The sequence below is a fragment of the Lachnoanaerobaculum orale genome (assembly GCF_003862485.1).
Taxonomy (GTDB): domain Bacteria; phylum Bacillota; class Clostridia; order Lachnospirales; family Lachnospiraceae; genus Lachnoanaerobaculum; species Lachnoanaerobaculum orale.
Genome location: NZ_RRCM01000001.1, coordinates 45,124 through 249,888 on the forward strand (window position 1 = coordinate 45,124; position 204,765 = coordinate 249,888).

Genomic DNA, 204,765 nt, shown 5'->3' on the forward strand with positions numbered 1-204,765 from the left:
GAAGCCCCCCTCAAGATGGGATATCTCATGTGAAAACAGTAAGACCCCTTGAAGACTACGAGGTAGATAGGGCCAAGATGTAAGTACAGTAATGTATTAAGTTGATGGTTACTAATAGGTCGAGGGTTTAACCAAAAGATAGGAAAAATTTATGTATATAATCGGAAACACCATCAAATTCGCAAGCGAATTTGAGGTGTACTTTCTCACTAAGGCTTGAGACAAGCTCTTCGCCAAGTGAGAAATGTAGTTTGGTAGGCAGTTTTGAAGACACATATTTTTCTTAGTGAGTACGAGCGTAGTGAAGTACGAACTTAGAAAAATAGCGTACTTGAACTTACGTAGTAAGTTCATAGTATTTCCTTTACAAGTATTTATTATATTGATATAATAGTTGTATGCGCGAGTGGCTCAGTTGGTGGAGTACGACCTTGCCAAGGTCGGGGTCGCGGGTTCGAGTCCCGTCTCGCGCTCTTTTTTATTTTGTGAGCCTTGTTTTCAGGGCTTTTTTTAGTGGATGAACACATATCATTCTAAAATAAAAGATGTCGGACAATTTTATAAGCCGACATCTTTGTTTTAATAACCTCTCAGTACAGTATAATCCAGATTATATTTTTGAGCTAATTTTTCCACTGCATTTTTATTTTTTTCATAATCTCCGGTATTTGGGAAATAGATATAGCCTAAATTTTTAAGTGATTTATAAGCATTAAGAAAACTCTCTTTGTTTTCGTAATCATCCTTGCTTTCAAGATTATCCATATATGGAATTATAACAGTGGAATAGCTGTCACAATGTGAAAATTCATCAAAGACCAAGTCCTTATCATAAAAACCGACCACCTTGCCGTTAAATCTTTCTCCTGAATATCTTATAGGAATTGTATCACCGATATTATAATATTCTTTAAAGCCGTAGCCAAGCACCATGGGAAACTCACCGTTATATATAAAATCCTGATCTGATAAATAATCCAGTCCCAGTTTTTGCATTGTTTTTTGATTTAGAATAAATGCATCTACCGGAGTTATATACTCAAGCTTTTTATTGACAAGCATCTTTTTATCTATTAAATCCAGTTTATCTTTATAACCATATGTCAAATCTTCCGGCTTATTCCACTTACCTATAAAATCTACATACGCATGTTTCATATTATAAAAATCCACAGTATCCGTTGAATTCAGTTCAGCATTAAATTTCTGCAAATTATCAATAAATAAAGGGTTTTCTCTACGTTCTGCAAGTTCATCCAAAGTATATTTACCTGTAGAATAAGAAGCATCTGAAACCTGATAAAAAAACTTTTCCCCCTGCATATCTGAAGCAGTAACTTTATTTTCTGAACATCCTTGTAAGGACAGTAATAAAACTGAAAGCAGTAACGGTATCTTTTTTAGTTTATACATATATTCCTCCCAAAATATTAAAAATAATATTGCAAATATATTTGTTGAATATGATTTTATCACAAATAAAGGATAGGTCAATTACAAAACATAATATTTGTAAGTGTAAATAAAAATATACCGATTTAATTAAATAATATTTATGTACGAAGAAAAAAACAATTTTTATAACCTCTTATATGGGTGAAAATAATAAAAAATTTCAAAAAATTTAACGGTTTAAAGATGTAAAGTAAGAGGCGGATCGGCAAATTATAAAGATATGATTCTTCACAATTCTTATAAATTTATTGAGTTTTCTATAAAATAGAAGTATGATATAACCTAAGTTAGCAATAACTAACACAATCAGATTATATATATTTTTATACCGCAGATATAGCGGTAAATGGAGGCTTTTATGAAGATAAAACTTGAAGGTGTTATGGAGACTATGCTTATAACTTTGGATGCAAGGGCAAGGGATTACAGATCTGAAAAATCTATATTGAAGGATAAAAAGTCGGCTGAAATGGTGGATATGATTGACTATGATTTTGGCTCTTTCAGTAATGAAAAGGTGAATCTTTTAGGTATTATTGCGAGAGCCAAGGTTATGGATGATGAAGTGAAAAAGTTTATAGACAAATACCCTGATTGTCATATAGTTTCACTTGGTTCAGGGCTGGATACAAGATTTTTCCGTGTAGATAACGGTAGAATACATTGGTATGATATAGATTTTCCGGAGATAATAAGTTTAAGAAAAAAATTCTTTGAGGAAAACGACAGAGTAAAAAATATCGAAAAATCAGCCCTTGATAAGTCATGGACAAAGGAGATAGATACAAAGGGAGAGAAGCTTTTGATTATTTCAGAGGGGATGATTATGTATTTTTATCCTAAGCAGGTGAAGGAGTTTTTAAATATACTGACAGATAATTTTGAACATTTTGTACTTCATCTGGACTGTCTTTCCAAAATACTTGTGAATAAGGCAAAAACTAACAAGGCTGTAAAACGAACCAAGTCCGAGTATCATTTTGGAGTTACAAACGGCAAAGAGATTATAGAACTTAATCCTAAATTGAAGCAAATCGGATTTATAAACTTTACAAAACAAATAGCAAAGCAGATGAAATGGTATGGCAAAATCTTTCTTCCAATCATATATCTTATGAATGATAGGCTTGTAATATGCAAATATGATGCAAATAATAACTGTTTGTAATGATTTATTGCGGTATGCTGAGATTATTGTTAGAATATACTGTAATGAAGTACTAACAATATAAATAATAACAGGAGGATAAAATGGGTAGACCGACAAGTCATGACAGAGATGTCAGAGGACCGGGGAACAGCGTATTCAGAAGAGAAGTCGCAGGTACAGGTTCTGTAGGAGACAGCGGCAGGTTTTCAGGGCCGAGGAGATCGGGAGGTGGCGGAGGAAGATCGCCGCTCAGCTTTTTGGTCGTTATAATCATAGCTGTCATAAGCTTGGTATCAGGCAACAAAACCGGATTATTGAATACAATACTCGGAACATTTACAGGAGGTTCATATTCATCAGGCGGTGCAAATTCACCGCAAATAAATTTACCTTCATTAAGTTCCACACTTGGGAATACGGTAGCTTCAAGTATAAGCGGTGTAAGTGCCGGCTGGAGCGGAGTGGACGATAACAGAGGGAAGCTGAATAAGGCGGTAAATGAGAATGCAAGGGAAAAGTTTTACAGACCTACAGGCGGAGACAGCGTAACCGTAATGGTATATATGTGCGGTACGGACCTTGAGTCAAAATATGGAATGGCTACCAATGATCTTATAGAGATGACCAAGGCTAAGCTGTCGGACAATGTGAACTTAATAGTATATACAGGCGGTGCCAAAGCTTGGAAAAATTCTATAGTATCCGCGTCTACCAATCAGATATATCAGATAAAAGACGGTAAGTTAAGAAAACTTGCAGATGACAACGGGCAGCCTTCTATGACGGATCCGAACACATTGGTAAGATTTATAGAATACTGTAAGCAAAACTTTCCGGCAAACAGAAATCAGCTTATATTCTGGGATCACGGCGGCGGTTCTGTAACAGGCTACGGATACGATGAGAACAATTCAAATACAGGTTCAATGAACCTCTCAAAAATAAAATCGGCAATAGCCGCAACAAATATTAAATATGATTTTATAGGCTTTGACGCCTGTCTGATGGCAACCACAGAGAACGCACTGGCTCTTTCAGACTATGCGGATTATTTGATAGCCTCTGAAGAAACAGAGCCGGGAACAGGCTGGTATTATACAAACTGGCTTACAGATTTGAGTAATAATACGGCAATATCGACTTTGGATTTGGGAAAGAGGATAGTGGATGACTTCATTGATGAGAGTGGTAGAAGCGCAAGAGGACAGTCCACCACACTTTCATTAGTGGATTTGGCGGAACTTAAAGCTACTATGCCTGCAGGTCTATCAAGCTTTGCAAAGGATACTGCAAGCTATATAAAAAATAAGGAATACAATAAAGTATCAACCGCCAGAACCGCAAGCAGAGAATTTGCAAAGTCGTCAAATATCGACCAGGTAGACTTGGTAAATCTTGTATACAATATTGAACAGAGTGAGTCAAACAATACAATACAATCGGTGCTTGGTGCGGTAAAGTATAACAGAACATCATCAAATATGGCAAACTCATATGGGCTTTCAATATATTTCCCATATAAGAAGCTTTCAAAGGTGGACAGAATGGTTCAGACCTATGGCGATATAGGTATGGACAGCGATTATACCAGGGTAATACAGCAGTTTGCATCGTTGCAGGCGAGCGGACAGATAGCAGGTGGAGGAGAGAGTTCACCAATGTCTACACTTAGCGGTAGTAATTCAAATACAGCCGGTTCACTTTCAAGTGGAGACCTAAGTGCAATGATACAGAGTCTTTTATCAGGAAGTATTTCATCCGACAGTTTGGCAGCTATCGGTCTTGACCTTTCAAGTATAAACTTCTTACAAAACAGAGATATGTCTGATGATGATATAAAGGACTATGTGCTTTCAAACAGACTTGATTCATCAAAACTTCAGTGGAATGACAGTGACTCTACACCTAAGATACATCTGTCTGCAGCTGAATGGGATATGGTATCGGGCATATATGAAAATATGCTTATTGACGACGGACAAGGCTATATTGATATGGGACTTAACAATTTCTTTAAGTTTGATGAGAACGGAGATATGCTTGCAGACAAAGAAAGAGCATGGATATCAATAGACGGTAATCCTGTAGCATATTTTCATTTGGCCACTACAAAGGATGATAAAGGAAGTACCGATATCGGTTATGTACCTGTACTTTTAAACGGAGAGAGGGCAAACTTAATTATAGTATTTGACTCCGATCATCCTAAGGGATATCTTGCGGGTGCAAACTTTGACTATACAGGTACAGATGTAGACACTGTTGCAAAGAATATAACAGAGATAAAGACGGGTGATAAGATAGACTTTTTGGCAAATTATTATAGCTATGACGGAACTCTTGAAAATGATTATAAGATAGGCTATCAATATACTGTAAGTAAGCAGCCTGAAGTATACTATGTAAATATTCAGGATGACAATGAGATCACATATAAGTTTACAGATATTTACAATAACAGCTATTGGACTCCGGTTCTAAAGAGCAAATAAAAAATTTATGTAATTAGACTATAATTTGTAAAAACTATGTAAGACATAAAATTAAAATATAGTTTATAATGTAATCAAACAGTAAATCTGTTATGACATGAGTGAGTAGGAGAAAAGGAGGAATGATGAAAAAAGGTTTAATCAAATCAGCGGCAGTCTTGTTTGCGGCATTCAGTCTAGGTGGTGTTGTAGTTCCCCCGTTGACAGCACATGCAGAAGTTTTGGAGCGTATGCAAGGTGACAGAGGCGAATGGCGTAGAGACGAGCATGGTTGGTACTTTATGTTGACAGGAACTACAAGATATGTAGCGGAAAACTGGTTATATGACAATCAGAAGTGGTATTATTTTGATCACTGGGGCTATATGTACAGAAATGCTTGGATAAACTACAAGGGTGATTCATATTATGTAGGCGCTGACGGAGCAATGTGGTACAATGCCAGAACTCCTGACGGATACTGGGTAGATAGTAACGGTAAGTGGGTAAGATAACCCATATTTATAAAGTAAGACCTCAAGGTATACCTTGGGGTTTTATTAGCATATAGATATATTTTATGATATACTATAGGTGTTACTTGTAGTATTGTCTTTCTAAGAATCATTAGCGTAGAGGGTTAATGTTAAAAGAGGAGGAAATATGTTATATTGGGGAATTTTATTTGCTATATTTGCTATAGGTGAGATTATCATCCCCGGTTTGGTTTCGATATGGCTGGCGCTTGCTGCACTTATTATGGTTGTGCTGTCTCCGTTTATAGATTCGATACAGATACAGCTGGCTATATTCTGCATACTTTCGCTTATCTTTATCATATTCTTCAGAAAAATATTCAAGAGGTATATGAAGGTTAAGGATAAGCTTGATGTGGAGAGGGTAAAGATAGTAAAGCTTACAGCACAAGAAGGCGGTAAATATGTCTATGATGCAAGGTTTAAGGGCGGCATATGGACAGCTGTTTCAAATGTCAAGCTGAACGAAGGTGATATTGCCGATATCGGCAGATTTGAGGGAAATAAGATAATAATCGGGGAGAAATAAAAGGAGATATAACTATGAACGTGATAGGTTATGTTATTGCGATTATAATTCTGGCAATTATAGTTGTGTTTACAGCCAAGGGAATAAAGATAGTACCTGAGTCCAGAGTATATGTGATTGAGAGACTTGGAAAGTATTCACAGGGGCTTCAGTCAGGTTTGAGCTTTATCAATCCGTTTTTTGACAGAGTGGCTAAAGTGATTTCACTTAAGGAGCAGGTGGTAGATTTTCCGCCACAGCCTGTAATCACTAAGGATAATGCAACAATGCAGATAGACACTATAGTATACTTTCAGATAACGGATCCTAAGCTCTATACTTACGGTGTTGAAAGACCTCTGGCAGCTATAGAGAATCTTACAGCCACCACACTTAGAAATATCATAGGTGATATGACCGTAGACCAGACTCTTACATCAAGAGACACTATCAATACGGCAATGAGAGCGGAACTTGATGAAGCTACAGATCCTTGGGGTATCAAGGTAAACCGTGTGGAGCTTAAGAGTATCTTGCCTCCTGAAGATATCAGAGTTGCGATGGAGAAGGAGATGAAGGCCGAGCGTGAAAAGAGAGCCAATATCCTTGAGGCACAGGCAAAGAAAGAAAGCGCTATCCTTGTAGCCGAGGGTAATAAGCAGGCGGCAATACTTAATGCGGAAGCCGAGAAAGAGACTGCAATAAAGAGAGCCGAAGGACAGGCACAGGCTATACTTGCAATACAAAAAGCACAGGCCGAGTCTTTAAGAGTGCTTTCAGAAGCGGATCCCAGCCAGAAGGTACTTACACTCAAAGGCCTTGAGGCGTTCCAGAAGGTTGCTGACGGTAAGGCTACAAAGATTATTATACCTACCGAACTAAGCGGTTTGGCTTCACTTGCGACAAGCTTTGCGGAGCTGAACCAAAAAGTAGAGTTAAAAAAAGAATAGAATAAAAGAACAAAACAAAAAAGGGTACTCCCAAAAACGGAGTACCTTTTTTTAAAACTTATATTTCCTTACTTATAGGTAGTGAGAATATAAATTCGGTTCCTATTCCCACGGTACTTATAACATCTATATTTTCACCATGTGTTTGAAGTATCTCTTTTACAATGGCAAGTCCAAGCCCTGTACCCTTTTTGTCCTTACCTCTTGAAAGGTCTGATTTATAAAATCTGTCAAAGACTTTGGACTGTTCGTTCTTTGCGATACCGATGCCGGTGTCCTTCACGGAGACAAATATCTTTTCTTTTTTGATGCTTGTCTGTATTGTGATGGAAGAGTTTTGCGAGGAGAACTTTATGGCATTGTCAATAAGATTGTAAAGTACCTGCTCTATCTTGCCGAAATCCGCAAATACATACTGTGATACATTTATAAATATCAGTTCAATAGTAATATTCTTGCTGTTACACTGCACTTCAAAGCTGCTTGCAGTATTTCTTATCATCTCGTTTATATCAAAGTTTGTCTTATTGAGCTTTACACTTTCTATAGAGTCAAGTGAGAGTATGCTCTCTGTGAGTTTTGTAAGCCTTTTTGTTTCGTCTATTACTCTGTTAAGATACTTTTCAAGCATCTCAGGAGGTATTGTACCGTCCAGAATAGCTTCAAGGTATCCCTTTATAGAAGTAAGAGGAGAGCGAAAATCATGTGAGACATTGGATATAAACTTCTTTTGATAGTTTTCGGTATCATCAAGCTTATCGGACATATAATTCAGTGTGGCGGCCAGATACCCCATCTCATCATTTGAATTTACCTTTATTTCATACTTCAAATCACCTTCCGCATACGCCTTGGCTCCGTCGGTTATCTTCTTTAGAGGGGAGTACACAATACGTTGGAATACTATCAGTATAATCATGGACAATAGGAATACTATCAAGGATGTAATATAGACAATATTCAGTATATGATATTGGCTTTGAGTAACATTCTTCATAGGAAGGTGGATGACTACATAGCCGTAGGTACGGAAGTTGCCTGTAATAGGTGCGGAGACACTTAAGAAATCCTCATCAAAGGAGTTGAAATACCTTCCCACCATATAGGATTTGTTACCTGTAGCGGTAGGGTCAAAGTCGGAGATAACATCAGAGACTCTTTTATTCTCGGCATCCACTATTATCTTGCCGTTTTTATTCATTACCCATATCTTTGCATTCAAAAAGGTGGCGACAGCTCTAAGCTGCGGATAACTTTCCTCAAGTGAGATATTTTGCCCCTCGTACACTGTGGAGTAGGTGGAAGCTATCAGATTTGCCTCGTCATAGAGGGTCTGACTTCTGGACTCGACCAGATATGAATATGTAAGTTGGCTTGATATGGTGGCAATGGCCACAAATCCGGCTACTCCGAATATGATATAAGCCAGTATAAATTTCAGATAGAGAGAGAGTCTCATTTTTTGACCTCAAACTTATAGCCTATGCCCCAAACGGTGGATATGGCCCAAAACTGATTGTCGTGTATCTTCTCACGCAGTCTTTTGATATGTACGTCTACAGTCCTTGTGTCACCTATATACTCATATCCCCAGATGTTGTCAAGCAACTGTTCTCTGGTAAAGACTTGATTCGGATGCGAAGATAAAAAATACAAAAGCTCAAGCTCCTTTGGAGGCATCTCTATATTCTTGCCGAGGTATGTGACGGCATAGTTTGTCATATTTACAATAAGGTCGGGATATTCGACATATTCGCCGCCGCTGTGTAATTCAGGTATTGTTATAGTGCTGCTGTTGTATCTTCTTATTACCGCTTTGACTCTGGCGATAAGCTCCTTTGAGTCAAAGGGCTTTATCATGTAGTCGTCTGCACCAAGCTCAAGCCCCAGTACTTTATCAAAGACCTCGCCCTTTGCGGACAACATTATTATAGGCGTGCCTGACTTTGCCCTTATTTCTCTGCATACCTGATAGCCGTCAATTCCCGGCAGCATAAGGTCAAGCAGTACGAGATTCGGCTTGAATTCGTCAAAGTCGGCAAGTGCGGATTCGCCGTCACCTACTATTTTTGTTTCATAACATTCTCTCATCAAATACAATGAAATAAGTTCAGCAATATTTTCATCATCATCTACAATTAAAATTCTTTGCTTTTCTGCCATGTTTCCCCTTTAAATATTTATTTGAAATGAACTATAGTTACAGCATTGCCACCCTCGTTGAAATCGGCTAAAGAGTAGCTTTTTATAAATGATTGTCTCTTCAGGTAGGCATGTATTCCCTTTTGTAAGGCACCGGTACCTCTACCATGTATGATGCGCACTCCCGGAAGATGTGCAAGCAGGGCGTCGTCCAGATATTTGTCAAGCTCGGAGCAGGCCTCATCCACATTCTTACCGATTAGATTGATTTCAGTAGATATTGTAGCGGATTTGACCATTGACGAGCCGCGACTTCTTGTCTTGTTTTCAGTCTTTTTGGCAGGTTCTTCCACCAAGGCGATATCTGATATATTTACCTGTGACCTTAGGATACCCATCTGTACAAACAGATTTCCGCTCTGATTCGGAAGAGAAGATACGATACCGTCAAGGTTTAAACTGATAACATGTACACTGTCTCCAAGCTTAAGTTCCTTAGGCTTTTTTAGTTTGTTTGTAGGCTTTTTGACTTCAACAGACTTTGTATTCTTATTTATGGACTCACGAAGTCTGGTACGCTGCTCTTCAAGAGCGGATCCGAGGCCTGCACCTGAAGCTATCTTATTGATATTTTTTATAGTATCATCTGCAGTTTCCTTGGCTTCCTCCAATATCTTTCTGGCAGATTCTCTGGCATCTTCAATAATTTTTTCTTTCTTGGCGGCCAGATTTTCTTCCTGCTTGTCATAATGCCTTTTGAGGCTCTCAATCTCTCTTTTATACTTTTGTATGGATAATTTATCCTTTTCTATGATTTGTCTGTCATTTTCGAGTCTGGTAAGCAAGTCTTCAAAATCTTTTGCATCTTTTTCAAGATGTGTATCCGCCTCCGATATAATGTAGTCGGGAAGTCCCAGCTTGCCGGCTATTGCAAAGGCATTTGATTTTCCCGGAACTCCTATCAGTATTCTGTAAGTAGGAGAGAGAGTTGCCACATCAAATTCACACGATGCGTTTTCAACTCCCGGCTCATTAAGCGCAAACACCTTAAGTTCACTGTAGTGAGTGGTGGCGATGCATCTGCTTTGCATTCTGTGAAGGAAGGAGAGTATTGATATGGCAAGTGCGGCACCCTCTGTAGGATCGGTACCGGCACAAAGCTCATCAAAAAGACAGAGTGAGTTTGCATCCGCATGATTCAGAATGTAGACAATGTTTTTCATATGACCTGAAAATGTGGACAATGACTGCTCAATACTTTGCTCATCACCTATATCGGCAAATACGTCGGTAAATACAGAAAGCTCACTTCCCTCAAAAGCGGGGATATGCAGTCCTGCCTGTCCCATAAGTGTGAATAAGCCTACAGTTTTTAGAGAAACAGTCTTACCGCCGGTATTAGGACCTGTAATAATCAACAAATCGTAGGTATCTCCAAGCGAAATGTTGATAGGTACCACCTTTTTTGCATCAAGAAGTGGATGTCTGCCCTCTTTTATATTGATATAGTGCTTTGAGTTAAACTTAGGCTCACTGCCGTTCATCTTCTTTGAAAGGTTCGCCTTGGCATATACAAAGTCAAGATAAATCAGATTTTTTGCATTATTGTCAAGTACACCTGTGTACTCGGCAGCCAGTAAGCTAAGTCTTTCGAGTATTTTTTCAATCTCTTTTTTCTCATCCATAGCAAGTGACTTAAGCTCATTGTTCATTCTGATAACGGCAAGAGGTTCGATAAATACTGTTGAACCGGTAGAGGACTGGTCATGTACCACACCTGATACTTTATTCTTGTATTCACTTTTTATAGGAAGGCAGTATGCACCGTCTCTTTGTGTTATTACGGCGTCCATCAGATACTCTCTGTGTGCATTCAAAATATTGTTGAGTTCCGTATGCATCTTTGAGTTGATTTGATTTATCTTCCTTCTGATATGGCTAAGTTCCGGGGATGCATTATCTGCTATGATTTCCTCTGAGATAATACATCTTGAAAGCTCTTTTTTTAAAGGTTTACACTCATCAAGTGTAATAAAATACTCTTCCAATACGTCATATGAATGGTCATCGTCATGAAGTCCGTAGGATATTGCTTTAGCTGCCGCATTCAATATGGACAGGATTTTCATAAGCTCGACCTGTGAAAGAGAAGAGCCTATTTCAAGTCTTTTTAAAGAGTCTTTTATATCTTTTACTTCAGACAGTGAGAGATTGCCTTTCAGTCTGATTCTGTCAAGTGCGGCAGTTGTATGACTTTGGTCTTTTTGTATTTCAGCAATGTCGGTAGACGGCTTTAACTTGCTGCAGAGTCTTTTTGCTGGCTCGCTGCTTGCCATATCTACCAGACTGTTTATTATCTTTTCAAATTCCAGTATTTTTAATGTTTTTTTATTCATAAGTTGTCCTTTTATATATCTAACAATAACAAAAATATTATATCAAAAAAAAGCCTTAAAATCATAAGTTTTCTTATGATTTTAAGACCGGTTTATTATTTGTGTGAACGTTTAAACTCTCTGTATGCATCCTGTGTTTCAGGGTTGAAGCCGACCAATGCGTTCGGATAGTTCATACCGACATACTCAACTAAAGCTTCCATATTGCCCTCAGCCTTTTTATCATGAGTTACCGTGACATTGCATTCACGAATTCTGCCGTTCTCATAGAGGTTTATCTGCAATGAATAGCTTACACTTACAGTTATAAGTGCATACATCTTTTGCTTGGTTATACGGTGGAACATCCAAACGAGGTCCTTAAGATTGTACATATCAAGACCGAACTTTGTATTAAGTATCAAATGGTCTTTGTATACATACGCTCCTATGGTTTTATCCACATAATCTGAGATATTATCAAGCTCGCCTAGATTATCTCTGAGTCTTTCATCCAAAGCGCAGAGTCTTTCATAGTTGTCATTGTTTGTGGATTTTCTTGTAAAGGCTAAAATGATAAATCCTATACCCATTACAAACAGAATTATTGTACCTCCGAGAGCGACTACTATCTCCTTTGTAAGAGAAGTGTTCTTAAGGTATATATCGGTATTCAGTGCACCGTTATCTCTGTAGGTATTATCGGGGTCAATCTCATTCGCCACATCTGAAAGTTGGTTGTAGGTATCATCTTTTACAGCTACAATAAGATACTCAACAGGTGCATCTTTAGAGTCTTTATTCTCATCCTTGGCGTAATTATCAAATGTTTCAAGCATTGAGTTGATTTTTTTATTACCGGGATGTGCCTCCAAAAAGTATACTCCGTCATCAGCCATTATAGTGTAGATCTCAGACTTGTTATCACTTGAACCGTAGCCTGTATCGATTATATCGTGTACGGCTACGGCATATATACTGTCTATATCAGTTTTTGAAGCATTTGTAAAGTAATATCCGTCGTTATAAAGTTTCTGTGGAGAGTTGAAGCTGAGTATTATATCAAGCTTGGTACGGGCAAAAAATATGCCGCCTGCTATAAGTATTATACCTACTATAATATGTGATATAAAACTTAATTTATTGTTTCGCATTCCCATAAATTATAATGTCATACCCTTTCTGCCATGGCATTGTTTATATTTCTTTCCGCTTCCGCAAGGACAAGGGTCGTTCGGATAAACCTTAGCCTCTATACGAATAGGCTTCTTTACTGTGCTGTCATCCTTATTGGTTCCTGTAACCTTGGCGGCAGGTTCTCTTTCGACCTTCTGCTCAACCTTGACATGATATAGGATACGCACAGTGTCTTCAGAGATACCTCTGGTCATCTCGTCGAACATATCATAGGCTGCCATCTTGTACTCTACAAGAGGGTCTCTTTGACCGAGTGCCTGTAAGCCGATACCCTGACGAAGCTGTTCCATATCATCTATGTGGTTCATCCACTTGTTGTCGATAGCCTTAAGAAGTACTACACGCTCAAGCTCACGGATCTTTTCAGCATCCGGGAACTCGGCTTCCTTAGCCTCATAAAGCTTAATTGCTTCTTCCTTTAACTTGTGGATAAGCTCATCCTTTTTCATATCATCGGTATTACTGTAGTCGGTAGGAGTAAGCGGAATGATTGGGAGCAAGAGCTCATGAAGCTCTGTCATATTCCACTCTGAAGAAGGCACTTCATCTGAAATAGCCATATTTACAGAATGTTCTATTACATCATTTACCATACGAAGGATGGTATCGCGCATATTGTCGCCTTCAAGTACCTTGTTTCTCTCTTCGTAGATAACTTCTCTCTGCTCGTTGTTTACTTCATCGTATTTTAGAAGGTTCTCTCTTATACCGTAGTTGTTGCTCTCTATCTTCATCTGAGCCTTTTCAATAGCTCTTGTAAGCATCTTGTGTTCAATCTGCTCATTCTCAGGAACTCCAAGTGCATTGAAGATATTTATAAGTCTCTCAGATGCGAAAAGTCTCATAAGATCATCTTCAAGTGAGATATAAAATCTTGATTCACCCGGGTCACCTTGACGACCTGAACGACCTCTAAGCTGATTGTCGATACGCCTGCTCTCATGTCTTTCAGTACCTATTATCTTCAGACCGCCTGCTTTAACAGACTCAGGATCAAGTTTGATATCGGTACCACGACCTGCCATGTTGGTGGCGATAGTAACGGCACCATGTATACCTGCCTTTGCAACTATCTCAGCCTCTTTCTCATGGAATTTCGCATTAAGTACTTCATGAGGTATTCCCTCTTTTTTGAGCATCTTTGAAAGCATCTCAGATGTCTCAATGGTGATTGTACCTACAAGTACAGGCTGTCCCTTAGCGTGAGTTTCCTTGATATCCTCCACAACTGCATGGAACTTCTCTTTTTTGGATTTATATACGGCATCCTCTTGGTCAATTCTTATTACAGGTTTATTAGTAGGAATGGCGATAACGTCCATGCCGTAAGTATTTCTAAACTCCTTCTCCTCTGTAAGAGCGGTACCGGTCATACCTGCTTTCTTTTTGAACTTGTTGAAGAAGTTCTGGAATGTGATGGTGGCAAGAGTTCTTGACTCTCTTTGAACATTTACATGCTCCTTTGCCTCTATAGCCTGATGCAAACCGTCAGAGTATCTTCTTCCCGGCATTATACGACCTGTGAACTCGTCTACGATAAGTACTTCATCGTCCTTTACAACATAGTCTTTATCTCTGAACATAAGGTTGTTGGCTCTTAACGCAAGGATAATACAGTGCTGTATTTCAAGGTTTTCAGGATCTGCAAGGTTCTCTATGTTGAAGTATTTTTCTACCTTCTTGATACCTTCTTCTGTAAGGTTAACGACCTTATCCTTTTCATTGACGATAAAGTCACCTGTCTCTTCGATTTCGTCTCCCATAAGAGCGCCCATCTTTGTAAACTCAGCACTTGCTTCACCTCTTTCAAGCTGCTTTGCAAGCATATCACAAATCTCATAGAGCTTTGTGGACTTGCCTGACTGACCTGAAATAATAAGAGGTGTTCTTGCCTCATCTATAAGGATTGAGTCCACCTCATCGATGATTGCATAATCAAGTGAACGAAGTACCTGATCTTTTTTGTATATTGCCATGTTATCACGAAGGTAGTCAAATCCAAGCTCATTGTTGGTGACATATGTGATATCACAGGCATACTGTTCCTGTCTCTGTGTTGAATCCATAGAGTTTAGAACACAACCTACGCTGAGTCCCAAGAATCTGTGGATTTGTCCCATCTCGTCAGCATCACGCTGTGCAAGATAGTCGTTAACGGTTACTATAAGTACACCTTTACCTGCAAGAGCATTCAAATAAGCCGGACAGGTGGATACAAGGGTTTTACCTTCACCTGTTCTCATCTCTGCAATACGACCTTGATGGAGGACCATACCACCAATAAGCTGTACTCTAAAGTGCTCCATACCTGTAACTCTGACAGAAGCCTCTCTTACAGCTGCAAATGCTTCAGGCAAGATGTCATCAAGTGTTTCTCCATCTGCCAACCTTTGTTTGAACTTCGGTGTAAGTTCTCTTAATTCCTCATCACTCATGGCCTGCATAGTAGGGCGCAGACTCTCTATCTTATCAATAGTAGGTTCTATCAGTCTAAGCTCTCTTTCACTATGTGTACCGAATATTTTCTCAATAAAATTCATTATGGTTTCTCCAAAAATAAATTAGACTTAACAATATCTATGATATAGATTATTGCAAAAGTGTCCACTAATCAAGCTATTTTAGCACTTAGAAAGGACTTTATCAACTTTTAGAAGAAATATTCATATTATGTTCACATTATAGACTATGTTATGTAAAGTAAAAGTCAAAAATGTAAGAGATGAAGTAAATTTACATATAGAAAATAGGTAGAGGAAGTTGTAAAATAGAAAGGATAAACTTTTAGGAGAGAATATGGAAGAGAAAAAAGAAAATCGTATGGGAGTTATGCCGGTAGGTAAACTTCTTTTTTCTATGAGTACGCCAATGGTAATCTCATTCTTGGTGCAATCACTTTACAATATAGTAGACAGCATATTTGTGGCAAGATACAGCCCCGATGCACTGGCGGCGGTATCTTTGGCATATCCGATACAGATACTTATGATAGCTGTATCTGTAGGTACGGGAGTCGGTGTAAATGCACTGCTATCCAGATTGCTTGGAGAGGGAAAAAAAGACAGAGCAAAAGTGACTGCCGATAATGCTGTATTGCTTGCAATAATAGCGTCTATAGCATTTGCAATATTCGGGGCAATCGGTACAAAGGCATTTTTTGATGCACAGACAAACAGTGAGAGTATAAGAAGCCTCGGATACTCATATCTTTCAATTGTAAGTATATTTTCTTTCGGACTTATTTTGGAAGTTACATATGAGAGAATATTGCAGTCCACAGGAAAGACTATCTACAATATGATTACTCAGGGTATAGGAGCAATTATAAATATAATTCTGGATCCGATACTTATTTTCGGACTGTTGGGAGCACCTAAGCTTGGAATAGCCGGTGCGGCAATAGCCACTGTTACGGGTCAGATAATTGCAATGATTTTATCATTTGTTTTTAATATGATATATAATGAAGAGGTTGATATAAGTTTCGGAAAGCATATATTTAAACCTGATTTCATCATAATAAAGGATATTTATAAGGTCGGAATACCTTCAATAGCAATGCAGTCCATGTCAACTCTTATGATGCTCGGACTGAATAAGATTTTGGTGACATATTCGGATATGGCGGTCAATGTACTTGGAATATACTATAAGCTTCAAAGTTTTGTGTTTATGCCGATATTCGGTCTAAATAACGGAATGACACCGATTGTTGCATACAATTACGGAGCAAGAAATAAGGACAGAATAATAAAAGCACTGAAATATTCATTTATGACTTCAATTGTTATAATGGTGATAGGTACCGCAATATTTTGGATTTTTCCGAAAGAGCTTATGATGCTTTTCAGCCCTAATGAAGAAATGCTTAGACTCGGAATACCGGCTCTTAGAATATGCAGCCTTTGCTTTATTTTGGCGGCATTTGATGTAATAGCTATTGCAAGCTTCCAGTCTCTTGGAAACGGTATGTATGCGCTGTATGCTTCATTCCTCAGACAATTGGTTTTAATACTTCCTCTTGCATATGTGCTTTCAAAGATGTTCGGACTGGAGGCCGTGTGGTATTCCATTCCGCTTGCTGAACTTGGATGTGCATTTTTTGACATATATTTGATGAAGAAGATATATAAGCAGAAAATTGCAAATCTGTAAAGAAGCTTATGATGCAAAGTTTGGGGAAAATGTAGATTTTGTTGAGAGAACGAAGAGAATTATCAAGGAATTTGGTAAGGAAGTTGCAACTCCGGATGAAGCAAGGCGGATTCTTGGCTTAAAATAGGATATATGAAGTTTAGAAGAGGAACGATTATTCGGTCCTCTTTTTAATTAAAATATTAAAAGTTAAACTAATATTTTAGCTAAATATAATGGTTTTGACATACAAACAGAAACTTTAAACTATATAAAATAAAAACATAAAATAAAAATCCGAAAATAATATACATAATACACACTTATATATGTCGGCTTTGTGAATGATTGCGTTATAAATTTATTTATTTTATAATGTAGCAAGAAATTTAGGGGAAATGTAGCCCGGCTACTGGCTCTTAAAGGTTTCTTATAATACTTTTGTTATTTAGATATGGAGGATTGTTATGGATTATCGCAAATCTGCCACAGAAGTGCTGGCGGCGATCGGTGGAAGTAAAAACATTGCGTCTGCCGCACATTGTGCCACAAGATTGCGTTTGGTCATAGTTGACAACGGTAAGGTCGACAAAAAGACCATCGAGAATATTGAAGGCGTAAAAGGAGTCTTTGAGGCTTCGGGACAGTTGCAAATCATATACGGCACAGGTACTGTGGATAAAGTGTATGATGAGTTTATAAATGTAGCAGGTATATCGGGTGCTACGAAGGAAGAGGCGAAGGCGGCTGCAGCAGCCAATACAAATGTATTCCAGAGGTTTATAAAGACCTTGGGAGATATTTTCGTTCCTATCATTCCTGCCATTGTTGCTTCAGGATTCCTTATGGGTATCATGAATGCGCTTGACTTTATGGTAAAAAACGGATTCTTAAATATTGATACGACATCTTCGATATATGTATTTGCGAATCTGTTTTCAAATATAGCATATGTATTCCTGCCTATACTTATCGGATTTTCGGCGGCAGGAGTATTCGGCGGTAATCAGTACTTAGGTGCGGTTATCGGTATGATAATGATTCATCCGAACCTTGTGAATGCTTGGAATGTGGCTACAGCAACAGATATACCGATGCAGAGTGTATTCTTCGGACTTTGGAAAATCAAAATGGTAGGATATCAGGGTCATGTTATTCCTATTATGATTTCAGTTTGGGTAATGTCAAATATAGAAAAAAGATTGCACAAGGTAATACCTGCAATGTTTGATCTTTTTGCAACACCGCTTATATCGGTGTTTGTGACAGGATATCTTGCACTTTCAGCTATCGGACCTGTATTCGTAGTTGTTGAGAATGCTTTTTTAAATGCGGTACAGATGCTTATAGCAATACCTTTCGGTATCGGTTCATTTATAATGGGTGCGCTGTATGCACCTACGGTAGTTATGGGTATTCACCATATGTATACAATTATCGACTTGGGTCAGATAGCAAAATACGGTGTGACATACTGGTTACCTCTTGCATCGGCTGTTAATGTGGCACAGGGCGGTGCCTGTCTTGCGGTAGCTGTAAAGACAAAGGATCCTAAGATTAAGAGTCTTTGCTTCCCGTCATCTCTTTCAGCATTTATGGGTATTACAGAGCCGGCAATCTTCGGTGTAAACTTAAGATTCTTTAAGCCTTTCATTGCAGGATGTCTGGGCGGTGCAGTAGGTGCGATGTTTGCTTCCATAATAAGACTTGGAGCAACGGGAACAGGTGTAACAGGTATATTCGGAATACTTCTTACACTTTCAAATCCTGTAGGATATATTTTGACATTTATTATCTCCATGGCCGTGGCATTTGCAGCAAGCTGGGTACTTACACCGTCAAGCCTTATAGATGCCAATTTACCTGTAGAGCCGGTGGAAGAGAATAAGGATGCACAGGCACTTGGAAGTGTGGATGAAGCTGAAGCTGACAAGGATTTAAGAGTTGAAACCAAGCCTGTAGAAGAAGGACCTGTAGATGTGGCATCACCGCTTAGCGGAAAGATAGTTTCTATGGAAGAGACCAAGGATGAGACCTTTATAGCAGGTATTTTAGGAAAGGGTGTATGTATTATCCCTGACGGAGATACGGTTTATGCACCTGATAACGGTACAGTAATAGCTCTTATGGGTCATGCTGTGGGTATGAAGCTTGACAACGGTGTTGAACTTATTGTTCATGTGGGTGTCAATACTGTTGAACTTGGCGGAAAGCATTTTGAAGCGTTGGTTGCCAACGGAGATAAGTTTAAGAAGGGTCAGGCTCTTATGAAGTTTGATTCCAAGGCAATCAGTGAGGCCGGATACCTTATGACAACTCCTGTACTTGTGACAAACAGTTTTGAGTACAGCGATGTTACCTGCGCACCTTTCGGTGATGTGGCGGTAGGAGATAAGATACTTACAGCAATCAAATAGAATATAGATTATTAAAAAAGACAACTGATGAAAAAACAGTTGTCTTTTTTGCTTTATAAGATTTACATAAATGCCCTTGGTGATACACGCTTTAACATATCAAGCATATGTGTATCGGGGGTGATAAACAGCAAAATATTTTCACCGCTATTTGGGAAGATAAGACAATAAGAAGATGTCATATCGCCTGTGGAACAGTCTATTCTCTTACCGTTTCTTTGACCGTTCATCTTAGGAGATGAGGTGGGAAAAGCGGTCTCTAAGGTCTTGATATCCATGGTGAGGATATTTTTTCTCTTGGTCTTATTGTAGACTGCATCAACGGTCAGATCCGCATTTAACAGAGAGTATTCGTATTCTACAGAAAGTTTAGGGTATACAAGATAGTAGAATACAAAGCCTAGTGCAATTACAAGAATCATTGCAAACTGTGTGTATAATGTAAGCACAAGCATACAAACTATTGCAATGATATTGATTGCAGACATTATTATCGCGGATGAATCAGGTTTATTCTTCTTTACAAGCAATTCATAAAAAGTATCATTCATTATTTTTCACCTTTAAAAAATTTGTAATCAATATGGCTATGTTGAAGATATCGGCACCTTCAAAGGTCTTTATATCGATGCCATATTTTTTTTCTATTTGCTCAAGTCTATAGACTAAAGTATTTCTGTGCATATGCATATATCTTGAGGTCTCGGCGATACTTAAGTTGTGGTGAATGAAGGTGGCTGCAAGCTGCATACTCTCATCATCTATCACACCGCCGAAGTGTCTTTTTAAAAAATTCTCACATACAGGTCTCGGAATATTGTAGATAAGCTCTCCCGTACCTAGGTCATTCGGACTTATTATCTTCTTATCGGAGCAAAAAATCTCGCTGATAAGAAGTGCCTGCCTCAAATCCAGGTACTCCTTTTGCAAAAGTGAAGTATCACTGAATATATCGCTGTATGCAATATATGCTCCGGTCATACCTTCAGTTTCTATAACGTCAAGAAGCGGATGTGCTATATTATCCTCTCCAAGGTAGAGAAAACAAATATGTGTGGAGTCAAGGCTGCAAAGATATTCGGAACTCCTTCCCGGAAAGAGTGAGGTGATTATCTTTTTAATGGTTTCATCTATCTTTGTAGGAACATATATAAGGTATAAGCGCATCTTGGTGTCAGGCTTTATATTAAGTGATTGTAAGGCATGAGCCTGTTCCTTGTCCGGGTAAATTCCGTTAAGTATGTTTAAAAGAATATTGGCGCTTGAATATTTTTCTTTATAGGCTGCGGATATTTTTTTTAAAGCTGAAATACTTACCTCATCTTCATTTTCAATACTTAACTTTACACCTGTAAGTTTATATATTTTGTTCAATTCTTTTTTAATATCATCATTCATAGCTATATTATAGCCGTATATAAAATAAAATAAAGGGGGAAAAGCTCCCCCTTTATAATCTTTTGATTAGTTTGTAATTGTAAGCTCTGTTTCCTTATCAAAGATATGAATCTTTTCCATATCAAGTGCGAACTTGGCATGGTCACCTGTTCTTAAGTTTGTTCTAGGGTTTACTCTTGCAGTCATCTGGAAGCCTTCCACATCAAAGTATAGGAAAACTTCAGCACCTAAAAGCTCATAAACCTTGATATCGGACTCGATAACGCTGTCAGGTGAGCTGTTGATAAACAACTGTGAGTCATGCATATCCTCAGGACGAATACCGAGTACAACAGTCTTACCGTTGTAAGAACCGTCTTTGAACTTTGCAACCTTTGTTACAGGAAGCTTTAAGTTATGTGAACCGACCTTTAAGAATACATCCTCACCTCTGTTTTCAACTACGGCATCCATGAAGTTCATCTGCGGTGATCCGATAAATCCTGCAACGAAGAGGTTCTTAGGAGCATTGTAAAGATTCTCAGGAGAATCTACCTGCTGTACAATACCGTCTTTCATAACAACGATTCTTGTACCAAGTGTCATAGCCTCTGTCTGGTCATGTGTAACGTAGATGATTGTAGCGCCGAGTCTTTGATGAAGCTTTGAAATCTCGATACGCATCTGTACTCTAAGCTTTGCATCAAGGTTTGAAAGAGGCTCATCCATAAGGAATACCTTAGGGTTACGAACGATAGCACGACCCATTGCAACTCTCTGTCTCTGACCGCCTGATAAAGCCTTAGGCTTTCTGTCAAGAAGCTTTTCAAGGTCAAGGATTCTTGCGGCTTCACGAACAAGCTTATCTATCTCATCTTTAGGTCTCTTACGAAGCTTAAGACCGAATGCCATATTGTCATATACAGACATATGCGGATATAGAGCGTAGTTCTGGAAAACCATGGCGATATCTCTGTCCTTAGGTTCCACATCGTTCATTACCTTACCGTCGATTTCAAGTGTACCGCCTGAGATATCCTCAAGTCCTGCAATCATACGAAGTGTTGTAGATTTTCCACAACCTGAAGGTCCTACGAAAATGATGAACTCTTTGTCAGCAATCTCAAGGTTGAAGTCCTGAACAGCCTTAAAGCCGTTAGGATAAACTTTTTCAATGTTCTTTAATGATAAACTTGCCATTTTTCCTCCTAAATGTATAAGAAAATTTATGATTTAAGTATATAAAATAAACTTCGACCAATCAATCGCAGACATCACCAAAAATATCGGCCTTATTTCGTCAAAATAACGAAGTTAAATTGCGAACACATAAAAATGAAAAAGTCAATAATTTACATAAAATTTGCATTGTGTTATGCTAGGGAAAATATATCGACCGTAAAAACTTAATATAATAAAGGGAGTATACGATAGGTGTAAATAATATAGCGAGGTAAGAAAATGAAGAAGGCATGGTGGAAGGAAGCTATAGTTTATCAGATTTATCCGAGAAGCTTTTGTGACAGCAACGGAGACGGAATAGGTGATCTGAACGGTATTACAAGTAAGCTTGACTATCTGAAGGAGCTTGGTATAGATGTGATATGGCTGTCTCCAGTATATAAGTCACCAAATGACGACAACGGATATGATATCAGTGATTATGAAGATATCATGACAGAGTTCGGTACTATGGATGATTTTGACAAGATGCTTGCCGCGGCACATGAAAGGGGCATCAAGATAGTGATGGATCTTGTAGTAAATCACACCTCCGATGAACATCCGTGGTTTGTAGAGAGTAAAAGCTCAAAGGACAATCCGAAGAGGGATTATTATATCTGGAAGGAAGGAAAAAACGGCAAGGAGCCTAACAACTGGGGTTCCGCATTCTCAGGTCCGGCTTGGAAGTACGATGAGAAGACGGATATGTACTACTTACATCTGTTCTCTGTAAAGCAGCCCGATCTCAATTGGGTAAATCCAAAGGTAAGAAAAGAAGTCTTTGATATGATGACAAGATGGTGTGAGAAGGGTATTGACGGCTTCAGAATGGATGTTATAAGCCTTATCTCAAAGCCTGAAGGTTTCCCTGATGCAAAGGTTGTCGGGCTTTACGGAGATATGAACATCTGTGCAAACGGACCTAAGGTACATGATTATCTGAAAGAGATGAATGAAAAGGTACTTTCAAAGTTTGATATTATGACTGTCGGAGAGACTGCAGGCGTTACACTTGATGAGGCGAAGAAGTATGCAAACAGTGAGGGCAGTGAGCTCAACATGGTGTTTCAGTTTGAACATATGGGGCTTGACGGTGAAGGGGACTTTAAGTGGTCAACAAAGCACATCCCTCTTGTACCTTTAAAGGAGAACCTTACAAAGTGGCAGCTGGGGCTTGATGAAGTGGCATGGAACAGCTTGTATTTTTGCAATCATGACCAGCCAAGAATCGTATCAAGGCTTGGGGATGACAGTGACGAGTTCAGAGAGGTTTCAGCAAAGTGTATAGCTACCTGCCTACATATGATGCAGGGTACACCTTATGTATATCAGGGTGAGGAGCTCGGTATGACAAATACCGTGTTCAAGTCCGTAGATGATTTCAGAGACCTTGAATCAATCAATGCATATAGAGAGCTTATAGAAAGCGGCCTTTATACTAAGGAAGATATGTTCCCTAAGATTGCACACAAGAGCAGAGACAATGCAAGAACTCCTATGCAGTGGGATGCAGGTGAGAATGCAGGCTTTACCACAGGCACACCTTGGATTGCACTAAACCCTAACTATAAGAAAATAAATGTTGCCGACCAGCTAAATAGAGATGATTCGGTATTCCACTACTATCAAAAACTCATCAAACTCAGAAAAGAGTATGAGATTATAGTATACGGAAAGTATGAGCTTTTACTTCCTGACGATGAAAATATATATGCATATGTTAGAACACTCGGAAATCAGAAGCTTTTGACAGTGTGCAACTTCAGTAAAGAAAATCACAAGTTTGACTTTTCAGGCTATGAAAATGCCAAGGTTTTGATATCAAATTATAACAGAGATGTTAGAGAAGACGGCACATTAAAGCCTTATGAGGCGGCTGTTTTATTACTTGAAAATGCATGAAAAGTATGATAAAATGTTGACAAATATCATAAAGATACTCAATGGAGGAGATTAAGATGAAAAAAAGATTCTTGAGTGTTGCAGCAGGTGTTTTGGCGGTATCCGCTATTTTGGCAGGATGCGGTTCAGGTGCTGCAAAGAGCGAGAGCAGTGCAGATACTCAGAGCAGTGCTGCAGAGACAAAGGCAGGCGAGTCTAAGGCTGACAGCAGCGCAAGTGCAGGCGCACTCAGACTTGTAAACGGTAAGATTGAGATTGATTCACAGCTTAAGAAAGTAGCCGAGAAGTACAAAGAGAAGACAGGACAGGAAGTTGTTATCGAGTCTTTAGGTGGCGGTGTTGATATTCAGGGTCAGTTAAAGAGCTATAAGGCAGCCGACAATATGCCTGATATCTTTGTTATCGGCGGTGACGGCGACTATGCAAACTGGACAGATTCAGTTGCAGACCTCAGTGATTGTGAGTTCGTAAAGAATACAGATTTCGGTTATAAGGATAAGACATCAGGTAAGGTTGTAGGTTTCCCATATGCTGTAGAGGGCTACGGTATCACATACAATGCAGATATTCTTGAGAAGGCAGGTATCGATCCTGCATCACTTAAAAACTATGATGCATTCAAAGCGGCTTTTGAGAAGCTTGACAGCATGAAGAGTGAGCTTGGTATTCAGGCGGTAGCATCTGTAGCTGCAGAGTCCGGACAGATGTACTGGTCAACAGGTAACCATTTATTCGGTTACTACTACACAGGCGGACTTGACAGAGGTGACAACAAGTACTTTGATATGGCTATGAAGGGTGAGTTTGATGATCAGAGACTTAGTGAGTTTGCAGATATGACAGCTTTACTTTTCAAGTATGCAGATCCGCAGGTACTTATCTCAGGTACATATGATGATCAGCTTGCACTTTGGGCACAGGGTAAGACAGCATTCATCACACAGGGTAACTGGATTGATCCTTCACTTCCTACATACAATGTAACATTTAAGGCAGGCCTTTTACCGCTTGCATTTACAAAGGCCGATATGACAAAGATCCTTGCAGACAGCCCTTCATGGTGGTGTGTATATAAGGACAGCAAGAATGTGGATGCAGCTAAGAAGTTCCTTGATTACTTGGCAACAGATCCTGATGCACAGGAGATTCTTGTAAAAGAAGCAGGTATGATTTCACCATATAAGTCAAGCACAATTGAGCCTGAGACACCGCTTGCAGTAAGCTTGAAGTCATATGTTGATGCAGGTAATACATCTTCATGGGCTTGGTCAAATATGCCTGAGGGTATCGCACAGAATAAGCTCGGTCTTATCTTCGAATCTTTCGCAAAGGGCGATATGACAAATGAGCAGTTCGTTACAATGATGAAGACTACAATTGCCGATTATGTTGCAGCAAACAAAAAGCAATAATAAAAAACAATATTTAAAATGCTTCGCAAATTTTAGAACGGCCGGTTTAAAAGATTTGAGACCGGTAGTGTAAAGTTAATATATATTGCCAAGGCATTTGGATGCTTTGCGATATTTATCGCAAAAAACAGATTTTCTGTTTTCAAGAACTTAGGATGGCGACTTTTTAAAGTCGCCATTTTTTTAGATATATCTTCATGCCTTAGAGGCATTTGAAAGGAGCGAACTTGAATACAAAAAATGCAAAGACGTTACCACTTATCTTTATGGTGGTAGGAGCGTTATTGACGATTTATGCATTGATTTTGGACTTTATGAAGTCCACAGGAGAATTAAGAGGCTATATACTGATTTTGGGTGTGATTTTATTGATACTGGGTATATTTAAAATACCAAACAAAAAGCATACCAAAATAGTAAACATGGTTTTCTTATTCCCGATGATATTTACTTTTGCAGTGACTGTTATCATTCCGTTTATTTTGGGTATTGTATACTCATTTACAGACTGGAACGGTATACAGGTTACCAAATTCGTGGGCTTGTCCAATTATATTACTATGTTCAAGCAGTCCGATTATGTGTATTCGTTTGTAATTACGGTAATATACACAGTTATAAATATGATTTTGGTGAATGTGGTAGGTTTTGCTTTGGCACTTGTATGTTCATCAAAGATTAAGGGAACATCATTTTTCCGTTCGGCATACTTTTTGCCGAACCTGATCGGCGGTCTTGTACTCGGCTATGTATGGCAGTTTATATTCAATAAGGTGTTTACTACAGTATTTGCAGGTTCCGTATCAATGCTTACAAATGCAAACCTTGCACTGCTTGCAATACTTATAGTTAATACATGGCAGTATGCAGGTTATATAATGCTTATCTACCTGACAGGTCTTCAGACTGTGCCTAAGGATGTACTTGAGGCGGCAGGAGTGGACGGTGCATCTGCAATCACAACGCTCTTTAAGATAAAGATGCCTATGATTGCAAATACATTTACAGTATGTATATTCCTTACATTGGTCAATTCTTTCAAACAGTTTGATTTGAACTTGGCTATAACAAACGGTGCGCCAAGCCGTATCATGGGAGCGGATATTATACAGTCCACAGAGCTTTTGGCTTTGAATATTTATAATACCGCAATCAGAAAGAACAACTACGCGCTTGGACAGACAAAGGCGGTTGTATTCTTTATAATACTTGCAGTGGTATCACTTACACAGGTTGCAATAAGTAAGAAGAAGGAGGTAGAGCTGTAATGAGAGCACAAAAGATTAGAAATGTGGTCGGCACTATTGTCGGCTTTATCATAGCATTCTTTATACTTTGTCCGTTTTTCCTTGTTGTAATAAACTCCGCAAAGACCAGTGCGGATATCGTGGTAAGCCCTATCACTTTGCCTAAGAACTGGGCACAGATGCTTACCAACTTTAAGGGTGTTATAAATAATACGAACTTCAGCTACTGGAGTTCTTTCAGAAGTTCTATGATAATTACAGTTGTTTCATTGGTACTTTTGACATTATTTTCATCTATGGCTGCATGGGTGTTAAGCCGTCATCACAAAGAGGGTTGGTCAAACTTTATCTTTATGATGTTTGTAGCCGCAATGGTTATTCCTTTCCAGGTTGTTATGCTTCCTATACTTACAGTTTTCAAAAATATAGGAAACTTCACAGGTATTCAGATGCTCTCAAGCTATAAGGGAGTGGTATTTGCTTACCTCGGATTCGGAGGTTCCATGTCAATTTTTGTACTGCACGGTTTTATAAAAGGTATCCCGAAGGAGCTTGAGGAGGCCGCATGGATTGACGGATGTTCTCCTGAAGGTACTTTCTTTAGGGTTATTATGCCTCTTTTGCGTCCGGTACAGATGACAGTTCTTATATTGAACGGTCTTTGGATTTGGAACGACTATCTGCTTCCATCTATTATGCTCGGACTTAACGGTAAGATTAAGACATTACCTATCGCTGTAAGCAGCTTCGTAGGTTCTTACGTTAAGCAGTGGGACTTGATTCTTAGTGCCGCTTTCCTTGCTATGATCCCTATTGTTATTTTGTTCTTGGTTGCACAAAAGCAGATTATACAGGGAATGGTAGACGGAGCTATCAAATAATTATTCAGTTATAAGCCATATGACTCTAAGCCATATGGCTTAAAATATAAGGAGGAATTATGAGAAGAAGTGGAATTTTATTACATGTAAGCAGTCTTCCGGGCAGATACGGCATAGGAAGCTTCGGAAAAGAGGCGTATCGCTTTGTAGATAAGTTGAAAGCCGCAAAGCAGTCATATTGGCAGATTTTACCGCTTGGTCCTACAAGCTACGGAGATTCGCCTTATCAGTCTTTTTCAACATTTGCAGGTAATCCGTATTTTATAGATTTGGAAATGCTTATAGAAGAAGGTCTTCTTACAAAGAAAGAATGTGAGAGTACAGACTTCGGAAGCAATCCAAAAAAGGTTGATTACAAGAAACTATATGAGGGCAGATATGAACTTTTGCATAAGGCATATGAGAGAGCCAAAATCTTTGAGAATGAAGCTTTTAAGGATTTTGTCTATGAAAATTCTAAATGGATTTGGGACTATGCTCTTTTTATGGCGCTTAAGGACTATTTCAACGGTGAACCTTTTACTTCATGGCCTACAGATATAAGGGACAGATATGACTATTCCATCAACTACTACAGAGAGAAGCTTTACTTTGATATTGAGTTCTACCAGTTCTTACAGTATAAGTTTGATGAGCAGTGGAAGAAGTTAAAGGCGTATGCAAATGAGAACGGAGTTGAGATAATCGGAGATATTCCGATATATGTTGCAATGGACAGTGCTGATACATGGGCACATCCTGAGCTTTTCCAGATAGGGGAAGAGGGTAAGGCGACAGCAGTTGCAGGATGTCCGCCGGACGGATTTGCTCCTGACGGTCAGCTTTGGGGAAATCCTCTTTATAACTGGGAATATCACAGAAATACAGGCTTTAAGTGGTGGATAAAGAGATTAAAAAAGAATTTCGAGTGGTACGATGTTATTCGCATTGATCATTTCAGAGGCTTTGACGAGTACTATTCCATCCCTGCAAAAGATAAGACGGCGGCAGGCGGTCACTGGGAGAAGGGACCGGGAATTGAACTTTTCAACAGGATTAAGGAAGCTTTAGGTGATTGCAGGCTGATAGCTGAAGACCTCGGATATGTGACAGACAGCGTACGCAGGCTTGTAAATGACAGCGGTTATCCGGGAATGAAGGTGCTTGAGTTTGCATTCGACTCAAGAGATACAGGAAACGCCAACGATTATCTTCCGCACAACTATGTAAGAAACAGTGTGGTATACACAGGGACGCATGACAATGAGACGGTAATGGGATGGCTCAATGATATAACCGAGAAGGAATACAATAAGGTGCTTGAGTACTTCAACTTAAAGAAGGGCATAAAGCATACCGAAGTATGTGATGCTATCGTCAGAGGTGCTGTAGGCAGCGTCTCAGATACCTGCATCATTCCAATACAGGACTATCTGCACTATGACCACAACTACAGAATGAATACACCGTCCACAATCGGCAAGAACTGGATGTTCAGACTCACCGACAAGGAAATGAGTGATGAAGTTTGGAAAAAGATAAAATACCTGACCGAGTTATACGGAAGGGTGAGATAATAATAAGGGTCGCAATAAAAAATGAATTGCGGCCCTTGATTTATATTGTAAATAATTAGATTTCAATCACGACTGCCTGATATCCTTCAAGCTTTATCTCAGTATCTGAAACAAATTCCACATTTTCTACATTGTTTAAAACCACCTTCTTGCATTTTGAAGGGAGTTTTACGGTCTGCGGCTTGGTAGAGAAGTTACCGAGTACAAGCAATGTCTGACTGTCACCTACTCTCTTAAACGCCATCAGCCTTTCTACCTCAGGAAGGTAAGGTACGGTCTTACCGTATACCACAGTATCGGCGTACTCAGGATTTTTTCTGAGAGCGGTAAGCTTTTTGTAGTAAGAAAGTACGGAATTCGGGTCGTTTATCTGTGAAGCGACATTGATTCTCTTGTAGTCCGGATTTACCATAAGCCAAGGCTTACCTGTAGTAAAGCCTGCGTTCTCGCTTGTATCCCACTGGAAAGGTGTACGGCTGTTGTCACGGCTGTAATGCTTTACGATTTTAAAAGCCTCTTCGGGAGAAAGTCCGGCTTCTATTGCTACTTTATACTGGTCGCGGGTTGAAATATCATCTATCTGGTCCATAGAGGTGAAGTTTACATTCTCCATACCTATTTCCTGACCCTGGTAGATGAAAGGAAGGCCGCGGAGCATAAACTGCATTGTACCTAGGAACTTCTTAGCGGTATCACTAAGCTCGTCTGCAGGAATATAGTGGCTTACTCCTCTCGGCTCATCATGGTTTTCAATTATAGTGGAAATCATACCTATATCGCCAAGTTTTTCCTGAGTCTCAAAGCAGCATCTCTTGTAGTCGTCAGGAGTGATAGGCTTGCTGTCGTACCAACCGTTCCTACTTTTTCCGAATATTGTCTCATTGAAGTCAAACATACTTGAGAAATAGCCGTCATCACCGATGAAAAGCGGAATGTCCTCTTCACGCTCGTCAAATACTTCGCCTACAGTGAAAGCGTCATGCTTGGCAAATGTCTCATTTTTAAGTTCTGTAAGGAAGTCACCTACACCTATGGCATCCTCAAGCATTCTATGCGGCTCTACAAAGCCGTCTTCTCGATCCGGTGAGTAGCAATAGTCAATTATAGGGAGAGCCTTCTTTATATTGATAATTGCATCAATTCTGAAACCTGCCAATCCCTTATCAAGCCACCAGTTGATCATTGTATAGATTTCTTCACGAACCTTAGGATTTTCCCAGTTTAGATCAGGCTGCTTTTTGTGGAAGAGGTGAAGATAGTATTTATTTGTACCCGGTATTTTCTCCCATGCGCTGCCGCCGAAGTATGAACGCCAGTTATTCGGCTCCTTGCCGTCTTTACCCTCTTCAATATAGAAATACTTGCCGTACTCACCGTCAGGGTCAGCTACAGCTTTTTTAAACCACTCATGTTCATCCGAGCAGTGATTTACCACAAGGTCCATAAGGATGTACATATCTCTTTTTTTGGCTTGTGCTAAAAGCTCATCCATATCGTCCATATTTCCGAATACGGGATCTATATTGTAGTAGTCTGAAATATCGTAGCCCTGATCTGCAAAAGGAGAGCAGTAGCAAGGTGAAATCCATATGATATCCACTCCAAGCTCTTTAAGGTAGTCAAGTTTTTCAGTAATACCCTTAAGGTCACCGATACCGCTACCTGTAGTATCATTAAAACTTTTTGGATATATCTGATAAGCAACTTTACCGTGCCACCATTTTTTTGTCATATATAACCTCCTAAGAAAATAAACTTTCTTTCAAAATCATAATTTATCACAATGTATAAAATTATGCAAGTAAAAAAGATGCCTGTAGAGTATACAAACATCTTTTTAAAGAATTATTTGAAGCCTTTCTTTATAACTGTGCCGAAGCCTACCGTGAAGATTATGATGGAAGAAAATATTATAAGTATTCGTTGTGTCATATCCACAAAAAAACCTTCAGGCACTATATTTATCAAATTGTCGGTAGTCGGGTCAAGCATCCACAAATCATTTGTAAAAAATATGCGGTGGAAGAGAATAAAATATTTCTCAAAGTCACCTGATACAATGAATATAAGGACGCCGGCCACAGCCAGTGAAAGCAAAGTACCGTATACAAAGACATTTGATATAAAGCTTGATATCTTACCCTTAAGAAGCTTTTCAGATATGATACACAGTATAATTACGGCAATCAGTATGCTTCTTATACGGCTTGCACCAACAAAAAGATTTCTTACATCCTTCATATGCTTGACTTCTCTCTCATTAAAGAAAGGTGTATCCGGAACATCCTTTATAGTAGCCTTTACATCTGTCAGGGTATCTTTGGTACCGTTTAGATAATGCATCATATCCACGGTTACATCCATAAGGTCGGGCATTGATATGTCGACAAATGCGGTCACCGCATATTTTTTATACTCTTTTTCGTAGAATGAAAAGTCGGAATATGCGGCTATTTCAATGGAGGTTACCAGTGCAATAAACATCAGTGAAAAGCTTGAAATAATACCTAATATGAAGCGAAGGAATTTCATCAAGCGTCCTTCCAAGATTTTATGACCTTAAGTCTTGTGAACTCCTCACGGTCCTTTTCCTCAAGTGCATTTGTAATAGTCTTTACAAGTGTCTCATAGGTCGGGATAGTGATATTCTTTAAGGCATTGGCTCTCTTTTGAGTCTTTTTGATATTGCTTGCAAGTCTGTATGCCGAATTCTCAATCATAGAAAGCTTGACTGTAAGCCTTTTCACTTCATTGAATTTTTCTCTGGCTTTATCAAGAGATTCTCTGGTTGAATAATAAGCATAAGTAGGGGTGATAGGGTTATCATCAAATCTTACAAGCGGGATTTCGGTACCCATTACAGACCTGGTTTTTATCTGTACACTGTCCTCGACAGGAACAGAACCGGCTATATCGGCAACAAAGTCAATACCCAATTCGATATTTACATACATCAGCGCCTTATATGCTGCACTGAAAGTTGTATCTATTTGTTTCTGTATTTCTTTAGCCTCATCAATAAGTCCCATAAGCTCGCGGATAAGAATATTTCTTTTCTTATCCATCAAGCCGTAGCCCTGTCTTGCCAGCGCCAGAGAGTTTTTTGAGGCTATCAAATTACCCTTGGTTGGGAATGTATTTATATTCATAACTAATCCTCTACTGTAGCAGGAACTATATCTCCGTTTGCATCAAGCATTGTAGGTTTGTAATACTGGTCAAGAACCTTTGTATCGATTCTGTCAAGCTCGCCTCTAGGCATAAGTCCAAGCAGATTCCAGCCTATATCAAGTGTATCAAAGATGGTACGGTTGTCATTTACTGACTGACCGATAAACATCTGCTCAAAAGCTCTACCGAATACCAGATACTTCTTATCGGTATCTGAAAGCTCGTCCTCACCGATAACTGAAGCAAGCGCTCTGGCATCACCCACCTTAGAGTAGGAAGAGAAGAGCTGGTTTGCAACGTCTTGGTGATCGCCTCTTGTAAAGCCTTCACCGATACCGTCCTTCATAAGTCTTGAAAGTGAAGGAAGTACGGCTATAGGCGGATAGATTGACTGACCGTTTAAGTCTCTGTCAAGAACTATCTGACCCTCTGTGATATAACCTGTAAGGTCAGGGATCGGGTGAGTGATATCGTCGTTAGGCATAGTAAGAATAGGAATCTGTGTAACTGAACCGTTCACACCTTCTACGATACCTGCTCTCTCATATATTGTAGCAAGCTCTGAATAAAGGTAGCCCGGGAAACCTTTTCTTGAAGGAATCTCACCCTTTGAAGATGAAACCTCACGCATTGCCTCTGCAAATGAAGTCATATCTGTGAGGATTACAAGGATGTGCATACCCTTTTCAAAAGCAAGGTACTCTGCAACCGTAAGTGCAACCTTAGGTGTAATAAGTCTTTCTACTACAGGGTCGTTTGCAAGATTGATGAATGTGATAACGTGGTCACTAACACCGCTCTCTGCAAATGTTCTCTGGAAGAAATCGGCAACGTCGTGCTTTACACCCATAGCGGCAAACACTACGGCGAACTTCTCATCGTCATTGTCACTGTCACCCAAAGAAGACTGACGAACAAGCTGTGCTGCAAGCTCATCATGTGGAAGACCGTTTCCTGAGAATATAGGCAATTTCTGACCTCTGATAAGAGTCATAAGTCCGTCTATTGCGGAAATACCGGTTCTGATATAGTTTCTCGGGTACTCTCTTGTAACAGGGTTTAGCGGCTTACCGTTTACATCAAGTGTTTTTTCAGCCTCCACACTGCCGAGTCCGTCTATCGGCTCACCGATACCGTTGAAAGTTCTTCCGAACATTGCTTCGGAAACGCCTATTTCCATAGGCTTTCCTGTAAGCTTTGTGTGTGTATTTCTAAGTGCCATACTGTCTGTTCCTTCAAAAACCTGTATGACAGCCTTATCATTGTTTATCTCTATAATTCTGCCGAGGCGCTTTTCATTACCGTTTACGGTCATCTCTACGATTTCATCATAGGCAGCACCCTTGACACCCTCAAGAACTACCAGCGGTCCGTTTATGGAGCTAAGTCCAAGGTATTCTATTGACATTTTTTTACCTCCTATGCATTCTTTTCAAGTACTTTTTCGTAGAATGTGTCAATGTCTTTTTTGTATTGATCCAACATTTCAAGTTTGTCATTCGGAACATCATACTTTATAGAAGTTACCTTATCCCAAATGCTGTCCTGATGTAAAACGCTCATAGGCATACCCTGATGAACCAGTGCTTTTGATTTCTGATACAGATAAAGTATAACATCCATCATCTTAAACTGCTTTATAAGAGGTACTGAAGTATCATCCTTGTGGAACGCGTTCTGCTGCAAAAATCCTACTCTTATAACCTTTGCGATATCAAGTACAAGCTTCTGGTCGTCAGGCAATACGTCGGCACCGATAAGCTTTACTATCTCCATCAAAGAAGCTTCCTGATTGAGGATATATACAAGTCTGTTTCTGTATTCAACGAACTTCTTGTCAACATGCTCGGCGTACCAAGGCGCAAGATCTGTCAAATACTCTGAATAGCTGTCAAGCCACTGGATAGCAGGGAAGTGTCTTGCATAAGCAAGCCTCTTATCAAGTCCCCAGAAGCAACGTACGAATCTCTTTGTATTCTGTGTAACAGGCTCTGAGAAGTCACCACCCTGTGGAGAAACCGCACCGATAATGGAAACGGAACCTTCAGTGCCGTTTAAGTTTTGCATCATTCCGGCTCTCTCATAGAATGCTGAAAGTCTTGATGCAAGATATGCCGGGAAACCTTCCTCGGCAGGCATCTCCTCAAGTCGACCTGAAATCTCACGAAGAGCCTCGGCCCATCTTGAAGTGGAGTCGGCCATGATTGCAACATCATAACCCATATCTCTGTAGTACTCTGCAAGTGTCAGACCTGAATACAGAGAAGCCTCTCTGGCCGCAACAGGCATATTTGAAGTGTTTGCGATAAGAGTTGTTCGGTCCATCAAAGGATTACCGCTCTTAGGGTCGATAAGTTCCGAGAACTCCTCAAGAACCTGTGTCATCTCGTTACCACGCTCACCACATCCGATATATATGATGATATTTGCATCGGACCACTTTGCAATCTGGTGCTGTGTCATGGTCTTACCTGTACCGAATCCGCCCGGAACTGCTGCAGTACCGCCCTTTGCAAGAGGGAAGAGAGTATCAAGTATTCTCTGTCCTGTGATAAGCGGAATGCTTGCCGGGAATCTCTTCTTTGTAGGTCTCGGCACACGAATAGGCCAATGCTGTGTCATTGTTACAGGAACTTCACTACCGTCTGTAAGCTGTAATGTAATAAGCTTATCGTTAATAGTATACTCACCGTCATCAACCACATCTACTACATAGCCCTTAAGATTAGGTGAGAGCATTACTTTATGTACAATTGCCTGAGTCTCAGGAACTTCAGCGATGATAGTACCGCCGTCAATAGCCTGGCCCGGCTTTACGGTTATATGTGTTTTCCAAAGTTTCTTTGTATCAAGTGAATCTACACTGACACCTCTTGATATATAAGCACCCTCTTTTTTAGCTATCTCGCTAAGCGGACGCTCGATACCGTCAAATATGTTGTTAAGTATACCCGGTGCAAGAGTTACGGACACAGGAGATCCTGTACCTGTTACCACTTCGCCGGGCTTAAGACCGCCGGTCTCCTCATAAACCTCAATGATAGTTGCGTCGGTTGTAAGACCGATTACCTCACCTACAAGGTTTTCTTCACCTACGTATACCATTTCATGCATTTCAAAGCCGGAATCATTTGATGTCTTTACGATCGGCCCGTTTATTGCAAATATAATACCTGTTTTTGCCATTATAGCACCTCCATCTCTACATCAAATTTATCTTTAGCTTCTGCTATCTTTTTCTCGAAAGAATTGTCAATCAAGATATTCTTAGCCGGGATGACAGCTCTTAGACCGCCATGGAAAGGATATTTGCTTATAATTATATCAATACCGTGTTTTACAGAAAGCTTATGTGCCAATGCTTCATCGTTAGGGTCGATATATATTTTTACTTCATCATTTCCCGCAAACTTAAGCGCCTTGTCTATCTGAGAATCAAGCAAAGCTTCATATGCAGGAGAGGATTGATAAGATGCAAGTTTTGCCTCAAGCTGTGCAAAGATTTTTTCTTTAAGCTCGGCAGCTTTTTTACTGATTTCCAATTTCAACTTTATCTGTTCAAGAGCAAGCTCTTTATTGGTTTCCTTGTCAATCCTTGTAGTTTCTGTTTTGACTTCCATATCAGCAAGCCTTATCTCACTGCTTTGGTAGTCTGCGAAGTCCTTATCTAAAGCACTTCTATAATCTGAAAGTATCTTTTCAGCTGCAGCCATGGCATCCGCCACGCAGGCTTCTTTAAAATGCTGTAGTTTTTCTTCTATTGTCAAGATAATACCTACCTTTTTATACTAATGTAACAGTTCAGCAAAAGCTGAACTGTTAGGACAAGTTTGTAAGATAAATCTTACAAAACAGATGTATCAGACAGATTGGGTCATCTATCTATAGTTTTAATCCGATAGCTTCATTTACATAGTCTGTAATGAAGTTTTCAGATCTTCCGGTACCATGTCTGTCCGGTATATCAATAAAGAGTGGGATATGTGATTCCATCTTATATTTGTTGACAAGCTCGGGATAGTCCTTAGAAAACTTTTCTGTAAGAAGAACTATGCCGATTTCTTTGCTGTTAACAACAAAATTGAGGGCATCAGTAAGTTCATTTTTTTCATGAACCACCACTCCTTCCACTCCTGCAAGTCTCATACCTGTAAGAGTATCTACATTATCGCTAATAAGGTACATTTTCATAAGATTGCCTATTATAAACGACCTAAGATCATGAATGCAACTACAAGTCCGTAAAGACAAACACCCTCTGCAAGACCTACGAAGATAAGTGACTTACCAAGGATAGAACCGTCTTCACTGATAGCACCAAGTGCTGCAGATGCTGCTGCAGATACGGCGATACCGCCACCGATACAAGCAAGACCTACTGAAAGTGCTGCTGAAAGATATCCAAGACCTGCTGCGCCTGAAGCTGCTGTCTCACCTGCCGCATAAGCGTTACCTGAGAAGAACAATACGCCGGCAATTGCCATAACACCGAAGAACATAACGATATTTCCTGCAAGGGCTTTTTTATAACGGCCTTTTGTCTTCTCGCCGATCATAAATGCTATGAAAGGAACTGCAATACTTAAAATAAGAGCTGCTGAAAGAGTTACTTTTGCTAATGTGTTCATTTTTTTTCTCCTAAATAAAAACTATATATTTATATGACGAAAGTCATATGGTTAATAAATTGATTTGTTACTATGCGTAAGGCTTAAATGCCCTACCGCCTCCGGTATAGAATCTGGAGAATAACTCATAATACTCCAGACGAAGTACCTGTATACCTACAATCAAACCTTCCATACCCATGACGAAGATGTTTCCGAGAACAACACCTATCCAGTTGATGTTTCCGCTCTCGGCACCCGAAAGCATAAGAACAACTTCCATCATAGCGGCATGGCTGACTGCGAAAGCACCTACCCTGACGAATGACAGTGAGTTTGAGAAGTAGCTTAAAAGTACTTCAAAAAGCTCAAAGAATCCCTGTAATACAAACATTCCGGCTCCGCCTTCAAGGTGAACCTTTCTTCTTTCAACTATTTCGGCCAAAGGCTCTTTTAAGAAGATAAGAATTAAAGGTATTACAAACATTATGATAAGTACTATAGATGCAGGCAACGGATTTCCCGTCATAAAAAGCACCATGGTGGCAAGTGCAGATGCATAGAACACAAGTCCCGCAACGCCGTTTGTATCAAACAGTGCCTCACCGGGTTTTTTGAATCTGAGCTTTGTCAATATACTTATAATCATCATAAGTATAATGATAAGCATACCAAGAGTTATAGTTACAACGAAAACGGTATTAAGGTTTCCGATAACAGGAAGTGCGGTCATTGCCTTTGCCGGTCTTAACCAAAGCGGTTGTATAACATCTTCAAAACCGAAGATTGAACCGAACAGGAATCCGAATATTGTGGAGAAGAATCCACATCTTGCAATGATACCTGCAAGCCTTATTTTCTTAGTGTAATACAAAATGCTGCCCAAAATCAAAAGTACAAGACCTTGTCCGACATCTCCGAACATAAAGCCGAACAATATGGAATATGTGATACCTACAAGAATTGTAGGGTCAAACTCCTTATAATTCGGAAGCCCGTACATCTCAACAAACATCTCAAAAGGTTTAAAGAGTGCATTATTTTTCAGCTTAATAGGCGGAGTGCTGAGAACCTTTGACAAATCCTTTTCTGAAAGACAGAAAGTTTCAGGTTCATTCTCCAATTCCTTTGAAAGCTTTGTGGCATCCTTTTCGGTTAACCAACCGCATATAATGTAAAAGACTTTCTTATCCGCTCTGTTTCCTCTTGTAGCTGCCGCATACTTTCTTACATCAAACACTTTATTGAATTTGTAAAGTACTTGATTTGCAAGTAAAAAGTCGTCTTTTCTGTCTTCAAGAGTCTTTATAATCTTGTTGTCAACGGATGTGATTTCCATCTTTATTGACTGAATCTTTTCCTCAAGATGTGTACTGGCCGCAGCAGGTGTACCTTCATATCCTTCAGGTAAGAAAAATCTTTCAAAATGCATAGAAGAGTAGATGGCATCTATTTGATCCGATATGGTATCAGGTACAAAATATACACCCCATACTCTGTCATCAATTTCTCTGGCCTTGTAGAAGATGGTATCGACACTGTCATATACAAAGGTCATGAATTTCTCATAGTATTCTTTCGGCATAGAACCGAATCTGAAGTTCACATACTTAAAATGAAGAATTTTTTCGGTGTCATAATCAAGTCCGATAAAGTATTGAACATTTTTCAACTTTTCTTCATATTTTGAAAGCTCCGCTTCAAGATCGCTCTTTTTTTGTGAGAAGGCGTTAACCTTATCAGAAAGAGTATTTGTCAATGCCTCAGCCTCTTCGATGCTCATTTGACGATTTGTTTTGAAATCAGTATCCTTAAGATACTCTTTAAGTTCTTGTGAGCTGTTCAGAGCATTTTTATAAGGATTGGTATCAGTAAACGGATGTAATTCCTTGACATCCTTAAGTTCAGACAGAGCGTTCTCCAGCTGAAAATCATATTTGCTGATATAAGTTTCAATAATTCTGTCAATGTCGTCTTTCGGGCCTGTGATATTCAAGAATTTCATTCTTTCAATCATGCGAAAGACCTCCTTGTCTCAAGTTTTAGAATCGTAGTGATAATATCTTCTGCCGGCAGTGCATACCTGATAGACTCTATTATCTTTGTGACTCTGCTTATTTCCAGTTCCCTGGCGTACAGATAATAGCTAAGTGTGGCTAAAGAATACGGATCCCTTTTCTTGTTTTGAGTGTATAAATACTCAAGTGACGACATGAAAATCTCTTCCAGTCCCGGTTTGTTTTTGAACAACCTGGCTTCGAGTTTTCCGTAGTAGGTCTTTTCAAAAATCTCAAAGAACGCTGTTACATCTTCAGATTCCGCCATCTGCTTTATCTCATCCACACTGAGTTTGGAATAGTGCGGGATAAGTGTAGCATAAAGATCTGCACTCTTTACATTGTAGTACTTCTTTGTCCTATATATCCATTGCATATTTAGGAAGTCACATCTTGTACCGAGGATTGACAGCACATCTTTGCTTTCAGTACCTTTAAGTTCCTTTGCCGCGAATTTGAAGCATATATCAAAGTAATAAGTATCAAGTGCAAGACCGTACTCAAATATAGTATGTCCGCCCTTTGAATATACTTCATTCAAGCAGTTGTAATATTCGGTATTTTTCAGTGTCTCAATGAACTGTGGGATATCATTGGCTGCCAACAAATCATCAATATTAAAATCCATATGAGCACCGATATGCTTTGCATAGAATTTTAAGTTCAATGATTTGGGTCTGTTACTGAGAATATCTCGCAGTATACGCTTTAATACATACATTTCATTGTACATAGACACCAAATTCAGGTATTTTCTGGGTGTACCTGAAGTGAACTTATACAGTCCCATGAACTCTTCCAAACTACTAAGCATCAAAATCTGCTCGATATCCTCACGGTGTAATGTAGAAACATCTACATTTTTGAATGCGTCTTTGTAGTATTTATACTTCATCAGCTCATTCATAGCGGAAGATATACTGTCACATTCACACAGTGATTTGAAACCGTCAATGCTTATCAAATCGCCTGACATTGCACGAATCTTTGTAGTAAGGGAAGCGTATTTAAATAAATTTCCCATGGCTACTCCTTAATCATTTCTGAAAATAGTGTATCCACATATTTATCATGGTTAGTGTCATACATGTCTTGCAAATCCCTAAAGGCTTTTTCAGATTGCTGCTTAAGTTCCAGTATCTTCTTTTCTTTTGCAACATTCATAGATTCCTGTAATGCGGCAATTCGAGACTTCGTCTTGGCATCAAGATCTTGCTTCCAAAGCTCTTTTTTGGCGTTCATTTCAGCAGCAATTTCCTTTTTCTTAAGAATCGCGTCATCAATATAGCTTTGCGACGAGTCTTCGATTTCGGAAAGTCTGCTTATTATATCATCCATAAAACCTCCTTAGTAAATTGTATTATGTGATATACCATGTAAGGCAAACCACTTTAAATATATTTCCGACTATTTTTGCATTGCATATAATAGGTAGAAATACATTTGTCGAAAACAATAATATACCTTTTTAAGAAAAAGTAAAGGGAAAGATTAAATAAAATTGATAAAAAAAATATAAAGCCAACGGGTTAAGCAGTTTTCGGCCTGTGATGTATGGTACAGACACACATAAGTACACACCATACGAACAGATACTTGAAATAAAATATGGTTTATTGTATAATTATCAAGGAAGTAGGCAATATTTAGCGAAGATGCTTGCCTACTATTTTGTTGTATACGCACATATTTTATGCGGCTTTTAATATATATATATGTATGCATAAAATATCGGCAAAATACTTTAATAACTCAAAACGATAAAGAAATAAGAAAAGGAGAGGATATTGTGTTAAAGTATATTATCAAGAGGTTGATATTTGGTCTTGTTACCATATTTATTGTATCGACCTTGACATTTTTCCTGATGCAGCAAGTTCCGGGAGGACCGTTTGCTGCAGACAAATCAATTTCAAAAGCGGCTCAAAAAGCTTTGGAGGTTAAATACGGCCTTGACAAGCCGATTACGGTACAGTATGTAAATTATTTTAAAAATGCTTTGCATGGTGACTTCGGAATCAGTATCAAACAAAGAGGAAGGGATGTAGCTCAGATAATATCCTCAAAATTCCCTGTTTCAGCCAGAGTGGGAGGTATATCAATTATACTTTCACTTCTGATAGGAGTTCCTCTAGGTTCTATTGCGGCGCTTAATCGAGGTAAGATACTTGACAGGCTCATCATTATATTTGCCACATTGGGCATTGCGGTACCGAGCTTTGTTATCTGTACAATTCTTATGTACATACTTGGCGTTAAGCTTGAACTTTTGCCGACATACGGTCTGACATCACCGCTTCATTATATAATGCCTGTTATGGCACTGTCTTTTTATCCTACAGCATATATTGCAAGACAGATGAGATCTTCAATGCTTGATGTACTCGGACAGGATTATATGAGAACTGCCAGAGCAAAGGGACTTTCAGAGAATGTTATTTTGTTCAAGCACGCACTCAGAAATGCAATTCTGCCTATTGTTACATATATGGGACCTTTGGTAGCATATACACTTGTAGGAAGCTTTGTAGTGGAGAAGATATTTACAATCCCCGGACTCGGAGGTGAATTTGTAAGTTCGGTTATAAATCAGGACTACACCGTTATCATGGGAACTACAATATTCCTTGCAGCACTTATCATAGTGATGAATGTTCTGGTCGATATTGCATACACCATAATAGATCCGAGAATCAAACTTAAGTAAAGCCTATAAGAAAGGAGAAGGTTGTCACATAGCTTGTGATTTACCTATATAAAATGAGCAAACACATTATTTCAGGGCATTTAAACTTATCGCCCGATGATCTTTTGCCCGCAAGCAAAGAAGAAAAAGAAAGTCTGATAGTGATGCGTCAAAGTGTCAGCTTCTGGCAGGACGGTTTCAGAAGACTTTTAAAGAATAAAGTTGCACTTGCATCTTTGACGGTATTCATTATTATATTGATACTCGCATTCATAGTTCCGATATTCTATCCGTATAACTATGCTACACAGATTCAAGGCAGTGAGAGACTTTTGCCTATGCAGTACTCGGCATCAGAACTAACAAGGATATCTGCAGGAGAGCATATATTCCCACATATACTCGGTACGGACAGTCTTGGAAGAGACTACGCCATAAGAGTAATGATGGGTGCCAGAATTTCACTTATAGTAGGACTTTTGGCATCACTTATAGTACTTGTTATAGGATCTATATACGGTTCAATAGCCGCATTTTCAGGCGGTTGGGTAGATCTTATAATGATGAGAATTGTAGATATTATATATACCGTTCCTGATATTCTACTTATTATATTGCTTACATTCGCACTTAAAAAACCTATGAAGCTTTTGGCAAATGCTCCGGGCTTCGGTTGGATAAATGTACTCGGTATCAACCTTATCAGTATATTCGTAGTGTTCGCATTGCTTTACTGGGTAGGTATGGCAAGAATTGTCCGTGGACAGATACTTGTTTTAAAGGAACAGGAATATGTTACAGCTGCCAGAGCGTTGGGCGCAAAGAGCGGCTCCATTATCAGAAAGCACCTGCTTACAAATACTATCGGCACACTTATAGTTACTACAACATTGCAGATACCTTCAGCCATATTTACCGAGAGCTATCTTTCATTCCTCGGACTCGGTGTTGCGGTACCTATGCCTTCACTCGGTTCACTTGCATCAGATGCCATTACAGGATTGCAATCATATCCTTATCTTTTGTTTGCACCTGCACTGCTTATAAGTTTGATAATACTCAGTCTGAACCTTTTGGGTGACGGACTTCGTGATGCATTTGACCCTAAGTTAAAGAATTAAGGAGAGATATATGAAACATTTAGTAGATATAGAACATGAAAGACTCTCCTTCTTTACACCTGCAGGAGAGGTAAAAGCGCTTGATGACGTTTCCTTCTATGTAAATGAGGGAGAAGTACTCGGAATAGTAGGAGAGTCCGGTTCCGGAAAGAGTGTTACAAGTTATTCGCTTATGGGACTTATAGCAAATCCCGGAAAGATTATAGGCGGCGACCTCTATTTCAACGGATATCACATCAATGATATGAGTGAAAAGGAAATGAGGAAAATCCGCGGAAATGAAGTTTCAATCATTTTCCAGGACCCTATGACCAGTTTGAATCCGGTATATACTATCGGTAACCAGATAATGGAGGTTATACTCCTACACACAAATAAGTCAAAGACCGAAGCAAAAGAAAGAGCAAAAGAGCTGCTTACACTTGTAGGAATCAATGAGCCTGAAAAGAGACTTAAGCAGTATCCTCATGAGCTTTCAGGAGGTATGAGACAGAGAGTTATGATCGCTATGGCACTTGCCTGTGAGCCGAAGCTTTTGATTGCGGACGAGCCGACCACAGCACTTGACGTTACAATTCAGGCACAGATTATAGAGCTTATGATGGACCTTAAGAATAAGCTCGGTATGGCAATCATTATGATTACACATGACCTCGGTGTTGTTGCAAGTATATGTGACAGAATAGCAGTTATGTATGCGGGTAAGATAGTGGAGAGCGGTCTTACAGACGATATCTTCTACAATCCTAAGCATGAGTATACAAAGGGACTTTTAAAGAGTATCCCTAAGATGTATGAGGCCGACTATGAAAGACTTGTACCTATCGAGGGTTCACCTGTAGATATGCTTAATCCGCCGAAGGGCTGCCCGTTTGCTTCAAGATGTGACTCATGTATGAAGATATGTTTAAGAGAGATGCCGCCTGTTAAGAATTTCAGTGATATACATTATTCACAGTGCTGGCTTAATGAAATAGAAGAAGATACAAACAGTGAGGGAGGAGCAGCATGTCTGAAAAAATAATCAAGGTTGAACATTTGCAACAATTCTTCCCTGCCGGAGGCTTCGGTAAGAATAAAAAATATGTAAGAGCTGTAGACGATGTTTCTTTCTACATTGAAAAGGGAGAGACATTGGGACTGGTAGGAGAGTCCGGCTGCGGAAAGACTACCACAGGAAGATCACTGCTCAGACTCTATGAGCCTACAGACGGTAGAATTATCTATAACGACAAGGTACTTTTTGACAGCGGAAAGGTGCCGCTTGTAGATGATAACGGAAACGATATCATTGAAAACGGTGTACCTAAGCTTGGAAAAAAGACCGCTGTAAATATGTCGGAGTACAGAAAGAAACTACAGATAGTATTCCAGGATCCTTACGCTTCGCTTGACCCGAGAATGACTGTAGGCGATATAATAGGAGAGGCGATAGATATAAACAAGATAGCATCTTCAAAAAAGGACAGACAGGACAGGATAATAGAAGTTTTAAGAACTGTAGGTCTTAACTCCGAGCACGCCAACAGATATCCACACGAGTTCTCCGGAGGTCAAAGACAGAGAGTCGGTATTGCAAGAGCACTTGTAGTTAACCCTGATTTTATAGTAGCCGATGAGCCGGTATCCGCACTTGACGTTTCCATACAGGCACAGGTTGTAAATATGTTTGAGGATTTGCAAAAGGAGAGAGGACTTACATATCTGTTTATTGCACATGACCTTTCTATTGTAAACCATATCAGTAACAGAATCGGTGTTATGTACCTTGGAAAGATGGTGGAACTGGCAGAGTCGGGAGAGATTATATTCAGACCTCTTCATCCTTATACAAAGAGCCTTATTTCAGCAATACCTGTTGCAGATCCTAAGGTGGCCAGAGAGAGGTCAAGAATAGTACTTGAGGGAGAGGTTCCTTCACCACTTAATCCTCCAAGCGGATGCCATTTCAGAACCAGATGTAAGTATGCCACAGAGCAGTGCGCTATGGAAGTTCCGAAGTGGAGAGAGATGGATAAGGGACATTTTGTGGCCTGCCACAATATTGAAAAGATTAACTAGATATTATAACCGTGTGGTTTTAATAAAGAATATTTAGGAGGATTTATGAAAAAACAATTGATTTTGGTGACATTGGTTATGACCGGTGCACTGGCACTTACAGCCTGCGGAGGCTCAAAGTCGGCAAAGAACGCAAACGGTAAGGTTCTTACTATCGAGATGGGACCTGACGTGGAGACAATTGACCCTGCACTCAATACCACAAATGACGGTTCAAACTACATCACTTATCTTTTTGACAACCTGCTCAGAGTCGATAAGGACGGCAAGATAGCTCCAAGTATGGCTGAAAAGTATGAAGTAAGCGATGACGGACTTACATGGACATTCCATTTAAGAGACGGACTTAAGTGGTCCGACGGTTCGGATTTTACAGCGGGCGACTTTGTATACAGCTGGCAGAGAATGGTTGATCCTGAGGTTGCCGCACCGTATGCAGAGACTGTACTCGGAATGGTGGACGGTTACGAGGATGCTATCGGTAATCCTGATGCAAACGGTAACACTACAACAACTCCTGATGTAACAAAGCTTAAGGTGGAAGCTCCGGACGATAAGACTTTTGTCGTACATATGGCAAAGCCTACCCCATACTTTGATAAGCTCGCAACATTTGCAGCTCTTTCACCTGTAAAGAAAGATGTTGTAGAGTCAAATCCTGACGGATGGACACTTGACCCTAAGACATATATTTCTACAGGTCCTTTCAAGCTTAAAGAGTGGAAAGCCGGAAGCTATTTATTGCTTGAGAAAAATGAGAATTACTGGAATAAGGATGCCGTTAAGCTTGACGGTATCAAATGCTTGCTTATGCAGGATCAGAATGCGGCATTCAGTGCGTATGAGTCAGGAGATGCTTTGATGATTAAGGATATTCCTACTCAGGAGATCACCACATTGCAGAAGAGACCTGACTATCATATAGATCCGCAGCTTGGAACATACTTTATCGATTTGAACAACACCTTGGACGAGTTCAAGGATCCGAAGGTTCGTCAGGCGCTTTCACTTGCACTTGACAGAAAGTATATTTCAGAGACTATCACAGCAGGTACATATACTCCTGCAAAGGGATTCATTCCGCAAGGTGTATCGGATTGGGACGGAAGTTCATGGTATGATCATCTTACAGACCCTTCAGTATATATAAATGTTGACGATTATCAGGCAAATCTTGCAAAGGCAAAAGAGCTTTTGGCAGAGGCCGGACATCCTAACGGCGAAGGTCTTCCTACATTGACATATTCAACAAACGATTCGGCTTATCATAAGAAGATTGCCGAGTATTTACAGCAGGCTTGGGGTGAACTCGGACTTAAAATTGATGTAAATATAGTTGAGTGGAAGTCATTTACACCGCAGAGAAGATCGGGAAATTATCAGATTGCAAGAGACGGATGGGTAATGGATTATGACGATCCTTCAAATATCCTTAATCTTACAGCAACAGGAAACGGAAATAACAGTTCAAAGTATTCAAACCCTGAGTATGACGCACTGCTTGAGAAGGCAGCTTCAGAGAAAGATCAGAAGACAAGATTTGATTATTTCCATCAGGCTGAAGAGATGCTTATGAGAGATATGGGTGTAACACCGCTTCTTTACTACAATGAGATGTATCTTCAGAGTGACAAGATAAAAGACAGCTATCATACAACTGACGGTATCTATCACTTTGAATATGCGGATATAGCAGAATAAAAATATTATTAGAATTGAGGAGAGTTTATGAGAAAACGAATAATTTTGGCTACATTGGCACTTGCAGGTGCTATGGCACTTTCAGGATGCGGCGGTTCCAAGTCGGCAAGTAAGAACGGAAAGATTCTTACTGTTGAAGAGGGACCGGATGTAGAGACAATTGACCCGGCACTGAATCAGTCAGCTGACGGTGCAAACTATATCACAATGATATCCGACAACTTGCTTAGAATTGACAAGGACGGTAAGATAGCACCGAGCATGGCTGAAAAGTATGAAGTAAGCGATGACGGACTTACATGGACATTCCATCTGAGAGACGGACTTAAGTGGTCTGACGGTTCGGATTTTACATCTAACGACTTTGTATACAGCTGGCAGAGAATGGTTGACCCTGAGGTTGCAGCACCATATGCAGAGACTATGCTCGGAATGGTAGAGGGATATAAGGACGCTATCGGTAACCCTGATGCAAACGGTAATACTACAACAACTCCTGACAGAACAAAGCTTAAGGTAGAGGCTCCTGATGACAAGACTCTTGTAGTGCATATGTCTCATCCGACACCTTATTTTGACAGACTTGCCACATTTGCGGCTCTTTCACCTGTAAAGAAGGATGTTGTAGAGGCAAATCCTGACGGTTGGAGTCTTGATCCTAAGACATATGTATCTACAGGTCCTTTCAAGCTTACAGAGTGGAAGCAGGGAAGTCATATATTGGTTACAAAGAATGAGTACTACTGGAACAAGGATGCAGTTAAGCTTGACGGTATCAAATGCCTCCTTATGCAGGATCAGAATGCGGCTTTCAGCGCATATGAGTCGGGAGATGCCTTAATGATTAAGGATTATCCTGTACAGGAAGTAACAACAATGCAGAAGAGACCTGATTATAAGTCAAGTCCTAAGCTTGGAATATCATATATAGATGTGAACAATGATTTGGATGAGTTTAAAGATCCTAAGGTGAGAGAGGCGCTTTCACTTGCACTTGACAGAAAGTATATGGCGGATACCATTACTGCAGGCATAAATTCACCTGCAAAAGGCTTTATCCCTGACGGCGTAGTGGATTGGGACGGAAGCGCATGGGCTGACAATATCACAGATAAGTCTGTATACTACGATAATGACAATTTCGATGCAAATCTTGCAAAGGCTAAGGAGCTTTTGAAGGAGGCAGGACATGAGAACGGTGCAGGTCTTCCTACAATGTCATACACAACCAACGATGCAGGTTTCAATAAGAAGGTTGCAGAGTACTTACAGCAGGCATGGAAAGAGCTTGGAATAAATGTTGAAGTAAATATCGTTGAGTGGAAGTCATTTATACCTCAGAGAAGATCAGGAAACTATCAGATTGCAAGAGACGGATGGGTAATGGATTACAATGATCCTTCAAATCTTCTTGAGTGTGCATACAGTACAAACGGAAACAACAGTTCAAGATACAAAAATCCTGAGTATGATGCACTTCTTGACAAGGCTGCAAATGAGACAGATGCCAAGACAAGATTCGGATATTTCCATCAGGCTGAGGAGCTTCTTTTAAAGGATGCAGGAGTTATTCCGCTAATGTATCAGAATGAGACATATCTTCAGAAAGATAATATAAAAGACAGCTTCTATACATCAGACGGTATTTGGCACTTTGAGTATGCGGATATCGCAGAATAATATTATATTTTAGAGTCGGAAACTTACTTCCGGCTCTTTTTATATAAAAATATCTGATGCGGTAACGGCTGCTTACATAAATATTCATCAAATTATTTAGGTATAGACAAACCGAAGTTAACATGGTATAATTATGCATACAAGTGAATAAACTTAAAGATTTATAAAAATTGTACACATTACTTTATACAAATATTATAATATTTAAGTTTGTATACTATTTCATTAAGTCGGAGGAGGAATGATGAAAAAAAGATTTATTGTTGCAGCATTGGCAATAGCAGGTGCAATGGCCCTTTCAGGGTGTGGCGGCGCAAAGTCGGGAAATGATTCGGCTGCTGACAGTAAGAGCGTACAAAGTGACGGTGCAAAAACAGGTAAGAAAATACTTACAGTTCAGCTTGGACCGGATGTAGAGACGATTGACCCTGCGCTTAATTCGGCGGTTGACGGAGCAAACTATATATTATTTGCATTTGACAACCTTTTAAAGATGGACAAAGACGGAAAGGTGGTACCGGGACTTGCCGAGAAGTATGAAGTAAGTGACGACCAGCTTACATGGACATTCCACTTAAGAGACGGATTAAAGTGGTCTGACGGTTCAGCTCTTACAGCTAATGATTTTGTATACAGCTGGCAGAGAGTGGTTGATCCGAATGTTGCCGCACCATATGCACAGACAGTGCTTGGCATGGTGGAAGGTTATGATGATGCTGTCGGAAAACCTGACGCTGACGGTAATACCACAGTAACCCCTGATCCTACAAAGCTTAAAGTTGAAGCTCCGGATGACAAGACATTGGTTGTACATATGGCAAAGCCTACACCTTATTTTGATAAGCTTGCCGCATTTGCTACACTCTCACCTGTAAAGAAGGAAGTCGTAGAGGCAAACCCTGACGGTTGGAGTATCGACCCTAAGACATATGTTTCATCAGGTCCTTTTAAACTTACAGAGTGGAAACCGGGAAGCTATCTGATGTTTGAGAAGAATGAGAACTATTGGGATGCCGACTCTATAAAGCTTGACGGTATCAAATGTCTTCTTATGCAGGATCAGAATGCGGCTTTCAGCGCATATGAGTCAGGTGATGCTTTAATGATAAAGGATATTCCTACACAGGAGATAGATTCATTAAAGAGCAGACCGGATTATCATATAGATCCTATACTCGGAACATATTACCTTGATTTAAACAATACCTTAGATGAGTTTAAGGATTCAAGAGTAAGAGAGGCGCTTTCACTTGCTCTTGACAGAAAGTATATTTCAGAGACAATTACATCAGGCACATATACACCTGCAAGCGGATTTGTAAGTGAGGGTGTAACAGACTGGAACGGTACTGCTTGGCAGGACAATATAACAGATAAGTCCGCTTATATAAATATTGATGACCATGCGGCAAACCTTGCAAAGGCTAAGGAGCTTTTGAAGGAGGCAGGACATGAAAACGGTGCAGGTCTTCCTGATATAGTATATTCAACAAACGATCAGGCTTACCACAAAAAGATTGCCGAGTATTTACAGCAGGCATGGGGCGAACTTGGACTTAAGGTTGATGTAAATATAGTTGAGTGGAAGTCATTCACACCGCAAAGAAGAGCAGGTAACTATCAGGTGGCAAGAGACGGATGGGTAATGGATTACAACGATCCTTCAAATATCCTTGAGCTTGCATTAACAGGAAACGGAAACAACAATTCCAAGTACAGCAATCCTGAATTCGATGCTCTGATGGGCAAGGCGGCTACAGAGAAAGATCCGCAGACAAGATTCGGATACTTACATCAGGCTGAGGACGTTATAATGAAGGATACGGCTATGGTTCCGCTTCTTTATTACAATGATTTCTACCTTCAGAGTGATAAGATAACAGGCAGCTGGCATTCACCTGACGGCTTCTGGCACTTTGAATATGCCGATTTGGCTCAGTAATAAAATATAATAATAAATTCGGGCAGAGACTTCATAGATTGAGGTCTCTGCTTTTTATATTGACTTTTTCGCTACAAAAAATTAAAATTATAGCGAAAGGGTTGAAAATATGGGTGAAAGAAATATTCTAGATAGGTTACTTGAAGTACAGAACGGTTATATTAGATTGGTTGATGCACAAAATGAAGGAGTATCAAAGCATTCTGTTTTGGATTATGTCCGTAAGAATGAAATGGAAAAGATTGCTCCGGGTATATACATTTCACCTTATGCATGGGAAGACAGATTGTATTCGATTCAGCTAAGGAATAGAAAAATTATTTTCTCCCATGAAACAGCTTTGTATATTCATAATCTTTCCGATAGAGAGCCTTTTTCACCGGTAATTACTGTTGGCCGAGGATATAATGCAAAACATCTAAAAGATAACGGCATTGTAGTACATACGGTAAGACAAGAATGGTTAGAGCTGGGCTTGACAAAGGCACAGACTTTTACAGGTAATACTGTAAGAATCTACGACAAAGAACGTTGTATATGTGATATTATAAAGAATAAAAAAAGAATGGATATTCAAGTATTCCAAAAGGCTTTGACATCTTATTTTTCAGATAGTGAAAAAAATATTCATAATCTCATGGAATATGCAGGTATTATGGGGGTTTCAGATAAGGTGAGACAATATACAGAGGTATTGTTATGATGAAAAGTGCTACAGCTGTAAAGGCAAAGATAAAAAATAAAGCAGGTGGTGACAGTGACAAATCACAGATAATGTTAAGAATATATTTGATGGAGCGACTTCTGGAGAGAGTTTCTTTGTCACAATACAGAGACAATTTTGTGTTGAAAGGTGGGCTTTTAGTATCTTCGATGGTAGGTGTGGATATGCGTTCAACTATGGATGTAGATACTACAGTAAAATCACTTCCTTTAAATAAGAGGTCAGCACAGAAGATTTTGGAAGAAATAATAGCAGTTAAACTAGAGGACGGAGTTGCTTTTCGTATAACCAAGGTACAGGATATTATGGAAGGTCACGAGTATGAAGGTATTCGTTTTATGATAGAATGTACGATGGATAAGTTAAAACAGACCATTAAGGTTGATATCTCAACAGGTGATGAGATTACGCCGAGGGCGGTAGCATATAAGTTACCACTTATTATTGAGGATAGATCAATTAATCTTTGGGCGTATAATTTGGAGACACTTCTTGCAGAAAAACTTGAAACCATCATGGTAAGGGCGGAGGCTAATACGAGAATGAGAGATTTCTATGATATACATGTTTTGCTTGAGCAAGATGTAGTGACTATTGATAGAGGTACAATGAAATCTGCATTTTATGCTACATGTAAGAGACGAGAGTCTACTGAGCAGATTGTGACGATAGATGATGTTATCAATAAGATTGCTGATGACGAAGTGATGAAGCAGCAATGGAAGAATTATCAAAAAACCAATTATTATGTAGGTGCATTAGAATGGGAGGATGTAATAGAAAGCACGAGAACATTAAAAATAATGGTTGAGTAAAAAATAACGATATTGTAGATTGTTCCTGAAAATGAGATATTTTTTATATAGTTCTGTCTTTGATAGTTTTGAAATATAAAATACACTTCAAACCCTGTGTTTTAGCGGTTTTGAAGTGTATTTGCATTTCGTTTTGAAACTATAAAAATAGTATTTTATATTAACGGGTAGTAAGTTTTTTGCCAATTGCAAGTTTATTTATTGTTTCTATACCGGTATTACATCCACATTAAATTCTTGCAATTGTAGATTTTGAAACATGAATTATTTCAGTAAGTTGTCTTTGAGGCAGTCCGGTACTTGCAACATTGAGAGAGCTTTCTAAAATAGTTTTTTCATTCAGGTATCCGTTTTTGAAGTCATTGTTTTTTAGCTCATCATTTAAATAATCATCAAATTTAACATTAGCCATCATTACTCTCCTTAAATTCTTTTTTAAGCATATCTGAATGATAGCATATATAGGTCAGAACTACAAATTTAAAGGTATAGTTAAAGAACTATAATATATGTGTTAAAAATACAAATAAGAAGCCGTCTGAAATGTATCCGGCATCTACAATACATATATTAGTGGAAGAAATAAAAAATAAAGTAGAAAGCCCGGAATAATTTACTTTTTCGCTACTAAAATTCAAAATAATAGCGAAAAGGGCTGATAATATGAATAATAAAATATCCTTACCGGCATTGTAGATTATGTCTGCTTTGCAGGTATTTTTGCATTGAGATACACAAAAACTGATTGACAACTTGTCAGTTAAAGTATATCATATAACTGAGCGGAGGTATAAAATGAGAGATGTGAAAGAACCTGAAATACGGCGTGCCGAGATTATGGATGCTGCAATGATACTCTTCATGGAGAAGGGGTATACCAATACAACAACTCAGGATATAGTCGATAAAGTAAATATATCAAGAGGATTATTATATTATCATTTCAAAAATAAGGAGGATATTTTATATTGTCTTGTAGAAAGATATTCAGAGAGATTGTTGAAAGATATTTACAGTATCGTCTATGATGAAGATAAAACTGCTATAGAAAAAATCAGGTCTTTTATAGATATCACAATTATATCTTCACAAAATATTACTGCAGAGGATACGGTACTGCAAAAAACAGTTGAACTTAAAGAAAATCAATATATGATAGACAATTTATCCCATAAGCTGGTTGAAAAGCTTACAGTATATTTTGAAAAAATTATAAATCAAGGGATAGAAGAAAATAATTTTTCTGTAAAATATCCGGCAGAAACGGCAGAGTTTCTTATGACGGCATATGTTTTTGTATCAAATAACATGAGCATAAAATGTTCAAAAAAAGAACCTGTCAATAATTACTTAAATGCATTTAAGACAATGCTTGAACAAAGCCTAAATGCGAAAAGTCTCTTTAGAGATTGATTTTTATATACATAAAAAATCGACAGCTGATAATATGCTGTCGATTATTTAAAAGAACAACTGACAATTTGTCAATAAAGGAGAATTATGTTGGAGATAAAGAATTTCAGTAAATTTTATGGAGAAAAAAAGGTAGTCGATAACCTGTCAATTTCTGTACAGTCCGGAGATATTTATGGTTTTATAGGGGCAAACGGAGCCGGAAAAACCACAACAATAAAAGCGGTAGTCGGCATTCATGACTTTGAAGGTGGAAGTATAACCGTTGGCGGGCATTCAATTAAATCACAACCTGTGATTTGTAAAAAAATGATGGCATATATTCCGGATAATCCCGACCTTTATGAACATTTGACAGGGTTTCAGTATATAAATTTTATTGCTGACTTGTTTGAAGTTTCTAATGAAATACGTAAAGAAAGAATTCAAAAGTACAGTGATTTATTTGAGATGACAAAGTATCTTTCAGGATTGATATCTTCGTATTCACATGGTATGAAACAACGAACGGCAATTATTTCAGCACTGGTACATGATCCGAAGTTGTTTATTTTGGATGAACCTTTCGTTGGACTCGATCCGAAGGCGGCTTTTTGTTTGAAGAGTATAATGCATGAATGTGTGTCAAACGGTGGAGCTGTTTTCTTTTCAACACATGTATTGGAAGTTGCAGAAAAATTATGTAATAAGATTGCAATTATAAAAAGCGGGAAGTTAATAGCAAGCGGTAATATAGGAGATGTAAAAGGAGATAAATCCTTGGAAGCTTTTTTTATGGAGGTAGAGGATAATGAAAGAATTGTGGATACTTATTAGAGTGCAAATATATAATTTCTTTCCGATAAACGAAATCAGATATTCGAAAAATAGTAAAAGCTCCGGTAGTATTACAAGCTTTGGAATAGCGGTGCTTTTTGTATTTTCATTTATATATAATATCATGACAGCAAAAACGCTGGTGCAGGTAGGGCAGCAGGAATTGATACCTGCATATATGTCGGCGGTATCAAGTTTTGCTATATTATTTTTGACAATATTTTATTCTAACGGGATTTTGTTTGGCAGCCGTGATATGGAAGCACTCTTATCTTTGCCTGTGAAAAACTCAGATATCATAAGCAGTAAATTCATGTTTATGTATTTATTGAACTTTTTTATAGGTTTGATGTTTATGCTTCCCGGAGGAATTGTTTGGGTAGGGAGTGAAAGCTTAGGGTCGGAAGAAATTATCCTGTTTTTTCTGTCTATATTCTTTGTACCGTTGATACCTATGTGCATAGCGGCATGTATGGGAATAATTATCGTTGTTGCCTCATCCTTTTTTAAAAGAAAAAATATTGTTGCTCTGATTTTTTCATTTGCAATGATAGTCGCAATAGGATATATTGCAGTAAAAGCAATGGGTAATGAAAACAATATCGGTATTACACTTGCCAAGCAAATCACAGGACTGTATCCGATATCTAAGCTTTTTATGCAATATTATAATTTCCCTATGTACATTGGAGAAGGATTTTTTATTTTTCTTTCAACAGCAGTTTTTTATATATTTATAAAAATTGTTTCGGTGAAGTATAGACTGCTTAATACTCTTGCGAAAAGAACACCCGGATATGTCGACAACAAAGAAACATATAATAGAAAATCGTTATTTGTTGCCCTATATAAAAAAGAACTGGGTCGATTTTTAAACTCTTATATGGAGATGTTGAATGCAGGGTTTGGAGTGATACTTTTATGTGTTTTCAGTATATTTTTGTTGTTTAATCCTGTGGAACAAATTGGAGGGTATATGGGAATTGAAAATATAAATGAATATTTTTCAAATCTGTCTCCGCTTTTTATTGCAGCTATGCTTACTATCAGTTGTCCGGCAGCTTCAGCCATATCTTTAGAAGGAAAAAATATTTGGATTTTACAAAGTTCTCCTGCCAAGGTAAAGACTATATTAAATTCAAAGATAGCACTGAATCTTACACTCCATATGATAGGATATATAATTTCAGTATTTGTATTCATATTAAAACTTGATATGAACTTTATTCAAATACTTAACCTGATTATTGTTCCTATATGCTATTCGCTTTTTATAACAGTGACGGGAGTTGCCTTAAATAAAAAATACCCCAACTATAATTGTAAAAGTGAAATGATAGTAGTAAAGCAGAGTATGCCTGTTATTTTATCCGGGCTTATAGGTATGGTTGCACTCATTATTCCGATTTTTCTTTATTTAGTTTTAAAGCTTATGATAACATATGCCCTGCAAGCGACATCGATTGTTTTAACTATTGTTACGATTGTGGTTTATAGAAAGGTTAGCCACTCAAAGTATATTTTTTCTATACTCTGAAGGCGAAAATCCTTTTACCTTATGAAAAAGTCTGCTAAAGTATAGCGGATTATCATATCCGACAATTCTTGAGATTTCGGATATGGAATATTTTGTGGTTTCAAGAAGCAATTGTGCATTGGATATTCTGGCTGAAACAATAAATTGCATAGGTGTAGTGCCTGAATATTTTTTAAAGTTTCTGATAAACCAGCTTATACTCATTCCCCTTGATGTGGCATATTCTTCAATGCTTATTTCGCTACTATAATTATCACTGAAATATTGTGTTGCCATATCCATTTCATTATCCAGATAGATATCTGAGATTTTTCTATCCTTTTGAAGTTCCCTATGTATATAAATAAGCAGCTGTTGCATAAGTATTGTCAGAAGTTCTTCATAGTGATTCTGACAACGCTGCAATTCCGATATCATTTTCTTATATATTCTTTCATATTCCAAGGATGTACCCACAAAGAAATAATGTAGATCATCACTGATACCATATTTTCTTAAAATATTTTTTACATCACCTCCTGTGAAATGCACCCAGTACACTTCAGTTTTGTCTGTACCATAATATTCATATTTTTGAAATTCTTTCGGACGAAACAAAACCATATTTCCTGCTGTGATAACAGTTTCATTGTCCTTATTATTAAAATGAAAATGTGCCTTTCCTGCACTTATATAAATCAACTGATAGTCAAGTCTACCGCGAGGTCTATAGGTAGGAAGTTTCGGCTTGGTGAGCAGACGATAGGTGCCACAGCTTCCCACTATAAGTGGTTTAGATTTATCCTTGAAGTCTATGGCGGAATTATTCATATATCCACAATTTAAATACATATAACCTCCTAAAATAAAGTTTATATAATTGTATCATTTTGTGCATATTAAATCTATTATAGTTTATAGACAAAAGACTACAAAAATACTAAAATCAAGCTAACTTAATAAAGTACGAAATTGAAAAGTTAATATAATAGTATGATATTGTTCATACAAGGAGGTTGAAATGATTGTACCGCGTTATTATGAGGACTTGAAGGTTTTACATGAGAACACTATGCCGGCAAGAGCATATTATATTCCGGCTTCAAAGAGAATGGATAATCTTTTGGAGAATCGTGAAGCATCTGACAGAATACAGTTTTTAAACGGCATATGGAAGTTTAAATATTTTGAAAGTATCTATGATGTAAAGGAAGAATTTTTTAAGCAGGGGTTTGATGTATCGGATTATTCAGATATTAAGGTACCGGGAGTGTGGCAAAATGAGGGTTATGATCATCATCAGTATACAAATATAAAATATCCTTTTCCTTTTGATCCTCCCTATGTACCACAGGATATTCCATGTGGAGCGTATGTCTATGATTTTGAATATAAAGAGGATGAGAAAGCCAAAAAAGCATTCTTAAATTTTGAAGGTGTTGACAGCTGCTTTTATCTTTGGATAAACGGTTCATATGTGGGATACAGTCAGGTACCACATGCTACAAGTGAATTTGATATCACAGATGTAGTAAAAAACGGAAAGAATACCATTGCTGTTTTGGTAATGAAATGGTGTGACGGATCTTATTTGGAGGATCAGGATAAATTTCGCATGACCGGAATTTTCAGAGATGTATATATCTTGAAAAGACCACAGGCTTTTATAAGAGATTATAAAGTTAATACAGAGGGAGAAAAGTTAAAACTTGATATTGAACTTACAGATCCGGTAGAGGTACAAATAACCCTGGAAGATAAAGCCAAAAGTATAATAGCAAAAGGTAAAATAGAGGAAACCGGAAGTATAGAGTTTAAAGTTTTAAATCCTGTTCTTTGGAATACTGAAAATCCATATCTTTATACTTTGATACTTGAAACAGAGGCAGAGACTATTGTTGAATACGTAGGATTCAGAACCGTTGAGATTATTGATAAGGTGCTTTATTTTAATAAGCAAAAGATAAAGTTTAGAGGAGTAAACAGACATGATTCGGATCCTATAACAGGATTTACAATCAGTATTGAACAAATCATAAAAGACCTTACTTTAATGAAACAGCATAATTTCAATTCTATCAGGAGCAGTCATTATCCGAATGGACCATATTTTTATCAGCTATGTGACAAGTACGGATTTATGGTTATTGATGAGGCGGATATTGAGGCACATGGTCCTGTTATGGTTTACAGAAAAGAGGATACCGACTACAACAGATTTAAAAGATGGAATGAAAAGATAGCGGATGATCCGGCTTGGGAAGCTTCTATTCTTGACAGAGTGGAGCTTATGGTAAGAAGGGATAAGAACAGACCTTCTATCGTAATGTGGTCAATGGGAAATGAGAGTGCCTACGGTTACAATTTTGAAAAGGCACTTAAGTGGACAAAAGAGTATGATCCTTCAAGAATTACACAGTATGAGAGCGCAAGATACAGAAATTATGATGTAGTGTACAATTATGATCATCTGGATATATACAGCAGAATGTATCCTTCACTTGATGAAATCAGAGAGTATCTAAAAGATGATGCAAGCAAACCGTTCTTACTGGTAGAGTATTGTCACAGTATGGGAAACGGCCCCGGAGATTTTGAGGATTATTTTGAACTTATTCATAAGAATGATCTTATGTGCGGAGGCTTTGTATGGGAGTGGTGTGACCATGCAATATATAAGGGCACAGCAAAAAACGGTAAAGCTATGTACTACTATGGTGGAGATCATGGAGAAAAAGTACATGATTTAAATTTCTGTATGGACGGGCTTGTATATCCGGACAGAACACCACATACAGGACTACTTGAGTATAAGAATGTTTACAGACCTGCAAGGGTAGTTTCATATGATGAAGAAAGTGGAAAACTGGTGCTTCACAACTATATGGATTTTGATGATCTAAAGGACTTTATAGATGTTAATTATGAAGTGAGCTGTGACGGAATAAGTGTTGAAACCGGAAACTTAGATCTTCCTTCCATAGAGGCACATAGTGAAAAAGAGCTTGAACTTAGGATAAAGATTCCAAATAAGGGCAAAGTATTCCTCAAACTGATCTATATACTTAAAAAGGAAATGCCTTTGATTCCAAACGGATATGAACTTGGATTTGATGAGTTGAAGATTAAAAATGAAGATGGAAGAAATCAAAATACAGTGAAATGGCTGGAAAGAGAAGTTACTGTATCTGATATGGAAGTAGCAGAAGATGATACGTCGGTAATTATTAAGGGTAAGACTTTTACATATACCTATAGTAAGAAAAACGGAATGTTTGAATCATTAGTATTTGCAGGAAGGGAATATATCAACAGACCTATGGAGCTTAATATATGGAGAGCACCTACAGATAATGATATGTATGCAAAGATGGAATGGAAGAAGGCAAAGTATAATGAAGCATATGTAAGAGCTTATGAAACAGATATTATACAGTCGGAAAAGTGTGTTGAGATATCTGTAAAAACTTCTATGTCTGCTGCAAGTATTCAAAAGATATTGGATGCAGATGTTGTTTGGAAAATAGACTGTATGGGAGGAATAACATCTTCCATCAAAGTTGTAAAGGATGAAGAGTTCCCTGACTTACCAAGATTTGGAATAAGATTATTCCTTGATAAGAAGCTTGAAAATATTGCATACTTCGGTATGGGACCTTATGAGAGCTATATAGATAAACATCAGTCAACAAGTCATGGTGTATATAGAGCAAAGTTGAGCGAGATGCATGAAGATTATATAAATCCGCAGGAAAACGGTAGCCACTATGACTGTGACTATGTGGAGCTTGCAAACGGACAGTTCGGTATGGTGGCGGCAGCTAAAAAAACTTTCTCATTTAATGCCTCTATTTATACGCAGGAGGAGCTTGAGAGGGCAGCACATAATTTTGAACTTGAAGAGTCAGACAGCACAGTACTTTGTCTTGATTATGCTCTAAACGGTATAGGTTCAAACAGCTGTGGACCGGTAGTGACAGATAAGTATAGATTTGATGATATCAAGTTTGATTTTGCAATCAGTATAATACCTTTTGTCAAGTAAAAATACATGGAAAGGGGAGTTTTTATGGAAGAAAAGAAATATTTAAAGTGGTATAACAAGGTAGGATATGGTTCCGGCGATATAGCAGGAAATGTGGTCTATGCACTCTTGTCTGCATTTGTAATGATATATTTAACAGATATCATAGGACTTAATGCCGGTATAGTAGGAACATTGATTGCGATTTCAAAGATTTTTGATGGTATCAGTGATGTGTTCTTCGGTGCCATGATCGATAAGACCAAGACTAAAATGGGTAAGGCAAGGCCTTGGATGCTCTATGGATATTTTGGATGTGCCGTATGTTTGGCAGCGATATTTTGTATACCTGTGGATATGGGAAGTACCGCTCGGTATGCATGGTTTTTTATAGCATATACATTATTAAATGCAGGATTTTATACAGCCAACAATATTGCATACTCATCACTTACCGCACTTATTACAAAGAATAATTCGGAGAGAGTGCAGATGGGATCTATAAGATTTATGTTTGCATTTGGAACAAGTATGCTTATTCAGGCTGTGACAGTCGGATTTGTGGCAAAACTTGGTGGCGGTGCGGCAGCGTGGAGAACAGTTGCTATTATATATGCAATAATCGGAGTTATTTCAAATACCGTTTCAGTATTATCTGTCAGAGAACTTTCAGATGAAGAACTCTCTGAAGGGAAAAAGGATGATGAGGCACAGGAAAAGTACAATCTGATTGATGCTTTTAAAATACTTGTTCACAATAAATATTTTCTGATGATTTGTGGCGCTTACCTTTTGATGCAGCTTTATTCAGCTACACTTGGAATGGGCATTTACTTTATGAAGTATGTACTTGGAACTGACAGGTTGTTTGGAACCTTCTCATGGGCTATCAATATTCCTATGATTGTGGGGCTGCTTATAACACCGGTTCTTGTCACAAGGTTAAACGGTATGTACAAGTTAAATATAGTAGGATATGTGATAGGAACAGCAGGTCGTCTGGGAGTGGTTATAGCAGGATATATGGGAAGTATTCCGCTTATGCTTTTCTTTACAGCTGTTGCGTCATTTGGTATGAGTCCTCTTCAAGGTGATATGAATGCACTTATTGCAACAACATCAGAGTATACAAGACTTAAGACCGGTAAAAAGGTGGATGGTACGATGTATTCCTGTACATCCTTTGGAACGAAGGTAGGTGGAGGACTGGGCACTGCTATAGCCGGTTGGATGCTTGCAGCAAGCGGATATGTTCAGAATGCCGCAACTCAGTCACAGTCCTGTGTAAATATGCTTTATATTATGTACTTATGGCTTCCTATGATCTTTAATGTGTTGATAACTTTTATACTTGTAAATCTGAATGTGGAAAAGGCAAACAAGGAGCTTCAGAGTCAATAAAAAATTATAATATATGAATATACAATAGGTGGAGTTACACATTGTGACTCCACCTATTGTATTAAGTTACGGATAATTGTAGGCTCAGTTTTTGGTGAAAGGGCTTACTTCTGAGTTAAAAAATTACGTAAAATAATATTATAAAATAAAAATTTACGTAAATAAATAAATGTACAGAGGTAATATTTAATAAAATTTAGTTAAAATACAGAAAATAGATAATATCAAGCATTTAGATTGACTTTATAACTGCTTATATGCAATAATGGTGAAAAGAAAACAAGAACGTTTACGTAAATATTTAAATAAATAGAGATGCTTGGAAAGGAGAGCTGCCAATGATTAAATTTGGAATTATCGGTTTTGGTTATATGGGACATAAACATGAACTGAAAATCGAACAGACGGAAGACATGGAATTAGTTGGAATTTGTGATATTGATGAATCCAGAATGGATGATGCATCAACACCCGGAGTAATAAAATATACAGATGCGGACAGACTGCTTGAAAATAAAGATATTGATACTGTGTTGATTGTAGTGGAAAATCATAAGCATAGGGAAATGGTAGAAAAAGCTGCAAAGGCGGGGAAAAATATTATTTGTGAAAAACCGGTTGCTCTTAATGTAAAAGAGTTTGATGAAATGGTACAGATATGTAGGGAATGTGGAGTTGATTTCACAATTCATCATCAAAGGCGATATGATAGAGATTATAGAACTATGAAATCTATTTATGATCAGAATAAGCTGGGTAATGTATACACTATTCAATCTATGCTGTATGGAATAAACGGAAATATGCATGATTGGCACGTATATAAAAAATACGGTGGTGGAATGCTTTATGACTGGGGAGTCCACCTGATTGATCAAATATTATGGATGGTTCCATCTAAGGTTGAATCCGTTTATGCACAAGTCAGGAATGTGATAAATTTTGAAGTTGATGATTATTTTAAGGTTGACATAAAATTTCAAAATAATGTCCGAGCAGAAATAGAGTTAGGAACATATTTTTTGGGAGATAAAGAAAACTGGTTTGAACATCATTGGTTTATCGGTGGTGATAAGGGTAGTGCTTACTCGGACGGCTTTTTACCAAAAGGAAAAATTGTAAAAACAACTCGTCTTTTGACAAATGTTCCGGGAAAGACAACGATGACTTTTGCAGGTCCTACTCGTTCGTTTGGTCAGATTGATAAAGATATTCTTATAACTGAGGATCTTCAAATTGCAGATAATGATCAGATTGAATTTTTTGAGAACTATAGAGATGCAAGAGAAGGAAAAACAGAATTTATAATTAAACTTCCTGAAATACGCAGAGTAATGCAGGTTCTTGAAGCTATTTGGAAGTCTTCAGAGAAAAACGAAGTAATAAAATTTGATGGAGGCCTGTAATGCGAGTTGTTGTCTGGGATGAAAGTTTGCATGAAAAAGAGGAAAGAGTACATGATGTTTATCCGAACGGTATTGCTAATGAAATAGCCGACGGAATAAAAAAAGAATTGTCCTTTATGAATGACTGTGAAATTAAATGTTCAAATTGCGAAATGGATGATTTCGGATTTACTGAAGAGATGTTGGATAACACAGATGTACTTGTTTTTTGGGCACACCGCAGTCATGATGCTTTTCCTGATGAAATAGTAGAAAGAATATATAACAGAGTAATGAAGGGAATGGGACTGATTGTATTGCATTCGGCTCATTTAAGTAAAGTCTTTAAAAGGCTTATGGGTACAAGTTGTACATTAAAGTATCGTTTTGGAGATTATGCACGTATATGGACCACCACTCCCTCACATCCTATTGCCAAAGGAATACCTGAATATTTTGATCTGGATGAGGAGGAAATGTATGGGGAATTTTTTGATATACCTAAGCCTGATGATGTGGTTTTCACTACTTGGTTTTCGGGAGGCAATTTATTTAGAGGTGGTTGCACGTGGCAAAGAGGATATGGAAAGGTTTTTTATTTTCATCCGGGACATGATACAAATTTAGCATATTATAATCAGACGGTTTTGAAGGTGATTAGTAATGCTGTTTTGTGGGCTGCTCCGATAAATGAAAGAAAAGATATTAGATGTGAAGAATATCCAAAAATAAATTTACGTAAAAATGTATAAAATAATTTGTATTTAACGTGATATAAAGGATAAACACCTAAAAATCAAATAATACAAAACAAAAAAGCAAAATAATATATAAAAATATTGACAAATATAATTAAAAATTATATAATAAGTCATAAGTTGATACGTATTAGAAATAAGATTTGCGCAAATAATATGATGTTATAAAAATAAAATTAATATGAATGGAGAAAATGTATGAGATTAGGGTATATGACAAATGCATTTGGGCCTTTAGTTGGATCAGGAGCGGGAGTAACAAGTGTTAAAGATATCAGATATTTAACAATGTGTGATGATTCGGAAGCTATGAAGACAATACGTGACATCGGATTTGAATATATCGAGGTGCTTGACGGAAATTTAACCAAGTATGCAGATAATATTGACGAACTCAAAGAGATGATGAAAAATGCAGATGTACATATGATGAGCGTGTGTATAGGTGCCAATTTTATTTATAAAGATGCTTTGGAAGATGAGATGGCTCATGTTGAAGAAGTTTGTAAGGCGGCTAAGGAAGCAGGAGTTACTTATTTGGTAATTTGTGGAGGGGCAATAAGAACAGGTGGAATAAGACCGGGAGATACAAAGCTTTTAGCTGAAGGACTTGATGAATTGGAGAAAATAACCGACAAATATGGCTTGGTTGCAGCTTTCCACCCACATCTTGGATCAATTGCTGAGAGTCCAAAGGAGATAGATGAGCTTTTTGCATATTCAAATATTAAGGTTTGCCCGGATGTTGCACATCTCCTTGCAGGAGGATATGATCCGATTGAGTTTATTAAGAAATACTACGACAGAATTGCATTGATACATTTAAAAGACCTTAATGATGAGGGATTTGCACCGCTTGGAACAGGAAGAGTTGATTTGGACGGAGTGATTTCATATGTTAAATCAAGAGGTTATGACGGTGATTGGCTTGTAGAAGTGGACGGATATGCAGGTGATGCAAAGGAAGCTTGTAGAATCTCATATGAGTTTTTAAAGGGTAAACTTGTATAAAATAATATTAAGAAAAAGAATTAGGGAGAAAAAAATGAGAATTAAAGCGTTGGCAGCAATAGCACTTGCAGCAATGGTTATAAATGCAACAGGATGTGCACAAAACGGAGATAGCGGTAAGACTGAATCAGGTCAGTCAGCAGCGGAGCAGACAGTTAAAGAAGATAACTCTACAGGAAATACTCAAAGTTCAGGTGAAGAGGATCAAATATTGACAAAGGGACCTCATGGAGAGCAGGGAGTTAATGCCGATACTATCACTTTGAGCGATGAGCAGAAGAATGCAATAAAGGAAGGAAAATTCAAAGTTGCACTTTGTATGCATTATGGCGGAAATGACTGGGCAACAGCACAAATAAATGCGATTAAGGATACTTGTGCAGAGCTAAATATGGAAGTTGTAGCAGTAACAGATGCCAATTTTTCAGCTGAAAAGCAGGTTTCAGATATAGAAACTGTAATGGCATTAAAGCCTGATGCAATAATTTCAATACCTACCGATATTACAGCTACAGCGGATGCTTATAAGAGAGCTATAGATTCAGGAATTAAAGTTGTTTTTATGGATAATGCTATGAAAGATATGGAAGGTGGAAAAGATTATGTATCTTGTGTATCTGCAGACAGTTATGGAAATGGAGTTGCTGCTGCCAGATTGCTTGGTGAGAAGTTGAACGGTAAGGGAAAAGTCGGAATGGTATATTACGATGCGGATTTCTTTGTTACCAACCAGAGAGATGCAGGTTTTAGAGATACTTTGAAGAAAGAATTTCCGGATATTGAGATAGTTGCCGAGCAGGGATTTACAGATGAGAATGGTTGTAACGAGCAGGCAGATGCCATATTAACTCAGTTCCCTGATATTGACGGTATTTATGCTTCATGGGATATACCTATGGAAGGAATACTTTCATCTGTAAGAGCTGCAGGAAAGGAAGGAAAGATTGCGTTAGTTGCAATTGACCTTGGTAATAACATTGCACTTGAAATTGCAAAAGGCACAGTAGTGGGTGTAGGAGCACAGATGCCTTATGATCAGGGTGTTGCAGAGACTAAACTGGCTGCATTGTCATTGATAGGTGAAAGCACACCGGCATATGTTGTATGTCCTGCAATGAAGGTAGACAAAGAGAATGTACTTGATGCATATAAGGCTGTTTACCATGTAGACGCTCCAAGCTGGCTTTTAGAAGCTGATAAGTAAAAATACGATAAGTACCTGATTTAATTTTAAGGGGATATAATGGAAAACACAGTATTAAAGATGGAAGGTATCTGCAAATCATTTGGCGATGCTAAAGTACTTAAGAATGTGCAATTTGAATTAAAACATGGAGAAGTTCATGCACTTGCGGGAGGTAACGGTGCAGGCAAATCCACATTGATGAAGATAATGACAGGAGTATATACGCATGATGAGGGAAAGATTTTCATTGATGGGAAAGAGACTGTAATTGAAAAACCTCTGGATGCTAAAGAGCAGGGTATCGCAATGATCTTCCAGGAACTTTCACTTGTACAAACAATGACGGTTGCAGAGAACATTTTCCTTGGTACGGAAATTGTTAAAAACGGTGTCAGAGATGTTAAAAAGATGAATGAAAAGACAAGTCAGATTTTGCATCGTCTTGGAATGGACATCTCTCCATCAACTGTTGTGTCTGAATTAAGTGTAGGAATGAGTCAGATGGTTGAAATTGCAAAAGCAGTTTCAAAAGATGCTAAAATTCTTGTTTTTGACGAACCGACAGCTGCACTTTCAGATTCAGAAACAAAACGTTTATTTGAGATAATAACGCAGCTGAAAAATGAAGGGGTTTCGATGGTATATATATCCCATCGTATGAATGAGATTTTAAGTATATGTGACAGTATTACAATTCTTAAGGATGGTGAGTATGTAACCACCCAGAATATAAAGGACATGACATTAGATAAAATAGTGTCTTATATGATGGGAGGAACTTCCGGAAAAGGTCATAAGTTTGAGTGGGTCGAAAGAAAACATGATGAAAATGCTAAAGATGTACTGAAGGTAGATCATTTAAAAATAAACGAGAAAATAAATGATATTTCATTTTCATTAAAGCATGGTGAAATCGTCGGTTTTGCAGGATTGATGGGAAGTGGTAGAACAGAGATTCTTGAGTGTTTATTTGGATTGAGGAAGAAAGAAGGCGGAACGGTAATACTTGATGATAAGGAAGTTCATATAAAAAATCCTACTGAGGCTATAAAGAACGGACTTGCTTTTATTCCGGAAGACAGGAGAAAAGAGGGACTTGTATTGATGCATTCAATAAAAGACAATGCAGTACTCCCTATTTTGGATAGATTAAGTATTAAAGGAATATTTAATGATGATAAGAAGGAGCGTGCTCTTGTCGGAGAAAATATTAAAAAATTTGGAGTTAAGGCAGAGCATATTGATCAGGAAATAGGTCTTTTGTCAGGTGGGAACCAGCAAAAAATAGTTATTGCTAAGTGGATGAATACTTGCCCTAAAGTGATTATGCTTGATGAACCTACCGCCGGAGTGGATATAGGTGCAAAAGGAGAAATACTTGAAATAGTAAGAAGTTTTGCGGATCAGGGTTGTGGAGTTCTCTTCGTGTCTTCTGAGCTTACGGAGATGATGGCAATATGTGATCGAATCATTGTACTATTTGATGGTCGAATTACAGGAATGATAAGTCGAAAAGATATTAAATTAGAGGAGGAGTTACAGAATGCAATCCAAATGTCATAAAAAGTTGGAATTGAGTAAATTTACTGTATACATTGTACTTGGTATAGTATTTATATTTTTCTCAATTGCCTTAAACGGTAAGGGATTCATAGCTTCGGGAAACTTATTGAACATATTAAGACAGACAGCAATGGTATCTGTTATGGCCGTTGCCGGAGTATTTGTTCTCGGAGCGGGACAAATAGATTTGACGGTAGGTTCAACAGCTGCAATGAGTGCGATGTTTTCAGCCCTGGTTCTACAAGCTACAAATAATATGTTACTTGCTATTTTAGCATCTATATTATTTGGAATATTTGTAGGATTTATAAATGGCTTACTTGTAACAAAGCTTAAATTGCCATCATTCTTAGCCACACTTGGTATGATGCAGATGATTCGCGGAATGGCTATGTGGATAACCAATACCGCTGCCGTACCTATCAAAAACCAAACTTTCAATACAATTTTTGGAACAGGTTATATTGGTGGTGTATCAGTTTTAATTTTGTGGACAATTGTTTTCTACATTATAGGATTTGTATTATTTAATAAGACAAGATTTGGACGTCATGCACTTGCGACAGGAGGAAATGAACTCGCAGCAAAATATTCAGGTTTAAAAACTGAAAAAATAAAAATGATAATTTTTATGATGTCAGGAGCGTTTGCAGCATTTGCAGGAATAATGTATGCAGGAAGAATGCAATCAGGTCGATATTCATTTGGAGACGGAGATGAAATGTCGGTAATCGCATCTGTAGTACTTGGAGGTGCTGCAATGTCCGGAGGAACCGGATCTATGATAGGAGCACTTGCAGGTTCTCTATTGATGGGAATGATTAACAATGCTTTGATCTTAGCCGGTCTTTCATCCGCTCAGCAGAAAATTGTAAATGGAGCAATTATTATTTTCGCGGTAGCTTTAAGTAATATTGTTCAAAATAAAAAAAGGAAATAGATTTAGGAGGTAAAAACCATGAAGAAAATGGGAATTGGAGTTGTAGGAGCAGGATTTATGGGAAAAGCACATTGTGTTGCACTTTCCAATATGCCGAAATTATTTACTGATGCACCTTATGTACCGGTATTCAAAACTGTATGTGATATAGTGCCTGAGATTGCAGAGGATTTTAAGGAGCGTTTTTCTTTTGAAAAGGCATGTACAAACTATATGGATGTAGTAAATGATCCTGAAATTGACATTGTATGTGTATGTACTCCAAATGATTCACATGCTGAAATCTCAATAGCTGCACTTAAGGCAGGAAAGCATGTTATTTGTGAGAAACCGATTGCAACAAAGACAGAAGATGCAAAGGCTATGGCTGAGGCTGCAGAGGAAGCGGCAAAGAAGGGCATTGTATCTATGTGCGGATATCAGTATAGAAGAGTTCCTGCAATTGATGAAGCTAAAAAGATTATTGAAAGCGGAAGACTGGGAGAAATCACAAATGTACGTGCACAGTATCTACAGAGCTGGTCTGCAGATCCAAGATCTCCATTGTCATGGCGTTTTGTAAAGGAAACAGCAGGTGCAGGTACACTTGGCGACATCTTTACACATGCACTTGATATTGCACAGTACCTTGCAGGTAATGTAACAGATGTAGTATCAATGGTAAAGACATACATAAAGGAGCGTCCGGTTCAGGAAGGCGGAGTAGACCTTTTAGGAACAGTAAAGCTTGGTGATGATGCAAAGAAGCAGGTTGTAGATGTTGATGATGAGGTATCAATACTTTGCAACTTTGACAGCGGTGCAATCGGTAGCGTAGAAGCTACAAGAATGGCTTGGGGACGTAATAACTACCTTACAGTTGAGGTTCACGGAACAAAGGGTTCACTTACATGGAACTATGAGCGTTTGAATGAGCTTGAAGTATGCTACGGTATGGAAGATAATGACGGGGAGAGAGGATTTAGAAAGATATATACAGGTCCTGCAAACCCACATGGTGATGTAACTTGGAATATACCTGGAATGAACATTGGTTACGGTGAATTAAAGGCAATTGAAGCATATGAGTTTGCAAAGGCAGTTGTAGGAGGATATCAGCCAACTACAAACTTTAAAGTAGGATATCAGCTTGACAGAGTTTGTGAGGCGGTTCTTGAATCAAATGAGAAGAAAGCTTGGGTACAGGTTAAATGAAAATAGGTTTTGTAAGTGCTATACTCGATAAAAGCGATTTCGAGGAAATGATTAGTGTAGCATCTGATTTGGGATACAAATGTGTCGAAGTAGCCTGCTGGCCTAAAGGAAAAGCAGAAAGAAGATATGCCGGTGTAAGTCATATTGATGTAGAAAATAATGATGACTCCTATGTATCATATATACAGAATTTTTGTAAAGATAAGGGAGTGGAAATTTCATCTCTGGCATATTACCCTAATCCTTTAGATGGAGACTTGGAGAAGAGAACTGCAGCTGTAGAGCATTTAAAGAAAGTAATACAGTTTAGTGCTAAACTTGGTGTTAATATGGTCACAACCTTTATAGGAAGAGATCAGAGCAAAAGAGTTGAAGAGAATCTGGAACTTGTAAAGGAAGTATGGCCACCTATCATTAAGCTCGCTGAAGAATGTGGAGTAAAAGTGGCAATCGAGAACTGTCCTATGCTGTTTGGTCCGGACCAGTGGCCGGGAGGGCAGAACCTGATGACAACACCGTCTATCTGGAAAAAAGTCTTCGATATTCTTCCAAGTGATAACCTAGGAATAAACTATGATCCGTCTCATTTTGTATGGCAAATGATAGACTATATAAAGCCGATTTATGAATTTAAGGATAAAATTTTCCACGTTCATTTTAAGGATATAAAGCTCTATCGCGACAAATTAGATCAGGTGGGTGTAATGGCGTATCCATTGGAGTACATGTCACCTAAAATACCGGGTTATGGAGATGTTGATTGGGGAAAATATGTATCTGCATTAACTGATATCGGTTATGACGGATATACTTGTATAGAAGTGGAAGACAAATATTTTGAAGGATCAAAGGAAAAAGTTATTGATTCATTGAAGCTTTCAAAACAGTATATGACAAATTTTGTAATCTAAATTTATGCAAAGAATAAATTGATTTAATTAAAGATAGTAAGGCACTGATTCTATACGTTTCAGTGCCTTTTTTACAGAACTGTTATAAAGATGGGGTAAACCTTAGTAGAAATCTAAAGGCTTGAATGCTATAATGAGTAAAATTAGATTTTATATTGACATACAGATTAAAACTATATTTATTAAAGCCGAGAATTACAAAAGTATAAAAATATTTTAAAATAGGAGAAGAGATGGCATCCATAAAAGATATAGCCAAAATGGCAGGAGTATCTACCGCAACAGTTTCACATGTAATAAATAAAACAAGATATGTAAGTCCTGAACTTGTGGAAAAGGTGGAACAGGCGATAAAGAATGCAGATTCTCCACCTAAATTTGTTGTTAGAAGACAAAAAAAAATCCGTGAAAATATACATCAATCTCAAAACGGAGTATTATTGTATATTTGTCAGTATGAAGAGGATAATTATGCCGGAGGAGTTTGGAGTAAGCTTAAGCCCATAATGGAGAGCAAGGGCTATACTATGATTCGTTGTAATTGTAACAGCGATCTTGAATTTGGACTTGTTGATAAGTTGTTATCTGATCATGTAGAGATTATAGGTATGTTTGTCTCTGCAAGAACGGATGAGTTTTATATTCAAAAAATAGTGCGTACAACCAATATTCCCTGTGTTGTAATTGGGAATGAAGTAGATGATGTGGCATTTGATAGAGTATCAACGGATATATATAAGGCTGCATATGATTGTACAATGCATTTTATAAGAAGCGGTCATGATAAAATAGCGATTCTTATGGGAGATTTACTGAAAAGTTATAATAATGAAGTTATAAGGGGATATGAAAATGCTCTTGAATATGGTGGGGTTAAATTTAAAAATCGATATATTCTGCATAAAGACAGTGAAGAAAAAAAAATATCTGATATGTTATCAGAGCTTTTAGATGGAAATGATAATCCGAGTGCACTTTTAATTGCAGATTCTGAACATATTTACAGAGTTTATCGATATATGATGAAAAGAAATATAAGGTGCCCGAAAGACTTGTCTATTATGTGTATTGGAAATGAAGGCAGTGCACCATATCTTAATCCTGCTCTTTCTATGGCAGAGAATAATTTTGAATATATTGCAGAGAAAGCAATGGATCTTATGTTAGACAGAATAAAAGAATTATCGGAAAAAGATAAGTATGAGGCTGTTCTTAAGAAGACCTCTAAAATACTTGTATCACCTAAAATAATTATTCGAGATTCGATAACAGGTACGGCAAGAGGTCCGTTTGGAGAAAAAGGTGCTGATATAAATATGCTTTCCTTAACGGAAAAAGAGATGGATATTTGCAGAATGAAAAGGTATACCGCCGTTATTGTCTATCATTATATCGGAGCTTCATTTATGAAACTGCATGAACAAGGTGTCAGAGACGTTTTTGATAGAATCGGTATTACTGTAATTGCGGTAATGGGATGTCAGATGGATTTTTCTATGCAAAAAAAGCAGATAGAGAGTCTTCTAATGCTTGAGCCTGATATAATGATTGCATTTCCTGTAAACCATACATTAACACAGGAGGTATTTGAGGAAGTAATAAGAACGAAGACAAGGCTGATATTTATGGGACATGTACCGGATAGATTTGAAGGAAGCGGGTATGTATCATGTATCAATGTTAATGAAAGGAGTAACGGAAGAAACATAGGCAGAGGACTTGGAGATTATCTGCTTTTGAATCATAAGAAAAACATAGGAATAATTCGATACGGACATCAATTCTACACTACAAACCAGAGAGATTTAGCTGTAGAACAGATCCTTAGAGAAGAATATCCTGAATTAAGAATTTGTGCGACAGAAGTATTTTCAAAAGATGAATATGATAAAACAAAGGAGCTCCTGATGTGGCATCCGGAAATTGACGGAATATATGTCTCATGGGAAGGACCGGCAGTAAAAGTTTTGGAAGCTCTTCATGATATAAACAGAGAGGATATTGCTGTTGCAACATCGGATCTGGACTTTTCGGTTGCATTGGATATGGCTAAAGGTGGATGCATAAAGGTATTAAGTGCGCAGCAGCCTTTTGAAGAAGGACAAGCGGCAGCGTTATGTGCAGCAAATGATTTACTTGGAAAAACGGTTCCATCATTTATTGCAGTCGAACCGGTATTTATAACTATAGAAAACTTGATCAAATCTTGGAATACGATATATAAAACAAAGGCTCCTAAAGAAATAGTACAGGCTTTGCAAGAGAATGAGCAGTTTATGAGCGAATAATAGTTTTGGTAGCAAAATAACAATATAAAAAATCACGAGGTCACCCCAAGTAGGGATGACCTCGTTTTATTATGATATCACTTTTTTATTCTTATTTTCTTCTTTCAAATTCTTTTGTGCTGTTGAGAGCATCAGCTTGATTCGGTTGAGCTGGTTAACTTCTGAAGCACCCGGATCATAGTCTACCGCTATGATATTTGCTTCAGGGTGTGAGCGGCGAAGCTCTTTGATAACACCCTTGCCCACTACGTGGTTCGGCAGACAACCAAAAGGCTGTGTACAGACGATATTCGGTGTGCCTGTCTCTATAAGCTCAAGCATTTCTCCGGTTAAGAACCAGCCCTCACCGGTCTGATTACCTATAGATACATAATCCTTTGCCATATTTGCAAGGTGATCTATTCTTGAAGGAGCGATGAAATGCTTGCTCTTTTCAAGCGCTTTTCTGGCATCACCTCTGAGAGCCTCAAGTACCTTGATACCTGCATTTGCCATGAACGCCGTCTTCTTTGACATACCGAGGTGCTCGGCCTTGAAGTTGCTGTTGTAGAAGCTGTACAGCAAAAAGTCCATAAGATCGGGCATTACAGCCTCGGCACCTTCTTTTTCAAGCAATTCCACTATATGGTTATTTGCAAGAGGAGAGAACTTAACAAGGATTTCTCCGACTATACCTACTCTAGGTTTTTTGATATTGAGTCTTGGAAGATTATCAAAGTCTTTTACAATGCCTCTGATATTTCTCTTAAACTCACCGAAGTTCGGTTTTCTTACAGACAGAGAGTCAATAACACGATTTCTCCACTTTTTATGGAGTCTGTTGGCAGCACCTTTTTCCTTTTCATAAGGTCTGGTAGCATACAAGACTCTCATAAACAGGTCGCCGTATACGACAGCCTGCATAGCCTTAATAATCATGGCAGGAGTCATCTTAAATCCTTCGTTGGTCTCCATGCCGTTGGCATTGACAGAGATTACAGGTATCTGTTCCATATCCACTTTTTCAAGAGCTCTTCTGATAAAGCCGATATAGTTGCTGGCTCTGCATCCGCCACCTGTCTGGCTCATAAAAATGGCGGTCTTATTCGGATCGTATTTTCCTGAAAGCAATGCTTCCATTATCTGTCCTACAACTATAAGTGAAGGGTAGCAGGCATCATTGTTTACATATTTAAGACCGCAGTCTATAGCGGAACGTGAATCATTTTGGAGTACCTCTACATGGTAGCCGAAAGCGTTGAGTGCCGGCTCCAAAAGGTCAAAATGTATAGGAGACATCTGTGGACATAGAATGGTGTATTCGTCCTTCATCTCCTTTGTAAACACCTTTCTGTGGTAAGCTGAGGATTGAATTTTTCTCTCATAGTTTTTCTTATCTCTTACACGCAGTGCGGCGATAAGTGAACGTATACGGATTCTTGCTGCACCGAGATTGTTTACCTCATCGATTTTAAGTACAGTATAGATTTTTCCTGAACCTGTAAGTATATCACTTACCTGATCTGTGGTCACGGCGTCAAGTCCGCAGCCGAAGGAGTTTAGCTGTACAAGATCAAGGCAGTCATCTTTTTTTACAAGGCTTGCTGCCGCGTAGAGTCTTGAGTGATACATCCACTGATCGCTTACGATAACAGGTCTTTCAACCTTGGCAAGGTGAGATACGGAGTCCTCTGTAAGTACTGCAATACCGAATGATGTTATCATATCAGGTATACCGTGGTGTATCTCAGGGTCAACATGGTAAGGTCTGCCTGCAAGTACAATGCCGTGGCGATTGTTCTTATGCAGCCACTCTATAGTCTTTTCACCTTCACGCTCGATATCTTTCTTTGCCTGTATAAGCTCGGTCCAAGCCGCGTGAGCTGCGAACTTTACTTCTCTTTCATTGATATCGAATTCATCCTTCATAACCTTTATAAGCTGATTTGTAAGTACCTCTTCATTTGTAAATGCCATGAAAGGATTTAAAAATCTTGTATTGGTCTCGCGGATTTCCTCCACATTGTTCTTTATATTCTCAGCATATGAAGTGACGATAGGGCAGTTGAAATGGTTGCCTGCATCAGGCTGCTCATTTCTCTCATAAGGTATACAAGGGTACCATATAGTGCGGATACCGTTCTTTATAAGCCATGAGATATGACCGTGTGTAATCTTGGCAGGATAGCACTCGGACTCACTTGGGATGGATTCAATACCAAGCTCGTATATTTTCTTTGTTGACATAGGAGAGAGTACTGTTCTGAAGCCCAAGCTTCTAAAGAATGTTGCCCAGAACGGGAAGTTCTCATACATATTTAAAACTCTCGGTATGCCGATAGTACCTCTGAATGCCTTATCCGGAGTAAGCGGTTCATAGTCAAACATACGGTGATATTTGTAATCATATAGGTTTGGAACATCCTTTTTTACTCTGTCTTTTCCAAGACCTCTTTCACATCTGTTTCCTGATATGAAGTTTCTGCCGCCTTCAAATTTGTTTACTGTCATTACACAGTTGTTGTTACAGCCACGGCATCTTGTCATAGAGGTGTCATACTGTAAGCCTATGATTTCATCAAGAGGAAGCATAGTTGTCTTTTTGTTTTCGTATCTTTCTCTTGCAATAAGAGCCGCACCGAAAGCTCCCATGATACCAGCAATGTCCGGTCTTGTCACAAATCCGCCTGAAATCTTTTCAAATGCACGAAGTACGGCGTCATTGTAGAATGTACCGCCCTGTACTACGATATGCTTTCCAAGGTCTGCCGCATTTGAAATCTTTATAACCTTAAACAGTGCATTTTTAATAACCGAGTATGCAAGTCCTGCTGAAATGTCTGCGACTGTAGCTCCTTCTTTTTGTGCCTGTTTTACATTTGAGTTCATGAAAACAGTACATCTGGTACCGAGGTCTACAGGACTCTTTGCAAAGAGGGCTTCCTTGGCAAAGTTTTGAACGGAGAAGTTTAATGAACCTGCAAAGGTCTCGATAAATGAACCGCAACCTGCCGAACAAGCTTCGTTTAGCTGTACCGAATCTACAGTACCGTCTTTGATACGGATACATTTCATATCTTGACCGCCGATATCAAGTATACAGTCAACATTAGGTTCAAAGAATGCCGCCGCATAGTAGTGTGCTATAGTCTCAACTTCGCCCTCATCAAGCATAAATGCGGCTTTCAGTAGTGCCTCGCCGTAGCCGGTGGAACATGAATAGACTATCTTTGCATCAGGGCGAATCTTATCCTTTACCTCTTTGATTGCTTTGATAGCTGTAGCTAACGGTGAGCCGTGGTTGTTTGAGTAGAAGTTCCAAAGCAGGCTTCCGTCTTCACCTACAAGCGCAATCTTTGTGGTGGTTGAACCTGCATCTATACCTAGGAAGATATTTCCGCTGTAATCCTCAAGCTTTCCGGTCTTTACACTGTGGCCGAAATGTCTCTGTGAAAACTCTTCATAGTCGGCTTCGTCCTTAAATAAAGGCTCAAGTCTGGCAACCTCATGTTCCATCTTGATACCCTCACGAAGTTTTTTGATAAGGTCTGAGATACCGATCATAGAATCATTGCTTTCACAGTTGAGTGCGGAACCGATGGCTGCAAAAAGATGTGAATTTGGCGGGTCTACGATGTATTCGCCTGTAAGGTTGAGTGTTCTTATAAAGGCCTGCTTAAGTTCTGAAAGAAAGTGCAGCGGACCTCCAAGGAATGCCACATGACCTCTTATAGGCTTACCGCAGGCAAGACCTGAGATAGTCTGATTTACCACAGCCTGGAAAATGGAAGCTGAAAGGTCCTCTCTGGTTGCGCCCTCATTGATAAGCGGCTGTACGTCAGTCTTTGCAAAAACTCCGCATCTGGCAGCTATAGGATAGATTGACTTATAGTTTTTGGCATACTCATTAAGTCCGATGGCATCTGTCTGAAGCAGTGAAGCCATCTGGTCGATAAAGCTTCCTGTACCTCCGGCACAGATACCGTTCATTCTCTGGTCGATACCGCCTGTGAAGTAGATAATCTTTGCATCCTCACCGCCAAGCTCTATTGCCACATCGGTTTGCGGTGCAACTGCCTTAAGTGCGGTAGCTACGGCTACAACCTCCTGTACAAAGGTTGACTTAAGATGCTTTGAAAGTGTGAGACCGCCTGAGCCGGTGATCATCGGAATGATATTTACTTCTCCTATTTTCTCAAAGGCATCTGAGAGCTGTGCCGCCAAAGTCCCCTGAATATTTGCATAATGTCTGCGATAATCTGAAAATACTACATCGTGATTGCTGTCAAGTATAGCAATTTTTACTGTAGTAGAACCTATATCTATTCCAAGTACATAGGTTTTTTCTGTGTTTTGCATATAATAACCTCTTAAATAAGCTTAAAATCAAATTTGTGTCTTTTATATTTGAAATATCTTTAACAGGTATTTCAAACTTTTATTTTTGCATCAAATATAATTGCGTACAAAAACAACATGTAAAAACATGATTTTATATCATAGCACATTGCTAGGAATAAGGCAATGAATAAGAGATTAAAAGAGTGTTAAAAATAAAAGTGCCAAAACCGACTTTCATCGGAATTGGCACTTTTGATATTATTTTTGGCATCCTAGTTCATGGCTTCTTTCATTTCTTTTACATACTCTCCGATATATTTCGGGGCTTCGGTTTTATATTTTTTGAGCAGTTTTATTATTGCGGAACCTACTATGACTCCGTCAGCAATTTGGCTCATCTCATTTGCCTGCTGCGGTGTGGATATACCGAAGCCTATAGCACATGGGACGGATGTATTTTCTTTTACTATTTTTACTATGGAGTCAAGGTCGGTGGTTATCTCACTTCTTGTACCTGTTACACCGAGACTTGATACGATATATAAAAATCCCTTTGCCTCTTTTACAATCATAGCGATTCGGTCGTCCGAAGTCGGAGCGATGAGAGATATAAGGTCAACATTATGTCTGTCCGCCACATCAAGAAACTCTTTCTTTTCCTCAAACGGTATATCGGGAAGTATTATTCCGTCAATGCCGACTTCATTACATCTTGTGAAAAATTTTTCGGCACCGTATGAGAAGACCACATTGGCGTAGGTCATAAACACAAGAGGGATACTTACTTCTTTTCTGACATCCGCAACCATATCAAAGACCTTGTCAGTTGTGATGCCGCCTGCAAGCGCTCTGATATTGGCACCCTGTATTACAACACCCTCTGCTGTCGGGTCTGAAAACGGAATGCCTATCTCTATGAGGTCGGCACCGTTTTTTACCATCTCCAATATAGTGGCTTTTGTAGTGGCCACATCAGGGTCGCCACAGGTGATAAACGGAATAAATGCTTTTTTATTTTTGAATGCTTCATATATCTTATTCATATAGGTCTTCTCCTTTATATCTTGCAATGGCTGCACAATCTTTGTCACCTCTTCCGGAGATTGTTATTACAATTATTTTGTCCTTGCCCATAGAAGGTGCTATTTTCTTTGCATAGGCTACTGCATGAGCTGATTCAACAGCCGGAATAATTCCTTCCGTTCTTGAGAGGTACTCAAATGCCTCTACGGCTTCATCATCCGTTACAGGTACATAGCTTGCTCTCTTTATGTCGTTTAAGTAGGCGTGCTCAGGTCCTACTCCCGGATAGTCAAGTCCTGCGGAAATAGAATAAACAGGGGCAATCTGGCCGTATTCATCCTGACAGAAGTATGACTTCATACCGTGGAATATACCGAGGCTGCCTGTATTGATTGTGGCTGCGGTTTCAAAGGTATGTATACCCTTTCCTGCGGCCTCACAGCCGATGAGAGCCACTTCCTTGTCCTCTATAAAGTTGTAGAAACTTCCGATGGCATTTGAGCCTCCGCCTACACAGGCAACTACTGCATCAGGAAGTCTGCCTTCTTTTTCCAAGATCTGCTCTTTGATTTCCTTTGATATTACCGCCTGAAAATCTCTTACTATTGTAGGGAAAGGATGAGGTCCCATTACGGAGCCGAGGCAGTAATGTGTATCGTCAATTCTGCTGGTCCACTCCCTCATAGCCTCTGAAACGGCATCTTTTAGAGTCTTTGTACCGCTTGTTACAGGGATAACGGTTGCACCTAAAAGTCTCATCTTGTACACATTAAGTGCCTGACGAATTGTGTCCTCTTCACCCATAAACACTACACATTCCATGCCCATAAGAGCCGCTGCTGTAGCGGTTGCTACACCGTGTTGTCCGGCACCTGTTTCCGCGATAAGTCTCCTCTTGCCCATCTTTTTTGCAAGCAGTGCCTGACCGAGTACATTGTTTATCTTATGTGCGCCTGTATGTGTGAGGTCTTCACGCTTGAGATAAATTTTTGCACCGCCCAGGTCCTCAGTCATTTTCTTTGCAAAGTAAAGCTTTGAAGGCCTGCCTGCATAGTCATTCAAAAGATAATTCAGTTCCTTATTGAATTCAGGATCGTTTTTATAATGATTGTACGCATTTTCAAGCTCTATTACCGCATTCATCAGGGTCTCAGGTATGTACTGACCGCCGTGAATTCCAAATCTTCCCTTAGTTTCTTTCATTTTCTACCTCTCTCACTAATTTTACAAATTTTCTCATTTTATCTGCATCTTTTTTGCCGCCTGTTTCTATCCCGGAGCTTACATCCACGCCGAAAGGGTGCAGGGTATTTATCTTTTCACATATATTGTCGGGAGAAAGTCCGCCGGCTAAAAAGTAATCGCCTTTAAAATCCTTTAATATCGACTCGTCCAAGGTTTTGCCGTCACCTGCGCCTGCATCCAGTAATATAAAGTCACTTCCTTCTTTATATAATGTATTTATATCGGCTTTTGACTTTATTTTGAAGGCTTTTATAACAGGTATATTTACGTATTTTTTAAGCTTACTTATATAGTCACTGTCCTCGTCTCCGTGTAGTTGGATGAGGTCGATGATATCATTTCTTACCAAATATATGATATTTTCAATGCTCTCATTTACAAATACACCGACAGCCTTTACCCTTTTATCAAGTCTTTTTTTTAATGCTTTTGCCATATCATAGGATATAAATCTTTTGCTTTTTTTGGCAAAGACAAATCCTATATAGTCAGGCAATAATTCATTGACTACATCTATATCTTCATATCTTTGTATTCCGCATAATTTAATCTTTGTCATTCTTACCCTTTAGCCAATCCAATGTGGCTTTTTTATCTTTTGAACGCATAAGTATTTCACCGACAAGGGCCGCATCCGCTCCCATATCTTTGATATTTTTAATATCCTCGGGAGAACTTACGCCGCTTTCAGAGACAAATAATACATCTTTCGGTACAAGGTCACGCAATCTTTTGCTGTTGTTTGTGTCTACGGAAAAATCTTTCAGATTTCTGTTGTTTACCCCGATAATGCGTGCATTTATTTTTTGTGCCATCTCTATTTCAGCTTCGTCATGACATTCCACAAGAGCGGAAAGTCCAAGCTCGTCACAGATATCTTTATAGTACTTAAGCTCGGGAACTGAAAGTATGGAGCATATCAAAAGCACACATGAGGCGCCCATTGCCTTGGCTTCATATATCATATATTCGTCAACTGTGAAATCTTTTCTAAGAAGCGGAACTTCGGTAATCTTTGCTATTTCTCTCAGATATTCATCGCTTCCCAAAAACCACTTAGGCTCCGTAAGTACGGATATGCAGTCGGCACCGGCTCTTTCGTATTCCTTTGCAATTCTTTGATAAGGAAAATTCTCCGCAATAATACCTTTTGAAGGTGAAGCCTTCTTGCACTCACATATAAAGGAAAGCTCAGGTTTTCTTAACGCGGTTTCAAAGGAAAACCTGTCTGATATTATCTTATCGGCTTCAAGTTTTACCTTTTGTAAAGGTATTTTTTTCTTTTTTTCTTCTATTCTTTCTCTTGTATAATTTGCTATTATATCTAAAATCGTACTACTCATTGCTCACCTTGATAAAGTCTTCCAATACCTTTAATGCTTTCTTGCTGTCAATAAGTCTTGCTGCAAGGTTTATTCCTTCCTGAATACTTTTTGCTTTTTCGCCGATATAGAGCGCCGCTCCCGCATTTAGAAGTACGGCATCTCTTTTGGCACCTTTTTCACCTTCTAATATGGAAAGAGTGATGGCGGCATTTTCTTTCGGGTCGCCACCTGCCAAATCCTCTTTTTTGCAATGGGAAAGGCCGAAGTCCTCAGGTTTTATTTCGTATGTATGCAGTGAGCCGTCCTTTATCTCACATACTTTTGTATGTGCGGAGAGTGAGATCTCGTCAAGTTTGTCCATGCCGTAGACTACCATACCTCTTTTTACTCCAAGTTCCATGAGAACTTTTGCAAGCGGCTCTATCAGGTATTCATCATAAACTCCGAGAAGCTGGCGCTTCGGATGTGCAGGGTTTGTCAGAGGCCCCAGAATATTGAAGACCGTTCTGAATCCGAGTTCCTTTCTGATTGCACCGACATATTTCATTGAGGTGTGATATTTTTGTGCAAAGAAGAAGCAAATGCCCACTTTTTCAAGAAGTTCTCTGCACTTAGCAGGGTCTTCGTCAATGTTTACACCCAAGGCTTCAAGGCAGTCTGCCGTACCGCATTTTGAAGATGCGGCTCTGTTGCCGTGCTTGCTGACTTTCATACCGCCTGCGGCTGCAACTATTGCGGATGTTGTAGAGATATTGAAGCTTCCTGCGTTGTCACCTCCGGTTCCGACTATTTCAAAAAGGTCAAAGTCTGTATCAACAGGTGTGGCGTGTTTTCTCATAGCTTTGGCACAACCGGCAATTTCGCCTGTGGTCTCCGCCTTGGCACTCTTTGTAGACAGTGCTGCAAGAAATGCGGCGTTTTGAGTAGGTGTGGTCTCGCCGTTCATTATTTCATTCATTACGGTGTAAGCTTCGTCAAAACTTAAATCTTCTTTATTTACAATCTTTATAATAGCTTCCTTAATCATAATTTTTCTCCTATAAAGTTTCTAAGCATCTCTTTTCCGTAGGTTGTCATAATGGATTCCGGATGGAACTGCACACCGTATATCGGAAAGGAGATATGTTTTACAGCCATTACCTCACCGTCATCCGTTTTTGCAACTACCTTAAGAGTATCAGGGAGTGTATTTTCAAGAGCGGCAAGAGAGTGATATCTTGCAACCTTGCTTGTATCAGGTATGTCTTTAAATATAGGGCAGTTTGTATCAAAGTGAGTGGTGGAGTCTTTGCCGTGCATCAGTTTTTTGGCATAGGTGACAGTTGCACCGAAAGCCATACATATGGCCTGATGTCCTAGGCACACTCCAAGTATCGGAATACTTTGTCCGAGTTTTTTTACCACGTCTATAATGACTCCGGCATCTTCAGGCCTGCCGGGACCCGGAGAAATAATTATTTTTTCAGGTGAAAGAGCTTTTATATCATCTACGCTCATTTCATCATTTCTTATAACTTTTATATCAGGATTTATTTCTCCTACCATCTGAAAGAGGTTATAGGAAAAACTGTCGTAATTATCAATCAATAGAATCATTTGTTCATCTCCTGTGCTTTTTTCAGGGCGTCGACTACGGCTCCGGCCTTATTGATACTCTCCATATATTCCTTATCGGGGTCAGAGTCCGCCACGATGCCGGCACCGCTTCTTATAAATACTTTGCCGTTTTTCTTATAGGCAAGTCTTATTGCTATGCAGGTATCCATGTTTCCGGTAAAGTCGATATAGCCTATCGCACCTCCGTATATACCTCTTTTGTTGTTTTCAAGTTCTTCTATAAGTTGACAGGCACGAATCTTAGGAGCACCTGAGAGAGTACCTGCAGGAAGTACGGCTTCAAGCGCGTTGAGCGCATCGTATTCAGGCCTTATCTCGCCTCGAACGGTGGAACCTATGTGCATTACATGAGAGTATCTTTCTATAGAGTGGAATTTTTCCACAACCACGCTGCCGAATTTGCTTATCTTTCCAAGGTCGTTTCTTCCGAGGTCTACAAGCATGTTGTGTTCCGCAAGTTCCTTTTCATCAGCCAAAAGTTCGGTTTCAAGTTCTTTATCCTCTTTTTCGCTCTTGCCTCTGGGTCTTGTACCTGCAAGAGGGAAGGTGTGTAATATACCGTCTTCAAGTTTTACCAAAGTTTCAGGAGATGCACCGGCAACTTCCACATCTGTTCCTGAAAAGTAGAACATATATGGTGAAGGATTGACGGTTCTAAGTACTCTGTAGGTATCCAAGAGGCTTCCTTCAAAGTTTGCCTGTAGTCTGTTTGAAAGTACGATTTGGAAAATATCGCCCTCCTTGATATGATGTTTTGCCTTACCGATCATCTTTGAAAACTCGTCCTTTGAAAATAGCGGTGTTACTTCACCGAGCAGCTTTCCGCCTTCAAAGGACTTCTTGCCTGTATGTAAAAGTTCTTTGATTGAATTGAGTCTTTTTAATGCTTTTTCGTATTCAACATCTATGTCTTTGTCAAGTTCGATATTTGTTATAAGTATTATCTTTTGCTTAACATTGTCAAATGCTATAACATCTTTAAACAGCATCAGGTCTATATCTTTAAAGCCTTCACTGTCGTCAATATTCATTTTTGTGCTAGGCTCTTTGTAGTTTATAAAGTCAAATGAAAAGTACCCTACCAGACCTCCTGTAAAAGGTGGGAGAGAAGATATTCTCGGACTTTTGTATTTTTTCAGAAGTTCTCTGAGATAGTTTGTCGGGTCGCTGCATTCAAATTCTTTTCCGTCCACATTCATCTTGCCGTCAATGCAGCTGATTGAAAGCTCCGGTTCAAATCCCAAGAAGGTGTATCTGCCCCAGTTTTCATTGGCCTTGGCTGATTCAAGTAAGTAAGCATGAGTGGATGCCGCTTTCAGAATTCTCATAGCTTCAATCGGTGTGATAAAATCCGACAAGATTTCCATACTTATAGGCGCCAGTGTGTATTCTTTATTTTCTTTAAGTTTTTTTAGGTTGGCTAACATATATTCTCCTTACAATGTCTTTCCTTCAAGTACAACTCTTTTTTTGATGTCCTGCATCAAATGGTCAAATTGGTCAAGGTCAAGTGACTGTGCTCCGTCACAAAGAGCTTTTGCCGGATTGTTGTGCACCTCCACCATAATGCCGTCTGCACCTACGGCAAGTGCGGCCTTTGCAAGAGGCGGTACAAGTGATCTGATACCTACCGCATGGCTTGGGTCTACCAGTATAGGAAGATGTGTTTTTTCTTTTAACAGTGCAACAGCTCCAAGGTCAAGGGTGTTTCTTGTAGCGGTTTCAAAGGTTCTTATGCCTCTTTCACAGAGGATTACGTTTTCGTTTCCTGATGCCATTATATATTCGGCACTCATCAGGAATTCTTCTATAGTATTGCAAAGTCCTCTTTTTAGAAGTATAGGCTTTTTCAATTTGCCGACTTCTTTTAACAGGTCGAAGTTTTGCATATTTCTGGCTCCGATTTGTATGATATCTACATTTTCAAACAGAGGTATCTGTGTCTGATTCATTACTTCAGAGATAATCGGAATATTTACAGCTTCTTTGGCAGACTCAAGGTAGTCAAGTCCTTCTTTTCCAAGCCCTTGGAAGGCATATGGTGAGGTTCTTGGCTTAAATGCGCCTCCTCGAAGGATTACGGCGCCGCTTTTTTTCACGCTGTCAGCCACCATTGTTATCTGTTCTCTTGTCTCTACACTGCAAGGTCCTGCAATAACTGTGAATGTGCCGCTGCCTATATTCACATCGCCGACTTTTACGATTGTATCGTCAGGGTGAACTGTTCTTCCGGCTGCTTTATATGTCTCTGTTACTCTTTTGCCGTAGTCCACTATCGGATGTGTGGCTACTATTGTGTCCATATCTATTTTTGCAGTGTTGCCGATAAGGCAGACTGCAGTATGCTCCGTGCCCGGAGCGTATATTGTATCAAATCCTATATTTTCAAATTCTTGTCTGAAGTTTTTTATTGCCTCTTCGCTGACGCCGGCTTTTAAAATAAATACCATATGTCCTCCTAATAATGTGTTATATAAGTGATATAAAAGTAGTAAGCTTGGTGGTGCTTTTGACTTGCGTGATACTGCATTGCTCCGCACTGCGTGCTCCCGCAATCCGTACAGGCATTTGTACTCCGCGCATTTTCCTGACTGAAAATGGCTGCGTACTCATGTCTGTACGAGTCTCAAGGACTTACCCCCTCTTACAACAAGTTGAAGAGTGGGTAATCCTTTGAGACTCTAGTATCACGCAAAAAAGTCCTTGTTAAGTAAAACCTTAGCGGTTTTATTTAACAAGGACGAAATTTCAACAAAAAAATCGCGGTGCCACCTTGATTCACAGTATGACCTGTGCACTTTAAGATACCTACATATCCCTTGCAACTAACGTATGCGAACGTCGTAGAATACTCTGCTTACGCATTTGACTACGCCCTCCATGGTCCATTTGTCAGACTGTTTCTTATCCGGCTCTCAGCCACCCGGACTCTCTGTGAAGTCATAACCGACTTTATCTCCATATCAACGGTTTGCTTGATTTCACGATTGTAATATAAAATCATGTGACTGTCAACAAAAATAATCATTACAGTTCAGGCGTTTTTTGAGGTGCAAAAATGTCACCTCAAAAATGAAGAAAGTTCAGGCGTTAGAAGATATATGCCATATATGTTTACAGAACAAGGAATTGTGATGCTTTCCGCTTTTATGGTCATTTACATAAAAGCCTTATAAATGATATAATGCTACCTAAGATTGTGCTTGGCAGTCTTAATACTGCAAGTAAATCATTAAAGCGTCACAAAGAAAGGAGAATGATGGCTTTTTTTGAAAAACTGGAGAGGAAATTTGGAAGATACGCAATCAGAAATCTGATGATGTATCTGACTGCACTGTATGCTGTAGGTTTTGTGATATCTTTGGTGAATATACAGATATATTATGAATATATGTCTCTTGATGTGGCAAAGATACTTTCAGGGCAGGTTTGGAGACTTATCACATGGATTATGTATGTACCCGAGCAGAATGTGCTGTTTGCGGCAATAATGCTTGTACTGTATTACAGCCTCGGAACAAATCTTGAGAGAGTTTGGGGCAGTTTCAGATTTAACGTGTATATGTTCATGGGGTATATATTCCTTATAATAGGAGCATTTATCTTATATGCGGTATATGGTGAAGCGGCAAGCGTCTTTTTACTTACACCTGACAGCCTGAATATGTCCATATTTTTGGCATTTGCACTTACATACCCCGATATGACATTTTATCTGTACTTTGTACTGCCTATAAAAGCGAAATATTTGGCGTTTGTATATTTGCTTATTGAAGTTTATAGTTTTATAATAGGAGGCGTCATAACAAAGGTATCTATAGGGCTTAGCTTGTTAAACTTTGTTATATTCTATCTGATGACAAGAAATTGGAACAGAATATCACCGAAGAATGTAGTCAGACAGGTAAAGTTTAAAAAGGCGGTAAAGATGAGACCGGCAGGTGAGCCTATACACAGATGTGCAGTATGCGGAAGAACCGAAAAAGATGACGATACACTTGAGTTTAGATATTGCTCAAAATGTAAAGGTAATCTTGAGTACTGTTCAGACCACTTATATACACATACTCATGTGGAATAAATGAGATACCCTGTAATGATGTAACATTTTATAAATGTATCTTGATACATTTATGGATGAGTGGTAGTATTTTAGCTTGTAGAAAGATAAAGAGGAAAAGGAAAATGAAAAGAACAAAAATTATATGTACTATGGGTCCGAATACAAACGACAAAAAGCTTATGAAAGATATGGCAATCGCAGGAATGGACGTTGCCAGATTCAACTTTTCACATGGTGATTATGAAGAGCATTTGGGCAGATTGAATATATTAAGAGAAGTAAGAGAAGAAACCGGAAAAGAGGTGGCTGCACTTCTTGATACAAAGGGACCTGAGATAAGAACAGGTTTACTTGAGGGCGGAAACAAGGTTACTCTTGTTGCCGGAAATGAATATACACTTACAATAAACGAGTGTGTAGGAAATGACAAAAAAGGCTTTATCAACTACAGCGGGCTTAACGAAGATGTAAAGGCAGGCGATAAAATACTTATAGATGACGGTCTTATCGCACTTGAAGTTATAAATGTGGACGGACCTGATATCCACACCAAAGTTTTAAACGGCGGTGAGCTTGGAGAAAAGAAGGGTGTTAATGTACCGGGAGTTTCAATAAAGCTTCCTGCACTTACACAAAAAGATATAGAGGATATAAAGTTTGCCTGTGACAACGGATTTGAGTTTATAGCGGCATCTTTTATCAGAAACGGTGATGCGGTTCGCCAGATTAAAGAAATTCTTGCAGAAAAGCATGCAAACATCCAGGTTATCTCAAAGATTGAAAACCAAGAGGGTATCGACAATATGGACGATATCATTGAAGCAAGTGACGGTATCATGGTAGCAAGAGGAGATATGGGTGTTGAGATAGACGCCGCAAGACTTCCTTTCATTCAGAAGAAACTTATCGAGAAGTGTTCAGTGGCAGGAAAGCCTGTAATCACAGCTACACAGATGCTTGATTCCATGATCAGAAATCCAAGACCTACAAGAGCCGAGGTTTCAGATGTGGCAAATGCTATCTACGACGGTACGGATGCCATAATGCTCTCAGGAGAGTCCGCAATGGGTAAGTATCCGCTTGAGGCACTTAAGATGATGGTTAAGATTGCAAAGGAGACAGAGATACACCTTGATCATACACAGTACAGAAACAGAAAAGTAAACAAAATGGATAAGAAGAATATTTCAAATCAGGTAGGATATGCTGCAGTTTCTACAGCGGATCAGCTTGAGGCGAAGGCAATTATTGCACCTTCCATCAGCGGATTTACTACAAGAATGCTTTCAAAGTGGAGATCGACTATTCCTGTTTACGGAATGAGCCCAAGCATCACAACAATTCGTCAGATGCAGCTTTTATACGGAGTGGTACCTGTATTTGCAAAGAGAGCCGATACTACAGATGTACTTATAGAGTCATCTATAGATATTCTTAAGAGAGAAAAATATCTTAAGTCGGGAGATTTGGTAGTCGTTACTGCAGGTATTATACCTAAGAAGGCTGACAGAGGACCGGCAAGATACACCAATACAATGCAGGTTGAGACTGTAAAATAGTTTTGTCATATAGGCTTTAAAAACTACATTTTTTAGCAAAGGTCTCATATTTTTGTACAAAAACAGACTAAGATATGATAAAATATATATAATGAACGGTCGAAAGACCCAATCCATAAAGTCACAAAGGTGTTTACATCTGAGTGACTTTATTGAGATTAAAAAGGAGAAACATATGAAAAATCCAATAGTAACATTGACAATGTCGGATGACTCGGTAATCAAAATCGAACTTTACCCTGAAGTGGCACCTAACACTGTAAGAAACTTCATAAGTCTTATCAATCAGAAGTTTTATGACGGACTTACTTTCCACAGAGTAATAAACGGATTTATGATACAGGGCGGATGTCCGCAGGGAAACGGTATGGGCGGCCCTGATTATCAAATCAAGGGTGAGTTCAGTCAGAACGGATTCCAAAACGACCTCGCACATACAAGAGGAGTTATCTCAATGGCAAGAGCTATGAGCCCTAACTCGGCAGGTTCACAGTTTTTTATCATGCATCAGGATGCACCTCATCTTGATGGAGCATATGCCGCATTCGGTTCCGTAATAGAGGGAATGGATGTTGTAGACAAAATAGCATCAGTTGATACGGACTACAATGACAGACCGAATACCGAGCAGAAGATAAAATCAATGACGGTTGAGACATTCGGCGAAGATTATGCAGAGCCTGAAAAGTGTTAATATCTGTGGAAGGCACTGTGATATAGTGATTTCAGATGAGAATGTGGCTCTTTGGGAGGCGTTTAACTCCCATAGAGCCACAGTTGCTATACTTGGCAAAGAAGATATAGATATAGCGGTTTCAAAGTATGCGGTACTTGACTATGCCGATATAGACGAAAAGTATTTGGAGAAAGTGGCTTGCAGATATTTGCATATACCTGTATGTATAGGAAAAACGGATGATATAAAAATTCGTGAGCTGTGTCTGGACGACTTTGAAATTTTCTCAAAGTTTTGTGAGTTTCCGTTTAAAAATATAGAGAGGTTGCGGGAGTATATAGATTTTCACTATGATTTCTACGGATACGGACTGTATGTGTTTGAGAATGAGAAAGAAGTGATGGGACTGGCAGGATTTTATAATGAAGACAACAGATGTTTTCTCTCATATATAACAGATAAAAAGTATCGAAGAAGAGGCTATACATTCAAAGTTTGTAAATATTTACTGAAATATATTGAGGAAACATATGGAGCAAGGGATGTGTATACAAGAATAGATATTTCCAATACGGCATCTATAAATTTAGCCGATAAGTTGGGAGTAAATATATTAAATTGACTGTGAAAGTATTTTTTGTGCCATAGAGTTAGAAAAACCTAACTGTTGTTTTTATACAGTTTTTAATGTATAATTTTAGATACAAAATTTTGGGCACTGAAAAGAACAGGGGTTAGTAGATGAAGGTAAAGGCATTTGCAAAGATAAATTTATGCTTGGATGTATTATCAAGAAGAGCTGACGGATACCATGATGTAGAAATGGTTATGACAAATGTTGATATTGCGGATGTACTCGAAATAAGAGAACTTGAAGAAAAGAAGATATCACTGATATGTAACAATAAGGATTTGGCGACAGATGAGACCAATCTTATATATAGGGCGATAGTACTGTTACAAAAGGAAACAAAAAAAGATTTCGGCGTAGAGGTCAGACTTGAAAAGAACATTCCTATGCAAGCCGGTATGGCAGGCGGAAGTGCGGATGCGGCGGCCACACTTAAAGCTGTGAACGAGCTTTTCAATCTGGGTATTACAACTGAGAGGTTGATTGAACTCGGAGCAAGTCTGGGAGCCGATATTCCGTTTTGTATAATGGGCGGCACGGTATTGGCAAAGGGTATCGGAGAGAAGTTGATACCGCTTAAGAAATTGCCGAAGCTTAAGCTTTTGGTTGCAAAGCCTGCAGCAGGGCTTTCAACAAAGCTTGTATACGAAAATTTGAATATTGAGACTCTTAATAAGACCGGATTTAAACATAAGGATGTAAGAGAGATGGTTTCAATTATTGAAAGCGACGATACGGATGACATAAAGACTGTAAAGATAGCTAAAGCGCTTGACAATATTTTGGAAGTACCGTCTTTGAAACTTTTACCTTTTATTGCACAGATAAAGCAGATAATGTATGACAACAATTGTTTGGGAAGCCTGATGAGCGGCAGCGGAACCGCTATTTTCGGTATCTTTGATAACGACAGTGATATGCTTAGAACAAAAGCCGTACTGGAAAAAGATGACAGAATAAATTATATAGAGACTACAACTACTGTTTAGATAGATGGAGGATAAAATGACAAATTTTTCACATGCAGATGTAGATGAATATATGCCGCTAAGAGATGTGGTTTTTAAAACTTTGAGGCAGGCAATACTCAGAGGAGAGTTGCAGCCGGGTGAGAGACTTATGGAGATAGCTCTTTCAAAGAAGCTTGGAGTATCAAGAACTCCTATCAGAGAGGCTATAAGGATGCTTGAGCTTGAAGGTCTGGTGCTTATGATTCCTAGGAAGGGAGCCGAGGTGGCAGGTATTACGGAAAAGAGCCTAAGAGATACACTTGAGGTAAGAAGGGCACTTGAGGAACTTGCAATAGAGCTTTCATGCACAAAGATTACGGATGATGAGATAGAAGAATTGAAACAGGCCGAGGAAGAGTTTGTTAATTCTATAGAAAATAAAGATATTATTGATATTGCGCGTGCAGATGAGAAATTTCATGATATAATATTTACAAGCACAGGTAATGATAAGCTGGTACAGATGATCAATAATTTGCGTGAGCAGATGTACCGTTACAGACTGGAGTATGTTAAGGCGGAAGCTACAAGAAATCAGCTTATGGATGAGCATGAGATGATACTTAGAGCATTGGAGAGTAGGGATAAGTCGGAAGCTAAGAGAATCATTGCCGAGCATATAAATAATCAGGAGGTCAATGTTTCCAGACAAATTAAGGAAGCACCTACAAGGTAATGAGGAGATTAGCAATAATATTCGGAGGTCAGTCCTCTGAGCATGAGATATCTGTAATATCTGCAACGAATGTGTCAAAGCAGGTGGATACGGATAAGTACGAGCTTATACTTATCGGTATTACAAAGGAAGGCAAATGGCTTAAGGTAGACAGTATAGCTTCAATGGAGGACGGCAGCTGGCTGAATTCAAAAACAGGCGCATATATTTTGCCTGATGCTACAAAAAAGTGTATAATGATAGAGACAGGGGGAGAGTATAAAGAAATTCCTGTAGATGTGGTTTTCCCTGTTCTGCACGGACTGTACGGAGAAGACGGAACAATTCAAGGTTTGTTGGAGCTGGCAAAGATTCCTTATGTGGGATGTGGAGTACTTGCAAGTGCCATAGGCATGGACAAGCTCTACACAAAGCTTGTAGTAGATAAACTCGGAATAAGACAGGCGGCATATGAGGCTGTACTTGACTATGAGGTCAAGGAGGATTTGACAGGGAAGATAAGAACAATAGAAGACAGATTTGAGTATCCTGTATTCATAAAGCCTTCAAATGCGGGTTCTTCAAGAGGTGTATCAAAAGCCTCAAACACTGAAGAACTTAAAAAGGGCATACTTGAAGCACTAAAGCACGACAGAAAGGTCCTTGTTGAGGAGACGATAGTAGGGCATGAGGTGGAATGCGGAGTACTTGGAAGACCGGGAGATGTAGTGGCAAGCGGTGTAGGAGAGATAAAATCCGCTGCAACATTTTATGATTACGATGCCAAGTATAAGCTTGATTCACTTACTTTGCTTGATTCAAAACTTCCTGACGGCGTGAGAGAGAATCTTCCTGAGTGTGCGAAAAAGATTTTTACGGCTTTAGACGGTTTCGGACTTTCAAGAGTGGACTTCTTTGCAAAGGAAGACGGAGAGATTGTATTCAACGAGATAAATACCATGCCGGGATTTACGGCAATAAGTATGTATCCGATGTTATTTGAGGCTGCAGGTATTGACAAAAAATCTCTTGTTGATAAACTAATAGAATTAGCTTTTGAGAGAGGGTGATTTTTTGAATTTACCTATAGGAGTATTTGATTCCGGTGTAGGCGGACTGACGGTCGCCAAGGAAATTATAGCGCAGATGCCGAATGAAAGTATTGTATACTTCGGTGATACGGCCAGAGTTCCATACGGCTCCAAGTCCAAGGATACAATTATCAAGTATTCCGGCCAGATTGTTAAATTTTTACAGACAAAAAATGTAAAAGCTATTGTGATTGCGTGTAATACCGCCAGTGCTTTTGCACTTGACATATTGAAGACAGAGATTGATATACCTATTATGGGTGTTATCCATGCAGGCGCCATAACCGCAGCCAAGACTACCAAGGTCGGTAGGATAGGTGTGGTAGGTACCAGCGGTACAATATCCAGCGGTATATATGAAAAGACTATTCATGAGATAAATAGCGAGCTTGAAGTAATACAAAAAGCCTGTCCGCTGCTGGTTCCGTTGGTGGAGGAGGGACTTATCAATGACAGTGTTACAGATGAAATCATTTCCAGATATGTCAGCGACTTAAAAAGCAGACATATTGACAGTTTAGTATTGGGATGTACTCATTATCCTTTACTATATAATACATTCAGAAGGATTATGGGTGAGGGAGTTTCCCTTGTGAATCCTGCATACGAAACAGCAAAGGAATTGAAATCTTTGTTGACGTGTGAAAACTTATGTGCCGATAAGGGTGAGGTTTTCCATGAGTTTTATGTCAGTGACATGGCAGAAAGATTTAGTGATTTTGCATCTTCTATTATACCCGGTGTTGTGAAGAATACGGGTGTAATCAATATAGAAGAATTTTAAAAAACATTAGGCTTTGCAGAATGCATACAAATAGATTAGCTAGATAAGGTATACAAGACGCAGACAGGCATTCTTTGTTGAGCATAGTTATCAGTTTTTTATTTAAGGTTATTTTATATAGAATAGTGGGGAGATACATTTTTCTAGTAAACTATCATTCTTTTATTTTAAACTTGATATTTGCATAAACAACCGGTGGTAGCTTAGGGTTGGGTAGAGACCGTATTGCGGCTTCTGCTATAGTTTTAAGGTAGAAGATTATGAAAGAATTTGTAGATATTGAGATTAGCGGCGCTCATCTTAGATACGATGAGACAGATCCTATTGCCGTGAATATTTCAGGTAATCACTATGTTGATGGTGATACACATAAGATAACTTACGTGGAAGAAGCCCAAGGTTTTGATGAAATTATCCTTAATACAATAATAGTAAAGAAAAATAAGGTTGAAATTATCAAAGAGGGTGTGGTGAATTCCAAGATGGTATTTGCCAATAACAGTAGGTTTAAAGCAATATATGACACTCCCTTTGGCAGATTGAATATGGAGACGGAGACGAAGCTCCTTTTGATCGATATGAATGAAGATGAGATAAATGTCTATATTGAGTATTTGCTTTATATAGAGGGAGATCGTGCATCTAATTCAAAAATGAGAATTCATATAGTTGAAGCGGTTGACAGAGTTGATAATAAGGGTGGGTGACTGCCCTTATTCGGTATGCGGAGGAGTATGGATAAAAAATTAAAAATTTCATTTAATTCACCAATTATTCTAGGATTTGTGATTCTAAGTTTTATAGTATATGTGGTAGACAATCTGACAGGAGGGTTTTCCACAAGATTGTTGTTCAGTGTTTACAGGTCATCATTTATAGACCCGTTCACCTACTTCAGATTTTTCGGACATGTACTTGGTCATGCAAACTTGGATCATTTCCTCGGGAATATAATGTTGATACTTGTAATAGGACCTATGCTTGAGGAAAAGTACGGTTCTGCGAATATACTTTTTGTAATACTTGCCACGGCGCTTGTGACAGGTCTGGTTCACTTTTTTGTATTCCCGCACGTTTATTTGCTTGGTGCAAGCGGTGTGGTATTCGCCTTTATTTTGCTCTCATCCTTTGCGGGATTCAGAGAAGGCAGGATTCCTTTCACATTTATTGTGGTTGCACTTTTATATATAGGGCAGCAGGTATATCAGGGAGTCTTTGTACAGGACAATATCTCAAACCTTACTCATATACTTGGCGGTATAGTAGGTGCGGTACTTGGATATATTATGAATAAGGGGAAGATGAACAGGTACTAAGGATTTTATGGAGAGAGAAATAATATGTAATATTTCTGTTTTGGAATATGTGTTATTTTGTATAGAAGGTGTTGCAAAAAGACTTGGAAAAGATGGAAGAGAAGTATATCGAATACTGACAGAGGACAGCGATATATTAAACAGTTATATAGTACCGTCATATGATGTATTACATACACAGGGTAAGGACTATATTATTGAAGATATTTTGGATGTGATGAAGAAAAGAGGTTTGCCGGTATGAGATTATATCATGGTTCATATCTGGAAATTAAATCACCGGATTTATTACATTCAAGAAAAAATGTTGATTTCGGATTGGGATTTTACACAACGCCATTGTATGAACAGGCCGTAAATTGGGCAAGAAAGTTTAAGAGAAATGGAGGCAGTGGGATAATCTCATATTATAGATTTGATGAAAAAGTACTTCATAAATTAAAAGTATTACATTTTGATACATATTCAGATGAATGGTTGGACTTTATTTTAAATTGTAGAGCGGGCAAGGATGTATCAGATTATGATTTGGTAATAGGTGGTGTTGCTAATGATAAAGTATTTAACACTATTGAATTATTCTTTGACGGGCTGATTGACAAGAAAGAGGCTATAGGTCGATTAAAATATGAAAAGCCTAATCTACAGATATGCTTCAGAACACAAAAAGCGTTGGATTACAGTTTATTATATGAGGGAAGTGAGACTATATGAATGCAAATCCTGTGTTATTACAAAAGAAATATGCACGTATTATAGAAAAATTTGCACGAAAAAAAAATATTTCAATTGATGAATCTTTAGATTTTTTTTATCACTCATTTACATATGAATTGATGAGTAAAGGAATTTCAGATATGCATTGTATGAGTGATGAATATTTGATTGAGGACTTGGAGCGAGAATATAGTGGTGAGTATGTAAACAGGAAAGCTATATGAAATATACTCAACAGATGATGAGAGCTTTAGCGTAGGATATCTGCTGTACCAAAATGACGATATCTGTATATTTAAAGCTTTTAATGATCAGGGATAATTGTTTAAAATGGAGATATCACAAAATTCTTATACTTTGTGATATCTCCATTTATATTAATTATAGTGACCGCGACAGGATAGAATTTCCAAAACCCCAGTAGAAATCCTATATATTAATCTATTGGTATCATCGATACGCCTGCTCCAAAAGCCGCTGAATTCGCCTTTAAGAGGCTCGGGTTTGCCTATACCGTCAAAATAATTGCGTTCGATATCCTTGATCAGCCCATTAATACGTTTTAGAGTTTTTTTATCCTGACTTTGCCAATAAAGGTAGTCTTCCCATGCTTCATCAAACCATATTTTATGCATAAGTTTTACTCCTCTATAATATCATGCTCTACACCAAGCCCGGCATTAAGGGCAGCCACTCCTCGGCGTAAATGAGCTACATTACTCTCCGAATAAAACGGATCCACAGAAACTTCAAAAGGTATACGGTGCTCTCTGCCCATTTTTTTGGCAAATATGGTAAAGGCTGCACTCATAGAGAGTCCAAGTTCACTACATACGCTCTCCATTTTTTTCTTGTCGGCTTCATCCATACGAAAGTTTACATTAACGGTCTGTGCCATAAAACTTCTCCTTTCTTATATTGTTGAGTTTATTATAGCATTTGTAAAGAAAAGTACAAGAAAAATAATATAAAATATATTTACATAATATATTTCATATTAATTTTCACAGATACTCTCCAATTTCCAAAAATATGATATAATATACTCAATATGAACTTAAAAAAGGAGAACTATGTCTTTTACACATTTACATGTACATACGGGATATTCACTGCTTGACGGGTCCTGTAAGATAAAAGAGATAATAAGTCGTGCAAAGGAACTGAACATGACTTCACTGGCTATCACTGACCACGGCGTGATGTATGGAGTCATTGATTTTTATAAAGAAGCTAAGGCAAACGGTATAAAGCCGATACTTGGATGTGAGGTGTATGTAAGCCCTTCATCAAGATTTGAAAAACAGGCAAAGCAGGGTGATAGATACTATCATCTTATTTTATTGGCAAAAAACAATGAAGGATATGAGAATCTGACAAAGATAGTGTCAAAAGGCTTTACTGAAGGGTTTTATTACAAGCCAAGAATAGATTTTGAACTGTTACAGGAATATCACGAGGGCATAATAGCACTTTCAGCCTGTTTGGCGGGAGAGATACCGAAGCTTATATCAAGAGGAAGAGAAGATGATGCCAAAAAGGTGGCAAAAAAGTATAAGGACCTCTTTGGAGAAGGTAATTTCTATCTGGAATTACAAAACCACGGCATACCCGAGCAGAAGTTTGTAAATCAGTCACTTGTAAGGATAGGCAAGGAACTGGATATTCCGCTTGTGGCGACCAATGATATCCACTATATCAATGCTGAGGACGCTACGGCACATGATATACTTTTATGCATACAGACCGGTAAGACGGTATCAGACCCTGACAGGATGAGATATGAAGGCGGACAATTCTTTTTAAAGTCTGAAGATGAGATGAAAGCATTATTTCCTTATGCGCCTGAGGCTATTGAAAATACGGGTAAGATTGCAGATATGTGCAATGTGGAGATAAAGTTCGGTGAGACCAAGCTACCTGAGTATCAGGTTCCGAACAATATGTCCGCCAAAGAGTACCTTGAGAGCTTATGTAGGAGCGGTTTTGAAAGAAACTACCACAAAGATTATGAAAACCGTGAAGAGATAGAAAAAAGAATGTACTATGAGCTTGGAGTCATAGAGACAATGGGCTATATAGATTACTTTTTGATAGTTTGGGACTATATAAATTATGCGAGAAGTGTGGGAATATCTGTAGGACCGGGAAGAGGATCGGCGGCAGGAAGTGTGGTATCGTATTGCCTTGGTATTACGGATATTGATCCTATCAAGTACAATCTTATCTTTGAGAGGTTTTTGAATCCCGAGAGAGTATCCATGCCCGATATAGATGTGGACTTTGCCGATGAGAGAAGAGGAGAGGTCATTGAATATGTGGTAAATAAATACGGCAGCGAGAGGGTGTGTCAGATAATCACATTCGGTACATTGCAGGCAAGAGGTGTTATCAGAGATGTGGGCAGGGCTATGGAGATTCCGTATGCCAGATGTGACAGCATTGCAAAGATGATACCGAGAGATAAGGACATCACACTTAGTTTGGCACTTGAAAGAAATAAAGAACTTAAAGAACTTTATGACGGTGACGAGGCGGTACATGAGCTTATTGACTACAGCTTAAAGCTTGAGGGCTTGCCGAGACATGCCAGTATGCATGCGGCAGGTGTCGTAATTTCAAAAAAGGCTGTTGAGGAGTATGTACCGCTTGCACTTGGAATTGATGATGCGGTGACAACACAGTTTACCATGACCACCTTGGAAGAACTGGGCCTTCTGAAGATGGACTTTTTGGGACTTCGTACACTTACGGTACTTCAAAACGCCTTGGATATGATAAAGAAAAATCACGGTGTGGATATTGACCTTAAAAAGATAGATTACGCGGATAAGAAGGTGTATGAGTTCATCTCTACCGGAAAGACCGATGCGGTGTTCCAGCTTGAAAGCGGCGGAATGCAAAGCTTTATGAAGAGGTTAAAGCCTGAAAATTTGGAAGATATCATAGCCGGTATTTCACTGTACCGTCCGGGTCCTATGGACTTTATACCGAAGTACATTGAAGGAAAGAATTCAAAGGGCAAGGTAAGTTATGATACTCCACAGCTGATTTCAATACTTGAGCCTACTTACGGATGCATTGTATATCAGGAGCAGGTAATGCAGATAGTCAGAGACCTTGCAGGGTATACTATGGGCGGAAGTGATGAGGTTCGTCGTGCGATGAGTAAGAAAAAAACTCATGTCATGGAGATGGAAAGAAAAAATTTCATCTACGGAAATGAAGAAAAGAACATTACAGGTTGTATAAAAAACGGTATAGATGAAAAGATAGCAAATCGAATCTTTGACGAAATGATTGACTTTGCAAGCTATGCCTTCAACAAGTCACATGCCGCCTGCTATGCGGTAATTTCATACCAGACCGCTTATCTGAAGTACTATTATCCGAAGGAATTTATGGCGGCATCGCTTACCTCTGTAAGTGACAATCCTGCAAAGCTGTCAGAATATATGGGAAGCCTTTTGGATATGGGCATCAAGATTTTACCGCCTGATGTAAACTTGGGTGAAGGAGCCTTCAGCGTGGATAAGGACGGAATCAGATTTGGACTTGCCACTATAAAGGGAGTAGGTAAGGCTGTAGCGGATGCATTGGTCAGAGAGAGGACATTGAACGGAAAATATTTGACACTTGAAAATTTCATAAACAGATTGCCGCAAAAGGATTTGAACAAGAGGAGTATTGAAAGTTTTATAAAGGCCGGTGCGCTTGACTGTCTGGACGGAAACAGACATGAAAAGATTTTGAATGCGGAACTTTTGAGTGATAAAAAGTCCAAGGAGAGCAAGGCGACGATACCGGGACAGATGTCATTTTTTGATGTGGTGGCGGATGACGATAAAGACAGTTTTGTGTCCGAGATGATACATATAGAAGAGTACAAAAAAGAAGAACTTTTAAAGTATGAGATGGAAGTACTCGGAATGTATGTAAGCGGTCATCCTTTGGAAGAGTATATCCCGATGCTTGAAAAGTATGCAGACGCCAGAAGTATAGACTTTTATCCCGATGAGGACGGCAATATTTTGCTTGAGTCGGGCAGAAAGGTGGTAGTCGGAGGTCTGCTTACCGAGGTGAATAAAAGGTTTACAAAAAAAGGTGATATGATGGCTATATGTACTCTGGAGGATATGTACGGAAGAATAGAGCTTGTAGTATTTCCGAAGGCGTTTGAGGGCTACGGCAGCGAGCTTATTGAAGGCGGAAAGGTCTTTGTTAAAGGAAGAGTGGACACCTCGGGAGAGGAAGAGGGAAAGCTTATTGTAGAGACTGTGAGAGAGTTCGGAAGAATAAAGAAAGAACTTTGGATACAGTATCCTGATAAGGTAAGTTATGAAGAGGACCTTGGCAACCTCCTTGCAGATATAGGAACATTAAACGGCAATGACAGCGTCATCATCTATTTGAAAAAAGAGAGAGCAAAAAAGGATCTTGGAGGTGAGTGGTGCGTGCCTGCAAGCGAGGCTTGTGAGATTTTAGCGCAGAGACTTGGCAGTGAGAATGTAAAGGTGGTTGAGAAAATATAATGCAGGCGGATTAAATACATGGAAAAATGTAGAGTCTTTTAGTATAATAATATGGTACCGCGTTTCGGTACAAGATTTTAGTAAGAAAGGAAATCATAGACTTAGGTCTATGTGGTTTTAATATGGCAAATAATGAATTCAGGGAAGAGCTCGACCCTCAAAGCAGTGTAAATAAAGTTATAGGAATTGTCTCCGGAAAGGGAGGCGTAGGTAAGAGCCTTGTAACATCTCTTATGGCTGTAAAGGCTATGACAAAGGGATTCAGAGTGGGTATTATCGATGCGGACATTACAGGACCTTCAATACCTAAGGCATTCGGACTTAGCGGAAAGCTTGGCGTAACATACGATCAGCTTATGGTTCCTGCAGTTACAAATACAGGAATCAATGTGGTAAGTACAAATCTTATTTTGGAGAATGAGACAGACCCTGTTATATGGAGAGGACCTGTAATAGCAGGTGTTGTAAAGCAGTTTTGGAAGGATACCGTATGGAATAATATCGACTATATGTTTGTGGATATGCCTCCGGGTACAGGAGATGTTCCGCTTACAGTATTCCAGTCAATACCTGTAGACGGCATCATAATAGTTACAAGTCCGCAGGAGCTGGTTTCAATGATCGTTACCAAGGCTGTAAATATGGCTAAGAAGATGAATGTACCTATCCTCGGTCTGGTTGAGAATATGAGCTATTTTGAGTGCCCTGACTGCGGACACAGACATGAGATATTCGGCAAGAGCCACATTGATGAGATCGCAAAAAAAGAGGGACTTAAAGTTTTGGCAAAGATCCCGATTGACCCTGAGGTGGCAAAGCAGGTTGATGCCGGTCTTGTAGAATATGTGCAGGCACCTTGGCTTGATGAAGCGGCTGATTCTATTTTAAAATAAAATTTTGATGTGGACAGGTTTATTTTGCCCACATACAGGCGGGAGAACTTATGTATATATCAAACAATCCGAATAACGAGCTGGAACAGTCCATTGTACAGGTTCCTGATTTGGTGCAGATACCGGATGAAATACATGAAATGGCACAGAAATTTCAGGAAGCAATGATGATGTATACCTGTGCTATCAGAGAGGTGAAAACAAAGCTTGAGGTTTTAAATGATGAGCTTTCTGTAAAAAACAGGAGAAATCCTATTGAGGTGATAAAGTCCAGAGTAAAAAAGCCTAAGAGCATAGTGGAAAAGTTGAAAAGGCGAGGTCTGCCTCTGACACTTGAATCCATAGTAAAAAATCTGGACGATGTGGCGGGTATCAGAGTCATATGTTCATTTCTGGACGACATCTATGAAGTTGCCGATATGCTTACAAGGCAGGATGATGTAAAGCTTATTGCAGTCAAGGACTACATAAAGAAACCTAAAGAAAACGGATATCGTTCCTATCATCTTATAATTGAAATACCTGTATTTTTCTCAGATAAAAAGCAGCCTATGAGAGTGGAAGTACAGATAAGGACAATTGCTATGGATTTTTGGGCAAGCCTTGACCATCAGCTTAAGTATAAGAAAGAGTTTATTGACTCCGAGGATGTGGAAAGACAGCTTAAAGAATGTGCCGATGTGATAGCAGGTACGGATGTACAGATGCTTAATATAAGAAAGAATATAGAGTCAAGGGGAATAGAGATAAGAAAACCCCGATAAATAGACGTTAAGAAAGGGTTGGTGTAACTTAAAAATGTTACACCAACCCCTTTTTTAGTATATATTATTTTTTAACCAACGTCTCATTTTGCTGAATAAAAACATATATATGATAAACAGTATACTTGTGGTTACCCATGAGAGAGGGTAAGCCCAAAGTATGGTGAAGATATTCGGGTACTTAGGTACCATCACAATTATCCATGCTATTCTTAGTACACATACGCCGCTTGCAGTCATTATCATAGGTATCCAGCTGTCGCCGATGCCGCGAAGAGAGCCGGAGAATATCTCAATGGTGATATAGGTCGGGAACGCGACTACCATGAAGTTGAGCATATCTGTGCCTATATCAAGTACACTTTTATCATTTGTAAACAGTGTATAGATACTTCTGCCGAAAAGCTTCAGTAAGAGCATAACTATTCCGGTAATCACAACGGAAAGAATCATTCCGTGTATGATACCTTTTTTTACTCTTTCTTTATTGCCGTAGCCGAAGTTTTGACCTGTAAATGTGGTTACGGATATACCGAGTGACTGTATTGTCATCCAAAACAGAGTATCTATTTTGCCGTAGGCTGTGAATGCGGCAATAGTATCGGTTCCCAGAGTGTTGATGGAAGCCTGTATAAGTATATTTGCAATAGTGTACATCGCAGATTGCATTCCTGCGGCGGTACCTATGCTGACCATCTTTCTTAACTCTGAGAAGTTGATATGCAGCTTTCTTATAAAAAGTCTCAGCGCGTCCTTTCTGCGTGAAAGCACTACTATAACAAGTATTGCGCTGACCACCTGTGAGGTGACTGTGGCGACAGCCGCTCCGACCACGCCCATACCCATATATTTTATCAAAAGGATATCAAGTATTATATTGATAAAGCAGCTGATAATAAGAAAAATCAGCGGAGTCTTTGAATCGCCTACAGCTCTTAAAAGCCCTGCACCCATGTTGTAGATAAGGTTCGGTGCAAGTCCGAGGAAGTAGATTTGAAGATAAGGGATTGCCATAGGCATTATATCTTCAGGCACGTTCATATATGAGAGCATAGTCTTTGAAAATATAGCACCCAATATACTTACCGCTATGCCTACTATAAGCGAGAACGTAATTGCGGTATGCACACATTCGCTTACAAGTCTGTGGTTTTTGGCACCGAAGTGTTGTGAAATAATTACACTGAATCCTGACGAGAGCCCGACGAATATTCCGATAAAGAGGTTTATCAGTGTACTTGTAGTACCTCCTACCGCCGCAAGCCCCAGCTTTCCTACATTCTGTCCGACTATGACCGCGTCGGCGGTATTGTAGAGCTGTTGAAAGAATGTTCCGAGCAGTATCGGAAAGAAGAATAATAAAAGCTGTGCGGTTATATTGCCCTTTGTCATGTCAGGACTTTTTGATTTTGCCATATAAATCCTTTCTATACCATTTCTTCAGGTTTAAAAACCTTATCAAACTCTTCTTCAGTCATTAAGTCAAGTTTTAATGTAGCTTCTTTCAGTGATATGTTTTCCTTATGTGCAAGCTTTGCGACCTTGGCAGCCGATTCATAGCCGATATATGGGCTGATGGCGGTTACAAGCATCAGTGAATTGTGAAGATTTTCGTGCATCTTTTGTCTGTTTGCCTTTATTCCGCATACACAGTGTACTCTGAAGGAGTCCATACCGTCAGAGAGCAGTCTTACGGACTGCAGGAAGTTGTGAATAAGTACAGGCATGAATACATTCAGCTCAAAATTGCCCTGACTTGAAGCCATATTTACGGCGACATTATTTGCCATAACCTGTACACAGACCATAGTCATGGATTCACACTGTGTAGGGTTTACCTTGCCGGGCATTATAGAACTTCCGGGTTCGTTTTCAGGTATAAATATTTCACCGAGGCCGCATCTTGGACCGCTTGAGAGCCATCTGATATCATTGGCTATTTTCATAAGGTCTGTTGCCAGTGAAGATAAGCTGCCGTGTACAAAGGAAAGCTCCGACTTTGAGGTAAGAGCGTGAAACTTGTTGCCATCCGTGATAAATTCCTTACCTGTAAGCTTTGAAATATTTTTTGCTACAGATATGTCAAAGCCCTTAGGGCAGTTAAGTCCGGTACCAACGGCGGTGGCTCCGAGTGCAAGCTTTTTTATAAACTCAAGTGAGTTGCTTATCTGATTACAGTCATTTTCAAGTGAAGCTCTCCAACCGCTGATTTCCTGTGAGAAAGCTATCGGAGTGGCATCCTGCAAATGTGTTCTGCCTGATTTTACGATGCCTGCATTCTCCTCTTCAAGCTTTTTAAAAGCAAGTATAAGTTCATTAAGTGAAGGCAGTAATTTATCGCTGATTTCAATCAATGCCGCTATATGCATTGCGGCAGGAAATGTATCATTTGAGCTTTGTGACATATTTACATCATCGTTGGGATGAAGCAATCTCTTACCTGCAAGTTCATTGCCTCTGTTTGTAATGACCTCGTTGACATTCATATTGCTCTGAGTGCCGCTGCCGGTCTGCCATACCGAAAGAGGAAAATGCTCATCAAGTTTTCCTTCAAGTATTTCTTTACAAACGGCGTTTATTATATCCGCCTTTTCTTTTGAAAGCTTGCCAAGCTCGTTATTTGTTGTGGCACAGGCCGCTTTCAGATATGCAAATGCTCTTATAACCTCAAGGGGTATCTTCTCGGTGCCTATTTTAAAGTTTGACAGGCTTCTGGCTGTCTGTGCACCGAAATATTTGTCCGCTTCCACCTCTATATTTCCCATAGAGTCATGCTCGATACGATATTCCATAGTCTTCTCCTATATGCTATAATAAAACGAAGTTCTAAAAGAGAACTTTAATACACTGCTATACAGTAGTTTAACAAAAAACAGAATAAAAAAACAGGGCAACAGATGAAAATAAAGAAACAGGAATCAAAATTTTTAATTGTACTTGATACTCTTATGCAACTGGCGGTGATACTTTCACTTGCATGGTTTGTAGTATTCATATTCGGGGACAGAACATATATGGTGGGGCAGTCAATGTCGCCACAGATAGAACAGGGTGAAGCGGCGCTTATAAATAAGGCGGCATACACATTCTTCAAGCCGAAAAGATTTGATGTAATAGCATTTAAAAACAGAGACGGCAGAGTATGTATCAGAAGAGTAATAGGCCTTCCGGGGGAGACGGTAAATATAAAGGACGGCTATGTCTATATAAACGGAAAGGCGCTTGAGAAGTTTTGTGAAGCGAGTACAGGAGGTTTGGCCACAGAAGAGATACAGCTTATGTCAAAGGAGTATTTTGTACTTGGTGATAACAGAGTGGGAAGTGAAGATTCCAGAACTTCCACTATAGGCAATATAACAAAGGATATGATAATAGGTAATGCATGGATAAGATTGTTGCCTATAAAAAGAATAGGTTTTATCAGATAAGTATACGAAAGGATTTTTTATGAAAATACAGTGGTATCCGGGGCATATGACCAAGGCAAAGCGTGCCATGTCAGATGCCATAAAGCTTGTGGATATTATTATAGAGATGACAGATGCCAGAGCTCCCGAGGCTACAAGAAACCCCGAGATAATGGGGCTTGGCACGGGTAAGTCAAGAATTATCATACTGAATAAGGCGGATTTGGCAGATGAAAATGCCAATATAAGATGGGCAAGTTATTATAAGGAGAAGGGCTATGAGTGTATGTTCATGGACTCAAGGCAAAAAAACGGTGTAAACTCACTTATAAAAGCGATAGAGACTGTATCTAAGGATAAGAGAGAGCGAGATGCCAAAAGAGGTATAAAGAACAGACCGGTAAGGGCGATGGTTGCAGGAATTCCGAATGTCGGGAAGTCGACTCTTATCAATACCGTTTCAGGAAGAGCTATGGCAAAGACAGGTAATAAGCCTGGTGTTACCAAGGGCAATCAGTGGATAAAGCTTAAAGGTCAGGTGGAACTTTTGGACACTCCGGGAATACTGTGGCCGAAGTTTGAGGATGAGAGAGTGGGAGAGATGATTGCATTTATCGGCTCCATCAACGATATGATTATAGATATCAGAGAACTTGGACTTGAACTTATCAAATGGCTTTTAAAAAACAGGCCTGAAGTTTTGGAAGAAAGATTTGATATTAAAGAAGGTGAGGACGAGAATGCCGTCCTTATAAAAATAGCTACAGTAAGAGGATGTACCAAAAAGGGAGGAGAACTTGACTATGACAAGGCGGCCTCGGTTTTGGTAAACGAGTTCAGGTCAGGTAAGCTTGGCAGAATCACATTGCAGATGCCGTAGGTGGATATGAGAAAAATAAGTGAAGAAAAGCTTGCTCTTGAGAGACAAAGACTTGAGGGCATGAGAGAATTTGAAAATAAATACAGTGATTTGGGAGCGGTTGCAGGTATAGATGAGGCAGGCAGAGGACCGCTTGCAGGACCTGTGGTTGCTGCGGCGGTTATATTGCCGAAAGATATATTCTTGCCGTTTTTGAACGACTCAAAGAAGGTAACTGAAAAAAGAAGAGATGTGCTGTTTGATCAGATAAAACAGGAGGCGCTTGCCTACGGTATAGGTATTGCCTCAAATGCCCTTATAGATGAAATAAACATACTGCAGGCCACATATGAAGCCATGAGAGAGGCGATATCAAAGCTTAATAAGACACCTGATATTTTGCTGGTGGACGCGGTGCATATCCCCGATATAAATATAAAGCAGGTGGGTATAGTAAAGGGAGATGCAAAGAGTGTCAATATTGCGGCTGCAAGTATACTTGCAAAGGTAACAAGAGACAGGCTTATGCTTGAATATGACAAAATCTACCCTGAGTACGGATTTGCTTCCAATAAGGGATACGGTACAGCCAAGCATATAGAAGCGCTGAAAGCGTACGGTGCCTGTGATATACACAGAAGATCTTTTATAGGAAACTTTGTCGGTGAATAAGCGTAGGATAGGAAGCCTCGGAGAGGATATGGCTGTGGAGTTTTTAAAAAGCCGCGGAGTAAAAATATTGGAGAGAAATTATCAAAACAGATTCGGTGAAATAGACATCATAGCAAGAGAAGATAATACACTGCTTTTTATAGAAGTAAAATACAGAAAGGATCAGAGCTTCGGTTATCCGCTTGAAGCTGTAGATTTTAAAAAGCGGCAAAAGATAAAAAACATGGCAAGATTTTTCTTAAATGAAAATCATTACTTTAATATGAACATAAGATTTGACTGCATAGGTATTATGGGGTCAAATATTGACTGGGTAAAAGGAGCGTTTTATTGAAGATATTAAAAAAGAATGATAAGAATATTTTGACACTTAAAAGAGCAAAAAACGGTGTGGAATATCTGTCATTTGACGCATTGGAAAAATATGACAATATAGTACAGGGCTTTTCCACAAAGATAGGCGGAGTAAGTACAGGTGTGTATGCGACTATGAACCTAAGTTTCAGCAGAGAGCCTGATAACAGGGAAGGCGTACTTGAAAACTACAAAAGAATGGCACAGGCTCTGGGTGTTGAACTTGAAAGCTTTACCTTATCTTATCAGGAACATTCCACCAATGTAAGAGTGGTGAGTGCAGCCGATAAGGGCAAGGGAGTGCTGTTTGAGAGAGACTACAGAAATATTGACGGACTTATAACAAATGAAAGGGGCATTACATTAGGAGCTTTTTTTGCAGACTGTATTCCCCTTTATTTTTATGACAGGGTAAATAATGTAATCGGACTGGCACATTCAGGCTGGAGAGGCACCTGTAAGAGAATGGGTGCGGTTATGGTAAAAGAGATGAACAGGCATTTTTTCAGCAGAGCTGAGGATATAATTGCCTGTATAGGTCCGGGGATTTGTCAAGACTGTTATCAGGTAAGCACTGATGTGTATGAGGAGTTTTCAAAAAACTTTGACAAAGAAGATATGGATAATATATTCAGGGAAGACGTAGATGACCACTTCAGGCTCTCACTTTGGAAAGCTAATGAAAAAGTATTAAAAGATGCAGGAATACCTGAGGAGAATATATTTACTTCCAACATATGCACAGCCTGCAATAAAGAACTTTTGTATTCACACAGAGTGATGGGTGAGAAGAGAGGTAATATGGCGGCATTTATGGCACTTAGATGATTTTATCTGCCGATATATAAGCTTTTACTTGCTAAAACTCATTTAAGTATTTATACTATGTATATTTGAATAAAGGAGGCTATATGGAAGATTTTTTTAAGAAATTAAGTATATATGGAAGTATTGCAAAAGAAGAAGGACAGAAGATAGCACAGTCGGCTTTGAACAAGGGTAAAGAATTGGCAGATATAACAAAGCTGAAAAGAGACATAAAGATAGAAGAAGATATTATAAAGTCATACAAAATGGTTATCGGTGAGTATGTGGCCGCCAATGACCTTTTGAGAGAAGATGAGCTTGTATTTGACCAAAGATCAAAGATCTTAAAGAGTCAGGAAAAGCTTGAAGAGTTGAAGGAAAAGCTTGAGGAAATAAGCAAAAATAAGTAGTTAGGAGATTATAAAGATGCCATACGCAGATTTGACAAAAGAAGAATTGATGGAATTAAAGAAAAGCCTGAAGGCTGAATATAAGGCTATGCAGGCTAAAGATTTGAAACTTGACATGAGCAGAGGAAAGCCTTCACAGGAGCAGCTTGATATCTCAATGGGACTTATGGATGTGCTTTCATCGGATGCGGACCTTATGAGTGAGAACGGCTCGGACTGCAGAAACTACGGTGTACTTGACGGTATCCCTGAGGCGAAGGAACTTATGGGAGATATGATGGAGGTTCCGGCTGATAACCTTATCATCTACGGAAACTCAAGTCTTAATGTAATGTATGACTGTATCTCAAGATCATATACACATGGAGTAATGGGTTCAACACCTTGGTGTAAGCTTGACAAAGTAAAATTCCTTTGTATTGTACCGGGATATGACAGACATTTTGCAATAACGGAGTACTTCGGTTTTGAGAATGTATGTATACCGATGCTTGAGAGCGGTCCCGATATGGATATGATAGAAGAACTTGTACAAAACGACGATTCAATAAAGGGAATCTGGTGTGTACCTAAGTATTCAAATCCTACAGGAAACTCATATTCAGACGAAGTTGTAAGAAGATTTGCAAGATTAAAACCTGCAGCTAAGGATTTCAGAATTTACTGGGATAATGCATACACAATTCACCATCTCTATGACCTTGACCAGGATCATCTTATAGAGATTTTAGCCGAGTGTAAGAGAGCGGGAAATCCGGATCTTGTATATAAGTTCGCTTCAACATCAAAGGTTACATTCCCGGGTTCAGGTATTGCGGCACTTGCCACATCACATAACAATCTTGAGGATATAAAGAAGCAGTTGAAGATGCAGACAATCGGACATGACAAGGTAAATCAGCTTAGACATGTAAGGTATTTTAAAGATATTCACGGTATGGTGGAGCATATGAAAAAGCACGCAAACTCACTCAGACCTAAGTTTGAGATGGTGCTTGATACACTTGAGAGCGAGCTTGGCGGACTTGGAATAGCAAGTTGGACAAAGCCGAAGGGCGGATACTTCATATCATTTGATACAATGGACGGATGTGCAAAAGAAGTAGTATCAAAATGTAAGAAAGCCGGAGTTGTACTTACAGGTGCCGGAGCTACATTCCCGGGCGGAAACGACCCTCATGACAAGAATATTCGTATCGCTCCTTCATTCCCGCCGGTAGGTGATTTGGAGATGGCCGCAAAGCTTCTGTGTCTTTGTACAAAGATGGCGGCAGTTGATAAACTCTTAGGAGAATAATAATGATAAGTGCAAATGGAATAACCCTTAGATTAGGAAAGAAAGCCCTTTTTGAAGATGTTAATATAAAGTTTACACCCGGCAACTGTTACGGACTTATAGGTGCCAACGGTGCCGGAAAGTCTACATTCTTAAAGATACTTTCAGGACAGATAGAGCCTACCAACGGTGATGTGGTTATAACACCGGGAGAGAGACTTTCATTCTTAGAGCAGGATCATTTCAAGTATGATGCATATACGGTTTTAGATACTGTAATCATGGGAAATGCAAGACTGTATGAGATAATGAAGGAAAAGGATGCAATATATGCAAAACCTGATTTTACCGAAGAAGACGGTATAAAGGCGGCAGACCTTGAAGGCGAGTTTGCCAATATGAACGGCTGGGAGGCCGAGTCGGATGCAGCAGCGCTTTTAAACGGACTTGGCGTGGATACCGAACATCACTACACATTGATGAGTGATATGCCTTCAAACCTTAAGGTAAAGGTACTTCTTGCAAAGGCACTCTTCGGTAATCCGGACATACTTTTGCTTGACGAGCCTACAAACCACCTTGACTTGGATGCTATTGCATGGCTTGAAGAGTTCCTTATCAACTTTGAGAACACAATCATAGTGGTATCTCATGACAGATATTTCCTCAATAAAGTATGTACAATGATTGCGGATATAGACTATGGTAAGATACAGCTCTATGCCGGAAACTATGATTTCTGGTATGAGTCAAGTCAGCTTATGGTTCGCCAGATGAAGGAAGCCAACAGAAAGAAAGAAGAAAAAATCAAGGAGTTGCAGGAGTTCATTCAAAGATTCTCTGCAAATGCTTCAAAGTCAAAGCAGGCTACTTCAAGAAAGAGAGCTTTGGAAAAGATTGAGCTTGACGATATCAAGCCTTCATCAAGAAAGTATCCTTATATAGACTTCAGACCGAACAGAGAGATAGGAAATGAGGTACTTACCGTTGAGAATCTTTCAAAGACAATTGACGGTGAGAAAATCCTTGATAATATAAGCTTTGTACTCAACAGAGAGGACAAGGTGGCACTTGTAGGACCTAACGAGAAGGCAAAGACGGTGCTGTTTAAGATACTTGCCGGAGAGATGGAGCCTGACAGTGGAAGCTTTAAGTGGGGACTTACCACCACACAGAGCTACTTCCCTAAGGACAATACAAAGGACTTTTCAGGTGATGAAACAATAGTTGACTGGCTGACAGGATATTCTGAGAATAAGGATGCCACATATGTAAGAGGCTTCCTCGGCAGAATGCTCTTTGCAGGTGAAGACGGTGTAAAGAAGGTAAATGTACTGTCAGGTGGTGAGAAGGTGCGCTGTATGCTCTCAAAGCTTATGATAAGCGGAGCAAATGTACTTATTCTTGACGAGCCTACCGACCACCTTGATATGGAGTCCATTACGGCACTCAACACAGGACTTGAAAAGTTCAAGGGTGTGCTTATATTCTCATCAAGAGACCATCAGGTAGTTCAGACTACAGCCAACAGAATCATGGAGATTATAAACGGAAGTCTTATAGATAAGATAACCACATATGATGAGTACCTTGACTCCGATGAGATGGCAAGAAAGAGATTCACATATACAGTTTCTGCAGATGAAGAGAGTGACGACTGATATGAAAAAGATGATTTCATGGAATGTCAACGGTCTCAGAGCGGCTGTGACAAAGGTTTTTTTGGATTTTTTCAGAGATATTGATGCGGATATATTCTGCATACAGGAGTCAAAGCTCTCGGAAGGACAAATTGAGCTTGACCTTCCGGGATACTATGACTATTGGAATTATGCAGCCAAGAAGGGATATTCCGGAGTGGCTGTATTTACCAAAGATAAGCCTCTTAATGTAACTTACGGCATCGGAATAGAGGAGCATGACAATGAGGGCAGAGTGATTACGGCGGAGTATGAAGACTTTTATATGATTACCTGCTATACTCCTAACTCTCAAAGAGGGCTTACAAGGCTTGAGTACAGAATGACTTGGGAGGACGCTTTCCTTAAGTATATTTTGGAACTTGAAAAGAATAAGCCTGTAATATTCTGCGGTGATTTGAATGTGGCACATACAGAAATAGATCTTAAGAATCCGAAGACAAACAGAAAAAATGCCGGATTTACAGATGAAGAGAGGGCAAAGATGGATGTTATTTTGTCCTCAGGTTTTGTAGACAGTTTCAGAGTATTATACCCTGACAAGACAGATGCTTACTCATGGTGGTCCTATATGGGAGGCGCCAGAGCAAAAAATGTCGGTTGGCGTATTGACTATTTTATAGTATCTGATAAATTAAAAGATAGAATAAAAGAAGCCAAGATTCACAGTGAAATCTTCGGCTCAGACCATTGTCCGGTAGAACTGGATATAGAAATATAATATGTATACTTAAAGGAGGTCGTTATGGCAGTAAGAGTTGACAGAGATAAGAGTTTTTATTATCCGACAGGAATTACCGTCACGCCCTCTTTTTTTTGCATAAAGGTTATAAGAAAGTGTAAGAGACTTTATATAAACCTTTATGAGAGAAATGTGGAAGAGGCGGTGGAAAAAATAGAGTTTCCGCCTGAATCAAGAATAGGTGATGTTTGGTTTATGCAGGTGGATATGCGCCTGAAAAAGAACATGGAGTACGCGCTTGAAGACGAGAAAGGGCTGTTTGCGGATGAGTACGGCAAGAGCTTTTCAGGAAAAGACAGCTTCGGAAAAGTAAGTCTGATAGACAATCCGAGAAGAAGCCCTGTATATATAGCCGCTTTTGACTGGGGAAATGACCTTGAAAATGTGAAGGCTATAGAGGATAAGTCTTTAGATTCCTCATTTATATACAGACTTCACGCAAGGGGATTTACAAAGTCGAATACTTCAAGGATAGTTGACAAAGGTACATTTAAAGGAATTCTTGAAAAGGTTGATTATTTGAAAGAAATCGGAGCGGATTTTATAGATATAATGCCTGCTACGGAGTTTGACGAGTTTATAAGGAGCGCCGGAAGTTTTTTCTCACTGTTTGACAAAGAAAAGAAAGAGAAAAAAGAGAAGATAACGCTCAATTATTGGGGATATACAAACAGTCTTAATTTTGCGCCTAAGGCAAGCTATGCTACAAGAAGATACAGAAATCCTGTAAATGAGTACAAAGCTATGGTAAAGTCTATGCATGAAGCCGGAATAGGAGTTATACAGGAATTTTTCTTTGAGAGAAAAAGTATAAGCTATATTATAGATGTCCTCAGATTTTGGAAGCTTGAATATCATATAGACGGTTTCCATCTTGCAGGAGTCAACTACTGTGACGAGATTGTAAAGGATCCTTATCTTCTTGACTGCAAGTTTATTTTTTCAAATAAGATATATGATATCAGGTCCGCCAATATTATCTCCATGGACTATGAATATATGAACAATATGAGAAAGTACCTAAAGGGTGATGAGGGCATGGTTCCTTTCGTCTCAAATGTTCTAGGAAATAAAAACGGTTATTTAAACTTTATTGCGGATGTCAACGGATTTTCTCTGGCAGATATATACAGGTATGACTATAAGCACAATGAAGAAAACGGTGAGGACAATGCGGACGGCTCGAATATGAATTTCTCATGGAACTGCGGTTTTGAGGGAGATACAAAGAAACTGCAGGTAATGAATCTTAGAAAGAGAATGTATCTGAATGCAATATTTCTTTTGATGATTTCAAGAGGTGCCATAGGGGTTTGCAGCGGCGATGAAGTTTTACAGTCAAAGGGCGGCAATAACAATACCTACTGTCAGGACAATGATACAAGCTATTTTAACTGGAAGCTTGTAAATAAGAACAAGGATTTCTTAGAATTTTTTAGAGAAATGCTTGATTTCAGAAGAAAGTATATTCTGACAGATGATAAGCAAAAGATCTCCATACACGGAATGCAGGTTTGGAAACCTGATTTTGAGTACTACAACAGGCAGATGGGTGTACTTATAGAAGGAAAACAGGATGTATATATTATTTTAAATATGCATTGGGACAGCCACGAGTTTTCACTCCCTACTATAAAGAGGGGAAGCACTTGGAATGTGCTTGTAAATACAGCTGATATAAATTTACCTTTTAAGAAAGAAGTTGTTAAGGTAAAAAATCAGAGAACCATATCTGTTGAAGGCAGAAGCTGTATGGTACTTATTGCTAAAGAAGATAAAAAGGCGGATGTAAGAAAGAAGGTATGAATGTAATTATTATAGCGGCAGTTGCGGTAGCGATAATAGCGGTTTCTCTAATGATGAATATATCAAAGCCTAAAAGTTCTGACGATGATATGGCTGAATACTCAAAGTCTAAAGGGGATAAAAAAGAGTTTTCAAAGCCAAGCCTTAAAAAGGGATTTCAGGAAGAGGCAAGTGTAAAATGCATGGTTGCAAATGCTACCTGTTCACGCTTAAAATATATGGATTTTAAAGGCGATATTTATGATGTAAAGTATGACGGTAAAAATGTGAACATCGAAAGAGAAACCGAGAAAGATGATACATTAAAGGATTATAAGATAGAAAAGGCCTATATGCAGGGAGGTTTTTCTCTTATAGAGGGCAATGAAACAGCCGAGAGAATAAATAACTTCAATCAAAATATGAAGCATATAAGGATTTATGATAAAGACGACAATGAGTATAAGTCTATAACCTTTAAGCAGGGTATAAATGATTTTGTCGATATAAAAACTCTTGATGAACTTTGCGACTTTTTGAAAAAAGAGCTTCCACAGGGCGGTATCATTCTGGATAAACTTGTAAAAATAGGATTCGGAAAGAGAAACTTGTGGACAACCTTCAGCTATGACTACGGGGATGGAAGAAGTAAAGTTATTAAAAAAGATGATACACTGAAGTTTGAAGATTTATTTGAAAGATGGGAATAAAATTTTTTATAAGATAGGGCCTTTTTAATAGGCTCTATTTATTTGAAATTTTTTAAAAAAAAGTTCATTTTGCTATTGACAAATGTATATAAGTGCAGTATTCTATTAAAGTCAGTTTTGGGTTATCGCCAAATGGTAAGGCACTGGACTCTGACTCCAGCATTTCTAGGTTCGAATCCTAGTAGCCCAGCTTTTAAAACTCCCATTCAAACAGAAGTTTGTGGGAGTTTTTTAGTATATATGAATGAGGAATTTTTATGAAGGTGACACTGGCGGGGACGGAGAGTTTGACAAATTATATTGCGGCATTAAAAGCAAACGATATTGAAGTTATAAATACACTTGATGTAGAAGAGGCTCTAAAATGTGACGGATTACTTTTACCGGGCGGCGGAGATATAGATCCGAAATATTATGGCGAAGAGATGAACGGCTCAGATGAGCCTGACAGAGAGCTTGATAAGGCGCAGTGGGATGTTTTGGATGCTTTTGTAAAGGAAAAAAAGCCTGTATTCGGTATTTGCAGAGGTATGCAGCTTATCAATGTGTACTTTGGAGGGAGTCTTTATCAGGACTTAAAGACAAAAGATGCCCATTCAAGAAAAAACGGAGTTGACAGCGTACACAGTGTGAAAAGTATTGTAGAGGACAATCTGTTTGAAAACCTGTACGGCAAGGAATTTTTTGTAAATTCGGCACATCATCAGGGAGTAAAAAAAATCGGTGAAGGTCTTATATCCGTTTTGGAAGCAAATGACGGAGTTTGTGAAGCTCTGCTTCATAAGGATTTGCCGATAGTGGCGACGCAGTTTCATCCTGAAAGAATGTCATATGAGCAAAGAAGAGATGATACGGTTGTAGGTGAGGGCATATTTGAATATTTCAAATCCCTCTTAAAAGGTTAGGTAGATAATGTATTCATTTAATGAAAGAATAAGATACAGTGAGTTGGGGGAAGACGGAGAGCTGTCATTACTTGGACTTTTGAATTTGTTCCAAGACTGTTCAACATTTCAATCTGAAGATTTGGGACTTGGAATAGAGTACCTGCAGGGCAAGAGAGAAGCCTGGTGGGTCAATTCATGGCAGATAGATATAAGCAGATTGCCGGTTCTCGGACAAAGAGTGGAAGTGGGCACATTTGCATATGCTTTTAAGAGCTTCTACGGCTTTAGAAATTTCTTTCTAAAGGATGAAAACGGTGAGTTTTTGGTTAAGGCGGATTCCATATGGTTTCATTATGATTTGGACAATAAAAGGCCTACAAAACCTACGGATGAGGCGCTTGGTAAGTATCTGGCAGGGAATGATAAACACATGGAAATGACACAAATTGTCAGAAAATTCGATATTCCAAGTGATTATGAGCTTGGTGATGAGATTATTGTCACTAAGAACGACCTGGATACAAATCATCATATGAACAATGCAATATATGTCAGTAAGGCAAGAAACCTTATCGACGAGGATTTTAAAGTAAAAAAAATAGGTGTACAATATAAGAAAGCAGCCGTATTACATGATATAATATTGCCGAGGATAACAAAGGATAAAGATTCTTATATTATAAATTTGGCGGATAAAAACGGTGATACATATGCTGTTGTTAAGTTTGATTATTAAGGGGGAGTTATGGAATTAGGAAAGATACAGAGTCTTAAGGTGGACAGAAAAAAGGATTTCGGTGTGTATCTTACAGACGGAAACGGTGAAGATGTGCTGCTTCCTATGAAAGAGGTTCCTAAAGACTGTGAAGTCGGAAGTGAGATTGAGGTATTTATATACCGTGACAGCAAAGACAGACTTATTGCAACCACAAGGAAGCCTAAGCTTTTGGTAGGCGAGGTTGGCAGACTTTTTGTAAAGTCGACTACAGGAATAGGTGCATTTTTGGATATCGGACTTGAAAGAGATGTGCTTTTGCCTTTTAAGGAGACATTAGGTAAGGTAAAAGAGGGAGACGAGATACTTGTATATCTGTATGAGGATAAGAGTCACAGACTTGCAGCCAGTGCAAAGGTTTATTCTCGTCTGTCGACAAACAGCCCGTACAAAAAAGACGATGAAGTGGTCGGTACAGTATTTGAAATCAAAAAGATGGGTATCTTTGTCGCTGTAGACGATAAGTATAACGGCATGATTCCTCCAAACGAGAACTTTGAAAATGTGAAGCCGGGAGACAGACTTGACCTTAGAGTAATCAGAGTGAGAGAGGACGGCAAGCTTGATCTAAGTCCAAGAAAAAAAGCATATGTACAGCTTGTAAAGGATGCGGATGTTTTATACGGCATAATGGAAAGAAGGGGCGGAAGCTTGGGGTTTGACGAGAGCGTTTCTCCCGACAGAATAAAGGCTGAGCTTGAACTTAGTAAGAACGCCTTTAAGAGGGCTGTCGGTCATCTCTTAAAAGAGGGGAAGATAGAGATAGTTGACGGAGATATCAAAATAAAGTGATGAAATACAGACTGCAGGTTTTCTGCGGTCTTTTTTGAAAGGAGATATATGGCTGTAGTTGACAATGTTATAAGCAAGGCAAGAGAATATATCGGTGTGAGTGAGAATCCGCCTGAGAGCAATAATGTAGTGTTTAATACGGACTACTACGGCAGAGAGGTTTTTGATAACGGCAGTGCCACGTATCCGTGGTGTGTGGTATTTTTGTGGGATATTTTCAGAATGAGCGGCGCCGGGAGTATATTTTGTGACGGTATGAAGACTGCATCGACCGAAGCCGTACTTACCCATTATAAGAATAAGGGGATGTTGTTTTCTACAGGAAAAAGAGGTGATATCGTACTTATTATAACCGATGCGGCAGGAAGGGGCAGAAATGTAAATCATGCCGGATTGGTAACAGCCGTAAACGGTGACGGAACTTATGAAACAATAGAGGGGAATACCGGCAGCGGCAATATTGCAAACGGCGGCATGGTGATGAACAGAACCAGAAGCTTATCAGGCAGAGGCTATAAGATAGTGGGATTTGCAAGACCGAGTTATGAAGGTAAAAGCAGCACCGGTTATAATGAGATACCTATAAGTGCAAAGCTTACCATAGTAGGCGACGGAATAAGGGTAAGAAGCGCACCGAATACATCGGCAGACGTTGTAAAAAATCTTGAAGAGGGTGCCGTTGTAAAGGCTATGGGTAGAATCGCAAGCAGGCACAACCCTTGGTTTCATATAGAAGGCGGGTATATAAGCGGAAACTTTGTAAGCGGATGGGTAAAAGATTACAATGACAACAAAAGATGGTGGTATGTGGAAAAAGATTATAAATATGCCAAGTCACAGTGGAAAAATATAGCCGGTAAAGAATATTGCTTCGGTAAGGACTCATATCTGTTTGTAAACTGCTATATAAAGTCTGCCGTAAACGGAACTTACTATTGGGTGGATGATGACGGAGTGTACCAAAACAGGTATGACACAACAAGCCCAAGCAGGAAGTATAGAATAGTGGAAGATTATAAGAATGAAAATGCATTATAAAAAAGGGGCCTAAGCCCCTCTTTTTTATTCTCCCTGATACATAAACTTTATAAGTCTTTCAACATCCTCTTTATCATGTGCTACAAGGTCAAGCTCCTTTATATAGCCGTTTGAAAAGATATTTGCCATTGAAAGATACTGTGTAAGCTTACTCTTTAAGTTTATTCTGTCGCCTTCAGGTGAAACAAGCTCAACAGTGCCTTTGCACTCATCTACAACCTTAAAAAATGCCTCAACATCTTTGATATTCTGTATCTTCATACATACCTCCAAGTAAATAGTAATATCTTTTACAGTATAGCAAAATAGGTATCCGGAGTAAAGAAGACAATGCAAATGTGGAAAATATAATGCGGTTGTGCTACAATAAGCAAATGCCGTTTATGGGCAAAGTATTTCAGTAATGGAGATAGAAATGCAGATAATAATTGTAGGTTGCGGCAAGGTCGGTTCGACTATTGCCGAACAACTTAGCGCAGAAGGACATGATATAACAATAGTTGATACGGATGAATCGGTCGTACAGGCTCTGGCTACCAGACTTGATATAATGGGTGTGACGGGAAACGGTGCAACACATTCTATTTTGGCGGAAGCAGGAGTGGAAGAGGCTGACCTTTTGATTGCGGTTACAGAGTCCGACGAGCTGAATTTGCTCTGCTGTATGGTAGGAAAGAAGGCAGGTGCGGAACACACAATAGCAAGAGTCAGAAATCCTGAATACAGTCAGGATATCGGATTTATGAAAAAAGAACTGGGTCTTGCAATGACTATAAATCCTGAGTATGCCGCATCTACAGAGATGGCAAGACTTTTAAGATTTCCGTCTGCAATAGAGATAGATACATTCGGAAGAGGCAGAGTGGAGCTTTTGGAGTATAAGATAGAAGATGACAATATATTGGCAGGCAAAAGTCTTATCGATGTAGGTAAGAATATAAAGTCAGATATACTTATATGTGCGGTTGAAAGAGGAGAAGATGTTATCATACCGAACGGAAGCTTCGTACTTAAGAGCGGAGATATTATCAGCGTTGTCGCATCTACAGAGAATGCAAGAGATTTCTTTAAAAAGGTCGGTTGCGGCAGCAATGAAGTAAAGGATACTATGATAGTGGGCGGCGGAACCATTGCTTATTATCTGGCAAACCAGCTTATACCTCTGGGCATAAAGGTAAAGATAATAGAAAAATCACACGAAAGATGTGAAGAACTTTCCGCAATGTTGCCGAATGCGGTAATCATACACGGAGATGCGGCAGATAAGGATGTACTGCTTGAAGAAGGTATTGAGAACTGTTCTTCATTTGTTTCACTTACAGGTATAGATGAGGAAAATGCGTTCCTCTCACTGTATGCAAAGAGCGTTTCAAATGCAAAGATAGTTACCAAGATAAATCGTATCTCATTTGATGATATTATAGAGAAGTTCGACCTTGGAAGTATGATTTATCCTAAGCATATCACTGCGGAGTACATCGTAAGATATGTCAGAGGCTTACAAAACAGTGTAGGAAGCAATAATGTGGAGGCACTGTATAAGATAATACACGGTGAGGCTGAGGCACTTGAGTTTTATATTAAAGAAGATTCAAGTATGACGGATAAAACTCTTGAGGCAATGCCTATAAGAGAAGGAGTGCTTGTTGCAGGTATTATCAGAAACGGTAAGGTAATGATACCGAACGGTAAGTCCGTTTTCCAAAAGAACGATTCGGTTATCGTAATAACAAAGATTACAGGTATGCAGAATTTAGAGGATATATTAAAGTAATGAATTATTCAATTATATTATATATAGTAGGAAAGGTAATGATGTTGGAGGCCACCTGTTTTTTGATACCGGCTGTAACATCAATTATATACGGTGAGCATGAGGGCCTTGCCTACCTGACAGTAGGTGTTGTGGCGGCTGTTATAGGATATTTGATTTCAAGCAAAAAGAAGTTTGAGCATGTATTCTTTGCAAGAGAAGGCTTTGTAATGGTTGCGCTTTCTTGGATAGTACTCAGTGTGGTGGGAGCAATCCCTTTTGTAGTAACAGGTGAGATTCCCAACATGATTGATGCACTTTTTGAGACGGTGTCGGGATTTACCACAACAGGAGCAAGTATACTCGAGGATGTGGAGAGCTTAAGCCATACTTCACTTATCTGGAGAAGCTTTACACACTGGGTAGGCGGTATGGGTGTTATAGTATTATTGCTTGCAATACTTCCGATGGCAGGCGGCTACAATATGCACCTTATGAAGGCGGAGAGCCCGGGTCCCGTAGTAGGAAAGCTTGTACCGAGGCTCAGAGATACCGCAAAGATTCTTTATCTTATTTATCTTGTAATGACCGTTATAGAGTTTGTTATATTGGTAATTATAAAGATGCCTGTATTTGATGCACTCTGTATCACATTCGGTACCGCAGGTACAGGAGGATTCGGAATAAAGGCCGACAGTATAGGCAGCTACTCCTATGCCATACAGGTGGTGGTCACTATATTTATGATACTCTTCGGTGTAAACTTCAATGCTTACTTTGTACTTTTGGGCAAGCACAAGAAAGAAGCGTTTAAGATAGAAGAGGTAAGGTGGTACTTCGGAATTATACTTGCTGCAATTGCGATTATTACAGTGAATATCAGAGGATATTTTGACAATATATTGATAGCGTTAAATCACGCCGCATTTCAGGTCGGATCCATTATCACAACCACAGGATATTCAACCACAGACTTTGACAGATGGCCGCAACTTTCAAGAAATATACTGATATTTCTGATGATGTGCGGTGCCTGTGCCGGAAGTACAGGTGGCGGTCTCAAGGTTTCAAGAATTGTAGTTATGGTAAAATCGGCATTTCAGGAAATCGGATACTACATTCATCCGAGGGGTGTAAAGACTATCAAGATGGACGGTAAGGTACTTGAAAAGCCGGTACTTAACAGTATAAGAGTATTCTTAATTACATATGTGATGATTTATACTATTTCAATGTTTTTACTGTCACTTAATAATTTCGACTTTGAGACCAATTTTACAGCAATAGCGGCGACATTCAACAATATCGGACCGGGACTTGCCAAGGTGGGTCCTATGGCAAACTTCAATATATACTCATATTTTTCAAAACTGGTTTTGACCTTTGATATGCTTGCAGGAAGACTTGAGTTATATCCTATGCTCCTTTTGTTTTGCCCCGGCATATGGAAAATAGGAAAAAGTAAATAATGTAAAAATAAAGCACTTGCAATTTTTTTGCAGGTGCTTTATAATACCTACTAACATAATAGGAAAGAGGAAATAAAGATACAATGATTGAACTGAAAAATATTACAAAGACTTTCAGTGAAGGCAATATATCCGTACATGCAGTCAAAGATGTATCTTTAGTGATTGATAAAGGGGAGATATTCGGCATTATAGGATTTTCCGGAGCAGGAAAATCCACACTTGTCAGATGTATAAATCTTTTGGAAAGGCCTGATGCAGGTAAAGTATTTGTTGACGGAAAGGATTTGACAGCCCTTAAAGCTAGAGATTTAAGAAGTGCAAGGAAAAAAATCGGAATGATCTTTCAGCACTTCAATCTGATGCCGTCCAGAACGGTGGCAGGCAATGTGGAGTATTCGCTTTTCGGAAGCGGGCTTTCAAAGGAAGCAAAGAGAAAAAAGGTTAGAGAACTTCTGTCTTTGGTAGACATAGCCGATAAGGAGAACGCATACCCGAGTCAGTTATCAGGAGGTCAAAAGCAAAGAGTGGCTATAGCAAGAGCGCTTGCAAACGACCCGAAAGTACTTTTATGTGACGAGGCGACATCGGCACTTGATCCGCAGACTACGGCATCCATTTTGGATCTTTTGCAAAGTCTCAACAAAAAGCTGGGACTTACAGTGGTAGTTATCACACATGAGATGGCGGTTGTAAAGCAGATCTGTGACAGAGTGGCTGTAATGGAAGACGGAAATGTTGTGGAAGAGGGAGATGTATTCTCAATCTTTGCAAATCCTAAGCATCAGATTACAAAGGACTTTATAAAGACAACTTCAAACCTTCAAAAGATAGAGGGACTGATAGCTTCAGGTTCGGATGTGGCCAAGTTAAAGCCGGGAGAGGTCATACTTAGACTGAGTTATAAAAAAGCAAATACTTCTGAGGCACTGATTTCTGAAGTGTCAAGAAAGTTTAATATAAATTTGAATATTATCTATGCGGATGTGGAGATAGTAAAAGATGCACCTATAGGCGGAACAGTTGCGATAGTAAGCGGCGAAAAGTCGGATATAGATGCGGCAATCAAATATCTGCAGGATAAGGAAGTAGGAGTGGAGGTGATAAAGGATGAAAGAAATATTGTACATTCTCTTACCAAATGTATCGGCTAAGCCCAATGAGATAATAGATGCGACAGTGCAGACCATAAATATGATGGTACTCTCAGGTGCGATTTCACTTATCTTCGGTCTTATCTTCGGTGTTATAGTGGTGGTTACCTCTCCGAGAGGTATATTAAAAAACGCATTTATCTACAATATTATGGATAAGCTGATAAATGTGTTCAGGTCAATACCCTTTGTAATCTTGCTTGCGGCACTGATACCTTTTACAAGAATGGTGGTAGGAACCGCAATAGGAACAAAGGGTGCCATACTTCCGCTTGTATTCGGTACGGTACCTTTCTTTACAAGACAGATAGAAAGTGCTTTATACGAGGTGGACAAGGGACTTATTGAGGCGGCACAGAGCATGGGTTCATCACCTATAGAGATTATATTCAGAGTATATTTAAGAGAGAGTTTGCCGGGTATTATAAGAGGTGTACAGATTACATTTATTTCACTGCTCGGACTTACCGCTATGGCGGGTGCTATAGGCGGCGGAGGTCTGGGAGACTTTGCGATAAGATACGGACATCAGAGAAATCAAACTGATGTAACATATGCTACAGTAATTATCATACTTATAATGGTAAGCTTGATACAGGGTCTTGGAAACAAGGCGATAAAGAAAACAACACATTAAGGTATCACAGGGTGAAAATACCCTTGTTATATAGAAAAATTCATGGAGGTTATTATATTATGAGAAAATTAAGTAAATTTTTAGCAATCGGCGCAATATTGGCTTTGGGACTTACAGCATGCGGTTCAAGTCAGAAGGCGGATACAACAAGTGCTGCAGGTGAGAGCAGTGCAAGCGAGAGCAAGGGCGCGGAGTCAAAGGCCGACGCTGCAAAGACTGAAGGTAGTACAACAGTAAAGATAGGTGTTGTAGGTGAGAACAATGAGCAGTGGAACCCTGTAATAGAGGCTATGGCAAAAGAGGGTATCACAGTGGAGCTTGTAAAGTTTGCAGACTATTCATTGCCTAACAGAGCGTTAAATGACAAGGAAATTGACTTAAACGCATTCCAGCACAAGGCATATCTTGCAAATGATGTTAAGGACAACGGCTATAAGATTGAGGCTATCGGCGATACAATCATCGCACCTTTAGGAGTATATTCAAAGAAGATTAAAGATCTTTCAGAGCTTAAGGAAGGCGATACAATAGCAATCCCTAACGACGCTACAAACGGCGGCAGAGCTTTGAAGGTACTTGAGAGCGCAGGAGTTATCAAAGTAAATCCTGATGCCGGATATACACCTACACTAAGCGATATTACGGAAAACCCTAAGAACATCAAGTTCACAGAGGTTGAGGCTGCCAATACACCAAGTCTTTTACCTGATGTGGCTGCAGCTGTAATCAACGGAGGTCACGCAGTAGACAACGGTCTTAATCCTAAGACAGATTCTATCTATCTTGAGAAGGTAGAGGACGGAGTAGACAACCCGTATGTAAATGTCATTGTTGCAAGAAGCGAGGACAAGGACAACGAGACTTACAAAAAGATTGTAAAGGCATTCCAAAGTGATGATGTAAAGAAGGTTATAGAGGACACATATAAGGGTGCTTATATACCTGCTTGGAAATAATTTTTAAATAAATATAGATAATTGTAGGCTGTCACATATTTAAAAGTAAAATTTAGATTATGTGACAGCCTTTTTTGTGGCTAAGAAAGGGATAGTTGTGGATAAGCACCCGCTACGGTTCATATATTGTTCATAACTAATTCAAAAACCTTTTACATAAAAAACAAACTTTAGCCACTTTTATTTCCTATAATCTTTTACATAGACAAGAGATAGCTAGTCTATAAATAAAAGATTTTTTTCATAATACTCGAGCCGATACATATCGGCTCTCCTCCCAAAAATACAAGCCGACAGCGATGTCGGCTTTTTATATTGTTGACAACTTAAGTGTAAAAATATAAACTTGCTTGATAGTGTAAAATAATGAGAGGATTATATATGGATCAATTTGCAAGAACTCAGCTTTTGCTGGGTGTGGATGCCATGGAAAGGTTAAAAAAATCAAGAGTGGCGGTATTTGGAGTAGGTGGAGTAGGCGGCTACAGTGTGGAAGCTTTGGCAAGATCCGGAGTGGGAGCCATAGACCTGATAGATGATGACAAAGTGTGTCTGACCAATATAAATCGTCAGATAATAGCGGATGTAAAGACTATAGGAAAGTATAAGGTGGATGTGGCAAAAGACAGGATCCTTGGCATCAATCCGAGGTGCAAGGTGACTACACATCAGTGTTTTTATCTGCCTGAGAATGCAGGGGATTTTGATTTTAATGAATATGACTATGTAATAGATGCTGTGGATACGGTTACCGCAAAGATAAATCTGGTGATGCAGGCAAACGAATGTAATGTACCTGTTATCAGCAGTATGGGTGCAGGCAATAAGCTGGACCCTACCGGCTTTATGGTGAGCGACATATATAAGACAAGTGTCTGTCCGCTTGCAAAGGTAATGAGAAGAGAGCTGAAAAAAAGAAATATAAAAAAGCTCAAGGTGGTTTATTCCAAGGAACAGCCTATAGTTCCGATGGAGGATGAGAGTATAAGTTGCAGATCACACTGTGTATGTCCTCCGGGTGCGGAGAGAAAATGTACTGACAGAAGAGCTATTCCGGGATCGGTTGCCTTTGTGCCGTCTGTGGTAGGGCTTATAATAGCAGGTGAAGTGATAAAAGATTTGACTAAGGATATTGTGAGGGAAGTATGATTGAAACAATTTCAAGGATAAACTCTGCTGTAAACGGGTTCATTTGGGGTGTACCTGCAATGATTGCACTGATGGGTGTAGGTATATATTTGAGCATCAGATTAAAATTTATGCAGTTGACAAAATTTGCATATATAATGAAGACTACAGTCGGCAGAATTTTCAAAAAAAGAAATGTGGCTGACGGAGCGCTTTCACCTTTTCAGGCGGCGACTACCGCACTTGCGGCTACAGTGGGTACGGGAAATATAGCGGGTGTTGCAGGTGCAATATCCATAGGCGGACCGGGAAGTGTATTTTGGATGTGGATTTCGGCAATCTTAGGTATGTGTACAAAGTTTACCGAGGTTACACTTGCGGTATACTTCAGAAAGAAAAACAAGAACGGAGAATTGGTAGGCGGACCTATGTATTACATAAGTAACGGACTGCCGAAAAAGTGGATATTTTTAGCATATGCCTTTGCCACCTTCGGTGTACTTACAGTGTTCGGAACCGGAAATGCGACGCAGGTAAATACCATAACCGCGGCTATCAATGTGGCACTTGAAGGATACGGAATAGTAAAATCGGGCGGAAGCGGAATGATAAACTTAATTATCGGAATAATTGTGACAATACTGGTGGGACTCGTATTACTTGGAGGTATCAAAAGAATAGGTACGGTTACTGAAAAGCTGGTTCCTTTTATGGCGCTTTTATATGTGGTGCTTGCACTGGGAGTTGTATTTTTAAATATAAACAGAGTGCCTGAGGTATTTGGAAGCATCATATACGGAGCGTTCAATCCGAGAGCTGTTACCGGAGGAGTAATAGGAAGCTTCTTTTTAAGTATGAAAAAGGGAGTATCAAGAGGTATATTCTCAAATGAGGCCGGACTTGGTACCGGTCCTATAGCACACGCTTCGGCAGATACAGGTAAGCCTGTAAAGCAGGGATTTTTCGGAGTATTTGAAGTATTTGCGGATACCATTGTTATATGTACACTTACAGCGCTTGTAATACTTTGCTCAGGTGTGAATATTCCTTTCGGTTCTACGGCAGGTGCCGAACTTACTATAAGCGGTTTTATAAAGGCCTACGGACATGGCGTATCGGTATTTACAGCTGTGGCCATGTGCTCGTTTGCCTTCTCGACCATCATAGGATGGGGGCTTTACGGCGCCAGATGTATAGAGTTTTTATTAAGTGAAAAGGTAATAAAGCCTTTTATGGTGGTATATTCACTGATGGCGATAGTGGGAGCGACCATGGACCTCGGATTACTTTGGGATATATCCGATACTTTCAACGGACTTATGGCAATCCCGAACCTTATAGCACTGTTCTTACTTGCAAATGTGGCGATAAAGCTTAAGAATGAGTACTTTGAGGGCGAAGGTAAAGAAAAGTAAAAAGTGCTTGACAATAAAATAAGATTGTGTAAAATATAATCATAAACTATTTAAGGAAAAATCGGAGGGGAAAAGTTATGGCAGTAAAGACAATAACAAGTGCAAATTTTGAAGCTGAAGTTTTGAATGCAAAGGAACCTGTATTGGTAGATGTTTGGGCACCTTGGTGCGGACCTTGTAAGATGCTCTCACCTATAGTTGATGAGGTGGCTGAGGAAGCGGTAGGTTTCTCTGTAGGAAAGGTAAATGCAGATGAGAATCAGGAGCTTGTAAACAGATTCCACATCATGTCAATACCTACACTTCTTGTATTTAAGAACGGTGAGTTGGTAAATAAGTCTGTAGGTCTTATATCAAAGGATGAAGTAAAGGCTTTATTGGGATAATCAAAGATTGTCGGGTTGATGATTAAGAGATTCGATATATAGAAAGAAGTGATATTATGTATGATATAGTAGTGGTCGGTGCCGGTACGGCAGGGCTCTCCGCCGCAATATACGGAGTAAGAGCCGGCAAGTCGGTACTTGTACTTGAAGGTGCTTCTTACGGAGGACAGATAATCAATACTCCCGAGATAGAAAATTATCCTGCTATCAAGAAGACTTCCGGATTTGAGTTTGCTACAGATCTTTTCAATCAGGCAAAGGATTTGGGCGCCGAAGTAAAATACGAAAAGGTAACAGGAATAGGCCTTGAAGGAAATATAAAAAAGGTAAAAACCGATAAGGGAGAGTATGATGCCAAGGCGGTAATACTTGCAACAGGAGCAAAGAACAGACCGCTGGGACTTCCTAATGAGAAAAAGCTTGTAGGTTCAGGTGTTTCTTACTGTGCCACCTGTGACGGAATGTTTTACAGAGGCAAGGTGGTCGCTGTAAACGGAGGCGGTAATACCGCTATAGAAGACGCGACATTCCTTGCAAATGTGGCAAGCAAAGTATATGTAATACACCGCAGAGACGAGTTTCGAGCCGAGGAAGCTGTAGTAGCGGCATTAAAGAAAAAGGACAATGTAGAGTTTGTTCTCAATTCAAATATTGTAGAGATCAAGGAAGAGTCTTTTGCAGTAAGCGGAGTGGTAGTGGAAGATAAGAATACACATGAAAGAAGAGAGATTGCTGTAGACGGTCTGTTTGTGGCAATAGGTCAGGTACCTGACAATACCGCTTTTGCACAGGTTGCAGAACTTGATAAGGCAGGCTATATAGTGGCCGGAGAAGATTGTAAGACAATGACTGAAGGTATATTTGCAGCAGGAGACGGCAGAACCAAGGAAGTGCGTCAGCTGGTAACGGCGGCAGGAGACGGTGCTGTAGCGGGGATTGCGGCGGCAAAGTACTGTGAGGCATTTTAATTATAAATAGGAAAGAGGAAATAAAATGAGCATATATGATTTTAAAGTAAAGAACAATGAAGGTAAGGAAGTAAGCCTTAGCGATTACAAGAATAAGGTTGTTTTAATAATAAATTCAGCAACAGAGTGCGGATTTACACCACAGTATGAGCAGTTACAGAAGTTATATGAGGATTATAAGGACAAGGATTTTGTTATACTTGATTTCCCATGCAACCAGTTCGGACATCAGGCACCGGGAAGTGATGAAGAGATTGCAAAGTTCTGCAGCTCAAGATTCGGTGTAACTTTCCCGCTTTTCTCAAAGATTGAGGTAAACGGTGACGGCGCAAGCGAGGTATTTAAGTACCTTAAGAGCGAAAAGGGATTTGCAGGTTGGGGAGCAGACAACGATATGTCAAAGCTTCTTACAAAGATGCTTAGCGAGGCCGATCCTGATTACGCAAGCAAGCCTGATATCAAGTGGAACTTTACAAAATTCCTTATCGATAAGAACGGAAATGTTGTAAGAAGATTTGAGCCTACTGAAGGTGTTGCGGTAGTTGAAGAGGCTGTTAAAGAATTAGTTTAATTTTAATGACGAAGACATAAGGAGCGTTTATGAAAATAAAGGCTCCTTAAAGTCTTTTAAAAGGAAAGAGGGAATGTAAAAAATGGCAGGTAAGTATGACTCATTAAAACTTGAAAATCAACTTTGTTTTCCGCTATATGCTTGCTCAAAGGAAATCGTAAGGAGATATAAAACATACTTAGACAGATTGGATTTGACATATACACAGTATATTGTAATGATGGTAATGTGGGAAGAAAAAGAACTCAATGTTAAGGAACTCGGTGACAAGCTTTTCCTTGATTCAGGTACTTTGACTCCGGTATTAAAAAAGCTTGAAGCCAAGGGCTATGTAACCAGAGAGCGTTCAAAGATAGATGAGAGAACTCTTATAGTAACTTTGACAGAGAGCGGAAAAGAGCTTAGAGAAAAGGCTGTTGATATTCCGGTAGGAATGAGAGGCTGCCTGAAATTGAGTGATGAAGAGATGGTACAGCTTCGTACAATGCTAAATAAAATTCTAAGCGACATGGGAGATGTGGAATAATTCCACAAACTTCAGGGAGCTACGGAGCGATTACAATGAGTGCAGAAAAAGAATTTTGTGATATATATGATGTGAATAAAAGGCCGACAGGAAAAACTGTAGACAGAGCCGCCATAGCTCTTAATGATGACGAGTACTTTTTGATAGTGTCTGCGGTTTTGGTCAGTGCGGATAAAAAGATACTTATAACAAAGCGTGATAGAAAAAAGCTGTGGTCTCCCGGAATGTGGGAGATACCGGGAGGCGGAGTAAAAGCAGGCGAGTCTTCCTTAGAAGCGATATACAGAGAAATTCTGGAAGAGACCAATGTAAACCTTTTTGGCAGAGACTATAAAATCCTTCAAACTCAAAAGAGAAGAACCGTTGAGGGCAATAAATATTTTGCAGATATCTATTGCTTTGAGATTTCACAAGATGATATAAAAAATATAAAAGGTCAGGAAGGAGAAGTGTCGGACTACAGACTTGCAAGTATAGAGGATATAAAGGAAACAGCAAAAGATAATAAATTTCTTCGCTATGGAGATTTGAAAGATTTTTTCTACAAATGCATAAGTTAGATATATGAAGAGCCATGAGGGAAACCTTGTGGCTTTTGTTGTGGGAGAGAAAAATATATATTGAGGCTCGCAATCAGGAATTTGTTTTATTTAGGGGGTACGTTATTATATCACAAAATATATATGTATGTACCATCTAAATTTACTATAAAAAAAGATTACTTTTTTCATGAAAATAATGTAAAATGTAATTAACAGCTAAGTTTTTGAAAATAAAGTATAAGGTGTACTTTGAAACTTAAGCATAACTGATTTTCATAAGAAAGGAGACCGTATGAAAAAAGGTTTATTTCTTGGAGCAGCGTTGACGATAGGTACATTGGCAATGACAATACCTACATTTGCGGAAAACGGCAGTTGGAAAGAGGATAATAAGGGTTATAAGTATCAGTTTTCCGACGGTACTTTTGCACATTCGTCATGGTTAAGTCTTGATAATAAGTGGTATCACATTGACAGTCTGGGATATATGCAAAAAGGCTGGCTAAAAGACGGTGATGATTGGTACTATCTGGATACCGATAACGGTCAGATGCAGGAAGGTTGGTCAAAGATCAATGATAAATGGTATTATTTTGACCCTATATTAGGCGGCAGAATGGCTGTAAACAGATATGTTGATATAATGAATGAAGAGCATAAAGACTATTATGTGGACTCAAACGGCGTATACAATCCTGAAGGAAAGTCCGGTGCAAAGGTGGACGCAAAAAAGATATCTACACAGGCTTTTGAGAAGAAGGCTGTCGAGCTTATAAACAATGAGAGAGCAAAGTATGGTGTTCCGTCCTTATTTGATGACAGTATGTTTGCAGACAGTGTGCATGTAAGAGCTAAGGAGCTTTCGCAGAGTTATTCACATACAAGACCTGACGGAGACAGTTACCTGTATGCACTGCCGCCGGGACTTGGATATTACGGTGAAGTTATAGCGGTGGGTCAGAGCACACCTGAAGAGGTTGTAAAATACTGGATGAGTTCGGAGGTGAACAGAGCCCAAATACTTGGCAAAGATTATGATTCATTTGGTGTCGGATGCTACATAAAAGACGGTATTATATACTGGGTAGCGGACTTCGGTGCCAGAATGTAAACAGTGATTCCTTACCTATACCCTATACCCGGGTATAGGTTTTTAATTTTTATATACTTTACTTTTTTTATCAAAATTTTAAAATAAATTACTATAAACCTATAGACAAAAAGGGTTTATAGTGCTATTATGTATTGCGTAAAACAAAAACGGATACGGACAGTATCTTGGAGAATGATTATGGATTTTGGATTTATAAAGCAGGTATTTCCGCTGTATGTGCATGCAGCGATACTGACACTTAAGATCGGTATACTCGGAATAATACTTGCAATAGCGGTGGGGCTTTTATGCACACTGATTTTACATAAGAAAATACCGGTGCTTAGGCAATTGGTAAGCATATATATAGAACTTAGCAGAAATACCCCCCTACTTATACAGCTGTTTTTTATATACTACGGTTTACCGAAGCTGGGTATAAGGATAGATGCCTTTATCTGCGGAGTAATCGGACTGGCTTTCCTTGGAGGAAGCTATATGTGCGAAGCTTTCAGAAGCGGAATAGAAACTATAGATAAGATACAGGAGGAGAGTGCACTTAGTCTCGGACTCAGTCACAATCAGGCGCTTTTCTATATACTTCTTCCACAGGCAATTTCAATAAGTACACCTGCATTTGTAGCAAACATCATATTCTTATTGAAAGAGACGTCAGTATTCTCGGCTATAAGCTTGATGGACTTGATGTTCACGGCAAAGGATTTGATCGGAATTTATTACAAGACAGTAGAGAGCCTGGCACTTTTGGTATTTTTCTATCTGATTATATTACTGCCGGTTTCCATACTGGGATCCTATGTAGAAAGGAAGGTGCGTTATGCCGGATTTGGGTCTTAATGTTATATTCAAAGGCAAAAACGCCGTAAGACTTTTGGGAGGAATGGGAGTGGCCCTAAGGATAAGCTTGATAGCGGTGATTATCAGCATACCTTTAGGCATACTGGTAGGAATACTTATGACCTTTAAAAATCCTATACTGAAGGCGGTACTTAGAGTATATCTTGAAATTATAAGAATAATGCCTCAGCTTGTACTTTTGTTTATAGTATTTTTCGGTAGTACAAGAGTGATCGGAGTGGATATATCGGGAGATCTGGCGGCCGTTATAGTATTCAGTCTCTGGGGAATTGCAGAGATGGGAGACTTGGTCAGAGGAGCGATTATAAGTATCCCGAAGCACCAGTACGAAAGCGGTGAGGCGTTGGGACTTAGTAAGAGACAGATATTTGTATACATTATAATACCTCAGACAATAAAGAGACTTGTTCCGCTTTCAATAAACTTGATTACCAGAATGATAAAGACAACATCACTTGTACTTATGATAGGCGTGGTAGAGGTAATAAAGGTGGCGCAGCAGATAATAGAGGCTAACAGAACGGCAAGCCCGAATGCGGCTTTCGGAGTGTATCTGGCGGTATTTTTGATGTACTTCATAGCATGTACGCCTATAAGTATGCTTGCAAGATATCTGGAAAAGCGAAGATAAAGTGACGGAAGGAGAGATTATGCCGGCATTATTGGAAATAAAAAATGTTGTAAAAAACTATGACGGTAAGACACCTGTACTTGAAGGTGTGAGCCTTGAACTGAACAGGGGCGAAGTAATAGTTTTGATTGGACCGAGCGGTTGCGGCAAGTCCACATTGCTTAGATGTATCAACGGTCTTGAGGCCATACAGGGCGGAGAGATTTGCCTTGAAGGCAAGGCTATCGACTACAATAAAAAGGATTTGACCGGACTTAGACAAAAGATAGGTATGGTTTTCCAAAGCTATGAGCTTTTTCCGCATATGACAATACTTGACAATATCATTTTGGCTCCTACAAAGGTTGCCGGAGTGAATAAGGAGAGAGCAAAGAAAGAAGCAATGGAGCTTTTAAATAAGGTAGGACTTGCACATAAGGCAAAGGCTTATCCGAGAGAGCTTTCAGGCGGTCAAAAGCAGAGAGTGGCGATAGTAAGAGCACTTGCAATGCATCCTGAGATTTTGTTGTTTGACGAGGTTACGGCGGCCCTTGACCCTGAGATGGTCAGAGAGGTGCTTGATGTAATGCTTGACCTTGCAAAGCAGGGTTCCACCATGATTATCGTTACTCATGAGATGCAGTTTGCCGAGGCAGTTGCGGACAGAGTATATTTCCTCGATAAGGGAAATATAGTGGAGACCGGAAGGCCGAAGAGCTTTTTTAGTGCTCCTAAGACTGAGAGAGCAAGACAGTTTTTGAATATATTTGAATTTGAGTCTATAAAGGACGAAAAGGAAGAGTATAACATATAATAAAAATTCGGGTATTACCCATAATAATATATATAAGAAAGATTTATCGGAGGATTAAATATGAAGAAAATTAAGTTGATAGGTTTATTAGGTGTTTTGGCGGCAGGTGCATTGGCACTCAGCGCATGCGGTTCATCTGCAAAGACTGCAGATGCAGGCGGAAAGGGCGGCAAAAACAACTTCAGAACACTTGACGAGATAAAGAAGTCGGGTACTATAAATATAGGTGTGTTCTCGGACAAGAATCCGTTCGGATATGTGGATGAGAACGGTGAGTATCAGGGATATGATATTTACTTCGGAAACAGACTCGGCAAGGACCTCGGTGTAAAGATAAACTATGTCAGTACAGAGGCTGCAAACAGAGTTGAATACCTTGAGACAGGTAAAGTTGACCTTATACTTGCAAACTTTACAGTTACACCTGAGAGAGCGGAGGCTGTAGATTTCGCACTTCCATATATGAACGTAGGCCTTGGAGTTATCTCACCTGAGAATAATAAGATAGACAGCCTTGACAACTGGAATCCTAATGATGAGATGATTATTATATCAGGAACAACGGCAGAACCTTACATGATTAAGAATTATCCTAATATCAAGCTTCAAAAGTATGATACATATGCAAATGCCAAGAATGCACTTTTAAACGGAAGCGGTAAAGCATGGGTAAACGACAATACCGAGGTACTTGCATTTGCAAAGAGCAATCCGGGATATGTTGTAGGTATTGATGACCTCGGAGTAAAGGACACTATTGCACCGGCTGTAACAAAGGGCAATACAACATTGCTTGACTGGGTAAACACTGAGATTGAGAATCTCGGAAAAGAGAACTTCTTCCACGAAGACTATGAAGCAACACTTAAAGATACATACGGTGCACAGTATGCGGATACTCTTGTGATAGAGGGCGGAAAGACAAACTAAATAAAATTTCGGCGGTGGCATATGACAGTTAATGAAGTAATGGAGAAGATGATTGTAGCAAGTCACGGAAGCTTCCATGATATAAACCACTTTTTGAAGGTCTGGGCTTACGCAAGGAATATAGGAATGGGTGAGAAGCTGGATGATGAGACTCAAAGGACATTGGAGATGGCAGCTATAGTTCATGATATCTCATGTCCGTCACTTAGAGCAAAGTATGGAAATGCAGACGGCAAAAAGCAGGAGGAAGTGTCATCTCCTATGATAAAGGAGTTTTTTGCAGACACGGATGTAAAGAAAAGTGTAGCGGACAGAATAGATTATATGATAGCACATCACCATACCTACACCGATGTGGACGGTATTGATTTGCAGATACTGCTTGAAGCGGATTTTTTGGTGAATGCTCAGGAAATGAGTATAAAAAAGGACGCAATAGAAGAGATGATGAAGAATGTATTTAAGACTGATACAGGCATCAGATATTTAAAAGAATTATTCTTAATCTAAGGGGCTGTGAAATAAGTCCCCAAAAGAAATAGGACCATTCGCTCATGCGAAAGGTCCTATTTTTGTGGTAAAATTAACTTGGAATGAAAAATTTACCCAATACCTATTGTAATTCAAAACAAGAATATTTTCCACTGTTTCTTTCAGATTGTTTGGATCTGATGGATCCTGTTTTAACATTTGACAGATTGATAGGAGGAATCGATTTAAACAAGTATCTGACGGATATTCCGGAGTACACAACCGGACGACGCAGATATAATCCGGTCAACATGTTAAAGACAGTACTTTTCGGATTTATGACTAGCGGTTACTGCTCTCTGAGAAAACTTGAAGACAACTGCAAAGTTAATATCAGGTTCATTTATCTCATGGATTACCGGACTCCGTCATACAGAACCTTTGGATATTTCATCAATAAAATACTTAAAGATAAGATTGAAAACATTTTTAACGATATCAATCATGCTATCTTTAACGAGGAGCATGTAGATCTGCAACATCTCTACATCGACGGCTCCAAGTTTGAAGCAAACGCAAACAAGTATACCTGGGTATGGAAGAAGGCTACCGAAAAGTTCCGTTACAAGCTTTACGAAAAAATCACTGCGGAGATTGAGGAAATTAATGCAGAAATCGCATGGAGTGGGGTGCAGATCACAACAAACACAGAGTATGTACCGGATTATCTGAATGAAATCGTTGAGCAGCTGGTACTTTTATGGGAACTGGATACAAGTACATTCGTTTAAGGAAGCGGAAAGCGAAAATCCAAAGAACAGCGTCATTATGAACACTTAACTACTTTCTGTCAAAAACTTCAAGAATACATACAAAAAATTGAAATCTGTGGTCCTGACCGAAATAGTTACTCTAAAACAGATAGCTCAGCTACCTTTATGCGTATCAAAACTGATTACATGGGCAATGATCAGCTTCTGCCGGCATATAATGTACAGATTGGTGTAGCAGATGAATATATTGCAGTTGTTGACGTTAACCATTATCGTTCAGATATGGATTGTTTCGTTCCTATGATGGATCACTTCAAACAAACTTATGGATTCTATCCCAAATATCCTGTGGCAGATGCCGGATATGGCTCATACAATAATTATATTTTCTGTGAACAGAACGGAATTGAAAAGTATATGAAATTTCCAATGTTTAAAAAGGAAACTAAGGATCGGAAATATCATGAAGATCCATTTCGTGCAGTTAACTTCAGAATTGATGAACAAGGAGTCATGAGATGTCCTAACGATAAAGCATTCCATTTTTTATGCAGAAAAGGTGTGAGGGGAAATCAGTACGGACGCAAGGAAGAACTGTATGAATGCGAAGACTGTAGCGGATGTCCATATGCAAAGAAATGTAAGAAGACAGATAAGAATCGAACTGTTCGGATCAATCAGGAACTAACTTCCATGCATAAGGAAGTAATAGAAAACCTTGAAAGTATCCACGGTGCGTTATTGAGAATGAATCGTTCGATACAAGCAGAAGGTACTTTCGGAATTATGAAAAGCGACCGTTGGTACAAGAGAATTGTCCGAAGAGGTATTCATTCAGTCAAACTGGAAGTTTTACTCGTGGCGATAGGCCATAATTTATATAAATATCAGAAAAAAAGACAAGAAACAGAACTGCCGCATAGATTTAAAAAAAGAATTTCTATGGGGTAGGGAAAGTGCGCTTTTCTTGCGTATGATTTCAGTCATTTATACACAATAATTACAAAAGGGAGATGCGAAAAAACTCTATAGAGTTTTTTCACACCCCCTTATACTCAGTTTTGTGCCGGAGGGAGCAGCACTACAAGCATCTGCGCAGTCTCCGTTCCGATATTGGTTACGCACTTTTTGCTTCCCGGTGCGATATGTACACTGTCACCTTCTTCAAGTACGGTCTCACTGCCGTCATCACCTTTAAAGAGCATCTTGCCTTTGATGATGTAGTAGATAGATTCGAGAGGATTTGCACCGTACTCTGTGCCGCCGCCTGCAGGAAGGAAATGTGAAAGTCCGCATACAAGCTTTCCGCCGTCTATATCGGCAGGGTCGTGAAGTCTTGTAAGCTTGCACTCCTTATGTCCCGGAGCCTCATATGCATAGTAACCATCTTTTTTTGTAATCTTAAAACCGGCCATTTTTTATCTCCTAATAAATTTATTTTAGTCTGAAACGAACTGAGACTAATTTGTTGTCTTTAATATAGCACTGTGAAAAAATATTAGGAAATACATTTTATTACTTATTGTTATGCATTTTTTATATAACAATCCGCTTACATCTTAGGATAAACGGTCACAACCAATCTGCCTTTTACATATTCTCCCAAGAACACATCATTTATACTGTCTATGCCGTGCTCTTTCAATTTTGATTTAACCCAATCTTTGTCATGTCCTATAATTTCAAGAACATCTTCATTGAGTTTGCCGTTTGATATAAGAGGAAACCTCGGAGCGGAGGATTTCATATCTATAATGGTTAATTTGCCGTTGGTCTCCATAATGGCGGATTTTACATCCTCGGTTGAGTCAAGCCCCTCGGTTCTGATAGTCAACATAAGCTGTTCTGCAGATATGCCGACTTTTGCACAGTTGGCAACATTGACCTTACCGTTTTTTACCAATGTGGTGGGAGTACCTACGACAAGTGACTTTACAAAGTCGATATTGACCATAAGCTTAACTATGATAACAACCAGTGACCATACAAGTATGAATATCAAAAAAGTCAAGATGGATATGGAAGTATTATATATAACACCTCCTATGATACCGCCGAGTACATAGTTTTGAATCTGGTTTAAAGGTGTATTTACAGAAAACTCATATTTGCCGAGAATATGTATCTGTAAAATCATTATTAAAATACCTAAAATAAATTTTATTCCGACTAACAAATATATATTCATACTATTTCTCCCCGTCTACATATACATTGTGGTTGATTATATGTGTACGCTCCAATGTGTATGAGTTGTTGTCGGCATTCAAATGAACCGTATAATCCTCGTCATTATATCTTACTATTATTCCGTCCTTTAATGTAGTGGAGTTCACCATAACATTGTAAGGAGAAACTTTGTAGTCCGTGGCCACACTTTCAATAAATTTTAAGAGTACATGAGACTGTGAAAAATCACGGTTGTTCTGTGTGTAATGCTCCACCTGAATACCTAAAAGTATAAAGGTCAAAACTACAATACCTATTGAGATATCTCTAAGCTTTGTTTTCATTCTGTCTTTCATAAACTTAAAGCTTGTCAGTATAACTATAGCCAAAAGTACGATAATAATAGCGGAGCGTATAATCAAACCGTTTGACTGGGTTTTGGTTATGTAGTCCAGTGTGTAAAAATTCATAATAATATTTCCTTTCTGTATATAAAACTTTAAGGCTGTAACCTCAAAGTGAAGTTACTTGATTTTCGGATATGCGGTTATATATAGTTCACCTCAATCAGTTTATAATTTCTACATACTGTCTGTCATTTGATAAGTATTTTTGAAAAGTGAAACTTAGTATCTTATAACACTTTGTAAATCATATTGCAAGTATAATTTCAGTAGATATTGGAAGCTTCAATAAGCGCCTTTGTATACTCGTTTTTAGGCTTATGTATAATCTGACTCGCAACATTTTTTTCAACTATATGACCCGATTTCATTACCGCCACATCATCACACATATAATGCACCAAAGAAATATCGTGGCAGATAAAAAGTATCGCCATGCCCATCTCTTCTTTAAGGCTGTTTAATAAAGCTATTATTTTCTTTTGTACTATCATATCAAGTGCCGAGGTGGCCTCGTCACATATTAAAAGCTTGGGAGAACCGGCTATAGCCCTTGCAATGGCGGCTCTTTGGCATTCACCGCCGCTTACCTCATTCGGATATTTGTCATAGAATGAGGCATCCAGTCCGCAGCGATTTAAAAGTGAAATCGCGTTACTCTTATAGCTTCCGGCTATGCCGAAGTTTTTTAGGTTTAAAACTATGCTGTTTCCAAGCGTCCTTGTGGGATTGAAGCTTTCCCTTGGAAGTTGAAATATCATCTGAAGGTCCTTATATATTTTTTTATACTGTGAAAAGTTAAACTTACTTATACATTTGTCTTCAAAATATATTTCGCCCGAGGAGACGGGTATAAGACCTGCTATAGCTCTTGCAAGTGTGCTTTTTCCCGAACCGCTCTCACCGACTATGCCCAGGCATCTGCCGAAATCCAGTGACAGGTTTATATTTTCAATACTTGGTCTTTTTGCTCCTGCAAATTGTTTTGTCAGGTTCTTTATGGTTAAAATATTTTTATTCATATATACTCCAAAATAAAAAGGGGAGACAAAAGTCTACCCCAAAGCGGAAAGTATCAGCTCCTTTGTAAATTCACTTTTCGGAGAGGAGAGTACTTCCTTTGTATTTCCGTAATCCGCTATTTTACCGTGGTCTAAAACCATGATTGTATCTGTGATACTTCTTGCTATCTTTATATTATGTGTCACCAGGATAATGGCGGTATTATACTTTTCTCTAAGAGATTTAAGCTCGTTCACTATTTGTACAGCCACTATCGGGTCAAGTGCGCTTGTAGGCTCGTCTGCAAGTATAATTGAAGGCCTGTTAAGCATCGCCAGTGCAATTCCGACCCTTTGATTCATACCGCCTGAGAGCTCAAAGGGGTAGGATGACAATATCCTCTCAGGGTCCGGCAAAGACAGGCTCTCAAAGATGCTCACTGCCGTATCAAGTGCGTCCCTCTTTGAAATTTTTGAATGCGCTCTCATACTCTCAAATACAGTATCACCTACAGTCTTTAAAGGATTGGTATGAATGCCCGATTCCTGAAATACCATGCTGATACTCTTACCTCTGATTTGTCTCATATCGTAAGCATTCAGTGAAAGCAGGCTCTTATCTTCAAATATTATATCACCGCCTGTTACCTTAGGTCCTTCAAGTGAAAGTATACTTTTTAACAGTGTGGATTTTCCACATCCGCTGTTGCCGACTATACCGAGTATTTCACCTGATGAGAGTGAAAATGATATATCATACAGTACCTGTTTGTTTTCGTATGAGATATTCACATTTTGAAATTTCAAAAGTTCAGTCATTATTCTATTACCAAATCCTTACTGAATTCATAGTAGTCACTTGGCATCGGAGTCAGTCCTTTTATGTTTTTCTTGCTTACAAGGCTCATTTGAAGATGTGAAACAAATATAAATCCGCAGTCATCCACTAAAATATCACTCATCTGTTTTGCAAGTTCATCACGCTTATCCGGGTCAAATGTGGTTGATAAGGTCTTTGCAAGCTCATCAAGCTCGGCATTTGAATAGTGTCCTCTGTTCTTAGGTGAGTCTGAAAGAGAAGTCATGTCAAAGAAATATTCCTTATTTCCTGTAGGATTTGTTACCATAGCACTTGCAAGTATATCCCATGCTTTAGAGTCTTTCATAACTTCAAGATAGTTCTCGGTACTGTTTATATTTACCTTTATTCCTATGTCCTTAAGGTTTGACTGTATACTCTGTGCCAAAACAGGCAATTCGCTTCTGCCCGGATATGTAAGAAAGTTTATTTCAAAGTTTTTGCCGTCCTTGTCAACATAGCCGTCATTGTCGCTGTCCGACCAGCCTGCCGCACCAAGAAGTTCCTTTGATTTATCCGGTGAGAACGAGTAGTTTAAACTGTCGCCGTCTTGCATAGGGAAAGGTCCGTTGGCCACTTTGCCGTGACCGCCAAGAAGTACATTGACAAAACCGTCCTTATCAATTGCCATAGCTATAGCCGATCTTATATTCTTATCCTGAAAAAGATCGTTGTCAAAGTTTAACTGTAGGAAGAAAGCCCTGCTTGTAGCGGCGGAATTTATATTGTAGTTGTCGTTTTCAAACAGAGGGTAGCTCGCATAAGGGAGTCCGTATACCGCGTCAAGTTCTCCCGATTGCAATCCCATAGTTAAGGTGTCACCGTCTGTCACCGACTTTACCTTTATATTTGTTTTTGCGACATTACCGTCCCAATAGTCATCTCTTGAAGTTAAGTCAATTTCGGTGTCGGATACGGAGGTTGCCTTATAAGGGCCTGTACCTGATACATTCTTATTTGCATCCACACCTGTTTTCATATCTATAAGAGCGGAGTAAGGTTCCGCAAGGAAATTTATCAGTGCGGGATTCGGTTCTGTAGTGATAAATGTAAGAGTTTGGCCGTCAGCCTTTATCTCGCTTATTTTCATATCCTTAGGTGCTCTGTCGTGCACTGCAAGTAAATCTTCAAAACATTCCTTGGCGGCTGTTGCGTCCAGCTTCCTGCCTGATGAAAAGTTTATATTGTCCTTTATCTTTACTTCAAGTGTGTTGTCATCTATGAATTTGTAAGAGTCTGCCAGCCACGGGGTAAGCTCAAGCTTGTCATTTAACTTAAACAGTGTCTCACCGACACCGTAGCGTACAAGGCTCCAGCCTGAGTAGTCCTCATGAGGATTAAGACCCGCATCGGACATTCCGACACCGTAGCTGCTTGTACCGTATACAAGTGACTTTACACTGTCTTCTTTGGAGACGGCGCTTTCATCTTTTGACTGTGCCGACTTTTGCGGAGTGCTGCATGCACCCAAAAGCAAAGTTCCTATAATTGCGACAGAAAGCAGTTTCATTTGTTTTTTCATATTCATACTCCTTTATTTTAAGCTGTTAACAGCTATTTTGCTTGATAATAATCTCTCAGTGATTCACCGAATATATTGAACACGGAAACTGTAATAAATACGGCAATTCCGGGAGAAAGTGTGATCCAAGGTGAAAGTTGAAGCAGACTTCTGCTTTCATTTATCATACTTCCCCATTCAGGTGTAGGAGGCGTGGCTCCGAGTCCCAAGAATGAGAGTGCCGCCAGTTCCATAAGGCTTGTACCTATATCAAGGCAGGCGGTCACAATAATTTGCCCGATTATATTGGGCAATATTTGTGTAAAGACTATCTGAACCGTATTACTGCCGCTCAGTTTGGCGGCATATATATAAGTTGAAGTCTTTGTAGACAGCACAAGACCTCTTGAAAGTCTTGCGTATCTTGGCCAACCTACACTTGCCAGCGCAATGACGGCACCCAAAATACCGTTTTTGAAAAGTCCTGCTGTGGCAATCGCAAGCACAAGCCCGGGAAAGGCTAAAAATATATCTGAGACACGCATAAGAACGGTGTCTGCAATTCCCGAAAGGTAGCCGCAGAATATACCTATGACTACGCCGGTTATCGCCATCAAAAGTACTACAGCCAGAGCGGAAAATATACTTATCCTGCTTGCGGCAATCACCCTTGAAAACATATCTCTTCCGTATATATCCGTACCCATGATATGTGCAAAAGAAGGAGCTTGCCTTGATATCATAAGATTTTGTTCCGATACATTATACGGAGTAAGGTATGGCGAAAAGAATGCAAATATCAAAAGCAGGGCTACAAGAATTGAAGGAATAAGGATTTTTTTATTTCTCATTTTTACCTCCAAGTCTTAACCTCGGGTCAAGGAAATAGTAGGAAATATCCGCCAGAAGATTGACAAAGACATATATAAATGCCATCCAAAGCACATAAGCCAGGATTACCGGATAGTCACGCAAGTTTATGGATTCTATTGCAAGCTTTCCTATTCCGTCCCACATAAAGATATTTTCAACTATAGCGCTGCCGCCCAAAAGGCTGCCGAAGCTTAACGCCATAAGTGTAATGATTGTAAGTGAAGTAAGCCTGAGTACATTGAAAAATATTATGGTGTTTTCCTTTATACCTCTGGCTCTTGCGCCGATTACATACGGTTTTGACAGCTCGGATATAACCAGAGCACGTATCTGCCTGATATATTTGGCACTCATTGCCAAAGAAAGTGTCAAAGTGGGCAGTATAAGACTTTTTATGCCTGTGCCCTGTGATATTACAGGCAGAAGCTTAAGTCTGAGTGCCAATATATAGGACAGTACAAGTGCCACAAAAAAATTAGGCAGTGAATTGCCTATAAAAGACACAGTCTTTATTATATGGTCAAATATACCGTCGCTTTTTATTGCCGAGAGTATACCCAGAGGCAGTGATATAAGTATTGTAACAATAAGCGAAGTGGCACTTAAAAGTAATGTATTAGGCAATTTGCTTAATATATATATAAATACAGGTTTGCCTGAGACATAGCTGATTCCCATATCACCCTTAAGCACTCCCAAAAGCCAATCTATATACTGAATAATAAAAGGTCTGTTTAATCCGAGTTCTTCACGTTTTTGACTGATAAGCTCAGGGGAGAGTACTCCGCCGATCGCCTCATACCTTACAGCCACCGCATCTCCTCCTGTGAAGTAAATAAGCGCAAAGGATATGAAGCTGATACCGATAAGAATAGGTATCAACGATAATAATCTTTTAAAAATATATTTATACAATTTTATCACCTAAAAGGCAAAATTATTTGTTTAAGATAGAACTTTTAAACATGATAATAGCATATAAAAGAGTGAGAGATATGTCAAGTTGAAATTGAGTTTCAAATTCAAAATAAGTATGAGAGTTGCTATATTGTATTTATCGGTATTTTGTGTACAAGACATATTGGTTTCAAATAAGTTAAAACCAATATTGAAATATATTTTTTTGAGGTTTTTATGGTCAAAAATTATAAGGAAATTGCTTTTCTTCCCTGCCTTGAAAATATTTAATAAATTTTTGTTGTATTGGCATAGAAAGTTCTACCACAGTATATTGTAAATTGCTCATTGACCAACCACTATATATTGTGTATACTAGGAAAACGTAAGGCAAGGAAGAAAAGCCTGATATTTAAATCAACTGCGAGACTGTCGCAGATAACATATAATAAATATACTATTTTTTAGGAAGGATTCAGATATGAGAATCATAAAAAGAAGCGGTGCTGAAGTAGATTTTGATATTTCAAAAATTATAGCGGCTATTTACAAAGCAAATGCTGTAGTGGGCGAAGATGACAAGTTGAAGAAATCACAGGTAGACCGTATTGCCAATACTGTAGAGAACCAGTGCATGAGCATGAACCGTGCTATGAGCGTGGAAGAGATACAGGATATGGTAGAGGACGGCATCATGAGAGAGAACGCTTATGAGGTTGCCAGAAAGTATATTACATATAGATATGTTCAGAGTATTAAGAGAAAGAACAATACAACGGATGATAAGATATTATCACTTATTGAATGTGACAATGAGGAAGTAAAGCAGGAAAATTCCAACAAGAATCCTACTGTTGCTTCGGTACAAAGAGACTATATGGCAGGAGAGGTTTCAAAGGACCTTACAGAGAGAATACTTCTTGACAGTGAAGTGGTTGAAGCTCATAAGGCCGGAATACTTCACTTCCATGATGCAGATTACTTTGCACAGCATATGCACAACTGTGACCTTGTAAATCTTGAGGATATGCTTCAAAACGGTACAGTTATATCAGGTACATTTATTGAGAAACCGCACAGTTTCTCAACAGCCTGCAATATAGCTACACAGATTATTGCACAGGTGGCATCAAGCCAGTACGGCGGACAGAGTATTTCACTTACTCACCTTGCACCTTTTGTAGATGTGAGCAGAAAGAAAATCCGTGACGAGGTTGAAGCCGAGATGTACGGTCTTAATGTTTCAAATGAGAGAAAAGAAGAGATTGTAGAGAACAGACTTCGTAAGGAAATCACAAAGGGTGTACAGACTATACAGTATCAGGTGGTTACACTTATGACCACAAACGGTCAGGCACCTTTCATTACAGTATTTATGTACTTGAATGAGGCGAAGAACGAGCAGGAAAAAGAAGACCTTGCACTTGTTATAGAAGAGATGATAAGACAGAGATATCAGGGTGTAAAGAATGAGAGCGGTGTATGGGTAACACCTGCGTTCCCTAAGCTTATATATGTACTTGAGGAGGACAATGTTCGTCCGGGAAGCAGATATTATCATCTTACAAAGCTTGCCGCAAAATGTACCGCAAAGAGACTTGTACCTGACTATGTTTCAGAGAAGAAGATGTTTGAGTACAAAGTAGATAAAAACGGCAACGGAAACTGCTATACACCTATGGGATGCAGAAGTTTCTTGACACCTTATGTGGATGAGAACGGCAAGCCGAAATACTACGGAAGATTCAATCAGGGTGTTGTTACAATCAACCTTGTAGATGTGGCGCTTTCATCAGGCGGAGATACTACAAAGTTCTGGAATATCTTTGACGAGAGACTTGAGCTTTGCCACAGAGCGCTCAGAGCAAGACATGAGAGATTAAAGGGTACACCTTCAGATGTTGCACCGATACTTTGGCAGTACGGAGCACTTGGAAGATTAAAAAAGGGTGAGCCTATAGATAAGCTCTTATACGGAGGCTACTCTACAATAAGTCTCGGATATGCCGGACTATATGAGTGTGTAAAGTATATGACCGGAAAGAGCCATACAGATGATGCCGCAAAGCCTTTTGCACTCAGCGTTATGCAAAGGATGAACGACAAGTGTAACGAGTGGAAGAAGGCCGAGAACATCGACTATTCTCCATACGGTACACCGCTTGAGTCTACAACTTATAAGTTTGCGAAGGCTCTTCAAAAGAGATTCGGTATCATAGAGGGCATCACAGACAAGAACTATATTACAAACAGCTACCATGTTCATGTGTCTGAGGATATAGATGCGTTTACAAAGCTTAAGTTTGAGAGCGAATTCCAGAAGCTTTCACCGGGCGGAGCTATCAGCTATGTGGAGGTACCGAATATGCAGGACAATCTTGAGGCTGTAATGAGTCTGCTTGGATTTATCTATGACAATATCATGTACGCCGAGCTTAATACAAAGTCCGACTACTGTCAGGAATGTGGATATGACGGTGAGATTAAGATCGTTAAAGATGCGGGTAAGCTTGTATGGAAATGCCCGAAATGCGGAAATACCGATCAGAGTAAGCTCAATGTGGCAAGAAGAACCTGCGGATATATAGGAACACAGTTCTGGAACCAGGGAAGAACACAGGAGATAGCGGACAGAGTACTGCATCTGTAATAAAATTATAATATAAGCTGCTGCATTTATAAGTGCGGTAGCTTTTTTGTCGGAGTTAAAAAGCTATAAAAAAGGAAGTATCACGGACAAGATACAAAGATAAAAATGTACCTTACCGGATACTTCTATTTTATATGGCCTGAGTCTGATTATTTCCACCGGCTGATTATATGAAATATTTCTTTGACTTCTTATCAGCAAACAGACACATTGATAATTTATTCAGATTTTACCTTACAGAAGTTTTTCTTGCCTCTCTTAACAAGAAGGCCCTCACCTGCAAAGTCTTCTTTTGTAAATGTCTTCTTTACGTCCTTTATCACTTCACCTTCTACAGATACGCCGCCCTGTTCGATATTTCTTCTGGCTTCGGATCTTGTCTTTGAAAGTCCGCTTACTACAAGTACACCTGAAAGATCTATAGTGCCGTCTCTGTAATCCTCATCCTGCAGAACGTAGGTAGGAACATTGCTCATATCGCCGCCGCCTACAAAAAGAGACTTACTTGCGGCATTTGCTTTTTCGGCCTCTTCCTTGCCGTGTACAAGCTCTGTAAGATGCATTGCAAGTATTTCCTTAGCCTCATTAAGCTTCGCACCTTCCCAGCTTGACATTTCCTCTATCTGCTCAAGCGGAAGGAATGTAAGCATTCTAAGGCAGGTAAGTACATCGGCATCAGGAAGATTTCTCCAGTACTGGTAGAAGTCAAACGGAGATGTCTTATTCGGATCAAGCCAAACGGCACCGCCTACAGTCTTGCCCATCTTCTTACCCTCTGAGTTCAGTAAAAGTGTGATAGTCATGGCATGAGCATCTTTTCCAAGCTTTCTTCTGATAAGTTCGGTACCGCCAAGCATATTTGACCACTGGTCGTCACCGCCGAACTGCATATTGCAGCCGTAGTCAAGGAAAAGTCTGTAGAAGTCATAGCTTTGAAGTATCATATAGTTAAACTCAAGGAATGAGAGTCCGTTTGCCATACGATTTTCATAGCACTTTGCTCTGAGCATATTGTTGACTGAAAAATGAGGTCCTATATCACGGATAAAGTCCATGTAGTTTAAATCTCTGAGCCAATCGGCATTGTTTACCATTCTGGCTTTGTTCTCGCCGAATTCTATAAATCTGCTCATCTGCTTTTTGAAACATTCACAGTTGTGGTCGATATCTTCTACAGTAAGTACCTTTCTAAGGTCACTTCTGCCTGAAGGGTCGCCGATCATACCTGTACCGCCGCCAACCAAAGCTATAGGCTTGTTACCTGCCATCTGAAGTCTCTTCATCAGGCAAAGTGCCATAAAGTGACCTACATGAAGGCTGTCTGCTGTAGGGTCAAATCCTATATAGAAAGTAGCCTCACCGTTATTTATCATTTTGCTTATTTCTTCTTCATTTGTGACCTGAGCGATAAGTCCTCTGGCCTTAAGTTCTTCATAACAATTCATATTATTATCCTCGATATATTTTAATCTAATAAATTGCATAAAAGTATAACAAAGTAATGAGAAAGGGTCAAGCTTATACTTTGCAAGTTTAAAGTTCAACACTTTAAAGTAATAAAGACTTGATAATTTTTTCTTATTACTATATACTGTTTAAATGTTGCAGCCATGTCGGCAAATGCCGACGGCTTAAACTTACAGCTAATTCTACCATGCTCGTTAGAGTGTCGGGCATCGGTATAAAAATACTTATTCAATAGAAAGAGGAAGTTATGGGAATAAAATATATCAGCAATCTTCCAAGTCCGGAGGAAATAATAGCAAAATATCCTTTAAGAGAGGATTTAAAGGAAAAAAAGAAGGACTTTGACAAGGATATTGCAGATGTTTTCACAGGAAAGAGTGACAAGTTTCTGGCGGTTATAGGACCTTGTTCTGCAGATAATGAAGATTCGGTACTTGACTATGTTACAAGACTTGCGAAGGTAGCGGATGAGATAAAGGATAAGATAATAGTTATACCGAGAGTGTATACAAATAAGCCGAGAACAAACGGTGACGGATATAAGGGACTTTTGCATCAGCCGGACCCTGAGAAAAAGCCTAATGTACATGAGGGACTTGTGGCTATAAGAAAGATGCATCTTAGAGTAGTGGAAGAGACGGGAATGTTTACAGCGGATGAGATGCTTTATCCTGACAACCTCGGATACCTTGACGATGTATTAAGCTACATTGCCGTAGGTGCAAGATCAGTGGAAAATCAGCAGCACAGACTTACATCTTCAGGTGCGGAGGTTCCTGTAGGTATGAAGAATCCTACAAGCGGTGATATGTCCGTAATGCTCAATGCAATATATGCGGCACAGCAGTCACATGAATTTATCTACAGAAACTATGAGATAAAGACTGACGGCAATCCGCTTGCTCATGCGATACTTAGAGGTGCGGTAAATAAGCACGGACAGTGTCTGCCGAACTATCACTATGAGGATTTGAAACTCTTACATGATTTGTACTTGGAGAGAGATATTGTAAATCCGGCGGTTATAGTGGATGCAAATCACTCAAACTCAAATAAGAAGTACAAAGAGCAGGTTCGTATTGTAAAAGAAGTGTTACACTCAATGAGATATTCTGATGAGATCGGAAAATTTGTAAAGGGTGTAATGATTGAAAGCTATATCGAAGAAGGAAATCAAAAGATAGAAGAGCATATATACGGAAAGTCCATCACGGACCCTTGCCTTAGCTTTGAGGACTCAAAGAAGCTTCTTTTGGAGATGGCAGAGATTTTATAATGAACTACGCAAATATAAAATACGATGATATAGCCAACGGTCCCGGAGTTAGGACATCACTCTTTGTATCAGGCTGTACACATGCCTGCAAAGGTTGCTTTAACGAGGTGGCATGGGATTTTAAATACGGTGAAGAATTCGGTGATGAAACGATCGAGAAGATAATGGCTTCAATAGAGCCTGATTATATATCGGGAATGACCATATTGGGCGGCGAACCTATGGAAAAGGTCAATCAAAGAGGTATCTTGCCTTTAATAAGAGAGTTTAAAAAAAGATTCCCGAATAAGAGCCTTTGGATATACTCAGGTTATACATTTGATGTGGACTTGGTACCTGGAGGTAGAGCATATTGTGAGGCGACTCCTGAGATTTTAAATGCTACCGATGTGATAGTTGACGGAAAGTTCGTGGAAGAACTTCATGATATCACGCTCAGGTTCAGAGGAAGCTCCAATCAAAGACTTATAGATGTGAAGCGAAGCATAAAAGATAACAAAGTGGTACTTTGGGAGGGAGATGCCATATTCGCCTCCCACAGCATGTAAGCATATGGAAAAAGACCTTATTGTCAAGGATAAAAACACCACATATATAGGAGGCAATCAAGCATGGTTTTTGCCTCTCGGGTATAAAGATATATCAGAGTACGGCTGCGGTATAGTGGCAGTATGCAATTTCTTGCTTTGCTTTTTCAGAGCGGAATATAAAAGCGGATCTGAGATAAGTAAGGATACATTTATCTCATTTGTACTGAGCATTTATAAGAAATATTTTTGTATATTGAATAATATCTTTATAAAGGGTCTTACAGGCTTTGCACTTGCAAAAGGTATAAACAGATATTTTGCAGGTAACAATATAAAGATGAAAGCAAGGTGGGGACACAGCCTTAATATACTTCACAAGGTAAAGCTCAGTCTGAAAAACAACAGACCTGTAATACTCGGTATAGGTCCAAGTCTGTTAAAAAAATCCGACGGAGTGGATGCAGTGGATATAGATACCGGCAATACCGTAAAGCTGTACTCACATTATGTGACTATATATGACTGCAAAGATGATGCGGGAGACGTGTTTTTCTATATTTCATCGTGGGGAAGAAGATATAAGGTTTCTTACAGAGATTTTTGCAGATACCAAAGAAGTACTCTGTTCGGATTTTTGCTTTCAAATATATTGGAGATATAGCCATATTTTAGGATACTGTAGAAGAATTTATTTTTCTGTAGTATCCTTTTCTTATATATATTTTTGGACGGTAGGATATGAAAAGGAAAAACTTTAATCAATCTATAAAATATAAAATAGGTATTTTCATAATTGCGGTAATATCGGCACTTATTGTGGATATATGCTTTGATTTCTTTGTGGTGGAATATACATCTTCAGGCTTCGGTGAGATACTTAAAGAGATATCAGTCTGTTATGAGCTTCAGGATGCCTTGACCAACGAAAAGGCGCAGTTTGCTTATTATATAAAGAACAGAGACAAAAAAGAAGAGCTTTTAAAGAGCTGTGAGAGAACGGATGAGATAGTGGATAAGCTTCCTCTTGACCTAAGCCATATGGATACCGAGAGATATGCAAGAGTTTGGAGTATAAAAAACAGCTACCCTGTGTATGCCGATAAAAGACAGGAGATTATAGACTCCGACTATGATGCAAATGATTTTATAGAAAAGGTCTATGATATATATGAGATGCAGGACTATCTGATAGAATACGGCGAAAGGTTGATGGATATTACATTAAGTGAGAATAATGAAGTCTATCAAAAGCAGGAAAAATTTTTTAAAAGACTCCCTTTTATAATAGGTATCGTCCTGCTTCCCATCATAGTGTGGATAATATATATGGCAATCAGATTGCAGGCGTTGATACTCGCACCTATAAACAAGATGGTGGAAGTGTCAAAGAATATAGCAAAGAACAGGTTTTGTGACAGGGATATTGATGTTAAAAATAAGGATGAAATGGGGGATTTGGTCAATGCTTTCAATAAGATGAAGCATGCCACAGCAGGATATATCACAAGTCTTGAGGAAAGATACGAGCTTTCCGAGCTTCTCCACAAGGAAGCCATGGAGAAGATGAAGATGGAAAAGAGATTGAATGAAGCAAGGTTTGATTTACTGAAAAGTCAGATAAATCCACATTTTTTATTCAATACACTGAATATAATAGCCGCATCGGCAAACCTTGAAGATGCAAAGGACACCGAGGATATGATAAGAGCCTTGGGAAATATATTTCGTTACAGCCTAAAGACCGATGAAAAACAGGTGAGTCTTGAGAGAGAACTCAGTATAGTAAAGGACTATATGTATATACAAAAGATGCGTTTCGGCGACAGGGTATCATATGAGATAGTTTCAAAGGTGGAGGATGATAAAGTTTACATTCCTTCGTTTTCTTTGCAACCTATAGTCGAGAATGCTATAGTGCACGGTATTTCAAAAAAGGAAGAGGGCGGCAAGGTTGTAATAAGAGTGTGGGAAAAGGATGAAATGCTGCATATAATAGTTGCAGATACCGGAGTGGGTATGAGTGGCGAGAGGCTGTCTGAACTTCGAGATTTTATGAAAAAAAGATCTACCGCAAAGATAGGTATAGGATTTGGAAATATATATAAGCGTATCAAAAATATTTATAAGACCGGAGATTTGAGAATTTATTCTAAAGAAGGCAAGATGACCGTAGTTTATTTTTTGATACCGCAGGTGTAAATATTTGATCGTGGAGGGGATATGAATTTATTGATAGCGGATGATGAAAATTTGGAACTTAAAGTCCTTGAAAAGACTGTAAAAAAATATTTTGTAGACGAACTTGAAATTTTTGCTTCAAGTAACGGCAGGAAGGCGTCACAGATATGTGACGAGGTGAAACCGGATATAGCGCTTTTAGATATTGAAATGCCCGGAATGAACGGTATTGAGCTTGCAAAGTATATAAAAGAAAAGTATGCGGATTGTATTATCATATTTATAACGGCGTATGACAGGTTTGACTACGCCATAGAAGCAATGCATATCAAGGCGTTTGACTACCTCTTAAAGCCATGGAAAGAGGAAAAACTCTGTGAACTTATAAATACCGCAATAGAAAATGTAAGAAGTATGCAAAAAACAGACAGTATTGTACATTCTCAAAAGGATGTAATAAAAGATTATATTGACAGGAACTATAAAAAGGATATAAGTGCAAAAGATGTTGCAGGTATACTGGGTTATTCGGATGTATACTTTTCAAAGGTATTTAAGCAACTATTTGATGACAACTTTATCAACTATCTGACCAAAATCAGGATAGACAGAGCAAAGTTACTGCTAAAGGATGTAAGTTTTAACATAAAAGAGGTCGGAAAAAGTGTGGGTTATGCTGATTCAAATTACTTTACAAAGGTGTTTAAAAGGTCGATAGGTATGAGCCCGTCGGAATACAGAAGCAAGCATAACGGTTAGGTTAAAAATTTACTTGTTTTATTAAAATATTACTATTTAAAGAATATTTCCTTAAATATAGAATGGATACATAAGGTTTTGAGGCTATGAGATTGGCCTTAGTATTTAGTTTCGGAGGAAATATGAAAAAGAGATTTTTAGCAATGGCATTGGCTACATTGACAGTATCGGCACTTGCAGGATGCTCTATGAAGAGTCCTGAGATGACTTCCACAACAGCTGCGGCTGCAGGTGAGAGCACAGATGCAAAGGCAGACAGCAAAGCAGACAATAAGTCTGACGGAGCAGAGGTAACTTTGGTGTATGCGGAGGTAAACCCGCTTGATACAATCGTAGGACAGAGCGGAACCGCATTCAAAGAAAAGGTTGAAGAGCTTTCAGGCGGAAAGATTCACATCGATATACAGGCAAGCGGCGTACTGGGTTCTGAAAACGATGTACTTGACGGAATGCTTGGAGGAACAGGTACTGTAGATATGTCAAGAATATCCGCATTTGCTCTTACAAGTTACGGCGCAAAGAAGGCTTCACTTCTTTCAATGCCTTATACTTTCAACTCAAGAGAGCATTTCTGGAAGTTTGTAGACAGTGACCTTTCAAAGGAGTTTTTACAGGAGACATCAGATCTTAACCTCGGTATTAAGAGTCTGTACTACGGAGAAGAGGGATTCAGAAATTTCTTTACAAAGAGCCCTGTGACAAAGGTTGAAGACCTTAAGGGAATGAAACTCAGAGTGTCAAACGATCCTATTATGAACGGTATGGTTGAGGGCCTCGGAGCATCACCTACAGTAGTTGCATTCAACGAGCTTTACTCTGCACTTCAGACAGGAGTTGTAGACGGTGCGGAGCAGCCTATAACAAACTATAAGTCAAACGCCTTCCCTGAGGTTGCACCGAATATCATACTTGACGGACATACCCTCGGAGCGTTCCAGGTAGTTATCACAGATAAAGCATGGGACAAGCTTACAAAGGAGCAGCAGGATATCTTGGTTGAAGCCGGAAAGTATGTAGGAGAGGTAAACAGAAATATCGCACAAAAGGCCGAGGATAAGGTATTGGAAGACCTTAAGGCAAATAAGGTAAATGTTGTAGAGGTAGATGACAAAACACCTTGGAGAGAGGCAACAAAGGGAGTTGTAGAAAAATATACCGCAGATCAAAAAGAACTTTATCAGAAGATACTTGATTTGGACAAATAATAAGCCGCCTCTTGGGACTTTCTCTTGAGGTTTGCTGATAGAATAGAGGTAGAGATGTCAGACTTTTTTAAGGCCGTGGACAGAATAAAACCTGCATATGATATGACATATAAGTTTGTTCTGTTTTTATGTAAAATTTTGTTAATCGGAGATATAGCCATTACGACCATGTCGGTTGCGGGAAGGTATATCTCATTTATACCGGATCCTGCCTGGAGTGAGGAGATAGTACTTACATTCATGGCATATATGGCGGTACTTTCTGCAGCGCTTGCTATAAGAAGGGGTGCACATATCAGAATGACCGCATTTGACACATACTTGCCGAAGAATGTCGTAAGATTCTTGGATGTATTATCAGATTTGGCGGTGATGATACTTGCAATAGTTATGATAGTTGTAGGATGGAGCTATGCAACAAAGATAGGCGGAAAGGGTACATATGTAAGTATGCCGGGGCTTTCAAAGTTTTGGCAGTATTTTCCGGTACCTTTAGCCGGAGTCGCAATGGTTATATTTGAGCTTGAGGCGCTTTATAATCACTTTAAGGCTCTTTGTTTGAACGAAGATACACAGGAGGTAAAGGCATGAGTACAGGAGTTGCAATAGCTATATTGCTTATCAGCTTTTTTGTAATGATATTTTTGCGTTTCCCGATTGCTTACGCGGTGGCACTTTCATCACTGCTTTGCCTTTTGTCCCAAGGCCAGCCTTTATCTACCATATGTCAGCAGATGGTTAAAGGTATATCGTCATTTTCACTTATGGCGGTGCCTTTCTTTATCACAATGGGTTGTTTGATGGGCAGCGGCGGAATTTCAGAAAAACTTATTGCACTGGCAAATGCCTGTGTAGGCTGGATGCGTGGCGGTATGGCAATGGTAAATATCGTAGCTTCATATTTCTTCGGAGGCATTTCAGGTTCGGCTTCTGCCGATACGGCTTCCTTAGGTTCAATACTTATACCTATGATGGTGGACCAGGGATATGACGCGGATTTTTCAACAGCCGTAACAATCACCTCATCATGTGAGGGACTTTTGGTACCTCCGTCACATAACATGGTAATCTATGCGACCACGGCAGGCGGAGTATCTGTAGGAAGCTTATTCCTTGCAGGATATATACCGGGCGCATTGCTTGCGGTATCACTTATGATCGGATCCTATATCATATCTGTCAGAAGGAATTACCCTAAGGGTGACAAGTTCTCGATGAAGGTGCTTTTAAAGCAGCTTAGCGTATCATTCTGGGCATTGGCAGCAGTGCTTATAGTAGTGGTAGGTGTAGTAGGCGGTGTGTTTACAGCTACGGAGTCGGCAGCTATTGCGGTTATCTACAGCCTTATTGTCAGCGTGTTCATATACAAGGGACTTGACTGGAAGGGCGTATGGAAGACACTTGAAGAGTGTATAAATACACTCTCAATAGTGCTTATACTTATATCGACATCAAGTATATTCGGATATTGCCTTACAACACTTCATGTGCCTGATATGGCGGCAAGTGCTATCACAGGATTTACAAGTAATCCTATAATTTTAGCACTTTTACTTAACCTCATTTTGCTTATACTCGGATGTATTATGGATATGGCACCGATTATACTTATTGCCACACCTATACTTTTGCCGATAGCGAATTCTATAGGAATCGGACCGATACAGTTCGGTATAATGGTAATATTAAACTGCGGTATCGGACTTCTTACACCTCCTGTAGGCGGAGTACTCTTTATCGGTTCGGCGGTAGCAAAACTACCTATGGAAAAGGTCGTAAAGGCGACATTACCTTTCTATCTTTGCATGATAATCACACTTTTACTTATAACATTTATACCGATGATAAGCTTGGGACTTCCTGTATTATTCGGTAGCTTATAGAATGAAAAGCTGTTACAAAGATTAAAATTCTTTGTAACGGCTTTTTATTATTATATTTTAAAAAATTTAAATGTATACATCTCAAAAGACTTGTTTTAAAAGATAAAACATAGTACAATCCAATAGAATACAATCAGATTTTAAAAAGGCTGTATAAGTAAGTCAAAAATAATTATTAAATATATTTTGGAGGAAATATGAGCAAAATAGTAGTAGTTGGAGCAAACCATGCCGGTACTTGTGCAATCAATACGATTACAGGTTTTAATGAGGGAGATGAGGTGGTAGTATTTGATCAGAACTCAAATATCAGCTTCTTAGGCTGCGGTATGGCACTTTGGATAGGCGGACAGATATCAAAACCTGACGGACTTTTCTATTCAAACAAGGAAAAGCTTGAGTCACAGGGCGCAAAGGTAAATATGAACAGCAAGGTTGAAAATATCGACTTTGATAAAAAGGTTGTCATTGCAACTTTGGAAGACGGTAAAGAGGTGGAAGAAAGCTATGACAAATTGATACTTGCTACAGGTTCACTTCCTATAGTACCTCCAATACCGGGCAGAGATTTGGAGAATGTTCAGCTGGTGAAGCTTTTCCAAAATGCCGAAGAGGTAATAAAGAAGCTTGAAAACCCTGATATAAAGACAATTGCCGTAGTAGGTGCCGGTTATATCGGAGTGGAGCTTGCAGAGGCGTTTGAAAGACATCATAAGAAAGTGATTTTAGTGGATATAGCAAAGACTTCACTTTCAAGCTACTATGATACCGAGTTCAGTGCAATGATGGACAAGAACCTGAGTGACCACGGAATAGAGCTTGCTTTCGGTGAGACCGTAAAGGAAATCAAGGGTAACGGTAAAGTAGAGGCAATTGTCACAGATAAGAATGAATATCAGTGTGATATGGTAATACTTGCTATCGGATTCAGACCGAATACCGAACTTGGAAAGGGACGCCTTGAAACAATGCCGAACGGTGCATATATAGTGGACGCTACTCAGCAGACAAGTATAAAGGATGTATACGCAATAGGTGACTGCGCAACCGTACAGTTCAATGCTACAGGAGAGAAGTCATATATAGCACTTGCAACCAATGCTGTACGTTCAGGCCTTATAGCGGCATATAATGCTTGTGGCAAAAAGCTGGAGACAATAGGTGTTCAGGGTTCAAACGCCATCTCAATCTATGACTTAAAGCTTGTATCCACAGGTCTTAGCGAGCAGAAGGCAAAGCAGCTTAATATGGATGTGCTTTCAACCTCATATGAAGATTTGCAAAAGGCAACATTCATTGAAACAACCAATCCTAAGGTAAAACTTAAGATAGTATATGATGCAAAGACAAGAGTGATAGTAGGTGCACAGATGGCATCAACATATGATATGTCAATGGGTATACATATGTTCTCACTTGCAATACAGGAGAAGGTAACTATAGACAAGTTAAAGCTGCTTGATATTTTCTTCCTTCCACATTTCAATCAGCCTTATAACTACATCACAATGGCTGCATTATCCGCAAAATAAAATAAAGATAAATTAAAACGGCTGTCGCAGTGATTCAAATCATTGCGACAGCCGTTTGTTATGAGGTGTGTTATATATTATTTGTTTTTTGCAAGTTTTTTAAACTCGTCCGCTACGAACTGAACCTTTGTACCGATAATAACCTGTACGGAAGTCTTTGAAGGTCTGATAACACCTGCAACACCTGCGGATTTTATCTTCTTTTCATCCACCTTTGTATAGTCTTTGATTTCAAGGCGAAGTCTTGTGATACAGTTATCAATAGATGTGAGGTTCTCAGGACCGCCGACACCGTCCAAGATAATAGCTGCAACTGCAGTAAAGTCATCATTAGATAAAACAGCTTTTTTCTCTTCTTCCTCGTCGTCTTCTCTGCCCGGAGTCTTTAAGTTAAACTTGGTGATAACAAAACGGAATATTGCATAGTATATTACGCCGTAAACAATGCCGATAGGTATTAAGAGTATCGGATTTTGTGCAAACGGAGCTTTAAAGCTGAGTACCCAGTCTACAAGACCTGCACTGAAGTTAAATCCCGCTCTTATAGGAAGTAATGCCACAATTGCAAGTGAAATACCTGTTAAAAGAGCATGGATAAGGTAAAGTACCGGTGCAAGGAACATAAATGCAAACTCAAGCGGCTCTGTAACACCTGTAAAGAATGAAGACAGAGCGGCAGCGAGTAAAAGACCGTAAGCCGCCTTTTTTCTTGAATCCTTAGCTGTGTGATACATAGCAAGTGCGGCACCCGGAAGTCCGAACATCATTACAGGGAAGAATCCCGACATATACATACCTGTCTGTCCGAGTACACCGCCGTCGGCGCTTCCCCAGAATTTGCCGATATCATTGATACCTGCCACATCAAACCAGAATACGGAGTTTAGTGCATGGTGAAGTCCGAAAGGAATCAAAAGTCTGTTAAAGAATCCGTATATTCCGGCACCCAGGGCACCGGTGCTCATAATAGCTTCACCGAAGCTTACCAATGCGCCGTAAACAACAGGCCAAACAAAGAAAAGTATAAGTGACGCAATAAGAGAAAATCCTGCTGTAACAATAGCTACACATCTCTTACCGCTAAAGAATGACAGAGCGTCAGGCAGCTTTGTAGTCTTGAACTTATTGTAGCAAATGGCACCTATAAGACCGCAGATAATTCCGATAAACTGAGTCTGAGTTTTACCGAAAGCCGCAGGTACGGCATCAGCCTCAACACCTGTAAACATAGCTACTGAACCCTTTGATAAAAGAGTTGTAACAACCAGCCATGAAACAAGTCCGGCAAGGGCTGCGGCACCGTCTCCGTCATCACTCATACCTACCGCAACGCCTATAGCAAAGAGGATTGCCATGTTGTCAATGATGGCGCTGCCCGCTTTTAAGAGGAAAGCCGCAACTATATTATTGCTGCCCCAGCCTGTAGGGTCAATCCAATAACCGATACCCATCAAAATCGCCGCCACAGGAAGGCAGGCTACAGGAAGCATCAAAGACTTCCCAAGTCGTTGTAAATACTTCATAAATTTCTCCTTATTTCGTGTTCTCTTTGTCGGCCGTTCAAAGAGAAAAGTTTATTATGGTATTACTACCAATATTTCACTGTTATTTGTCACAGTTATATCGGTGACACTCTCAACTGATTTGTAGTTGTCACTGTTGCAAATAATCATAACTGTGACAGGGTCAAATCCCGCTTCTTTTACTTTATTCAAATCGACTTTTAAAAGAGGATCCTTTGCCTTCACTATATCACCTACCGCTACAAAGGCTTCAAATCCTTCGCCTTTCATTTTTACGGTATCAAGTCCGACATGTATAAGTACTTCCTCTCCGGTATCCGCCATTATGCTGACGGCATGCAAAGTATCAAAGATCATACTTACGGTACCGTTTACAGGAGAGGTGACAAGACCGTCACTTGGTATTATCGCAACTCCCTTTCCAAGCATCTCCGATGAAAACGTCTCATCAGGGACTTCCTTTATAGATATACTTTTTCCGGCCATAGGGCTTAAAAGTGTGTCTTTTTTCTTCTTAAAAAATCCGAACATATTTACTCCTCCGACATAGTTACCCTTTTTATATGAATTGCAAGATAGGTCATTTCCATTCTCGTTATACCTGATTTGGTCTCATGTTCTATATATTTTGCAATTCGTTTTCCGCACTCAAACTCGCGAGGGTACTTTTCCTTCATCATATCTTCAAATATTGTGTCCTCATCCGAAAGCATCTCATTGTGATACAGCCTTTGAATAAGAAACTTTATATGGGTTACAAATCTTTCATAGTGAATAGAATTTTCATTTAAGTTTACATTCAATTCACTCATTACAATGTCCATTATATCTCGCATAAGATGCGGAAGGCTCAGGGTCTCCTTCATATGTGTGCTGTACTGTGCATTGACAAAGTGAAGTGCAATAAAGCCCGCCTCCGAGTCGGGAAGCAAAAGTCCCATTCTGTCATGTATCAGCCTCAGCGTATAGAGCCCCAGCGCATATTCCTGCGGATAAAATCTCTTAATCTCCCACATAAGAGCGTTTTCGGGAGTCATACCTTCTTTAAATCTTTCAATGGCAAAGTTGATATGGTCGACCAATGTAAGATAGATGTTTTGACTCAGCTTCAAATTTTCAACATTTATAGCATAGGATATAACATCATCAGTCAGTATCAACCTCTCCATAGGTATATCGGCAATCATATCCTGAAACTTTAAAAGCGTTTCATTTTCCTTTATGCGAAATACCTTTTCAATCTCCGATTGTGATACCGTATCGCCCTTTCGCCTGCCGAAACCTATGCCCTTACCCATGGCAATGACTTCTCTGTTCTTATGGTCATGGGTCAAGACAATATTGTTGTTTATAATTTTTTCAATGATCATCGCACCACCATAAACATAAAATAATAAAAAGACCAAATAAACCGTACAAATACGGTCATTCGGTCTTGCCTGCGTCTCAGTAACAATCCTAAATATAAAATCTTATGAAGAAATTCTAACATATTTCTTAAGCAATGACAATTGGCAGAATACCAGAAGAAAAGGCGGGAAATTGGGCAAAATAAATAAAAGGGAGGGAAGAGTGGAGAAGTAATGATTAGAAAAGTGGAACTTGGGTTAGTAGGGTGATAGGGAGTGTAGATTTTCGCTTTAAATATTTACAAAAGCGTTATATTATGTTAGTATAAATACAACTAATAATGACGTCATGACAACATGATGTAATAACGTATAAGGGGAATGAAAATGAGAAAATTAAGATTCGTGAGTGCAGCTATGGCTATGATGATGGTAGCCGGGACATTAGTAGGATGTAGTGGAGGAAATGAGTCACAAAAATCCGGAAGTGGTGGTAAGAATTTGAAAGTGGCTATTATATGTTCAGCAGCGGGACAAAATGATAATGGCTACAATCAAACTGCAATTGAAGGAGCAAAAAAAGCTGAAAAAGACTTTGGAATTGAGTATAAGGTGGTTGAACCTACAACAGGAGTTCCGAAGGCATTGGAGAGTTTGGCAGATGACGGTTATCAGATTATATTTAATTTGGAATATGATTTTGAAGCATTGATTAATGGTACAGGTGGAGCAGATGCAATTGCTAAGATGTATCCTGATACCACATTTATCTGTATGAATGATAATCCAAATAAGGATAGTGAGGGAAAGCAGATTCATGATAATGTAATAAGTGTACTCTTTGATGTACATGAATCATCATTTGTTGCAGGTGCATTGACAACACTTGTAAATGAAAATGCAAAAGAACTCTTTGGTGATACAGAATATAAGTTTACTTCACCTGAAAATGGTGGAAGATCTGTAGGCTTTATAGGTGGAACAAACTCTAACGGTATTACAGTATTCTCATATGGCTATATAGAAGGAATAAATTATGAAGCAGAAAAATTTGGTGTAAACTATGACTATTATTCAAAGTATGACGCAGGTTTTGCTGACTCGGCTACAGGAAGTACAGTGGCAGGTACATATTATAATCAGGGTGCAAATGTAGTATTTGCGGTAGCAGGAGCAGTAGGAGACGGAGTTGCGTCAAAGGCTAAAGAGGAAGGAAAACTTGCAATACAGGTAGATGCTAATAAAGATGCACAGCAACCCGGATATATACTTACAAGTGTTATGAAGAATACAGATGTACCGGTTTATGAAATTATAAAAGCTTCAATTGAGGGAAAGCTTGATAGCATGGATAGAGTACAAACATATTCTTTAGCTTCAGGTGCAACATCTATTACGGATTTAGCTGAAATAAGCAAACATGTACAAGATTCAGGAAAAGAAAAATGGGAAGAAATAAAGGCCGAAGTAAAGGATGTAGAAAGCAAAATTGCTGACGGAACTATTAAAGTAACTAATGCTCAAAATGGGGAAGAGTTTGATCAGAGTAAATGTCCTAATGTAAAAATAAAGTAACAGGATACTATATATGAAAAGTATAATTCAAACAATAAATTTGACCAAAAAGTTTGGAGATTTTGTCGCTAATAATAATATATCTTTGGACATAAAAGAAGGTGAAATAAGGTGTATTGTAGGAGAAAACGGAGCGGGTAAGTCAACACTTATGAATATGTTGTATGGCTTGGTTGCTCCAAGCTCCGGAAAAATACTTATTAGAGGTGAAGAAGTAAAGATGACCAACCCTCTTACCGCAATAGGAGTAGGAATAGGCATGGTACATCAACACTTTAAGTTAGTTTCCTCACTTACAGTATATGAGAATATTTTGCTCGGTGTGGAAATAAAAAAGAAAAATAGTCCTCTGATAGATAAAAAAGAAGAGATAAAAAAGGTTGCAAAAATGATTGAGGATAACCATCTTCAATTAAATCCAACAGATAAAATCGAAGATATTTCTATAGGTGAAAGACAAAGAGTTGAAATACTTAAAATGCTTTATAGAAATGTGGATATACTTATTTTGGACGAACCCACTGCTGTATTAACTCCGAAAGAAGTTGATGATTTAATTGCAACATTAAAGCTTTTAAAAGAGCAGGGAAAGACAATAATAGTTATCACACATAAACTGAGAGAGGTAATGGAGCTTGCAGATAGTATCACCGTGTTAAAACATGGAAATGTTGTCGGAGATGTTTTAAAACAGGATACTGATGAAAAAGAGATTGCAAGAATGATGGTAGGAAGAGATGTATGTTTGACAGTACAAAATGATAGAAAACATACTGTAGAAAAACAAGTAGTATATCAAGTTGATAACTTAAATGTATTAAATGACGATGGTAAGAAAGTTATCAATAATGTCTCTTTTAAAGTAAATAAGGGTGAAATATTTGGAATAGCCGGAGTAGAAGGAAATGGACAATCGGAACTGATAAAAGTATTAACGGGACTTATGGAAGCCGAGAGTGGAAATGTTATCTTATATGGTAAGAATGTGACAAACCGGTGGCCAAAAGAACTTAGAAAAGAAGGAATCGGTATTATTCCGGAAGATAGATACGCTACAGGGTTATGTAGAGAAATGAGTGTTTCCGATAATTGCATTGCAGGCTATCATGATAATAAAGAAATATTAAAATATGGATTATATAACTCGAAAAAAATAGATGAAATAAGAGACAAATACATTGATGAGTTTGATATAAGATTAGGTGATAAGAATGGGGTTATAGGAAATCTGTCGGGAGGAAATGCCCAGAAAGTAATTATTGCAAGAGAACTTGCATCAAAACCTAAGATACTTATGGCTTGTCAACCAACAAGAGGAGTAGATATAGGTTCTATTGAATTTATTCACAATGAAATTATAAAGTTCAGAGACCAAGGTAATACCGTTATTTTAGTATCAAGTGAATTATCAGAAATAATGAGTTTATCTGATAGAGTTATAGTAATGTATAAGGGGCAAATTACGGGAGAGATTTCTCCGACGGAAGTGTCAACAGTTGAGATAGGTCTTTTGATGGCAGGAATAAAAGGGGAGAATAAGCATGAGAAATAACAATGAAACCTTAAAACATATTATAAACTCATTAATTCCGGTTATTCTTGCATTTGCCCTAGGTGCAATTATTATTTTGTTTACAGGAAACAATCCGTTATATGCATATTGGATTTTGCTAAAAAAATCATTGTTTACAAGTAAAGGATTTTTGGATACCCTTCATTACGCGTCACCATTGATTCTGACAGGACTTGCAATAGCGGTGACGTTTAAGGCTAATGTATATAACATGGGAGTGGAAGGACAGATGCTTTTGGGAGGATTTTTTGCAGGATTGGTAGGATCAAGTATATCAGTTGGAAATCCTTTTATAGAAAAGTTTATTTGCATAATAGTTGCAATTATTTGTGGAATGGCTTTTGCCATGATACCTGCCATATTAAAGGTGAAATGTAATGTAAATGAAATGGTAGTAACTCTTATGCTTAATTATGGAGTTGTTAAGGTTTTAGAATTTTTAACAACAGGTGTTTTTAAAGATAAAAGTGCCGGATATGTAGCGACTCCAACTATCAATGATATAGCTATGTTTAGTAGATTTGGCAAGTCTAGAATAACTGCTTTCTTTGTCATTGTTATTATTGTATTGATTGTGATGTATTTTATTATGAAAAAAACAAAGCTTGGATATGAAATAACAGCAATAGGAAAAAATCCCGAGTTTGCAGAAGCTTGTGGAATGAATGTTGGAAAAAAAATAATGGTCATTATGTTACTTAGTGGAGCGCTTTCAGGAATGGCGGGAGCTGGCTGGATGCTAAGTGATCAATTCAAGTATACTTTAAGTTTTTCGGGTAATCCGGGATTAGGCTGGGACGGTATGTTAGTTGCTTTACTGGGTGGACATACTCCAATCGGTATACTGGTAGCCTCAATATTTTATGCGGCATTAAAAACGGGTAGTGACAGTATAAATATGTATACTTCAGTACCAAAGGAAATTGTTGCATTAATTCAGGGCATAATGATTTTATTTTTGGCAGTAAAATTTTTAAAAGAAAAGAAATAGAATGTATAGTAATAAACATAAAATGGAGGAAGCACAATGGCTCTTCTAAATAGTATTTTATATGATACAGTTTACCATAGTGCACCAATAATACTATGTGTAATAGGTGGAATATTTGCATATAAAGCTAATGTTTTGAATATAGCACTTGAAGGAATGATGTTAAACGGTGCATTTGTATCTGTGTTAGTTATGTATTTTACAGGCAACATTTTTTTAGCATTATCTTCAGCTATACTAACAACCTTGATTTGGGGATTGATTTTTTCTTATTTTGGAGTGAGTGGATCCGGAAATGTAATAGTAATTGGACTTGGAATAAACTTTATTGTACCGGCGATAGCTAAATTTACTTTGAATATGATGGGAGTGTCAAATATAAGCTTGCAAAATATTAGCGTATCTGATTTTAAGATACATATACCTATTATTGATTCAATAGATATTGTAGGTAGCATTTTGAGTGGGCATACATTTATCACATATTTGGCATTTATAGGAATCATAATTATGTCAGTTATAATGTATCAGACAAAATTTGGAATATATGTAAGAGTTGTGGGTGAAAATGAAGAAGCGGCAATAAGTTTGGGACTAAAAACCAAATTATATAAGTATTTGGCAATTTTACTGGGAGCATTATGTGCAGGTTTGGCAGGCATAAATTTATCTTTGGAACGCATGTGTATGTACACAAATGATATGACTGCAGGAAGAGGCTTTATAGCAATTGCGGCAATTTATTGTGGTGGGGGAAAACCTTTAGAATCATCTTTATATGCAATTCTTTTTGGCATATCAAGAGCATTGGCGGTGAATTTGAGTATCAATGCAGGTCCTATGGCAGGGATATTTGATACTATACCTTACATAATAATGGTTTCAGTGCTTGCAACAGTTTCATATATGAAGTTTAAAAATGTAAGGGTAAGAGGATATACTTTTTAGAAAGGTGAAAAGATGAAAACAGCACTTCTAATTGTAGATATGGTTAGAGACTTTACGGATCCTAACGGACTGGTATTTTATCCGGAAAATAGAAAGATATTGCCGGAAATAAAAGAGGTCCTTGAGCTGTGTAGAAGTAAAAATTGTCTTATAGTATATTTGCAGCATTGTAATAGAGCCGGTAAGTTTGATAAGAAGGCTGCAACAATGCGACCTAATTGTATAGAAGGGACTTTTGGAGTAGAAATCGACCCGATGCTTGAGACAAAACCTGAAGACTACATTATACAGAAGAGAAGATATAGTGGATTTTTCGGAACAGATTTGGACTTGGTTTTAAGAGAAAACAACATAGAAAACTTGATTGTAGTAGGTACTAAAACAAATTGCTGTATCAGAGCAACCGTAACAGATGCTTTTTATTATAATTATGAGCCTTATGTAGTTAGAGAATGTGTTGCAACGAATTCTGAAACAGTAAATGAGGTTCATTTAAGTGATATTGATAAATACTTAGGCCATGTTGTAAATAAAGAGGAACTTAAAAATATGTTTTTACAAGGTGAATTATAATAGGTGAAGATGTATGAAAGTTGAAGTTTTGACAAGTGGATATGTGAGCATGGATCATATTATAAAATTGAAAACTCCTGCTAAAGTGGGTTTTACATCAATAGTTGAGAACCAATCTTCAGCGGAAATATTTTATGGTGGATGTTCTGTGAATATAGATTATGAACTTTGTAAGCTGGGTATAGACTCTATGCCTTTGATAAGAGTGGGTAAAGACTATGAATCTACCGGATTTAAAAGTTTTCTGGAAGAGGCTAAGGTTCCTACGCGTGGAGTTAACATAATAGAAGAGGACATAACGGGATATTGCTATTTGCTACAAGACAATAATAATGAGCATATTACAATATTTTATCCAGGGGCTATGGACAGAAAATACGCGTCAGGTTTTAAAGAAGAACTTTTTAAAGACGCAAAACTTGGCGTAATAACTGTGGCATCTATAGATGACAATATGGATTTTTTCAGGAAATGTCAAAAGTTTAATATTCCGATAGTATTTGGTATGAAGGATGATATGGAGGCTTTTCCTGAATATTTTTTGAAGGAAATTTTAAAGGAAAGTAAAATAATATTCACAAATGAAGTTGAATGTGAAATTATTAAGCATATAAATGGCATAACAGATATAAAAGAGCTTTTTATTGATGGAAAAGTTGATATATTGATAACTACTTTAGGTGCTGACGGTAGTATTTGTTATATCAGAAAAGGTGAGAAGATAATTGAAAAGAGAATAGAAGCTATAAGAATAAATAATGTTGTTGATGCTTCAGGTGGCGGAGATGCATATATGTCAGGTTTCTTGTATGGATATCTTAAGGATTTTGACCCTGAAGATTGTTGTAGATTGGGGACAATAATGGCATCACATATTATTCAAAAAGAGGGGTGTTTAAGTAATGTACCTGATGAATCAAAACTCCTTGGTGATTTTGATTCTCTATTTAAAAAGGAAGTGTAATAAGTATGAAAGCATTATATACCGGAGTTGGTAAGGAAGATATAGGTAAGTATGTTATTTTTTCCGGAGATCCATGGAGAGTTGAGAGACTTTGTAAATATATGGATTCTCCAAAAAAAATAGCATTTTTAAGAGAATTTAACACTTATACAGGAATGTATAAAGGAATAAAAGTAACTATAACATCTACGGGTATAGGTGCTCCTTCAGCTGCAATTGCAATGGAAGAGATGTATGAAGCCGGAATGGAAGTTGCAGTAAGAATGGGGACTGTAATGTCACTGAAGGAAGATACATTAGGTGATTTTATGATACCGGTTGCAGCTATGAGAAGAGAAGGAACAAGTCAAAGTTATGTTGATTTATCTTATCCTGCTGTGGCAGATATAGAGTTAATAAATATAATGAATGATACTGTGAAAAGTGTGGATAAAAAGTATCATAATGGAATAAATTGCACAATGGATGGATTCTATACAAATATGCATGAATCAAGATTTTCAAAAGAGTCAAATAGAGATATTGATAAAACCTTTAATGAGTTAAGAAAACTTGGTGTTGACGGTATAGACATGGAATCAGCATGTTTGATGACATTGGGTAGACTTATGAATGTAAAAACCTGTACTTTGACTATAGTTACAGTTTTAGAGAATCTTAAAGATAAACTTGAAGGTGAAGACAGGAAAGAGGCTGAAGAATTACTGTGTAAAGTGGCCTTAGAGGGTATATATAATTATGTAAATAAAAAGGAGCTTGAATGAGAAAAGATATAATTAGTAATGGAGGAAAGACAGTTATTGGTATGGTACATTGTAAACCATTGCCGACAACCGTGGGATTCAACGGAGATTATCAAGAAATAATAGATATAGCTGTTGAAGATGCCAAGACACTGGAAAAAGCAGGAGTAGATGGGATAATAGTAGAAAACATGGGAGATACACCATTTTCGGCTTTATTAAATAAAGCACAGTTAGCGGCGTTAAGTGTAGCGGCATATGCAGTAAAAGAAGCTGTAAAAATACCGGTAGGTGTAGATGCGGCATTTAATGACTGTGAATCCGGTTTTGCAATTGCAGGTATGATAGGAGCTGATTTTGTACGAGTTCCTGTATTTGTTGATAGAGTGCTTTTTACAGATGGAGTGATAGAGCCATGTGCTAAAAGATGTATGGAATATAGAAAAAGCTTAGGACTGGAGCATATAAAGATTCTTGCCGACATACAAGTAAAACATGCACACATGATTTTACCAGGTATAACAATAGAGCAATCAGCTAAGGATGCAGCTGCAAATGGAGCTGATGCCATCATAGTAACGGGATCACAAGTTGGTGAAGAAACTCCTATAGAGATGATTGACAGAGTAAAAAAAGTTGTGAATATACCTGTGATAGCCGGTAGTGGTGTAAATGATACAAATATAAAAGATCAGCTTAATATAGCTGATGGAGCAATAATAGGTTCGGGCTTTAAGGTTAACGGAAAGATCGAAAATCCTATTTCTTATGAATTAACAAAAAAAGTCATGGATGCACTTAGAATGTGAGGGGATTAGTATGATGAGACCAATGAAACTTGCAGGTTCTGAATTAGTATTTGGAAACGGTTCTTTGGAATATATTAAGTCTGTGAATTGTGAAAGAGCAGCAATAGTTGTAGGTGGAAGCAGCATGGAAAAGAATGGAACACTGGAAAAGGTAGAGGCTCTATTTAAAGAAGCCGACGTTGTTACAACAGTTATAAGTGGTGTAGAGCCGGATCCATCAATAGAAACTGTTTTGCGTGGGGCAAAAGAAATGGTTGAATTTAATCCGGATTTGATAGTTGGACTTGGTGGAGGATCCGCAATGGATGCTGCCAAGGCTATGTGGATTTTCTATGAGCATCCGGATCTTAAAGGCTTACAAGATATTTTGCCTCCAAACACATTTCCTAAATTAAGAAAAAGGGCAAGACTTTGTTGTATTCCATCAACATCAGGTACGGCCAGTGAAGTATCCAGATCTATAGTTATCACTGAAAACTCTACAGGATTGAAGTATGGAATAGGAAATATGGAGATGATGCCTGATATAGCTATATGTGATGGAGACATAACTGTTTCTATGCCAAGTAAAATTACAGCTGAGACAGGAATGGATGCTTTGACACATGCTCTTGAGGCTTTAGTTTCAAATAGAGCGAATTATCTGAGTGATATTTTAGCAAAAGCAGCCATAAATGATATATTTAAATTTTTACCTAAAGCATATAAAAATGGTGAGGATAAAGAAGCGAGAGAGCTTATGCTACAGGCATCTATGGTTGCAGGTTTAGCATTTACAAATGTATCTTTAGGAATTGTGCATTCTATGGCACATACTTTAGGAAGTGTATACCATATATCACATGGATTGGCAGATGCCATAATTTTGCCATATGTGATAAGCTATAATAAGCAAAGCGAAATAGCAAAAGAGATATATAAAAATATTTCCGATGAACTTGGAATAGGTGATATAGAGTTCGAAGTAAAAAGGCTCAATAAAGAGTTAAACATACCTGAAAAACTTTCTGAGTTGATACCGAATAGAGAAGATTATATATCTAAATTAGATATTTTGGCAGATTTTGCTAAAAAAGATGGTTGTACCAAAACAAATCCTGTAATACCGGAAATAGAAGGTTTTAAAGAGTTATTTATAAAGGTATACGATGGAAGTAAGGAGAATTAAATGGAAATAATATGCTATTTATCCAGTGGATATCCTACAATAGAGTCAAGTATTGAGGTTGCAAATGATTATGCAAAGGCCGGATGTAAAATTATTGAAGTAGATTTTCCTTCAAGAGATCCGTACTTGGAGGGAGAATATATAGCAGATAGAATGAAAAAGGCACTGGAAAACTGTGATGATTATAATAAATATATGGACTTTATAGTTAGTCTAAAAAGAAATTTGCCTGATGTAAAACTTCTTGTATTAGCTTATGAAAATACAGTAGAAGAAATTGGAGTAGATAAGTTTATAAGGTTTTGCTTAGATAACGATTTAAAAGATATATTGCTTGTAGGATTGAAGGATGATACTATAAAGAATAAGATTATATCTGCAGGCTTATTGGTTTCATGCTATGTACAATTCCATCTTCCGGAAGAAGAAATTGACCTTGCCAAGAGATCAAATGGATTTGTATATTTACAAGCAAAACCTTATATAGACCAGATATTACATCCTAAATATAAGACTTTGAAAGATGCGATAGGATACTTGAGAGAACTGGGTATAGACAGACCTATTTACTGTGGGGTAGGAGTACATGAACCAAAAGATGTTACTACTGTAAAAGAAGCAGGTGGAGATGCAGCTTTTGTTGGTAGCGCAATCTTAAAATTACACGATGATAGAAATGCTATGATGGAAAAGATAAAGGAATTTAAGGCTATGTGCTAAATAATGACTTGATGTTATAATCCGGTTATATTGTGATTTTAGCCTGTGGTAAGAAAAGAGGTATACAGATTTGATATTAGAAGATAAATCGCCAAAGTATTTTATAGTAAAGAAAGCGATAGTTGAAAATATTGACAATGATTTATATCATTCTAATGAGGCGATACCAAGTGAGAAGAAACTTATGGAATTGTATAATGTAAGTAGGATTACCATAAGAAAAGCCATTGATGAGTTGGTAACAGAAGGATACCTTTATAAAATACAGGGTAAGGGTACTTATGTTAAGGCCGATGAGGGTAGCAATAATTTGTTTTCTATTACAAGTAGCACCGAAGATGTGCAAAAAATGGGAATGACACCGAGCAAGAAAACGAAAATAAGCAGAATAGAATTTGCGTCTCCTAAACGTGCAAAGGCTTTAGAAATATCGACTGATGATAAAGTTGAGGTTATTGGAAGAATTTCATATGCAAATTTGGAACCTTTAAATTATACAATAGCATTTTTGCCTGAAAAGATATTTCCAGGATTGATAGAATATGATCTTGAACATGAATCTTTGTATAAGCTTATCAATGACCGGTATAGTGTAAGGATTACAAAGGCCAGACGAACTATAGAAGCAGTTTTGGCAAAGGATGAAATAGCAAAATACCTTGAGCTTGAAGAAGGAATGCCGGTTATCTTATTCAGATGTGTTACATATGGTATTGTAAATGGAAAAGAGATTCCTATAGAGTATTTTAAATGTTATTACAGGACTGATAAATATAAATTTTATATAGATCAAATAAGGCAATAGTTTAAATTAAAAGCTGTCACAAAGTGTGCCGGCTTTTTTTAGTTAATAATTTTGGAGTAATAAAATTTGTATATGTGGTACTGATATAAAAAGATTGGATATTGACTTTTATATTATAAGTTCATAGAATTTTAGTAAATTAAGTATATAAGAGTTTTTACTGATATATTTGATTAGAATTAAAAAAAGTTTATTAAGACAAAAAGATTTAAAATATATTTGTGTTAATTTGTTGTGAAAGGTATGATAATGTTGGACGATAATAAAATATATACTGCTGAAGAAGTATATAAGAGTATTTTAAAAAGAATTATAAAATTAGAACTGGAGCCGGGGCAGCTTATTAGTGAAAATCAAATGTGTATAGATTATGGAGTATCAAGGTCTATAATAAGAAATGCATTTACAAAATTGGCGCAACTAAAGTTTGTAGAGGTAAGACCGCAAAGAGGCACTTACGTTACACAGATAGACTTAAATTATATATCAGATTTACTAATGCTTAGAACGGCAGTTGAAAAAGAGGTCATATATGAGATGTTTACTAAACTTGATGAATCGGCAAGACTCGAATTGGTAAAGAAACTGGAAAAGAATATAGAAGAGGAAGAAAAATATATAGACGAAAGAACCTATTCGCGCAAGTTTGGTATACTTGACAGTGAGTTTCATAAAACTATGATTGATAGTGTAAACAGATATGCATTAGTGATAATTTTAAGTGATATTATGCTTCATATATCAAGATGGAGAAATTTTGATGTAAAGTTTGCAAATCGTATTCATGAGTTGGTGGAAGAACATAAGAATATAGTAAATGGAATAAAGAGTAATGACCTATACAAGGCGCAGGAGTGCATGGCTGCCCATTTGGAAACAATTACAGATATATATGAAAGTGCAATAAAGCAATATCCCAGATATTTTATATCTTGAAAATTTGAAAATGGTAAAGAACAGAATTTTAATAAACTTTATTATTTTAGTAAAGAATTACATATATAATTACAAAAATATTATAATATAGTAACTAAAAATAAAATTGATATACAAGTTATACAATAAGAAAGTTAGAAAAATAGAAAATATAAAAAATAAACAAAAAAATACGTGCAAGTATATTAATAATACATATTTACAAAAATAATAAAAATTGATAATATTATAACATAGATATCAATTTAAATATGTTGATATAATTATTTTGTAATCACTTGTATACTAGTAGACAAGATATAAAGGAGAAATTTATGTACACATTAGGTGTTGATATCGGATCAACTACTTCAAAGGCTGTAATATTGGAGGATGGAGAAAACATAGTAGCTTCTTCAATAGTTGTAGCAACTGTGGGAACAGCCGGTGTAGAAGAAGCTGTAAAAAATGTACTAAACTCTTCAAAACTGGAATTAAAAGATATTAAGTCGGTAGTTGCTACAGGTTATGGAAGAATGAACTACGATTTGGCTGATTATAAAGTCAGTGAGTTGACGTGCCACGCGCTTGGAGTACATAAAGAGTTTCCTAATGTCAGAACGGTAATAGATATCGGTGGACAGGATGCGAAAGTAATATCACTTGCAGCTAACGGTAAAATGACAAATTTTGTTATGAATGATAAATGCGCTGCAGGAACCGGAAGATTTCTTGATGTGATGGCTAATATTCTTAATCTTCAAATAGACGAGTTGGAGATTGAGGCGTTAAAATCTGATAATCCTGCAAATATATCAAGTACATGTACAGTTTTTGCGGAGTCGGAGGTTATATCTCAGCTTGCTACAGGAAGGAATATCCCGGATTTGGTAGCCGGAATATGTAAATCTGTTGCGATAAGAGTTGCCGCTTTAGCTAAGAGAGTCGGAATAGTTGAAGAAGTATGTATGAGTGGCGGTGTAGCTAAAAACTCAGGTGTTAGAAATGCTATGAGTAAAGAACTTGGTGTAGATATAGTGTTTAGTAAGAACGCTCAACTTATGGGAGCACTTGGAGCCGCAATATACGGCTTTAAAAAGTCATAAATTTTTATATTAAAAAGTAGGAGGAAACCAGTGGAAGAAGCTAAAAAACAAAAGCCTACTATAGATCCAAACAGTGCAAAAGCCAGATTGGGTAAGATAGCAGCAAAGGCATACAGTGACTGCGTAGAGGCTAAAAAGCGAGGCGAATTGGTAGGATGGTGCGCAAGTAACTTTCCGGTAGAGATTCCTGAAACATTAGGATTATATGTATGTTATCCTGAAAATCAGGCAGCCGGAATTGCAGCCAGAGGTGGTGGAGAACGAATGTGTAGTGAGAGTGAAGGCGATGGATATTCTAATGATATATGCGCATATGCCAGAATATCTCTTGCATATATGAAGCTTAAGGAAGCACCGGAACAAGATATGCCACAACCGGATTTCGTTCTATGTTGTAATAATATATGTAACTGTATGATTAAATGGTATGAGAACATTGCTAAAGAATTGAATATTCCTATGATTATGATAGATATTCCTTTTAATCCTGATTATGAAGTTTCAGAGGCAATGACAGCTTATATCAGAAATCAATTCTGGGATGCAATACATCAATTAGAGGAGATTACAGGTAAAAAGTGGAGTAATGAAAGATACGAAGAGGTAAGAAAGATATCAGGCAGAAGCTCCAGGGCTTGGCTTGAGGCAACTGCTACAGCTAAGTATTCACCGTCACCATTTAACGGATTTGATTTATTAAATCATATGGCTGTTATGGTTACAGCCAGAGGAAAGCTTGAAGCGGCAGAGGCAATGGAGACTTTGCTTAAAGAGTATAAAGAAAATCATGAAAAAGGTGAGTCTACATTTAAGGGTGAAGAAAAATACAGAATTATGTTTGAAGGTATAGCATGTTGGCCATGGCTTCGTGCTACAGCAACCGGACTTAAGAGTCGTGGAATAAATATGGTTACAACCATATATGCTGACGCTTTCGGATTTATTTATGATGACTTTGACGGAATGTGCAGGGCATATGCAAATGTTCCTAACTGTATGAATATAGAACATGCAAGAGATAAGAGAACAAAGCTTTGTAAAGATAACAGTGTTGAAGGACTTCTTGTACATACAAACAGATCCTGTAAACTTTGGTCGGGATTTATGTCTGAGATGAGCAGACAAATCGGTGAGGAGTGTGGAATTCCTGTTGTAAGTTTTGATGGAGATCAGGCTGATCCAAGAAACTTCTCTGAAGCTCAATATGATACAAGAGTTCAAGGTCTGACAGAAATTATGGAAGTAAATAAGGAAATTTAAGGGGGGAGACTATGTGGCATTGTTTAGAAACTTTAAAAAAGGTTAGTGTGTCTCCAAAGGAACAGCTCGACAAATATCTTTCAGAAGGAAAGAAAGTTATAGCTGTTGCACCTGTATATACACCAGAGGAGATAATTCATGCTTTTGGATTTGTACCGATGGGAGTATGGGGAGCGGATATTGAAATAAATGAGTCAAAGAAATATTATCCTGCATTTATTTGCTCAATAATGCAGACTGTATTGGAACTTGGAATAAAAGGAAAATATTCCGGAGTAAGTGCAATAGTAGTTCCGTCACTTTGCGATTCGCTTAAAACTTTAGGACAAAACTGGAAATATGCAGTGAAAGATATTCCGTTTATACCGATGACTTACCCACAAAACAGAAAACCCGATTATGCGGTTGATTTTACTGTTGAAATGTATAAGAGAGTAATAAATGACCTGGAGAATATCACAGGTGAAAAGTTTGATGAGAGTAAACTTAAAAAAACATATGAAATCTATAATGAACATAATAGGGTAATGAGAGAATTCTCAAAGATTTCAGAAGATTATGAAGTATCTGCAGCAGACAGAAGTGCAGTGTTTAAGAGTGCATGGTTTATGCTTAAAGAAGAGCATACAGGACTTGTTAAGGAACTTATCGAGCTTATTAAAAAAGAAGGAAAGATTTCTAAGAAGCTGAGAGTTTACACAACAGGTATATTGGCTGATGCACCGGATTTACTTAATATATTTGACAGTAATAATCTGCAGATAGTAGGTGATGATATAGCATATGAATCAAGACAATATAGAACAGACATTACAAATGGAAATGATTTATATGCTTTAGCAAAGAAATTTTCAGAAATGGATAATTGTTCACTGCTGTATGACAGAGATAAAAAAAGAGTAAGCTTTATAATTGAAGAAGCTAAGAAGAAAAAAGCAGATGGTATAGTAGTTCTTATGACTAAATTCTGCGATCCTGAAGAATTTGATTATGTGCCAATAAAGAGAGCGGCAGATGAGGCAGGTATTCCACATATAAATATAGAAGTGGACAGACAAATGAAAAATTATCAGCAAGCAAATACTATGTTACAAACATTTGCAGATATGTTGATTTAGGAGGAACATCATGATTAATAAGGACAAAATGCCTGTGGTGATAGGCGTAGCATTCGTATGGTTTACAACTCAGTTTGGTGGCGGTTTTGCATCAGGAAACCAGTTGAGAGCATTCTTTTTGAACTTCGGAATATGGGCATTTGTAACCTGTATTCTTACTCAAGCAATCGGTGCATTCTATCAGTGGTATGCACTTAAATATGCTAAGAAACATGAATTATACAACTATGCAAGTTTCAATAAGAGCTTCTATAGATTTAATGATAAATTCGGAAAAAAGGCCGGAGATGTTTTGGCTGTAGTTTTCAGTACATTATATGAATTGGTTTATATAGTAACCATTTGTGTAGCACCTGCAGCAGCTTTTGCAACCGGTGTAGCTACAATGGAAAAGTCCTTTGGAATTCATCATTGGATCGGAACAATATTTACAGGCTTATTTATCTTTATTGTTGCTGTTTACGGTACAAATGTTGTTAGAAAAGTGGCATCAACACTTTCAGTTTTAATAGTTGCAGGATTATTTCTTGTTTATATACCTAATATTATTATGCAGTGGGGAGATATAATGTCAAATCTTTCAGCAGAGATTGCAAATCCTGCACCTGTCGGACCTGCTTTGATAAAGGGTATTGTATATGCCGCATTCCAGTTGGGTGCAATAGGTTTGCTTGTACAGCATGCTAAACCTTTTGATTCTCATCATTTGGCAAGGACATCAATGGTATACGGATTTTTTGTAAACGGTTTTATATGCTTACTTGCAGTTCTTGGGCTTACAGCTATTATAAATGAACCTGATTTTGCTAAGGAATCTATTCCTCTTATTATCCTTGTAAATAAAGGATTTGCACCTGATATCTTAAGACCTATGATTTCAATACTTATTGTTTTAGGTTCTGTATCAACCGCAGTAAATATGATTGCCGGAATGAGCAACAGAATTTGTTCATCTATTGATAAGAATTTTGATCCTAATAATAAACCGGGTGTAAATGTTATTGTTGTTACATTAGTATGTACATTACTTGCATTCTTTATTGCACAGTTAGGTTTAAACAAGATAGTTGCAGTTGGATATAAGTATTTAGGTTATCTTACAATACCTGTAATTATGATACCTTATCTTATTCATATGGCTGTTACAAAGTTTGATGAAGAGTAAATTAAAAAGGGAGAAGAAAGATGAGTAAACCTTTAGAGGGCGTGAAAGTAGTTGAGTTGGCAACATTTATTGCAGCTTCAACATCAGGAAGATTTATGGCTGATTTGGGCGCCGATGTTATAAAAATTGAATCAGCAAAAGGAGATCCGCTAAGATATACAGCACCAAGTGAGGGCAGACCTCTTGATATGTATGAGAATACAACATGGGATCTTGAAAACGGAAATAAAAGATGTATTTCTTTGGATATGAGAAACCCTGAGGCAAAGGAAGCATTTTTTAAACTTCTGGACACTGCAGATGTACTTATAACAAACTGGAGAGTACAGGCACTTGAGAGAGCAGGTTTAGACTATGAAACACTTAAGAAGAGATATCCTAAGCTTGTTTATGCTATTTGTACAGGATATGGAGAGTTCGGACCTGATAAGGACCTTCCGGGATTTGACTTTACAGCATTCTTTGCAAGAGGTGGATACCTTGATTCCCTAAGACAAAAGGGAAGCGTTCCTATGAATGTAGTACCGGGACTTGGAGATCATAATGTCGGAATGAATCTTGTTGCAGGAATTCTTGCAGCATTATATCAGGCAAAAGTTAAGGGCGTTGGTGAAAAAGTAGAGACATCACTGTTTGAGAGTGCAATTTTCAATTTTGGAATGATGATTCAAGCATCGAACTATGAAGGAATAGCACAAAACTATCCCATAGATGTAAGAGAAAGTGCCAATCCTTTCAATGCAGCCTGGAGAACAAAGGATGAAAGATTTATCCAAACATGTATGCCTGACTACAATACTTATTATAAGAAATTTATGGCAGCTATCGGCAGAGAAGATTTGGTAGAAAGCGATAAGTATTTCCCGGTTCAAAGCTTACAGGCTAATAAACTTGGAACAGAAGTATATGATATTGTAATGGAAGCTATCAATAAGAATGACATGGAGTATTGGAGAACAGTATTTACAGAGGCTGATATTCCGTTTGCATTAGCACAAAACTGGATGGAAATCAGAAATGATAAGCAGGCTGAGGCAAACAATTGTTTTTATGATATGACATATGAAAATGGAAATACAAGACGATTGGTTAGACTTCCTGTAAAGTTTACAGAGATGGGAGTACCTGATTATAAGAGAGGTCCGCTTATCGGTGAGAACGGAAGAGAGGTACTGAAAGAAATAGGCTATAGCGATTCTGATGTAGATAAGCTCATAGATACTAATGCTCTGTACATCTGGGAAAAAAAGTAAAAAAGCAAAAAAGGACTTTATAGTCCTTTTTTAGCTCAATTTAACTTGTATACAAGTATCTCATTGATTTCAAAGGTAGGAAAATGTTTGTAAATATTATTGAAGTATTAAAAAATAATGCGATTAAATATGCTGATAATGTAGCACTCGAGGATGAGAATAAGAGTTTATCCTGGAAAGAATTGGATAAAAGTTCAGATAGCATTGCACAAATTTTTCTGAAAATGGGATATGAAAAAGGCTGTCACATTGGATTATCCGGCAAAAACAGTATAAGATGGGCTGAGATTTTTCTGGGGATTTTAAAGTTTGGCGGTATACCTGTTTTATTAAATACTCAATGGAAAACGTGTGAACTTAAAAAAATTGTAGAACACTGTGATATTGAATGTATTATATATGATGATAATATCACTACTATGAATAAATTATGTAGTGATAAGGTTAAGTATATTTGTTTCAGTGAAGTTAAAGATAATATAGTATTTTCATGTGATATTAAAGCTTGTAATGCAGATATTAATGCAAAAGATACTGCATGTATAATTTTCACATCAGGCTCTACTTCCATGCCAAAGGCGGTTATGCTAAGTCATGAGAATATATTGAGCAACTCAAGTTCTATTGTTAAGGCATTGCATTGGAACAGTGAAGATAAGATGTGTATATGTGTACCTATGTTTCACTGCTTTGGGCTTACAGCAGGATTAATCTCAGGAATAGTAAGTAAGGCCTGTGTATATATAATTGGTGATTTTAGAAATAAAAAGGTATTTGAAGCAATAACAACTAAAAAGTGTAATATTCTCAGTGGTGTTCCAAGTATGTTTCTAATTTTCTATGAAAAATACGGAGACAGAAGATTTTTCGGTTTGAAGAGCGGGATTATTGCCGGATCACCTATACTATTGAATGATTACAGAAAAATTCTTGCCATGTTTCCGAAGATGAAACTGTTAACTTCATACGGTCAGTCCGAGACATCACCATGTGTAACAGTATCTGATTGGGATACTGATATAGAAAATATGCCTATTCATTGTGGAAAAGCGATAGAGGGTGTAAGCGTAAAAATTGACAGTGATTTCGTTCTTAAAGAGGGAGAGAATATACTCTGTGGTGAGGTATTGGTCAAAGGTATCAATGTTATGCAGGGATATTATAATAATCCTATTGAAAACGAAAAGATATTTACGAATGACGGATGGCTAAGGACCGGAGACTTGGGATATTTAGACAGTGAGGGCAATCTATACATAAAGGCCAGAAAAAAGGATGTTATTATAAAACTTGGTGAAAAAATATCACCAATGGAAATAGAAGAAGTTGTATACAAGATAGACGGCATAAAACATGCAAAGGTATGTGGTATTCCTGAAAAAATAGTACAGGAAGAAGTAGCTCTTTGTATTGTTACAGACAGGGAGATTTCAGATGAATATATTATTGAGTATTTGAAACAATATTTATCGGAATATAAATTACCAAAAAAAATTTTTAGATTTGACAGTTTCCCTTCTACCTCAAATGGAAAGATAGATATTGCCGCATTAAAAAATAAGATTAATAGAATATTAGACAAAGGAGAAAATCAATGTCAGAATGCTATTTTACAGAACAACATGAATTGATTAGAAAGCTTGCAAAAGATTTTGCTGAGAAAGAACTTACGAAGGAATTACTCGATGAAGTGGAAGAGACAGGGGTATTTCCGGAGGAAGTATTGCAGAAGATGGCTAAGGCCGGATTCTTTGGAATAAAGATTCCAAAAGAACTTGGTGGACAAGGAGCGGATGCAAGAAGCTATGTCCTTGTAATGTCGGAAATAGCAAAGGCATCAGGTGTTGCCAGTATATATGTATCAAGCCCTAATTCGCTCTCAGGTGGTCCGTTGTTGATAGCCGGAAATGATGAGCAAAAGAAAAAGTATCTAACTCCGGTTGTTAAAGGTGAAAAGAAACTTGCGTTTGCTTTAACTGAGCCGGGTGCAGGATCTGATGCTGCAGGTATGACTACAACAGCGGTAAAAGATGGAGATTATTATATATTAAATGGAAGAAAATGCTTTATAACAATGGCTCCTTTATCCGATTATGCAGTTGTTTTTGCAAAAACAGATATGACAAAGGGAACAAGAGGTGTAAGTGCATTTGTAATTGATATGAAACAGGAAGGTGTCAGTTGCGGAAAGCACGAAGATAAGATGGGACTTATCGGATGTGCAACATCTGATATTGTTATGGAAAATGTCAGAGTGCATAAATCAGACATGCTTGGAGAGGAGGGTAAAGGATTTAATCTTGCTATGGCTACACTTGATACAGGTAGACTTGGTGTTGCATCACAGGCAATCGGTGTTGCTGAAGCATGTTTGGAAGAGGCGTGTAAATACGCAAAAGAAAGAAAACAGTTCGGAAAGAACATAGGCGCATTCCAGGCTATAGGATTTACAATAGCGGATATGGCAACAAAACTTGAAGCGGCAAAGCAATTGACATATAGAGCTGCATATATGATGGATACAAAGCAGGATTCGGGTATGGCTGCCAGTATGGCAAAACTCTATGCAACAGAAATTTGTAATGAAATAGCTGCAAAGGCTGTACAGATACATGGTGGATACGGATATATCAAAGATTATAAGGTTGAAAGAATGTATCGTGATTGTAGAGTATTTACTATATATGAAGGAACAAGTCAGGTTCAACAGATTGTTATCAGCTCAAAACTACTAAGGAAATAATGGAGGATACAAATGAAAATATGTGTATGTGCTAAACAGGTTCCTGATACAAATGAAGTAAGAATTGATCCTGTTAAGGGAACATTGATAAGAGAAGGAGTGCCTTCAATATTAAATCCGGATGATGCAAATGCTTTGGAAGCCGCACTTCAACTAAAAGATGAATATAAAGATACTACAATATCAGTTATAAGCATGGGACCCCCACAAGCAACATATATGCTGAGAGAATGTCTTGCTATGGGTGCAGATGAAGCAGTTCTTTTGAGTGACAGGGCATTTGGTGGTGCCGATACCTGTGCTACATCTACAACAATTGCAGCAGGTATTAAGATGCTTGGTGATGTGGATATTATATTTGGAGGTAGACAGGCTATTGACGGAGATACTGCTCAAGTTGGACCACAGGTTGCTATGAGACTTGGAATTCCTGTAGTTACATATGTACAGAAAATTGTAGAATACACAGGAGATAAAATAAAAGTACAAAGACAATTGGAAGACGGTTATGAAGTTATAGAAGTGAAATTACCTTGCTTCCTTACTTGCGTAAAAGAATTAAATGAGCCAAGATATATGAGTGTCGGTGCGATTGTTGATGCTTACAAAAAAGATATTAAAATATATAATCATGAAGATGTAAAACTTGATCCTAAGGATTGTGGACTGAATGCTTCTCCAACACAGGTATTTAGATCTTTTACACCCCCTGTTAAGGGAAAAGGTGAAATGCTTCAAGGAAGTAATAAAGATATGGCAAAGCAGCTCGTTGTTAAACTTAAGGAAAAACATTTGATTTAAGGGGGAGAATATGTCAGTTGTAGTTATCGAAAAAGATTGTCGAGGATGTACTAAATGCGTTAAATCTTGTCCATTTGATGCTATTACTATGGAAAATAAAAAGGCAGTTATCGGAATCGCATGTACAAGCTGTGGAACATGTATAGAAGTATGCCCGTTTGATGCTATAGTAAAAGATGAAGTTGAAAAAGAAGAGCATGATTTATCATTATATCATGACATTTGGGTATTTGCTGAACAAAGACAGGGACAATTACAGGATGTAGCTTTAGAACTTTTGGGAGAAGGAAAAAAGCTGGCAGATGCAAGAGGTTGTCAGCTATGTGCTGTTGTTTGCGGATCGAATCTTACAAATATTGTTGATGAGCTCTTTGCACATGGTGCTCAAAAAGTATATTATATTGAGGATGAAAGACTGAACCAATATACTACAGACGGATATTCAATAGCAATAGGTGATGCTATAGAACAATATAAGCCGGAAATAGTTTTACTCGGCGCGACTCATATCGGTAGAGACTTAGGTCCATGCTTGGCTGTAAACTGTAATACAGGTCTTACAGCAGACTGCACAAAGCTTGAAATAAATGAAGAAACTAAAGGAATTATGCAGACAAGACCGGCATTCGGCGGTAACTTGATGGCAACTATAGTTTGCCCTAATCATAGACCGCAAATGTCTACAGTAAGACCGGGAGTAATGGAAAAGGCTGAAAGAGTAGATGGTGCAAAGGGTGAACTTATAAGAGTACAGACAAAGTTAAAAGACGAAGATATTAGAACAAAGGTATTGGAAGTAATAAAAACTGTACAGGAAAAAGTTTCACTTACAGATGCGAAGGTAATTGTTTCGGGTGGAATGGGCCTTGGAAATGCTGAAGGATTCAAGTTACTGGAAAGACTGGCAAAAGCTTTCGGTGGTACTGTTGCTGCTTCAAGAGCTGCGGTAGATGCAGGTTGGATTGATCATGCTTACCAGGTTGGTCAGACAGGAACTACAGTAAAGCCAAGTATATATTTTGCATGTGGAATTTCAGGTGCTATACAGCATGTAGCCGGTATGCAAAACTCGGATCTTATTATAGCAATAAATACTAATGAAAATGCTCCTATTTTTGATATTGCAGATATAGGAATGACAGGAGATTTATATAAAATTATTCCTGATATATTAGAAGAATTAAACGCATAATTAAGGATATAGAAAGTCATAGAAACAGAATCGTCTCTGGTTCTATGACTTTTCTAATGCTTAAATATTATTATTTTGATATTTATTTAATTTGATTCTTGACTTACTTTTATGTTTTATCTTTCTAAATCATATTTTCTAAATGCGTTTACTTTGGGTTGGGATGGACATCCCGGTTCGAATTCATTTGTTAGAAATGCTTCTATTAGCTCTTCCCTAAGCTTACTCCCAATGGTAAACGCACCTAAACATGCAATATTTGCATCGTTGCTTAATATGGCTCGTTTAGCGGAATATATATCAGATATGAGTGCTGCATATGCTCCTTTAACCTTATTAGCGGCAATAGATACACCTATTCCGGTACCACAAATTAATATGCCTCTGTCAAAATCTCCACAGGCTACAGCTTCTGCTACTTCTATGGCTACGTTAGCATATATTGGATCGGTACTTCCAAAGTCTTTAAATTTTCCGATACGTCTTTTTTCAATAAACTTTATTATTTCTTCCTTTGCAGTTTGTGCATTCGGATCACAACCGATAGCAATTTTCATTATTTACCCCTTCTCTAATATAAATATTGTATGTATTTTGTTTTTAGGTTGCATCAATGGGACTACCTAATATAAATTTTATCATGGTTCATATTATCAAATGTTAATTTCATAATTTTTAGAAAATTGTTTCTAAAATCTTGTTTTGGTATAACATATGCATTGTTATCATTAATAAAAAATGCAATAGTTTTAGGAGTAGAAACAACTTTAGATAAGTCTTTCCAAAGATATGTGGAGCCGGAATTTGTACTATTGGAATTCTCCATGTAATCCTTAGTGATACCGTTATTATCAAAACTATATCTTATGTTAAGAATGGATTCGTTATTTCTTACATATTTTTTTGCACTTACAAATAAATGTATAGGCGTATATATAAGAATACATATTCCTATGGAAACTAATAACAAAGATATTTGTAATGAGAAAGTACCATTTCTCAGATGCAATCCGGCTATAATTAATATACTTAATCCAGACATATTAACCAGAAAACCTGATAGTTTGGAATAAGTCTGATGTAATGTAAAGTCATAAATATATTCTGCATTTAACTTTGAATTCACTAATATGTTGGTATTATTATCTGGTGCCATATGCTAAATAGCTGATCCTCCTTTCCAACCTTGTGGAGAGTAAATACCAATCTTGTGTTTTCTCATGAAATTATCAAAGAAGGCAACAATAAATGGACAGATAAACAAGGTTATAATTGATGCGGTTGCACATTGAGCAGTAGCACTTTCCATATATGGAGCCAGTGTCGGGTCAGCTTCAGCTACTGCAGCAGGTGTCATAGCAGAGTTTAGCGCTGTTGTACCAATTGCTGCTCCCATTGCATTCCTCTCTTTTTTTGGTAGAAGAAGATTGAAAACAAAAAAGAATATTATAGCGGTTGCAGCAGAAATTAGACCTAAAATAATACCTGAGGCACCTGCAGTAACAATAGTTGATATATTAGTTTTTGATCCAATGGAAATTGTCATAAAAAATGTGATTATTGGTTGTGCTGTAGAGCAAGCTTTTCTAAACTCTTTATCAACATTTCCCCAGATAAAACCAATTAATAGTGGAACAAGTGTAGCAATTAAGCTCATAAAAGGTATAGAGGCTAATCCTGTTGCACCTAGTGCTACTAAAGTGAAAAAAGGCCCATCATTAAGCGATAGTATTGAAATAGCACCGGTATCTGTTGCGTTTCCAAACTGTGATGATAATGAAATATATAGGGAACCGTTGGAGTTTGTAATGGCTGCAATAAATACAAATGGTGTAATTCCAAGGAAGCCGGCTTCACCAAAAATTTTCCCTACAAAAAGTCCAAATGCAACGCCTAATAGAAATTTTATACCGGTCAAGGTTATGCCTTTGTATAGAGGCATTCCAACTTGCTTAATATTTATTGCTGAACCACATACAATTAAAAATAGTCCCATCATAGCTGCATTACCGTTATAAAACAGTGCTGTTACGTATCCACCAATCTGGAAAGCGCTTGGAAAAAATGTGGCAATAATTACAGCTATAACCAGAGGTATTATAACCAGACCGCCGGGTATTTTTTTCATTTTATTTAAAATATCTAAATCTTTCTTTTCTTCTTTATTCAAAGCAGTATTCTCACTCATTTTTGAAATCCTTTCATAATATGATTATTTGGTTATTCTGGATGATTCTTTGAAGAGTCTGTCGACTATATCTAAAACTATTGACTCATTTCCTGTAAGTCCGCCTTTACCGATAATAGGCATACCTTGGTACTTGCCAAGTATCCTACATACATATGTTTGTGGAATAACGTAGTCAAGTACTTCAATGCATTCAGCTTCCAGTTGGTAGCAAACATTTACCATTGTATCTCCGCCGGTTGTATAAATCCCTGCAATCTTATCACGACCTAAATCCTCAATTATCCTGGCAACTATATTACCTAAACCTGAGTTGATACGATTAGCACTCATACCGGATGCGTAACCACGTTTTTTATCTTCAAAATCAAGGTTCAAGAGTTCACCGTGCAAAGCTGTCTCAAGTAATATGACGCGAGGATTTTCTCTCTCAAAAACCGAGCGTACATGATTAAGTGTAACATCTATCTCTTCTAATGCAACGTCACCGCCATCAATGAGAGAAATAGGATTTATGGAGATTCTTTTATGACGATTATCTTGGCATAATACTTCCATTTGTTTTTTGGTAACAGGAGTGGCGCTTCCTGCTGCAATTAGAACAAACTTCCCTGTTTCATTGGCAGTTTCCATCGGTATATTATCTTTTTCTTCATGTATTAATTTTCGGCAGAAGGCTAATTTAGATGTAAATGGACCCGGATCTACAGCCAGTATATTCCACTTTAGTTCCAGACATGCTTTCGCGATTAATTCAATATGGTCTAATGTGACTGCATCAACAACAATGATATCTGCACCATTATGTCTAGCTGCTTTGAGTGCCTTTTTAATTTCTATTTTACCTGAAAGAATACTTTCAAGTGTTACACAACCTATTTTCTTCTACTTTGTCCATCTAAGAGTTTTGGAATATAATTTTCCAAAACCGGAGTTCTAACGTCTTGTGCAACCGGAGTATCCACTAAAGCTACGCTATCTATAATTGAGTACCCACCAACCAGTATTCTTTTTGACTGTGGCATAGCCGGAACAACCAATGCAACAGTTCCTTCATCCATGTAATCTAACATGGCGTCAATTTCAACTCCAATTCCACCGCGCATTGTTGTATCAATGCGTTTTGAGAAGAAACTAACGTTCATAGATTGTAATGTTTTTATTGCCTCACTAACTTTTTCAGAGGCTTCATCCGGTGGAAGAGCACGACTATTACTACTAATCAATATAGCATCAAGCGATGAGCTGTTAATGTTTGTTTTGGCTGCTTCTACGTTAAAAAACACAGTAGTTTTTGCACCGGATCTGGCTAAGAGCACTCCTGTAGTTGTAGCACCTGTCAAATCATCTGCTATTACACCTATATGTGGCATATTAATCAACTCCTTTCATCAGAGGTGTGCATCATAGTAGCATACTCAGAAACGACCTTTGTAGATTCAATCATGCTTATACAGTTTGCTATACCCTTCCCGGCAATATCAAATGCTGTTCCATGATCTACAGAACTTCTTATAAAAGGAAGGCCGAAAGTTAATGTGACAGATTTTTCAAAATCCAGAGTTTTACAAGCAATATGGCCTTGGTCATGATATAAAGAAAGAATCGCAGAGAATTTTCCGGATTTGCCAATGTGAAATACAGAATCGGCCGGTACAGGTCCCGTACAGTTAATTCCAAGTTTTTTAGCTTCTTCTACAGCAGGAATTAAATCTGTTATTTCCTCAGTACCGAAAAGACCGTTGTCGCCACCGTGTGGGTTTAAGGCAGCAACAGCAATTAAAGGATTTTTGATTCCGACTTTGCGAAGTTCTTTATCTATATTTACAACATCTTCTAATACTTTATCTTTTGTTGCATATTTGCAAGCGTCTATTAATGACATATGACGACTTACAAAGAAAACTCTAAGTTTATGACAAGAAAACATTGTTAAGGCATATGGAGAATTAGTAAAATCTTGGTACATCTCAGTATGACCGGGTTGGGTAATACCGACTAACTTAATTGCTCTTTTATGAATAGGGGCTGTTGAAATAGCATCTACTTTATTTTTCATACCAAGTTCGATAGATTTCATTATAAAATCTACAGACATTCTTCCGGCCAATTCTTGAACCTTTCCCCAAACTAATGAGTCAGTATCATAAGTACCTGTTTCAAGTACATCAATTATTCCATATTCATAGTTTGCTTCTGACGGATCATCGATTTTATGATACTGTAAGTCCTTTCCAAGTACTTTAGCAGCCTTTTCCAGAATTGCAATGCTACCGATAATGAATGGGCGACATACATCATAGGTTTCATGTTCTAAAATAGTACCAATGCATATCTCAGGACCAATACCGGCAGGATCTCCCATTGTGATAGCTGTAATTGGTTTAAAAGTATTTTTCATTTGAATTTCCTTTCTTTTGAATTACTTTTGTTATATTTCGATTTATTATAAATATATTATTATAATAACATAAAAAAATATTTTTTCTATATAAAAAAGTAAAAAAACAAAAAACGTTAATATAGACTAATTTTAAACTTTTTTTTGTATAAGTGCGATAGTTTTAAATAATATAGCTTTATTATGAAGTATATGTTAAAAATAAAAATAATGGGATTAGTTCTTGAATTAGAGAAGTAAACTTTTGATTTAATTTCGATTTTATTATGTTATAATAGGTATATTGTTAAGGAGGTACTTTTGATGAAGAAAATATATTTTGGGACTAATTTAAAGATGTACAAAAATATACAGCAAACGGTAGATTACTTAAAAACATTAGCAAATGAAACAGCTGAGTTAGATAGAAAAAGATATGAATTATTTGTTATACCGTCATATACTGCTTTACCCGGTGCTACGGAATCTATTTCGCAGGAACAAGTAATTTTAGGTGCACAAAATATGGCATGGGAAGAAGAAGGACAATTTACCGGAGAGGTTTCACCCAAAATGCTGGAAGAGCTGGGCATAAATTTGGTGATGATAGGTCACTCTGAAAGAAGGCATATTTTTCATGAGACAGATGATGAAGAGAATAAAAAAGTTATATGCGGAGTAAAAAATGGATTTATAGTTCTTCTTTGTATCGGTGAAACAGATAAAGATAAAATGGATGGGGTAAGCAATGAAGTTTTGCGTAGCCAGTTAATAAGAGGATTAAAAGGGATAAAGAAAGAAGATGCAGGAAAAATTTGGATTGCATATGAACCGGTTTGGGCTATTGGTGTAAACGGTAAGCCGGCTTCTGAGGAATATGCAAATGCGAAGCACAAGGTAATTAGAGAATGTTTGTTAGAAATTTTTGGCAATTATGGAGAAGATGTACCTATTCTGTACGGAGGTAGTGTAAATCCACAGAATGCAAACTCTTTGATTGTACAACCTTATATTGATGGATTGTTTGTTGGAAGAAGTGCATGGAATGCGAAAGAATTTGCACAGCTAATATTTAATACTATATGTAAATTAGAAAATTCCAAGGGCATAAATGATGAAAGTAGGTAATTTGTGATATCAGTTAGAGAGGAACATATTTTAAATGAGCTCAACAGTAAGGGTACTGTAAGTGTACGAGAGTTAAGTAAAATATTGCAGTGTTCTGAGGTTACTATTCGAAATGACATAAAAAGAATGGAAGAAAAGGAATTGCTGATTCGAAAACATGGTGGTGCTATAAAAAAAGAAGAAGGACTTTTGTTATCAATTAGACCTGGAAATGTATATACAAGGAAAGATGAGAAGATTCGCATTGCAAACAAAGCATTTGAATATATCAAAGATAAGGACACAATCTTTATTGATGATTCATCTATAGGATATTATCTGGCAAAAAGGATTTTAGAAGATGATTATTTGCATATTGTGGTTATTACAAATTCATTGGCTGTAGCTGCGATTTTATCTAATTCACAAAATATTATTTTATATACGATTATAGGGCAAATTGGTGGAAAACTTCCATCAGCTGTAGGAGATTTAGCGATAGAAGCAATTTTAAAATTTAAAGCAGACAAAGCATTTATAAGTGCGCATGGTGTGAATTTTGAGGCAGGTGTTACATCTGTAGGATCACCTCAGATGCAAGTGAAAAAAGCTGTGCTGGATATTTCGGATAAAGTTTATTTAATGGTAGATAGTTCTAAGTTTGGAGGGGGATATGTATTGGTTGTATGTCCTCTTTCCAGAATAACAAAGACTATTACGGATAATGGCTTAGGGAGTGAGAATAGAGAATTAGCAAAGAAATATCTTGTGAATTTAGATATTGTATAAATTTTAGTATACTGTAAAAGGTTGTGGTAGTATTACAACCTTTTTTATTTAAAATCAAATTATTATGATTTTATAATTATAAATACCTATAGTATATAGTATGGCAAAAAGTGTGTTATAGGTATATATTTCAGTAAATTATTTGGTGGTTGAAGTATGACAGAGAATATAAGAAAAGTATTAATCGTAGACGATGAATACTTCATTGGAAAATTAATATATAAATTAGTTGATTGGGATATTAAGCATTTGGAGTGTGTTAATATATTGGATAACGGAGAAGATGCAATAGACTATATTAGGAATAATACCCCTGATATAGTTATAACAGATATAAGGATGCCGGGAATTTCAGGATTGGATCTTATCAGGGAGACAAGAGATATTTCGAATAAAATTCAATATATTATTATAAGCGGATATCGTGAGTTTGAGTATGCCAGAGAAGCAATGAAATACGGTATAGATCATTATGTACTAAAACCTATAAATAAAGACGACTTAAGTGAAGCTCTGGATGATGTTATAAAAATACTTGGAGAAATTGAAAACAAAGAAGCCAGAGAAAAAAGACTTATAGAAACAGTTGAGAGTAGTAAAAAGATAATTAAATCAAGTATTTTAAAAGATATAATAGAAAATAATGATTATGATAAAAGTATTTTTTTGAATAAGGATTCAAAGCTGTTTAGAGCCATAAATATTAAGTTAGACTATGAGAACATAGAGCAAGTTTATAAAAAACAGGACAGTATAACGGCGGCCAAGGTGGTTGATATAGCAAATAAAATTCTTGAGACAAATGTAGGAGAAGTTATAGGATGCAATAAGGAATTTTTGAATATATTCTTTTTATTTAACTATAGCATGGAAGAAGCAAAGTCCATAAGGGGTATACTAAATACTATTTTAAGTAAAATAAATGAATATTTGATAGGATTTGAAAGATATAGGGCAACCATAGGAGTAGGTAATGAAAAGAGCGAGCTAAATGATATAAAAATATCAATTAATGAAGCTCATTATACAATAGAAAAAAGATTACGTATCGGAATTAATAGGGTCATATATTTTGAGGATATCAATAAGGAAAATTTATCTGATAAATATGCAGATATAATGAATGAATATAATGATGAATTAAGAAGAAGTATAGAATCATTCAATATAGAAAAAATAAAGTATATATTATCTGATGTCTTTAGAAAGATATCAGATGGTCAAAATGAGGATATTGTTTATCAAATATATAATCGAATTCATGGGTTATTTAAAGATTATAGTGATGAAAAAATAGAGGAAGAGTATAGGGATATATTATCGCTGCTTAATTCGTGTTGTAATTTAAGCGATTGTAAAAAAGTTATATTAAAATACATATTAGATTGCTTGGAATATATAAAAAGCAAATCGGAAGGTCAGGTGTTAAAACCTATAAGGACTATGATTTCATATATTAAAGACAATTACAGGGAAAAAATCACTATTGAAGATATGGCTGAAATAGTAGATCTAAACCCGATATATCTTGGTAGTTTATTTAAAAAGGAAATAGGGTTAAACTTCTCTTCATATCTGATAAAAGTAAGAATAGATGCTGCAAAAAGTCTATTAATAGAAACAAATTATACTATTGCAGCAATAGGAAGTGAGGTAGGTTATAAAGATACCAGATACTTTAGTCAACTATTTGAAAAGACGGTTGGAATAAAGCCGGCTTTGTATAGAAAGATACATTCTTAGAGGGAGCCATATGAGATTTTTTATTAAAATTATATGTATGGTGGGTACTGCTATAATTCTTAGTGTTGCTGAAATCATCTATAGTACAAATATGTTTTTTAAAATAACTAAAGAACTTATACTGATTGCTGCTTTTTTATATTTATTAAAAACCTTTTTGGAATATTCAAGACTGTTAAATACAATGAATGATGTATTTGAGGATAATTTGAAGGAAAATGAGTTTTGTAATGAACTGATAAATTATATAGAAAAATATACAAATGAAAAAATCAAAAAAAATATCGTTGAAATTTTTAATAAACAAACTGAATTGACAGCTTTACAAAGCCAAATAAACCCTCATTTTCTATATAATACTCTAGATTCAATAAGAGGAGAAGCATTATGTAATGATGATGATAATGTTGCAGATATGATAGCTACATTAGGGTCTTTTTTTAGATATAGTATAAGTAAAAATGGAAATATGTCCAGGTTAAGAGATGAATTGGAAAATGTTAAAAACTATATGAAGATACAGGAGTATAGATTTAGGGGAAGATTTCACTTGGAGATAGAAGTGGGGGAAGAGGACGTAAATGTATATGATTGTTATGTTCCAAGGCTTATTTTGCAACCTATAGTAGAAAATGCAATTTATCATGGTCTTGAAGGGGTACGGAACGGCGGTATTGTAAGGATAGAAGTGAACTTAATTGAAAAATATTTGATGATAATGATAATGGACAATGGAAGGGGGATGAAAGTAGAGGAATTAAAGGAAGTAAATAGAAGAATATTTGAAGGGGACTATAGAAAGCTAATAGATAATCCGAATTCAAATAATACAGGAATAGCTCTACCAAATATACATAAAAGAATTAATTTACTCTATGGAGAAGATTATGGGTTAACGGTGTATAGCAGTTTTGGACAAGGAACAGATGTTGAAATATTGCTACCGATACAGCTGAAAGCTTATGAGGATGAGTTATGATGAAAATCTTGTTTCAGGTAAAAAATTTGAGTTTGAAAAAAGAAAGTATGGGGAAACTATACAATGCTTCAATATCTTTTTTTGGTGGAATGATATATTCTCTTGCAGGTTTAGATTATTCGGGCAGAGATATTTTTCTGAAGATTATTAAGGGTAATATTGACGATAAGAAATATGAAGGAATGTTTTTCGTTGATAATAAATTATTGAATAGTGCAAAAAAGATTAAAGAGTATATATATATATTCTCATTACAAAACAAGATAATAAATGATTGGACTGTGGCTGAATATATATATTTGAGAGAGGGGAAATGGTTCTTAAGTAAAAATAACTTAAGAAATATGATAAAGAGAATAGAGGTAGTTTTAGAAGATTTTGGGTTAGATATTTCAGGTAGTAAAAAAGTAGGAGAGTTGGGTGTCCTGACAAGGTATCAGATAGAATTTATAAGAGCAATTATATTGAATAAGAAGATTATAATAATTGAGGATGAGTTTACAAATATGAAATATGAATATATAGAACTATTCTCAAAATGGCTTAAATCAAAACTGAAAGAGGATATGACAATAATATTGAATACATATTCACAAATAGCGTCATATAAATGTTCTGATATATTTGTTTGTTTTAAAAAAGGGTGCATAGTAAAAATATGTAGAAAAGATAGTATTGACGGTATAGATAAATTATATAATTTTATAGTTGGAAGTACTATGAATGAAAAAATAAGTAGTCTAAGTAGTGGGTATACATATAATAAATTACATAATGGTAATGATGAAGTGTATTCGGTGAGTGGAAATTTCTTTGGCAAAAATATTGAAACATATAGTTTTGCAAAGGGGAAGATATACAGCTTTATAATAGAAGATCATAATAATAGATATAGATTTTTTGAGGCTATATCCGGAGTTGACAATAAAGATAAAAAATATTTTATCGAAAGATACTATCAAGAAGTTATACATGTCCAAGATTTAATTGTGAAGAAAATAATTTCTGTTGACGGGATAGGAGAGAGATATTTTTTAGCTGAAAATATGAGTATAGAAGATAATCTTATATTACCTTCCTTGAATAAAATATCTAATATTAATTATTTAATAAATCAATATGAATTAAAAAGAGTTATATTTGAAGAACTGAAATCCAAGGACATAAATAAGGAGGATTTGGTTAGTGAATTAGATATAAACCAAAAGATATGTGTTTCATTGGAAAGATGGCTTATTTTTAGACCAAAAGTTTTTATTATATTCGAGCCGTTTATATATTGTGATAACTATGGATTGTCGTTGATTAAAAATTATTTGAAGAAATTTGCTAAAGCTGGGACGACAGTAATAGTAATAAAATCAAGGCTTGAGTATATGGAAGACATTTCAGATGAAATCATATCTATATAAAAGATAAATTATCTTAAATTACTCATACAAATTCTTGGTTTATTCACATTGTTTTGGAGCAATATTATAAGTATATTGTATATAAATAAAACAGTACGTAGGGAGGTAGTAATGAAGAGGAGAATTTTAGGAGCAATTGTTGGATGTTGCTTGGCATTTACATTTCTTGTGGGATGCTCAAATACAGGAGGTAAAGTAGAGAATACAGGAGCTAATACCGAAGCTGCGCAAACTCCTTCAGGTGAGGGCAAAGACATGACATTTGTTATAGTTCCAAAGACTGTACATGCATGGTTTGATCAGGTAAATATAGGTGCTAAGAAACAAGCAGATATGCTCTCAGCACAGACCGGAAGAAAAATAACAATTGATTATCGTGCACCTGAGAATGCAGATGTGACTGAGCAGAACTCAACACTTGAGCAGGCAGCTGCAACTCATCCTGATGGAATTTGTCTTGATCCTGTAGATTATGAGGGTAGTAAGGCAGTTATCGAGGAGATAGAGGCTAGAGGTATTCCGGTAATACTTTTTGATGCACCAACTCCGGAAGGAAGTAATTTGACAAGCGTTGGAAATGATTTTGCGGAGCAAGCTACAATTGCTGCAGATAAACTAGCAGAGTTGATCGGTGAAAAGGGAAAAGTTGCAGTTATGCAAGGTGCACCATCGGCTCCAAATCATGCAGAGAGATATAAAGCACATTTAGAAGCATTGAAAAAGTATCCTAATATTGAAGTTATTGATGGTGGAATTGATAATGACAGTATAGAAACTGCAAAGACTCAAGCAGCAGCAGTTTTGGCCGCAAATCCTGATTTGGCAGGATTCTTAAACTGTGATGCTGGTGGTTCCGGTATAGCAGCAGCTATAGAGGAAGCAGGTAAGTCAGGTACAGTTAAGTTCGTAGCTATGGATAATCTTATTGAGATATTAGATTATGTACCAAATACTATTCAAGCTACATCATCAACAATGCCACAGATGCAGGGAGAATACGCAGTTCTTATGATGTGGCAAAAGGCAAACGGTATGGAAATTCCAAAGAAGATTGATACCGGAATTGGCTATATTGATGCCTCAAATATAGATGAATGGAAACAAATAGTATCAGGAAAATAGAATAAAATGTAGAAGATATGAGACCTATGGCTAATTAATTGGCTCATGGGTCTTTTTTAATACAAAAAATAATAAAAAGAGGTCAATGTGTCAGTATTAGAAGCAAAAAATATAAGTAAAAAATTTCCGGGGGTTTTAGCTCTGGACTCAGTAGATATTTCATTTGAACCTGGAGAAATACATGCAGTAATAGGAGAAAACGGAGCAGGAAAGAGTACATTGATAAAATGCCTTACAGGAGTATATACACCTGAAGAAGGAGAAGTTTTAGTAGAAGGAAAAAATGCAATAAAAAATAAGGAGTTATTTAAAAAGGTTGCGTATGTACCACAAGAGATAGATTTATTTAAACATATGACTGTTGCAGAAAACTTGTTTATGCCCTTTGAAAAGTTTGATATTAAGGGTGCGATAAATCAAAGAGAATTGGGTAAAAAAGCGTCACCTATTTTAGAGAAGTTTAACATACCCGTAAGTCCAAGTGATTTGGTGAGAGATATTTCAGTATCATCACAGCAATTACTTCAAATTGCAAGAGCTGTATCTAATGTAGATTATGAGGTTCTTATGTTGGACGAACCTACCACCAGCCTTACTGTCAAGGATACCAGGATATTATTTGATATTGTAAAAAGGATAGCGAGTGAGAATAAAGCTGTTGTTTTTATTTCTCATAAACTTGAAGAAATATTTGAGTTATGTGACGTAATTACAGTATTTAGAAATGGTAAGAGAATATCATATGCAAAGATAAGTGAGGTCGATGACAGCTGGATAGTAAAGCAGATGACAGGTAGAGAAAAAGTACTTGATCAAAAGTTTTATTCAGAAAAGGTTAGTAATGAAAACATTATGGAAGTAAAAAATCTGAGTGGTGAAAGATTTCATGATGTCAGTTTTAGTTTGAGAAGAGGAGAGATACTCGGATTTACAGGTTTGGTGGGAGCCGGAAGGAGCGAGTTAATGCAAGCTATTCTGGGAATACTACCTATATATTCCGGAGAAATAATATTTGAAGGTGAACCTTGGAAAAAGGGTGATACTAATTGGAGTGTGTCTAAAGGATATATTTATTTACCGGAAGAAAGAAAAAAAGATGGAATTCTTCCAATGCTATCAATTAGAGAAAATATATCGATTACTGCTTTAGACAGTTTAAGGTCGGGCATTGGCCTTTCAAGAACAAAAGAGCAAGGCTTGGCAGATGATATAATTAAATTATATGATATAAAAACTCCGGATGCAGATAAGCAAATACAATTCTTAAGTGGAGGAAATCAGCAAAAAGTAATTATTGGAAGATCTATGAATGCAAAACCTAAAGTTTTGGTATTTGATGAGCCGACAAAAGGAATAGATGTCGGAACTAAAATTGAAATATATAAATTGATGAAAAGGTTAGCAGAAGAAGAACAAATAGGAATAATAATGATATCTTCGGAAATGGAAGAAATAATGAAGTGTTCCAATAGAATCATAGCTCTTTATGATGGACACAACGCAGGAGAATATGATGCATCCACCGATGATAGAACTCTACTTGGAGCGATAATAGGATTAAATAAGGTTAAACAGGTGACAAGTGATGAAAAATAAAAATAGCATTTTAAATATATTTAAGCGTAGCAATATGACTGCCATCGGAATGGTTTTAATTATAATGTTTGTTATTGCATGCATAGGATCTCCATATTTTCTGGATGTATATAATATTCAGTCTTTACTAAGGGATCTGGCTATAATAGGAATGATAGGTATTGCACAATCTTTATTACTTTTAGTAGGTGAACTTGATTTATCAGTTGGAAAGATAGCAACCTTATGTGGAATATTATCAGGAATGCTTATGATTTATGCAAAAATAAATCCTTGGTTAGCTCTTATATGTGGTTTAATATTTGGAATATTTTTTGGACTGCTAAACGGACTTATTATAACTAAACTGAGATTAAATTCAATGGTTGCAACAATAGGTATGCAAGGAGTATATGGTGGAATAAACTTGGTATTAACAAAGGGAAAGGCAATAACAGGAATACCGGAGCAAATTCAGTTTTTAGGCAAAGGAAGCCTTGGTATTGTGCCTATGCCATTTATCTTTTGTATAATAGTATTGATACTTGTGTTATTTTTAGTAAAGAAAACAAAAACAGGTAGATATATATACGCTATAGGTAACTCGAGAGAAGCGGCAACTATTTTGGGTATAAAGGTAGATCAAATAAGGGTATTCATTTACGTTGTTGTTGGTTTGATATCATCATTGGCAGGATTATTATACGTTTGTAGACTTGGTTCTGCACAGTCAACATTAGGTGAAAGCTGGCCAATGAACTCAATTGCAGCATCAGTTATAGGTGGAGTTTCATTAAACGGAGGTATCGGAAATCCGGCCGGTGCATTAATAGGTGCAGCTATTATAAGCATAATATCCAATATGATAGTATTATTTGGAGTAAATGCATACTGGCAGCAAGCGGTAAGTGGAATTGTAGTTGTACTTGCAATTTCTTTCAGTTCTATAATGGAAATAATCAGAGAGAGAAGGGCAAGATCATGAAGCTGGGTTTAAACTTATCGTTTGCTGTAAAAAGGTGGATGGAACCTGAAATATTAGCAAAAATATGTAAAGAAGACTTTAAGATAGAACATATACAATTCTCATGGGACTTTATAGACCCATGGTGGAGTGAAAAAGAAAGAAACAGTATTGCAAGTCAGTATAGAGATGCTTTCAAGAGCTTCGGATTGGTGATAGACAGTAATTTTGCGGGAAATGCCGCATACACATTTCCACATTTCCTGGGCCCGATAAAAGAACAGAGAAATTTGGCGTTGGAATACTTTAAAAGAGCTGTAGATGTTTCACTTGAACTCGGCACGGATATTATTGGAAGTCCTGCAGGCGGTATGTCAAATAAAGTTTCATATGGCAGTAAATTAAGAGAGGAAGCATATAAGGAAATGTTGGAGTATTTGTTTATATTGGCAGAATATGCTTCCAAAAGTGGAATAAAAGAGATACAAATAGAAGCAACTCCGTTGGAAACAGAGTTTCCACACTCACCCGGAGCATCATTGAAACTTATGGAAGATTTATCGGGAAGCAGTATACCATATAAGTTATTGATTGATTGGGGACATGCATTATTTAGGCCATTGTTAAAAGAAGAAGCAGATATTGATATATGGTTTGAAAGATGTAAAAAATATATCGGTGGAATACACTTACAACAAACAGATGGGCTATATGATAGGCATTGGGACTTTACAAATCCAAATGGAATAATAACGCCGGAGAAAATCCTGGAGGCCACCAAAAAGGCCGGTTTGGATGACATTTATCAATATTTGGAAGTTGTTACAGCTTATGAAGAAAAGGATGAAATTGTTTTTGAAAATATGAAAAAAACAATGGACTTCTTACATAAGAATCTTGGAGTATAAACTATGGAATATAAAAAGTTATATGAGGATATTTTACAAGAGCACCGAAGAGTATATGAAAGCTTGGATGAAAAAGACTTATATAGATTTATAGATACAGTGAAAAAGTATGACAGAATATTTTTAATTGGTGTGGGCAGAGAGGGAATGGCAACCAGAGCTTTTGCTATGAGACTCATGCATATGGGAAAAGAGATACATTGGATATGGGATGATACCACACCTTCTATAAATAAGGGTGATTTGCTCATTGCTACATTAGGGGATGGTGAGATAGGACATATAAGATATATTTGCCAAAAGGCAAAAGAAAATGGTGGATACATATATATGATTACCGGATCCAAATCAGGGGGTGCTGTAAAAGAGCTGGCAGATGATGTATTATTTCTTCCTGCAAGCGTTTATAGAGGTAAAGATAAAGTTGTAGAATCAATTCAGCCAATGGGAAACTTGTTTGAACAAACTTTATTTATTGTACTGGATATGGTAGTAATGATGATAGTAGACAGTTGTGATTTAACATTTGAGGATATGTCAAAGAGACATAGGAATGTGGAGTAATATATGCCAAAAAAAATTTTGAATAAAGATATTGAAAATTCAGTTGAAGAAATGTTATCCGGATATGTATATGCTTATAATAGATATTATAAAAAGTTAAAAGATGAAAATTCTATTATATATAAAGGGCATAGAAAAGATAAGGTTGCCATCGTTATTGGTGGTGGAAGTGGACATGAGCCACTTTTTACAGGATATTGTGGAGCAGGTTTAGCAGATGCTGTAGCATGTGGAAATATTTGTGCATCTCCAAATCCTAAGTTGATTTTTGATACAGCTAAAGAGGTGGATCAGGGTAAGGGTGTTCTGTTTATATATGGATGTTATGCCGGTGATAACTTGAATTTTGATATGGCAGAATATTTATGTAATAGCGCGGGTATTAAAACGAAGAATGTAAGAGTTCAGGATGATTTTTCATCCGCACCCAAAGAAAGAAAATATGATAGAAGAGGAATTGCAGGAGATGTATTTGTATTTAAGATAGCCGGTGCGGTGGCGGATGCCGGTGAGTCTTTAGAGGAAGTTCATAGGATTACTTCAAAAGCAAGGGATAATGTGAGTACTATCGGGTTAGCAACAAGTCCTGCAACTCTTCCGGGAAATGATAAACCAACATTTGAGCTTGAAGATGATGAGATGGAATACGGAATGGGATTACATGGTGAGCCCGGAATCGAAAGAACAAAACTTGTAGATGCTGAGACCATAGTAGACAGAATGTATAGTGAAATAAAAAAAGAGATGGACCTGAAAAAAGGAGACGAGGTTTGTGTCCTTATCAATGGTCTCGGATCCACGCCATTATTTGAATTAAATATAGTTTATTATAATTTATATAGACTTATGCATAAAGATGGTTTAAAGGTACATGATGCAGATGTAGGTTCTTATTGTACATGTATGGAAATGGGAGGTTTTTCAATTTCTGTATTCAGAATAGATGAAGAACTTAAAAAATATTATGATATGCCATGTTTCTCCCCATATTATGCCAAAGGAAGTTATGTAAATCATATAACCGAGTCTGATGATAGCGAAAATTTCTTTGAAGTAAAAAATGAAAATGTTGAAAATGAGTCAATTGAAAGAAGTAAATCCGGTGTATTGGAAACACTAAATGTAAGTGATACAAAAAATATGTTACTTTACATTGCAAATAAAATAATATCCAATAAGCCATATTTGACAGAAGTAGACAGTAAGATAGGAGACGGCGACCATGGTATAGGTATGGCACTTGGGATGGAAAAAGTAAAAAAAGTATTACATAAACTAAATGGTGTAGACAGTGCATATAAATTGTTTGAAGAGGCAGGTAATGCAATGTTGATGTCAATGGGTGGTGCTTCAGGAGTGATTTTTGGAAGTATGTATTTAGCAGGTGCTAAAGACAAGGCACCAAAAGCATCTTTAACAGCATTTGATCTGGCTGATATGGAAGAAAAGAGTTTAAATTCTGTGGTTGAGATAGGGCATGCAGGACTTGGCGATAAAACAATGGTAGATGCATTGCATCCTGTAGTTATAGCTATGAAGAATAATGCCGATAAAGGGTTATTAGAAATGCTTTTAGCTGCTGAGGAGGCTGCAAGAACAGGCGTAGAAAATACAAAGAAATATGTGGCTAAATTTGGAAGAGCTAAGTCTTTAGGCAAAAGGGCAGTTGGATTCCAAGATGCAGGAGCAACATCAGTATATTTGATAATACAGGGTATGAGAGAATTCGTAGAAGGGAAATTGGAGGTATAGATGATGAAAATAGCTATAGGTTCGGATCCAAATGCAGTTGAAGAGAAATATAGATTAATAGAATTTATAAAAAAGAGCAATTTGGGTGAAGTTACAGATTTTGGAAGTGATGATGCAATATATGCCAATGTTGCAATAGAGGTGGCAGAACAGGTTGCTGATAAAAACTTTGATAGAGGGATACTGCTATGTGGTACAGGACTCGGTATGTCTATTGCCGCGAATAAAGTAAAGGGAGCATATGCTGCATTGATTTCAGATATTTATTCTGCTAAGAGAGCTGTATTGAGTAATAATGCAAATATAGCCTGTGTTGGAGCATTTACAATCGGTGATAAACTTAGAGAAGAGTTGATATATGCATTTCTTACAAATGAATTTGATGATAAGAGTCCCTCTAAGATAAAGGTGGATGCTTATGTTGAGTATGATGTGAAAAGGTGATTAAAACAAATAAGGTTACAAAGTAGCGATTAAAAAATGCTAATTTGTAACCTTAATTTAGTTATGGTAAATATGGTAGCTTTACTATAAGAGAAGTGTAGGTTTTTCCATATTTGCCAACCCTTCAGTTTTGATATAAAATAACGTTAAGTTTTATACACTGTTTTTAATTTAATTCACGGAGGCTTTATGAATTACAAATTTCACTACAGGAATACAGCTTTTGAACTTTTTAAGCTGTCTTTTTTCTTTTTATATTCCTCTTTGGCGGGGATTGTGAATATTATTTTTACAGTTGCGATGATTGCACTGATATATGCAAGGTGGGATGACGCTACCGACTTACTTAGGGTGGTGCTTGTAATAGCGGTACTTTTCTTTGTGTTGTTTCAGCCCGTGATTATGTATAACAGGGCAAGGAGAAATGCAAAAGCACTCAAGGAGCTTAGCCTGGAATTTGGTGACAGAGGTATCGCCGTAGAGGTAGAGGGCAAGCGCGAGTATATAGACTGGAAGAAGATAAAGGCCTTTAAGAGATTTCCGGGAATGCTTATCATTTTTACAGATAATACAAACGGTTATATTCTTACAAAGAGGGTTGTAGGAGATAATTATAAAAAGGTGTTTGGATATATATCGGAGAAAATAAAGCGATGAGGGTTAGGTTGTGGCTTCTTATTGTACTTTGTTTTGCCGTACTTAATACTTCATGTGTAAGAAAGAAAATGTCGGCGGAGTATGTATTTACCTATGCCGAAAATCATCCGAAGGATTATCCTACCACGCTTGGAGCTTTTGAATTTGCAAGGTTGGTCAAAGAAAAAAGCAAGGGCAGGATAATTATAAATGTGGTGTATGACGGAAAGCTTGGGGATGAGCTTAGTGTTATAAAGCAGATAAAATTTGGTGGAATAGATTTTGCAAGAGCTTCTATATCGCCGCTTTCAAATGAGATTCCTATACTCAATGTTTTGCAGATGCCGTATCTTTATAGAGATGATGAGCATATGTGGAATGTTTTGTCAGGTGATGTCGGAAAGGAAATTTTTGAAGATTTTGAAGGTTCAGGTATTGAGCCGCTTTCATTTTATACTGCGGGTGCCAGAAGCTTTTATAACAGTAAAAGACCTATAGAAGATATTTCAGATTTGTCGGGACTTAAGATAAGAGTACAGCAGTCCGAACTTATGAAAGATATGGTGAGGATGCTTGGAGCTGAGCCTGTGGCTATGGAGTACGGGCAAGTATACGGTGCGCTTCAAAGAGGTGTAATAGACGGTGCGGAGAACAATACTCCGTCTTATATTTCGGCACTTCACTTTCAATATGCCGGGTATTATACTAAGGATGAGCACACCAGAGTGCCTGAGGTGCAGATTTGTTCAAAAGTGACATTTGACAAACTATCTAATGAGGATAAAGATATTATAAGGGAGGCGGCTTTGGAGAGCAGCAGTTATGAGAGGAAAATCTGGGATGAAAAGGAGAGGCTTTATGAAGATGAGCTGCTTAAAAAAGGCGTTAAGATAAATACACTTTCAGAAAATGAAAGAGAACATTTTAAGGAAGTCTTAAAGCCGCTTTATGAGAAGTATTGTAGTGACTATATGGGTCTGATAAATAAAATAAATGAAAAGTGAGGTAGCATATGCAAAAGTTTAATTATTATTCACCTACAAGGATTGTTTTCGGAGCCGGAATAAGGAATGATATCGGTACTTTAATAAAAGAGTTCGGAGTAAAGAAGGTTGCTGTTATCGTCGGTGGAAACAGTGCAAAGAAAAGCGGACTGCTTGATTTGGTGGAAGATAAGTTAAAGTCTGAGGGTATGGATGTACTCTTACTTGGCGGTGTTGTACCGAATCCTCTTTTAAGTAAGGCAAAGGAGATGACAAAGGAGGCTCTTAAGTTCGGAGCTGAGTTTGTACTGGCTGTAGGCGGCGGAAGTGTAATAGATACCGCAAAGTTTGTTGCAATCGGTGTAGCAAATCCGGATACAGATATAGAAGAGTTTTTCTTTCAAAGAAAGAAGGTGGAAAAGTCCACTCCTATCGGCACTGTTTTGACTATTGCGGCGGCAGGCTCTGAAACCAGTGATTCCGCAGTGCTTACAGATGATGTTACAGGAACTCATATAAAGAAGGGTATTACTACAGATTATAACAGATGCAGGTTTGCTATAATGGATCCGGAGCTTACTTATACTTTACCTAAGTATCAGATAGGTGCAGGTGTGGCAGATATTTTTATGCATACAGCCGAGAGATATTTTACAAATATTCTCGGAAATCATTTGACTGATGAAATGGCTGAGGGACTTTTTAGAGATATTATAAAGTTTGGAGTAAAGGCTGTAAAAAATCCAACTGACTATGAAGCGATGAGTGAAGTTATGTGGTGTGGCAGTGTATCTCATATAGGTCTTACAGGACTGGGCGCTAAAGGTGATACACCAAGAGACGGTGACTGGTCATGCCACCAGCTTGGAATGGCTATATCGGCACTCTTTGATTCCACACATGGTGCAACCCTCAGCGCTGTTTGGGCTTCTTGGGCAAACTACGTTAAGGATGAAAATATATCAAGATTTGCAAGATTTGCGAGAAAGGTATATGGAGTAGTTGAGACTGATGATAAAAAGGCTGCTGATATGGGAATTGAAAGAACTGTAGAATTTTTCAAGTCTGTCGGAATGCCTGTAAGTTTACATGAGCTTCTTAACAGAGAGGTAAGTGAAAAGGACTGTGAGGAATTGGCAATAAACTGTTCCTATAATAAATCAAGAAGTATAGGAAGTTTTAAATCACTTGACTACAATGATATGTACAATATCTACATGGCGGCAAGATAGTATAATAAGAAGGCTTTAGGATGAGGTTCCTGAAGCTTTTTTGTTTATTTTAGGCTTTAGCAACTTTGACCCGATAATTATAATATGTTATAATTATCATATTACTTCTTATGAGTAGAAGTAATAACAGGAGGTGGCTTATGATTGTTATGTATGTAAAGTTAAAGAATATTTGTGCATTTGATGATTTTCATGCCGATTTTTCATATCCTAAAAAGATAGTGAACAGCTCTATAGAAAGAGAATATTTGCCGGGATTTCCTAATTTCAGATATAAGAAAGTGAATATACTTCTGGGTACTAATGCAAGTGGAAAAACCTCTTTTGGAAAAATACTTATGTATATATTCAACTTTATGAAGAGGAAGGAATTATTGAATATAACAGATAGAATATCTGATAATAAAAAAGAAAGTGTTTTCTCAATAGACTATGTTTCCGACAAGAATACTTTATCTTCGCTGGAAGTTATTATACCGCCCGAAGAGGGAGAATATTCTATTGAACGATGCCAAATATCGTTGAAGTGTGTAAATATCAAAAAAGGTGACAGCTATGAAAAGTGCGTAGAAAGAATGAAAAATGGAAAAGAAGTGGAGGCTTTTGAAGGATTAGAGGCATTAGAAAAGGTTTCAAAATCAAGTGGTCTTGGATGGAATTTTACATATCCTATGGATTCAAATTACTATATTCGAGATATAAAAGTTGATGACTTGGAGAATGAACTGTATTTAAAAGTTTTGAAAAATGTGTTGATGACATTAGATAATTCTATTATTGATATAAAAAAAGTTGACAGTATTGAACATACTTATGCTATAGTGATGAATAATAATAATCTTATAATACAGGAAGGCAAAGTACTGGATCCTAACAATATTCTTTCAAGCGGAACGAAAGCAGGAATTGAAATATCAGGTTTTCTTACTGCGCTTATGGAGCATAGGAACGGATTTTATTATTGTGATGAGAAGTTTTCGTATATACATAGTGATATTGAAAAGGCTATCCTGTCAGTAATGATATCAAAACTTGGAGATGGAGAACAACTTTTCTTTACAACACATAATCTGGACATTACAGATATGGATTTACCTAAGCATTCCTTTATGTTTATGAGAAAAGAAAATATAGGGGGCAAATTCATTATTTCATGTGAGTCGGTATCAAACAGATTAAAGAAAGCGACAGATTCGGTAAGGAATGCAGTAGATAATGATATTTTTGCAGTGGCACCAAGAATCGAGTTAATATATGATTTGGCATATGGAGACAATGATATAGATGATGTATTAGATGAAGATGTGGGGTGAGATCAATGAAATTGGGTCAATACCATTATTATGTGGAAGGTGAGAACGAAAGAGTTCTTGTAGAGATATTGAGTAAGTGTAAGGATGAAAAATTTAATGTTATAAGACCCGGAAAAATAGATGTCTTTAATGTGGTTGAACGAGAGATAAAAAAACGAAGTTCTTAGAGAAATATAAAAAGATAAAAGAAGTTATACTTATACCGCAAGTTTACAATTTAGAGGATGAATTGATTAGAAGCTGTAATATAAAGAATATACTTCAATTGCTTGGAAGCAAGTCAAAGAAGGAGTTTAAAAGTGATTTTAATAAGGTTAATAATTTAAACGAGTATTTGATTAAAGCGGAGTTTGCATTTGATAAATTGTGGAGGAAGAATACAGACGGTATATTTGCCGGAATTACAAGCGGAATAAGTAAAATAGAAAAATAAAAAGGATTCGAGCAAAAGCTCAAGTCCTTTTTTCAGTATCTCCACTTAAGCAACCCATACTTAGATATATACGAATTATGATACCTGCCGTCTGTTGTCACATCCTCTCCGAACCATTCAGGAGGAGTAAAATTATCGGCTTCTTCTACCGAGCCAAACTCCACCTCTACCAGTTTGAGGCTGTCAAGATCACCTTTGAATATATCAAGTTCCGCTATGAGATTATTATCAAGAGGAATTTTATACCTGCTCTTTGATATAATGATACCGTCACATTTTTTTAGCAAATGCTCAAATGCTTCTTTATTCAGCGGCAGATTGTATTCACTGTGTGAGAGCAGACCGCTGCCCTTATAGGTCAGTACGTAGTCATCGTTTTCTTTTCGCACTCTGACTACAGGGTCGGTATTTAAGTAGCCTTGAGTCATATCTATCCTCTCATAGGTATCAAGATTATCCGGTATTTTTTTTACAAGAAACTTTCTTTCTATTTCTATATTTTCCATAGTACTCCTCCATAGTATAAGTTGATTCTGTTTCAAAAAGTATCTTACAGCTAAAGTGTAAGCCTGTTTCACCTTATTTTCCGGTTCAAAATCAGTATACATAATTTTTCACAACAATTAAAGGAAATATTTGTATATAACAGGTATAGGAATATTGTACATTTGACTTATATTTGTTATAATCCCGTCTTTGACAGTTTTGAAAGATAAAATACCCTTCAAACCCTTTGTTTTAGCGGCTTTGGAGGGTATTTACATTTCGTTTTGAAACTAAAAAAATAGTATTTTATTTTCCCTTACTTTGTTTTTTAATTGTTCTCATTTGACTTTTTGTTATAAATTCAAAATCTGTATTAAAATGACAAATCTCATGTAGCTTATCTGTAAGCTCCGTTCTTTTATATAGCGGTATAAAACCTTGCTCTTTTACATACGCAAAATTAAAATCCTTTAAGGTTTTTAGAATCTCTTCACATGTATATTTGTGTTCTAAAGCTTTCTCAAGATATCTGTAAATAATCAATGCTAAAAAACAAGTTAAGAAGTGAGCCGTAATTCTGTCAACTCTTTGTAAGTACACAGGCCTTGCCTCAAACTCGGTTTTCATAATTCTAAAGCACTCTTCGATTTGCCATCTCTTTTCACTTATACTTAGTATTTCACTTACATTATCGTCAAGTAGGTCTGTTGAGACAGCATACATACCGTCATACTTAGTTTCTTCATCTATTTTATCTGTATTAAGAAAGTTATGTACATTTGCCTTTTCTCCATCATCAGTCACCGCAAGGCTACTAATAAACCTGGCAGGGTCATTAGGATTTCGCCTTTCTTTTTTGATGCTACCTTTTTCAAGCATTAGCTTAGCTCTGTCAACTTGTTTTTCTCTAATAGTTTTTTGGTATTTGGCATATTTAGGTGAATATGTGATGATAAGTCTCTGAGATAAATCTTTAGGCGTATACGGAGCATCTTTGTAATATATAGCCTCATCATCCCTTGATATTTCTGATAAATCTACTACTTTATCATCAGACAAACGTTTAAATCCTTTAGTGTCTAAAGCCCATTGTCTATCTTGTGCATTAAGCTTTTTTATAGATTGTGTAACGACAAAGGCTCTTTCGCCCATATGATTGTATTTTCTTATTTTTTCCGAACCGAGTCCTGCATCGCTACAGTAAATAAACTTTTGACAGTCAAACTCGTTTAAAATCTTTTCTTCAAGAGGTTTAATAGAAGTTTGCTCATTAGCATTACCCGGAAATAGAGAAAAAGCAAGAGGAATGCTGTCACCATCCATAAACATCCCCATTTGTACTATAGGGTTTGGTCTGTGTTCCTTACTTTTGCCATATTTCTTAATTCCGTCTTCATCTTCAATCTCAAAATAATAATTGGTGCAATCATAAAAAAGAATCTTATCATTGCGTTTTCCTAATAAGTGGCTGTTTTTATAAGTTTCAGATTGTATAAGGTCACATTCTTTAGCAAGTACATTTAAAGAACGGTACACGTCATGTAGTTGGTAAGACGGCGGCTCCAAAAAGTCCAGTGCACATTTATAACTTGAGCGTTTACTGGAAGGTTCAAGTATTCTTGAGTAAATCAAATCTGATAATATCGAGTTGATATCAAACTTGAAGCTATATTTATCCCTTATTTTTCTGCAAACTTTATCCAAGCCAAGTTTATAATAAAAGTATTGCAAAAACAGATATCCCCCACGATAGAAGACTTGTTGTTGAGGTTGAAGTCTTTTATTGGAGTTAAAAGAAATATTTACTGTTTTTTCTTCTTTATATTTTTGTGTTTCAAGTCTTGCCTCAGCACGAGCCCATT

At 37.9% G+C, this 204,765-nt stretch carries 189 protein-coding genes, 2 tRNA genes, 1 rRNA gene, 2 pseudogenes and 1 other annotated feature (1 of these 195 only partly in view); of the genes and pseudogenes, 138 read left to right on the forward strand and 56 right to left on the reverse strand.

Translation table 11 applies throughout. The features are described 5' to 3' along the window. A 23S ribosomal RNA gene (locus EHW90_RS00320) occupies window positions 1–135 on the forward strand; it begins 2,862 nt to the left of the window's first position. Between the two features lie 265 nt (window positions 136–400). Continuing rightward, window positions 401–473 (forward strand) — tRNA-Gly (locus EHW90_RS00325). 106 nt (window positions 474–579) lie between these two features. Here EHW90_RS00325 and EHW90_RS00330 read toward each other — a convergent pair. Then, entirely contained in the window at window positions 580–1,413 is an 834-nt protein-coding gene (locus EHW90_RS00330; RefSeq protein ID WP_124950314.1) for a hypothetical protein, read from the reverse strand. Window positions 1,414–1,813: 400 nt separating this feature from the next. Between EHW90_RS00330 and EHW90_RS00335 the strand changes: the two genes are divergently transcribed. From EHW90_RS00335 to EHW90_RS00355, 5 genes are all read left to right on the forward strand, one after another. Then, the gene (locus EHW90_RS00335) at window positions 1,814–2,623 is read left to right on the forward strand and encodes a class I SAM-dependent methyltransferase (protein WP_124950316.1); all 810 of its coding nucleotides are present in this window, start codon (window positions 1,814–1,816) and stop codon (window positions 2,621–2,623) included. An 83-nt stretch (window positions 2,624–2,706) separates the two neighbouring features. Next, entirely contained in the window at window positions 2,707–5,097 is a 2,391-nt protein-coding gene (locus EHW90_RS00340; protein ID WP_124950318.1) for a clostripain-related cysteine peptidase, read from the forward strand. Window positions 5,098–5,222: 125 nt separating this feature from the next. Continuing rightward, the gene (locus tag EHW90_RS00345; RefSeq protein ID WP_172634507.1) at window positions 5,223–5,591 is read left to right on the forward strand and encodes a choline-binding protein A; all 369 of its coding nucleotides are present in this window, start codon (window positions 5,223–5,225) and stop codon (window positions 5,589–5,591) included. 148 nt (window positions 5,592–5,739) lie between these two features. Then, on the forward strand, window positions 5,740–6,141 hold the full coding sequence (locus EHW90_RS00350; RefSeq protein ID WP_009447001.1) for an NfeD family protein: 402 nt from the start codon (window positions 5,740–5,742) through the stop codon (window positions 6,139–6,141). A 14-nt stretch (window positions 6,142–6,155) separates the two neighbouring features. Continuing rightward, window positions 6,156–7,070, forward strand: coding sequence for an SPFH domain-containing protein (locus tag EHW90_RS00355; RefSeq protein WP_124950319.1), 915 nt, complete (start codon window positions 6,156–6,158; stop codon window positions 7,068–7,070). Window positions 7,071–7,128: 58 nt separating this feature from the next. On the opposite strand, the gene EHW90_RS00360 is transcribed toward EHW90_RS00355, so the two are convergent. The 5 genes from EHW90_RS00360 to secA form a co-directional block, all read right to left on the reverse strand. Continuing rightward, a complete protein-coding gene (locus EHW90_RS00360; RefSeq protein ID WP_124950321.1) occupies window positions 7,129–8,529 on the reverse strand; it encodes a sensor histidine kinase in 1,401 nt (466 codons plus the stop codon). Beyond that, window positions 8,526–9,233: a response regulator transcription factor gene (locus EHW90_RS00365; RefSeq protein WP_124950323.1), complete on the reverse strand. Its 708-nt coding sequence runs from the start codon at window positions 9,231–9,233 to the stop codon at window positions 8,526–8,528. The genes EHW90_RS00360 and EHW90_RS00365 overlap by 4 nt, the downstream gene beginning before the upstream one ends. Before the next feature lie 17 nt (window positions 9,234–9,250). Next, complete coding sequence (locus EHW90_RS00370) at window positions 9,251–11,608, reverse strand: endonuclease MutS2 (RefSeq protein WP_124950325.1); 2,358 nt, start codon at window positions 11,606–11,608, stop codon at window positions 9,251–9,253. A 95-nt stretch (window positions 11,609–11,703) separates the two neighbouring features. Then, window positions 11,704–12,741 carry a hypothetical protein gene (locus EHW90_RS00375; RefSeq protein WP_243113873.1) on the reverse strand — a complete coding sequence of 346 codons (1,038 nt, stop codon included), beginning with the start codon at window positions 12,739–12,741 and terminating at the stop codon, window positions 11,704–11,706. 9 nt (window positions 12,742–12,750) lie between these two features. Next, complete coding sequence (gene secA, locus EHW90_RS00380; protein ID WP_124950329.1) at window positions 12,751–15,324, reverse strand: preprotein translocase subunit SecA; 2,574 nt, start codon at window positions 15,322–15,324, stop codon at window positions 12,751–12,753. A 256-nt stretch (window positions 15,325–15,580) separates the two neighbouring features. Between secA and EHW90_RS00385 the strand changes: the two genes are divergently transcribed. The 3 genes from EHW90_RS00385 (at window position 15,581) to EHW90_RS00395 (ending at window position 19,335) form a co-directional block, all read left to right on the forward strand. After that, on the forward strand, window positions 15,581–16,939 hold the full coding sequence (locus EHW90_RS00385; RefSeq protein WP_124950331.1) for an MATE family efflux transporter: 1,359 nt from the start codon (window positions 15,581–15,583) through the stop codon (window positions 16,937–16,939). Continuing rightward, the gene (locus tag EHW90_RS13370) at window positions 16,926–17,066 is read left to right on the forward strand and encodes a 3-keto-5-aminohexanoate cleavage protein (protein WP_124950333.1); all 141 of its coding nucleotides are present in this window, start codon (window positions 16,926–16,928) and stop codon (window positions 17,064–17,066) included. Before EHW90_RS00385 ends, EHW90_RS13370 begins: the two co-directional genes overlap by 14 nt. A 319-nt stretch (window positions 17,067–17,385) precedes the next feature. Further along, window positions 17,386–19,335 (forward strand): PTS beta-glucoside transporter subunit IIBCA, encoded by a 1,950-nt coding sequence (locus tag EHW90_RS00395; RefSeq protein ID WP_124950335.1) that lies wholly within the window; start codon window positions 17,386–17,388, stop codon window positions 19,333–19,335. Window positions 19,336–19,397: 62 nt separating this feature from the next. Here EHW90_RS00395 and EHW90_RS00400 read toward each other — a convergent pair whose 3' ends face one another. The 3 genes from EHW90_RS00400 to EHW90_RS00410 form a co-directional block, all read right to left on the reverse strand. Then, window positions 19,398–19,886, reverse strand: coding sequence for a hypothetical protein (locus EHW90_RS00400; RefSeq protein WP_124950337.1), 489 nt, complete (start codon window positions 19,884–19,886; stop codon window positions 19,398–19,400). Beyond that, entirely contained in the window at window positions 19,879–20,733 is an 855-nt protein-coding gene (locus EHW90_RS00405) for a PucR family transcriptional regulator (protein ID WP_124950339.1), read from the reverse strand. Before EHW90_RS00405 ends, EHW90_RS00400 begins: the two co-directional genes overlap by 8 nt. 66 nt (window positions 20,734–20,799) lie before the next feature. After that, complete coding sequence (locus tag EHW90_RS00410; RefSeq protein WP_060932274.1) at window positions 20,800–21,912, reverse strand: ABC transporter ATP-binding protein; 1,113 nt, start codon at window positions 21,910–21,912, stop codon at window positions 20,800–20,802. Between the two features lie 261 nt (window positions 21,913–22,173). On the opposite strand from EHW90_RS00410, the gene EHW90_RS00415 reads away from it, so the two are divergent. From EHW90_RS00415 to malQ, 5 genes are all read left to right on the forward strand, one after another. Next, window positions 22,174–23,838 carry a glycoside hydrolase family 13 protein gene (locus tag EHW90_RS00415; RefSeq protein ID WP_124950341.1) on the forward strand — a complete coding sequence of 555 codons (1,665 nt, stop codon included), beginning with the start codon at window positions 22,174–22,176 and terminating at the stop codon, window positions 23,836–23,838. A gap of 56 nt (window positions 23,839–23,894) precedes the next feature. Further along, complete coding sequence (locus EHW90_RS00420) at window positions 23,895–25,250, forward strand: ABC transporter substrate-binding protein (protein ID WP_040458332.1); 1,356 nt, start codon at window positions 23,895–23,897, stop codon at window positions 25,248–25,250. Window positions 25,251–25,516: 266 nt separating this feature from the next. Further along, on the forward strand, window positions 25,517–26,518 hold the full coding sequence (locus EHW90_RS00425) for a carbohydrate ABC transporter permease (protein ID WP_408610030.1): 1,002 nt from the start codon (window positions 25,517–25,519) through the stop codon (window positions 26,516–26,518). Then, the gene (locus EHW90_RS00430; RefSeq protein WP_124950345.1) at window positions 26,518–27,378 is read left to right on the forward strand and encodes a carbohydrate ABC transporter permease; all 861 of its coding nucleotides are present in this window, start codon (window positions 26,518–26,520) and stop codon (window positions 27,376–27,378) included. Before EHW90_RS00425 ends, EHW90_RS00430 begins: the two co-directional genes overlap by 1 nt. Window positions 27,379–27,437: 59 nt before the next feature. Next, a complete protein-coding gene (gene malQ, locus EHW90_RS00435) occupies window positions 27,438–28,934 on the forward strand; it encodes a 4-alpha-glucanotransferase (RefSeq protein ID WP_124950347.1) in 1,497 nt (498 codons plus the stop codon). A gap of 55 nt (window positions 28,935–28,989) precedes the next feature. Here malQ and EHW90_RS00440 read toward each other — a convergent pair whose 3' ends face one another. The 11 genes from EHW90_RS00440 to EHW90_RS00490 all read right to left on the reverse strand — a co-directional run bounded on the left by EHW90_RS00440 (window position 28,990) and on the right by EHW90_RS00490 (window position 40,107). Next, the gene (locus EHW90_RS00440; protein WP_124950349.1) at window positions 28,990–30,666 is read right to left on the reverse strand and encodes an alpha-glucosidase; all 1,677 of its coding nucleotides are present in this window, start codon (window positions 30,664–30,666) and stop codon (window positions 28,990–28,992) included. A 113-nt stretch (window positions 30,667–30,779) separates the two neighbouring features. Continuing rightward, window positions 30,780–31,466 carry a TIGR01906 family membrane protein gene (locus EHW90_RS00445; protein ID WP_124950351.1) on the reverse strand — a complete coding sequence of 229 codons (687 nt, stop codon included), beginning with the start codon at window positions 31,464–31,466 and terminating at the stop codon, window positions 30,780–30,782. Further along, on the reverse strand, window positions 31,466–32,083 hold the full coding sequence (locus EHW90_RS00450; RefSeq protein WP_009447029.1) for a V-type ATP synthase subunit D: 618 nt from the start codon (window positions 32,081–32,083) through the stop codon (window positions 31,466–31,468). The genes EHW90_RS00445 and EHW90_RS00450 overlap by 1 nt, the downstream gene beginning before the upstream one ends. A gap of 2 nt (window positions 32,084–32,085) precedes the next feature. Then, complete coding sequence (locus EHW90_RS00455; RefSeq protein WP_124950353.1) at window positions 32,086–33,513, reverse strand: V-type ATP synthase subunit B; 1,428 nt, start codon at window positions 33,511–33,513, stop codon at window positions 32,086–32,088. 11 nt (window positions 33,514–33,524) lie between these two features. After that, window positions 33,525–35,291, reverse strand: coding sequence for a V-type ATP synthase subunit A (locus tag EHW90_RS00460; protein ID WP_124950355.1), 1,767 nt, complete (start codon window positions 35,289–35,291; stop codon window positions 33,525–33,527). Then, the gene (locus tag EHW90_RS00465) at window positions 35,291–35,872 is read right to left on the reverse strand and encodes a V-type ATP synthase subunit E (RefSeq protein ID WP_124950358.1); all 582 of its coding nucleotides are present in this window, start codon (window positions 35,870–35,872) and stop codon (window positions 35,291–35,293) included. The genes EHW90_RS00460 and EHW90_RS00465 overlap by 1 nt, the downstream gene beginning before the upstream one ends. Before the next feature lie 115 nt (window positions 35,873–35,987). Continuing rightward, window positions 35,988–36,296, reverse strand: a complete 309-nt coding sequence (locus tag EHW90_RS00470; RefSeq protein ID WP_009447033.1) for a V-type ATP synthase subunit F — start codon at window positions 36,294–36,296, stop codon at window positions 35,988–35,990. An 11-nt stretch (window positions 36,297–36,307) separates the two neighbouring features. Further along, window positions 36,308–36,733, reverse strand: coding sequence for an ATP synthase subunit C (locus EHW90_RS00475; RefSeq protein ID WP_009447034.1), 426 nt, complete (start codon window positions 36,731–36,733; stop codon window positions 36,308–36,310). Window positions 36,734–36,803: 70 nt separating this feature from the next. Further along, window positions 36,804–38,729 carry a V-type ATP synthase subunit I gene (locus EHW90_RS00480; protein ID WP_124950360.1) on the reverse strand — a complete coding sequence of 642 codons (1,926 nt, stop codon included), beginning with the start codon at window positions 38,727–38,729 and terminating at the stop codon, window positions 36,804–36,806. After that, the gene (locus EHW90_RS00485; protein WP_124950362.1) at window positions 38,726–39,793 is read right to left on the reverse strand and encodes a V-type ATPase subunit; all 1,068 of its coding nucleotides are present in this window, start codon (window positions 39,791–39,793) and stop codon (window positions 38,726–38,728) included. Before EHW90_RS00485 ends, EHW90_RS00480 begins: the two co-directional genes overlap by 4 nt. 2 nt (window positions 39,794–39,795) lie before the next feature. Then, a complete protein-coding gene (locus tag EHW90_RS00490) occupies window positions 39,796–40,107 on the reverse strand; it encodes a hypothetical protein (protein WP_009447038.1) in 312 nt (103 codons plus the stop codon). Between the two features lie 451 nt (window positions 40,108–40,558). Between EHW90_RS00490 and EHW90_RS00495 the strand changes: the two genes are divergently transcribed. From EHW90_RS00495 to EHW90_RS00535, 9 genes are all read left to right on the forward strand, one after another. Beyond that, on the forward strand, window positions 40,559–41,476 hold the full coding sequence (locus EHW90_RS00495) for an ABC transporter permease (RefSeq protein ID WP_040458337.1): 918 nt from the start codon (window positions 40,559–40,561) through the stop codon (window positions 41,474–41,476). Window positions 41,477–41,529: 53 nt separating this feature from the next. After that, a complete protein-coding gene (locus EHW90_RS00500; RefSeq protein ID WP_060932063.1) occupies window positions 41,530–42,576 on the forward strand; it encodes an ABC transporter permease in 1,047 nt (348 codons plus the stop codon). Between the two features lie 10 nt (window positions 42,577–42,586). Beyond that, complete coding sequence (locus EHW90_RS00505) at window positions 42,587–43,600, forward strand: ABC transporter ATP-binding protein (protein WP_009447042.1); 1,014 nt, start codon at window positions 42,587–42,589, stop codon at window positions 43,598–43,600. Beyond that, complete coding sequence (locus EHW90_RS00510) at window positions 43,585–44,637, forward strand: ABC transporter ATP-binding protein (protein WP_124950364.1); 1,053 nt, start codon at window positions 43,585–43,587, stop codon at window positions 44,635–44,637. Before EHW90_RS00505 ends, EHW90_RS00510 begins: the two co-directional genes overlap by 16 nt. Before the next feature lie 45 nt (window positions 44,638–44,682). After that, entirely contained in the window at window positions 44,683–46,338 is a 1,656-nt protein-coding gene (locus EHW90_RS00515) for a peptide ABC transporter substrate-binding protein (protein ID WP_124950366.1), read from the forward strand. A 27-nt stretch (window positions 46,339–46,365) separates the two neighbouring features. Beyond that, a complete protein-coding gene (locus EHW90_RS00520) occupies window positions 46,366–48,018 on the forward strand; it encodes a peptide ABC transporter substrate-binding protein (RefSeq protein ID WP_124950368.1) in 1,653 nt (550 codons plus the stop codon). Window positions 48,019–48,262: 244 nt separating this feature from the next. Next, a complete protein-coding gene (locus EHW90_RS00525) occupies window positions 48,263–49,960 on the forward strand; it encodes a peptide ABC transporter substrate-binding protein (RefSeq protein WP_124950370.1) in 1,698 nt (565 codons plus the stop codon). Between the two features lie 109 nt (window positions 49,961–50,069). Then, entirely contained in the window at window positions 50,070–50,663 is a 594-nt protein-coding gene (locus tag EHW90_RS00530) for a type IV toxin-antitoxin system AbiEi family antitoxin domain-containing protein (RefSeq protein ID WP_124950372.1), read from the forward strand. Continuing rightward, on the forward strand, window positions 50,660–51,499 hold the full coding sequence (locus tag EHW90_RS00535; protein ID WP_124950374.1) for a nucleotidyl transferase AbiEii/AbiGii toxin family protein: 840 nt from the start codon (window positions 50,660–50,662) through the stop codon (window positions 51,497–51,499). The genes EHW90_RS00530 and EHW90_RS00535 overlap by 4 nt, the downstream gene beginning before the upstream one ends. Before the next feature lie 229 nt (window positions 51,500–51,728). Here EHW90_RS00535 and EHW90_RS00540 read toward each other — a convergent pair whose 3' ends face one another. Beyond that, window positions 51,729–51,914, reverse strand: a complete 186-nt coding sequence (locus tag EHW90_RS00540) for an XRE family transcriptional regulator (protein ID WP_243113874.1) — start codon at window positions 51,912–51,914, stop codon at window positions 51,729–51,731. Between the two features lie 380 nt (window positions 51,915–52,294). Here EHW90_RS00540 and EHW90_RS00545 point away from each other — a divergent pair, with 380 nt between their 5' ends. The 3 genes from EHW90_RS00545 to EHW90_RS00555 all read left to right on the forward strand — a co-directional run bounded on the left by EHW90_RS00545 (window position 52,295) and on the right by EHW90_RS00555 (window position 55,265). Further along, on the forward strand, window positions 52,295–52,912 hold the full coding sequence (locus EHW90_RS00545; protein WP_124950378.1) for a TetR/AcrR family transcriptional regulator: 618 nt from the start codon (window positions 52,295–52,297) through the stop codon (window positions 52,910–52,912). Between the two features lie 87 nt (window positions 52,913–52,999). After that, complete coding sequence (locus tag EHW90_RS00550) at window positions 53,000–53,728, forward strand: ABC transporter ATP-binding protein (protein WP_124950380.1); 729 nt, start codon at window positions 53,000–53,002, stop codon at window positions 53,726–53,728. Continuing rightward, entirely contained in the window at window positions 53,703–55,265 is a 1,563-nt protein-coding gene (locus EHW90_RS00555; RefSeq protein ID WP_124950382.1) for a hypothetical protein, read from the forward strand. Before EHW90_RS00550 ends, EHW90_RS00555 begins: the two co-directional genes overlap by 26 nt. Here EHW90_RS00555 and EHW90_RS00560 read toward each other — a convergent pair. Beyond that, entirely contained in the window at window positions 55,239–56,096 is an 858-nt protein-coding gene (locus tag EHW90_RS00560; protein WP_040458341.1) for a helix-turn-helix domain-containing protein, read from the reverse strand. The genes EHW90_RS00555 and EHW90_RS00560 overlap by 27 nt on opposite strands. 169 nt (window positions 56,097–56,265) lie before the next feature. On the opposite strand from EHW90_RS00560, the gene EHW90_RS00565 reads away from it, so the two are divergent. The 11 genes from EHW90_RS00565 to EHW90_RS00615 all read left to right on the forward strand — a co-directional run bounded on the left by EHW90_RS00565 (window position 56,266) and on the right by EHW90_RS00615 (window position 71,905). Continuing rightward, complete coding sequence (locus EHW90_RS00565) at window positions 56,266–59,289, forward strand: glycoside hydrolase family 2 TIM barrel-domain containing protein (protein WP_124950384.1); 3,024 nt, start codon at window positions 56,266–56,268, stop codon at window positions 59,287–59,289. 24 nt (window positions 59,290–59,313) lie between these two features. After that, window positions 59,314–60,669, forward strand: a complete 1,356-nt coding sequence (locus EHW90_RS00570) for an MFS transporter (protein ID WP_124950386.1) — start codon at window positions 59,314–59,316, stop codon at window positions 60,667–60,669. Between the two features lie 338 nt (window positions 60,670–61,007). Continuing rightward, window positions 61,008–62,075 (forward strand): Gfo/Idh/MocA family protein, encoded by a 1,068-nt coding sequence (locus EHW90_RS00575; RefSeq protein WP_124950388.1) that lies wholly within the window; start codon window positions 61,008–61,010, stop codon window positions 62,073–62,075. Then, window positions 62,075–62,806, forward strand: coding sequence for a ThuA domain-containing protein (locus tag EHW90_RS00580; RefSeq protein WP_124950390.1), 732 nt, complete (start codon window positions 62,075–62,077; stop codon window positions 62,804–62,806). The genes EHW90_RS00575 and EHW90_RS00580 overlap by 1 nt, the downstream gene beginning before the upstream one ends. Window positions 62,807–63,010: 204 nt before the next feature. Continuing rightward, the gene (locus EHW90_RS00585) at window positions 63,011–63,823 is read left to right on the forward strand and encodes a sugar phosphate isomerase/epimerase family protein (protein ID WP_124950393.1); all 813 of its coding nucleotides are present in this window, start codon (window positions 63,011–63,013) and stop codon (window positions 63,821–63,823) included. Between the two features lie 34 nt (window positions 63,824–63,857). Further along, complete coding sequence (locus tag EHW90_RS00590) at window positions 63,858–65,027, forward strand: substrate-binding domain-containing protein (RefSeq protein WP_124950395.1); 1,170 nt, start codon at window positions 63,858–63,860, stop codon at window positions 65,025–65,027. 39 nt (window positions 65,028–65,066) lie between these two features. Beyond that, the gene (locus EHW90_RS00595) at window positions 65,067–66,572 is read left to right on the forward strand and encodes a sugar ABC transporter ATP-binding protein (RefSeq protein WP_124950397.1); all 1,506 of its coding nucleotides are present in this window, start codon (window positions 65,067–65,069) and stop codon (window positions 66,570–66,572) included. Further along, window positions 66,553–67,512, forward strand: coding sequence for an ABC transporter permease (locus EHW90_RS00600; protein WP_124950399.1), 960 nt, complete (start codon window positions 66,553–66,555; stop codon window positions 67,510–67,512). The genes EHW90_RS00595 and EHW90_RS00600 overlap by 20 nt, the downstream gene beginning before the upstream one ends. Before the next feature lie 18 nt (window positions 67,513–67,530). Further along, a complete protein-coding gene (locus tag EHW90_RS00605) occupies window positions 67,531–68,706 on the forward strand; it encodes a Gfo/Idh/MocA family protein (RefSeq protein WP_124950401.1) in 1,176 nt (391 codons plus the stop codon). After that, the gene (locus EHW90_RS00610; RefSeq protein ID WP_124950403.1) at window positions 68,703–69,617 is read left to right on the forward strand and encodes a sugar phosphate isomerase/epimerase family protein; all 915 of its coding nucleotides are present in this window, start codon (window positions 68,703–68,705) and stop codon (window positions 69,615–69,617) included. Before EHW90_RS00605 ends, EHW90_RS00610 begins: the two co-directional genes overlap by 4 nt. Before the next feature lie 233 nt (window positions 69,618–69,850). Next, entirely contained in the window at window positions 69,851–71,905 is a 2,055-nt protein-coding gene (locus tag EHW90_RS00615) for a LacI family DNA-binding transcriptional regulator (protein ID WP_124950405.1), read from the forward strand. Window positions 71,906–71,974: 69 nt separating this feature from the next. On the opposite strand, the gene EHW90_RS00620 is transcribed toward EHW90_RS00615, so the two are convergent. The 9 genes from EHW90_RS00620 to aroF form a co-directional block, all read right to left on the reverse strand. Then, window positions 71,975–76,243 (reverse strand): 2-hydroxyacyl-CoA dehydratase, encoded by a 4,269-nt coding sequence (locus EHW90_RS00620; RefSeq protein ID WP_124950407.1) that lies wholly within the window; start codon window positions 76,241–76,243, stop codon window positions 71,975–71,977. Between the two features lie 254 nt (window positions 76,244–76,497). Next, window positions 76,498–77,268 carry a tryptophan synthase subunit alpha gene (trpA, locus tag EHW90_RS00625; RefSeq protein ID WP_124950409.1) on the reverse strand — a complete coding sequence of 257 codons (771 nt, stop codon included), beginning with the start codon at window positions 77,266–77,268 and terminating at the stop codon, window positions 76,498–76,500. Beyond that, entirely contained in the window at window positions 77,261–78,451 is a 1,191-nt protein-coding gene (gene trpB, locus EHW90_RS00630) for a tryptophan synthase subunit beta (protein ID WP_124950411.1), read from the reverse strand. Before trpB ends, trpA begins: the two co-directional genes overlap by 8 nt. After that, entirely contained in the window at window positions 78,438–79,052 is a 615-nt protein-coding gene (locus EHW90_RS00635) for a phosphoribosylanthranilate isomerase (RefSeq protein ID WP_124950413.1), read from the reverse strand. The genes trpB and EHW90_RS00635 overlap by 14 nt, the downstream gene beginning before the upstream one ends. Further along, entirely contained in the window at window positions 79,039–79,836 is a 798-nt protein-coding gene (trpC, locus tag EHW90_RS00640) for an indole-3-glycerol phosphate synthase TrpC (protein WP_124950415.1), read from the reverse strand. Before trpC ends, EHW90_RS00635 begins: the two co-directional genes overlap by 14 nt. Continuing rightward, window positions 79,829–80,845: an anthranilate phosphoribosyltransferase gene (gene trpD / locus EHW90_RS00645; protein WP_124950417.1), complete on the reverse strand. Its 1,017-nt coding sequence runs from the start codon at window positions 80,843–80,845 to the stop codon at window positions 79,829–79,831. The genes trpC and trpD overlap by 8 nt, the downstream gene beginning before the upstream one ends. After that, window positions 80,842–81,414, reverse strand: a complete 573-nt coding sequence (locus tag EHW90_RS00650) for an anthranilate synthase component II (protein ID WP_124950419.1) — start codon at window positions 81,412–81,414, stop codon at window positions 80,842–80,844. The genes trpD and EHW90_RS00650 overlap by 4 nt, the downstream gene beginning before the upstream one ends. Next, window positions 81,411–82,862, reverse strand: a complete 1,452-nt coding sequence (trpE, locus tag EHW90_RS00655; protein ID WP_124950421.1) for an anthranilate synthase component I — start codon at window positions 82,860–82,862, stop codon at window positions 81,411–81,413. The genes EHW90_RS00650 and trpE overlap by 4 nt, the downstream gene beginning before the upstream one ends. A gap of 9 nt (window positions 82,863–82,871) precedes the next feature. After that, window positions 82,872–83,885 (reverse strand): 3-deoxy-7-phosphoheptulonate synthase, encoded by a 1,014-nt coding sequence (gene aroF / locus EHW90_RS00660; RefSeq protein ID WP_124950423.1) that lies wholly within the window; start codon window positions 83,883–83,885, stop codon window positions 82,872–82,874. Between the two features lie 283 nt (window positions 83,886–84,168). Further along, window positions 84,169–84,411, reverse strand: a binding site (T-box leader). Window positions 84,412–84,694: 283 nt separating this feature from the next. Here aroF and EHW90_RS00670 point away from each other — a divergent pair. The 13 genes from EHW90_RS00670 to EHW90_RS00730 all read left to right on the forward strand — a co-directional run bounded on the left by EHW90_RS00670 (window position 84,695) and on the right by EHW90_RS00730 (window position 94,161). Beyond that, window positions 84,695–85,516, forward strand: coding sequence for a rhomboid family protein (locus EHW90_RS00670; RefSeq protein ID WP_060932076.1), 822 nt, complete (start codon window positions 84,695–84,697; stop codon window positions 85,514–85,516). A 104-nt stretch (window positions 85,517–85,620) separates the two neighbouring features. Then, the gene (gene pyk / locus EHW90_RS00675; RefSeq protein WP_124950425.1) at window positions 85,621–87,057 is read left to right on the forward strand and encodes a pyruvate kinase; all 1,437 of its coding nucleotides are present in this window, start codon (window positions 85,621–85,623) and stop codon (window positions 87,055–87,057) included. A gap of 175 nt (window positions 87,058–87,232) precedes the next feature. Next, complete coding sequence (locus EHW90_RS00680) at window positions 87,233–87,751, forward strand: peptidylprolyl isomerase (RefSeq protein ID WP_040458346.1); 519 nt, start codon at window positions 87,233–87,235, stop codon at window positions 87,749–87,751. Further along, entirely contained in the window at window positions 87,729–88,355 is a 627-nt protein-coding gene (locus EHW90_RS00685; RefSeq protein ID WP_124950427.1) for a GNAT family N-acetyltransferase, read from the forward strand. The genes EHW90_RS00680 and EHW90_RS00685 overlap by 23 nt, the downstream gene beginning before the upstream one ends. A gap of 119 nt (window positions 88,356–88,474) precedes the next feature. Continuing rightward, window positions 88,475–89,353: a 4-(cytidine 5'-diphospho)-2-C-methyl-D-erythritol kinase gene (ispE, locus tag EHW90_RS00690; RefSeq protein WP_124950429.1), complete on the forward strand. Its 879-nt coding sequence runs from the start codon at window positions 88,475–88,477 to the stop codon at window positions 89,351–89,353. A gap of 16 nt (window positions 89,354–89,369) precedes the next feature. Beyond that, window positions 89,370–90,050 carry a GntR family transcriptional regulator gene (locus tag EHW90_RS00695; RefSeq protein WP_124950431.1) on the forward strand — a complete coding sequence of 227 codons (681 nt, stop codon included), beginning with the start codon at window positions 89,370–89,372 and terminating at the stop codon, window positions 90,048–90,050. After that, window positions 90,050–91,099 carry a D-alanine--D-alanine ligase family protein gene (locus EHW90_RS00700; protein ID WP_124950433.1) on the forward strand — a complete coding sequence of 350 codons (1,050 nt, stop codon included), beginning with the start codon at window positions 90,050–90,052 and terminating at the stop codon, window positions 91,097–91,099. The genes EHW90_RS00695 and EHW90_RS00700 overlap by 1 nt, the downstream gene beginning before the upstream one ends. A 4-nt stretch (window positions 91,100–91,103) precedes the next feature. After that, window positions 91,104–91,904 (forward strand): glutamate racemase, encoded by an 801-nt coding sequence (murI, locus tag EHW90_RS00705; protein WP_040458359.1) that lies wholly within the window; start codon window positions 91,104–91,106, stop codon window positions 91,902–91,904. 260 nt (window positions 91,905–92,164) lie between these two features. Further along, window positions 92,165–92,611 (forward strand): DUF1934 domain-containing protein, encoded by a 447-nt coding sequence (locus tag EHW90_RS00710; protein WP_124950435.1) that lies wholly within the window; start codon window positions 92,165–92,167, stop codon window positions 92,609–92,611. Between the two features lie 27 nt (window positions 92,612–92,638). Next, window positions 92,639–93,220, forward strand: coding sequence for a rhomboid family intramembrane serine protease (locus tag EHW90_RS00715; protein ID WP_124950437.1), 582 nt, complete (start codon window positions 92,639–92,641; stop codon window positions 93,218–93,220). A gap of 7 nt (window positions 93,221–93,227) precedes the next feature. Next, window positions 93,228–93,464, forward strand: coding sequence for a DUF3791 domain-containing protein (locus EHW90_RS00720; protein ID WP_124950439.1), 237 nt, complete (start codon window positions 93,228–93,230; stop codon window positions 93,462–93,464). Continuing rightward, window positions 93,461–93,934, forward strand: coding sequence for a DUF3990 domain-containing protein (locus tag EHW90_RS00725; RefSeq protein ID WP_124950441.1), 474 nt, complete (start codon window positions 93,461–93,463; stop codon window positions 93,932–93,934). The genes EHW90_RS00720 and EHW90_RS00725 overlap by 4 nt, the downstream gene beginning before the upstream one ends. Continuing rightward, window positions 93,931–94,161, forward strand: coding sequence for a DUF3791 domain-containing protein (locus tag EHW90_RS00730; protein WP_060932032.1), 231 nt, complete (start codon window positions 93,931–93,933; stop codon window positions 94,159–94,161). Before EHW90_RS00725 ends, EHW90_RS00730 begins: the two co-directional genes overlap by 4 nt. 153 nt (window positions 94,162–94,314) lie before the next feature. On the opposite strand, the gene EHW90_RS00735 is transcribed toward EHW90_RS00730, so the two are convergent. Both EHW90_RS00735 and EHW90_RS00740 read right to left on the reverse strand, forming a co-directional pair. Beyond that, the gene (locus EHW90_RS00735; protein ID WP_124950443.1) at window positions 94,315–94,572 is read right to left on the reverse strand and encodes a Txe/YoeB family addiction module toxin; all 258 of its coding nucleotides are present in this window, start codon (window positions 94,570–94,572) and stop codon (window positions 94,315–94,317) included. Between the two features lie 5 nt (window positions 94,573–94,577). Beyond that, on the reverse strand, window positions 94,578–94,835 hold the full coding sequence (locus EHW90_RS00740) for a type II toxin-antitoxin system RelB/DinJ family antitoxin (RefSeq protein ID WP_124950445.1): 258 nt from the start codon (window positions 94,833–94,835) through the stop codon (window positions 94,578–94,580). Window positions 94,836–95,010: 175 nt separating this feature from the next. Here EHW90_RS00740 and EHW90_RS00745 point away from each other — a divergent pair, with 175 nt between their 5' ends. The 3 genes from EHW90_RS00745 to EHW90_RS00755 all read left to right on the forward strand — a co-directional run bounded on the left by EHW90_RS00745 (window position 95,011) and on the right by EHW90_RS00755 (window position 100,126). Beyond that, the gene (locus EHW90_RS00745; protein WP_124950447.1) at window positions 95,011–98,469 is read left to right on the forward strand and encodes a DNA polymerase III subunit alpha; all 3,459 of its coding nucleotides are present in this window, start codon (window positions 95,011–95,013) and stop codon (window positions 98,467–98,469) included. A gap of 122 nt (window positions 98,470–98,591) precedes the next feature. Continuing rightward, complete coding sequence (locus tag EHW90_RS00750) at window positions 98,592–99,362, forward strand: Mrp/NBP35 family ATP-binding protein (protein WP_060932028.1); 771 nt, start codon at window positions 98,592–98,594, stop codon at window positions 99,360–99,362. A gap of 50 nt (window positions 99,363–99,412) precedes the next feature. Next, window positions 99,413–100,126 (forward strand): GTP pyrophosphokinase, encoded by a 714-nt coding sequence (locus tag EHW90_RS00755; RefSeq protein ID WP_060932027.1) that lies wholly within the window; start codon window positions 99,413–99,415, stop codon window positions 100,124–100,126. Between the two features lie 54 nt (window positions 100,127–100,180). Here the strand turns inward: EHW90_RS00755 and EHW90_RS00760 are convergent, their stop codons facing one another. Next, window positions 100,181–101,542 (reverse strand): MATE family efflux transporter, encoded by a 1,362-nt coding sequence (locus EHW90_RS00760; protein WP_124950449.1) that lies wholly within the window; start codon window positions 101,540–101,542, stop codon window positions 100,181–100,183. Window positions 101,543–101,553: 11 nt separating this feature from the next. Then, window positions 101,554–102,918, reverse strand: a complete 1,365-nt coding sequence (gene fumC, locus EHW90_RS00765) for a class II fumarate hydratase (protein WP_124950451.1) — start codon at window positions 102,916–102,918, stop codon at window positions 101,554–101,556. 105 nt (window positions 102,919–103,023) lie between these two features. Here fumC and lepB point away from each other — a divergent pair, with 105 nt between their 5' ends. The 16 genes from lepB (at window position 103,024) to EHW90_RS00845 (ending at window position 116,340) form a co-directional block, all read left to right on the forward strand. Next, the gene (gene lepB / locus EHW90_RS00770; protein ID WP_124950453.1) at window positions 103,024–103,554 is read left to right on the forward strand and encodes a signal peptidase I; all 531 of its coding nucleotides are present in this window, start codon (window positions 103,024–103,026) and stop codon (window positions 103,552–103,554) included. A 19-nt stretch (window positions 103,555–103,573) separates the two neighbouring features. Beyond that, window positions 103,574–104,413, forward strand: a complete 840-nt coding sequence (gene ylqF, locus EHW90_RS00775) for a ribosome biogenesis GTPase YlqF (protein ID WP_124950455.1) — start codon at window positions 103,574–103,576, stop codon at window positions 104,411–104,413. A 6-nt stretch (window positions 104,414–104,419) separates the two neighbouring features. Next, on the forward strand, window positions 104,420–105,064 hold the full coding sequence (locus tag EHW90_RS00780) for a ribonuclease HII (RefSeq protein WP_124950457.1): 645 nt from the start codon (window positions 104,420–104,422) through the stop codon (window positions 105,062–105,064). Continuing rightward, window positions 105,057–105,398, forward strand: a complete 342-nt coding sequence (locus EHW90_RS00785; RefSeq protein WP_124950459.1) for a YraN family protein — start codon at window positions 105,057–105,059, stop codon at window positions 105,396–105,398. The genes EHW90_RS00780 and EHW90_RS00785 overlap by 8 nt, the downstream gene beginning before the upstream one ends. Continuing rightward, the gene (gene pgeF / locus EHW90_RS00790; RefSeq protein WP_207667025.1) at window positions 105,395–106,246 is read left to right on the forward strand and encodes a peptidoglycan editing factor PgeF; all 852 of its coding nucleotides are present in this window, start codon (window positions 105,395–105,397) and stop codon (window positions 106,244–106,246) included. The genes EHW90_RS00785 and pgeF overlap by 4 nt, the downstream gene beginning before the upstream one ends. Window positions 106,247–106,329: 83 nt before the next feature. Further along, window positions 106,330–106,635: a hypothetical protein gene (locus EHW90_RS00795; protein WP_009755598.1), complete on the forward strand. Its 306-nt coding sequence runs from the start codon at window positions 106,330–106,332 to the stop codon at window positions 106,633–106,635. Window positions 106,636–106,651: 16 nt separating this feature from the next. Beyond that, window positions 106,652–107,932: a PLP-dependent aminotransferase family protein gene (locus tag EHW90_RS00800; RefSeq protein ID WP_060932019.1), complete on the forward strand. Its 1,281-nt coding sequence runs from the start codon at window positions 106,652–106,654 to the stop codon at window positions 107,930–107,932. A gap of 2 nt (window positions 107,933–107,934) precedes the next feature. Beyond that, the gene (locus EHW90_RS00805) at window positions 107,935–109,572 is read left to right on the forward strand and encodes an ABC-F family ATP-binding cassette domain-containing protein (protein ID WP_124950463.1); all 1,638 of its coding nucleotides are present in this window, start codon (window positions 107,935–107,937) and stop codon (window positions 109,570–109,572) included. Between the two features lies 1 nt (window position 109,573). Beyond that, window positions 109,574–110,332 carry an exodeoxyribonuclease III gene (locus tag EHW90_RS00810; protein WP_334295143.1) on the forward strand — a complete coding sequence of 253 codons (759 nt, stop codon included), beginning with the start codon at window positions 109,574–109,576 and terminating at the stop codon, window positions 110,330–110,332. A gap of 24 nt (window positions 110,333–110,356) precedes the next feature. After that, window positions 110,357–112,159 (forward strand): glycosidase, encoded by a 1,803-nt coding sequence (locus EHW90_RS00815; protein ID WP_124950467.1) that lies wholly within the window; start codon window positions 110,357–110,359, stop codon window positions 112,157–112,159. Beyond that, window positions 112,156–112,848, forward strand: coding sequence for a hypothetical protein (locus tag EHW90_RS00820; RefSeq protein ID WP_060932015.1), 693 nt, complete (start codon window positions 112,156–112,158; stop codon window positions 112,846–112,848). The genes EHW90_RS00815 and EHW90_RS00820 overlap by 4 nt, the downstream gene beginning before the upstream one ends. 118 nt (window positions 112,849–112,966) lie before the next feature. Then, window positions 112,967–113,038 (forward strand) — tRNA-Gln (locus EHW90_RS00825). A 67-nt stretch (window positions 113,039–113,105) separates the two neighbouring features. Further along, on the forward strand, window positions 113,106–113,753 hold the full coding sequence (locus EHW90_RS00830; RefSeq protein WP_124950469.1) for a gamma-glutamyl-gamma-aminobutyrate hydrolase family protein: 648 nt from the start codon (window positions 113,106–113,108) through the stop codon (window positions 113,751–113,753). A 7-nt stretch (window positions 113,754–113,760) separates the two neighbouring features. After that, window positions 113,761–114,471 (forward strand): acyl-[acyl-carrier-protein] thioesterase, encoded by a 711-nt coding sequence (locus EHW90_RS00835; RefSeq protein ID WP_124950471.1) that lies wholly within the window; start codon window positions 113,761–113,763, stop codon window positions 114,469–114,471. Window positions 114,472–114,480: 9 nt separating this feature from the next. Next, complete coding sequence (locus EHW90_RS00840) at window positions 114,481–115,302, forward strand: CvfB family protein (RefSeq protein ID WP_124950473.1); 822 nt, start codon at window positions 114,481–114,483, stop codon at window positions 115,300–115,302. A 48-nt stretch (window positions 115,303–115,350) separates the two neighbouring features. Continuing rightward, a complete protein-coding gene (locus EHW90_RS00845; RefSeq protein ID WP_124950475.1) occupies window positions 115,351–116,340 on the forward strand; it encodes an SH3 domain-containing protein in 990 nt (329 codons plus the stop codon). Window positions 116,341–116,364: 24 nt separating this feature from the next. Here the strand turns inward: EHW90_RS00845 and EHW90_RS00850 are convergent, their stop codons facing one another. Further along, entirely contained in the window at window positions 116,365–116,601 is a 237-nt protein-coding gene (locus tag EHW90_RS00850) for a hypothetical protein (RefSeq protein ID WP_009446958.1), read from the reverse strand. 154 nt (window positions 116,602–116,755) lie between these two features. On the opposite strand from EHW90_RS00850, the gene trkA reads away from it, so the two are divergent. The 19 genes and pseudogenes from trkA (at window position 116,756) to EHW90_RS13920 (ending at window position 134,338) form a co-directional block, all read left to right on the forward strand. Beyond that, window positions 116,756–118,114, forward strand: coding sequence for a Trk system potassium transporter TrkA (trkA, locus tag EHW90_RS00855; RefSeq protein WP_040458318.1), 1,359 nt, complete (start codon window positions 116,756–116,758; stop codon window positions 118,112–118,114). Then, a complete protein-coding gene (locus EHW90_RS00860; RefSeq protein ID WP_124950477.1) occupies window positions 118,114–119,562 on the forward strand; it encodes a TrkH family potassium uptake protein in 1,449 nt (482 codons plus the stop codon). The genes trkA and EHW90_RS00860 overlap by 1 nt, the downstream gene beginning before the upstream one ends. An 83-nt stretch (window positions 119,563–119,645) precedes the next feature. After that, window positions 119,646–120,716: a methionine ABC transporter ATP-binding protein gene (locus EHW90_RS00865; RefSeq protein WP_124950479.1), complete on the forward strand. Its 1,071-nt coding sequence runs from the start codon at window positions 119,646–119,648 to the stop codon at window positions 120,714–120,716. Then, window positions 120,673–121,353 carry a methionine ABC transporter permease gene (locus tag EHW90_RS00870; RefSeq protein ID WP_124950481.1) on the forward strand — a complete coding sequence of 227 codons (681 nt, stop codon included), beginning with the start codon at window positions 120,673–120,675 and terminating at the stop codon, window positions 121,351–121,353. Before EHW90_RS00865 ends, EHW90_RS00870 begins: the two co-directional genes overlap by 44 nt. Window positions 121,354–121,412: 59 nt before the next feature. Further along, complete coding sequence (locus EHW90_RS00875; RefSeq protein WP_124950483.1) at window positions 121,413–122,309, forward strand: MetQ/NlpA family ABC transporter substrate-binding protein; 897 nt, start codon at window positions 121,413–121,415, stop codon at window positions 122,307–122,309. Window positions 122,310–122,690: 381 nt separating this feature from the next. Beyond that, complete coding sequence (locus tag EHW90_RS00880; RefSeq protein ID WP_124950485.1) at window positions 122,691–123,458, forward strand: tRNA threonylcarbamoyladenosine dehydratase; 768 nt, start codon at window positions 122,691–122,693, stop codon at window positions 123,456–123,458. Further along, window positions 123,455–124,852 (forward strand): alanine/glycine:cation symporter family protein, encoded by a 1,398-nt coding sequence (locus EHW90_RS00885; protein ID WP_124950487.1) that lies wholly within the window; start codon window positions 123,455–123,457, stop codon window positions 124,850–124,852. The genes EHW90_RS00880 and EHW90_RS00885 overlap by 4 nt, the downstream gene beginning before the upstream one ends. Before the next feature lie 77 nt (window positions 124,853–124,929). Beyond that, a complete protein-coding gene (gene trxA / locus EHW90_RS00890; protein ID WP_008752536.1) occupies window positions 124,930–125,238 on the forward strand; it encodes a thioredoxin in 309 nt (102 codons plus the stop codon). A gap of 56 nt (window positions 125,239–125,294) precedes the next feature. Continuing rightward, window positions 125,295–126,206, forward strand: coding sequence for an NAD(P)/FAD-dependent oxidoreductase (locus tag EHW90_RS00895; protein ID WP_124950489.1), 912 nt, complete (start codon window positions 125,295–125,297; stop codon window positions 126,204–126,206). Between the two features lie 25 nt (window positions 126,207–126,231). Beyond that, a complete protein-coding gene (locus EHW90_RS00900) occupies window positions 126,232–126,777 on the forward strand; it encodes a glutathione peroxidase (protein ID WP_060931092.1) in 546 nt (181 codons plus the stop codon). A gap of 82 nt (window positions 126,778–126,859) precedes the next feature. Next, a complete protein-coding gene (locus tag EHW90_RS00905; RefSeq protein ID WP_060931091.1) occupies window positions 126,860–127,303 on the forward strand; it encodes a MarR family winged helix-turn-helix transcriptional regulator in 444 nt (147 codons plus the stop codon). A 35-nt stretch (window positions 127,304–127,338) separates the two neighbouring features. Beyond that, entirely contained in the window at window positions 127,339–127,863 is a 525-nt protein-coding gene (locus EHW90_RS00910; protein ID WP_124950491.1) for an NUDIX hydrolase, read from the forward strand. Window positions 127,864–128,137: 274 nt separating this feature from the next. Next, complete coding sequence (locus EHW90_RS00915; protein ID WP_124950493.1) at window positions 128,138–128,956, forward strand: CAP domain-containing protein; 819 nt, start codon at window positions 128,138–128,140, stop codon at window positions 128,954–128,956. A 180-nt stretch (window positions 128,957–129,136) separates the two neighbouring features. Next, the gene (locus EHW90_RS00920) at window positions 129,137–129,796 is read left to right on the forward strand and encodes an amino acid ABC transporter permease (protein ID WP_040457886.1); all 660 of its coding nucleotides are present in this window, start codon (window positions 129,137–129,139) and stop codon (window positions 129,794–129,796) included. Then, entirely contained in the window at window positions 129,777–130,448 is a 672-nt protein-coding gene (locus EHW90_RS00925; RefSeq protein WP_124950495.1) for an amino acid ABC transporter permease, read from the forward strand. Before EHW90_RS00920 ends, EHW90_RS00925 begins: the two co-directional genes overlap by 20 nt. Window positions 130,449–130,467: 19 nt before the next feature. Then, on the forward strand, window positions 130,468–131,241 hold the full coding sequence (locus EHW90_RS00930; protein ID WP_060931087.1) for an amino acid ABC transporter ATP-binding protein: 774 nt from the start codon (window positions 130,468–130,470) through the stop codon (window positions 131,239–131,241). A gap of 60 nt (window positions 131,242–131,301) precedes the next feature. Continuing rightward, the gene (locus tag EHW90_RS00935) at window positions 131,302–132,171 is read left to right on the forward strand and encodes a transporter substrate-binding domain-containing protein (protein ID WP_124950497.1); all 870 of its coding nucleotides are present in this window, start codon (window positions 131,302–131,304) and stop codon (window positions 132,169–132,171) included. 21 nt (window positions 132,172–132,192) lie between these two features. Beyond that, window positions 132,193–132,681 carry an HD domain-containing protein gene (locus tag EHW90_RS00940; protein ID WP_124950499.1) on the forward strand — a complete coding sequence of 163 codons (489 nt, stop codon included), beginning with the start codon at window positions 132,193–132,195 and terminating at the stop codon, window positions 132,679–132,681. Between the two features lie 83 nt (window positions 132,682–132,764). Beyond that, window positions 132,765–134,338: pseudogene (locus tag EHW90_RS13920) on the forward strand (IS1182 family transposase). Between the two features lie 132 nt (window positions 134,339–134,470). Here the strand turns inward: EHW90_RS13920 and EHW90_RS00950 are convergent. The 8 genes from EHW90_RS00950 to EHW90_RS00985 form a co-directional block, all read right to left on the reverse strand. Beyond that, window positions 134,471–134,830 (reverse strand): cupin domain-containing protein, encoded by a 360-nt coding sequence (locus EHW90_RS00950; protein WP_124950501.1) that lies wholly within the window; start codon window positions 134,828–134,830, stop codon window positions 134,471–134,473. A gap of 137 nt (window positions 134,831–134,967) precedes the next feature. Then, window positions 134,968–135,603: a DUF421 domain-containing protein gene (locus EHW90_RS00955; protein ID WP_124950503.1), complete on the reverse strand. Its 636-nt coding sequence runs from the start codon at window positions 135,601–135,603 to the stop codon at window positions 134,968–134,970. A 1-nt stretch (window position 135,604) separates the two neighbouring features. Then, window positions 135,605–136,054, reverse strand: a complete 450-nt coding sequence (locus tag EHW90_RS00960; RefSeq protein WP_124950505.1) for a DUF3290 domain-containing protein — start codon at window positions 136,052–136,054, stop codon at window positions 135,605–135,607. Between the two features lie 200 nt (window positions 136,055–136,254). Continuing rightward, window positions 136,255–137,010, reverse strand: coding sequence for an ABC transporter ATP-binding protein (locus tag EHW90_RS00965; protein WP_124950507.1), 756 nt, complete (start codon window positions 137,008–137,010; stop codon window positions 136,255–136,257). Window positions 137,011–137,043: 33 nt separating this feature from the next. Beyond that, a complete protein-coding gene (locus EHW90_RS00970) occupies window positions 137,044–137,808 on the reverse strand; it encodes an ABC transporter ATP-binding protein (RefSeq protein ID WP_124950509.1) in 765 nt (254 codons plus the stop codon). Next, complete coding sequence (locus EHW90_RS00975; protein ID WP_124950511.1) at window positions 137,808–139,370, reverse strand: ABC transporter substrate-binding protein; 1,563 nt, start codon at window positions 139,368–139,370, stop codon at window positions 137,808–137,810. Before EHW90_RS00975 ends, EHW90_RS00970 begins: the two co-directional genes overlap by 1 nt. Before the next feature lie 32 nt (window positions 139,371–139,402). Then, a complete protein-coding gene (locus EHW90_RS00980) occupies window positions 139,403–140,200 on the reverse strand; it encodes an ABC transporter permease (protein WP_124950513.1) in 798 nt (265 codons plus the stop codon). Continuing rightward, the gene (locus EHW90_RS00985) at window positions 140,190–141,137 is read right to left on the reverse strand and encodes an ABC transporter permease (RefSeq protein WP_124950515.1); all 948 of its coding nucleotides are present in this window, start codon (window positions 141,135–141,137) and stop codon (window positions 140,190–140,192) included. Before EHW90_RS00985 ends, EHW90_RS00980 begins: the two co-directional genes overlap by 11 nt. A gap of 463 nt (window positions 141,138–141,600) precedes the next feature. On the opposite strand from EHW90_RS00985, the gene nrdD reads away from it, so the two are divergent. Then, a complete protein-coding gene (gene nrdD, locus EHW90_RS00990; RefSeq protein ID WP_124950517.1) occupies window positions 141,601–143,769 on the forward strand; it encodes an anaerobic ribonucleoside-triphosphate reductase in 2,169 nt (722 codons plus the stop codon). Between the two features lie 218 nt (window positions 143,770–143,987). Here nrdD and tyrS read toward each other — a convergent pair whose 3' ends face one another. After that, on the reverse strand, window positions 143,988–145,214 hold the full coding sequence (gene tyrS / locus EHW90_RS00995; protein WP_124950519.1) for a tyrosine--tRNA ligase: 1,227 nt from the start codon (window positions 145,212–145,214) through the stop codon (window positions 143,988–143,990). 269 nt (window positions 145,215–145,483) lie between these two features. Here tyrS and EHW90_RS01000 point away from each other — a divergent pair, with 269 nt between their 5' ends. From EHW90_RS01000 to nox, 9 genes are all read left to right on the forward strand, one after another. Continuing rightward, on the forward strand, window positions 145,484–146,512 hold the full coding sequence (locus EHW90_RS01000) for a 3-deoxy-7-phosphoheptulonate synthase (protein WP_124950521.1): 1,029 nt from the start codon (window positions 145,484–145,486) through the stop codon (window positions 146,510–146,512). Then, window positions 146,512–147,060, forward strand: coding sequence for an anaerobic ribonucleoside-triphosphate reductase activating protein (nrdG, locus tag EHW90_RS01005; RefSeq protein WP_124950523.1), 549 nt, complete (start codon window positions 146,512–146,514; stop codon window positions 147,058–147,060). The genes EHW90_RS01000 and nrdG overlap by 1 nt, the downstream gene beginning before the upstream one ends. Beyond that, entirely contained in the window at window positions 147,032–147,703 is a 672-nt protein-coding gene (locus tag EHW90_RS01010) for a hypothetical protein (RefSeq protein WP_243113877.1), read from the forward strand. Before nrdG ends, EHW90_RS01010 begins: the two co-directional genes overlap by 29 nt. A gap of 77 nt (window positions 147,704–147,780) precedes the next feature. Next, a complete protein-coding gene (locus tag EHW90_RS01015; protein WP_124950525.1) occupies window positions 147,781–149,241 on the forward strand; it encodes a sensor histidine kinase in 1,461 nt (486 codons plus the stop codon). 21 nt (window positions 149,242–149,262) lie between these two features. Beyond that, the gene (locus tag EHW90_RS01020; protein WP_124950527.1) at window positions 149,263–149,979 is read left to right on the forward strand and encodes a response regulator transcription factor; all 717 of its coding nucleotides are present in this window, start codon (window positions 149,263–149,265) and stop codon (window positions 149,977–149,979) included. A 122-nt stretch (window positions 149,980–150,101) separates the two neighbouring features. Next, window positions 150,102–151,184: a TRAP transporter substrate-binding protein gene (locus tag EHW90_RS01025; RefSeq protein WP_124950529.1), complete on the forward strand. Its 1,083-nt coding sequence runs from the start codon at window positions 150,102–150,104 to the stop codon at window positions 151,182–151,184. 54 nt (window positions 151,185–151,238) lie between these two features. Beyond that, window positions 151,239–151,775, forward strand: coding sequence for a TRAP transporter small permease (locus tag EHW90_RS01030; RefSeq protein ID WP_124950531.1), 537 nt, complete (start codon window positions 151,239–151,241; stop codon window positions 151,773–151,775). Continuing rightward, entirely contained in the window at window positions 151,772–153,067 is a 1,296-nt protein-coding gene (locus EHW90_RS01035; RefSeq protein ID WP_124950533.1) for a TRAP transporter large permease, read from the forward strand. The genes EHW90_RS01030 and EHW90_RS01035 overlap by 4 nt, the downstream gene beginning before the upstream one ends. A 197-nt stretch (window positions 153,068–153,264) precedes the next feature. Beyond that, the gene (gene nox / locus EHW90_RS01040) at window positions 153,265–154,599 is read left to right on the forward strand and encodes a H2O-forming NADH oxidase (protein WP_124950535.1); all 1,335 of its coding nucleotides are present in this window, start codon (window positions 153,265–153,267) and stop codon (window positions 154,597–154,599) included. A gap of 77 nt (window positions 154,600–154,676) precedes the next feature. Here nox and nagE read toward each other — a convergent pair whose 3' ends face one another. Genes nagE through licT form a run of 3 tightly spaced genes read right to left on the reverse strand, consistent with a single transcriptional unit; the run spans window position 154,677 to window position 157,492 of the window. Further along, window positions 154,677–156,122: an N-acetylglucosamine-specific PTS transporter subunit IIBC gene (nagE, locus tag EHW90_RS01045; protein ID WP_124950537.1), complete on the reverse strand. Its 1,446-nt coding sequence runs from the start codon at window positions 156,120–156,122 to the stop codon at window positions 154,677–154,679. Between the two features lie 54 nt (window positions 156,123–156,176). Further along, window positions 156,177–156,653 (reverse strand): PTS sugar transporter subunit IIA, encoded by a 477-nt coding sequence (locus tag EHW90_RS01050; protein WP_124950539.1) that lies wholly within the window; start codon window positions 156,651–156,653, stop codon window positions 156,177–156,179. Between the two features lie 2 nt (window positions 156,654–156,655). After that, window positions 156,656–157,492 (reverse strand): BglG family transcription antiterminator LicT, encoded by an 837-nt coding sequence (gene licT, locus EHW90_RS01055; RefSeq protein ID WP_124950541.1) that lies wholly within the window; start codon window positions 157,490–157,492, stop codon window positions 156,656–156,658. A 366-nt stretch (window positions 157,493–157,858) separates the two neighbouring features. On the opposite strand from licT, the gene EHW90_RS01060 reads away from it, so the two are divergent. The 21 genes from EHW90_RS01060 (at window position 157,859) to EHW90_RS01160 (ending at window position 179,893) form a co-directional block, all read left to right on the forward strand. Then, window positions 157,859–159,046 (forward strand): BMP family lipoprotein, encoded by a 1,188-nt coding sequence (locus EHW90_RS01060; protein WP_330507716.1) that lies wholly within the window; start codon window positions 157,859–157,861, stop codon window positions 159,044–159,046. Window positions 159,047–159,059: 13 nt separating this feature from the next. After that, the gene (locus EHW90_RS01065; protein WP_124950545.1) at window positions 159,060–160,598 is read left to right on the forward strand and encodes an ABC transporter ATP-binding protein; all 1,539 of its coding nucleotides are present in this window, start codon (window positions 159,060–159,062) and stop codon (window positions 160,596–160,598) included. Continuing rightward, entirely contained in the window at window positions 160,588–161,610 is a 1,023-nt protein-coding gene (locus tag EHW90_RS01070; protein WP_124950547.1) for an ABC transporter permease, read from the forward strand. Before EHW90_RS01065 ends, EHW90_RS01070 begins: the two co-directional genes overlap by 11 nt. 36 nt (window positions 161,611–161,646) lie before the next feature. Continuing rightward, entirely contained in the window at window positions 161,647–162,558 is a 912-nt protein-coding gene (locus tag EHW90_RS01075) for an ABC transporter permease (RefSeq protein WP_124950549.1), read from the forward strand. A 12-nt stretch (window positions 162,559–162,570) separates the two neighbouring features. After that, window positions 162,571–163,131 carry a cysteine hydrolase family protein gene (locus EHW90_RS01080; protein WP_124950551.1) on the forward strand — a complete coding sequence of 187 codons (561 nt, stop codon included), beginning with the start codon at window positions 162,571–162,573 and terminating at the stop codon, window positions 163,129–163,131. Between the two features lie 13 nt (window positions 163,132–163,144). Next, window positions 163,145–164,095 (forward strand): PfkB family carbohydrate kinase, encoded by a 951-nt coding sequence (locus EHW90_RS01085; RefSeq protein ID WP_124950553.1) that lies wholly within the window; start codon window positions 163,145–163,147, stop codon window positions 164,093–164,095. Window positions 164,096–164,100: 5 nt separating this feature from the next. Then, window positions 164,101–164,859, forward strand: coding sequence for a nucleoside phosphorylase (locus EHW90_RS01090; RefSeq protein WP_124950556.1), 759 nt, complete (start codon window positions 164,101–164,103; stop codon window positions 164,857–164,859). Continuing rightward, on the forward strand, window positions 164,856–165,647 hold the full coding sequence (locus EHW90_RS01095) for a BtpA/SgcQ family protein (RefSeq protein ID WP_124950558.1): 792 nt from the start codon (window positions 164,856–164,858) through the stop codon (window positions 165,645–165,647). The genes EHW90_RS01090 and EHW90_RS01095 overlap by 4 nt, the downstream gene beginning before the upstream one ends. 10 nt (window positions 165,648–165,657) lie before the next feature. Continuing rightward, complete coding sequence (locus EHW90_RS01100; RefSeq protein ID WP_124950560.1) at window positions 165,658–166,815, forward strand: iron-containing alcohol dehydrogenase; 1,158 nt, start codon at window positions 165,658–165,660, stop codon at window positions 166,813–166,815. Beyond that, the gene (locus EHW90_RS01105; RefSeq protein WP_124950562.1) at window positions 166,816–167,535 is read left to right on the forward strand and encodes a tryptophan synthase subunit alpha; all 720 of its coding nucleotides are present in this window, start codon (window positions 166,816–166,818) and stop codon (window positions 167,533–167,535) included. Window positions 167,536–167,605: 70 nt separating this feature from the next. Continuing rightward, complete coding sequence (locus EHW90_RS01110) at window positions 167,606–168,340, forward strand: GntR family transcriptional regulator (protein ID WP_330507717.1); 735 nt, start codon at window positions 167,606–167,608, stop codon at window positions 168,338–168,340. 243 nt (window positions 168,341–168,583) lie between these two features. Beyond that, window positions 168,584–169,276 carry a GntR family transcriptional regulator gene (locus EHW90_RS01115; protein WP_330507856.1) on the forward strand — a complete coding sequence of 231 codons (693 nt, stop codon included), beginning with the start codon at window positions 168,584–168,586 and terminating at the stop codon, window positions 169,274–169,276. Window positions 169,277–169,590: 314 nt separating this feature from the next. Continuing rightward, window positions 169,591–170,361, forward strand: coding sequence for an acyl-CoA dehydratase activase (locus tag EHW90_RS01120; protein WP_009663496.1), 771 nt, complete (start codon window positions 169,591–169,593; stop codon window positions 170,359–170,361). Between the two features lie 30 nt (window positions 170,362–170,391). After that, complete coding sequence (locus EHW90_RS01125) at window positions 170,392–171,621, forward strand: 2-hydroxyacyl-CoA dehydratase subunit D (RefSeq protein ID WP_009663420.1); 1,230 nt, start codon at window positions 170,392–170,394, stop codon at window positions 171,619–171,621. 11 nt (window positions 171,622–171,632) lie between these two features. Beyond that, window positions 171,633–172,739 (forward strand): 2-hydroxyacyl-CoA dehydratase subunit D, encoded by a 1,107-nt coding sequence (locus EHW90_RS01130; protein WP_124950566.1) that lies wholly within the window; start codon window positions 171,633–171,635, stop codon window positions 172,737–172,739. A 10-nt stretch (window positions 172,740–172,749) separates the two neighbouring features. After that, window positions 172,750–173,904: a YkvI family membrane protein gene (locus EHW90_RS01135; RefSeq protein ID WP_124950568.1), complete on the forward strand. Its 1,155-nt coding sequence runs from the start codon at window positions 172,750–172,752 to the stop codon at window positions 173,902–173,904. Window positions 173,905–173,924: 20 nt separating this feature from the next. After that, window positions 173,925–175,157 carry a CaiB/BaiF CoA transferase family protein gene (locus EHW90_RS01140; RefSeq protein WP_124950570.1) on the forward strand — a complete coding sequence of 411 codons (1,233 nt, stop codon included), beginning with the start codon at window positions 173,925–173,927 and terminating at the stop codon, window positions 175,155–175,157. 83 nt (window positions 175,158–175,240) lie between these two features. Continuing rightward, window positions 175,241–176,788: a class I adenylate-forming enzyme family protein gene (locus EHW90_RS01145; RefSeq protein ID WP_124950572.1), complete on the forward strand. Its 1,548-nt coding sequence runs from the start codon at window positions 175,241–175,243 to the stop codon at window positions 176,786–176,788. Further along, window positions 176,752–177,900, forward strand: coding sequence for an acyl-CoA dehydrogenase family protein (locus tag EHW90_RS01150; RefSeq protein ID WP_009663489.1), 1,149 nt, complete (start codon window positions 176,752–176,754; stop codon window positions 177,898–177,900). Before EHW90_RS01145 ends, EHW90_RS01150 begins: the two co-directional genes overlap by 37 nt. A 12-nt stretch (window positions 177,901–177,912) precedes the next feature. Next, window positions 177,913–178,701, forward strand: coding sequence for an electron transfer flavoprotein subunit beta (gene etfB, locus EHW90_RS01155; RefSeq protein WP_009663490.1), 789 nt, complete (start codon window positions 177,913–177,915; stop codon window positions 178,699–178,701). Window positions 178,702–178,711: 10 nt separating this feature from the next. Continuing rightward, window positions 178,712–179,893: an electron transfer flavoprotein subunit alpha gene (locus EHW90_RS01160; protein ID WP_124950574.1), complete on the forward strand. Its 1,182-nt coding sequence runs from the start codon at window positions 178,712–178,714 to the stop codon at window positions 179,891–179,893. Window positions 179,894–180,009: 116 nt separating this feature from the next. Here EHW90_RS01160 and EHW90_RS01165 read toward each other — a convergent pair whose 3' ends face one another. The 6 genes and pseudogenes from EHW90_RS01165 to pdxA all read right to left on the reverse strand — a co-directional run bounded on the left by EHW90_RS01165 (window position 180,010) and on the right by pdxA (window position 184,482). Then, window positions 180,010–180,450, reverse strand: coding sequence for an RpiB/LacA/LacB family sugar-phosphate isomerase (locus EHW90_RS01165; RefSeq protein WP_124950576.1), 441 nt, complete (start codon window positions 180,448–180,450; stop codon window positions 180,010–180,012). Window positions 180,451–180,512: 62 nt separating this feature from the next. Further along, window positions 180,513–181,049, reverse strand: coding sequence for a YcxB family protein (locus tag EHW90_RS01170; protein ID WP_124950578.1), 537 nt, complete (start codon window positions 181,047–181,049; stop codon window positions 180,513–180,515). Between the two features lie 3 nt (window positions 181,050–181,052). Continuing rightward, window positions 181,053–182,081 (reverse strand): 2-keto-3-deoxygluconate permease, encoded by a 1,029-nt coding sequence (locus EHW90_RS01175; protein ID WP_124950580.1) that lies wholly within the window; start codon window positions 182,079–182,081, stop codon window positions 181,053–181,055. A 24-nt stretch (window positions 182,082–182,105) separates the two neighbouring features. After that, window positions 182,106–182,714: a nucleotide-binding domain containing protein gene (locus tag EHW90_RS13385; RefSeq protein WP_243113969.1), complete on the reverse strand. Its 609-nt coding sequence runs from the start codon at window positions 182,712–182,714 to the stop codon at window positions 182,106–182,108. A gap of 105 nt (window positions 182,715–182,819) precedes the next feature. After that, window positions 182,820–183,454 (reverse strand): annotated as a pseudogene (locus tag EHW90_RS13390) (four-carbon acid sugar kinase family protein); the annotation flags it as partial. A 5-nt stretch (window positions 183,455–183,459) separates the two neighbouring features. Continuing rightward, complete coding sequence (gene pdxA / locus EHW90_RS01185) at window positions 183,460–184,482, reverse strand: 4-hydroxythreonine-4-phosphate dehydrogenase PdxA (protein ID WP_124950582.1); 1,023 nt, start codon at window positions 184,480–184,482, stop codon at window positions 183,460–183,462. Window positions 184,483–184,785: 303 nt separating this feature from the next. Between pdxA and tpiA the strand changes: the two genes are divergently transcribed. The 18 genes from tpiA (at window position 184,786) to EHW90_RS13400 (ending at window position 202,417) form a co-directional block, all read left to right on the forward strand. Further along, a complete protein-coding gene (tpiA, locus tag EHW90_RS01190; protein ID WP_124950584.1) occupies window positions 184,786–185,589 on the forward strand; it encodes a triose-phosphate isomerase in 804 nt (267 codons plus the stop codon). A 3-nt stretch (window positions 185,590–185,592) separates the two neighbouring features. Beyond that, a complete protein-coding gene (locus EHW90_RS01195) occupies window positions 185,593–186,357 on the forward strand; it encodes a DeoR/GlpR family DNA-binding transcription regulator (RefSeq protein ID WP_124950586.1) in 765 nt (254 codons plus the stop codon). Between the two features lie 156 nt (window positions 186,358–186,513). After that, window positions 186,514–188,100 carry a response regulator transcription factor gene (locus tag EHW90_RS01200; protein WP_124950588.1) on the forward strand — a complete coding sequence of 529 codons (1,587 nt, stop codon included), beginning with the start codon at window positions 186,514–186,516 and terminating at the stop codon, window positions 188,098–188,100. 10 nt (window positions 188,101–188,110) lie between these two features. Then, a complete protein-coding gene (locus tag EHW90_RS01205; protein ID WP_124950590.1) occupies window positions 188,111–189,079 on the forward strand; it encodes a sensor histidine kinase in 969 nt (322 codons plus the stop codon). Next, window positions 189,076–190,491 carry a sugar ABC transporter ATP-binding protein gene (locus EHW90_RS01210; protein WP_124950592.1) on the forward strand — a complete coding sequence of 472 codons (1,416 nt, stop codon included), beginning with the start codon at window positions 189,076–189,078 and terminating at the stop codon, window positions 190,489–190,491. The genes EHW90_RS01205 and EHW90_RS01210 overlap by 4 nt, the downstream gene beginning before the upstream one ends. Window positions 190,492–190,602: 111 nt before the next feature. Beyond that, window positions 190,603–191,613 carry a substrate-binding domain-containing protein gene (locus EHW90_RS01215; protein ID WP_124950594.1) on the forward strand — a complete coding sequence of 337 codons (1,011 nt, stop codon included), beginning with the start codon at window positions 190,603–190,605 and terminating at the stop codon, window positions 191,611–191,613. Between the two features lie 87 nt (window positions 191,614–191,700). Then, entirely contained in the window at window positions 191,701–193,209 is a 1,509-nt protein-coding gene (locus EHW90_RS01220; protein WP_124950596.1) for a sugar ABC transporter ATP-binding protein, read from the forward strand. Then, window positions 193,199–194,173 (forward strand): ABC transporter permease, encoded by a 975-nt coding sequence (locus EHW90_RS01225; protein WP_124950598.1) that lies wholly within the window; start codon window positions 193,199–193,201, stop codon window positions 194,171–194,173. Before EHW90_RS01220 ends, EHW90_RS01225 begins: the two co-directional genes overlap by 11 nt. Then, window positions 194,170–195,060, forward strand: a complete 891-nt coding sequence (locus EHW90_RS01230; RefSeq protein ID WP_124950600.1) for a sugar phosphate isomerase/epimerase family protein — start codon at window positions 194,170–194,172, stop codon at window positions 195,058–195,060. Before EHW90_RS01225 ends, EHW90_RS01230 begins: the two co-directional genes overlap by 4 nt. Window positions 195,061–195,063: 3 nt before the next feature. Next, on the forward strand, window positions 195,064–195,624 hold the full coding sequence (locus tag EHW90_RS01235; protein ID WP_124950602.1) for an SIS domain-containing protein: 561 nt from the start codon (window positions 195,064–195,066) through the stop codon (window positions 195,622–195,624). 18 nt (window positions 195,625–195,642) lie between these two features. Next, window positions 195,643–197,376 (forward strand): dihydroxyacetone kinase subunit DhaL, encoded by a 1,734-nt coding sequence (dhaL, locus tag EHW90_RS01240; protein ID WP_243113878.1) that lies wholly within the window; start codon window positions 195,643–195,645, stop codon window positions 197,374–197,376. Continuing rightward, window positions 197,377–197,820 carry an RpiB/LacA/LacB family sugar-phosphate isomerase gene (locus EHW90_RS01245; RefSeq protein WP_124950606.1) on the forward strand — a complete coding sequence of 148 codons (444 nt, stop codon included), beginning with the start codon at window positions 197,377–197,379 and terminating at the stop codon, window positions 197,818–197,820. Between the two features lie 189 nt (window positions 197,821–198,009). After that, window positions 198,010–198,477, forward strand: a complete 468-nt coding sequence (locus tag EHW90_RS01250) for a YcxB family protein (RefSeq protein ID WP_124950608.1) — start codon at window positions 198,010–198,012, stop codon at window positions 198,475–198,477. After that, window positions 198,474–199,460 carry a TRAP transporter substrate-binding protein gene (locus tag EHW90_RS01255; protein ID WP_124950610.1) on the forward strand — a complete coding sequence of 329 codons (987 nt, stop codon included), beginning with the start codon at window positions 198,474–198,476 and terminating at the stop codon, window positions 199,458–199,460. Before EHW90_RS01250 ends, EHW90_RS01255 begins: the two co-directional genes overlap by 4 nt. Window positions 199,461–199,468: 8 nt before the next feature. Beyond that, entirely contained in the window at window positions 199,469–200,671 is a 1,203-nt protein-coding gene (locus tag EHW90_RS01260) for an iron-containing alcohol dehydrogenase (protein WP_124950612.1), read from the forward strand. 140 nt (window positions 200,672–200,811) lie between these two features. Beyond that, a complete protein-coding gene (locus EHW90_RS01265; RefSeq protein ID WP_124950613.1) occupies window positions 200,812–201,984 on the forward strand; it encodes an ATP-binding protein in 1,173 nt (390 codons plus the stop codon). A 5-nt stretch (window positions 201,985–201,989) separates the two neighbouring features. Then, window positions 201,990–202,151: a hypothetical protein gene (locus EHW90_RS13395; protein WP_243113879.1), complete on the forward strand. Its 162-nt coding sequence runs from the start codon at window positions 201,990–201,992 to the stop codon at window positions 202,149–202,151. 62 nt (window positions 202,152–202,213) lie between these two features. Continuing rightward, window positions 202,214–202,417 carry a hypothetical protein gene (locus tag EHW90_RS13400; RefSeq protein WP_243113880.1) on the forward strand — a complete coding sequence of 68 codons (204 nt, stop codon included), beginning with the start codon at window positions 202,214–202,216 and terminating at the stop codon, window positions 202,415–202,417. A 32-nt stretch (window positions 202,418–202,449) separates the two neighbouring features. Here the strand turns inward: EHW90_RS13400 and EHW90_RS01275 are convergent, their stop codons facing one another. Next, window positions 202,450–202,923 carry a CYTH domain-containing protein gene (locus EHW90_RS01275; protein ID WP_124950615.1) on the reverse strand — a complete coding sequence of 158 codons (474 nt, stop codon included), beginning with the start codon at window positions 202,921–202,923 and terminating at the stop codon, window positions 202,450–202,452. Window positions 202,924–203,209: 286 nt separating this feature from the next. After that, the coding region (locus EHW90_RS01280; protein WP_124952610.1) for an IS1634 family transposase at window positions 203,210–204,765 on the reverse strand (1,556 nt) is incomplete at its 5' end.

What these genes read in the sequence shown, in the direction of transcription:
- EHW90_RS01025 (WP_124950529.1), top strand. Translation starts at nt 150,102, where the DNA reads ATGAAAAAGAGATTTTTAGCAATGGCATTGGCTACATTGACAGTATCG.
- EHW90_RS00455 (WP_124950353.1), bottom strand. Translation starts at nt 33,513, where the DNA reads ATGTCAATAGAATACCTTGGACTTAGCTCCATAAACGGACCGCTGGTA.
- EHW90_RS00960 (WP_124950505.1), bottom strand. Translation starts at nt 136,054, where the DNA reads ATGAATTTTTACACACTGGACTACATAACCAAAACCCAGTCAAACGGT.
- EHW90_RS00565 (WP_124950384.1), top strand. Translation starts at nt 56,266, where the DNA reads ATGATTGTACCGCGTTATTATGAGGACTTGAAGGTTTTACATGAGAAC.
- EHW90_RS01030 (WP_124950531.1), top strand. Translation starts at nt 151,239, where the DNA reads ATGTCAGACTTTTTTAAGGCCGTGGACAGAATAAAACCTGCATATGAT.
- trpA (WP_124950409.1), bottom strand. Translation starts at nt 77,268, where the DNA reads ATGAATAAGATATATGAAGCATTCAAAAATAAAAAAGCATTTATTCCG.
- EHW90_RS01135 (WP_124950568.1), top strand. Translation starts at nt 172,750, where the DNA reads ATGATTAATAAGGACAAAATGCCTGTGGTGATAGGCGTAGCATTCGTA.
- EHW90_RS00585 (WP_124950393.1), top strand. Translation starts at nt 63,011, where the DNA reads ATGAGATTAGGGTATATGACAAATGCATTTGGGCCTTTAGTTGGATCA.
- nox (WP_124950535.1), top strand. Translation starts at nt 153,265, where the DNA reads ATGAGCAAAATAGTAGTAGTTGGAGCAAACCATGCCGGTACTTGTGCA.
- EHW90_RS00375 (WP_243113873.1), bottom strand. Translation starts at nt 12,741, where the DNA reads ATGCGAAACAATAAATTAAGTTTTATATCACATATTATAGTAGGTATA.
- EHW90_RS00935 (WP_124950497.1), top strand. Translation starts at nt 131,302, where the DNA reads ATGAAGAAAATTAAGTTGATAGGTTTATTAGGTGTTTTGGCGGCAGGT.
- aroF (WP_124950423.1), bottom strand. Translation starts at nt 83,885, where the DNA reads ATGGTATTTATTTTAAAAGCCGGCGTCAGCGAAGAGGCAATAAAAAAC.
- trpD (WP_124950417.1), bottom strand. Translation starts at nt 80,845, where the DNA reads ATGATTAAGGAAGCTATTATAAAGATTGTAAATAAAGAAGATTTAAGT.
- EHW90_RS00595 (WP_124950397.1), top strand. Translation starts at nt 65,067, where the DNA reads ATGGAAAACACAGTATTAAAGATGGAAGGTATCTGCAAATCATTTGGC.
- EHW90_RS00405 (WP_124950339.1), bottom strand. Translation starts at nt 20,733, where the DNA reads ATGAATGATGATATTAAAAAAGAATTGAACAAAATATATAAACTTACA.
- EHW90_RS00900 (WP_060931092.1), top strand. Translation starts at nt 126,232, where the DNA reads ATGAGCATATATGATTTTAAAGTAAAGAACAATGAAGGTAAGGAAGTA.
- EHW90_RS01080 (WP_124950551.1), top strand. Translation starts at nt 162,571, where the DNA reads ATGAAAACAGCACTTCTAATTGTAGATATGGTTAGAGACTTTACGGAT.
- EHW90_RS00560 (WP_040458341.1), bottom strand. Translation starts at nt 56,096, where the DNA reads ATGTATTTAAATTGTGGATATATGAATAATTCCGCCATAGACTTCAAG.
- EHW90_RS00510 (WP_124950364.1), top strand. Translation starts at nt 43,585, where the DNA reads ATGTCTGAAAAAATAATCAAGGTTGAACATTTGCAACAATTCTTCCCT.
- EHW90_RS00365 (WP_124950323.1), bottom strand. Translation starts at nt 9,233, where the DNA reads ATGGCAGAAAAGCAAAGAATTTTAATTGTAGATGATGATGAAAATATT.
- EHW90_RS00915 (WP_124950493.1), top strand. Translation starts at nt 128,138, where the DNA reads ATGAAAAAAGGTTTATTTCTTGGAGCAGCGTTGACGATAGGTACATTG.
- EHW90_RS00475 (WP_009447034.1), bottom strand. Translation starts at nt 36,733, where the DNA reads ATGAACACATTAGCAAAAGTAACTCTTTCAGCAGCTCTTATTTTAAGT.
- EHW90_RS00605 (WP_124950401.1), top strand. Translation starts at nt 67,531, where the DNA reads ATGAAGAAAATGGGAATTGGAGTTGTAGGAGCAGGATTTATGGGAAAA.
- EHW90_RS01070 (WP_124950547.1), top strand. Translation starts at nt 160,588, where the DNA reads ATGAGAAATAACAATGAAACCTTAAAACATATTATAAACTCATTAATT.
- EHW90_RS00395 (WP_124950335.1), top strand. Translation starts at nt 17,386, where the DNA reads ATGGATTATCGCAAATCTGCCACAGAAGTGCTGGCGGCGATCGGTGGA.
- EHW90_RS00385 (WP_124950331.1), top strand. Translation starts at nt 15,581, where the DNA reads ATGGAAGAGAAAAAAGAAAATCGTATGGGAGTTATGCCGGTAGGTAAA.
- EHW90_RS01095 (WP_124950558.1), top strand. Translation starts at nt 164,856, where the DNA reads ATGAGAAAAGATATAATTAGTAATGGAGGAAAGACAGTTATTGGTATG.
- secA (WP_124950329.1), bottom strand. Translation starts at nt 15,324, where the DNA reads ATGAATTTTATTGAGAAAATATTCGGTACACATAGTGAAAGAGAGCTT.
- nagE (WP_124950537.1), bottom strand. Translation starts at nt 156,122, where the DNA reads ATGAAGTATTTACAACGACTTGGGAAGTCTTTGATGCTTCCTGTAGCC.
- EHW90_RS01250 (WP_124950608.1), top strand. Translation starts at nt 198,010, where the DNA reads ATGAATTACAAATTTCACTACAGGAATACAGCTTTTGAACTTTTTAAG.
- EHW90_RS13395 (WP_243113879.1), top strand. Translation starts at nt 201,990, where the DNA reads ATGAAATTGGGTCAATACCATTATTATGTGGAAGGTGAGAACGAAAGA.
- EHW90_RS00905 (WP_060931091.1), top strand. Translation starts at nt 126,860, where the DNA reads ATGGCAGGTAAGTATGACTCATTAAAACTTGAAAATCAACTTTGTTTT.
- EHW90_RS00620 (WP_124950407.1), bottom strand. Translation starts at nt 76,243, where the DNA reads ATGCAAAACACAGAAAAAACCTATGTACTTGGAATAGATATAGGTTCT.
- EHW90_RS00525 (WP_124950370.1), top strand. Translation starts at nt 48,263, where the DNA reads ATGAAAAAAAGATTTATTGTTGCAGCATTGGCAATAGCAGGTGCAATG.
- EHW90_RS00840 (WP_124950473.1), top strand. Translation starts at nt 114,481, where the DNA reads ATGGAATTAGGAAAGATACAGAGTCTTAAGGTGGACAGAAAAAAGGAT.
- EHW90_RS00845 (WP_124950475.1), top strand. Translation starts at nt 115,351, where the DNA reads ATGGCTGTAGTTGACAATGTTATAAGCAAGGCAAGAGAATATATCGGT.
- EHW90_RS00575 (WP_124950388.1), top strand. Translation starts at nt 61,008, where the DNA reads ATGATTAAATTTGGAATTATCGGTTTTGGTTATATGGGACATAAACAT.
- EHW90_RS00685 (WP_124950427.1), top strand. Translation starts at nt 87,729, where the DNA reads ATGCAGAGCCTGAAAAGTGTTAATATCTGTGGAAGGCACTGTGATATA.
- EHW90_RS00740 (WP_124950445.1), bottom strand. Translation starts at nt 94,835, where the DNA reads ATGGCACAGACCGTTAATGTAAACTTTCGTATGGATGAAGCCGACAAG.
- EHW90_RS01140 (WP_124950570.1), top strand. Translation starts at nt 173,925, where the DNA reads ATGAGTAAACCTTTAGAGGGCGTGAAAGTAGTTGAGTTGGCAACATTT.
- EHW90_RS01260 (WP_124950612.1), top strand. Translation starts at nt 199,469, where the DNA reads ATGCAAAAGTTTAATTATTATTCACCTACAAGGATTGTTTTCGGAGCC.
- EHW90_RS00410 (WP_060932274.1), bottom strand. Translation starts at nt 21,912, where the DNA reads ATGGCAAGTTTATCATTAAAGAACATTGAAAAAGTTTATCCTAACGGC.
- EHW90_RS00330 (WP_124950314.1), bottom strand. Translation starts at nt 1,413, where the DNA reads ATGTATAAACTAAAAAAGATACCGTTACTGCTTTCAGTTTTATTACTG.
- trxA (WP_008752536.1), top strand. Translation starts at nt 124,930, where the DNA reads ATGGCAGTAAAGACAATAACAAGTGCAAATTTTGAAGCTGAAGTTTTG.
- pyk (WP_124950425.1), top strand. Translation starts at nt 85,621, where the DNA reads ATGAAAAGAACAAAAATTATATGTACTATGGGTCCGAATACAAACGAC.
- EHW90_RS00540 (WP_243113874.1), bottom strand. Translation starts at nt 51,914, where the DNA reads ATGATGGCTAATGTTAAATTTGATGATTATTTAAATGATGAGCTAAAA.
- EHW90_RS00430 (WP_124950345.1), top strand. Translation starts at nt 26,518, where the DNA reads ATGAGAGCACAAAAGATTAGAAATGTGGTCGGCACTATTGTCGGCTTT.
- EHW90_RS00670 (WP_060932076.1), top strand. Translation starts at nt 84,695, where the DNA reads ATGGCTTTTTTTGAAAAACTGGAGAGGAAATTTGGAAGATACGCAATC.
- EHW90_RS00860 (WP_124950477.1), top strand. Translation starts at nt 118,114, where the DNA reads ATGAATTATTCAATTATATTATATATAGTAGGAAAGGTAATGATGTTG.
- EHW90_RS01000 (WP_124950521.1), top strand. Translation starts at nt 145,484, where the DNA reads ATGGGAATAAAATATATCAGCAATCTTCCAAGTCCGGAGGAAATAATA.
- EHW90_RS00735 (WP_124950443.1), bottom strand. Translation starts at nt 94,572, where the DNA reads ATGCATAAAATATGGTTTGATGAAGCATGGGAAGACTACCTTTATTGG.
- trpE (WP_124950421.1), bottom strand. Translation starts at nt 82,862, where the DNA reads ATGTTAGCCAACCTAAAAAAACTTAAAGAAAATAAAGAATACACACTG.
- nrdG (WP_124950523.1), top strand. Translation starts at nt 146,512, where the DNA reads ATGAACTACGCAAATATAAAATACGATGATATAGCCAACGGTCCCGGA.
- EHW90_RS00520 (WP_124950368.1), top strand. Translation starts at nt 46,366, where the DNA reads ATGAGAAAACGAATAATTTTGGCTACATTGGCACTTGCAGGTGCTATG.
- EHW90_RS01020 (WP_124950527.1), top strand. Translation starts at nt 149,263, where the DNA reads ATGAATTTATTGATAGCGGATGATGAAAATTTGGAACTTAAAGTCCTT.
- EHW90_RS00920 (WP_040457886.1), top strand. Translation starts at nt 129,137, where the DNA reads ATGGATTTTGGATTTATAAAGCAGGTATTTCCGCTGTATGTGCATGCA.
- EHW90_RS00710 (WP_124950435.1), top strand. Translation starts at nt 92,165, where the DNA reads ATGAAAGAATTTGTAGATATTGAGATTAGCGGCGCTCATCTTAGATAC.
- EHW90_RS00415 (WP_124950341.1), top strand. Translation starts at nt 22,174, where the DNA reads ATGAAGAAGGCATGGTGGAAGGAAGCTATAGTTTATCAGATTTATCCG.
- EHW90_RS00780 (WP_124950457.1), top strand. Translation starts at nt 104,420, where the DNA reads ATGAGAAAAATAAGTGAAGAAAAGCTTGCTCTTGAGAGACAAAGACTT.
- EHW90_RS00450 (WP_009447029.1), bottom strand. Translation starts at nt 32,083, where the DNA reads ATGAATATAAATACATTCCCAACCAAGGGTAATTTGATAGCCTCAAAA.
- EHW90_RS00980 (WP_124950513.1), bottom strand. Translation starts at nt 140,200, where the DNA reads ATGAGAAATAAAAAAATCCTTATTCCTTCAATTCTTGTAGCCCTGCTT.
- EHW90_RS00610 (WP_124950403.1), top strand. Translation starts at nt 68,703, where the DNA reads ATGAAAATAGGTTTTGTAAGTGCTATACTCGATAAAAGCGATTTCGAG.
- EHW90_RS00940 (WP_124950499.1), top strand. Translation starts at nt 132,193, where the DNA reads ATGACAGTTAATGAAGTAATGGAGAAGATGATTGTAGCAAGTCACGGA.
- EHW90_RS00830 (WP_124950469.1), top strand. Translation starts at nt 113,106, where the DNA reads ATGAAGGTGACACTGGCGGGGACGGAGAGTTTGACAAATTATATTGCG.
- EHW90_RS01010 (WP_243113877.1), top strand. Translation starts at nt 147,032, where the DNA reads ATGCCATATTCGCCTCCCACAGCATGTAAGCATATGGAAAAAGACCTT.
- EHW90_RS01150 (WP_009663489.1), top strand. Translation starts at nt 176,752, where the DNA reads ATGTCAGAATGCTATTTTACAGAACAACATGAATTGATTAGAAAGCTT.
- EHW90_RS00795 (WP_009755598.1), top strand. Translation starts at nt 106,330, where the DNA reads ATGGAAGATTTTTTTAAGAAATTAAGTATATATGGAAGTATTGCAAAA.
- EHW90_RS00470 (WP_009447033.1), bottom strand. Translation starts at nt 36,296, where the DNA reads ATGAAAATGTACCTTATTAGCGATAATGTAGATACTCTTACAGGTATG.
- EHW90_RS00485 (WP_124950362.1), bottom strand. Translation starts at nt 39,793, where the DNA reads ATGGGAAATTTATTTAAATACGCTTCCCTTACTACAAAGATTCGTGCA.
- EHW90_RS00955 (WP_124950503.1), bottom strand. Translation starts at nt 135,603, where the DNA reads ATGAATATATATTTGTTAGTCGGAATAAAATTTATTTTAGGTATTTTA.
- EHW90_RS00760 (WP_124950449.1), bottom strand. Translation starts at nt 101,542, where the DNA reads ATGGCAAAATCAAAAAGTCCTGACATGACAAAGGGCAATATAACCGCA.
- EHW90_RS01090 (WP_124950556.1), top strand. Translation starts at nt 164,101, where the DNA reads ATGAAAGCATTATATACCGGAGTTGGTAAGGAAGATATAGGTAAGTAT.
- EHW90_RS00550 (WP_124950380.1), top strand. Translation starts at nt 53,000, where the DNA reads ATGTTGGAGATAAAGAATTTCAGTAAATTTTATGGAGAAAAAAAGGTA.
- EHW90_RS01160 (WP_124950574.1), top strand. Translation starts at nt 178,712, where the DNA reads ATGTCAGTTGTAGTTATCGAAAAAGATTGTCGAGGATGTACTAAATGC.
- EHW90_RS00440 (WP_124950349.1), bottom strand. Translation starts at nt 30,666, where the DNA reads ATGACAAAAAAATGGTGGCACGGTAAAGTTGCTTATCAGATATATCCA.
- EHW90_RS01210 (WP_124950592.1), top strand. Translation starts at nt 189,076, where the DNA reads ATGATGAAAATCTTGTTTCAGGTAAAAAATTTGAGTTTGAAAAAAGAA.
- EHW90_RS00545 (WP_124950378.1), top strand. Translation starts at nt 52,295, where the DNA reads ATGAGAGATGTGAAAGAACCTGAAATACGGCGTGCCGAGATTATGGAT.
- EHW90_RS00335 (WP_124950316.1), top strand. Translation starts at nt 1,814, where the DNA reads ATGAAGATAAAACTTGAAGGTGTTATGGAGACTATGCTTATAACTTTG.
- EHW90_RS01035 (WP_124950533.1), top strand. Translation starts at nt 151,772, where the DNA reads ATGAGTACAGGAGTTGCAATAGCTATATTGCTTATCAGCTTTTTTGTA.
- ylqF (WP_124950455.1), top strand. Translation starts at nt 103,574, where the DNA reads ATGAAAATACAGTGGTATCCGGGGCATATGACCAAGGCAAAGCGTGCC.
- EHW90_RS00875 (WP_124950483.1), top strand. Translation starts at nt 121,413, where the DNA reads ATGAGAAAATTAAGTAAATTTTTAGCAATCGGCGCAATATTGGCTTTG.
- EHW90_RS00730 (WP_060932032.1), top strand. Translation starts at nt 93,931, where the DNA reads ATGAATGCAAATCCTGTGTTATTACAAAAGAAATATGCACGTATTATA.
- EHW90_RS01130 (WP_124950566.1), top strand. Translation starts at nt 171,633, where the DNA reads ATGTGGCATTGTTTAGAAACTTTAAAAAAGGTTAGTGTGTCTCCAAAG.
- EHW90_RS00360 (WP_124950321.1), bottom strand. Translation starts at nt 8,529, where the DNA reads ATGAGACTCTCTCTCTATCTGAAATTTATACTGGCTTATATCATATTC.
- EHW90_RS00635 (WP_124950413.1), bottom strand. Translation starts at nt 79,052, where the DNA reads ATGACAAAGATTAAATTATGCGGAATACAAAGATATGAAGATATAGAT.
- licT (WP_124950541.1), bottom strand. Translation starts at nt 157,492, where the DNA reads ATGATCATTGAAAAAATTATAAACAACAATATTGTCTTGACCCATGAC.
- EHW90_RS01175 (WP_124950580.1), bottom strand. Translation starts at nt 182,081, where the DNA reads ATGAGTGAGAATACTGCTTTGAATAAAGAAGAAAAGAAAGATTTAGAT.
- EHW90_RS01120 (WP_009663496.1), top strand. Translation starts at nt 169,591, where the DNA reads ATGTACACATTAGGTGTTGATATCGGATCAACTACTTCAAAGGCTGTA.
- EHW90_RS00650 (WP_124950419.1), bottom strand. Translation starts at nt 81,414, where the DNA reads ATGATTCTATTGATTGATAATTACGACAGTTTTTCCTATAACCTCTTT.
- EHW90_RS00590 (WP_124950395.1), top strand. Translation starts at nt 63,858, where the DNA reads ATGAGAATTAAAGCGTTGGCAGCAATAGCACTTGCAGCAATGGTTATA.
- EHW90_RS00535 (WP_124950374.1), top strand. Translation starts at nt 50,660, where the DNA reads ATGATGAAAAGTGCTACAGCTGTAAAGGCAAAGATAAAAAATAAAGCA.
- EHW90_RS00750 (WP_060932028.1), top strand. Translation starts at nt 98,592, where the DNA reads ATGGCAAATAATGAATTCAGGGAAGAGCTCGACCCTCAAAGCAGTGTA.
- nrdD (WP_124950517.1), top strand. Translation starts at nt 141,601, where the DNA reads ATGAGAATCATAAAAAGAAGCGGTGCTGAAGTAGATTTTGATATTTCA.
- trpB (WP_124950411.1), bottom strand. Translation starts at nt 78,451, where the DNA reads ATGAAAGAAACTAAGGGAAGATTTGGAATTCACGGCGGTCAGTACATA.
- EHW90_RS00680 (WP_040458346.1), top strand. Translation starts at nt 87,233, where the DNA reads ATGAAAAATCCAATAGTAACATTGACAATGTCGGATGACTCGGTAATC.
- EHW90_RS00815 (WP_124950467.1), top strand. Translation starts at nt 110,357, where the DNA reads ATGGCAGTAAGAGTTGACAGAGATAAGAGTTTTTATTATCCGACAGGA.
- EHW90_RS00965 (WP_124950507.1), bottom strand. Translation starts at nt 137,010, where the DNA reads ATGAATAAAAATATTTTAACCATAAAGAACCTGACAAAACAATTTGCA.
- EHW90_RS00975 (WP_124950511.1), bottom strand. Translation starts at nt 139,370, where the DNA reads ATGAAAAAACAAATGAAACTGCTTTCTGTCGCAATTATAGGAACTTTG.
- EHW90_RS01230 (WP_124950600.1), top strand. Translation starts at nt 194,170, where the DNA reads ATGAAGCTGGGTTTAAACTTATCGTTTGCTGTAAAAAGGTGGATGGAA.
- EHW90_RS00895 (WP_124950489.1), top strand. Translation starts at nt 125,295, where the DNA reads ATGTATGATATAGTAGTGGTCGGTGCCGGTACGGCAGGGCTCTCCGCC.
- EHW90_RS00720 (WP_124950439.1), top strand. Translation starts at nt 93,228, where the DNA reads ATGGAGAGAGAAATAATATGTAATATTTCTGTTTTGGAATATGTGTTA.
- EHW90_RS00755 (WP_060932027.1), top strand. Translation starts at nt 99,413, where the DNA reads ATGTATATATCAAACAATCCGAATAACGAGCTGGAACAGTCCATTGTA.
- EHW90_RS00800 (WP_060932019.1), top strand. Translation starts at nt 106,652, where the DNA reads ATGCCATACGCAGATTTGACAAAAGAAGAATTGATGGAATTAAAGAAA.
- malQ (WP_124950347.1), top strand. Translation starts at nt 27,438, where the DNA reads ATGAGAAGAAGTGGAATTTTATTACATGTAAGCAGTCTTCCGGGCAGA.
- EHW90_RS00835 (WP_124950471.1), top strand. Translation starts at nt 113,761, where the DNA reads ATGTATTCATTTAATGAAAGAATAAGATACAGTGAGTTGGGGGAAGAC.
- EHW90_RS00340 (WP_124950318.1), top strand. Translation starts at nt 2,707, where the DNA reads ATGGGTAGACCGACAAGTCATGACAGAGATGTCAGAGGACCGGGGAAC.
- EHW90_RS01015 (WP_124950525.1), top strand. Translation starts at nt 147,781, where the DNA reads ATGAAAAGGAAAAACTTTAATCAATCTATAAAATATAAAATAGGTATT.
- EHW90_RS01165 (WP_124950576.1), bottom strand. Translation starts at nt 180,450, where the DNA reads ATGAAAATTGCTATCGGTTGTGATCCGAATGCACAAACTGCAAAGGAA.
- EHW90_RS00970 (WP_124950509.1), bottom strand. Translation starts at nt 137,808, where the DNA reads ATGACTGAACTTTTGAAATTTCAAAATGTGAATATCTCATACGAAAAC.
- EHW90_RS01245 (WP_124950606.1), top strand. Translation starts at nt 197,377, where the DNA reads ATGATGAAAATAGCTATAGGTTCGGATCCAAATGCAGTTGAAGAGAAA.
- EHW90_RS01050 (WP_124950539.1), bottom strand. Translation starts at nt 156,653, where the DNA reads ATGTTCGGATTTTTTAAGAAGAAAAAAGACACACTTTTAAGCCCTATG.
- EHW90_RS00460 (WP_124950355.1), bottom strand. Translation starts at nt 35,291, where the DNA reads ATGGCAAAAACAGGTATTATATTTGCAATAAACGGGCCGATCGTAAAG.
- EHW90_RS00805 (WP_124950463.1), top strand. Translation starts at nt 107,935, where the DNA reads ATGATAAGTGCAAATGGAATAACCCTTAGATTAGGAAAGAAAGCCCTT.
- EHW90_RS00820 (WP_060932015.1), top strand. Translation starts at nt 112,156, where the DNA reads ATGAATGTAATTATTATAGCGGCAGTTGCGGTAGCGATAATAGCGGTT.
- EHW90_RS01255 (WP_124950610.1), top strand. Translation starts at nt 198,474, where the DNA reads ATGAGGGTTAGGTTGTGGCTTCTTATTGTACTTTGTTTTGCCGTACTT.
- EHW90_RS00880 (WP_124950485.1), top strand. Translation starts at nt 122,691, where the DNA reads ATGGATCAATTTGCAAGAACTCAGCTTTTGCTGGGTGTGGATGCCATG.
- EHW90_RS01215 (WP_124950594.1), top strand. Translation starts at nt 190,603, where the DNA reads ATGAAGAGGAGAATTTTAGGAGCAATTGTTGGATGTTGCTTGGCATTT.
- EHW90_RS00570 (WP_124950386.1), top strand. Translation starts at nt 59,314, where the DNA reads ATGGAAGAAAAGAAATATTTAAAGTGGTATAACAAGGTAGGATATGGT.
- EHW90_RS00715 (WP_124950437.1), top strand. Translation starts at nt 92,639, where the DNA reads ATGGATAAAAAATTAAAAATTTCATTTAATTCACCAATTATTCTAGGA.
- EHW90_RS00530 (WP_124950372.1), top strand. Translation starts at nt 50,070, where the DNA reads ATGGGTGAAAGAAATATTCTAGATAGGTTACTTGAAGTACAGAACGGT.
- EHW90_RS13385 (WP_243113969.1), bottom strand. Translation starts at nt 182,714, where the DNA reads ATGGAAACTGCCAATGAAACAGGGAAGTTTGTTCTAATTGCAGCAGGA.
- EHW90_RS01085 (WP_124950553.1), top strand. Translation starts at nt 163,145, where the DNA reads ATGAAAGTTGAAGTTTTGACAAGTGGATATGTGAGCATGGATCATATT.
- EHW90_RS00505 (WP_009447042.1), top strand. Translation starts at nt 42,587, where the DNA reads ATGAAACATTTAGTAGATATAGAACATGAAAGACTCTCCTTCTTTACA.
- EHW90_RS00600 (WP_124950399.1), top strand. Translation starts at nt 66,553, where the DNA reads ATGCAATCCAAATGTCATAAAAAGTTGGAATTGAGTAAATTTACTGTA.
- EHW90_RS00580 (WP_124950390.1), top strand. Translation starts at nt 62,075, where the DNA reads ATGCGAGTTGTTGTCTGGGATGAAAGTTTGCATGAAAAAGAGGAAAGA.
- EHW90_RS00925 (WP_124950495.1), top strand. Translation starts at nt 129,777, where the DNA reads ATGCCGGATTTGGGTCTTAATGTTATATTCAAAGGCAAAAACGCCGTA.
- EHW90_RS00850 (WP_009446958.1), bottom strand. Translation starts at nt 116,601, where the DNA reads ATGAAGATACAGAATATCAAAGATGTTGAGGCATTTTTTAAGGTTGTA.
- EHW90_RS00870 (WP_124950481.1), top strand. Translation starts at nt 120,673, where the DNA reads ATGAAAGAAATATTGTACATTCTCTTACCAAATGTATCGGCTAAGCCC.
- trkA (WP_040458318.1), top strand. Translation starts at nt 116,756, where the DNA reads ATGCAGATAATAATTGTAGGTTGCGGCAAGGTCGGTTCGACTATTGCC.
- EHW90_RS00420 (WP_040458332.1), top strand. Translation starts at nt 23,895, where the DNA reads ATGAAAAAAAGATTCTTGAGTGTTGCAGCAGGTGTTTTGGCGGTATCC.
- EHW90_RS01200 (WP_124950588.1), top strand. Translation starts at nt 186,514, where the DNA reads ATGACAGAGAATATAAGAAAAGTATTAATCGTAGACGATGAATACTTC.
- pdxA (WP_124950582.1), bottom strand. Translation starts at nt 184,482, where the DNA reads ATGAAAAATACTTTTAAACCAATTACAGCTATCACAATGGGAGATCCT.
- EHW90_RS00695 (WP_124950431.1), top strand. Translation starts at nt 89,370, where the DNA reads ATGACAAATTTTTCACATGCAGATGTAGATGAATATATGCCGCTAAGA.
- EHW90_RS00725 (WP_124950441.1), top strand. Translation starts at nt 93,461, where the DNA reads ATGAGATTATATCATGGTTCATATCTGGAAATTAAATCACCGGATTTA.
- EHW90_RS00885 (WP_124950487.1), top strand. Translation starts at nt 123,455, where the DNA reads ATGATTGAAACAATTTCAAGGATAAACTCTGCTGTAAACGGGTTCATT.
- EHW90_RS00355 (WP_124950319.1), top strand. Translation starts at nt 6,156, where the DNA reads ATGAACGTGATAGGTTATGTTATTGCGATTATAATTCTGGCAATTATA.
- EHW90_RS01060 (WP_330507716.1), top strand. Translation starts at nt 157,859, where the DNA reads ATGAGAAAATTAAGATTCGTGAGTGCAGCTATGGCTATGATGATGGTA.
- EHW90_RS00555 (WP_124950382.1), top strand. Translation starts at nt 53,703, where the DNA reads ATGAAAGAATTGTGGATACTTATTAGAGTGCAAATATATAATTTCTTT.
- EHW90_RS01225 (WP_124950598.1), top strand. Translation starts at nt 193,199, where the DNA reads ATGAAAAATAAAAATAGCATTTTAAATATATTTAAGCGTAGCAATATG.
- EHW90_RS00445 (WP_124950351.1), bottom strand. Translation starts at nt 31,466, where the DNA reads ATGAAATTCCTTCGCTTCATATTAGGTATTATTTCAAGCTTTTCACTG.
- EHW90_RS00350 (WP_009447001.1), top strand. Translation starts at nt 5,740, where the DNA reads ATGTTATATTGGGGAATTTTATTTGCTATATTTGCTATAGGTGAGATT.
- EHW90_RS00345 (WP_172634507.1), top strand. Translation starts at nt 5,223, where the DNA reads ATGAAAAAAGGTTTAATCAAATCAGCGGCAGTCTTGTTTGCGGCATTC.
- EHW90_RS01275 (WP_124950615.1), bottom strand. Translation starts at nt 202,923, where the DNA reads ATGGAAAATATAGAAATAGAAAGAAAGTTTCTTGTAAAAAAAATACCG.
- EHW90_RS00810 (WP_334295143.1), top strand. Translation starts at nt 109,574, where the DNA reads ATGAAAAAGATGATTTCATGGAATGTCAACGGTCTCAGAGCGGCTGTG.
- EHW90_RS00950 (WP_124950501.1), bottom strand. Translation starts at nt 134,830, where the DNA reads ATGGCCGGTTTTAAGATTACAAAAAAAGATGGTTACTATGCATATGAG.
- EHW90_RS01100 (WP_124950560.1), top strand. Translation starts at nt 165,658, where the DNA reads ATGATGAGACCAATGAAACTTGCAGGTTCTGAATTAGTATTTGGAAAC.
- fumC (WP_124950451.1), bottom strand. Translation starts at nt 102,918, where the DNA reads ATGGAATATCGTATCGAGCATGACTCTATGGGAAATATAGAGGTGGAA.
- EHW90_RS01205 (WP_124950590.1), top strand. Translation starts at nt 188,111, where the DNA reads ATGAGATTTTTTATTAAAATTATATGTATGGTGGGTACTGCTATAATT.
- EHW90_RS01115 (WP_330507856.1), top strand. Translation starts at nt 168,584, where the DNA reads ATGATAATGTTGGACGATAATAAAATATATACTGCTGAAGAAGTATAT.
- tyrS (WP_124950519.1), bottom strand. Translation starts at nt 145,214, where the DNA reads ATGAATTGTTATGAAGAACTTAAGGCCAGAGGACTTATCGCTCAGGTC.
- EHW90_RS01065 (WP_124950545.1), top strand. Translation starts at nt 159,060, where the DNA reads ATGAAAAGTATAATTCAAACAATAAATTTGACCAAAAAGTTTGGAGAT.
- EHW90_RS00910 (WP_124950491.1), top strand. Translation starts at nt 127,339, where the DNA reads ATGAGTGCAGAAAAAGAATTTTGTGATATATATGATGTGAATAAAAGG.
- EHW90_RS00490 (WP_009447038.1), bottom strand. Translation starts at nt 40,107, where the DNA reads ATGGATGATATAATAAGCAGACTTTCCGAAATCGAAGACTCGTCGCAA.
- EHW90_RS00930 (WP_060931087.1), top strand. Translation starts at nt 130,468, where the DNA reads ATGCCGGCATTATTGGAAATAAAAAATGTTGTAAAAAACTATGACGGT.
- EHW90_RS00480 (WP_124950360.1), bottom strand. Translation starts at nt 38,729, where the DNA reads ATGATTGAAAGAATGAAATTCTTGAATATCACAGGCCCGAAAGACGAC.
- EHW90_RS01075 (WP_124950549.1), top strand. Translation starts at nt 161,647, where the DNA reads ATGGCTCTTCTAAATAGTATTTTATATGATACAGTTTACCATAGTGCA.
- etfB (WP_009663490.1), top strand. Translation starts at nt 177,913, where the DNA reads ATGAAAATATGTGTATGTGCTAAACAGGTTCCTGATACAAATGAAGTA.
- trpC (WP_124950415.1), bottom strand. Translation starts at nt 79,836, where the DNA reads ATGAGTAGTACGATTTTAGATATAATAGCAAATTATACAAGAGAAAGA.
- EHW90_RS01265 (WP_124950613.1), top strand. Translation starts at nt 200,812, where the DNA reads ATGATTGTTATGTATGTAAAGTTAAAGAATATTTGTGCATTTGATGAT.
- EHW90_RS01105 (WP_124950562.1), top strand. Translation starts at nt 166,816, where the DNA reads ATGGAAATAATATGCTATTTATCCAGTGGATATCCTACAATAGAGTCA.
- EHW90_RS00615 (WP_124950405.1), top strand. Translation starts at nt 69,851, where the DNA reads ATGGCATCCATAAAAGATATAGCCAAAATGGCAGGAGTATCTACCGCA.
- ispE (WP_124950429.1), top strand. Translation starts at nt 88,475, where the DNA reads ATGAAGGTAAAGGCATTTGCAAAGATAAATTTATGCTTGGATGTATTA.
- EHW90_RS00745 (WP_124950447.1), top strand. Translation starts at nt 95,011, where the DNA reads ATGTCTTTTACACATTTACATGTACATACGGGATATTCACTGCTTGAC.
- EHW90_RS00515 (WP_124950366.1), top strand. Translation starts at nt 44,683, where the DNA reads ATGAAAAAACAATTGATTTTGGTGACATTGGTTATGACCGGTGCACTG.
- tpiA (WP_124950584.1), top strand. Translation starts at nt 184,786, where the DNA reads ATGAAGAAAATATATTTTGGGACTAATTTAAAGATGTACAAAAATATA.
- EHW90_RS01170 (WP_124950578.1), bottom strand. Translation starts at nt 181,049, where the DNA reads ATGGCACCAGATAATAATACCAACATATTAGTGAATTCAAAGTTAAAT.
- EHW90_RS00400 (WP_124950337.1), bottom strand. Translation starts at nt 19,886, where the DNA reads ATGAATGATACTTTTTATGAATTGCTTGTAAAGAAGAATAAACCTGAT.
- EHW90_RS00865 (WP_124950479.1), top strand. Translation starts at nt 119,646, where the DNA reads ATGATTGAACTGAAAAATATTACAAAGACTTTCAGTGAAGGCAATATA.
- EHW90_RS01145 (WP_124950572.1), top strand. Translation starts at nt 175,241, where the DNA reads ATGTTTGTAAATATTATTGAAGTATTAAAAAATAATGCGATTAAATAT.
- EHW90_RS01235 (WP_124950602.1), top strand. Translation starts at nt 195,064, where the DNA reads ATGGAATATAAAAAGTTATATGAGGATATTTTACAAGAGCACCGAAGA.
- EHW90_RS00425 (WP_408610030.1), top strand. Translation starts at nt 25,517, where the DNA reads ATGGTGGTAGGAGCGTTATTGACGATTTATGCATTGATTTTGGACTTT.
- lepB (WP_124950453.1), top strand. Translation starts at nt 103,024, where the DNA reads ATGAAAATAAAGAAACAGGAATCAAAATTTTTAATTGTACTTGATACT.
- EHW90_RS00700 (WP_124950433.1), top strand. Translation starts at nt 90,050, where the DNA reads ATGAGGAGATTAGCAATAATATTCGGAGGTCAGTCCTCTGAGCATGAG.
- EHW90_RS00500 (WP_060932063.1), top strand. Translation starts at nt 41,530, where the DNA reads ATGAGCAAACACATTATTTCAGGGCATTTAAACTTATCGCCCGATGAT.
- EHW90_RS00370 (WP_124950325.1), bottom strand. Translation starts at nt 11,608, where the DNA reads ATGAATAAAAAAACATTAAAAATACTGGAATTTGAAAAGATAATAAAC.